We start from the raw sequence: 225,687 nt of genomic DNA, 5'->3' as shown, positions 1-225,687 counted from the left end.
CCTCGAGCCGGCGGAACACCTTGCGGACATCGTCCCAGCCCCAGCCGGTGAGGCCGAGCTGGCGCCAATGGTCGTAATCGGCGGCCTGGCCGCGCATCGAGATCATCGCGTTGATCGCCGACGAGCCGCCGATCACCTTGCCGCGCGGATAGGCCAATGACCGACCATTCAGGCCCGGCTCGGGCTCGGTCTTGAACATCCAGTCGGAGCGAGGATTGCCGATCGCGAACAGATAGCCGACCGGAATGTGAAACCAGATCCAGTTGTCGCGGCCGCCGGCTTCGAGCAGCAGCACCTTCCGGCTCGGATCGGCGGAGAGGCGGTTGGCGACGATGCAACCTGCGGTGCCTGCGCCCACCACGATGGTGTCGAATTCGCCTTCGATCCGTGCCGTCATCGAGTCCGCCCGTGCTTTTTGTCGTTGGCAGAGGCTTAGCGCCGCGGGCCGGCGCTGTACAGTTGCCGGAGCGGGACGGTGCGGTTAGCCTGCAGGCTTCGATAACTGGAGCCGCATCGTCTCATGCCCGTGATCAACCGCGTCGCCGATCTGCAGCCCGACATCGCGGCCTGGCGCCGCACGCTGCATCAGCAGCCGGAGCTGATGTACGACGTCGAAGGCACCGCGGCGTTCGTCGCCGAACGGTTGCGCGAATTCGGCTGCGACGAGGTGGTCACCGGGCTCGGCCGCACCGGTGTGGTCGGCGTGATCCGCGGCGCCCGGCCAGCCGGCACCGGCGATCTCAAGGCGATCGGGCTCCGCGCCGACATGGACGCGCTGCCGATCGTCGAGGCGACCGGATTGCCCTATGCCTCCAAGGTGCCCGGCAAGATGCACGCCTGCGGCCACGATGGCCACACCGCGATGCTGCTCGGCGCCGCGCGCTATCTTGCCGAGACCCGCAACTTCGCCGGCGATGCGGTGATGATCTTCCAGCCGGCCGAGGAGGGCGGTGCCGGCGCCGCGGCGATGATCGACGACGGCCTGATGGAGCGGTTCGGCATCGAGCAGGTCTATGGCATGCACAACGGTCCGGGCATTCCGGTCGGTGCGTTTGCGATCAGCCCTGGGCCGGTGATGGCGGCGACCGATGCGATCGACATCCGTATCGAAGGCCATGGCGGCCACGCCGCGCGGCCGCATCTGTGCGTCGATCCGGTGCTGGCAGGCGCGCAACTGATCACCGCGCTGCAGGGCATCGTCTCGCGCAACGTCGATCCGTTCGAAGCCGCGGTGTTGTCGATGTGCGAATTTCACGCCGGCAACGCCCGTAACGTGATCCCGCAATACGCCGAGCTGAAGGGCACGGTGCGGACGATGACGGCGGAGGTGCGCGACATGGTCGAGCAGCGCGTGCGCGACGTCGTCGCCGGTGTAGCGCAGGTGACCGGCACCAGGATCGAGCTCACCTACGAGCGCGGCTATCCGGTGCTGGTCAACCACATGGCGGAGACCGACGTGGCGATTCAGGTCGCGCGCGACATTGCCGGCGAGGCCAATGTGGTGCCGCTGCCGCCGCTGATGGGCGCCGAGGATTTCGCCTACATGCTGGAGAAGCGCCCGGGCGCGTTCGTGTTCATCGGCAACGGCGACAGCGCCGGTCTGCATCACCCGGCCTACGACTTCAACGACGAGGCGATCGTGTACGGCACCTCGTACTGGGTGCGTCTGGTCGAGACCCAGCTGGCGGCGTAACGCTAAGCGTTGCATGGCCCCTTCCGCATCGTCATTGCGAGGAGCGCAGCGACGAAGCAATCCAGGAACCCCATGCATTGGGCTTCTGGATTGCTTCGCCTTCGGCTCGCAATGACGCGGAGAGAACGTTCGTGGATCTTCGTGCAAAGCCTCCGTCATGCCCGGCCTTGTGCCGGGCATCCACGTCTTTGCGAGACATGACCGCATGAAAGACGTGGATGGCCGGGACGAGCCCGGCCATGACGGAATCTCATCCCTGTAGCTAGAACTGCGTGCGCAGCCGCGTGGCGATCAGGTGGACTGGGCCGCGGTCGCGGTTGAACGCCGGGTTGGCGACGAACTGATAGTCCGCGGTCAGCCGCCACGAATACACCGGCAGGCTGTAGTAGGCTTCGAACACCTTCTCGTCGCCCGGATTGGGCAGACGGCCGTCGCCGATGATCGCGGTCAGGCCGCCGGCGTCGAGATATGCGATCCGCGACGCCGAGATGTGGTTGAGCAGGCCGCCGATGCCGATGGTGTCCTCGGCGCGGCCCCACATCCGTCCCGACAGCGACAGGCCGGCCGACACCGTGCGGTCGGAATCGGTAAAGGCGTTGGTCTCGAGGTTCGGGCTGCTGAAGCCGGCGCGCGCGAACATGCCGATGTCGGCGGTGAGCTGCTGCTCCAGGCTGGCGGACAGGCCGGTCTTGGAGGTGTAGCGGCGCACGTCGGCGATGCTCGGCGTGGTGCCGGTCGCCTGCGCGGCACGGACCGCATCGGTGAAGTTGCCGAGCCGGGCGCGGTTGAGGAAGCCGGTGACCAGCACCTTGCCGGCAAGGCCCCACAGTTCGTGGCGATGTTCGAGTTCGCCGATCAGCTGGAACTGGCCGAAGCTGGAATCGAGGTCGGTGCTGTTCGGCGTCTGCGGCAGATCGAACACACCGCCGCGCACCGTCCAGGCGCCGGTGTACCACTCGACCGCGGTGCCGTAGGTGAACGCCCAGGCATCGGCCGCGTAGTCGAAGGTCAGCGCGTCGGCGAGGCCCCAGTTGAGGAAGTCGACGCGCGGGTCATGGGCGTATTTGTTGACGTCGAAGATGTCACCGACCGAGAACTTGCCGGCGGTGATCACGATCCGCTCGGCGGATTGCTTGCCGGCGAACTGGTTCGGCCCGCCCTGCACGGTCTCGACCGCGCCGCCGAGATCAAGCGTCTGGCGGACGAAATAGCGCGGCACCCGCGCATACGGATAGTTGGCGCCGACCTTGTAGGACTCTGCGCTCGGGAACGACGCGATGCCGAAGGTGCCGCTGAGGCCGAAGCCCTGATTGATCTCCGGATTGACCCAGAATTCGGCGCCGTCCCACAGCTTGGCGCCGATATAGAGCGTGGCGTCGAAGGTCTCGCGCGCCTGGTTCGGGGCGAGGCTGTTGGTGCCGCTATACGGCGAGCGGAAGCCCGGCGCGTATTGCCAGGTGAAGGTGCTCTGGCCATGCACCGCGAAGCGCTCCAGCTCCAGCGCATCGATGCCCTTGGTGAACACGTCGGACTTGGTCAGGTCCTCGCCGAGCCGATAGTTCAGGCCGAGCCGGACCGCATGGGTCAGCACGTCGGACGACACGCTCTGGCCGGCGATCGGGAAGCTGACGGTGCCGGAGCCGAACCCGGTCGCCAGATATTCGGCGCGTGCGCTCCAGGCCGGCGACAGCGGCACATCGACGCCGGCGCCGGCGGCCCAGCCGAGCCGCCACAGCAGCGCTGTTTCCTGCTGCGCGAGCGCGGGATCTGGCGGCCAGCGTAGCCGGTCGTAGCTCCAGGCAAAGCCGGCGGTGACGTAAGGCAGCCAGCCGCCAAACGCGTAGCCGACCCGGCCGCGCACGGTGCCGCCAAGCAGCGCCTGATGATCGTGGCCGCCGACCGTGCCCGACGGCAGGGTGTTGCCGGTATTGCCGCCGAGGGTGTTGGGCGAATTGAGGTCGGCCTCGATGCCGATCAGCCAGCGCGACGGCAACATCCAGTTGTAGCCGGCCTGCAGCCCGATCACGTAGCTGCCAGTGCCTTTGAACAGCTGAAAGGCGTCGAACAGATCGATCGAGCCGCTGCCGCCGGCGGGGGTGGAGCTCCAGTTGGAGTGACCGGCCACCGCGCTGAAATGCGCGCCGATATAGAACCCGCTCCAGTCGAACACCGCGCGCGGGGCCTCCGGCGCCTTGCGTGCAAGATCGGCCGCGCCGGCGGGCGCGGCGCAGACCGTGGCGGCAGCGAGGATCGGAAAGAGCAGAGTGTTTCGCACGCGCTGGATCGTCCTGGTATTCGATGCTGCGTCCCGTATCACAGCGATCGGCGGGGCGCGGCCACCGATCGGCCACGCCCACAGATTTCACAATGGCGTAGCCGCCGGGCCACAACGGGGACCGGGGCAGGCCGGTGGGGTGCCGCAACGGGCGGCTGGGGTCGGAACGGCGGGCACACGGGATTGGGTTACCTGATGAGGCCGAAACGCTTCATCACCACATAGGCGACGATCGACGACAGCAGCATGATCACCAGCGCCCAGCCGAAACCGCCGCCGTCCTCGGCAAACGGCAGGCCGTGCAGGTTCATGCCGAACATGCCGGTGACCAGGGTCGGCGGCAGCAGCAGCGCGGTCAGCACCGACAGCACCCGCAGGCTGTTGTTGCCCTGCTCCTCGATCTGCAGGTGCAGCTCTTCCTGCAGCAGCCGGCTGCGCTCGCGCATCTCGACTACCGAATGGTCCAGCCCGTCGAGCCGCTGCGCCAGCTTGCCGGCGCAGGGCCGCAGCCGCGGTGCCAGTTCGGCGCCGTCACGGTCGAACCGGTGCAGCAGCACCCGCAGGCCCGACAGATGCCGGTGCAGCCGGACGCAGCTTCGGCGCAGCCGGCCGAGGCCCTGGCGCAGCTCGTCGGTGTCGTCGGTGAGCAGTTTTTCCTCGAGCTGGTCGAGCGCCTGCACCATGTCGTCGGCGATCGCTTCGATCGCCTCGGCGACATTATGGACGATCAGGTCGAACAGGCCGGCGCAGCTCTCCACCCGGTGGCCGCTTTCCAGCGCCCGCCGGGCGGCGTCGACCGCGCCGAGCGGCTGATGGCGGCCGGTGATCACCAGATGCTCGGTCATCACGAAGCGCAGCAGCCGATGTCCTCGGTGATTTCGTCGATGTCGCGCCCGAGGTCGGCGATCGCGCCGTACACGCAGCCGTCGAGGCTGTGGATCTGCTGATATACGTCGGTGGCTTGCAGCAGCGTCTTGGCCGGCGGCGGCAATGCGGTGCCGCCAATCCACTGCAGCGCGCGGCTGTCGGTGAGATCGAGGTGCAGCCAGGTCCAGCCGTCATGCAGTTCAGGCGCAAAGGTGCCGTCCGGTCCGCTATGCGCGGCGCCGTCGGGGCCGATCCGGAACGCCCAGATCAGGCCCGGCACCGGCGGACGCGCAGCTTCGCCGCCGGCGGCTTCCACCCCGGGGATGCTGAAGCGGATGTCACCTGCGAGCGGCAGCACGGTGGGCATCGGAACGCGATCAGACCGAACGCAGCGCGACGCTGCGCCGGGCCAGCACGGTGGCGACGCGAGATCTGGCGACGCAAGCTGTGGCGACCGAAGAGGTGGGGTGGCTGTCGCGGATCATTCTCGTCACTCTGTACGAACGAATGACGATTTTGCCTCGGCGATTTGACGATGGGATGACAGTGCCGCGCCGGCAGCGATTACCAGGAACAATCCTCGGAAGGTCGCGTTGGGCGGGTGGACTGACAGCGCCACACCCATTCACGACGGAGTTCACAGTATGGCCGCCACCAAAGACAAGGACCTCAACGACCTGTTCCTCGACACCTTGAAGGACATCTATTTCGCCGAGAAGCAGATCCTGAAGGCGCTGCCGAAGATGGCCAAGGCCGCCACCTCGGACAAGCTGCGCGCCGCGTTCGAGAAGCATCTCGCCGAGACCGAAGGCCAGATCGAGCGGCTGGAGCAGGTGTTCGAACTGCTCGAGAAGCCGGCCCGCGGCAAGACCTGCGATGCCATTCTCGGCATCCTCGACGAGGGCAAGGAGATCATGGACGAGTACAAGGGCACCGAGGCACTCGATGCCGGCCTGCTCGCGGCCGCGCAGGCGGTCGAGCACTACGAGATCTCCCGCTACGGCACGCTGAAGACCTGGGCCGGCCTGCTCGGCATGAAGGACGCGGTCAAGCTGATCGACCAGACGCTGCAGCAGGAGAAGACCACCGACATGACCCTCTCCAAGCTGGCCGAGAGCGAAGTCAATTATGAGGCCGCCGCGTAAGCGGCCGCGTCTCGCAGGCTATCGGCGGATCGGAATGACGAAGCCCCGGGCATTGCTGCCCGGGGCTTTTGCGTGATGGTTCGTCCGGGAGGCTCAGCCGCCGACGTCGGCGCTGATGACGTCGCCGAACAGCTCCCACTTCTCGCCCTTGAAGCGCATCAGTTGCAGCTGGCTGACGGGCGCGAAGTCGGTCGCCGAGGTGTTGATCTTGATCCCCGGCAGCAGCACTTCGGTGCGATAGTCCTTCAGGCTGGCGGCCTGCTTCATGACGTTCTCGCGGGTGAGATTGTCGCCGCACTTCTTCAGCACTTCGACCAGCGTCTGCGCCACGCCGTAGCCGACCACGGTGCCGCCATCGAGCTTGTTGCCCTCCGGGAACTCCTTGTCCATGAAGGCGAGGAACTCCTTCATGCCGGCGTCGTCCTTCCACTGGTCGTCGGAGACGTCTTTCAGATAGGCCGCCGAGATCACGCCCTGGGCGTTCTCATAGCCTGCCGGCTTGATCACGCTGCCGACCGAAGCCGAGACGTTGTTGAGGAAGTGCGTCGGCTTCCAGCCGACTTCGGCCAGCTTCTTGATCGCCTGGGCGGCGAATTTCGGCGTGGTGATGTTGATGAAGACGTCGGCGCCGGTGGATTTCAGCTTGACGATGTGGTTGTCGATCGTCGGCTCGGAGACCTCATAGCTCTCCTTCATCACGATCATCGACTGGCCCTTGGCGCCGAGACCATCTTCGAAGCCCTTCAGATAGTCCTTGCCGTAGTCGTCGTTCTGATACAGCACGGCGATCTTGGCGTTCGGCATCTCCTTCAGAATGTATTTGGCATAGATCTGGGTCTCGCTCTGGTAGTTCGGCTGCCAGCCCATCGTCCACGGATAATTCTTCGGGTCGTTCCACTTGCTGGCGCCGGTGGCGACGAACAGCTGCGGGACTTTCTTGCTGTTCATGTATTTGTGGATCGCCGAATTCGGCGGCGTGCCGAGCGAGTTGAAGATCAGCAGAACTTCGTCGCTCTCGACCAGCTTGCGTGCCTGTTCCACCGTCTTCGGTGGCGAATAGGCGTCGTCATAGCTGATGAAGTTGATCTTGCGCCCGTTGATGCCGCCCTTGTCGTTGATCATCTTGAAATAGGCGGCCTCGGTGCGTCCGATCACGCCATAGGCGGAAGCGGGGCCGCTGTAGGGCATGATGTTGCCGATCTTGATTTCGGTATCGCTTGCGCCCGGATCGTATTTCTTTTGCGCGAGCGCGCCGTTCGAGGCTGCGAAACTGAGGAGAACTGCCGCGGAAAGCGCAGCCGCGTGCGAACGGAGTGAAGGCATTTCTGACTCCCTTTTCTTGGATGTGTGATTGTGGTGTCGGGTGCGGGCTCTTGGTGGCCCTTCCGGCAAACATTCAACACCTTCCCGAATGGGCCAGCAAGCATCGTCGATAGCTATGTCGTCGCACTACGTATTGTTGCGATGCGAAGTAACCGAAAGCGCACTAATAGGTCAGTAGAACTACCAGATTATCGATCCGGTTTGGCATTGATGCGCTGCACCCGCTCGCGCGGGTTGTGCGGAGCGGCCCAATCGTTGTGTGCCGCGTCGCCTCGGCGCAAAGAAAATCCCCCGGCAATCGCTTGCCGGGGGACGAGTGGGAATCAGGCCGTAATCGGGGGCGATCAGTTGGTCGGCGCGTCCGCCGAGATGATGTCGCCGAACAGCTCCCACTTGTCGCCCTTGAACCGCATCATCTGCAGCTGGCTGATCGGAGCGAAGTCGGTCGGCGAGGTGTTGATCTTGACGCCCGGCAGCAACGTGTCCGGCTCGAAGTTCTTCAGGCTGGCGGCCTGCTTCATCAGGTTTTCGCGGGTCAGGTTGTCGCCGCACATCTCGATCACCTTGTGCAGCGTCTGGGCGGCGCCATAGCCGTACACCAGATTGCCGTCGGCCTTGTTGGCGCCCGGCATGTATTTGTCGACGAAGGCGTGCCACTTCTTGAAGCTCGGATCGTTGTCCCACTGCGGGTCGGTCGGATCCTTGGCGTAGTTGGCCGACAACACGCCCTGGGCGTTGTCGAAGCCGGCGGGCTGCATCACGCTGCCGACCGATGCCGACACGTTGGTGAGGATCTGCATCGGCTTCCAGCCGAGCTCGGCGGTCTTGCGGATGGTCTGCGCGCCGAACTTCGGCGTGGTGTAGATCAGCAGCACGTCGGGATTGAGCGACTTCAGCTTGACGATGTGGCTGTCGATGGTCGGCTCGGAGATTTCATAGGCTTCCTCGGCGATGATCATCGAGGCGCCTTTCTCGCCGAAGCCGTCCTTGGTGCCCTTCAGGTAGTCTTTGCCGAAATCGTCGTTCTGATAGAGGATTGCCACCTTGGCGTTAGGCTTCTCCTTCATGATGTACTTGACGTAGATCTGCGCCTCGCTCTGGTACGACGGCTGCCAGCCGATCGTCCACGGGAACGCCTTCGGATCGTTCCACTTGCTGGCGCCGGTGGCGACGAACAGTTGCGGCACCTTCTTGGCGTTGAGATACTTCTGGATCGCGGTGTTCGACGGGGTGCCGAGCGGGTTGAACACCGCCAGCACTTCATCGCCCTCGACCAGCTTGCGCACCTGCTCGACCGCCTTCGGAGGCGAGTAGGCGTCGTCGTAGCTGATGAAGTTGATCTTGCGGCCGTTGATGCCGCCCTGTTCGTTGATCATCCGGAAGTAGGCTTCCTCGGTCTTGCCGATGGTGCCGTAGGCCGACGCCGGGCCCGAATAGGGCATGATGTTGCCGATCTTGATCTCGGTATCGGACGCGCCGGTGTCGTATTTCTTCTGGGCGAAAGCGGTGCCGGTGAATGCGGCAAAACTGACGGCGACGGCTGCCGAGGCGGCAAGCGCGCGCGAACGGAAGGTGGGCATCAATACAGGCTCCTTGGGATTTTCGATTCTTCTTGTGTGGACGTCGAGGTCCGGAGCCGATTGAACACGCTTCTCGCGCATGCAGCAACCAAAAGCGGAATTACAACCGCACTGCGGCAGGCAGCCAAATGCCGCAGGGCGATAAATCGGCAGGCTGTGGGAGAGCGCGATGGCGCAGCTTAGTTGCGAAGTTCGCCGCCGATCACCGGGCCGAACAGGTCCCAATGATCCCCGGAGAACCGCATCATCCGGAGCTGCTCGATCGGATGGAAGTCGTCCGCCGCGGTGTTCACCGTGATGCCCGGCAGCAGGGTGTCGGGTGCGTAGCCCTGCAGGCTGGCGGCCTGCTTCATGATGTTGGCACGGCTGAGATCGTCGCCGGCGCGGCGCAGCACTTCGACGAGGCACTGCGCCGCGCCATAGCCGTAGGCCACCGAATTGTCGCCGCGGTCGACGTCCGGTGCATAGGCGTCGAGGAAGGCGTGGAACCGCTTCATGGCCGGATCGTCGCGCCACTGCGGATCGGCCGCGTCCTTGTTGTAGGCGGCCGACACCAGCCCCTGGGCGGCGTCGAGGCCGGCGGGCCGGATCACCGCGGCGATCGAGGCGGACACCAGCGCCTGCACATACAGCGGATGCCACTCCAGCGTGGCGGCGGCGCGGATGCTCTGGGCAGCGAATTTCGGCGTGGTGATCGACACGAACACGTCGGCGCCCGAGGCCTTCATCCGCGCCACATGGTTGTCGACTGACGGCTCGGTGACCTCGTAGCTCTCTTCCGCTGCGATCATCGAGGCGGCCCGCTCGCCGAGCCCGTCCTTGAGTCCCTTGAGCAGATCGCGGCCGAGATCGTCGTTCTGGTACAGCACCGCGATCCGTGCGGTCGGCTTGGTGGCGAGGATGTACTTGGCATAGACGCGGCCTTCGGTCTGGTACGGCGGCTGCCAGCCCATCGTCCAGGGAAATGCCTTGGGATCGCCGAACCGGGTGGCGCCGCTGGCGGCGAATAATTGCGGCACCTGCTTGAGGTTCAGATACTTCTGGATTGCGGCGTTGGACGGCGTGCCCATTGCGCTGAACACCATCAGCACCTCGTCGCGCTCGACCAGCTTGCGCACCTGCTCGACCGCCTTGGCGGGATTGTAGCCGTCGTCATACGAGATGAACTCGATCTGCCGGCCGTTGATGCCGCCCTGATCGTTGATCATCTTGAAATAGGCCTGCTCGATCCGACCGACGATCGAATAGGCAGATGCCGGGCCCGAATACGGCATCAGATTGCCGATGCGGATGGTGGCGGCACCTGTCGCCGCAGGGCTCTCGGCGCCGGCCGGAGAGGTGAGGGCGAGAACGGCGGCGGACAGCGCCAGCAGCGCGCCTCGGCGCGCACGGCAAAAGCTCAAGGACGACATGGCTCGATCGGATCATGGGCGCGCGCAGGCCGCGGCGCGCTTCGTTGCCATCCTGCATACGCCCGCCATGCCCTTCGGGACACCCCCCGATCGGGCAACAGCCCCGCTGACGGTGCAGGGTCCGCAACGGACCAGAGAGCAGCAAAGAAAAAGCCCCTCGCGAACGGGTCGCGAGGGGCTGGCAGTGGTCGGTGCGGGCGGGTTATGCCCGCCGGCCGAGTTTGTGCACCCAGTTCTGCACCGTGTAGGCGATCTGCCGCGAGCCGTGCGGCAGCAGGAAGATGATCAGCACGAGGATCACGCCGAACACCGCGCCGGACAGGCCCTTGGAGAAGCCTTCCGCGATGTTCGGCACGAACACGATGAACGCCGCACCGACGATCGAGCCCGGCAGCCAGCCGACGCCGCCGACCACCATGCCGAGGAACAGCGCGATCGCGAGCTGGATGGTGTAGCTGTCCGGCGCGACGAACTGCACCGCGATGGCGCCGAGGCCGCCGGCGACGCCGGTGATGCCGGCGCTGATGCCGAACGCCAGCGTCTTGTAGCGCGCCACGTCCACGCCCATCGCCGAAGCCGCGATTTCGTTGTCGCGGATCGCCATCATGGCCCGGCCGGAGCGCGACTTCAGCAGGTTGACCGAGGCGACGTAGATCGCCATCGAGACCACCAGCACGAAGTAGTACAGCCACATGTCCTGAGACATCGGCAGGCCGAACGGCGCGTCGGGCTTGGTGATGACCAGGCCCTGGACGCCGCCGGTCCAGTGCTCGAAGTAGTGCAGCTTGAGCAGCTGCGGCATCGCGGTGGCGAGCGCGAAGGTCGCGAGCGCCAGATAGATGCCGCTCAATCGCAGCGCCGGCAGGCCGAACAGATAGCCGCAGATGAAGCAGATCGCGCCGGAGATCGGCAGCGTCAACGCGTAGTTGACGCCGAAATTCTCCATCAGGATCGCCGAGGTGTAGGCGCCGACCGCGTAGAACGCGCTCTGGCCGAGCGAGAACTGGCCGGAGCCACCGGTCAGGATGTTCAGCGCCAGCACCGCGATGGCGTAGATCAGAACCATCGTCATCTGGAAGATGATGAAGTTCTTGGCGACCAGCGGGGCGAGACACAGCAGCACCACCACCACGACGGAGGCGGTGTTGCCGAGCGCCATGTACTTCTTCGGCGTGGTCTCGACCGGTTGGGTATCGTTGACGATTTCCTGGAGTGCGCTCATGTTCAGACTCGCTTGACGATGGTGCGGCCGAACAGGCCAGTGGGTTTCACGACGAGCACGGTGACGATCAGCGCCAGGGCGATCGGCAGTTTGAGTTCGTTGCCGACACCCGGGATGTAGGTGCCCGCGAGGTTCTCGAACACGCCGACCAGGAAGCCGCCGACCACTGCGCCGAACGGACTGGACAGACCGCCGAGCACCGCTGCGGCAAACCCGTAGATCAGCACGCCGCCCATCATATTGGGCTCGAGGAACACCACCGGAGCGATCAGCATGCCGGCGATCGAACCGATCGCAGCCGCCATGCCCCAGCCGAGGGCGATCATCCACGAGGTGTTGATGCCGACCAGCCGCGCCGATTCAGGCTGCGACGCCGCTGCCCGCATCGCCAGACCGATCCTGGTGTACTGGAAGAACAGGAACAGCAGGATCAGCAGCACGATGGTGACGCCGATCATCCCGGCCTGGTGGGTCGAGATCAGCTGGCTGCCGAGGAACGGCGAGGAGCCGAACGGCGACGGGAACTGCTTGATGGTGAAGTCCCAGGTCAGGCCCGCGACCGAGTTGATGATCGCGAACAGGGCGATGAAGCCTGCGACGTGGGTCAGCACCGGGGCGTTGCCGAGCGGCTTGAAAAGCGCCCGCTCGATGATCACGCCGCCCGCGAACGAGAACGCCAGCGTCAGCACGAACGCGCCCCAATACGGCACGCCCCACTGCATCAGCTGCCAGGCGACGAAGGTCGAAAACATCGCCATTTCGCCCTGGGCGAAGTTGAGGTGGTCGATCGCCTGGTAGATCATCACCACGGCGAGCGCCATACAGGCATAGATCGCACCGGTGGCGATGCCAGCCAGGATTTGGTTCAGAAACAGATCCATGGCCGTCTCCTCAGTAGCCCAGATAAGATTTGCGGACGTCTTCGTTGCTGGCGATCTCCGCCGCATTGCCAGACATCACGATCCGCCCGGTCTCGATCACATACGCCTTGTCGGCGAGTTCGAGCGCGAGCTGGGCGTTCTGTTCGACCACCAGAATGGTGACCTTGTCCTCGCGGTTGATCTTGCCGAGGATCTTGAACAGATCCCGCACGATCAGCGGCGCGAGGCCGAACGAGGGCTCGTCCAGCAGCATCAGCCGCGGCCGCAGCATCAGCGCGCGGGCGACCGCGAGCATTTGCTGCTCACCGCCGGACAACGTGCCGGCCTGCTGGGTGTGGCGCTGCTTGAGCACCGGGAAGTGCGCGTACATCCGCTCGATGTCCGAGGCGATCGCCTTGGTATCCTTGCGGGTCATCGCGCCGAGCTGCAGGTTCTCCTCCACGGTCATCGTGGTGAAGGTGCCGCGGCCCTGAGGCACATGGGCGATGCCGAGCTTGACGATGGATTCCGTCGAGCTTCGGTTGATCGCCTTGCCCTCGAACTCGATCGTGCCGGTCGAGCGCACCATGTTGCAGATCGCCCGCAGCGTGGTGGTCTTGCCCGCGCCGTTGGCGCCGAGCAGGGTGGTGAGGCTGCCTTCGTGCAGGTCGAATTCGAGCCCGTGCAGCGCTTGGACCTGGCCGTAATAGGCGCGCAGGTCGCGAACGTTGAGCATCGCGGTCATTGTTCGTCTTTGCTCCCCAGATAGGCCTTGATCACATCCGGGTCGTTCTGCACCTGGGTCGGCGTCCCCTCTGCGAGCTTGCGTCCGAAATTGAGCGCGACCACGTAGTCGGCTGTGGACATCACCATGCCCATGTGGTGTTCGACCAGCAGCACGGTGATGCCGCGGTCGTCGCGAATGCGGCGGATCAGGTCGCCGAGGATGTAGACTTCCTCGTGATTGAGACCGCCGGCCGGTTCGTCGAGCAGCAGGATCTTGGGTTCTGCGGCGAGCGCACGTGCCAGCTCGACGCGCTTCTGGGTGCCGAACGGCAGGCCCGACACCGTGGTGTGGCCGACGCTGCGCAGATCGAGATAGCCGAGGATATCATCGACCTTCTTGTTCAGCGCCTTCTCGGTGCTGCGGATCCACGGCATGCGCAGCGAATCCGAAACGATGTCGCTGCTCGTGCGGCAATGCGCGCCGACGCGCACGTTGTCGATCACCGACATGTTCGGGAACAGCGCGACGTTCTGGAACGTGCGGCCGATGCCGATCTCCGCGATGCGGTGCGGCGGCCGCGTCAGAATGCTCTCGCCTTCGAGCAGGATGTCGCCTTTGCTCGGCTGATAAAGCCGCGACAGGCAGTTGAACAACGTGGTCTTGCCGGCGCCGTTCGGGCCGATCAGTCCGAGGATCTGGCCCTTTTGCATGTTAAAAGAAATGCCGTTCAGGGCGACGATGCCACCGAACACGACGCTGACGTCGCGCACCGCGAGAAGCGGCGACGCGGAAGAAGAAGACTGAGCCTGCATCATTTGCAGTGGCCCGGTCGAGGCAGCGTTTTGCTACCTGATCCCCTCGACGACACGCGCAACTTTCCCTCCTTTTGTTCTTTTGTTATCGGATTTTCTTGGTTGCGGCGCAGCTACTCCCCGAGCGCCGCTTCGATTTTCCTTACCATCGCGACAAGGCGAGGTCCAATGTCGTTGATCAGCCGCTCTTCCGTGAAACGGAAAGCCGGCGCGCCACAGTTGAACGCATAGGGGCCGGTACCATCGTTGAGTGTGAGTGCAACGCCCGCGGCGTGCACGTCGTCCTGCCACTCGCCGACCGAGATCGCAAAGCCGTGCTTGGCGACCATCTCCTCGGAGCGTTCGATGCCTTCTTTGATGCGCGGCCAGCGGCTGCCGTAGTATTCGCGCATTTCCTTCATTAAAACCGCGCGTTCTTCGCTTTGCAGCGCACACAAGTAAGCGCGGCCCATCGCGGTGGTGGCGATCGGGATTCGCGAGCCGACGTCGAGTTGCACGCCGACGGTGAGGCTCGATCGCGCCTGGCCGACATAGATCATGCTGATCCGGTCGCGCGCGCCGACCGCGACTGCGCCGCCGGTCTGCTGCATCAATTCGTCGCGGTAAGGCTGTGACAAATGCCGGACGCCGAGATTGGCGAGCGCCGCATAACCGAGCGACATCGCGGCCGGTGCGAGTTGATACTTTTCGAAGCGCGGAACCTGCGTGAGATAGCCGAGCTTGGTGAGGGTGTAGGTCAGCCGAGAAATCGTCGGCTTGGGCAATTTGGTGCGCGCCGCCAATTCCTGGTTGCCGAGCAGCCCGTCATTGGGGCCGAATGCGCGAAGCACTTCCAGGCCGCGGGACAGAGCCACCACGAAACTGCGGTCGGTTGCGGGTTTCTTCGGTGGACGCTTCATCCCTGCACGGCTTTTGGTTTTATGGACGTCGTTGACAATCGACGCTCTTCAAAATAACCCTCGCTGTCAAGATGTGGAATTAATTTTCGCAGTGCGAAACAAACTAAGAAACGCAAACCCAAGGAGAACGGCATGAGCGAAGTAGTCACACGCGCAACGCAGGATCAGGTCGCGATCGTCACGGTCGACAGTCCGCCGGTCAATGCGCTCAGTGCGGCTGTTCGCCGCGGCATTCTGGAAAACGTCAACGCCGCCGTTGCCGATCCCGCCGTGCAGGCGATCGTGCTGGTGTGCGCGGGCCGCACCTTCATCGCCGGCGCCGACATCACCGAATTCGGCAAGCCGGCGCAGCCGCCGGCGCTCAACGACGTCATCGCCGCGCTGGAGAATTCGCCGAAGCCGACGATCGCTGCGATCCACGGCACCGCGCTCGGCGGCGGTCTCGAAGTCGCGCTCGGCTGCCATTTCCGCGTCGCCGTCAAGGAAGCCAAGCTCGGTCTGCCGGAAGTCAAGCTCGGCCTGCTGCCGGGCGCCGGCGGTACGCAGCGCCTGCCGCGCGCGGTCGGTCCGGAGCTCGCCGTGCAGATGATCGTCGGCGGTAGCCCGATCGGCGCCGCTGAAGCGCTCAAGCATGGCCTGGTCGAAGAGATCGTCGAGAATCTGGTCGCGGGCGCGGTGGCGTTCGCCAAGAAGGTGCTGGCCGAGAAGCGCCCGCTGCGCCGGCTGCGCGACGATGATTCCAAGCTCGCGGCCGCCAAGGCCGATCGCTCGATCTTCACCAATGCGGTCGCGGCGATGACCAAGAAGGCGCGCGGCCTCGAAGCGCCGTTCGCCTGCGCCGACGCGATCGGCGCCGCGATCGATCTGCCGTTCGAAGAGGGGCTGAAGAAGGAGCGCGAGGGCTTCATGAAGCTCGTCGTGTCCGATCAGTCGAAGGCGCAGCGCTACGCGTTCTTCGCCGAGCGTGAAGCCGCCAAGGTCGACGGCGTGCCGGACGGCACCAAGCCGCGCCCGGTGTCGCGCGTCGCGATCATCGGTGCCGGCACCATGGGCGGCGGCATCGCGATGTCGTTCGCCAATGCCGGCATTCCGGTGACGCTGATCGAGACCGGCGAGGAGCAGCTCAAGCGCGGCATGGGCATCATGCAGAAGAACTACGAGGCCACCGCAGCGCGCGGCGGCATCCCGGCGGACGCGCCCGCCAAGCGGATGGGCCTGATCACCGGTGTGGTCGGCCTGGAGAACGTCAAGGATGCCGACCTGATCATCGAGGCGGTGTTCGAAACCATGGCGGTGAAGAAGGAAGTGTTCACCGCGATTGATGCCCACGCCAAGCCGGGCGCGGTGCTGGCGTCGAACACCTCGTATCTGTCGATCGATGAGATCGCCGCCACCACCAAGCGTCCGCAGGACGTGCTCGGCATGCACTTCTTCTCGCCGGCCAACGTGATGAAGCTGTGCGAAATCGTGCGCGGCGCCAAGACCGCGCCGGACGCGCTGCTGACCGCGGTGTCGATCGCCAAGAAGATCGCCAAGGTGCCGGTCGTGGTCGGGGTCTGTGACGGCTTCGTCGGCAACCGCATGCTCGCAGCCCGCTCCAAGCAGTCCGAAAAGCTGCTGTTCGAAGGCGCACTGCCGCAGCAGGTCGACGCCGTCGTCACCAAGTTCGGCATGCCGATGGGCCCGTTCGCGATGGGCGATCTTGCCGGCCTCGACATCGGCTGGCGCTCGCGCAAGGACCGCGGCATCAAGTCGGAGATCGCCGACGCGCTGTGCGAAGCCGGCCGCTTCGGCCAGAAGACCGGCAAGGGCTACTACAAGTACGAAGCCGGCTCGCGCGCCCCGATGCCCGATCCGGAAGTCGAGACGCTGATCAACGACACGCTCGCCAAGCTCGGCCTGAAGCGCCGCGACATCACCGACGAGGAGATCCTCGAGCGGATGGTGTACCCGATGATCAACGAGGGCGCCCGCATCCTCGAAGAGAAGATCGCGGCGCGTCCGAGCGATATCGACGTGGTCTGGCTGTACGGCTACGGCTGGCCGATCTATCGCGGCGGCCCGATGCACTACGCCGACAGCGTCGGCCTCAAGCACATCGCCGAGCGGCTGTCGGCCTACGCCAAGGCCACCAACGATCCGTCGCTGGAGCCCGCGCCGCTGCTCGCCCGCCTCGCTGCCGAAGGCAAGACCTTCGCCTCGCTGACGCAGCCGTCCAAGGCTGCGGCGTGATCGCTCCTCTCCCTCTCCCGCTTGCGGGAGAGGGCCGGGGGGAGGGCGACGCGGGCATAGTGCCCGGGGACCCCACCCCCGACCCCTCCCCGCAAGGGGGAGGGGAGAAATGACGTAATGCAATTCCTGCCAGAGACGAAGAGCCGTTAATTCACCCCCAAATCGCGAAGTGGCCCGCATGTCCCATCCCGGTGAGCAGTACTATCCGCCTGGCGTTCGCTGGGATGCGCCAATCGCGAGGGGGACGTTGCCGGATCTGCTGGCGCGGGCCGCGAAGGACTATGCGTCGCGGCCGGCGCTGGAGTTTCGTGATCGGCAGATCACCTACACCAAGCTCGAAGCGATGGCCGAGACCGCGGCGGCCGCGCTGCTCGCAGCAGGCTATGGCCGCGACTCCTCGGTCGCGCTGTATATCGGCAACACTCCGGACCATCCGATCAATTTCTTCGGCGCGCTGAAGGCCGGCGCCCGCGTGGTGCATCTGTCGCCGCTCGATGGCGAGCGGGCGCTGTCGCATAAGCTCAGCGACTCCGGCGCACGCGTACTGATCACCACCGATTCCGCCGCACTGCTGCCGATGGCCGAGAGGTTTCTCGCCAAGGGGCTGCTCGACCGCCTGATCGTATGCAGCGATGCGAGCTGGGGCGAGTCGGCCACGCCGCTGGCGCCGGTGCCCAGCGATCCGCGGGTGATTACTTACGCCGATTTCATCAAGGGCGCCTCCAAGCCCATGGCCTGGCCGGCGATTGTGCCTGACGACATCGCGCTGCTGCAATACACCGGCGGCACCACCGGCCTGCCGAAGGGCGCGATGCTCACCCATTCCAACCTGACCTCGGCGGTGTCGATCTACGACGTCTGGGGTCTGGTGCGCGCCAATAGCGGCGGCATTCATCGCGTGATCTGCGTGCTGCCGCTGTTCCACATCTACGCGCTCACCGTGATCCTGCTGCGTTGCCTGAAGCAGGGCGATTTGATCTCGCTGCATCAGCGGTTCGACGTCGCCGCGGTGTTCCGCGACATCGAGGAGAAGCGCGCCACCGTGTTCCCGGGCGTGCCGACAATGTGGATCGCGCTCGCCAACGATCCGTCGCTGGAGAAGCGCGATCTGTCGTCGCTGACGATGGCCGGCTCCGGCGGCGCGCCGCTGCCGGTCGAGGTCGCGCGGCTGTTCGAGCGCAAGACCAATCTGAAGCTGAAGAGCGGCTGGGGCATGACCGAGACCTGCTCGCCCGGTACCGGCCATCCGCCGGAAGGGCCGGACAAGCCGGGCTCGATCGGCCTGATGCTGCCGGGCATCGAACTCGATGTCGTCGCGCTCGATGATCCGAAGCGCGTGCTGCCGCCGGGCGAAGTCGGCGAGCTCCGCGTCCGCGGCCCGAATGTCACCAAGGGCTATTGGAACCGGCCGGAGGAGTCCGCTCACAGTTTCGTCGGCGACCGTTTTCTCACCGGCGACATCGGCTATATGGACCAGGATGGCTACTTCTTCCTGGTCGACCGCAAGAAGGACATGATCATCTCCGGCGGCTTCAACGTCTATCCGCAGATGATCGAGCAGGCGATCTACGAACACCCCGCGGTCCAGGAAGTGATCGTGATCGGCGTGCCGGACGATTACCGCGGCGAGGCGGCAAAAGCCTTCGTCAAGCTGCGCGACGGGGCGCAGCCGTTCAGCATCGACGAGCTGCGCGCCTTCCTCACCGGCAAGCTCGGCAAGCATGAATTGCCGACCGCCGTGGAGTTTCTCGACGAACTGCCGCGCACCACGGTGGGCAAACTGTCCCGCCACGAATTGCGCAGCCAGCAGACCACCACCAAGACGCAGACCAAGTAATTCGTAACAGCAACCCCGCAGGAGCCTGCATATGACCGAGGCCGTTATCGTTTCAACCGCGCGCACGCCGATCGGCAAGGCGTATCGCGGCGCCCTCAACGCCACCGAGGGCGCCACGCTGCTCGGCCACGCCATCGAGCACGCGGTGAAGCGCGCCGGCATCGACCCGAAGGAGGTCGAGGACGTGGTGATGGGCGCGGCGCTGCAGCAGGGCGCCACCGGCGGCAACATCGCCCGCAAGGCGCTGCTCCGCGCCGGCCTGCCGGTGACCACTGCCGGCACCACCATCGACCGTCAGTGCGCCTCCGGCCTGCAGGCGATTGCGCTGGCCGCGCGTTCGGTGATCTTCGACGGCGTCGAGATCGCGGTCGGCGGCGGCGGCGAGTCGATTTCGCTGGTGCAGAACGACAAGATGAACAGCTTCCACGCCGTCGATCCGGCGCTCGAGGCGATGAAGGGCGACGTCTACATGGCGATGCTCGACACCGCCGAAACCGTGGCGAAGCGCTACGGCATCTCGCGCGAGCGCCAGGACGAGTATTCGTTGGAGAGCCAGCGCCGCACCGCGGCGGCGCAGCAGGGCGGCAAATTCAACGACGAGATCGCGCCGATCTCGACCAAGATGGGCGTCGTCGACAAGGCCACCGGCGCGGTGTCGTTCAAGGACATCACCCTGTCGCAGGACGAAGGTCCGCGGCCGGATACCTCCGCCGAAGGCCTTGCCGGTCTGAAGGCCGTGCGTGGCGAAGGCTTCACCATCACCGCCGGCAATGCCAGCCAGCTGTCGGACGGCGCCTCGGCCACGGTGATCATGAGCGACAAGACCGCGGCTGCGAAGGGCCTCAAGCCGCTCGGCATCTTCCGCGGTATGGTCTCCTACGGCTGTGAGCCGGACGAGATGGGCATCGGCCCGGTGTTCGCGGTGCCGCGCCTGCTGAAGCGCCACGGCCTCAGCGTCGACGACATCGGCCTGTGGGAGCTGAACGAAGCGTTCGCGGTGCAGGTGCTGTATTGCCGCGACAAGCTCGGCATCGATCCGGAGAAGCTGAATGTCAACGGCGGCGCGATCTCGGTCGGCCATCCCTACGGCATGTCGGGCGCGCGCCTGGCCGGTCACGCGCTGATTGAAGGCCGCCGCCGCAAGGTGAAGTATGCAGTGGTGACGATGTGCGTCGGCGGCGGCATGGGCTCCGCCGGCTTGTTCGAGATCGTGCAGTAAGCCTCACGGGAGTCATTCCGGGGCGCAAGCGCAGCTTGCGAACCCGGAATCCCCATGTTGCAGCGGCACCACTCAACAGCTCGAGATTCCGGATTCGCGCTTCGCGCGCCCCGGAATGACGAATGATAGTTTCGTAGACGAATTCGACCCAAGGAGGATCCGATGGATCTGAATTTCAGCAAAGAAGAGATCGCGTTCCGCGACGAGGTGCGGCAGTTCTTCAAGGACAATGTGCCGGCCAAGACGCGGCAGAAACTGATCGAAGGCCGCCACAACACCAAGGAAGAAATGGTCGAGTGGTACCGCATCCTCAACAAGAAGGGCTGGGCGGTGACGCACTGGCCGAAGGAATACGGCGGCACCGGCTGGAGCAGCGTGCAGCACTACATCTTCAATGAGGAGCTGCAGGCCGCGCCCGCGCCGCAGCCGCTCGCCTTCGGCGTCTCGATGGTCGGCCCGGTGATCTACACCTTCGGCAGCGAGGAGCAGAAGAAGCGCTTCCTGCCGCGCATCGCCAATGTCGATGATTGGTGGTGCCAGGGCTTCTCCGAGCCCGGCTCGGGCTCCGACCTCGCGTCGCTGAAGACCAAGGCGGAGAAGAAGGGCGACAAGTGGATCATCAACGGCCAGAAGACCTGGACCACGCTGGCGCAGCACGCCGACTGGATCTTCTGCCTGTGCCGCACCGATCCGGCCGCCAAGAAGCAGGAAGGCATCTCCTTCATCCTGGTCGACATGAAGACCAAGGGCATCACCGTCCGTCCGATCCAGACCATCGACGGCGGCCACGAAGTCAACGAAGTGTTCTTCGATGACGTCGAAGTGCCGCTGGAGAACCTGGTCGGCCAAGAGAACAAGGGCTGGGACTACGCCAAGTTCCTGCTCGGCAACGAGCGCACCGGTATCGCCCGCGTCGGCATGTCGAAGGAGCGCATCCGCCGCATCAAGCAGCTCGCCGCGCAGGTCGAGTCCGGCGGCAAGCCGGTGATCGAGGACCCCAAGTTCCGCGACAAGCTGGCCGCGGTCGAGATCGAGCTGAAGGCGCTCGAGCTCACCCAGCTCCGCGTCGTCGCCGATGAAGGCAAGCACGGCAAGGGCAAGCCGAACCCGGCTTCGTCGGTGCTGAAGATCAAGGGCTCCGAGATCCAGCAGGCGACCACCGAGCTGTTGATGGAAGTCATCGGCCCGTTCGCCGCGCCCTACGACGTCCATGGCGACGACGATTCGAACGAGACGATGGATTGGACCGCCCAGATCGCCCCCGGTTACTTCAACAACCGCAAGGTCTCGATCTACGGCGGCTCCAACGAGATCCAGCGCAACATCATCTGCAAGGCGGTGCTCGGGCTGTAAGGCCCCGCAGCTGTCATTCCGGGGCGCTCACGAAGTGAGCGAGCCCGGAATCCATAACCCCTGCCGGGAGTATGGATTCCGGGCCTGCGCCCAAGAGGGCGCATCCCGGAATGACGAAAGTTGCGCGTTTCGCTCAGGATTACTTTCGGACTTCAAGGAAGCATCACGATGGATTTTGATTTGTCGGAGGAGCAGCGCCTCCTCAAGGAAAGCGTCGAAGGCCTGCTGAAGGGCTCTTACGATTTCGACAGCCGCAAGAAGTACGCCAAGGAAAAGGGCGGCTGGAGCCGCGCGGTGTGGGGCAAGTTCGCCGAGCAGGGCCTGCTCGGCCTGCCGTTCGCCGAGGAAGACGGCGGCTTCGGCGCCGGCGCGGTCGAGACCATGATCGTCATGGAAGCGCTCGGCCACGCGCTGGTGCTCGAACCCTATCTGCCGACCGTGGTGATCGGTGGCGGCTTCCTGCGCCGCGCCGGTTCGGCCGCACAGAAGGCGGCGCATCTGCCTGGCATCATCGACGGCTCCAAGACCTTCGCGTTCGCCCAGCTCGAAAAGAACTCGCGCTGGGATCTCGGCGACGTCTCCACCACCGCCAAGAAGAGTGGCGACGGCTGGGTGATCGACGGCGAGAAATTCGTGGTGCTGAACGGCGAAGCCGCCGACACCCTGATCGTCACCGCCCGCACCAAGGGCGGCCAGCGTGACCGCGCCGGCGTCGGCGTGTTCGTGGTGCCGGCCGATGCCAAGGGCATCACCCGCAAGGGCTATCCGACCCAGGACGGGCTGCACGCCGCGGACATTACCTTCACCGGCGTCCAGGTCGGCGCCGATGCGGCGATCGGCGATCCGGAGAACGCGCTGGGGCTGATCGAGGCGGTGGTCGACGATGCCCGCACCGCGCTGTGCGCCGAAGCGGTCGGCCTGATGGATGAATCGCTCACCACCACGGTCGAGTACATCAAGACCCGCAAGCAGTTCGGCGTGCCGATCGGCTCTTTCCAGGTGCTGCAGCATCGCGCCGCCGACATGTTCGTCGCCACCGAGCAGGCGCGCTCGATGGCGATGTTCGCCACCATGGCGGCCGAGTTCGACGACGCCAAGGAACGCGCCGGCGCGATCGCGGCCGCGAAGGTGCAGATCGGCAAGTCCGGCAAGTTCGTCGGCCAGCAGTCGATCCAGCTCCACGGCGGCATCGGCATGACCATGGAAGCCAAGATCGGCCACTACTTCAAGCGGCTGACCATGATCGAGCAGACCTTCGGCGACACCGATCACCACCTCGCCCGCGTCAGCGCCGGCGGCGGGCTGATCTGATCTCTCCACGAGTCATTCCGGGGCGCTCACGACAGTGAGCGAACCCGGAATCTCGGCCTTACTTTCGTCATTCCGGGGCGCGCGCAGCGCGAGCCCGGAATCCATAATCACCGCAGGGAGTATGGATTCCGGGCCTGCGCTGCTACGCAGCGCATCCCGGAATGACGCGGCGAGGTAGTGCAATAACAATAACCCAAGGAGCCTCGCCATGACCATCAATCCGTTCGATCTCACCGGCAAGGTCGCCGTCGTCACCGGTTCGTCGCGCGGCATTGGGCGGGCCTCCGCTGAGCTGCTGGCCAAGCTCGGCGCCAAGGTGGTGATCTCGAGCCGCAAGGCCGACGCCTGCGAGGAAGTTGCTGAAGGTATCCGCAAGGAGGGCGGTGATGCGCATGTCATCGCCTGCAACATCTCGCGCAAGGCCGAGGTCGAGGGGCTGATCGACGGCGCCACCGCCAAATACGGCAAGGTCGATATCCTGGTCTGCAACGCCGCGGTCAACCCATATTACGGCCCGCTGCTCGATATCGCCGACGAGGCGTTCGACAAGATCATGGCGTCGAACGTCAAGAGCAACATCTGGCTGTGCGCCCGCGCGATTCCGCAGATGGCGGAGCGCGGCAGCGGATCGGTGGTGATCATCTCGTCGATCGGCGGCCTGCGCGGCTCCACCGTGATCGGCGCCTACGGCATTTCGAAAGCCGCCGACTTCGCGCTGTGCCGGAGCCTCGCCGGTGAATGGGGCCCGAAGGGCGTCCGCGTCAACGCGATCGCGCCGGGCCTGGTCAAGACCGACTTCGCCCGCGCGCTGTGGGAAGACGAAGCCAACCTGAAGCGCCGCACCGCCGGAACGCCGCTGCGCCGGATCGGCGAGCCGCACGAAATCGCCGGCGCCGTCGCATATCTGGGCTCGGACGCCTCGACCTTCATGACCGGCCAGACCATCGTGATCGACGGCGGCGTGACGACCGCGTCGGTGTAGGCCTCTCCATCGTCATTCCGGGGCGCTCACGAAGTGAGCGAGCCCGGAATCTCTCTTCGTTGGAGACAACCTCGGGATTCCGGGTTCGCGCTGCGCGCGCCCCGGCATGACCGGTGAGGGGCAGGGTGCTTAATACACATCCTGCTGATAGCGCCCCTGTTTCTTCAGCTCCGACACGAATGCCGTCGCTTCCGCCGCCGAACGGGCGCCGTGCTGGGCGACGATGTCGACCAGCGCGCGTTCGACGTCCTTGGCCATGCGCTTGGCGTCGCCGCAGACGTAGAGGCTGGCGCCTTCGGTGAGCCAGCTCCACAGGTCGCGGCCGACTTCGCGCATCCGGTCCTGGACGTAGATCTTCTCGCCACTGTCGCGCGACCACGCCAGCGTCAGCCGCGTCAGCAGGCCGGCATTTTTCATCGCCTTCAGTTCGTCCTCGTAGAAGAAGTCCGAGGCCGAACGCTGATGGCCGAAGAACAGCCAGTTCTTGCCCGGCGCCTGGATCGCCTGGCGCTCGTGCAGGAAGGCGCGGAACGGCGCGACGCCGGTGCCGGGGCCGATCATGATGATCGGCTGACTGGAATCCGACGGCAGCGCGAAATTGTGCGCCTTCTGTATGTAGGCCCGCAGCGTGTCGCCGGGCTGCACCCGCTCGGCGAGGCCGGTGGAGCAGACGCCGAGCCGCTGCCGCTTGCCGATCTGGTAGCGTACGCAATCAACCGTCAGCGACAGCCGGCCGGGCGTGGTCTTCGGCGACGACGAGATAGAGTACAGCCGCGGCTGCAGCGGATCGAGCGCTTCGATGAAGGCTTCCGGATCGGGACGGAGGCCGGGGAATTTCTCCAGCGCGGCGAGCACGTCGAGTGTCGCGGCGTCGCCGTCCGGATCTTCGCCGCTGGCGAGCGCGCGCGCCTTCTTCCGCTTGTCGCCGCCGGTGATGTAGCTGATCAGCTGAAACAGCATGTCGGGCGCGGGGGAAAGAGAAACACTGTCGAGCAGTGTCTGCCGCAGTGTCGACTGCGCAATCGGAAATTCCGCCGGCGCGCCGAGCGCGTGTAGCACCGCATCGACCAGCGCCGGATCATTGGTTGGAAACAGCCCGAAGGAATCGCCGGCCTCGTAGTTCAGGCAATTCTCCAGCTCGAACTCGACGTGCCAAGTCTCCTTCTCGGAGCCCGGCTTGTTGAGCCGGCGCCGTGACAGCACCTTCGCGGTTGCCGGATTGTCGCGCGAGGTGCCGCGCGGCGGCAGCGCCACGACCGGGGCCGCATCGGCGGCGAGTGACGGCGCACTGTCCAGCGTCGGCGCGGTGCCGATCTGTTCGGCCAGCGTCTTCACCATCCGCGCGGTGTCCTTGCCGCCGGGGGCGCACAGGTTCAGCCGCGTCTCCTTGCCGTCGAAGATTGCGCCTGAGTAGTTGCGGCAGTCATAGCCGCATTGGCCGCAATCCTGCTGCGCCATCGCGGCCATCAGCTTCCAGCGCAGCGGCTTGCCCTCCGCAAGCTGCATCCGTTCGGGAAGCGGCAGGCTCTGGTCGTGCCACGGCGCGCCGCCGTCGTCGTCTTCTGCGGCAGGCGCTGGCCCGCCGGCGAGCAATGCTGCGGCCTGATCGGCGGACAGGGCGGTGAGGCCTTGCCCATCGAGCGATACCAGGCCGGCGAAGAAGCCGTTGAGCCAGGCGCGTTGCTCCTCGGAGAACGGCGCGGTCTCCGGCACCAGGAGTGGGATCGGCGGCGGCAGGTTCTGGCTCATGCCACGGTCTCCGGTGATGGTTCATAGGCGAACAGGTGCTGCAGCGCCGCCGCATCGTGACGGCGGACGAAGGCGAGAAAGGTTTCGGATGGCGAAGTGCGGCGCGCGAGATACGTCTGCAGCATCCCCGCGATCACGCGTGGGGCATCGTCCTGCTTGACGTCGCGCAGCACCTCGGTGCCGATCGCTGCGTCCGGGCCAAAGCCGCCGCCGACATGGATGTGAAAGCCTTCGACGCTGTCCTCATCCGAGATCGCCACCTTGGCGCCGATCAGGCCGATATCGCTGATGAAGTGCTGCGCGCAGGAGTTATGGCAGCCGGTGAGATGGATGTTGATCGGCGTGTCGAGCGGCACGCGGGGCTCGCAATATTGCGCGATCGCTTCCGCGGTTTCCTTGGTATGCGCGGCGGCGAAGCGGCAGCCGCTGGCGCCGGTGCAGGCAATCAGTCCGGCGCGCAGCGGCGAGGCGGTGATCGCCAGTCCAAGCGCCTCGATCGCCGCGGTGGCCTCAGCCACGCGCGCATCCGCCACGCCGGAGATCAAGAGGTTCTGCCACACCGTCAGGCGCAGATCGCCGTCGCCGAAGCTGCGCGCGACCTCGGCGAGGCCGCGCATCTGTGCTGACGCAAGATGACCGGTGGCGAGCCGGACGCCGATCCAGTTCAGCCCTTCCTGCTGTTGCGGATGCACGCCGAGATGCGCGGCGCGATCCTGCGCCGGGCGCGGTGCCGCAGCTTCGGTTGGCACTCGGATCAGCTTGCGGCCGAGTTTCTCCTCGACAAGCGCTAAGTACTTATCGAAGCCGAACGCATCGAGCACGTATTTCAGCCGCGCCTTGTTGCGGTCGGTGCGATCACCGTGCTCGATGAACACCCGCACGATCGCATCCGCGACCTCGGTCGCATCCTCGGGCGCCACGATCACTCCGGTCTCGCGGGCAAAATCCTTGTGGCCGGTGATGCCGCCGAGTGCGAGACGGAAGTACACGCCCGGCGCGACGCCGTGGCCGTCCGCGATCTGCACCACTCGGAATGCGATGTCGTTGGTGTCCTCCAGCGTCGGGATCAGCCCGCCGCCGTCGAACGCGACGTTGAACTTGCGCGGCAGCCCGAACAGGGCGCGTTCGTTGAGGATGTGGAAGTGCCAGTCGCGGGCGTAGGGCCGCGTATCGATCAGTTCCTGCGGATCGATCCCGGCGGTCGCCGAGCCGGTGACGTTGCGGATGTTGTCGGCGCCGGAGCCGCGCGCCCACAGCCCGAGGCTTTCGATGCCCTGCAGGAGCAGCACGGCGTTCTTCGGCGCGATCTCGCGCATCTGCAAATTGGCGCGCGTCGTGACATGCGCGTAGCCGCCGGCGAGGATGTCGGCGAGATCGGCGAGGCCGGCCATCTGCCACGATGTCAGGATGCCGTTGGGAATACGCAGGCGGCACATATACGAGGTCTGCGCAGGGGCGACGTAAAACAGCCCGTAGTATCGCCAGCGGAAATTGTCCGCCGGCTTCGGCGCAGCGTTGTCGCGTGCCTGCTGCTTCAGCCGGGCATAGGCGTCGAACGGATGCTGCTCGCGCTTCCACTTCTCCTGGTCGTTGAGCTTCTTGCCCGACGCGGTGACGCGGTCCTGCGCTGCAATGTGGATCGCGTCCGGGCCGCTCGGCGCCGCGGCGCCGCCGGCCGGCAGGCTGCCGCGCGCGGCGCGCGCCGCAGTGACGCCAGTGGCGAAGCCTTCGAGATAGCGCTTCTGATCGATCGAGAATTCGCTGCCCATCGCCGCCTCACGCCGCTTGCACGGAGAGGAGCAGGGCGCTTATCAGCTCGGCGTGGTGTCGCCGTAAGCCGCCGCCAGCATCGTCTCGGACAGCATCGCGTAGGCGTCGCGCCAGGCCGCGGCGAGCTCCGGCGTCCAGTCGGCGCCGAGCTCCCGCTCCAGCGTCCACAGCAGCGCCGCGCCGAACGGCGTGTAGTGCGCGGCGCTGACGCCGTAAGCGATGTGCAGCCGCGCCAGCCGCCCCGTCGCCGGCAGGATGGTGGCGAGATCGGTCAGTCCGGTCACCACCACGTTCAGCGTGCTCATCAGCTTCTTGCCCTGCCGGCGCATGTCGCCGTGAAACAGAGCCCGCAGCTCCGGCGCGGTCGCGAACAGCCGCTCGTAGAACAGCGTCGCGGTCTCGTCCGAGATCGGCGTCAGCCGCGCGAAGCTCTGTTGCACCAATGCGATCGCCTGCGGCGTCATCACGATCCTTGCTTGCGATGTGGTTTCGCCGACATCCGTACACGAAGCGCTGCATCGACCAATCCCCTTTGCACGGGGCGCCTCGAACCGACGAAAAAAAAGCCGCTGCCTGGTTGCTCGCGGAGCGAGGCCAGGACAGCGGCGTTGCTGTCGGAGTTTCGATGACGCCAGGACGCCCCACCGGCATCCCGCAACGACAGTTCAGCGAAATTCGTGCCAATCGCTGGCAGGAGGTGGATTTGGCCCGATTGTCAGGTGCTTAGCGCCTCGCGTGGGGGATGCCGGAGCCTCCTCGAAGCCGCTGTCCTGCGCTGCCCGGCTGAGCAGCGTGGCGACGAAATGTGCAGCGCAGCAGCGATCAGGCGGGGCGATGGTCGGGATAGGCGGCGCCGATCATCCGCGCCGAGATCACCGCATAGACCTTGCGCCATGACTGCTCGACGTCGTCGTTCCAGAACCCGGAGAGCTGCCGGCCGAGACTCCAGAGCAGCGCTTCGCCGACCGGCGCGTAGTGATCGGGGCGGACGCCGTAGCGGACGTGATCGACCGCGAGCTTGCCGGCGACCGCGTACAGACCGGTGAGATTGTCGAGGCTGCCGACCAGCACCGCCAGCGTCTGGATGAACTTATCCTTCATCCGGGTCATGTCGCTACGAAACAGCGTCCGGCTGTCCGGCGCGATCTCGAACAGCCGGGCGTAGAACTGATCGGCCATCTCGGTCGAGCGTGGCCACATCAGGTCGAACGATGTCCGCACCCGGTGGATGTCGGCGGGACTGAGGGTCGCGAGCGGGCTCATGGCGCGGTCTCGTGCGGGGCTCAGCGCCGGATCGTCATCCGCGCCAGATAGCCGGCGATGTCGTCCGGATCGAACGCCGCGCCGGTGCACTCGCCGATGCCGTCGGCGGGCGCTTTCGGCAACGCAGGAGCCGTGCCGACCGCGGCGTCATACAGGTCCGGCCGAAACACCGCCTTGGCGGCGGCAAGCAGGTCGGCCGACAGTGGCGCCTGTCCCCAGCGCACCATCTGGGCGTAGTTCCACGCGCCTTGCACCGGATCGGGCCGCGCCGCGGCCTCGCGCCCGACCAGCAGATAGCGGTCGCTGCTGCGCAGCGTGCCGTCGGCCGCGACCTTGAGCCGGCCGTCGAGCGTGCGGCGGATCAGCTCCGGCGTCACCTCGATCCGGCCCGGCGCAGCGAGCATGGCGCAGACCTCGTCGCGGTTGGCGACGTCCTCAATGTAGTCGGCGGCGCGGACGTGTGCGCGGATCAGCGCTTGCAGCACCTCGGGATGCTGTGCGGCCCAGGTCGCCCGCACCGTCAGCATCTTCTCGGCGGCGCGCTGAAACAGCTCGCTGGTGAAATGCAGGATGGTGCCGATGCCGAGATCGATCGCCACCGAATTCCACGGCGCGCCGACGCAGAAGCCGTCGAGATGCTTGCTGGCGAGACTCTCCACCATGAACGGCGGCGGCAGCACCACCAGCCGCACATCCTCGTCCGGATCGACGCCGCCGGCACCCATCCAGAACCGCAGATCGTAGTTGTGGCTGGAGAACGGGAAGGTCATGCCGAAGGTCAGCGGCTCCTGGCCCTTGGCTTTGCGTTCGGCGACGACCCGTGCCAGCGCGCGTGCCGAGACGACCGGATCGGCGACGTCGCCGTCGGCCATCGCGACGATCGCGGCGTGCAGGTCCGGCGACACCGTGATGGCGTTGCCGTTGACGCCGAGGCCGAAGCCGGAAATCACCGGCACCTTGACGTGGCCGATGCCGAGGCTGGAAGCGACCGCCAGCGGCGCCAGCAGATGCGCGGCGTCGAACAGGCCGATGTTGAATTTATCGCGGACGTTGGCCCAGGAGATCTCGCGCACCAGCTCGACGTCGAGGCCCTCGGCGGCGCAGAACCCCTTGTCGGCGGCGACGATCAGCGCGGCGGCGTCGACCAGCGGGATGAATCCGATGCGCAGCCGCTCGCTCATTTCAGCATCTCCGAAGCCGTGATCACCGACTGGGCGATCTCGGCGATCTTCTTCTTCTCGTTCATCGCGGTGGTCCGCAGCAGCACGTAGGCCTGCTCCTCGGTCAGGCCCTTCGCCTTCATCAGGATGCCCTTGGCGCGGTCGATCACTTTGCGGTCTTCGAGCGCCGAGCGGGCGTTGCTCAGCTCGGTCTCGAGCTTGGCGAAGGCATTGAAGCGCGAGATGCACAGATCGAGGATGTGCTTCATCCGCTCCTTCTTCAGCCCGTCGACGATGTAGGCGGAGACGCCGGCATCAACCGAAGCCTGGATCGAGGCGGTGTCGCTCTGGTCGACAAACATCGCGATCGGCCGCTTCACGATCCTCGAGACCTGGAACATCTGCTCCAGCATGTCGCGGCTCGGGTTCTCGAGGTCGATCAGGATCACGTCCGGATCGATCTGGTAGATCCGCGCCAACAGATTGGTGGTGCCTTCGAGATGGGTGATTTCTGTCATCCCGGCCTCGCGCAGGCCCTCGGTGAGAATCGCGGCGCGCACCGGGTTCTCATCGACGATGACGATGTTGAGCGAATGGTCCATCAGTCGAGGCGGTACCTATGGAGGGTTGATGGCAGCACAAACCACATCCCGGTCGGCAATTGAAGCAGATTGATTGTGCACCGCCGGCGCTCCCAGGTTCAAACCCGGCAGCGGTCGCGGGCTGGTTTTTCAGCCGATATTGACGGCGAAACCGCGATCGGGTGGGGTGGGCAAAACCGTTCCGTCATCATCTCCGGGAAGAACGCTGATGCCTTTCGTCATGGCCATCGATCAGGGCACCACCTCGTCGCGGGCGATTCTGTTCCGCTCCGACATTTCGATCGCGGCCTCCGCGCAGCAGGAATTCCCGCAGCATTTCCCGGCGTCCGGCTGGGTCGAGCACGAGCCCGAGGACATCTGGGCGACGACCATCGCCACCTGCCGCGCTGCGATGGACAAGGCCGGCGCGACCGCCGCCGATATCGCCGCGATCGGCATCACCAACCAGCGCGAAACCGTGGTGGTGTGGGATGCCGTCTCAGGCCAGGCGATCCACCGCGCCATCGTCTGGCAGGACCGCCGCACCGCGGAGTTCTGCACCCGGCTGAAGGCCGAGGGGCTGGAGCCGATGGTCACCGCCAAGACCGGGCTGATCATCGATCCGTATTTCTCCGGCACCAAGGTCGCTTGGCTGCTCGACAACGTCCCCGGCGCGCGGGCTCGCGCCGAGCGCGGCGAGCTGAAGTTCGGCACCGTCGATTGCTATCTGCTGTGGCGGCTCACCGGCGGCAAGGTCCACGCCACCGACGCCACCAATGCCTCGCGCACGCTGCTGTTCAACATCCACGACGGCGCCTGGGACGACGAACTGCTCAAGCTGCTCGGCGTGCCGCGCTCGATGCTGCCGGAGGTGAAGGATTCCTCGGCGCATTTCGGCGACAGCGTGCCGGAGCTGTTCGGCGGTTCGATCACCATCCGCGGCATCGCCGGCGACCAGCAGGCGGCGACCATCGGCCAGGCTTGCTTTACCCCGGGCATGATCAAGTCGACCTACGGCACCGGCTGCTTCGCGCTGCTCAACACCGGTGCGACGCCGGTGAAGTCGAACAACAAGCTGCTCACCACCGTCGCCTATCAGCTCGACGGCAAGCGCACCTACGCGCTGGAAGGCTCGATCTTCGTCGCCGGCAGCGCGGTGCAATGGTTGCGCGACGGCCTCGGCGTGATCAAGCATGCCTCCGAGACCGGGCCTCTCGCCGACAAATCGGATTCAGCGCAGAGCGTGTATCTGGTCCCGGCGTTCGTCGGCATGGGTGCGCCATATTGGAATCCGCGCGTCCGCGGCGCGCTGTTCGGCCTGACGCGCAACACCGGCCCAGCCGAGCTTGCCCACGCCGCATTGGAAAGCGTGTGCTACCAGACCTTCGACCTGTGGGCTGCGATGCGGGCCGATTGGCCGGACGCCGACGCCGCCACCACCGTGCTCCGCGTCGACGGCGGCATGACCGCGTCGGACTGGACCATGCAGCGCCTCGCCGATCTGCTCGACGCCCCGGTCGACCGCCCGGTGATCCAGGAAACCACCGCGCTCGGCGCCGCCTACCTCGCCGGCCTCAGTGCAGGCGTCTTCCCCGAGCCGCAAAAATTCGCCGACAACTGGCGCCTCGACCACCGCTTCCGCCCCGCCATGAGCGCGGCGACGCGCGAGCGAAAGCTGGCAGGCTGGGCAAGGGCGGTGAAGGGGCTGCTGGCGACGGATGAGGGGGAGTGAGCTCAGGGCCTACGTAAGCCTAAAATTCAAGGGCGTTGATCGAGGCGATGGGGTCGCTGGATTCAGCCTTTGCGATGCTCTGGTGATCGCGTCGCAAGCCTCTCGTTCGTCATTCCGGGGCGCGCGTAGCGCGAGCCCGGAATCCATAACCCCTGTGCTTGGTGTAGATCGAGGACATTCCTTTGCGCATCACCTTAACCGAGAGCGCACGGCGTATGGATTCCGGACTTGCGCGCAAGAGCGCGCAATCCGGAATGACGAGAGAGGAACTGTGTTTAACGTTCCATCGTGACCTGCGTTGTCTCGGTATGACGTGGTGCGACGCCGTCGCGCTCCGCGCTAACTGCAAATCCCCGGATAAAGATCCACCCAGTCCGGGTTCTGGTCTTCGATCAGCCTGATCTTCCAATCACGCCGCCACTTCTTGAGCTGTTTCTCCCGCGTGATCGCGGTGACGGCGTCGTCGTAGATCTCGAACCACACCAGCCGATCGACGCCGTAACGCTCTGAGAATCCCGGCGCTGACTTGCTGCGATGTTCATGTACACGTCGCGCCAGATCGTTGGTCACGCCAAGATACAGCGTGCCATGCTTTCCGTTGGCGAGCAGATAGACGTAGTAAGGCATCGAAGCCGACCTAGATGCTGTTCAGCAAGCCTCTCGTTCGTCATTCCGGATTGCGCGCCGTTGCGCGCAAGTCCGGAATCCATAAGCGGTGTCGCCTCGGCTGCGATGATGCGCGGAACGGGGGGCTCGGTCCATCATGAACGCGGTGGTTATGGATTCCGGGCTCGCGCTGCGCGCGCCCCGGAATGACGAACGAGAGGGGATTCACCCTCGTCATGCGCGGGCTTGACCCGCGCATCCATCTTGCATCAGTCGCGACGTTTCGATCGTCGCATCAATCGCGCGATCGGACACCGGCCGGTGGCGACGCCCGTGTTTGCCAATCCTGTATTGACAATATTCCTACAAGGATTATAGTCCGCATCGTCCTGTCCGTGAGGGGCGCTTCTCGAGGGCGCTTGGAAGCGGGACAGATCGTCGGCCGGGAGACCGGCCGGTGAGGGTTTGGCGAAGCTGCATGGTGCAGCGGCGCCGAGCCTGACGCGGCGTCCTGCGCGAGCGGCCTCGCAAGCCGATCGTCCGGGAGGCAGAAGGTCGCCGTCCGCCGCTACTATGAGCGGCTGCCCATCGCGAGGCTGGACGGGACGGAACGAGGCGGGAGAAATCCCCGTGCTCCCCGCGCCCGGAAGAACGGTCCCGACGCCAAAAGATCGCCGCTGGTGGGCGCGCCGTAAGGCGATGCGCGATGGATCGCAAGCCATCGCGACCAACCACCAACTTTGCGCCAAGCGGCGCGCCCCCGCCCCTCGCTGTGATAGCGACGGGCGCAAACCTCGGGCTCAGCGGAGCCGCGAGAACGTAGCGGCGTGGCTGTTTGACATCTTTGAAAGCGATGGCGCGGTCGAGCAGAGCGGTCGTTTCACCTTCCGCCGTCATCGTCCGGCTCGACCGGACGACCCAGTATTCCAGTGCGTAGGTTGCTCTGCCGACCGCTTACTAACAACGCTCTGGAATACTGGGTCCCCCGCCTGCGCGGGGGACGACGATTGTGGGTAAACGCCCGCTGAATAGGAAGGCGAATTACTTCGCCGCGACCTTCTGCTTGCGCCAGGCGAGGTGCAGCGCGCAGGTGCAGCCCTGCGGGTGCGAGGCCAGCGCGGCGTCGTCGGCCGATAGCGGAGCATCGGCTTGCGGCGCCAGCGGGGGCATACCGGTTTCATCGGTGCCGCCCGTGCTGCGCGACGGGATGTAGTTCAGCACCGGTGCCAGCCAACGTTCGGCGGTGGCGACGTCCCAGCCCTTGCGGGCGGCGTAGTCTTCGACCTGGTCGCGTTCGATCTTGCCGACGCCGAAATAGGCGCTCTGCGGATGGCTGAAATACAGCCCCGACACCGACGAGCCCGGCCACATCGCAAAGCTCTCGGTCAGCGTCACGCCGGCGGAGGCTTCGGCGTCGAGCAGCTCGAACAGCGTCGCCTTCTCGGTGTGGTCGGGCTGCGCCGGATAGCCGGGCGCGGGGCGGATGCCCTGATACTTCTCCAGGATCAGATCGTCCGCCGACAGGGTCTCATCCGGCGCATAGCCCCAGAACTCGCGGCGGACGCGGGCGTGCATCCGCTCGGCGAAGGCTTCGGCGAGGCGGTCGGCCAGCGCCTTGACCATGATCGACGAGTAGTCGTCGCGCTCGGCCTTGAACTTGTCGGCGATCACGTCCTCGCCGATGCCGGCGGTGACGACGAAGCCGCCGATATAGTCGGCGACGCCGCTCGCAACCGGCGCGATGAAGTCGCTGAGCGCGGCGTTGGCGCGGCCTTCGCGCTTGTCGAGCTGCTGGCGCAGGCTGTGCAGCGTGGCGATCGGCGTGGTGCGCGCTTCATCCGCATAGACCAGGATATCGTCGCCTTGCGCGTTCGCCGGCCAGAACCCGATCGTCGCGTTGGCGGTGAACCAGTTCTCGGTGACGATGCGGTCCAGCATCTTGCGGGCGTCGGCATACAGCGACCGCGCCGCTTCGCCGACCACACCATCCTCGAGGATCGCAGGGAAGCGTCCGGCGAGCTCCCAGGCCTGGAAGAACGGCGTCCAGTCGATGTAGTCGACCAGTTCGGCGAGCGAATAGCTGCTGAAGCTCCGCGTGCCGATGAAGGAGGGCTTCACCGGCTTGGTCGCGGCCCAATCGATCTTGGTGGCATTGGCGCGGGCGGCGGCGAGCGTCAGCCGCTTCTTGTCGGCCTGGGCGCGGTGATGCGCCGCCGAGATCTTGGCGTAGTCGGCGCGAATCTCCGCCGCATAGGCGGCGCCCTTGTCCTTCGACAGCAGCGAAGAGGCGACGCCGACCGCACGGCTGGCGTCGTTGACGTGCACAACGCTGCCGGCAGGGTAGGCGGGGTCGATCTTCACCGCGGTGTGGACGCGGCTCGTCGTCGCGCCGCCGATCAGCAGCGGAACGTCGAAGCCGCTGCGCTGCAGCTCGCCGGCGAGGAAGCTCATCTCGTCGAGCGACGGCGTGATCAGCCCGGACAGGCCGATGATATCGGCGTTCTCGGCCTTCGCGGTCTCGATGATCTTGGCGGCCGGCACCATCACGCCGAGGTCGATCACCTCGAAGTTGTTGCACTGGAGCACGATGCCGACGATGTTCTTGCCGATGTCGTGGACATCGCCCTTGACGGTGGCGAGCACGATCTTGCCGGCGGAGGAGCGCTCCCCGGAGTCCTTGCCCGCGGCGAGGTTGGCCGCCTTCTCGGCTTCCATGAACGGCATCAGATAGGCGACCGCCTGCTTCATCACGCGGGCCGATTTCACCACCTGCGGCAGGAACATCTTGCCGTCGCCGAACAGGTCGCCGACCACGTTCATGCCGGCCATCAGCGGGCCTTCGATCACGTGCAGCGGCCGCTCGGCCTTGGCACGCGCTTCCTCGGTATCAAGCTCGATGAACTCGGTGATGCCGTGCACCAGCGCGTGGCTGAGCCGCTGCTCGACCGGCCAGGAGCGCCAGGCGAGGTCCTGTTCCTTCTGCTGTTTGCCCTGGCCGCGATATTTGTCGGCGAGCGCCAGCAGGCGTTCGGAGGCGCCGGGATCATGGTTGAGGATGACGTCCTCGCAGACCTGGCGCAGCTCGGGATCGATGTCGTCATACACGATCATCTGCCCGGCATTGACGATGCCCATGTCCATGCCGGCCTTGATGGCGTGATACAGGAACACCGAGTGCATCGCCTCGCGCACCGGCTCGTTGCCGCGGAACGAGAACGACAGGTTGGAGACGCCGCCGGAGACATGCGCGTGCGGCAGGTTTTGGCGGATCCAGCGCGTCGCCTCGATGAAGTCGACGCCGTAGTTGTTATGCTCCTCGAGCCCTGTCGCGATCGCAAAAATGTTCGGATCGAAGATGATGTCTTCGGGCGGGAAGCCGATGCGGTTGACCAGAATGTCGTAAGCGCGGGCGCAGATCTCGGTCTTGCGCGCGTAGGTGTCGGCCTGGCCGGTCTCGTCGAACGCCATCACCACCACGGCGGCGCCGTGACGCTTGGCGATGCCCGCCTCGTGAATAAACTTGTCCTCGCCCTCCTTGAGCGAGATCGAGTTCACCACCGGCTTGCCCTGCAGGCACTTCAGCCCGGCCTCGATCACGTTGAACTTCGAGGAGTCGACCATCACCGGCACCTTGGCGATGTCCGGCTCGGCGGCGACGAGGTTGAGGAAGGTGACCATCGCGGCTTCGGAATCGAGAAGCCCTTCGTCCATGTTGACGTCGATGATCTGGGCGCCGTTCTCGACCTGGTCGCGCGCCACCTGCAGGGCGCTCGCGTAGTCGCCGGCGGTGATCAATTTCCGGAATTTCGCCGAGCCGGTGACGTTGGTGCGCTCGCCGACGTTGACGAACGGAATGTCCTTGGTCAGCTCGAACGGCTCGAGGCCTGAGAGCCGCAGCCGCGGCTCGATGGTCGGGATCACACGCGGCTTATGCGGCGCGACCGCTTCGGCGATCGCCTTGATGTGGGCTGGCGTGGTGCCGCAGCAGCCGCCGACGATGTTGACGAGGCCGGCTTCGGCGAACTCGCCGACGAGACCTGCCATGTATTCCGGGCTCTCGTCGTACTGGCCGAATTCGTTGGGCAGACCGGCGTTGGGATAGGCGCAGACTAGCGTATCGGCGACGCGGCTGATATCGGCGATGTGGGCGCGCAGATCCTTGGCGCCGAGCGCGCAGTTGAAGCCGATAGTGATCGGGCGGGCGTGCCGCACCGAATTCCAGAACGCTTCCGGCATCTGGCCCGACAGCAGGCGGCCGGATTTGTCGGTGATGGTGCCGGAGATCATCACCGGCACGTCGATGCCGCGGGCGTCGGTGATCTCGGCGATCGCGTACAGCGCCGCCTTGGCATTCAGCGTATCGAAGATGGTTTCCAGCAGCAGGATGTCGGCGCCGCCGTCGAGCAGGCCGTTGATCTGTTCGCTGTAGGCGATGCGCAGATCATCGAACGTCACCGCGCGGTAGCCGGGATTGGCGACGTCGGGCGAGATCGAGGCGGTGCGGTTGGTCGGGCCGATCGCGCCGGCGACGAAGCGCGGTTTGCCGTCTTCGGCTTCGACCTTGGCGGCGGCATTGCGGGCGAGGCGGGCGCCGTCGCGGCTCATCTCGTAAGCAAGGTCCGACATGTCGTAGTCGGCCTGCGCGATCGAGGTCGAGGAGAAGGTGTTGGTCGCGACGATATCGGCACCGGCGCGCAAATACTGCGCATGGATGTCCTCGATCGCCTGCGGCTGGGTCAGGATCAGCAGATCGTTGTTGCCGCGCAGGTCGCGGTGGAAATCCTTGAACCGCATCCCGCGGAACGCAGCTTCGTCGAGCTGCAGCTGCTGAATCATCGTCCCCATCGCGCCGTCGAGCACGAGGATCCGCTGGGCGGCGAGGGCACGAAGACGATCGGCGATCGGGCTTTTGGAAATCGACATTTGCAAGTTACTCAGCGCGGCTCCCTCTCCCCGTCGGGGAGAGGGATGGGGTGAGGGGGATCGAACGCATGCGGTCTGATCGTTCGGGCAATCGTTTCGAGCACGCCGTCTGGATTCGACAGCACATCGTTGTTCCAGAACCGAACGACCAGATAGCCCATCGCGGAGAGCACCTCCGTTCGCGACGCATCCTGTTCGATCTGCTGTTCATGCTGTCCGCCGTCGAGTTCGATGACGAGCCGCGCTTCGGTGCAGCAGAAGTCGACGACAAATCTGTCGATCGGAAATTGCCGCTTGAATTTCCAGCCATCGAGCTGGCGATTGCGGAGACGGCGCCACAGCAGAGCTTCAGCCTGCGTCGGCTGAGCCCGCAGGCGCCTGGCGATCGGTGTACGCGTGGTGCGGATGACCATCGGCGCCCGTGCCCCTCACCCCAACCCTCTCCCCGACGGGGAGAGGGAGCGCGCCCTGCGCGCGGAGAATTTGGTTGCAAACTCACGCGGCTTGCCTTGCCGCCTGCGGCCGGAAGCCCAGCAGATGGCTGATGGCGAACACCAGGTCCGCGCGGTTCATGGTGTAGAAGTGGAAGTTGTTGACGCCGTGCTTGGCGAGCTTGTGCACCTGGCCGGCGGCGACGGTGGCGGCCACCAGCTTGCGGGTGTCGGGATCGTCGTCGAGGCCTTCGAACTGCTTGGCCAGCCAGTCCGGTACGCTGGCGCCGGCGCGGGCCGCAAAGCCGGCGGCCTGCTTGAAGTTCTGCACCGGCAGGATGCCCGGCACGATCGGGATGTCGATGCCGCGGGCGCGGACCCGGTCGAGGTAGCGGAAGTACAGGTCGTTATCGAAGAAGAACTGGGTGATGGCGCGCGTTGCCCCAGCATCGACCTTGGCCTTCAGGATGTCGAGGTCGGCATCGAAGCCGGTGCTCTCCGGATGTTTCTCCGGATAGGCCGACACCGTGACGTCGATGTCCGGATAGCGGCGCTTGATCGAGGCGACCAGATCGGCCGAGCTGCGATAGCCCTGCGGATGCGGCGTGTAGGGGCCGCCGAGACCGGTGGTCGGATCGCCGCGGAGCGCCACGATGTGGCGGACGCCGATGTCGTGATACCGCGCCACGACGTCGTCGACGTCGGCACAGGGGGCATCGACGCAGGTCAGATGCGCCGCCGGGGTCAGATCGGTTTCTTTCAGAATACGCGCGATCGTGGCATGGGTCCGCTCCCGGGTGGAGCCGCCGGCCCCATAGGTGACCGAGACGAAGCTCGGACGCAGCGGCGCCAGCCGGCTGATCGCCTGCCACAAATTGCGCTCCATCTCTTCGGTCTTCGGTGGGAAGAACTCGAAGGAAATTGCCGGAAGCTGCTGCGGCAGGTCGCTCATCTGATGGTCATCCAGTTTGAAAGGGCGGTTCGGGCGTCCACAGGCGCGTGCGGCTGCCCAACGGTCAGGAACCTCCACGAACCGCGTTAAATTAGGCCGAACTGCTTTCGGCGGCCAGCCCACTTTGGGCGATATCGATTTGGGAAGTTGCCCAAAATAGTCCGTTTTGTGCGTTCGATGGCGCTGGGGGCTGTCCGGGAGTGGGCAGGGCGTATCCCGCGCCAGTTTCGAAAATCAACAGATCCGTCAGATGGTTGTGTGCAGCGCAGCGATTCTGGCGGAACCGGATGAGCCAGGCCTTCCCAAGCAGACGGTCATTCTGCCCACTCCGAAACAAACGGGCAGGGGATCGTCGAATTGCCTAGCCCAATACCTTTGCGCCGGCCTCGGTCGCGCACTAGGTTAGGCAAATGTTGCCACTCTCGATCCTCGATCTGTCCGTCGTCACCACCGGCACACCGCCGGCTGCGGCGTTGCGCAACTCGATCGACCTTGCGCGCCATGCGGACGCGCTGGGCTACGTGCGCTACTGGCTGGCCGAGCATCACAATCTTCCTTCAGTCGCGAGCCCCGCGCCGGACATCATGATTGGGCAGATCGCGGCGGTGACCGAACGCATCCATGTCGGCTCCGGTGGCGTGATGCTGCCCAACCACGCGCCGCTGGTCGTGGCGGAGCGCTTCAAGATGCTCGAAGCGCTGTTCCCCGGCAGGATCGATCTCGGCATCGGGCGCGCGCCGGGCACCGATCAGGCGACGATGCACGCGCTACGCCGACGGCTCGACGGCCGCGAGGGCGATGATTTTCTGGAGCGGCTGCAGGAGCTCACGCTGTGGGAGACGCGCGGGTTTCCGCCCGGCCATCCCTATAACAACGTTGTCGCGATGCCCGATGATACGCCGCTGCCGCCGATCTGGCTGCTCGGCTCCAGCGACTACAGTTCCGAGCTCGCCGCGCAGGTCGGGATGGGCTTCGCCTTCGCGCATCATTTCGCGTCACACGATGCCGTCGAGGCGCTGACGCATTATCGCAGCAACTTCCGCCCCACGCGTTGGCGATCGACGCCGCACGGCATTTTGGCCGTCGCCGCCGTTGTCGCCGACACCGATGAGGAAGCGGAGCGGCTCGCAAGTTCGATGGATCTCAGTCGCCTGCTGCGCGATCGCGGCCGCTACGTGCCGCTGCCAAGCGTCGAAGAAGCTCTGTCTTATTCGTACACCGACGCCGACCGCGCCTCGATCGCGCGCAATCGCTCGCGGCTGTTCGTCGGCAGTCCGGCGACGGTGCGGCAGGCGTTGCAGCCGCTGATCTCCGCAAGCCACGCCGACGAGCTGATGGTGATTACCGCAGTGTACGACCACGAGGCGCGCAAGCGCAGCTACAGCCTGCTGGCCGACGCCTTCGAGTTGCAGCGCGCGGCGGCGTAGTTCGAAAAAACAGCTTTCGTCATTGCGAGGAGCGAAGCGACGAAGCAATCCAGAAGCTCAGTGCACCGAGCTGGATTGCTTCGCTTCGCTCGCAATGACGTGGCAGGGCTCTCGCCTAGCGCTCGCTGAACGTGTCGCGGAAGGGGTGGCCCGGATAGACGCCGACGATGCGGAATTCGCGGGAGAAGAACTTCAGTTCGTCGAGCGCGAAGGCGAGGTTGCGGTCCTCCGGATGACCTTCGACGTCGGCGTAAAACTGCGTCGCGAAGAAATTGCCGTCGACCATGTAGCTTTCCAGCTTGGTCATGTTGACGCCGTTGGTGGCGAAGCCGCCGAGCGCCTTGTAGAGCGCGGCCGGCAGGTTGCGCACGCGGAACACAAACGTGGTGACGAGCTTGCCGGAGCCTTGCGCCGCCCAGCGCGGCTCGCGCGCCAGCACCACGAAGCGGGTAGTGTTATGCGCTTCGTCTTCGATGTCTTCGGCCAGGATCTCGAGGCCATAGATCTTCGCCGCCAACCGCGATGAGATTGCCGCGCAGGTCTTGTCGCCGCGCTCGGCGATGATCCGTGCAGAGCCGGCGGTGTCGCCGGCGACGATCGGCTTCAATCCGAACTTGCGGATGATGCGGCGGCATTGGCCGAGCGCATGGACGTGGCTTTCGACCGTCTTGATGTCTTCGAGCTTGGCGCCGGGCACCGCGACGAGCTGATGCCGGATCGGCAGGAACCACTCGCCGACGATGAACAGCTTGGAGGTCGGCAGCAGGTGGTGGATGTCGGCGACTCGGCCGGCGACCGAATTCTCGATCGGGATCATGCCGAGATCGGCTTCACCCGAGGAGATCGCGCTCAGCGCGTCCTCGAAGGTGGCGCAAGGCATCGCCTCGGCGGTGGGATAGGCGTCGCTGATCGCGATGTGGGAATTGGCGCCGGGTTCGCCCTGGAATGCGATTTTCATGGTCTGATCTTAGCGTCCTGTGTCTGGCGCGCGTTCTAGCAGCCGTAGCGGTTTTCGCCAGTGGGCGGGGTCAGCCGCCGAGCACGCGTCGTGCGGTCTCGAGATCAGCCGGCGTATCGACCCCGCGCGGCACGGTATCCACGATGCCGACGTCGATCCGCATGCCAGCCTCCAACGCACGGAGCTGTTCGAGCTTTTCGCGCAACTCGAGTGGGGAAGGGGGCAACGCCACGAACCGCTCCAGGGCGGCGCGGCGGTAGCCGTACAGGCCGATGTGATGGTAGCGCGGCCCGTCGCCCCAGGGCGCGGTGGCGCGGGTAAAGTAAAGCGCCCGCAGCCGGTCCGGGGCGAGCGGCGAGCCGATCACCTTGACCACGTTTGGGTTGGTGGCCTCTTCCTCGGTGTGGATCTCGGCGGCCAGCGTGGCGATGTCGACGGCCGGGTCGGCGAGCGGTCCCAGCACGGCGCCGATCTGCTCGGGACGGATGGTCGGGAAATCGCCCTGCAGATTGATCACGGTCTCGATCTTGCGGTCCGGGTCCAGCGTCTGCAGCGCCTCGAAGATGCGGTCCGATCCGGAAGGATGATCGGCGCGGGTCATCACCACCTCGCCGCCATGGGCGGTCACGGCGGCAGCGATCTCCGGCGTATCGGTCGCCACCGCTACCCGGCCGATCTCCGCCGCCTGCGCCCGGCGCAGCACCTGCACCACCATCGGCAGCCCGGCGATGTCGAGCAGCGGTTTGCCGGGCAGCCGCGTCGCGGCCATCCGGGCGGGGATCAGAACCAGAGTGGCAGGAGATGTCATGGGAGGATCGCTTGCAGCGGATGATGCACCGCAGCGAATGCCGGAACTGGTATCAGGCTGCCCGAAGCGACGCGTGTGAGGCGTTTATACGGGTTGCCAGCGCAGGGGCAAACCGATATCTCATCCCGACTAAAGTCGAGTTGAGAATGCCTCCGATGAACAAGTCCGGACGCGGACTGGTTTGGAAACGCGAGCGAAAATGGATACTTTCGAACTCAACAAAATTGTCGGCGCGATCTTCGGGACCTTGCTGATCCTGTTGCTATCCAACTTCGCCGCGCAGGCGATCTTTTCCCCGACCAAGCCCGAAAAGCAGGGCTACGCCATCGCCGTGAAGGAAGCCGAGCCGGCTCAGGCGAAGGATGCGGCGCCGAAGGCGGACGAGCCGATTGAGAAGCTGCTGCAGACCGCCTCGGTGGATCAGGGCTCCAAGGTCGCCAAGAAGTGCGCTGCCTGCCACACCTTCGAAAAAGACGGCCCGAACCGCGTCGGCCCGAACCTCTACGGCATCGTCGGCGACCATCGCGGCGAAGGCCGCAACGGTTTCAATTTCTCGGCTGCGATGAAGGCCAAGGGCGGCGCCTGGACGTTCGACGAGCTCAACAAGTTCCTCGCCAATCCGAAGGGCTACATCCCCGGCACCGCGATGAGCTTCGCCGGCATTCCGAACGACAAGGAACGGGCCGACCTGATCGCCTATCTCAACAAGAATTCAGACAAGCCCGAAGCGCTGCCGGCGACGGCAGAGAAGTAACGATTTTCCAAGATTGGAATGTTGAACGGCCGGGATTTTCCCGGCCGTTTTGTTTTGCGAAACCGATGCGGATTAAACATCGGTAACCGGGACCTTTCGCCGCAAGTCGGCCGTGCGTGGGGTGTTATCCTCCGCCAAAATCGCCATAATCGGACGAATCCTCGGACAGTCCGGTCTGGGCGAAGACCGCAGCGAACAGGGATTTCAGTATCGTGACGTTGACCCGACGACATCTTCTGCAGGGCGGCTTGTTGGCCGCAGTGACTCCGGTTTTGAGCTTCAGCCCCGGTCCGTTTGGGGCGAGCGCGGCGCGCGCCGAAACCGCGGTCGATGGTGCGGCCTGGCGCCATGGTCTGTCGCTGTTCGGGGACCTGAAATATCCGGCCGGCTTCGCACAGTTCGATTATGTGAATCCGAAAGCTCCGAAGGGCGGTATCGCGCGGCAGATCGCGCTCGGCACCTTCGACAATTTCAATCTCGCGGTCGCCGGTGTGAAGGGCAACATCGCCGGTCCTGCGGGGTATCTCTACGAAACCCTGATGACGCCGTCGCAGGACGAGGTCGGCACCGAGTACGGTCTGCTCGCCGAGGGCGCCGCGCATCCCGACGATTTTTCCTGGGTGATCTATCGCTTGCGCAAGGAGGCGCGCTGGAACGACGGCAAGCCGGTCACCGCCGACGACGTGGTGTTCTCGTTCGACGCGCTGAAGAAGTACAGCCCACGTTACGCCTCTTATTATCGTCATGTCGTCAAAGCCGAGAAGCTCGGCGAGCGCGACATCCGTTTCACCTTCGATGCGCCGGGCAATCGCGAACTGCCGACCATCGTCGGAGAATTGATGGTGCTGCCGAAGCATTGGTGGGAAGGCACTGACGCGCAGGGACGCAAGCGCGACATCTCGGCCACGACGCTGGAGCCGCCGCTCGGCTCCGCCCCCTATAAGATCAAGGAGTTCGTCGCCGGCCGCTCGGTCGTGCTGGAGCGGGTGAAGGACTATTGGGGCGAGAAGCTGCCGGTGCGGATCGGCCAGAACAATTTCGACGAACTGCGGTTCGAGTACTTCCGCGACAATACGGTGGCGCTGGAAGCCTTCAAGGCCGATCAGGCCGACTGGATCATGGAGAACTCCGCCAAGCAGTGGGCGACCGCCTACGACTTTCCGGCGGTGAACGACAAGCGCGTCGTCAAAGAAGAATTCCCGATCAACGACTCCGGCCGGATGCAAGCCTTCGTGCTGAATACCCGCCGCGAGATGTTCAAGGACCCGCGGGTGCGGCGTGCCTTCAACTACGCGTTCGACTTCGAGGAAATGAACAAGCAGCTGTTCTACGGACAGTACAAGCGGATCGCGAGCTTCTTCGAAGGCACCGAGCTCGCCTCCAGCGGGCTGCCTGAAGGGCAGGAGTTGGCGTTCCTCGAAACGGTGCGCGACAAGGTGCCGGCCGAGCTGTTCACGCAGCCCTACACCAATCCAGTCGGCGGCAATCCGGAGGCGGTGCGCGCCAACTTGCGCGAGGCGATCAAGCTGGTGAAAGAAGCCGGCTTCGACATCAAGGATCGCAAGCTGGTCGATCCGTCCGGCAAGCCGGTGGCGGTCGAGATCCTGGTGCAGGACCCGTCGTCGGAGCGGATCGCGTTGTTCTACAAGCCGTCGCTGGAGCGGCTGGGCGTTGCCGTCTCTATCCGTGTGGTCGACGACGCGCAGTACCAGAATCGGATTCGCGCGTTCGATTTCGACATCATCACCGATCTGTGGGGCCAGTCGCTGTCGCCCGGTAACGAGCAGCGCGACTATTGGGGATCCCAGGCGGCCAATGAGCAGGGCTCGCACAACACCATTGGCATCAAGAATCCCGCCATCGATGAGCTGATCGAGAAGGTGATCTACGCCAAGGATCGGGCCACGCTGGTTGCCGCCACGCGGGCGCTCGACCGTGTGCTGCTGTGGAACTTCTACGTCGTGCCGCAATTCACCTACGGTTTCATGCGCTACGCGCGCTGGGATCGGTTTGGGCACGCGCCGCTGCCGAAATACGCCCGCTCCGGTCTGCCGGCGCTGTGGTGGTACGACGCCGACAAGGCCGCCAACCTCGGCAAGCGCTCTTGAGGATTGCTTCGCGTATGGCGCAGCTCAATCGTCGCAACGTGCTCGCTCTCGGCGTCGGCGCGCTCGCCGCCGCGCAGCTGAGGGGTACCGCCGTCGCGGCCGACGGCGAAACGGTGTCCCACGGCATCTCAGCGTTCGGTGACTTGAAGTATCCGGCCGATTTCGTGCAGTTCGACTACGTCGATGCGAAGGCTCCCAAGGGCGGGCTGTTCTCGACCATTCCGTCGGTCCGCGCCTTCAATCAGTCGTTCCAGACCTTCAATTCGCTCAACGCCTTCATCCTCAAGGGCGACGGCGCGCAGGGGATGGGGCTGACCTTTGCGACGCTGATGGCGCGGGCGGGCGACGAGCCGGATGCGATGTACGGCTTCGCCGCGTCCAAGGTGGCGATCTCCGCCGACGGGCTGACCTATCGTTTCACGATGCGGCCCGAGGCGCGGTTTCACGACGGCAGCAAGCTGACCGCGCGTGATGCCGCGTTCTCGCTCAACATTCTGAAGGCCAAAGGCCATCCGCTGATCACGCAGCAACTGCGCGACTTCATTGAGGCGAAGGCCGACGGTGACGCGACGCTGATCGTCACCTTCAAGCCGAAGCGCGCGCGGGACGTGCCGTTGTTCGTCGCCGCGCTGCCGCTATTTTCGGAAGCTTACTACGCCAAGCAGCCGTTCGATGAATCGACCATGGAAGTGCCGCTCGGCAGTGGGCCCTACAAGGTCGGTCGGATGGAATCGGGCCGCTATATCGAATTCGATCGGGTCAAGGATTGGTGGGGCGCCAAGCTGCCGGTGAATGTCGGGTCGTACAATTTCGACACGGTGCGGTTCGAATTCTATCGCGATCGCGACGTCGCCTTCGAAGGCTTCACCGGGCGCAGCTACCTGTTTCGCGAGGAGTTCACCTCGCGGATCTGGAACACCCGCTACGATTTTCCCGCGATCCACGACGGCCGCGTCAAGCGCGAGATGCTGCCGGACGACACGCCGTCGGGCGCACAGGGCTGGTTCATCAACACCCGCCGCGACAAATTCAAGGACCCGCGGGTGCGCGAAGCGCTCGGCTGCGCGTTCGATTTCGAATGGACTAACAAGACCATCATGTACGGCACCTATGCGCGCACGGTGTCGCCGTTCCAGAATTCGGACATGATGGCGGTGGGCGCGCCGTCGCCCGAAGAGCTTGCGCTGCTCGAGCCGTTTCGCGGCAAGGTGCCGGACGAGGTGTTCGGTGCGCCGTTCGTGCCGCCGGCGTCCGACGGCTCCGGGCAAGACCGCGCGCTGCTGCGCCACGGCGCGCAGCTCCTCAACGATGCGGGCTTCCCGATCAAGAACGGCAAACGTCTGACGCCGTCCGGTGAGCCGTTCCGCGTCGAATTCCTGCTCGAGGAGCCGGCATTCCAGCCCCACCATATGCCGTTCATCAAAAACCTCGGCACGCTCGGCATCGAAGCAACCTTGCGGCTGGTCGATCCGGTGCAGCAGCGGGCGCGTCGCGATGATTTCGATTTCGATCTCGCGATCGAGCGCTACAGCTTCTCGACAGTGCCGGGCGACGCGCTGCGCAATTTTTTCTCGTCACAGGCGGCCGCCACCAAGGGGTCGAACAACCTCGCCGGCATTTCCGATCCGGTGATCGATGCGATGATCGATCAGGTGATCGCCGCCGACACCCGCATCAAGCTGGTGGTCGCGGCGCGGGCGCTCGACCGTCTGATCCGGGCCGGGCGCTATTGGGTGCCGCAATGGTATTCGGCCTCGCACCGGCTCGCCTATTGGGACGTGTTCGGCCATCCGCCCAATCTACCAAAATACGTCGGCGTCGGCGTGCCGGAACTTTGGTGGGCGAAGGATACGGCGGCTGCGGCCGACCGAGGGAAGAAATAGCATGGCCGCCTATATCGCTCGCCGCGTCCTGCTGATGTTTCCGACTCTGCTCGGGATTTTGTTCGTCTCTTTTGTCGTCGTGCAGTTCGCGCCCGGCGGTCCGGTTGAACGAGTGATCGCGCAGATTTCCGGGGCCGACACCGGCGCCTCGTCGCGCGTCTCGGGTTCGTCCGGTGGGGACTTCGGTGCACGGCCGCAGGTCGCCGGTTCGGCGGATGCGGTGAACTCGAAATATCGCGGCGCCCAGGGACTCGATCCGGAATTCGTCAAGAGTCTCGAAAAGCAGTTCGGCTTCGACAAGCCGGCGCCCGAGCGCTTCGCGATCATGCTGTGGAATTTCGCGCGGTTCGATTTCGGTAAGAGCTATTTCCGCGATGTCAGCGTGCTGCAGCTGATCAAGGAGAAGCTGCCGGTCTCGATGTCGCTCGGGATCTGGATGACGCTGCTGACCTATTTGATCTCGATCCCGCTCGGCATTCGCAAGGCGGTGCAGGACGGCTCGAAATTCGACACCTGGACTTCTGCGGTGATCATCGTCGGCTTCGCGATTCCGGGCTTCCTGTTCGCGATCCTGTTGATCATCCTGTTCGCTGGCGGCTCGTTCTTCAGCTGGTTTCCACTGCGCGGGCTGACCTCCGACGGGTGGAGCCAGTTTCCCTGGTACTGGAAGATCCTCGACTATTTCTGGCACCTGACGCTGCCATTGATCTCGATGGCGCTCGGCGCATTCGCCACCATGACGCTGCTGACCAAGAACTCGTTCCTGGACGAGATCCGTAAGCAATACGTCATGACCGCGCGTGCCAAGGGCTGCAGCGAGACCCAGGTGCTGTACGGACACGTGTTCCGCAATGCCATGCTGATCGTGATCGCCGGCTTTCCGGGCGCGTTCATCCACGCGTTCTTCTCGGGCTCGCTGTTGATCGAGACCATTTTCTCGCTCGACGGGCTCGGCCTGCTCGGCTTCGAAAGCGTACTCAACCGCGACTATCCGGTGGTGTTCGGCACGCTCTTCATCTTTTCCCTGGTCGGCCTGGTGGTGAACCTGATTTCCGATCTCACCTATATGTGGATCGATCCCCGGATCGACTTCGAGGCGCGGGACGTCTGATGACGCTGATCGCACGCGAGCCGATCGAAACCACCACGCAGGCGCCGCTCGGCGAGGCGGTGCCGCCAACGCACCACCGGCTGTCGCTGTCGCCGCTGAACAAGCGGCGCTGGCAGAACTTCAAGGCCAACCGGCGCGGCTACTGGTCGTTCTGGATCTTTCTGGTGCTGTTCGGCATCTCGCTGTTCGCCGAATTCATCGCCAACGACCGGCCGCTGCTGATCAAGCTCGACGGTCATTATTATTTCCCGGCGGTCGTAACCTATTCCGAGACCACCTTCGGCGGCGACTTCGAAACGGCAGCAGATTATCGCGATCCGTTTCTGCAGAAGCTGATCGCCGACAAGGGCGGCACGGTGATCTGGGCGCCGATCCGCTATTCCTACGGCACTCACAATCTCGACCTGCCGACGCCGGCGCCGTCGAAGCCGACCTGGCTGCTAACCGAACAGGAATGCGCCGCGGTGGTCGCCAAGAAGGGCGTCAAGAGCTGCCGCGATCTCGAATACAATTGGCTCGGCACTGACGATCAGGGCCGTGACGTCGTTGCACGGCTGATCTACGGATTCCGGATCTCGATCCTGTTCGGCCTCAGCCTGACGATCATCTCGTCGATCGTTGGCGTCGCGGCCGGCGGCATCCAGGGCTATTTCGGCGGCTGGGTCGATCTCACCTTCCAACGGCTGATCGAAGTCTGGACCGCGATTCCGTCGCTGTACCTGCTGCTGATCCTGTCGTCGGTGCTGGTGCCGGGTTTCTTCGTGCTGCTCGGCATCCTGCTGCTGTTCAGCTGGGTGTCGCTGGTCGGCCTGGTGCGGGCTGAGTTTTTGCGCGGCAGAAACTTTGAGTACATCACCGCGGCCCGGGCGCTCGGCGTGTCCAACGCCAAGATCATGGTCCGTCACCTGCTGCCGAACGCGATGGTGGCGACCATGACGTTCCTGCCGTTCATCGTGTCGTCCTCGGTGATGACCTTGACGGCGCTGGACTTCCTCGGCTTCGGCCTGCCGCCTGGCTCACCGTCGCTGGGCGAATTGCTGGCGCAGGGCAAGGCCAACGTTCAGGCCCCATGGCTCGGCTTCACCGGGTTCTTCGCCGTCGCCATCATGCTGTCGCTGCTGATCTTCATCGGCGAAGCCGTCCGCGACGCCTTCGACCCGCGCAAGACGTTCAGGTGAAGGTGTGATAAACTCTCATTCCGGAGCAGAGGCGATGAACAAGATTGTTCGAGAGTATCCGGTCGATAAGCTGCCGTCGGACCTTCAGGAAGGTCTGCCGCAGCATGGTTGGGTCGAGATCGAATTTAGGCCCAAGGCCGATCGCGAGCCGAGGATCATGCTCGCTCCGCTCGCAGGCTCCGTTCCCAATCTCCACGGCAGCGACGAAGACGTCGTTCGGCATATCCGCGAGTTGCGCGAAGATCACTGATGTGGGCGCGTTTCAAAGATCGGCCGATCTACCTGGACTCGAACATCATCATCTATGCGATCGAGCAAGGCAGCCAATGGGCCGAGACGATCCGCGCATTTTTGGGTGCGATCGATGCTGATGACGTGCGGGTGGTCACCTCCGAATTGACGATCGCCGAGGTCATGCCAAAGCCGATCTCGCTCAAAAACCCGGACTATTTGGAAAAGTACGAGTTGTTCTTTTCACCTCTTAGTCCGCTTCTGACGGTACCGGTCAGTCGGGATATCCTCCTAGCTTCCTGTCATATCCAGGCTGAACTGGGGATCAAACCGATGGATGCGATCCACGTGGCGACTGCGCGAGCGGCAGGATGTGAGAACTTCTTGACCGAAGACCAACGGCTGGGCCGTGCGATCGCCGGCGGGCCGACATGGCTTCAACTCAGCGAGCTTGTCTGATGGACGCGATCAACCAGCCTCTGCTTGATGTCAGCGACCTGTCTGTCGCCTTCCATCAGCCCAGCGGGACGACGACGGCCGTCGATCATGTGTCGTTCCGGATCAAGCGTGGCGAATGTGTTGCGCTGGTGGGTGAGTCCGGCTCGGGCAAGTCGGTCAGCGCGCTGTCGATCCTGAAGCTGCTGCCGTATCCGAGCGCGTCGCATCCGTCCGGCCAGATCCGGTTCAAGGGACGCGAACTGCTCGGGATGTCCGAGCGCGAGATCCGCGGCATTCGCGGCAACGAGATCTCGATCGTGTTTCAGGAGCCGATGACCTCGCTCAATCCGCTGCACACGATCGAGGCGCAGATCGGCGAGATTCTGCAATTGCACGGCGGCGTGCGCGGCGCCAAGCCGCGGGCGCGAATCATCGAGCTGCTGACGCAGGTTGGTATTCCCGAACCGGAGACGCGTCTCGCCAGCTATCCGCATCAATTGTCCGGCGGACAGCGGCAGCGCGTGATGATCGCGATGGCGCTCGCCAACGAGCCGGATCTGTTGATTGCCGACGAGCCGACCACGGCGCTCGATGTCACCGTGCAGGCGCAGATCCTGGCGCTACTTGCGGACATCCGGGCGCGGCTCGGGATGAGCATGCTGTTCATCACCCACGATCTCGGAATCGTCCGTCGCATCGCCGACACGGTGTGCGTGATGCATACCGGCAAGATCGTCGAGCAGGGGCCGGTCGAACAAGTGTTCACCGATCCGCAGCATCCCTACACCAAGGCGCTGCTCGCGGCCGAGCCGAAGCCAGACCCGGCACCGCCGTGTCCCGATGCGCCGGTGGTGATCTCCACCGATGACCTCAAAGTCTGGTTTCCGATCCGTCGCGGCCTGATGCGCAAGACGGTCGGACACATCAAGGCGGTCGATGGCGTGAAGCTGGCGATCCGTAAAGGCGAGACGCTCGGCGTGGTCGGCGAGTCCGGCTCGGGCAAGACGACGCTCGGATTGGCGCTGCTGCGGCTTATCTCGTCCGACGGGCCGATCGTGTTTCTGGGCAACGATATCCAGGGCTTGAAGTTCAAGCAGATGCGGCCGTTCCGCCGCGATATGCAGATCGTGTTTCAGGACCCGTTCGGCGCGCTCAGCCCGCGCATGTCGGTCGGCGATATCATCGCCGAGGGGCTTAGCGTGCATCAGCCGCAACTCGGCGAGGCCGAGCGTGAAGCGCGGGTGATCAAGGCGCTGAAGGAGGTCGGTCTCGATCCCGCCACCCGCTTCCGCTATCCGCACGAGTTCTCCGGCGGCCAGCGCCAGCGGATTTCGATCGCGCGCGCGGTGGTGCTGGAGCCGAACTTCGTTGTGCTCGATGAGCCGACCAGCGCGCTCGACATGCTGTTTCAGGCGCAGATGGTCGATCTGCTACGCGAACTGCAGCGCAAGCGCGATCTGACCTATATGTTTATTTCGCACGATCTGCGCGTCGTGGCCTCGCTTGCCAGTCATCTGATCGTCATGAAACAAGGCAAAGTGGTCGAGGAAGGCCCTGCGGCCGAGCTGTTCAAGTCGCCGAAGACCGACTATACGCGGGCGCTGTTCGCCGCTGCGTTCCGGCTTGAGACCGCGCCCGGCGGCGCCGCGGCCCAATAGGTGTTTGATGAGCGAGAGCGACCAAACTGATCAGCTCGCGGACCACGCGGCGGATGTCACCGTGTCGGCGCCTGAGCTGATCGGGCAGGGGTTCATGTCCTATCAGCGTTTCGAGGTGTCGATTCGGCGCGACGGCGAGCCGCCGCTGTTGCAGCGGCGGGACGTGCTGCGCGCCAGCCGCGTTGCCGCCGTGGTCCCGATCGATCTGGCGCGGGATTCGGTTGTTCTGATCCGGCAGTTTCGCCTTCCGGCGCATCTTGCCACCGGTCGCGGCGACATGGTCGAGATCGTCGCCGGCCGGGTCGACCCGCATGAGAGCGATGCGGATGCGGCACGGCGCGAATGCATCGAGGAGATCGGCGTCGCGCCGACGCAGCTTGCCGAGCTTTATCGCGTGCTGCCGACCCCGGGCCTCACCGATGAACAGGTCATCTTCTTTGTCGGCCACGTCGATTCCAGCGCGGTGCTGCAACGCGCCGGATTGGCCGAAGAAGACGAGGACACCGAGCCGTTCGTCGTAACCATCGATGAGGCGCTGGCGGCGCTCAGCCGCGGCGCGTTCAACAATGCGCTGCTCGTCACCGCCTTGCAGTGGCTGGCGCTCAATCGCGCGCGGCTGCGCGAGTGTTTCAGCCGAGCCGCTTGATCGCAGTCAGCGCGCTGCCGGCGGCTGCAATCCGCGCGATCGCCTCGTGCGTCGGTTCGATCGCCGTCGCCATGTGATAAGCATTGGCGTGTACGATGCTGGCGGCGTCGCGTGCGATCGCGACGTGGCCTTTCCAGAACAACAGATCCCCGCGCTTCAGTGCAGACTGCTCGTCGAGCGACACAGCCGTGCCGAGCGCGTCTGCCTGCATGTCGCTGTCGCGCGGCGCGGCGATGCCGCAGGCCGCCAGCGCGGTTTGCACCAGACCCGAACAGTCGATGCCGAGACTGCTACGCCCGCCCCACAGATACGGCGTGCCGACAAAGCGCTCGGCAACCGCGACGAAATCGGCTTCGACGTCAGCCACCGGTGCGACATGCCGGCGCGGCACGTGCCAGCCTTCCTGCGTCACCGCGAAACTCGCATCCTCGCGCACGATCGCCAGCCGCGCGCCGAGCGGCAGCGTCTCCGCCGGCGGCAGTTTGATCGAAGGACCGTGGAACGCGAAAGTGCGGAGCGCCGTCACCTTGTGGGTCGGTTCTGCGGCAGGCCTGTACAATGCGAGGTCCGGAAGCCAGCCGACATAGCCGTCGGTCATCAACTGGCCCCAGGCCCAGCCTTCTTCGGTGCGATCGTAAACGGTGACACGCTCGCCTTTTAGGGCCTCGGTCTCCAGCATCGCGCCGGAAAACGGCTCGCGCCGCACCGGAGCCACGCCGTAGCTGACTTCGAACACTTCGCCTTCGACGAACCGCGCCGCGGTGACTTGGCCTTCGAGATGTTTGGCGGCGAGGTCGGGCCGCGCCGGCGTCAGCCTGCGATCAGCCATAGCGCTCGCTCAACAGCGCGAAGATCGCGCGCGCGGCCTGGCATTCGCCACCTTCGGGACGACCGGGCTTGGCCTTCGGCGTCCAGCCGTAGATATCGACGTGCAGCCAGCTCTTGGCGGCTTCGACGAAACGCTGCAGGAACAACGCGCAGGTGATCGAGCCGGCAAAGCCGCCGGACGGCGCGTTGTTGATGTTTGCGACCTTGGAGTCGAGCCACGAGTCGTACGGGCCCCACAGCGGCATCCGCCACAGCGGATCGTTTTCCGCGCTGGCGTGGCGCGCGACGTCGAGCGCCAGCGCTTCATCGTTGGTGTAGTAGGGTGGCAGATCGGGACCGAGCGCGACGCGGGCTGCGCCGGTCAGTGTGCCGAGATCGATCAGCAGGTCCGGCGCTTCCTCGTCCGCATAAGCGAGCGCATCGGCCAGCACCAGCCGGCCTTCGGCATCGGTGTTGCCGATCTCGACGGTCGGCCCCTTGCGCGAGGGGAAGATATCGAGCGGCCGCATCGCGTTGCCGGCGACGGAGTTCTCGACCGCAGGGATCAGCACGCGCAACCGCAGCTTCAACCCGGCGTCCATGATCATCGAAGCCAGCGCCAGGACGTTGGCGGCGCCGCCCATGTCCTTCTTCATGATCAGCATCGCGCTCGATGGCTTCAGATCGAGGCCGCCGGTGTCGAAGCACACGCCCTTGCCGACCAGCGTGACCTTCGGGTGGGACGGATCGCCCCAGGTCAGATCGATCAGCCGCGGTGCGCGGGTCGAGGCCATGCCGACGGCGCGGATCAACGGGAAGTTCTGGGTGGCGAGCTCGTCACCGACGATGACGCTGATGCTCGCGCCGAAGCGCGTCGCCAGTGCGTCTGCAGCGTCGGCGAGTTCAGCCGGCCCCATGTCGTTCGACGGCGTGTTGATGAGGTCGCGCGCCAGTGCCGCTGCTTCTGCGGCGCGGCTGATCGCGGCGGCATCGACGCCATCCGGCGGAACCAGACGCACGGCCGGCGGCTCGGCCTTGCGATAGCGGCCAAACTTATAGGCGCCGAGCGCGAAGGCGAGAGCGGCAAGCCGCGCATCGTGAGGCGCGTTGGCGAAACGATACACGCCGGCGGGCAGCAGCCCGGGCAGGGCGCCGGGGCGGAACGGGTCGTGGCTTTTCGCGCCCGGCTCGTCGAGGCCGAACAGCACATGTCCAATCTCGCCGTCCGCCGTCGGCAGCGCCAGGTACTGACCCGGCTTGCCGCTATAGCCGCTCGCCGTTGCAAAGCGCTGAGCTGCTTCGGGCAGATCAGCTCGCACCGCATCCCAGCTGGATTTGGTGACGAACAGAATTGGCGTTGCGGACGGAGTAGGCTCGGTTTGGAAGATCGGGTGCATGCGTTGCGGCTCTTTCGAATCTTAAGGCGGTGCCGATGGCCGGAAGGATTAACCCAACATTAGGGTTAACGCTCTATTGCTGGGCCAGAATTCGTCGGCTTTGTGAGTATGGTGCCATGCGCGACCTGCCTTGTCTTGCCCGGTTTGCCGCATCCGCGGCGCTGACCGTCAGCCTGGCGGTGTCGCTCGCAGGTTGCAAGACCATGGGCATGGCCGATGTCACCGGCTCGCTCGGCAGCCGCAACGAGGCCGCAGCCGATCCAAACCGCGCCGTCGAGATCGCCGGCGATCGCTACCGGTCACGCCCCAACGATCCCGACGCCGCAATCGCTTACGGCAACGCGCTGCGCGCGATCGGCCAGCGCGCCCAGGCCGTCGCGGTGCTGGAGAAGGCCTCGCTCGCCAATCCGAGCAACAAAGCAGTGCGGGCCGCGTATGGCCGCGCGCTCGCCGACAACGGCAATTTCCAATTGGCGTTCGACACGCTGTCGCGGGCGCACAGCCCCGACAATCCCGATTGGCGGATCCTGTCGGTGCAGGGCACCGTGCTCGACCAGATGGGACGCAACGAGGAAGCGCGGCGTTACTACGCCAGCGCTCTGCGGCTTGCACCGGACGAGCCCTCGGTGCTGTCGAACCTCGGTATGTCCTACGTGCTGACCAAAGAGCTGCCGAAAGCCGAAGACACGCTGCGGCGCGCCTATGCAAGCGGCCGGGCGGACTCGCGCGTGCGTCAGAACCTGGCGCTGGTGATCGGCCTGCAGGGCCGCTACGCAGAAGCCGAGTCGATCGTGCGTGCCGACCTGCCGCCGGACGAGGCCGCCGCCAACGTCGCCTATCTCAAGGAGATGGTGAGCGGCCATGACGCCGCCCGAGCGGCAGGCCGCGGCGTACTGGCCTCCGGCCGCTAAGCTGATCCTTTAAGCGGTCGACCTTACTGCATCGCTGCGATGCGAATGCCGGTCGGGCCCAGGATCACCACGAACAGCACCGGCAGGAAGAACACGATCATCGGCACGGTGAGCTTGGGCGGCAGGGCTGCTGCCTTCTTCTCGGCCTCGTTCATGCGCATGTCGCGATTTTCCTGCGCCATCACCCGCAGGCTCTGGCCGAGCGGCGTGCCGTAGCGCTCCGACTGCTGCAGCGCCAGGCAGACCGACTTCACGCCGTCGAGGCCTGTACGCAGCGCCAGATTTTCGTAAGCCTGCTTGCGGTCCTGAAGATAGGACAGCTCGGCGGTGGTCAGGGTGAATTCTTCGGCGAGCGGGATCGACTGCGATCCGATTTCGATCGAGACCCGTCGGAACGCCGTTTCGATCGACATGCCGGACTCGATGCAGATCAAAAGCAGGTCGAGCGCGTCTGGAAACGCCCGCTTGATCGACAGTTGCCGCTTCTGGATCGCGTTTTTCAGAAACAGCATTGGCGCCTGCATGCCGAAGAAAATCGCGGCGACGCACATACCGATCTTGACCGTCAGTGGCTGGTCGAAATTCGCGATTACGAACACGTACAGTGCCGAGGCCGCGCCGAACGCGATCGGCATCACCATCCGGAAGAACAGAAAGGTGACATAGGGCGCCTGACCTCGGTAACCGGCCATCACCAGCTTGTCGCGTGCGGATTCTTGCGCCAGCCATTTGGCGAGGTTGAAGTCTTCCACCACGCGCGCCACGAATTTCTTCGGCGCCTGGCGCAGTGACACCTTCTCGGCTTTGGCGAGGCGATCGCGTTCGCGCTGCCGCAGGCGCTCGCGTTCGCTGCCGACGGCCTTCATTCGCTTGGCAAGCGTCTCGCCTGCAAAGAACGGAATGATGAGGGTGTAGACCGTCGCGCTGGCTGCGATGGCCGCGAGCAGCGTCGCCATGAACCGCGCGTCGTGGAACTTCTCGATTAGAAAATCCAACATGGCCGCCCTCAGAAGTCGAAGTTGATCATCTTCTTCATCACGAAGATGCCCGCCGACATCCACAGCGCCGAAGCCGCGAGGAGAATGCGACCGGTCGGATGTGTCCACAGCAGAGAGATGTAGTCCGGGGTCGTCACATAGACCAGCAGCATCACGATGATCGGCAGCGAACCGATGATCGCGGCCGATGCCTTGGCTTCCATCGACATCGCCTGGATCTTCTCGGCCATCTTTTTACGATCGCGCAGCACCTTGGACAGGTTTCCGAGCGCTTCGGAAAGGTTGCCGCCCGATTTTTGCTGGATCGAGATCACGATGCCGAAGAAGTTCGCTTCGGGAATCGGCATCCGCTCATACAGCCGGGCGCAGGCCTCGCCGATCGGCATGCCGATCGCCTGGGTCTCGATGATGGCATTGAACTCGCCCCGCAGCGGCTCAGGTGAATCGGCGGCCACCATCTTGATCGAGTCGAACAATGGCAGGCCGGCCTTGATACCGCGAACGATAACGTCAACCGCGTCGGGGAGGGCAGCCAGAAACTTCTTCTCGCGGCGGCGCTTGAGATAGCCGAGCGTCCAGCGCGGCAGTCCGAAGCCGGCGGCGAAACCAAGACCGGCCGCGGCCGGCAGTCCGGCGCCCAAGATGATCGCGATGCCCAGCACGAAGATGCCGAGCGAAGCCGAAACCACGCCGAATTTGCCGGGAGTCCAATCGAGACCTGCCTGCGACAGCTTGGCGGTCAGCGGGACGTTCTTCTGCTTTTCGTTGCGGGTCTCGATCTCTTTGAGAGAGCCTTCGATCTGCTCACGCCGTGACCGCTGCGTGCGATCGGCTTGACGCACGGTGGGCGTGGAGCGCGCGACGGAAGTCAGCCGCTGTTCGACAGTCTTCTCTCCGGACAGCAGCGGATAGACGAAAACCCATGCCACACCGCCGACGGCGATGGCAGCGAAGAAGCCGAGTGCGAGCGTTTGCATTTCTATCGCTCCGGCCTCTTATGAGTTGGCCACGACCTCCGCGGCATCCAGCGCCGCGGCGAGTCGTTGCTCTTCGCCGTAATAGCGGGCGCGTTCCCAGAACCGCGGACGACCGATGCCGGTGGCGCGGTGGCGGCCGACGATGTGACCGTTGGCATCCTCGCCCAACAGGTCGTAGACGAAGATGTCCTGGGTGATGATGGTGTCGCCTTCCATCCCCACCACCTCGGTGACGTGAGTGATGCGGCGGGAGCCGTCACGCAGGCGAGCCGCCTGGATGATGACGTCGATCGAGGCGCAGATCATCTCGCGGATCGTGCGCGAGGGCAGCGCGAATCCGCCCATCGTGATCATCGATTCGCAACGTGACAGGGCTTCGCGCGGATTGTTGGCGTGCAGCGTGCCCATCGAGCCGTCGTGACCAGTGTTCATCGCCTGCAACAGGTCGAACGCCTCTGGTCCGCGGACTTCGCCGACGATGATCCGCTCAGGACGCATACGCAGACAGTTGCGGACCAGATCTCGCATCGTGATCTGGCCTTCGCCTTCGATGTTGGGGGGGCGGGTTTCGAGGCGCACCACGTGCGGCTGCTGCAGTTGCAGTTCGGCCGCGTCTTCGCAGGTGATGATACGCTCGTCGTCGTCGATATAGTTGGTCAGGCAGTTCAGGAGGGTCGTTTTACCCGAGCCGGTACCGCCGGAGATCAGCACGTTGCAGCGGACCCTGCCAATGATCTGCAGAATCTGAGCGCCCTCCGGCGTGATCGCGCCGAATTTGACCAGCTGGTCGAGCGTCAGCTTGTCCTTCTTGAATTTGCGGATGGTGAGGGCTGGTCCGTCGATCGCCAGCGGCGGCACAATCGCGTTGACGCGGGAGCCGTCGGCGAGGCGCGCGTCGCAAATCGGCGAGGATTCGTCGACGCGCCGACCGACTTGGCTAACGATGCGCTGGCAGATGTTGAGGAGCTGTTGGTTGTCACGAAACCGAATGCCGGTGCGTTGAATCCGGCCTGCGACTTCGATGTAAACCGTGCCGGCGCCGTTGACCATGATGTCGGAAATGTCGTCGCGCGACAGCAGCGGCTCGAGCGGACCATAGCCGAGCACATCGTTGCAGATGTCGTCGAGCAGTTCCTCCTGCTCGGCGATCGACATCACGATGTTCTTGATCGCGATGATCTCGTTGACGATGTCGCGGATTTCTTCTCGGGCGGATTCGCCGTCGAGCTTGGCAAGCTGTGCCAGATCGATCGCTTCGATCAGGGCGCCGAAGATCGTCGCCTTGACTTGGTAGTAATTCTCGGAGCGGCGCGTCTCGACTGGCACCGGCGGCGCTGAAGGGGGCGCGCTGGCGCCAGCGGTGGTGATGACACGACCGGCTTGGGTTCGACGGCGCGCATCGTCGGCTCCGGCGAGAAGCTCGCCGGTTTCAAGGCCCTGACTTCGTTTTCCGGTCCGCGCTTACCAAACACCTCGATACTCCAACACCAGGCTTACTTGGCCCGCAACTTCTCCAGAATCGGCCCGAGGAACGACCCCTTCGGCTTCTTGGCCTCTCCGCGCCCCGTCAGCCGCTGGGCGATCTGCAGAAACATTTCCGTCGTCTTATGGTTCGACGCGATCTCCGCGATCATCTGGCCGTTGTTGGCGGCCGCACCGAAGATCTGTGGCTCGAATGGGATCGAGACGATCGGGGGGCTCTCGATCGCCTTGGCGAACTCGCTCGTAGAGATCTCGGGCCGCTTCGGCACCCCGACCTGATTGAGACAGTAGAGCGGCGGACGATCGTTCGGCCGTCCTGCCTTCAAGAGGTCGATCAGGTTCTTGGTGTTGCGCAGATTGGCGAGATCGGGCGTCGCGACGATCAGGATGTCATCGGCGGTGATGAGGGAACGCTTGGCCCATCCGGTCCATTGATGCGGCACGTCGAGCACGATGCACGGCATCGTGGTACGGAGCGTGTCGAAGACCGAGTCGAAAGCATCGGCGCCAAAATCGTAGACGCGGTCCAGCGTCGCCGGCGCAGCCAGCAGGCTGAGATGGTCGGTGCATTTCGACAGCAGCCGATCGACGAAGGCGGTATCGACGCGGTCGGGTGCAAACACCGCTTCGGCGATGCCTTGCGGCGGGTCCTGATTGTAGTCGAGGCCGGCGGTGCCGAACGCGAGATCGAGATCGGCGACGACCGAGTCCAGCGCCAGGTCACGGGCGATCGCCCAGGCGACGTTGTGGGCGACGGTGGATGCGCCAACGCCCCCTTTTGCTCCGACCACTGCGATGATGCGGCCGACGGCTTTGGCTTCAGGGGCCGAGAACAGATTGCAAATTGAGCGCACGACGTCGATCGGTTGCACCGGCGCGATCGCGTAGTCGCTGACGCCGCGCCGGACGAGTTCGCGATACAGCGTCACGTCGTTGACTTTGCCGATCACGATCACCCGCGTGCCCGGATCGCACACCGTCGCCAACTGGTCGAGACCGGCCAGCACGTCGCTGCGCGCGTCGGTTTCGAGCACGATGACGTTCGGCGTCGGAGCGGAGCGATAGGCTTCGATCGCCGCGACCACGCCGCCCATCTGGATCTTCAGATGCGCCTTGGCGAGACGACGATCTTCGCCTGCGGCCTGCACTGCGGCGGCGGTCTCGACGGTCTCGCAGAACGCTTGAACCGAGACGCGCGGCGCCGGCGCGATGTGATCCTCCGGCCCTGCATCCGGGGCCGCCGTGGCCGGTTCGTCCTGATTTTGCCGCGAGTAACTGATCATTGTCCGACGCCGCTCAACTTGCTCTTGTCGCTGGTGTCTGGTTTGGTCGTGCGATAGGTGTCGTAGGTTACCGCGCGACGTGCGGTGTAGGGCGCCGTTTCAGGGCGCGGCTGGACCAGATCGGCGGGATTTTCGACCATCGCGGCAAGATTGCGCTGGTTGGCGCAGCCGAGATTCCAGTACGGACGATTGTCGTAGTAGCCCTTGTTCTTGATGCTCGGACCGAGATCCTCCGGCCACAACCCGCAGGGCCCCGCCACGGCGGTCACCCTCGGATAGATCAGGCGGATGGTCGCGAACGTGCGCGGGTCGGCCGGACGATAGTGTTTCACCGTCACGCCGCGCGGCGGCACGCCGTTGGCCGCGAGCACCGACTGAATCTCCCGGATGGTGTCGGAGGCGGCACGGGCGTTGGGCGTGTCGGAGGGCACTTCGGCAATGATCGCGCCGGTGCCTTCACGCAGCCAGGTCTGGCCGAGCTCGGCGACTTCCGCGCGCTGCACGGGGGTGAGACCGCCCCGGCCATTGCCGACGAAGACTTCAACCGTGCGATCGGCCTCGCGGATCGCGATCGGATGGCGCTGCCGATAGTCGGTCGGGATGCTCTGGGTGACTTCGACTTCCCGGCTGGTGTGGGTGCAGGCCCCCAGCGACAGCGAGAAACCGATCAAAGCGGCCCCGAGACCGAGGCCGCGCGCCACTTTGGCGGAGGTAGGAGATGTCATCGTGCTGTCCTCGCTCCGCCTAGTCGGTGATGAAGCCGAACCGGCCGCGATAGGTGCGGGCGGGCTCGGTCCGGCCGGGAACGCCGTAGAGCTTGTTGATGCTGCCGAGCAGGTCGGACTGCGGATCCGAGGCGTCGGCGAAGCCGTCGTCGGGCCGCGACAGATCTTTCTGGGCCACCGCGCGCACCACGTAGGGCGTCACCAGCACCATCAGCTCGGTCTGGCGGTTGATGTAGTCGCGGCTGCGGAACAGCGTGCCGAGGATCGGCAGTTGCGCCGCACCGGGCATGCCATTGATCGCCTGCTTGGTTTGCTCCTGGATCAAGCCGGCCATCGCGAGCGAGCCGCCCGAGGGAATTTCCACCGTGCTCTCGACGCGGCGGGTCTTGATCGACGGCACCGACATGTTGCTGATGATGACAGAGTTGTCGCTCGACACCTCGGAGACTTCGGTCATCACCTTCAGGCTGATCCGGCCTGCGGTCATCACGACCGGCGTGAAGTTGAGCAGGATACCGAACTTCTTGAATGTCACCGACGGGGTGCAGACGCCGTTGGTGCAGGTCACGCCGCTCGGCACCGGGAATTCACCGCCGGCCAGGAAGGTGGCCGGCTCGCCGGAGATCGCCGTCAGATTCGGCTCGGCGAGGGTACGTACGACGCCGGCGCTTTCCATCGCTCGCAGCGTTGCAGTGACCGACGGCAGCGATCCGAATTTGGTGGTCAGTGCATTGGTCGAAACCAGCGGACCACCCGACTGGGTGAATGGATTGGAGTTGTTGAAGTTCACCACGGCGGTGCCGTACGCCATATTGGCGCTGAGGTCGACGCCGAGCTGCTTGACGATGTCCCGCTGCACTTCGGCAACGGTGATCTTCAGCATCACCTGATCGCGGCCGCGGACCGCAATGTTGTTGACGACCTTCTTGTCTTCACCCACCAACCGCACGGCGAGGTCGTAAGCCTGCTGCGCGTCGATCGGGGAGGTCACCCAGCCGTTCAGCATCACGCCGTCGCCAAGGCCTTCGACCTGGATTTCGGCGTTGGGCAAGGTCTGCTTGAGCGCAGTCCGAAGACCGTTGAGGTCGCGCGTGACTGCGATGTCGTAGGCGGCGATCTGCCGGCCGGCGGAATCGAAGAACACGATGTTGGTCTGGCCGACGGCGGCGCCGATGATGTAGGCGCGCTGTGCCGAACGAACCACCGCATTAGCGATCTTCGGATCCGCAACCAGCACGTCTTTGATGTCGCGCGACAGGTCGATCACCATCGACTTGCCGATTCCGAGCGAAACCGATTGGGCGTTCAGGCCGGACGACGCCGGTGGGACGGGTGCCGCACGGTAGTCGCTGGCGTGAACCGCGGTCCAGCTCGGGATCAGCGTCAGCGCCACGGCTGCGGATAGGGCGATCGCCGTGCCGCGCCAGAAGTGGGTCAATCGGGGGCCGGTATTGCGAGTCATCTCCCGTCCTCCGATCATCTCTGCAACGATGCCTGAGTGGTAATTTCGTAGCGCGTCACCTTGACGGAGGCACGCTTGGCTTCGGTGATGTCGTTCGAGGCAGTCTGCCGCGCATCGGCAAGGTGCGGTGCCAGCGTGCCGCCCGGTCGTGCGCCAGCCGCGCCGGGCTCCAGAGTGGCGCGCACGCCAGCGGGGAGGATCGCGGGCACGAAGCCGGAACCATCGGCCTTGACCAGCTTCTGTTTGCGGATCGGCTCACCGGCGATGAAGGGCGCGTGGGCGATCGAGCCGCCAACATCGGTGGTGGCGCTGGGTTGAGTGTCGCGGCGGATGAAGTTCGAGCTCGCGCTTGCGGCGTGCCAAGTCTGCCATTCCAGATCGCCGGGCGTCACGACTTGACCGAGCGGAATGTCGTTCTTGGCGACCAGGACTTCGATCGTCTGAAGCTGGGCAACCGGCGCAGCAGCGGCAGCCGGCTGCGGACCGGCGCTGCTGGCCAGATAAGCGGCGACGCCGCCGGCACCGACAGCGACGGTCAGCACGACAATGCGCGCGGGATTCATACGCTTCACTTTCCACATGACTCGGGCGGCGCACCCGCCGCAGTGAGGCGAGTTGACCAGCTATTCGTCAAAGCATGGTTAATGAGGCGTATCTAAATCGCGTTAACGGGAGGTTCCCGGACAATCAGCCCAGAGAGAGACGGGCGATATCGACCGCCTTGATCCATTCGGTGTGCGGGTAGATCACCAGCGCGCCCATCGCCAACGCAATGCCGTAAGGAATGCCGGTTTGCTGGTCGTGCAGCCGCAGGACCCAGCCCTGGCAGGCCAGGCGATAGGGCAGAGGCCACTGCCGGAAGCCGAGCAGCAACAGCGTCAGCGCGCCGCCGAACAGCGAAGCGTACAGCAGGTAGTCCAACAGGTGGTCGAAGCCGAACCATAGCGCCGCGGCGGCCACCACCTTGGCGTCGCCGCCGCCGATCCAGCCCATCGCAAAGCAGCCAAAGGCGACCGCAAGCACCAGCGCGCCGGCCCCGAAGTGCAGCAGGATGTCGTATGCGCCGAGTCCGGTGAGCGGCGCCAAGAGCAGGAAGCCGGCGACGAGCAACAGCGAAATCCGGTTGGAGATCGTCATCGTCAGCAAGTCGCTGGTCGCGGCGAAGGCCATCAACGCAGGAAACAGCGAAATGCGAAGCAGGTCGGCGATCATCTTGGCCTCGTCGGAACTCTGCGGACAATCGAACCACGGGTTCGAAAGCCAAACTAGACGGCAGAAGTGAATGATCGGGAAATGCGGTCCGTCCTCACCAGAACGTCGCAGCGATCTGGACAAGAACCGCTGCGACTGCGAGCGCGAGGGCTGCGCAGACCATCTGCCGCGCGGCCGTGTCGCGTGAGGCCGCAACTGCACCATCAGGCGCCGGAATCGGTTGGATATGATCGGAACGGTGCATTGCGGTTCTGATCGTGAGACGGAGCGTGAACAAAAAAGGCCCCGGAATGCCGGGGCCTTGATTGTTCGGCCGACCCGCCGATTACTTCAGCGCGTTCTGGACGCTGGTGAAGGTCGAGTTCAGCTTGCCGGCGAGGCCCTGCACCGCGGCAATGATGGCGAGCGAGATGCCGGCGGCGATCAGGCCGTATTCAATCGCGGTGGCGCCGGATTCGTCCTTGATGAAACGCGCAACGATGTTCTTCATCGGGTAGCTCCATGTACACGTGGCTGTCGAACTCTGTTTGGTCTTGCCGGCGTTCTCAGCACCGTGACCATGGAGCTAACCCTAGGGGGGGAAATTGCAGCGCAGTTAATTCGATTGCGTAAACATGGGGGCATCAGGTGTTTCGTTGGCACTTCCGGGGGAGGGTAAATGTGCTGTTAATTTGAAGTAATTGAGCGGCGAAGTCCTTGTGCTCGGCACGCCGATACCGTGGTCGCGTACCAATGCGACGCAAGCTGCTTCAAAATCGGACAAACTGCGTCAAATTGTTCTGTTTCAATTTCAGCTTGATTCATAAATCGGCGGGCGCCTTTTCATTGTCGTGCGCCGATGCCGCCAAGAGGCGCATTCGTTGGTTCGTAAACCTTCCACGGTTGAGAGCGCCGTCGAGCCCACAGCATTCGGCGAGCACACTCTGTTCCTCGGGGTGTTGCATGTGCTTTCTGCGCCGCGAGTATCGATGCTGAGGGGATCAGGCGAAGCTGGTCAGGCTGTCTCTGCATCGTTCTAGATCCGCAAATTGCGGATGTGTCTCGCCAGCTTCCTTAGTGTGGCGGTTGGCCGACACTTTTGGGGCCAGAACGTTGTGGTTGACGCGCGGTTAACAGCGCGTCGCATTTCGTTTCAATACAGAGAAACACTTCCACAATGTGTTGCGATTAGGTTGCCTCGAACAGAGGCCGACTGACGGAAGAGGGTTGCGGATCGATGCCGTCCATTGTTTCACCGGCGCGAGCAATGGCTCGTAAGTTTCGTCGTAACCGGAACGGCTCTGCGGCAGTCGAGTTTGCGATCGTCGCCCCGATTTTCTTCGCGTTGTTGTTCGCGATCATCGAAGTGGCGATGATCTTCTTCGCCAGCCAGGTGCTGGAGACCGCGGTTCAGGACTCGTCGCGGCTCATCTTTACGCGGCAGGCTCAGAATTCCTCGATGACGCAGGATCAGTTCAAGACCGAGATCTGCAAGCGTCTCATCTCGCTGTTCGATTGCAACGGCGTCCGCGTCGACGTGCAGAATTATGGCAGCGATTTCGGCACTGTGAGCATCACAACACCGATCGATACCAACAAGAATTTCGTCGACAACATGCAGTACAACATCGGTAAGGCCGGCGACATCATCGTGGTTCGCGCTTTCTATCAATGGCCATTGTTTGTCACGGGTCTCGGCTTTGACACCTCAAATCTTGCCGGCGGTAAACGACTTCTGTCGGCAACCGCCGCGTTCCGCAACGAGCCTTGAGCGAGCAGCGATGCGGTCCAGTTTCCAACGTCTTGTTTTTGTTCGATCGCTCGTGTTGCTGCGACGGCTGCAACGCGATCGCCGCGGCGTGGCCGCGATCGAATTCGCCATCATCGTGCCGGTGATGCTGGTGATGTTTCTCGCAACCGTGGAAGTCACGTCCGGTATCGCCGTCGATCGCAAGGTGACCTTGGTGGCGCGGACGTTGTCGGATCTGGTGTCGCAGTCGACCAGCGTCACTGACAACGACCTGAAGAACGTGTTTGCCGCGAGCTACGGCGTATTGACTCCGTATTCGGCGACGCCGGTCAAAGCGACCATCACCGAGGTCTTCGTCAACAAGAACCAGGTTGCCACGGTACAGTGGAGCAAGACGGGGACCGTCACGCAAAGTGGTAGCTCGGCTACCGCGACGGTGACGAATTCGACCCGGCAGGCGGGCGACACCATCACGATTCCGGACGGCCTCAAAGTCGCCAATACCTATCTGATTTTTAGCGAAGTTAGCTATCAGTATCAGCCGACGGTCGCGTACTTCATTCCCCAGGCTGGTATTAGCCTAGCTGACCAGTCCTATACGCGGCCGCGACAATCGCTTTGCGTGTTGTACGGCACCACGGTGTGTCCGACGAACTAAGCCTTTCCTCTTTAGCGCTCATACGCCGACATCTGCTAAAGAAGCATCCCCAAAAATGAAGGAGGCCGCGCTGTTAACGCGGCCCCATTCGGTTCAGAACCTAAATCTGCTCAGCTTGCAGCGCGCAGATTGTCGGCCGACGACTTGCCAGAGCGGCGATCGGCGACGATTTCGTAGCTGATCTTCTGGCCCTCGCGCAGGGTGCCGAGACCGGCACGCTCGACGGCGCTGATGTGCACGAACACGTCGTTGCCGCCATCATCCGGCTGGATGAAGCCGTAGCCCTTGGTCGCGTTGAACCACTTCACGGTTCCCATGCTCACGGGTGGTAGTCCCTTCTCAATATAGACACGGTCGATGCCCACTTTGTCTCGGTGGGCTGGTGAGATCGAATTTTTGGAAGGGTCGTCAGCGTTCTGAACCGGCTGTACCGGTGGATAGCTAATGTCGTCCGGCCGAAAATCGATTAACAGATATTATGCGAAGCCTGTCCCCAAAACAATCCTGGCATGCGCGATTTTTTGAGCCGCGGAGGTTCCGGAAGTAGGAGGCTGTCGGGCGCTTTGCCGGTCGGCAAAGCGCCTTGTTGTTAGGCAGTTTGCCTCAGCGACGGCGGAACTGACCGCGCGGCGGACCGCTGCGCGGCGGGCCACCCGGACGCTCGTCCTTATGACGGAAGATCAGCCGACCTTTTTCCAGATCGTACGGGGACATCTCGACCGTGACCCGGTCGCCGGCCAGCGTCTTAATGCGATTCTTCTTCATCTTGCCGGCGGTATAGGCGACGATTTCGTGTCCGGTATCGAGCTGCACGCGGTAGCGCGCGTCGGGGAGAATTTCGGTCACCAGTCCTTCGAACTGGATCAGCTCTTCTTTGGCCATCGGTATCTCCAGATCGGCTGTTCGTTAGCGGTGCGGGCGGTGCTGATGAGCGGTCGGTGCGGGGCGGTTTTTGCGCTGCAAAAACGCGACGCCCTGCAGACCCTCACCGTTGCCACCGTGCTGGGAGCGCGGCGCTGCCTCGTGGCGGCTGGCGTCCGACTGGCGGGCGGGGCCGGCTGCGGGACCGTGGCGCCGACGATTCTTTCCCCGCGTCGGTGAATCACCGTTGCGCGGAGAATGGCCGTGGGGCGCTTGACGGGGACCGCGATGCGGCGGCGGGGTGGGAGCGGCGTGGGCGCCCGGGGTGCGACGATCTTCCTTCGGCAACGACACCTTGATCAGTTTTTCGATGTCGCGCAGATACGCCATCTCTTCGCCGGCGCAAAGCGAGATTGCAGTGCCGTCCGCTCCGGCGCGCGCGGTGCGGCCGATGCGGTGGACGTAGGTCTCCGGAATATTCGGCAGGTCGAAGTTGACCACGTGCGACACGCCGTCGACGTCGATACCGCGCGCGGCGATATCGGTCGCTACCAGGGTGCGCAATTCGCCGGTACGGAATGCCGCCAGCACGCGCTCGCGGTAGTTCTGCGACTTGTTACCGTGGATCGCGTCGGCGGTAATACCTGCCCGCGCGAGGCCCTTCACCACCTTGTCGGCACCATGCTTGGTGCGGGTGAAGACCAGCGCCTGATTGACCTTGTCGTCCTTGAGGATCTGGGCGAGCGCGGCCGGCTTGGCGGAATGGTCGAGCTGGATCACCCGCTGGTTGATCCGCTCCACCGTCGAGGACACCGGCGTCACCGCCACGCGGGCGGGGTCACGCAGCATCTGCTCGGCGAGGTCGGCGATGTCCTTCGGCATGGTGGCCGAGAAGAACAGCGTCTGCCGCTTGATCGGCAGCTTTGCGACGATCTTCCGGATGTCGTTGATGAAGCCCATGTCGAGCATGCGGTCGGCTTCGTCCAGCACTAGGAATTCGACATGCGCGAGCTTGAGCGCGTTGCCCTGGACGAGGTCGAGCAGGCGGCCCGGAGTGGCGACGAGGACGTCGACGCCGCCCATCAGGCTGCGAACCTGGCGGCCCATCGGCACGCCGCCGATCGCCAGCGCGGCGCTGAGATGGATGTGGCGGCCATAGGCATTGAAGCTGTCGAGGATCTGGCCGGAGAGCTCGCGGGTCGGGCTCAGTACCAGCACGCGGCAGGTCTTGGAGGCCGGCTTGATCCGGTTCTGCAGCAGGCGGTGCAGGATCGGCAGCGCGAACGAGGCCGTCTTGCCGGTGCCGGTCTGGGCGATGCCGACGACGTCGCGGCCGGCGAGGGCGAGGGGGATAGTCTGCGCCTGGATCGGCGTGGGGGTGTGGTAGTTTTCTTCCTGAAGAGCGCGAGCGATCGGATCGGCGAGGCCGAATTCCTGAAAGGAGGTCAAAAGGTTGGTTCTTTCCATCATGAAAGCAAACGCCCGACGGAGCCCGTCGGGTGCGCTTGGAAACTCTGAGACGCTCGCGTGTCCGGAACGTCGGCTATTATCGGATGAAAGGCGAACCAGAAACCGCTGTTCAGGACAGAACGCGGGATCAGAACACGCGGCTCGCAACGACCTGATGATTCTCTAGGTCTCTCACAGTCATATGGAACATCGCTGCACTGCTTTCAAGGTCCAATTGCTGTTCCTTCGCGATTGGCAGGAAAGTGCAATAATTAATCAGCTTGCGAACATTTGATTATTTGTTGTGCTGAATGGCCAATGTGCGGTCATTGCTTCTGCCCATGCATTGGGCTGACGTGTTCGCGGCGAACTTTGCTCAAATCCGAATTGTCCCGCGCGATCATCGCCTTAGGCGCATCCGAGGGCATGGCATACTTCTTGCGATCTTGCTTGCCGCAGACGGCCGTTGGGGCCGCGCATCATGTCTGCGTCAGGGAGATGACACCACATGCGTATTGAAACCAAGCGACTCGGAGCGACCCCGATCAGCCGCCGGAGCTGGCTGGCCGCGGCGGCCGGCCTGGCTCTGGGCCTGTCGGCGTTCGGGCCGGCCAAGGCGGCGGACGACACCATCAAGGTGGGCGTGCTGCATTCGCTGTCCGGCACCATGGCGATCAGCGAGACCACGCTGAAGGACACGGTGCTGTTTCTGATCGACGAGCAGAACAAGAAGGGCGGCGTGCTCGGCAAGAAGCTCGAGGCGGTGGTGGTCGATCCGGCGTCGAACTGGCCGCTGTTCGCCGAGAAGGCCCGCGAACTGATCACCAAGGACAAGGTCTCGGTGGTGTTCGGCTGCTGGACCTCGGTGTCGCGCAAGTCGGTGCTGCCGGTGTTCAAGGAGCTGAACTCGATCCTGTTCTACCCGGTGCAATACGAAGGCGAGGAGAGCGAGCGCAACGTGTTCTACACCGGCGCCGCGCCGAACCAGCAGGCGATCCCGGCGGTCGACTATCTCGCCAAGGAAGAAAAGGTCGAGCGCTGGGTGCTGGCCGGCACCGACTACGTCTATCCGCGCACCACCAACAAGATCCTCGAAGCCTATCTGAAGTCGAAGGGCGTCAAGTCCGAAGACATCATGATCAACTACACCCCGTTCGGTCACTCGGACTGGCAGACCATCGTCGCCGACATCAAGAAGTTCGGCTCGGCCGGCAAGAAGACCGCCGTGGTGTCCACCATCAACGGCGACGCCAACGTGCCGTTCTACAAGGAGCTCGGCAACCAGGGCATCAAGGCCACCGACATTCCGGTGGTGGCGTTCTCGGTCGGCGAAGAAGAGCTCGCCGGTATCGACACCAAGCCGCTGGTCGGTCATCTCGCCGCCTGGAACTACTTCCAGTCGATCAAGACCCCGGAGAACGAGCAGTTCATCAAGGACTGGCAGGCCTACACCAAGAATCCGAAGCGCGTGACCAACGACCCGATGGAAGCCCACGTGATCGGCTTCAACATGTGGGTGAAGGCGGTCGAGAAGGCCGGCTCGGTCGATCCGGACAAGGTGATCGACGCGCTGCCGGGCACCAAGGCGCCGAACCTGACCGGCGGCATCTCTGAAATGCTGCCGAACCACCACATCACCAAGCCGGTGTTCATCGGCGAGATCAAGGCCGACGGCCAGTTCGACGTGGTGTGGAAGACCCCGGGCCTGGTGCCGGGCGACGCCTGGTCGAAGGAGCTGGAAGGCTCGAAGGACCTGATCGGTGACTGGGTGACGCTGAAGTGCGGCAACTACAACACCGTGACCAAGAAGTGCGGCGGCCAGGGCACCTGACGGTTCGCCTGATTATCCGCTGACGTCCGACAAGCGAAAGGGCGGCGACGCCGGTGCGCGCCGCCCTTTCCATCCTCCGACGCACCTTAATCCTTGCCGGGATACTTCAGTGCCTCTCATCCATCTGACGCGCATTCTGTTTGCCGCGGTCGCGATCGCGTTCGCCACATTGGGGAGCTTGCCGGCAGTGGCCGGTCCCTATGAGGACGCCATCGCGCAATTCGCCCAAGATTCTTTCTCCGACAGCGAGGACGCGATCGGCAAGCTGGTCGCCAGCGGCAATCCGCGCGCTGCGGTGATCATCACCGCGCTGCAGGACGGCAAGCTCTACGCCGACCCGGACAGCAAGGCGGCCTTCATCAAGACCGACGACGGCAAGATCGCCAATGCGGCGACCGGCGAGGCGGTTGGTGCGCTGCCGGCCAAGGCCAGCGCGGTGCGGCTCAACAACAAGCTGCGCCGCGTCGTCGCCGGCGCGATGGCCGGTCTGACTCTGCTGTCGCCGGATCTCGACAAGCGGATCCAGGCGGCGCAGTCGGTGTTCAAATCGCACGACGAGACCATGCTGCCGACCGTCGAGGCGGCGCTCAAGGCGGAAAAGAACGCCGCCGCCAAGCGTGCCTTCACCGAGGCGCGGGCGTCGATTCTGCTGTTCAAGCAGGGCGCCTCCGATGCCGACAAGCTGGATGCGATCGCCACCATCAAGGCGCGTGGCGATCAGGAAGCGATGGCGCTGCTCACCGGCGCGCCGTCCAGCCAGAGCGCCGCCGTCGCCAGCGGCATCGCCGGCGCCAAGGCGTCGATCGAGCGCAATCTGGCGATCTGGTCGATGGTGCAGAACGCCTGGTACGGGCTGTCGCTCGGCTCGGTGCTGCTGCTCGCCGCGATCGGCCTTGCCATCACCTTCGGCGTGATGGGCGTGATCAACATGGCGCATGGCGAGATGGTGATGCTCGGCGCCTACACCACCTTCGTGGTGCAGGAAGCGATCCGCACTCGCTACCCGGCGCTGTTCGACTACTCGCTACTGATCGCGGTGCCGCTCGCCTTTCTGGTCGCCGGCGCGATCGGCGTGCTGATCGAGCGCACCGTGATCCGCTTTCTTTACGGGCGTCCTTTGGAAACGCTGCTTGCCACCTGGGGCCTGTCGCTGATCCTACAGCAGGCGGTGCGCACGCTGTTCGGTCCGACCAATCGCGAGGTCGGCAATCCGAGCTGGATGAGCGGTGCATTCGAACTCGGCGAGATGACCATCACCTACAATCGGCTGTGGATCCTGTGCTTCACGCTGGCGGTGTTCGCCCTGCTGCTGGCGATGCTGCGCTACACTTCGCTCGGCCTGGAGATGCGGGCGGTAACGCAGAACCGCCGGATGGCGGCGTCGATGGGCATTGCCACGTCGCGGGTCGACGCGCTGACCTTCGGGCTCGGCTCCGGCATCGCCGGCATTGCCGGCGTGGCGCTGTCGCAGATCGACAACGTCTCCCCGAACCTCGGCCAGAGCTACATCATCGACAGCTTCATGGTGGTGGTGTTTGGCGGCGTCGGAAACCTGTGGGGCACGCTGGTCGGCGCGTTCTCGCTCGGCATCGCCAATAAGTTCCTGGAGCCGGTCGCCGGCGCCGTGCTCGGCAAGATCGCCATCCTGGTGCTGATCATCCTGTTCATCCAAAAGCGCCCCCGCGGCCTGTTCGCGCTCAAGGGCCGGGCGGTGGAGGCATGAGGATGATCGGAGTGCACCACCTTTGCCCCGCGTCGCAGCCGAACTCCCTCTCCCGCCTGCGGGAGAGGGCTGGGGTGAGGGGCCATAACGGGAGCCTCACCTCGAGGCACCCCCACCCCCGACCCCTCCCCGCAAGGGGGAGGGGAGCCAGGATCGCGCGCTTATCGTCTGTGGCGAGGCCCAGTTTCGCGGCAATATCCACCACATCAGCCACGTCATTGCGAGCGAAGCGAAGCAATCCAGAGCTTCGTGCACTGGACTCTGGATTGCTTCGTCGCGGAGCCTGTCCTCGGACGGCGCGAAGCGCCGATCCGGGGGCTCCTCGCAATGACGGAGGGGTGGCGTCATGACCCCGCACATCCTCACCCGCTCGCTCGATCGCGGAGCGACGATCTTTCTGGTGCTGCTCGCTGCGATCGGAATCCTGCTGCCGCTGCTCAATCTGCTGACGCCGGAGTCGTCGGCGCTGCACGTGCCGACCTATCTGATCTCGCTGTTCGGCAAATACGTCTGCTACGCGCTGCTCGCGCTGTCGATCGACCTGATCTGGGGCTATTGCGGCATCCTCTCGCTCGGCCACGGCGCGTTCTTCGCGCTCGGCGGTTACGCGATGGGCATGTATCTGATGCGCCAGATCGGCACCCGCGGCGTCTATGCCAATCCGACCTTGCCGGACTTCATGGTGTTCCTGAACTGGAAGGAGCTGCCCTGGTACTGGTACGGCTTCGATATGTTCTGGTTCGCGGCGGTGATGGTGCTGCTGGTGCCGGGCCTGCTCGCCTTCTGCTTCGGCTGGCTGGCGTTCCGGTCCCGCGTCACCGGCGTGTATCTGTCGATCATCACCCAGGCGATGACCTATGCGCTGCTGCTGGCGTTCTTCCGCAACGATTTCGGTTTCGGCGGCAACAACGGCCTGACCGACTTCAAGGACATTCTCGGCTTCAACGTCCAGGCCGACGGCACCCGCGCGGCGCTGTTCATGCTGAGCTGTCTGGCGCTGGCGATCGGCTTCTTCATCTGCCGGGCGGTCGTCACCTCCAAGCTCGGCAAGGTGCTGATTGCGATCCGCGATGCCGAAAGCCGCACCCGGTTCCTCGGCTACCGCGTCGAGTCCTACAAGCTGTTCGTGTTCACGCTGTCGGCCTGCATGGCCGGCGTCGCGGGCGCGCTGTACGTCCCGCAGGTCGGCATCATCAACCCGAGCGAATTCGCCCCCGGCAATTCGATCGAGGCGGTGATCTGGGTCGCGGTCGGCGGTCGCGGCACGCTGGTGGGTGCCGCGCTGGGTGCGATCGTCGTCAACTACGCCAAGACGGTGTTCACCTCCGGGCCGCTGGCGCCGTATTGGCTGTTCATGCTCGGCGCCCTGTTCGTGGCGGTGACGCTGTTGCTGCCGAAGGGCATCGTCGGCACCGTCAATGCGTGGCTGGCCTCGCGCAAGCTGCCGCCGACCGACACCGCGGACAGCGCCGCGCGGGAAGACGGCGTGATCCAACCGAAGCCGGCGGAGTGACGTCATGAGCATGCTCGAAACCCGCTCGACCTCGGCGATGCTGTATCTCGACGGCGTTCACGTCTCGTTCGATGGCTTCCACGCCATCAACAACCTGTCGCTGACGCTGGAGCCCGGCGAGATGCGGGCGATCATCGGCCCGAACGGCGCCGGCAAGACCACGATGATGGATATCATCACCGGCAAGACCAAACCGGACAAAGGCGAGGTGGTGTTCGACGGCACCGTCGACCTCACCAAACTCGACGAGACCGAGATCGCCAAGCTCGGCATCGGCCGGAAATTCCAGAAGCCGACGGTGTTCGAAAGCCAGACCATCGAAGACAATCTGCTGCTGGCGCTCAACGTCGATCACAGCGTGCGCGGTACGCTGTTCTGGCGGCGGAGCAGGGACGAGAGCGAGCGGATCGAGCGCGTGCTCGACATCATCCGCCTGCGCGACGCCCGCGACCGCCTCGCCGGCTCGCTGTCGCACGGCCAGAAGCAGTGGCTGGAGATCGGCATGCTGCTGGCGCAGGACCCCAAGGTGTTGCTGGTCGACGAACCGGTCGCCGGCATGACCGACGTCGAAACCCAGCAGACCGCGGAGCTGCTGCGCGAGATCAACAGCCACGACAAGACCGTAATGGTGGTCGAGCACGACATGACCTTCGTGCGCGAACTCGGCGTCAAGGTCACCTGCCTGCACGAAGGCACCGTGCTGGCCGAAGGCTCGATCGACGACGTCTCGGCCAACGACCGGGTCGCGGAAGTGTATCTGGGGCGGTGATGATGATTCTTGCTGGGTTGTTTCTCGCGCCGTCTCCCCACGCTGCACCGTCATCGCCCGCGCAGGCGGGCGACCCAGTATCCCAGGACGCCGCGTGTTTACCGCAACGCTGCGGCGTACTGGATCCCCCGCATGTGCGGGGGATGACGTCCGTGGGCGGGATGACGGCCGGGCAAAGTACGCCGGCTCTTGCTGAAGCTACATATTGAGGACGAGCCCATGCTCACCGTCGACAACATCAATCTCTACTACGGCGCGGCGCAGGCGTTGCGCGGGGTGTCGATCGCGGCGGAGCCGGGGAAGGTGACCTGCGTGCTCGGCCGCAACGGCGTCGGCAAGACCAGCCTGCTGCGTGCACTGGTGGGACAGCAGCCGATCTCGTCCGGCGCGATCACCTTCGACGGCACCGACATCTCGCATCTGAAGCCGTATGAGCGGGCGCGGCGTGGCATCTCGCTGGTGCCGCAGGGCCGCGAGATCTTTCCGCTGCTTACGGTCGAAGAGAATCTCAAGACCGGCTACGCGCCGCTGAAGCGCGCCGACAAGTCGATCCCCGACGACGTGTTCTCGCTGTTTCCGGTGCTCAATTCGATGCTGAAGCGGCGCGGCGGCGACCTGTCCGGCGGCCAGCAGCAGCAACTCGCGATCGGCCGGGCGCTGGTGATGCGGCCCAAGGTTCTGCTGCTCGACGAGCCGACCGAAGGCATTCAACCGTCGATCATCAAGGATATCGGCCGGGCGATTTCGTATTTGCGCAATCTCGGCAACATCGCCATTGTGCTGGTCGAACAATATCTCGATTTCGCCTGCGAGCTCGGCGATAGCTTCGCGGTGATGGATCGCGGCGCAGTGAAATACACCTGCGACCGCGCCAGCCTCGACCCCGCAGAGATCAGCCGGCAGATGGCGCTGTAGGACGGCTTTGAACAGACTTCGTCGGCAACGATCGGAGCGCATCTTCACTTCTCTCCGCGTGCGGGGAGAGGTCGGATCGTCGCGCAGCGGCGATCCGGGTGAGGGGGCATCTCCGCGTAGCCGAGAGTCCGTGACTCGCGTCGCCCCTCACCCCACCCCTCTCCCCGCAACAGCGGGGCGAGGGAGCTCGCCGTGCTCGGGGCGAGGGAGCGCGTCCAGGGCGGGGCGAGGGAGCGCGCTGCCGTTGCGGCGCCGCCGCGGATACTCGGCATGATCGCGACCGATACCAGCCTCATCACCTCGCAGACCTTCGCCGCCAATCGCGCGGTCGGCGAAGTGGCCGTCGAGGTGCGGGCGGATGGCGGCGTCACGCGGCGCGGACCGGTGCACGAAGCCGGATCGCTCCGGGTGCGCTTTCCATCGCCGGAGCAGCAGGGGCTGTCGGCTGTGCTGGTGAACACCGCGGGCGGCGTCGCCGGTGGGGATCGCTTCAGCATCAGCCTCGACGTTCAGGCCGATGCGCGGCTGACGCTGACCACGGCGGCGGCCGAGAAGGTGTATCGCTCGCACGGTCCCGCCGCGCAGCTCGATATCACCCTCAAGGTCGCGAGCGGCGGCCATCTGGCGTGGCTGCCGCAGGAGACCATCCTGTTCGACCAGGCGCGCGCCGAGCGCCGGATCGATATCGAGCTTGCCGACGATGCTTCGCTGCTGCTGTCCGAGATGGTGATCTTCGGCCGCTCGGCGATGGGCGAGACCATGCAGCACGGCCGATTCGTCGACCGCTGGCGGATGCGGCGCGGCGGCAAACTAGTGTTCGCCGAAACCGTGCGGCTCGATGGCGAGATCGGTGCCCTCTTGGCACGCGCTGCAGTGGCCAAAGCCGGCGTCGCGATCGGCACCGCATTGATTGTGCCGGGCGATGCGGCGCTGGTCGAACGGCTGCGCGAGGCGGCCGATACGTTCGGCGCCGAGGTTGGGATTTCGGCGTGGAATGGGTTTGCAATGGCCCGGTTCTGCGCCCAAAATGCCGCGAAGCTGCGCGCCGACATGATGACCGTTCTCGGCCGCGCCGCCGGCCGCGCGCTGCCGCGGCTGTGGCTGAGTTGATCCCGCGTCACGTCCGAATTTCAGGCTCATTCGATCGAGTGCCTTCATGAACCTCTCCCCCCGCGAAAAGGACAAGCTGCTGGTCTCGATGGCAGCGATGGTCGCCCGCCGCCGGCTCGAGCGCGGCGTCAAGCTCAACCATCCCGAGGCCGTGGCGCTGATCACCGATTTCATCGTCGAGGGTGCGCGCGACGGCCGCAGCGTTGCCGAACTGATGCACGCCGGCGCCCAGGTGATCACGCGCGACCAGTGCATGGACGGCATCGCCGAAATGATTCACGACATCCAGGTCGAAGCCACATTCCCCGACGGCACCAAGCTCGTCACTGTGCACCAGCCGATCAGGTGATCACGATGCCGATCGATGCCTCCGTAGCCGGACATCGACTAGCCGAGCTACATGGCGCCTATCTTTTCGACTCCGGGCTCGAGCCGGATCTCGAAGGAGCGCAGCGCATCTTCGTCATGCTATGGCGCTTGCAGGCGGAACTCTTCAACGGAGGCGTCTGGCAGTTCTTTACCAATTCGGCCGGTGAGTACACGCCATATATCTGCGATGCGTTGCGTGAGGTCGGAGCTGTCGAATTGGCGGAGGTGATGGAGACGGCGATCGCTGCATCGAAGCCGGGTACTCCTTGGCATTCAGCTGCGATGCAGTCCGCCGCCTTGCACAAGGCGCCTCCTGGCGTGCGCGAGCAAGCTAATGCGTTCGATGACAAGCTTGCTCCTCATCTCGATGCGCTCTCGGTGAGGCTTTATGACTACGTTGACCGACATCGAGATCAGTTCGATGTCGAGGAGCAATTCTGGAAGCAGGAAAAGCCGCAATGATCCCCGGTGAACTGTTCATCGAAGACGGCGAGATCGAGCTCAATGCCGGGCGCGCCACGGTGACGCTGACGGTGGCCAACAGCGGCGACCGGCCGATCCAGGTCGGGTCGCACTATCATTTCTTCGAAACCAACCCGGCGCTGCAATTCGACCGCGACAAGGCCCGCGGCATGCGGCTCGACATCGCGGCAGGCACCGCTGTGCGCTTCGAGCCCGGCCAGAGCCGCGACGTTCAGCTCGTCGCGCTCGCCGGCAGTCGCACGATCTACGGCTTCCGCGGCGACGTGATGGGCAAGCTGGACAAGGCTTGATGCGACGGTCGGTAAGGACTACCTTCAATGTAAGGAGTTCGGGTGATGTCTTACAAAGCTTCGGCGACCGTCACTTCGAAGGGGCAGGTCACTTTGCCGGCCTCGATCCGCGAGCGGCTCGGCGTCACCGCCGGCGATCGCCTCGACTTTGATCTGTCGGCATCCGGCAAGCTGACCGTCACGGCGGTGAAGCGGCGCAGCATCTTCGAGAATTTCGACGAGGTGAAGCTGCCGCCGCGTCAGCGCCCGTACGCGCGCAAGGACCTCGACGACGCGATCACCGCGACGATCACTGAGAAGTTCCCTCGAAGGGGAAAGCAGCGATGATCGCAGTCGACACCAATGTCTTGCTGCGATTCTTCGAGGCGGACGACAACGTCGCCCAGACCGCGGCCGCGCGGGATGTGGTGCGGTCGCAAGGCAGTGTCTTCATCAACCCGGTGGTGCTGGTCGAGTTCGTCTGGGCGCTGCGTGCCTCGTTCGGGCTTGATCGTAAAGCAATCCATACCCGGCTGCAGCGCATCCTGGCGGCTCCGGAGTTCGTGTTGCCGTTCGCCGCGTCCATCGAGCGGGCGGTCGAGCAATACGGAAAGGGACTTGCCGATTTCGCCGACTGCATGATCGGCGAGCTCAACCTCGCTTTCGGCTGCGACGCGACCATGACGTTCGACAAGAAAGCGGCCAGAACGCCGTCGTTCCGGCCGCTGAGGGCGGGGGCATGACCGATCTCGTGCTGGTGTCTCGCGCTGCCGACTTCGCCGCGCGAAAACATGCCGGGACGCGGCGCAAGGGCGCCGACAAGGAGCCTTACGTCAATCACCTCGCCGAAGTTGCGCTGCTGCTGACGGTCGCGACGGACGGCGCCGATGCGCCGCTGGTGGCCGCCGGCTGGCTGCACGACACCATCGAGGATACCGGCGTCACCCGCGACGATCTCGCCGAGCTGTTTAGCGAAGAAGTCGCCGAGCTGGTCGTCGCCTGCACCGACGACAAGACGCTGCCGAAGGCCGAGCGCAAGCGGCTGCAGATCGAGCACGCGCCGCATCTGGCGCCGCGCGCCAAGATGATCAAGCTCGCGGACAAGATCAGCAATCTTCGCTCGCTGATCCTGTCGCCGCCGGACGATTGGGAACGCGACCGGCTGCTCGACTATCTCGATTGGGCCGAAAAGGTCGCTGCCGGCTGCCGCGGCGTCAACGATCACCTCGAACGTTTATTCGACGAAACCGCCGCGCGCGGGAGGGCCGTGTTGTGAGCACCAGGATTGCACGTTCCGTCTATGCCGACATGTTCGGCCCGACCACCGGCGACCGCGTCCGGCTCGCCGACACCGATCTGATCATCGAGGTCGAGAAGGATCTCACCACTTACGGCGAAGAGGTGAAGTTCGGCGGCGGCAAGGTGATCCGCGACGGGATGGGCCAGTCGCAGGTGACCAACAAGGGCGGCGCCGCCGACACGGTGATCACCAACGCGCTGATCGTCGACCATTGGGGCATCGTCAAAGCCGACGTTGCCATCACGGCCGGCGTGATCACCGCGATCGGCAAGGCCGGCAATCCGGACATTCAGCCCAATGTCGATATCATCATCGGTCCCGGCACCGATGTGATCGCCGGCGAAGGCAAGATCCTCACCGCCGGCGGCTTCGACAGCCACATCCATTTCATCTGCCCGCAGCAGATCGAACATGCGCTGATGAGCGGCGTCACCACGATGCTGGGCGGCGGCACCGGCCCGTCGCACGGCACCTTCGCGACGACCTGCACCCCGGGCCCGTGGCACATCGGCCGGATGATTCAGTCGTTCGATGCCTTTCCGGTCAATCTCGGCATCTCCGGCAAGGGCAACGCCGCGTTGCCCGGCTCGCTAAAGGAGATGATCGAAGGCGGGGCCTGCGCGCTCAAGCTGCACGAGGATTGGGGCACGACGCCGGCGGCGATCGACAACTGCCTCACCGTCGCGGACCAGTACGACATCCAGGTGATGATCCACACCGACACGCTCAACGAGTCGGGTTTCGTCGAAGACACCGTGAAGGCGTTCAAGGGCCGCACCATTCATGCCTTCCACACCGAAGGCGCCGGCGGCGGCCACGCGCCGGACATCATCAAGGTCGCGAGCCTCGACAACGTGCTGCCGTCGTCGACCAATCCGACGCGGCCGTTCACGAAGAACACCATCGACGAGCATCTCGACATGCTGATGGTGTGCCACCATCTCGATCCGTCGATCGCCGAGGATCTGGCGTTTGCCGAGAGCCGCATCCGGAAAGAGACGATCGCGGCGGAAGACATCCTGCACGACCTCGGCGCGCTGTCGATGATGTCGTCGGACTCTCAAGCCATGGGCCGGCTCGGCGAAGTGATCATCCGCACCTGGCAGACCGCCGACAAAATGAAGAAGCAGCGTGGCGCGCTGCCGCAGGATAGCGCGCGCAACGACAATTTTCGCGTCAAGCGCTACATCGCCAAGTACACCATCAACCCGGCAATCGCCCATGGCGTGTCGAAGCTGATCGGCTCGGTCGAAAAGGGCAAGATGGCCGACCTGGTGCTGTGGTCGCCGGCGTTCTTCGGCGTCAAGCCGGACTGCATCATCAAGGGCGGCAGCATCGTCGCGGCGCCGATGGGTGATCCCAACGCCTCGATCCCGACGCCGCAGCCGGTGCACTACCAGCCGATGTTCGGCGCCTTCGGCAAGGCGCTGACCGCGTCGTCGGTGGTGTTCACCTCGCAAGCGGCCGCCGCCGGCAATCTCGCTCGTGACCTCGGCATCGCCAAGAAGCTGGTCCCGATCAGCAACGTCCGCGGCGGCATCTCCAAGAAGAGCATGATCCACAACGACGCCACGCCGAAGCTCGAAGTCGATCCCGAGACCTACGAAGTCCGCGCCGACGGCGAACTCCTGACCTGTGCCCCGGCCGACGTGCTGCCGCTGGCACAGAGATACTTCATGTTCTGAGGGGCTTCCCGGTCATCGACACGAGCCTGTTACGCGCAACCTCTCCGCCGGTCATTCCGGGGCGCCGCGAAGCGGCGAACCCGGAATCTCGATCCGCACAAACTTCGGGATTCCGGGTCTGCGCGCGTTCGCGCGCATCCCGGAATGACCGTCCTGTGGTGGCGCATCAACGCGGTTGAGCCATCCCCTTTGCATCCCCGCCGCATCCGCCTAATGTCCCGCGCGCCGGCGCATGTCCGGCCTTGCAGACACAAACCGCCGGGAGGAATATTCGTGATCTATGTCGTCGCCACTTTGACCGTGAAGCCCGAAATGCGTGCCGAACTGATCGCCGCTGCCAAAGCCTGCATCGCCGAGACGCGCAAGGAGCCAGGCAACATCGCCTACGACCTGCACGAGAGCGTCACCGAACCTTCCAAGATGGTGTTCGTCGAGCAGTGGGAAAACGCCGAAGCGCTGGAGCCGCATCGCAAGGCCGAGCACATGAAGACGTTCGGTCGCGTCGCCGTCACCTGCTTCGCCGCGCCGCCCAAGATCGAGATCATCACGCCGGCGAACGTCGTGACCAGATAGGAGACACCATGATCCGCGCCACCGCCGTCCGCGGCCAGCATCGCTGGACCGACACCCCGGCCGACACCGTCGTGCTCGATTTCGACGATCGGCATCGCCGCCGCATGGCGATGACCGGGACGCGAGGACTGTCGTTCCTGCTCGATCTGGAGCAGGCGGTGGCGCTGCGCGGCGGCGACGCGCTGGTGCTGGAAGACGGGCGGCTGGTGGAAGTGGTCGCGGCTCCGGAGCCGCTGCTCGAGATCCGCGGTCATGATTCCTTGCACCTGGTGCGGCTCGCCTGGCATCTCGGCAACCGCCATCTGCCGACGCAACTGATGGCGAAAGCGCTGCGCATCCGCCGCGACCACGTCATCGCCGACATGGTCCGCGGCCTCGGCGGCAAGGTGGTGGAGATCGAAGCGCCGTTCGATCCGGAAGGCGGCGCCTACGCACCGGCGCACGACAGCGGCGAGGCGGCGCACGCGCACCACGATCATGGTCAGCACGATCACGCTCACCATGATCACCACCATGGTCACAGCCATCACGATCACGGCCATCATGGTCACGCGCATCACGACCACGATCATGCTGATGGCGGTTGCTGCGGTCACGATCACCATGGCCACGACCATCATGTCCATGATGAGCATTGCGGCCACTCGCACAAGCATGAGCACTGAGCCGGAGGCGTCGGCGCAGCCGCTGCCGGCGGAGCAGAGCGCTGCGCTGTTCCGGCTGATGACCTGGCTGTCGCCGGCGTTTCCGGTCGGGGCGTTCTCTTATTCCAGCGGCATCGAATGGGCGGTCGAGGCGGGCGACGTCACTGACGCTGCCAGTTTGCGCGATTGGCTCGACGCGATGCTGCAGCATGGCGCCGGATTCTGCGACGCGGTGCTGCTCAGCCACGCCTATCGCGCCACCGAGCGCAGCGACGATGCCGGCCTGTCCACCGTCGCCGAACTCGCCGCGGCGTTCGTCACCTCGGCGGAGCGCCAGCTCGAGACATTGTCGCAGGGCCGCGCCTTTATCGAGATCGCTCGCAAAGCCTGGGACAGCGACGGCCTCGGCCGTGCGGTGGCGGCATGCGGCGAGGCAATCGCCTATCCGGTCGCGGTCGGTCTCGTCAGCGCCTCGCATGGCGTGCCGCTGCCGGCGACGCTGCACGGCTTCCTGCATGCGGTGACGTCGAACTGGATCTCGGCCGGCGCGCGGCTGATCCCGCTCGGCCAGACCGACAGCCAGCGCGTGCTCGCAGCATTGGAGCCCGCGGTGATCGCCACAGGCACGCGCGCGCTGGCCGCTTCACTCGACGACCTCGGCAGCGCCACCTTCCGCGCCGACCTCGCCAGCCTGCGCCACGAGACGCAGTACACGCGGCTGTTTCGGTCGTAGTAACAAGCCGTCATTCCGGGGCGCGCAGCGGAGCTGCGCGAACCCGGAATCTCGAGGTTGTTTGCGTGTCAGATTCCGGGTTCGCGCTGCGCGCGCCCCGGAATGACGACGGTGGGTGATAAGAAATCGCCGCAGGACGACGAATAATCAAGAACTACCCCACCATCCGGTCGCGGCCGGCCCAGAAGCCGGCGCGCAGGACTTTCTTGTCGATCTTGCCGACGCCGGTCATCGGCAGTTCGGGGACGAACTTGACCTGTTTCGGCGCATGCGCCGAGCCCTTGCGGGTCTTGACCAGTTCGATCAGTTCACGCTCGTCGGGCTTGGTACCGGGCTTGGCGACCACCACCGCGGTGACGGCTTCGCCCCATTTGTCGTCGGGTACGCCGACCACCGCGACCATCGCGACGTCCTGATGGGTCGACAACACGTCCTCGACCTCGCGCGGGAAGATGTTGAAGCCGCCGGACACGATCATGTCCTTCTTGCGGTCGAGAATGTACATGTAGCCGCGGTCGTCCTGCTTGGCGATATCGCCGGTGTGCAGCCAGCCGCTCTTCAGCGTTTCGGCGGTCTGCTCCGGGCGCTTCCAATATTCCGCCATCACGTGCGGCGCGCGCACGCAGATCTCGCCGGCCTCGCCGAGTGGCACTTCCTGATCGTTCTCGTCGAGAATCCGGGCATCGCAGGCCGCGATCGGGAAGCCGCACGACAGGAATAGCTCCGGCTGCTTCGGATCGTGATCGGCTTTGCGCAGCACCGAGACCGGATAGCACTCGGTCTGGCCGTAGAGCTGCGAGAACACCGGGCCGATCCGCTCGATGCCTTCGACCAGCCGCGTCGGCGACATCGGCGAGGCGCCGTACAGCACCAGATCGAGCGACGATAGATCGGTCTTGGCGAGCGACGGATGATCGAGCAGCACATAGACCATCGTCGGCACGAACAGCGTGAAGTTGATCTTCTCGCGCTCGATCGTCTGCAGCACCGCTTCGGGATCGAACCCCTTCATCATGTGGATGGTGCCGCCGCGGATCAGCGACGGCAGCACCTTGGTGCCGGCGACGTGGCTGATCGGCGCGACGGTGAGATAGCGCGGATCGAACGGGATTTCGAAATCGGCCAGGATCGCATTGGCGAAACCGGCGTTCTCGCGATGGTGGCGCAGCGCACCCTTGGACTTGCCGGTGGTGCCGCCGGTGTAGTTCAGCACCGCGACGTCATCGAGCCGCGCAAAGTCGCGCGCCGTGGCGCTGCCGGCCTGATCCAGCGCGATCAGCAGATCAAGCCCGTAGTCGGCACGGCCGATGGTGAAGACGTGGCGCAGGCCGGTCGCCTGGGCGGCAAGCTCGCCGCCGCGCTCCAGGAAGGCCGCGGCGTCGACGATCAGCACCGCGGCTTCGGAGTCCTCGATCTGATCGAGCTGATCCTGGCGCGAGCCCAGCGGATGCAGCCAGGTGATAGCGAAGCGGCAGAGCTGCGCCGCGACGCCGGCGCACCAGGTCTCGGCACGATTGGCGGTGAGCAGCGCGACCCGCGTGCCGGGCTGCAGGTCGAGCCCCATGAACACCTTCTGGATGCTGCCGATCATGTCGGTGGCGCCGCGATAGCTCAAGCTGCCGCCGGGCCAGGCGAACGCGGTGCGCGACGGATAGCGCGCCAGCGCCCGCAACGTTTGCGTGCCTGCGGTCGGAAAAGCGTTGAGCTCGGCAGTCATGGCGTCGTGTCTCCCTTGTCTTTGTCATCGGCTGTTGGGCGTGCCAATGTTCGGCAACGACACTAGCACGGCAGACCACTGCCGATGCAAACAGAGCAGGAGGAAACTGCCGTGAAATCATCCGACCGTCTGGCGCGCTTCGGCGATCGTCTCAGTTTGCCGCTGATTGCAGCACCAATGTTTCTAGTGTCGGGCGTCGATCTGGTGGCTGCGGCGTGTAGTAGCGGCGTGATCGGTTCGTTTCCCACGGTGAATTGCCGTACGACGGAACAACTCGGTGACTGGCTCGGCGAGATCACCCGCCGAATCGCGGCGCACGAGCAGGCGAGCGGCCGGCGCGCCGCGCCGTGGTGCCCCAACCTGATCGTGCATCGCTCCAACGCGCGGCTCGGAGACGACCTGAAGCTGCTGCTGCAGCATCGGCCGGAGGTGGTGATCACCAGCGTCGGCTCGCCGCAACCGGTGATCGCACCGCTGCACGATGTCGGCGCGATGGTGCTGGCCGACGTTGCGAGCATTCGTCATGCCGAACGCGCGGCCGCCGCCGGCGTCGACGGCCTGGTGCTGCTCACCGCCGGCGCCGGCGGCCAGACCGGGTGGCTCAATCCGTTCGCCTTCGTGCGTGCGGTGCGGCAGTTCTTCGACGGCGTGATCGTGCTCGCCGGCGGCATCAGCGACGGCGTCGCGCTGCGCGCCGCGATGACGCTCGGCTGCGACCTCGGCTACATGGGCACCAAGTTCATCGCCACCGAGGAGAGCGTTGCCGATCCGCGCTACAAGGCGATGCTGGTGGAGGCGAGCGCCGACGACATCCTCCTCACCAAAGCGTTCACCGGGCTGCAGACCAACATGCTGCGGCCATCGATCGTCGCCGCCGGGCTCGATCCCGACGATCTGCCGGAGCGCGGCGGCATCGATATCGGCAAGGATATCGATGTCGGCGCACGGGAGGATCGGCCGAAGCGGTGGCGCGATATCTGGAGCGCAGGCCATTCGGCGTCGGGGATCGGCGGCATCGTGCCGATCGCCGAGCTGGTGGCGCAGACCACGGCCGAATTCCGCAGCGCGGCGTAAGCTGCGCCGGCCATCGACGACCGTGCGGCGCCGTGGCATGCTTCGGCGATAAACAAAAACACTCTCGGGAGACTACGCCATGAGGAGCTTTCGCGTCACCGACTTCGGCAAACCGCTGAGCGAAGACAACCGGCCGACGCCGGAATTGACCGGCACGCAAGTGCTGGTGCGCGTCAAGGCCGCTGGCATCTGCCACAGCGATCTGCACATCTGGGAAGGCGGCTACGAACTCGGTCACGGCCGCAAGCGGCTGTCGCTGCAGGATCGCGGCGTCGCGCTGCCGCTGACGATGGGGCACGAGACCGTCGGCGAAATCGTCGCCGCCGGTCCTGATGCCAAGGACGCCAAGATCGGCGAGGTCGCGCTGGTGTATCCGTGGATCGGCTGCGGCGAATGCGATGTTTGCAAAGCCGGCGACGAGAACATGTGCCTGAAGCCGCGGTTTCTCGGCGTGTATTGCGACGGCGGCTATTCGGATGAGCTGATCGTGCCGCATCCGCGCTATCTGCTCAGCCTCGATGGTCTCGATCCGGTCACCGCGGCGCCCTATGCATGCTCCGGCATCACCACCTACAGCGCGCTGAAGAAGCTCGACTTCTGCCTCGACAGCCCGATCGTGATCTTCGGCGCCGGCGGACTCGGATTGATGGCGCTGGAGCTGCTCAAAGCAATGGGCGGCAAGGGCGCCATCATGGTCGATATCGACGCGGCCAAGCGCGACGCGGCACAGAAGGCCGGCGCGCTCGGCACCGTCGATGCTGCGGCCCCCGAGGCGCTGGCGCAGATCGCCGCCATCGCCAAAGGCCCGGTGCGCGGTGCGCTCGATCTGGTCGGCAATCCGCAGACCGCGCAGCTCGGCTTCGATTGTCTTACCAAGGGCGGCAAGTTGGTGATCGTCGGTCTGTTCGGCGGCGGCGCACCATGGGCGCTGCCGTTCATCCCGATGCGTGCCATCACCATCCAGGGCAGCTACGTCGGCAATCTTGCGGAGACGCAGGAATTGCTCGACCTGGTCCGCGCCAAGAAAGTGTCGCCGATCCCGGTCACCAAGGTCGGGCTACCGCAAGCCTACGACGCGCTGCTCGATCTGCAGAAGGGCAAGCTGGTCGGCCGCGCGGTGCTGACGCCGTAGCGACACGCACCGCTTCCGTCATTGCAAGCGAAGCGAAGCAATCCAGCCCAGTGCTCGGTGCTGGATTGCTTCGTCGCTGCGCTCCTCGCAATGACGGGGAGATGTCCTGCTATTTGTCGCCCGCCGCGATGCGCTCGGCTTCCGCGACATCCTCCGGCGTATTGGCATTGAAGAACGGATCGAATGGCGTGACCGGCCACTCCACCACGGCACGCGGATAACGTGCGGTGAAGCGTTCGACCTTGCGGATGTCCTCGTCGACTAAGGCGGTTCGCAGCGCCTCGCGCAGCGCAACCGGCCACAGCGCGATCACCGGATGCAGATGGCCGCCGGATGCCGCCACGGCAATCTCGGCATTTTGAGCGAGTCGGGCCTGATCGAGCCGGGCCACCAGATCGCGCGGCAGAAACGGACAATCGCCCGGCACGGTCAACACGTGGTGCGCGTCCGGCTGCGCCGTCGCTGCCCATTCCATCGCTGCCGCCACGCCGGCGAGCGGGCCGGGGAAGTCGTGCACCGTATCGGCGATCACCGGCAGGGCGAAGCGGCCAAACCGGCTTGGGTCGCCATTGGCATTGAGCGCCAGCACGCCGCATTGCGGCTGCAGGCGCTCGATCACATGGGTCAGCAGCGGCCGGCCGGCGATCGACCGCAGCGGCTTGTCGCCGCCGCCCATCCGGCGGGCAAGGCCGCCGGCCAGGATGACGGCGGGTGGTCGAACATCAGCCATTGCGCACTCCGCGCCACGTCGTCACTCGGCAATGCCCGTGGTTAGCTCACCATGGCGCGGCTCGGCAATAAGAACGAGGCCGAAGGCAATTGACCGCGCGCCGCGGCTTCGTCATCGTCCGCCGCCATGGCCAAGACTGTTCTCGATCTCACCGGGCTGAAATGCCCGCTGCCGGTGCTCAAGACCCGCAAGGCGCTGCCGCGTTTGCAGCCCGGCGATGTGTTGGAAGTCCGCTGCACCGATCCGATGGCGCTGATCGATATTCCGGTGCTGATCGGCGAGACCGGCGATCGCATCATCACGAGTGAGCGCAGCGACGAGGTGATCGTGTTCGTCATCGAGAAGCTCGCCAGCGCACCGGCTGTGGACGGCGAGCGGAACTGATAGCTCCGCCAAGGAACCATCGCCGACCGGTATCATTGATCATCGTTCCATAGGGAGGAGATCATGGCCCGGAAATATTCCAAGAAGGCGTCCGCCAAGGTCGGCCGCGCGATGAAGAAGCGCAAGGCCGGCTCGCTGAAGAGCGGCGGCTCGGGTAAGAAGGTCAAGAGCCGCAAACAAGCGATCGCGATAGGTCTGTCCGAAGCCCGCGCCGAAGGGGCGAAGGTGCCAAAAAAGAAAACTGGCAAGAAGGCTGCAAAGGCGTCGAGCAAGAAGGCCACTAAGTCCGGTCGTAAGACGACGAAGAAGACGACCAAGAGGACGACCAAGTCCAGCAGCAAGCGGACCGGGGCGAAGAAGTCGTCGGGCCGCAAGTCGTCGAAGTCATCCAGCACGCGAAAAACATCCAGCGCGCGAAAATCGTCTAGCCGCAAATCGTCGTCGCGCACGTCTGGCAAGAAGAAGTCGTCGGACTGAACACGTACCACTCAAGCGCGAGTCATTCCGGGGCGCGCGAAGCGCGAACCCGGCGACTGTCTCATGTGTCAAGGGTCTTACCTTGATATGGCGTGTCGGCTTTGACGAGTGCGTTGGCTGTGACGAGCAGTTTTCGGGCGATTGCGATGAGCGCGACCTTTCCGGGTTTTCCTTGCAGGCGAAGGGCGTTGTAGTCGTCGCGGAGCTTGGGGTGGTGGCGGGCGGCGACCAGGGCGGCCATGTAGAGGGCGGCGCGAACGCAAGGACGTCCGCCGGCGATGGCGGCGCGAGGCGGCGCTGCGCCGGATTGGCTGACGTGGGGCGCGAGCCCTGCGAGGCTGGCGATGGCCTTGCGATCGCGCTGGCCGAGTTCGGGTAGGTCGGTGATGAGGAGCGTAGCCACCCGTTCGCCGATGCCGGGGATCGATTTGAGGATGTGAAGGACGCGGCGGAGTTCGGCGTCGTCGCCGATGCGCCTGGCGAGTTCGGCCTCGATGGCTTGGCACTGCGCCGACAACGCGGCGATCGCGGCCCGATGACTATCGAGCAGGAGCGTGCCGCGGACCTGCTTCATCCGGGTCTTCTCCATCGCGATCATCTCGGTGAGCTGGCGGCGTCGGAGCGACAACGCCTTCAGCTCGAGTTGGGTGTCGGTCGGCAGGGGGCGCAGGGTCTCGGGCATAGTGAGAGCGAAGCGCGCAATCAGTCGCGCGTCCAGCCTGTCGGTCTTGGCGCGACCGCCTTCGGCCTCGCGGAACGCCTTGATCCGGCGCGGATTGACGATGCCGACTTCGAAGCCGGCGACCGAAAGCGCTTTGACCAGCGGTTCGGCATAGGGACCGATCGCCTCCAGAACCACCCGCCTGACGCCGGAGCGTTCGAGGCGGGCGATGATCTCGGCGATGCCATCGGCCAGATTAGGCATCCGGAAGGTCTGGCCCGACGGAGCCAGCGCGACATCGAGGAAACGTTGGCCGGCATCGACGCCGGCCGCAACCGCAAGCGGCACTGCAATCGTCATGGGCATCGGTCCTGTATGCGGGCGATCACCGCAACGGCAATGCCCGTGCGACTGTTCGATCAAGCAACACCGACAGAGGCGCCCGCACCGGGTTACGGCGAGATGATCGGCCGGGAATCTACCGAGCGGCCTCCGTCGTGCTGACTATGCACCAGCACCTCGCAGATACAGGAATCTGGAGATTCAGGGCACTGACGGTTCGGCAGCGCAGCCGCAAACAACTTCGAGATTCCGGGTTCGCGAGCTGGCGCTCGCGCCCCGGAATGACGTGCGTGGGGAATAGCTTCAAGGCGTCCTAAGCTATCAGAGCAGCATGACGCGCCGCGCGATGTAAGCCAACTCACCCCGCCTTGCGCTGCCTTGCGTTGGAGCGGCGGGCTTTGGTGGTGGTACGGGAGGAGCGGGAGGCTTTGCGGCGGCCATGGGCTTTGCCGGTTTTGGTGCCGGATTTGCCGCCTTCGAGACTCTGCTTCAGCGCATCCATCAGGCTGACCACGTTGCTCTCTTTCTCCTCGGGTTCGGGGAGCTTGATCGACTTGCCGGAGGCCTTGCGCTTGACCAGCGCCTTCAGGGCGGTCTCGTATTCGTCCTTGAACTTCTTGGGATCGAAATGTGCCGCCTTGGTCTCGAGGATGTGGCCGGCGAGTTCGATCATGTCCTTGGAGATTTTTGGCGACTTGATGCCGTCGAAATACTCGTCCGCATCGCGCAGCTCGTAAGGGTAGCGCAGCGTGGTCGCCAGCAGGCCCTTGCCGAACGGCTCGATCGCCAGCACATGCTCGCGATTGGTGAGCACGATGCGGCCGAGCGCGACGCGGCCTTTGTCCTTCATTGCGTCGCGGATCACCGCGAAGGCGTCGACGCCGGCCTTGCCGTCCGGCACGATGTAGTACGGATGATTGAGGAAGCGTTGGTCGATTTCGTCGGCCGGCACGAAGCTGTCGATGTCGATGGTGTGGGTGCTCTCGATCTGAACCGCTTCGAGTTCGTCCTTTTCGATCTCGATGTACTTGCCCTTGCGCACCTCGTAGCCGCGGGCCTTCTGATCCTTCTCGACCACCTCGCCGGTGTCTTCGTCGATCATCTGCTGCTTCAGCCGATTGCCGGTTTCCGCATTGATCATGTGGAAGCGGGTCTTCTCGACGCTGGTCGTCGCCGGATATAGCGCCACCGGGCAGGTGACGAGGGACAGCTTCAGCGTGCCCTTCCAATAGGCGCGAGGCATGGGAATTCTCCGAGGGCTCGAGCAGTCGCGACCGGGCGGTCACGTCGATGCTATCATGGGTGGAACTTGAACGGGCATCCCGGGTTTTGGTTCCGACTAAGCCCAGCCTGTCGGCGGTGAGTAAGGAGCGACGGTGGCCAGCAACAAGCTCAGCATCTACCGCAAAAAGCGCGATTTCGAGCAGACCGCGGAGCCGCGCGGCGACACCAAGGTGGCGCCATCGAAGCAGCGTCGGTTCGTGATCCAGAAGCACGATGCCACGCGTCTGCACTACGACCTGCGCCTGGAATATGGCGGCGTCTTCAAGTCATGGGCGGTGACCAAGGGACCGTCGCTCGATCCGCACGACAAGCGCCTCGCTGTCGAGGTTGAGGATCATCCGCTGGACTACGGCGACTTCGAAGGCACGATCCCGAAGGGCCAGTATGGCGGCGGCACGGTGCAGCTCTGGGACCGCGGCTATTGGGAGTGCGACGATCCCGAGCGCGGCTTCAAGACCGGCGACCTGAAGTTCACCCTGCACGGCGAGAAGCTGCATGGCAGCTGGGTGCTGGTGCGGATGCGGCACGACCGCAATGGCGGCAAACGCACCAATTGGCTGCTGATCAAGCACCGCGACGATGACGCCCGCGAGGGCGACGCCAACACCGTGCTCGACGACGACCGCTCGGTCGCCTCGGGCCGCGCCATGGAGACGATCGCGGCGGGCAAGGGCAAGGCACCGAAGCCGTTCATGCTGCGCAAGGCGGCCGCGAAGGTGACGGCGGATGCGGTGTGGGATTCCAACATCGGGCTTGCCGCCGATCAGCGGGCGGAGACGGGCGCTGCGAAGAAGGCGACGAAAACCAAGCCGAAAACGCCGGTGAAAGCGAAGCCTGCGAAGTCCGCGAAACCCGCGGCGCGGAGTAAGTCAGCTGTTCGTGGTACGCGTGCGGCCATGCCGGATTTCGTGCCGCCGCAGCTCTGCACCTCGGTGGAACGGCCGCCCGGCGGCGAAGGCTGGGGCCACGAGATCAAATTCGACGGCTACCGGATGCAGCTCCGCATCGAGCAGGGACAAGCCAAGCTGCTGACACGCAAGGGCCTCGACTGGACTGGCAAATTCAGCGCGATCGCGGAAGAAGCGGCGGCGCTGCCGAACGCGATCATCGACACCGAGGTGGTGGCGCTGGATTCGCACGGCCAACCGGATTTCGCCGCGCTGCAGGCAGCGCTGTCGGACGGCGACACCGACAACCTGATCTGCTTTGGATTCGATCTGCTGTATGCGGAGGGCGAGGATCTGCGCCGGCTGCCGCTGTCGGAGCGCAAGGAGCGGCTCGCCGCTTTGCTGAGGGCCGCACGTGGCCGTCGCAAGGAAGGCCTGATCCGCTACGTCGAGCATTTTGAAACCGGCGGCGACGCCATTCTGCAGTCGGCCTGCAAGCTGTCGCTCGAAGGCATCGTGTCGAAGAAGCTCGATGCGCCGTATCGCTCCGGCCGCAGCGGTGCCTGGACCAAGGCGAAGTGCCGCGCCGGCCACGAGGTGGTGATCGGCGGCTGGAAGACCACGAACGGCAAATTCCGTTCACTGCTGGTCGGCGTTCACCGCGGCGATGACCTCGCTTATGTGGGCATCGTCGGCACCGGGTTCGGCCAGGATGTGGTCAAGCGCATCCTGCCCGAGCTGAAGGCGCATGAAACGGGTAGCAATCCGTTCAGCGGCGCCAATGCGCCGAAGAAGACGCGCGACGTCCACTGGGTGACTCCGGAGCTGGTCGCCGAGATCGAATTTGCCGGCTTCACCGGCGGCGGCATGGTGCGTCAGGCGGCCTTCAAGGGGCTGCGCGCCGACAAGCCGGCCGCGGAGGTCGAAGCCGAGGAGCCGCAGCAGGTCGAGCTTGCCGAGCCAAAGCCGAAGCGCCGGGCCGCCAAGACGGCGAAGCCGCGAAAGGCTGCGGGCAAGCGCGCCGCGCCCCGCCGCGCCGACGCTGCCCGGTCCGAGGTGATGGGCGTGGTGATCTCCAAGCCCGAGAAGGAGCTGTGGCCTGCGAGCGAGATCAGCGGCGCCGTCACCAAGCGCGATCTGGCCGATTACTTCGCCGAAGTGGGCGACTGGCTGATCCCGCACATCAAGGGGCGGCCGTGTTCGATCGTGCGCGCGCCTGACGGCATCGGCGGCGAGCTGTTCTTTCAGCGGCACGCCATGCCGGGAATGTCGAACCTGATCGAACTGGCGAAGGTCTCCGGCGATCGCAAGCCCTATGTGCAGATCGACCGCCTCGAAGGCCTGATCGCCGTGGCGCAGATCGGCGGCGTCGAGTTGCATCCATGGAACTGCGCGCCGAACCGCTACGACGTGCCGGGGCGGTTGGTGTTCGATCTCGATCCGGCGCCCGAGGTCGGGTTCGACGAGGTGATCGTGGCCGCCAAGGAAATGAAGCAGCGTCTCGAAGCGCTAGGGCTCGCGACGTTTTGCAAGACCACCGGCGGCAAGGGCTTGCACGTCGTGGTGCCGCTGAAGCCCGACGACAATGTCGACTGGAAGGCGGCCAAGACGTTTGCCCAGACGGTGTGTGCGCAGATGGCCGAGGACAGTCCCGAGCAGTATCTGCTCAACATGTCGAAGCAGAAGCGCACGGGAAAGATCTTCCTCGATTACTTGCGCAACGACCGGATGTCGACGGCGGTCGCGGTACTGTCGCCGCGAGCCCGCACCGGCGCCACCGTGTCGATGCCGGTGACGTGGTCGCAGGTGAAGGCCGGTCTCGACCCCAAGCGCTACACCATCGAGACGGTGCCCGCGTTGATGAAGCGGTCCAAGGCGTGGGCCGACTACGACGAGGCGGCAGCCCCGCTGAGGCCGGCGATCAAGGCGTTGACGACGGGCGCATCATGAGCCCGCGTGACGCTGTTCCGCGTCGTTGATCTGTACCGCATACGTGGATGCCCGGGACGAGCCCGGGCATGACAGCGTCGATCGGCAGATCGAAGATAGGGTACGTCAGATCTTGCCGAGCAGCAGCAGGATCAGCAGGATCACGATCACCAGACCGAGGCCGCCGCCGCCGTAATATCCGGTGCCGTAGAACGGTCCGCCGCCGACGCCGGTGAAGCCGCCCAGCAAGGCGATGATCAGAATGATGAGGATGATTGTGCCGATGGACATTTCCGCTCTCCTTATCGCGGCGGGTCGCCCGAGTGCTCCGCCTGCTGGGAGTGAGAACACGGCGTAACAACGAAGGTTCCGAAGCGGAAACTTGAGATATGGCGCGCCGCCCTGTTGTTTTCGCAATGCTCACTTAGATAGGGGAGTAATCAACCCACGCAGTGACGAGGACGCCCCAATGTCAGCTCCGCTTGTCGTATCGATCCCTCATCGCCTCGGCCGCGACGAAGCGCGCCGCCGGCTGCAGACCGGCCTCAGCCGCGCAGCGATCAACGTGCCGATCCTGAAGGTGGATGAGGAGACCTGGCGCGGCGACCAGATGCTGTTCCGCGTCCGCGCGCTGGGCCAGGTCGCGGCCGGCCATGTCGACGTCGCCGAAGATCACGTCCGGCTCGAAGTGCGTCTGCCGTGGCTTTTGCAGAAATTCGCCGATGCGGCGCGCGTCGTGATCCAGAAGCGCGGACACCTGATGCTCGAGAAGAAGTAACAAGTTGCGTGCGTCGCACCAAATTATGGCGCTGCAGCAATGAGTTATCGGTAGATTGCATTAAGTTGTAAGTAACCGAATCTTGGAATCCTGGTGGTGCGGGTGAGGGAACCGATTTCCTGATCGGCACAAACCCCGTCAGGCCGTCCGGCTCCAGCTCCCGGGCGGCCTCGGTGTTTGTGGGACGCGTAATAATCGTCCAAAGCAGTCGATCGCCCAGGCATTGTACCACTTCGCCCCAAGTCATTCCGGGGCGCGCGCAGCGCGAACCCGGAATCTCGCAGCGAGCACGGCTTTGCGAGCGTCGGTGCACGCGGCAGATTCCGGGTTCGCTCGCTACGCGAGCGCCCCGGAATGACGAGGCAACTGCATTGACAGCTCTGCAGACCCTGCGGCCTGCTCAGCCGCGACGGATGCGCTTCGTGCCTGTCAGGCGGGCGCGGTGCACGGCGACGGGGAGGTGGCGGAACATGTCGCGGAGCTGCAACTCGCCCGACGCGTTTTCACCATCGCCGATTTCGACCGCGTAGCCTTTGGTATCGATCGCGCCGTCATACGCATCGGCGGTCGGCCATTGCCGTCCATCATCGGACAACGCAGCAAGGCCTTTTGCCACGACGACGATCACCGCTTCGCTGCCGCGGGTGCGGGCGAACGCGACGATGCGGTCGCGGTGGGCGCCTTTCACGGCGAGCGGCCGGTAGTCGCCGTCGGCGAACAGCTCGGCGTGGTCGCGCCGGAGCCGCAGCAGCTGATGCGTCCAGGCCAGCTTGACGCGGCCGTCGCTCCAATTCGCGGTCAGGGTTTCCCAGTCGGGCTGGTCGTGCAATGACTTCAGCGCCGCAGAACGCGCGTCGAAATCCACCGGACGGCGGTTGTCGGGATCGACCAGCGAGAAATCCCAGAACTCGGTGCCCTGATAGAAATCCGGCACGCCGGGCATCATCGCCTTCAGCGTCACCTGACCGAGCCCGTTGAGTGCGCCGAGCAGCGACAGCCGGCGGTGCAGGGTTTCGACCGACTCCAGGAACGCACCCGACAGTGCCGGATCGAGGATGCGGTCGATGAAGGTGCGGACGCCTTCTTCGTAAGCGAGGTTCGGATTGAGCCAGTTGGTTTCCTGCTTGCCCTCGCGAGCAGCCTTCAGCGCGAAGCCCTGGAAGCGGTCGGCGAAATCCGGATCGGGCGTCAGCGGCCAGGCGCCGAGCAGCGCCTGATACAGCATGTATTCGAACGCGGGTGAGGGCGCGCGCATCTCGCCGTCGACGACGAGGTGCGGCGCGTTGAGCAGCTTCCATTTGCCGACGGCGCTCGCCCACTCGCCGGGGATTTCGGCGAGGGATAGCAGCCGCGCACGGGCGTCCTCTCCGCGCTTGGCGTCGTGCGTCATCGTCGCCGTCATGCCGTGCGGCCAATCCCGGGCGCGGCTCTGCATAGCGGCGTGGAATGCGGCGGTCGGCATCTCCGGCGCAGCCGGATCGCCGCCGACCTCGTTCAGCGCCAGCAGCCGGTGATAGCGATAGAACGCGGTGTCCTCGAGCGACTTCGCCATTGTCGGCCCGGTGAACTGCTGCACTTTGAGGGCGAAGCGGCGCACCCGCGGCTTGGAGTGTGGCGCGCGGCCCGGCTTCACCAGGTCCATCGTCAGCACGTCCTTGAGGAATTCGAAGATGCCGTCGTCGGCGCCGAACCAGTCTGCCCGCGCCTTGGCGATGGTGTCTTCGATCAGCCGGCGGTCGAGCTGGGTCGGGCTGTTGCCGGTCAGATAGGTGCGATACACCGGGAAGTGCAGCACGTAGAGCTCGAACGCTTGCCGCAGATTGTCGGCGGAAAAATCGCGGGTCGAGTAGTGACCCGATGCGATCCGCGCCAGCAGCCGGGTGAGCACGGTGAATTCGCTCAGCAGCAGCGTCTCCAGCACGCGGCGCTTGGCGGCCTTGAGCACCGGATCGAACGCCGGCGACAGATTGCTGGCCTGTCGCCAGGTCTCGTCGAGCGGCTTCAGGCCATTGCCGTCGAGCAGCACGCGGGTGATGACGTTGAGCCATTCATAGCCGGTGGTGCCGTGGACGCCGGCAAACTGATGCAGCGCCTCGCCCTCGCCGAGGATCTTCTCGATCACCGTGTAAAGCGGCGGGGCATCTGCGCCTTGCGCCTCGCGGGCCAGCCGGCGGAGCCGCTGGAAGTATTGCGCCGGGTCGCGCAGGCCGTCGATGTGATCGAGCCGCAGGCCCTGCAGTTGGCCGTCGGCCAGCAGCTTCTTCACCCGGCTGTGGATCGCCTCGAAGGTGCCGGCGTCTTCGACCCGCAAGCCGGCGAGGGTGTTGACATCGAAGAACCGGCGGTAGTTGATCTCGCTCGACGCCAGCTGCCAATGACCGAGCTTGTAGTGCTGGCGCTCCAAAAGGTTGTGCAACGTCTGGATCTGCTGGGTGCGGCCTTCGCCTGCGCGGTAGGCATCGAGCCCGCGCGCGATCACGTCGGCGGCGCCGGAAATCGTCTGCAGCGCCGCCTTGAATTCGGGGGCTTCCTTGCGCGTCGGACGGCGCAATCCGGTGTAGCGCGCCGCAAGCTCCAGGATCGCGCGGCCGGCGTCGGTCTCGGCGGCGTCCGCCTCGCGCACGACGGTGCGCAGGATCTCGCTATAGCGTTGCGGCGCGATCGGCAGCCGGTGTTCGTAGTACCAGGCCGAGAAGCTGCCGTCGGCAGGGTCATAACGCAGCTCGATCTCGCCGCCTTCCAGCGCTTTGCCGTAGGACGAGCCGATGATCGGCAGCAGCACGCCGCCGCGGGCGCGGAACGGCAGCATCTCCCAATCGATGTCGAACGACGCCGCATGCGGCGAGGCCGGGCCCCATTCCAGCACGTCGAGCCACCACGGGTTGTCGGCATAGTGCACGCCGACATGGTTGGGGACGAAGTCGAGGATCAAGCCAATGTCGTGCTGCTTCAGCGCGGCGCTGAGCCGGGCGAAGCCTTCTTCGCCACCGAGCTCGGGATTGAGCTGGGTGTGATCGACGATGTCATAGCCGTGGGTCGATCCCTTGCGCGCCTTCATGAACGGCGAGGCGTAGAGATGCGAAATCCCGAGACGCTTCAGATAGGGGACGATTGCGGCGGCGTGGTCGAAACCGAAATCGGCGGTGAGTTGCAGACGGTATGTGGCAGTCGGAATGACAGGAGGCATTTAGGATTGCTCGAGGCGCCAGGTCACCGCCCACGGCGGAATGATCCGGTTCCAATCGTCGCCCCACAGAATCGTTCCAACGCCTGGGCCAGCGGCGCCGGCCTCCCGCTCGCTGTCCGTCAGATTTGCCGCGAGCCGCAACGTCGACCCATCGCCGAGCCGCCACGTTGAGGTCAGCATCCCATCATCGGCAACCGCCGCAGTGCCGAACCGCGCACCGGCGAGCCGCGGCACGATCATGTTGCGGCGAATCTGCAGCAGCCGCGACACCAGGGCCAGCCGCTGCGCACCGCCGCCGCCGTCGCGCTCGCGCCAATCGAGCACGGCGCTGTTGAACGTCTCCTCGCTCAGCGGATCGGGGACGTCGTCGCCGTACTTCTCGTAGGCGCCGGCGAATTCCTTGCGGCGCCCGGCACGGACCGCTTCGGCGAGTTCGCCGTGGAAGTCACAGAAGAACGGGAACGGCGCCTGCGATCCCCATTCCTCGCCCATGAACAGCATCGGCACCATCGGCGCCAGCAGCGTAATCGCCAGCGCTGCTTCGATCGCCGCGGGCTTGGCGAGGCTCTCCAGCCGGTCGCCGAGCGCGCGATTGCCGATCTGGTCGTGGTTCTGCAGGAAGTTGACGAAGGCCAGCGGCGGCAGTTCGCCGCTCGGCTCGCCGCGCGGGGTGCCGCCGCGATGCGCCGAGGGCTCGCCCTGATACGCAAAGCCCGAGCCGAGCGCGCGGCTCAGATGCCCGAGCGGTGCATCGGCATAATCGGAGTAGTAGCCCTGGCGCTCTCCGCTCAGCGCGACGTGCCAGGCGTGGTGATAATCGTCGTTCCACTGCGCCCGATACTGCCCCCGCGGTGGATCGGTGACGGGATCGAGCACCGCGGCGATATTGTCGTCGTTTTCCAGCACCAGATGAATGTGCCGGCCGGTCTCCGCCGCGAGCTTACCAGCCTCGCGGGACAATTCGTGCAGCATCGGGATCTCGCCCTGATCCGGGATGGCATGCACGGCGTCGAGCCGCAGCCCGTCGAACCGATAGTCGCGCAGCCAGTGCAGTGCGTTCTCGATCGCGAACGCGCGGACTTCGGGAGCGTAGTAGTTGATCGCGTTGCCCCAGGGCGTGTGAGAGTCCGAGAAGAACCCCGGAGCATAGCCGCCGAGGTAATTCCCCTCTGGTCCGAAGTGATTGTAGACCACGTCGAGACACACCATCAGGCCGCGCAGATGTGCTTCGTCGATCAGCGCTTTCAGATCCTCGGGGCGTCCGTAGGCGCTGTCGGGCGCGTACCACAGCACGCCGTCATAGCCCCAATTGCGCCGGCCCGGGAAATCCGCCAGCGGCATCAATTCCAGCGCGGTGATTCCGGTCGCGACCAGATGATCGAGCTTGTCGACCATGGCGCGGAAGCTGCCCTCCGGCGTGAAGGTGCCGACGTGGGTCTCCAGCAGCACGGTCTCGGCCCACGGTCTGCCGCGCCAATCGGCGGCGCGCCAGGCGTAGGCGCCGTGGTCGATCACTTCGCTGGGCCCGGCAATATCCTCGGGCTGAAACAGCGAGCCGGGATCAGGGACCTCGAGATCGCCGTCGAGCCGGAAGCGATAGCGCGCGCCCGCGCCGATTCCGGCAATCTCGGTTTTGTGCCAGCCCTTGTCGTCGCGCTGCATCGGATGCGGCGCGCCGTCCAGCATCACTTCCACTTTTTTCGCGTTGGGCGCCCACAGCCGGAATTCGGCGCCGTTCGCAGTGAGACGCGGACCGAAGCTGCGTCCGGTCATGCGATCGTCCCGGCGAAAGCCAGCACCGAGCGGGGCGGCGCCGCACTCGCACTGCCGCACTTCAGCGGCGCGACCTGCACGGTGTCCTTGGTGGTGTCGAACAGCTGGTGCCAGACCGGATAGTCGCTGGTCTTCGGCAGGTGGAAATCGATCGCCTCGACCCCGGAATTCAGCACGATGAAAATCGCATCGCCGCCGGGCTCGCTCGGGCTCAGCATGTAGGCGAGGAAGCGGCCGTCGGGAAACGCCCAGTCCTGCTCGGTCATCTCGGCGGCCGATGGCGTCAGCCACAACACGCCGTAGGAGCCGTCGGCACGACGACCGTCGAGCCAGCGCCGCGAGCGCAGCTGCGGGAAGCGGCGGCGGATGTCGGTCATCAGGCCGACGAACTCCACCATGTCGTCTTCGGTGTTGGCGCCGTCCCAGCCGACCCAGCCGATTTCGTTGTCCTGGCAATAGGCGTTGTTGTTGCCGGACTGCGAATTGCCGACCTCGTCGCCGGCGAGCAGCAGCGGCACGCCCTGGGCCAGGAACAGACAGGCGAGCTGGTTCTTGCGGAGCTGGCGGCGCATGCCGAGAATCTTCGGATCGTCAGTCGGACCTTCGACGCCGCAGTTGATGCTGTGGTTGTCGTTGGAGCCGTCGCGATTGTCCTCGCCGTTGGCGATGTTGTGCTTGTGCTCGTAGCTGAACAGGTCGGCGAGCGTGAAGCCGTCGTGCACCGTGACGTGGTTGATGCTGGCCCGCGGCATCCGGCCATCGCGGTTGAACATGTCCGACGAGCCGGTCATCCGCCGCGAGACTTCGCCGATCAGACTGCCTTCGCCGCTCCAGTAGCGCCGCATCACGCTGCGATAGCGGTCGTTCCACTCCGACCATTGCGACGGAAAAGCGCCGACCTGATAGCCGCCCATGCCGAGATCCCACGGCTCGGCGACCAGCTTCACGCCTGCGAGGATCGGATCCTGGCGGATCGCGGTGAAGAAGCCGGAGTTGCGATCGAAGCCGTTCGGGCCGCGCGCCAGCGTGGTGGCAAGATCGAAGCGGAAGCCGTCGACGTGGCAGACTTCAACCCAGTAGCGCAGGCTGTCCATCACCATCTGCAGCACCCGCGGATGGGTCAGGTTCATCGAATTGCCGCAGCCGGTGAAGTCGTCGTAGTAGCGCGGATTGTCCGGCTTCAGCCAGTAGTATGAGGCGTTGTCGATGCCGCGAAACGACAGCGTCGGGCCGAGATGATTGCCCTCGGCGGTGTGGTTGTAGACGACGTCGAGCAGCACCTCGATCCCGGCATCGTGCAGCCGCGCCACGGTGGTGCGGAACGAGTCCAGCGGATTGTCCTTGTCCGGCGCGTAGCGGACCTCGGGCGCGAAGAACGAGATCGTGTTGTAGCCCCAGTAATTCACCAGCTTCTTCTCGACCAGGATGCGGTCATCGACAAAGCCGTGAACTGGCAAAAGTTCAATTGTGGTGACGCCAAGCCGTTTGAAATGCGCGATCATCGACGGGCAGGCGAGGCCGCCGAATGTGCCGCGCAGCCCGGGCGGCACATCTTCGCGCTGCTGGGTGAGGCCTTTGACGTGAGCCTCGTACACGATGGTGTCTTCCCAGCGTACGCCGGGCCGGGTCTCGCGCCGGCCGCTGCCGACGGTCTCGTCGACCACCACCGCCTTCGGCATGCCGCGGGCGTTGTCGCGGCGGTCGAACGACAGGTCCTCGCGGGGCGAACCGGTGCGATAGGCGAAGTGCGCCTCGCTCCACACCAGCCGGCCATTCAGCCGCTTGGCGTAAGGGTCGAGCAGCAGCTTATGGGCATTGAAGCGGTGGCCGCGATCGGGATCGTAGGGACCATGCACCCGATAGCCGTAGAGCTGGCCGGGCGAGACGTCGTTGAGGTAGCCGTGCCAGACGTCCTCGGTGCGTTCCGGCAGTTCGATCCGTTCCAGCTCGCGGCGGCCCTGGGCATCGAACAGGCAGAGCTCGACCTTGTGGGCGTTGGCGGAGAACAGCGCGAAGTTCGTGCCGCGCCCGTCCCAGGTCGCTCCGAGACGGGAGTCGGTTCCGGCGGTGAGGCGCATAGCGAGTGTCCCGATCACGAAGTTCGCATAGCCTGCGACTGTCTTTGTTAGCGAACTTCGAAATCGAAGAACACTAGTAAATCTGCCATTCTGACGTGGCTTTGTGCAAAACGATGCCCGATCGCGCGGGCATCGCCAAACCGTCACACTCGCGCGTGCGGGATTTCACGAGACGGATACTCGCCGATCGTTGCCGGACCGCGCGCGAGCTTGGCTCTGCACGCGGCACAGGCGTCAATCCTCCGGCGTCAGGAAGATCGCGGCCAGCGGCGGAATTGTCAGGCTGAGCTCCGGCACCAGACCTTCGAGGGTGCGGACCTCGCCGCCATTGCCGACATTGCTGCCGCCGTAGCCGGCCGCATCCGAGTTGAACACCTCGCGCCAGCGACCGGGGAACGGCACCCGCACGCGATAGTCCTGGTAGACGTTCGGAGAGAAGTTGACGATCACCAGGCAGCGGGAGCGGGTATCGTTGCCCTTGCGCATCCAGGCGAACACGTTGCGGTTGGCATCTTCGGTGATCAGCCATTCGAAGCCGAACGGATCGCAGTCGAGCTGATGAAGCGCCGGCAGCGACCGGTACAGCTTGTTGAGGTCGCGCAGCAGCGCCTGGATGCCGGCATATTTCGGGTATTCGAGCAGGTGCCAGTCGAGCGAGCGATCGTGGCTCCATTCGCGTTCCTGGCCGAACTCGCTGCCCATGAACAGCAGCTTCTTGCCGGGATGGCCGAACATGAAGGCGTAATACGCGCGCAAGTTTGCAAAGCGCTGCCACTCGTCGCCCGGCATCCGGCCGAGGATCGAGCGTTTGCCGTGCACCACTTCGTCGTGTGACAGCGGCAGAATGAAATTCTCCGAGAAGGCGTAATGCAAGCCGAACAGGATCTGGCCGTGGTGATATTTGCGGTGGATCGGATCCTTGCTGATGTAGTTCAGCGTGTCGTGCATCCACCCCATGTTCCACTTGTAGCCGAAGCCAAGTCCGCCGAATTCGACCGGGCGTGACACCTGCGGCCAGGCGGTGGACTCTTCGGCAGCGGTGGTGGCGTGCGGGAAATTGGCGAACACCTGGCTGTTGAAGCGGCGGATGAAATCGATCGCCTCGATATTCTCGCGGCCACCGAATTTGTTCGGGATCCAGCCGCCGGCGGGGCGGCTGTAATCGAGATACAGCATCGACGCCACGGCATCGACGCGGAGGCCGTCGATCCCGTAACGCTCCAGCCAGAACAGTGCGTTGGCGGTGAGGAAATTGACGACTTCGGTGCGGCCGTAATTGTAGATCAGCGTGCCCCAATCGAGGTGTCGGCCCTGCATCGGGTTGGCATGCTCGTACAGCGCGGTGCCGTCGAAATTGCCGAGGCCGTGCGGATCGTCCGGGAAGTGGCCCGGCACCCAGTCGAGGATCACGCCGATGCCGGCGGCATGGCAGGCGTCGACCAGCGCGCAGAAGTCTTCCGGCGAGCCGAACCGTGAGGTCGGGGCATAGAGGCCAGTGGGCTGATAGCCCCACGAGCCATCGAACGGATGCTCGCTGACGGGGAGGAATTCGACGTGAGTGAAGCCCATGTCGCGAACGTAGGCCGGCAGCTGCTCGGCGAGTTCACGGTAGGTCAGCCACTGATCGCCGTCCTTGCGGCGCCACGAGCCGAGATGCACCTCGTAGATCGACATTGGCGCCGACAGCGCGTTGATGTTCTCCGGGGCCGGCCGCGGCTTCGGCAGCTGGGTGGCATCAACCACGATCGAAGCGGTCTTCGGCCGAATCTCGGCGGCGAAGGCGAGGGGATCGGACTTCTGCGGCAGCTGCTCACCATGCGGGCCGGAGAGGTCGAACTTGTAGTGATCGCCGGCGCGGGCGCCGGGGATGAACAGCTCCCAATAGCCGTTGCCGCGCACCCGCATCTGGTGGCGGAGCGGATTCCAGTAGTTGAAGTCTCCGACCACGCTGACGCGGCGCGCATTCGGGGCCAGCACCACGAAGCCGACGCCGGCGACGCCTTCCAGCTCCATCGGATGGGCGCCGAGTTTGTCGTACAGTCGCTGGTCGGTGCCTTCACCGAGCAGGTAAAGATCGAAGTCGGTCAGGATCGGCGGGAAGCGGTAGGGGTCCTGCAGCTCGATCGTCGCGTCGCCGAACCGGGCGCGCAACGTGTAGCGCGGCGAACCGCCGGGCAGCTTGCCGGTGAACAGTCCGGCCGGATGCGCCTGTTCGAGCGTCGCGGATTCGCCGTTGTCGCCGACAACGTCCACCGCCGCCGCGTCGGGCAACAGCACGCGTACCACGGTGCCGCCATCCTCCGGGTGTGCGCCGAGATAGCGAAACGGGTCGGCGTGACGGCCTTCGAGAACTGCGTAGGCTTCGTCGCTCAGTTGCACGGTCATGGAAGCTCCTCGGGAGGCGGCGACAGGATGCGCAGGAGGCCGGCAAGCGGCACGCGCACCCAGTCGGGACGATGTGCGATCTCGTAGTCGATCTCGTACAGCGCCTTTTCAATCAGGAAGAAGTCGAGCACGCGGTCCGCGGCTGCGGTATCCGCCGGCCACACCGGGCTGTCGCCCATGGTTCGGCGATAGCCATCGAGGAATGCAGCGGTGGCCCGAACCCGCCATAGATCCAGGGCTTCGGTGAGCCGGCCGGACTCTTCGGATGCGGCCTTCAGCGCGCGATCGAGCGCCGCAGTGGTCGAATAGTCGATCGAGCGCACCAGGCCGGCGACGTCGCGCGCGGCTGGCGCCTTGGCGCGGCGCTCGGCCATGGTCCGGCGCGGTTCGCCTTCGAAGTCGATGATGTAGATGTCGTCCTTGACGATCAGCATCTGACCCAGATGAAAGTCACCGTGATGGCGAATGTTGAGCCCGCCATCGTCGCCAAGCAAGCCATGGATGCGCGACATCAGCGTCTCGCGGGCTGCCAGCAGTTCATCGACCAGCGGCCGGTCGGCTTCTTTCAGCGCGTCCCGACGCCGGCGGAGTTCATCGAGCACGCGCTCGGCGGACGCCGCCACGGTCTCGGCCCAGCCGCGCGAGGCTTCGGCGTTGATCGGCTCCGGTGCGAAGTCGGCTACTTCCGGATGGCTGGCGAGCGCGATGTGCATCTCCGCCACCCGCTGGCCGGTCCGCTCCATGAAGTGCAGATACGGCGTGAGCTGATCGCCCTCGGCCTTTTCTTCGCTTCGGACGAGCACCCGCTGCTCGTCGATGTAGCGATCGAGATAGGCGGAGGTGACGGTCCAGCCGTCGCCCTGATTGCGGGCGAATTCGTGCACCACCGCCACCGCGCTGGTCTTGTCGCCTTCGATCAGCTCGACGCTGCCGAGCAGGGCGGGAGTGTTGGTGTAGCCGGCGACTTCAGTGAGGAAGCGCCCCATCTCCAACTCCGGATTGATGCCGGTCTGCAGGCGCCGATACAGCTTGACCACGTAGTCACCGTCGACCAGCGCGGTCGAATTCGACTGCTCGGTCTCCACGGCACGGATGTTCTGGAACGGGCCGGCCGGCCGCTCCGCCAGCTTGGAGCCGGGCCGGAATTCCAGCCGGTCGCCATTGTCGCCGGTCACGGTGAGGGAGGCGCGGACGTTCTCCAGCAGGAGAGCGATGAACGACGGATCGGCCGCGACATCGAGCAGGGTGCCCTCGCGGGCGCCCTGACGGACCGCGGCGTAGGCCCGCGGATTGTAGCGCTCGCGGTCGAACCGCACCCAGTCGATCTGCATCGGCAACAGATAGCGCGAGGTGGCGCCGCGCAGCGTCGCCTCGAAGAAGGCGAGCCATGGCCGGTTGTCGCCGTCATTGGCGAACGGGATCGCCGAGGTGAGCCGCGGATGGATCGCGCGCGGATTGCGCTCCGGGAACCAGCGGGTGCGGGACAGGAAGGTCGGCAGCACCTCGTGCTCGAACATCGAGCGGGTGCGGCCGAGCGTCATCCAGGTCGAGCCGAGCGGCACCACCAGGGTCACGAATTCCGGCACGGCCGACACCGGCGCGACGTGCGGCGCGGTGCCGGGCTCCTGGAGCTTGAACCAATAGAAGCCGAACGGCGCCAGCGTGATCATGTAGGGCAGCTCGCCGATCGGCGGGAATTTGGTGCGACCGAGCATTTCCTGCGGCACGCGCTCCTTCCACGGCGACAGATCGAGCTCGGTCGCCTGCGCGGCGCGCGACAGGTTGGCGACGCAGAGAATGACTTCGTCCTCGTACTGCCGGACATAGGCCAGCACCGCGCGGTTGCTCGGGCGGATGAACGTCATGCTGCCGCGGCCGAAGGCCAGCGTCGACTTGCGCACCGCGATCAGGCGTTTCATCGCGCTCAGCAGCGACGACAGGCTGCGCTGTTGCGCTTCGACATTGACCGAGGCGTAACCGTACACCGGGTCCATGATCGGCGGCGCATACAGCCGCGCCGGATCGGCGCGCGAGAAGCCGCCGTTGCGGTCGGGCGACCACTGCATCGGGGTGCGGACGCCGTTGCGGTCGCCGAGATAGATGTTGTCGCCCATCCCGATCTCGTCGCCGTAATAGATGATCGGCGTGCCGGGGAACGACAGCAGCAGCGAGTTCATCAGCTCGATCTTGCGACGGTCATTGTCCATCAGCGGCGCGAGGCGGCGGCGGATGCCGACGTTGATCCGCGCCCGCGGATCGGCCGCATAGGTCTTCCAGAGATAGTCGCGCTCCACGTCGGTGACCATTTCGAGCGTCAGCTCGTCGTGGTTGCGCAAGAACATCGCCCACTGGCAGTTCGCCGGAATCTCCGGCGTCTGCCGCATGATGTCGGTAATCGGAAAGCGGTCTTCCTGCGCGATCGCCATGTAGATCCGCGGCATCAGCGGGAAGTGGTAGGCCATGTGGCACTCGTCGCTGTCGCCGAAATACTGCTGGACGTCCTCCGGCCACTGGTTGGCCTCGGCGAGCAGCAGCTTGCCCTTGGCATAGGCGTCGAGTTCGGCGCGCAGCTGCTTGATGACCGCGTGGGTCTCGGGAAGGTTCTCGTTGTTGGTGCCGTCGCGCTCGCACAGATACGGAATGGCGTCGAGCCGGAAGCCATCGACGCCGGTGTCGAGCCAGCGCTTCATCACCTTGACGACGGCGCCGACCACGCGCGGATTGTCGAAGTTGAGGTCCGGCTGATGCGAGAAGAACCGGTGCCAGTAATACTGGCCGGCTTCCGGATCCCAAGTCCAGTTCGACTTCTCGGTGTCGGTGAAGATGATCCGGGTCCCAAGATATTTCTGGTCGGTGTCGCTCCAGACGTACCAGTCGCGCGCGCTGGAATTCTTCGGGCTGCGCCGGGCCCGCTTGAACCAGGCGTGCTGGTCCGAGGTGTGGTTGATGACCAGCTCGGTGATGACGCGCAGATTGCGCTTCTTGGCTTCGACGATGAAGCGGCGGAAGTCCTTCATCGTGCCGAAGTCGGGATTGATCGAGCCGTAGTCGGCAATGTCGTAGCCGTCGTCGCGCTGCGGCGACGGATAGAACGGCAGCAGCCACAGCGTGTTGACGCCAAGCTCCTGCAGATAGTCGAGCTTTTCGGTGAGGCCGGCGAAGTCGCCGATACCGTCATTGTTGCTGTCGGCGAACGCCTTGACGTGCAACTGATAGATGATGGCGTCCTTGTACCAGAGCTCGTCGGAAGTTTCCGCGTCAGATCCGTCGATCGTCGTGATCGGTGTCATTTCATTCATGGCTTCCGCACTCACGCCAGGCAACGGAACAGCAGCGCCGGGTCCCGATGCGGATCCATCCGCAGGTTGATCCCGCCCCAATCGAGCGCGTGGCGTTCTCCCGTCAGCAGATTCTCCACCGCCGCGACCGGCCGGCGCTCACCGGCGACCTCGATCTGCACGTCGCCGAGCGGCAGCCAGAATTCATGGTAGTCGCTGCTGAGCGCGATCGCGACCGCGACCGCATTGGTGCCGTCGACCGAGGTTTTGACGAAGCCGGTCACATTCGAGTCCTGCACGTCGAGGAAGCGGAGATTGCTGGTCTGCTGCAGTGCCGGATTGGCGCTGCGGATGCGGTTGATGTCGCGAATGTAGGGCTTGATGTTGCCCGGCTTGTCCCAATCGCGCACCTTGATCTCGTATTTCTCGGAATCGAGATACTCCTCCTTGCCAGGGATAGGTTCGTGCTCGAGCAGTTCGAAGCCGTTGTAGATGCCATAGGTCGATGACAACGTTGCGGCGAGAACGAGGCGCGACTTGAACATCCACGGCTCACCACCCTGCAGATGGAAAGGCAGGATGTCCGGCGTGTTGGTGAAGAAGTTCGGCCGATAAAAGTCGCGCTCCGGATAGTCGGTGAGTTCGCGCAAATATTGCTCGATCTCCCATTTCTGAGTGCGCCAGGTGAAGTAAGTGTAGGACTGCGTGAAGCCCAGCTTGGCCAGTCCTTTCATCAGCTTCGGCCGCGTGAAGGCTTCGGCCAGGAAGATGACATCAGGGTGACGAAGCTGCACCTCGCGGATCAGCCATTCCCAGAACCGCAGCGGCTTGGTGTGGGGATTGTCGACCCGGAAGATCTTCACGCCATGATCGGCCCAGAACAGGATCACGTCGCGCAGCGCATTCCACAGCGAGCCGGCGTCTTCGCAGGAGAAATCCGGGTTGACGATGTCCTCGTATTTCTTCGGCGGATTCTCGGCGTATTTCATCGAGCCGTCCGGCCGGCGTTTGAACCAGTCCGGATGCTGCTTCAGCCACGGATGATCCGGCGAGCACTGCACGGCGATGTCGAGTGCGACTTCGATGCCGACCACCTCGCAGGCGTCGACGAAGGCACGGAAGTCCGCCAGCGTGCCGAGCTCCGGATGCACCGCGTCGTGGCCGCCTTCCTCGGCGCCGATCGCATACGGGCTGCCGGGATCACCGGGCTCGGCGTTCAGCGCGTTGTTGCGGCCCTTGCGGTTGGTATGGCCGATCGGATGGATCGGGGTGAAGTACACCACGTCGAAGCCCATCGCGGCGACGTCCGGGAGTCGCGCGATGCAGTCGCGGAAGGTGCCGTGGCGGCCGGGCTCGGTGCTCTGGCTGCGTGGCACCATCTCGTACCACGCGCCGTAGCGGGCGCGCGGCCGGTCGATCATCAGCGGCAGCGGTTCGGTGCGAGTGAGGTCGTGCCGCGCCTGGCTGCTGGCCATGGCGTCGCGCAATTCCGGCGACAGCAGCGGCGTGATATCGCCGTTCCGTAGATATTCTTCGCAGCGCTGCTGGATCAGCCGCAGCACCTCAGGATCGTCGGTCTGCGCTTTGGTGAGCAGGCCCGCGCCTTCTAGGGCGTCGAGCGACAGATCTTGGCCGGCCTTCAGCTTGAGTTCGGCGCCGTGTCGCCAGGTCGCAAACTCGTCGGTCCAGGCTTCGATCGCATAAACGTGACGGCCGAGCTGCTGCGGCGTGAACGTCGCCGACCAGCGGTCATCGACGGCGTGCACCATCGGCACCCGCTGCCATGTGCTGTCCTGCTCACGCCGCCAGAGCAACGCCGCGGCAATGACTTCGTGGCCGTCGCGGTAGATGTCGGCCCACACCTCGATCGGCTCGCCGACAATGCGTTTCACCGGGAATCGTCCGCCGTCGATCAGCGGATAGATGTCTTCGATGTGAAAGGCGCCGCGAGTGGCGGCGGTTTGAAGAGCTTGTGTCGACTTGTTCACAATAGCCCACGATCGATTGAGTAAGGTGATGCCCACGATCTAGGACGCACGTCCCATAGTGAACCGGGCGGTTCTCGATTACAAAGCTTCCAGGACGCGCTGGTTCCAATGGAACTCACCCTACGCAATCGCGTTCGATATGACTATCCTGTCGGCGGACAGGCGGATTCGCGGCGCACCCCGCGCGGCGTGTAGACAGCGTGCCTTATGGATTTATTCACCAAAGCTGCCGAGCTGGGCATCCAGACCGAATTTTATGACGGTCAGGGCCGCCGCCACGTCACGCCGCCAGAAGCCCTGGGGCTGATCATCGACGCGATCCCGGAGGCGGCAGAGCGGCGATTGCTCGATCGGATCGTGGTGATCCGGCAGGGCGAGCAGAACCGTTCCGAGCTGGGGGCGGGCGCGGCCCTCCCGGTGCGCTGGGTGATCACGGCCGAGGCGGCGACGCTGGCCGAAGGCACCGCCGAAGATCGATCCATCGCATGGCCGCAAGATCTGCCGAGCGGCAGCTATCGGGTGCGGCTGACGGACGCATCCGGCCACGCCGAAGAGGTGCCGCTTTTGGTCGCGCCTCAGCATGCGTTTGGCGGCGCCTTCGGTCGTTCCTGGCTGGTCGCCGTGCAGCTCTACAGCCTGCGATCGGCACGCAACTGGGGCATCGGCGACTTCACAGATCTGGCCAACCTGATCGAACTTGCTGCCAGCCTCGGGGCCGGCGGCATCGGCCTCAATCCGCTGCATGCGCTGTTCGACGATCGGCCCGGCGATTGCAGCCCGTATTCGCCGAACAGCCGGCTGTTTCTCAATCCGCTGTATGTCGACGTCGAAAGTCTGCCGGAGTTTTCCGGAAACGATCGGCCGGTCGATGCCCAGACGCTGGGGTCGCTGCGCGATGGCGAACTGATCGACTACGCCGCGGTGGCGGCGGTGAAGTGGCGCGGGCTGCGCGCCGCCTACGAGACGTTTCGTACCTCAGCGACGGCCGCCAGGCGCGCCGCGTTCGAGGCGTTTCGCCGCGAGCGCGCGCCGCTGCTGACGCGGTTCGCGTGCTTCGAAGTGCTGCGGCACAAATTCGGCCACCCGTGGTGGGAATGGCCGGAGGAGTGGCGACAGCCGGATGATACGCGCTGCGAACAGTTGCGCGCCGGCCCTGACGGTCCAGAGGTCGAGTTCTTCGAATTCGCGCAGTGGTGCGCCGACGATCAGTTGCGCGGCTGCCGCGATCTCGCGGCCGCCCGCGGCATGAACGTCGGTCTTTATCTCGACGTCGCGGTCGGTGTGCAGAGCGACGGCTTCGATGCCTGGAACGAGCCGGCCGCGATCTCGCGGCTGCTGTCGGTCGGCGCGCCGCCCGATCCGCTCAACACCGCGGGCCAGAATTGGGGCCTTGCCGGGTTCAATGCGCCAGGGCTTGAGCTGACCGGCTTCGCGCCGTTCCGCGACATGCTGCGCGCCTCGATGCGCTACGCCGGCGCGATCCGGCTCGATCACGTGCTCGGGCTCAACCGGCTGTATCTGGTCCCGCACGGCTTTGCGGCCAATCAGGGCGTCTATGTGCGGATGCCGCTCGAGGCCCTGCTGGCGGTCACTGCGCAGGAAAGCGTCGCGCATCGCTGCGTGGTGATCGGCGAAGATCTCGGCACGGTGCCGGACGGCTTCCGCGACCGGCTGGCGGCGTGGGGGATCTGGTCGTATCGCGTGATGATGTTCGAGCGCGACTTCCACCAGGGCTGGTTCTTCGGGCTCGATCACTATCTGCCGAACGCGTTGGTCACCTTCAACACCCACGACCTCGCCACCTATTCGGGATGGCGCGCCTCGACGGATCTGCATCTGAAGCGTTCGATCGGGGTCGATCCCGGCGAGAGCGACGACAGCCGCCGCCACGCGCTGGCGATGCTCGGCGATGTGCTCCGCAATCAGGGGATCGAGCAGGACGATATCTACGCTGTGCTGACGTTCCTGGCGCGCACGCCGTCGCGCCTATTGGCGATCGCGCTGGAAGATCTGCTCGGCGTGCTCGACCAGCCGAACGTGCCGGGCACGGTGTCGGAACATCCGAACTGGCGGCGGCGACTGCCGAAGACGATCGAGGACATCTCCGCCGTGATCAACCGCCAAGCGCTGCTCGCGGCGACCGCCGACCGCCGCACCGCGGGGTGACGTCTTGCCGAACCCGATTGAAGACTACGCGCTGATCGGCGATTGCGAGACCGCGGCGCTGGTCGGCCGCGACGGCTCGATCGACTGGCTGTGCTGGCCGTCGTTCGATTCCGAAGCCTGTTTCGCCGCGCTGCTCGGTACTGAAGACAATGGTCGCTGGCGGATCGCCCCTGCGGGTGAGATCGTGCGTTGCAGCCGGCGCTATCGCGGCGACAGCCTGATCCTGGAGACGACGTTCGAAACCGCGACCGGCAGCATCACGCTGATCGATTTCATGCCGCCGCGCGGCTCGGCCTCCGACGTCGTCCGACTGGTGCGCGGCGATCGCGGCCGGGTCAAAGTGGCGATGCAGCTGGTGATCCGGTTCGGCTACGGCGCGGCGATCCCGTGGGTGCGGCGCGGCGATGACGGCGCGGTGTTGGCGGTCGGCGGTCCCGACATGCTGGTGTTGCGGACGCCGGTGGCGACGCACGGCCAGGATATGACCACGGTCGCCGAATTCGATGTCGGCGAGGGCGATCAGATCCCGTTCGTGATGACTTACGGGCCGTCGCATCTGCCGGTGCCAGACTCGATCGATCCGATCGCGGCCCTGAAGGACACCGAGGAGTTCTGGGCCGAATGGTCCAGCCGCTGCACCTATCAGGGCGACCATCGCGATCTGGTGATGCGGTCGCTGATCACCCTGAAGGCACTGACCTTCGCGCCATCGGGCGGCATCGTCGCGGCGCCGACTACGTCGCTCCCTGAGCAGCTCGGCGGCTCGCGCAACTGGGACTACCGGTTCTGCTGGCTGCGCGACGCGACCTTCACGCTGTTCGCGCTGATGAACAATGGCTACACCGAAGAAGCCGCGGCTTGGCACGACTGGCTGCTGCGCGCGGTCGCGGGCGATCCGGCCGGCATGCAGATCATGTACGGCATCTACGGCGAACGCCGGCTGCTGGAATGGCAGGCGGATTGGCTGGCCGGTTATCAGGGCGCCCAGCCGGTGCGGATCGGCAACGCCGCCCACGCGCAGCTGCAGCTCGACGTCTATGGCGAACTGATCGACGCCTTCCATCAATGGCGCAACGCCGACCTCGCGCTCGACGGCGAGTCCTGGGCTCTGGAATGCAAGGTGCTGCAGCATCTCGCCAAGATCTGGGACCAACCCGACAGCGGCATCTGGGAGCTGCGCGGACCGCGCCAGCATTACGTCTCCTCCAAAGTGATGACGTGGGTGGCGTTTGATCGCGGCATCAAGAGCGCGGAGAAGTTCGGCCTCAAGGCGCCGGTCGCCGAGTGGCGCGCCTTACGCGAGAGGATTCACGCCGACGTCTGTGCCAACGGCTTCGATGCCGAGCAGAACGCCTTCGTCGAGCATTACGGCGCCAAGGTGCTGGATGCTTCGGTGCTGCTGATCCCGGCGGTCGGTTTCCTGCCGCCGGATGATCCAAGGGTGCTGGGCACGCTGGAGGCGATCGAGCGCCATCTGATGAGCGACGGCTACGTGATGCGTCACGATCCGCGCGCCAGCAAGGATCCGAGCGTGCCGGTAGAGGGCGCGTTCCTCGCCTGCAGCCTGTGGCTCGCCGACGCCTATGTGCTGGCCGGGCAGATCGATCGGGCGAAGGCGCTATTCGATCGTGTCGCCGGCATCGCCAATGATCTCGGCCTGCTCGCCGAGGAATACGACACGGTCGAAAAGCGTCAGACCGGCAACTTCCCGCAGGCGCTGACCCACATCGCGCTGATCAACACCGCCAACAACTTATCTGCCGCCAAGGCCGCCACCGAGAAGCCGGCGGTGCAGCGGTCGAAGCAGAATTAGTCGCCCAGACGCGAATTGCGCTCCAGGATGAAGTCGATCGCGGCGGCGAAGCCGTCGTCGTCGTTACGGCCGGTGACGTGCGCGGCCTGCTGCTTGATCTCGTCGGCAGCGTTGCCCATGGCGATCGACAGACCGCTGACGCCGAACATCGGCAGGTCGTTCTGCATGTCGCCGAGCGTGGCGATGGCGTCTGTCGGGATGCCGAGCCGCTCAGCCATCGCGGCGACGAACGTTCCCTTGCTGCGGCCCGGCGGGGTGACGTCGAGATAGTAATCCTGCGATCGCACCGCCAGCGCGCGGTCGCGGAGCGCGGCCTGCAGCTCCGGCTCGCAGCGCTTGAGCAGTGCGAAGTCGGCGCTGACGCCGACGATCTTGCAGGCCTTGCCGGCGAACGACGTCAGGTCCGCCTCTATGGTCGGCGAAAACCGAATGGTGCGCTCCTCATGGGCGACGTACTTGCCGTCGTCGCGGCGGATGTACCAATTGTCGTTGGTGAACAGCCAGATGTCGATGCCGCTGCGCTCGAACAGCTCGATGCTGGTCGTCACCGCGCTGTCGGGGATCAGATGCTGTTCGAGCACGTCGAGCGTCGGCGTGACGATTGAGCTGCCGTTGAACGGACCGAGCGGCAGCGTGATGCCGAGCGGATCGCTGTACATCCGCATCCCGACCGGCGGCCGGCTCGAGGTGAGGGTGAAGCCGACGCCGCTGGCTTCCAGTCTTGCCACCGCATCACGGGCACGATCGGTGAGCCGCTTGTCGGTGGTGACCAGAGTGCCATCGACGTCGGAGATTACGAGCTGGATGCGGGTCATGGGTTTCCCTATCTAGGCCGTCATTGCGAGCGAAGCGAAGCAATCCAGCGGCTCCGTGGACTGGACTCTGGATTGCTTCGTCGCTCCGCTCCTCGCAATGACGACTTCAACTGCTGAGCATCGAATTAATCGCGGATCGACATCGGAAGCTGACCGACGATGTCGTCGACGATTGCTTCAACGGGCGCGTCGATCGAGGCGATGATGGGGCGCTCGTCCGGGCCGGGGCGCTCCAGCGTCGCGAATTGGCTGTCGAGCAGGCCGGCCGGCATGAAGTGGTTCTTGCGGGCCGCCATACGGGAGCCGATCAGCTCGCGGCTGCCGTCGAGAAACACGATGCGAATGTCGTCGCGGCCATGCAGCAGCACGTCGCGATACGCGCGCTTCAGTGCCGAGCAGCCGAACACGATGGAGCCTCCGTCCGCAATGACGCGGTCGATCTCGGCAGCGATCGCCTTGAGCCAGGGCCAGCGATCGTCATCGCTGAGCGGATGGCCGGCGCTCATCTTGGCGACGTTGCTTGCAGGGTGATAGGCGTCGGCGTCTTCGTAGCGCCAGCCGAGGCGCTGAGCGAGCGCTTCGCCGATCGTGCTCTTACCGGACCCGGAGACGCCCATCACGATTAGCGCACGCGGCTGCGGCTCGGAAGTGATCGGCTCAGGCGACACCGGCATTCTCCGGCAGCGCATCCTGAGTCACCAGCCACACCGTCTCGCCGTGCGAGCGGGCACGAGCGGACGGCAGATCCTCGCCGGCGAATACGCGGGTAAGGATGTCCCGCTTGGCAGCGCCGTGCACCAGGAACAGCATCTCGGCGCAGGAGGCGAGCGCCGGCAGAGTGAGGGTGACGCGCGGCACCAGCGGCTCGACCGGGGCCGTGTCCACACCCGCGACCCAGCGGTCCTGGATTGCGAGCTGCGGTCGCCCCGGAAACAGCGACGCGGTGTGACCGTCCGGCCCAACGCCGCCGAGCACCAGATCGAACAGCGGCCGGTCGGGTGCGAGGGCATCGCTGCCGTAGAACGACTTCAGCTCGGCCTCGTAGCGGAGGGCAGCCTCGTCCGGTGTGGCCGCATCGGTGGGGATCGCGTGAACGGTTTGCGGCGGTGCGCGGCCGTCCAGAAACGCGCGCTTGGCCGCGCCGATATTGCTGAGCGGATCGCTCTCCGGCACGAACCGTTCGTCGCTGATGAACCAGTGCACGCGTTGCCATGGGATCCGGTTCTCGAACTCGCCGGCGAGCAGCTCGAACATCTTCTGCGGCCCGGAGCCGCCGGTCATGCAGATCGCCGGACGCTCATGGTTCAGCTCGATCCGGGCGATCAGCCGCTGCGCGGCGAGGCGGGCCTGCGCATCGGGGTCGGCCGCGACCACGAGGTGATAATCGGTGCCGCGCATCGGCTAGCCCGGCTTGCGCCAGTTTCGGCCGTCGCGGGCCAGCAGCTCGTCGGCGTCTTCGGGGCCGTCGCTGCCGGCGCGATAGATCTGCAGGCCATGGGCGCCGGCGTTCTTCCAGGCATCGAGGAACGGCTGCACCACGCGCCATCCGGCTTCGACGCCATCGGCGCGCTGGAACAGGATGTTGTCGCCGATCATGCAGTCGTGCAGCAGCGTCTCGTAGCCGTTGCTCGGCGCCACCTTGAAGTAGTCCTTGTAGCGGAACGTCATCTCGACGCCGTCGATGGCGATCACCGGGCCGGGCACTTTGGTGTTGAACTGCAGCGAGATGCCTTCGACCGGCTCGATCCCGATCACCAAGTAGTTCTGCGACAATTCCTGCACCGGCGTGCAGCGGAACATCGAGAACGGCGCTTCCTTGAATTTGATCGCGACCTCGGTGCGCTTGCCCGACAGCGCCTTGCCGGTGCGCAGATAGAATGGCACGCCGGCCCAGCGCCAGTTATCGATCGACAGCTTCAGTGCCGCGAACGTCTCGGTGGTGCTGTCGGTCGCGACATCCTTGGCGCTGCGATAGTCCGGGATATCGGTGTCGCCGATCCTGCCCGAGGTGTATTGGCCGCGCACCGAATTGCGCAGCGCTTCCTGTTCGGTCTGGATCTGGATCGCCGCGAGCACGTCGGCCTTGGCGGAGCGAACCGCGTGGGCGTTGAAATGCGCCGGCGGCTCCATCGCCACCAGCGACAGCAGCTGAAACAGATGGTTCGGCACCATGTCACGCAGCGCGCCGGTCTTATCGTAGAAGCTGCCACGGTGGCCGACGCCGAGCTTTTCCTCGACCGTGATCTGGATGTGGTCGATGTGCTCCCGGTTCCAGATCGGCTCGAACATGCCATTGGAGAACCGCAGCACCAGAATGTTCTGCACCGTCTCTTTGCCGAGATAGTGATCGATCCGGTACAGTTCGTGTTCAGAGATGATGCTGAGCAGATGATCGTTCAGCGCCTTAGCCGAGGCGAGGTCGGTGCCGAACGGCTTCTCCACCACCAGCCGGCGCCAGGCGCCGCTGGTTTCTTCGAGCAATCCGGCGCGGCCGAGTTCGGTTGCAATCGGAGCGAACGCATCCGGCGGGGTGGCGAGATAGAACAGCCGGTTGCCGCCGGTGTTGCGGTTAGCTTCGAGCTTCTCCAGCCGCTCGCGCAACTGATCGAATGATTGCGGCTCGCTGGGATCGGCGCTGACCGCGGTGACGCAGTAGAGCAGCTGATCGGCGACTTTGTCGTCGACCGGGCGGGTGGCGTATTTGCGCAGGCCCTGCATCAGGCTGTCGCGCAGACCGTCGCTTGACATCTCCTTGCGGGTGACGCCGACGACGCAGAATTTTTCGGGTAGCAGCTTGGCTTCGGCGAGATTGTATAGCGCCGGAATCACCAGCCGATGGGTGAGGTCGCCGGTGACGCCGAAGATGACGAATGCGCAGCCCTCGGGGACCTGGTTGCTGTTGGCTTGCGTGGTCACGCGCGCTCCGATTTCGGTTTCAGTTTCTGCTGCGGCGCCGCCTGCTGCGCCGGCTCGGGATGCTGCTGCGGCTCCTTGTGGCCGCCAAAACCAGCTCGCATCGCCGAGAGAATTTTCTCCGCGAACGTATGTTCCCGGCGCGAACGGAAGCGCGCGAACAGCGCGGCGGTAAGGACCTCAGCCGGCACCGCTTCTTCGATCGCGGCATTGATGGTCCAGCGGCCTTCGCCGGAGTCCTCGACGAAGCCCGAGTAGTTGTCGAGCTGATCGTTCTTTGCGAGAGCCGTTGCTGTGAGGTCGAGCAGCCATGACGGGATCACGCTGCCGCGTCGCCACACTTCTGCGATGTCGGCGATGTCGAGATCGAAGCGGTGAGCGTCGGGCAGGACGTCGCTGTTGGCATTTTTGAGGATGTCGAAGCCCTCGGCATAGGCCTGCATCAGGCCGTATTCGATGCCGTTGTGGACCATCTTGACGAAGTGGCCGGCGCCGACCGGACCGGCGTGGAGATAGCCTTGCTCGACACGCGGATCGCGCTCCTCGCGGCCGGGCGTGCGCGGAATATCGCCGATCCCCGGCGCCAGCGTGGCGAAGATCGGATCGAGCCGGTCGACGACGGCTTTGTCGCCGCCGATCATCATGCAGTAGCCGCGTTCAAAGCCCCAGATGCCGCCGGAGGTGCCGACATCGACGTAATCGATGCTGGTCTCCTTCAGCGTCTTGGCGCGGCGGATATCGTCCTGCCAGAAGGTGTTGCCGCCATCGATGACGACGTCACCGGCGGCGAGCAGCTTGGCGAGCTGTTCGATGGTGGTCTCGGTGATATGGCCCGCCGGAAGCATCACCCACACGGCCCGCGGCGCGTCGAGCTTGCGCACCAGCTCCTCGAGCCCGCCGGCCCCGGTCGCGCCTTCGCGCGTCAGCGCTTCGACCGCTTGCGGGTCCCGGTCGTACACCACGGCATGATGGCCATCCTTCATCAGGCGCCGGACGATGTTTCCGCCCATCCGGCCGAGGCCGATCATGCCGATCTGCATGCGCAAGTCTCCGTGATTTCTTCTGGACTGTGCGCGGTGGCGCAGTCCCATTGTCGGTTAGTTACTCCTCGATCTCTCCGTCATTGCGAGGAGCGAAGCGACGAAGCAATCCAGATGCCTCGCTCGGAGCCTGGATTGATTCGCTTCGCTCGCAATGACAGCGAGATGTCGTCTCACTCCAGCGCTTGTTTGATCGCCGCGCCGAGCGACTTCAGCCCGGCGCCGAGATCGCCCTTGAGGTGAACCCGCAGGGCGCGGCGGCCGCGTTCGGTGAGAACGTCGAAATCCCCGCGCGCCTGCGCCGCTTTGATGACGCCGAAGCTGGCGGTCTGGCCCGGCACTGGCAGGTCGGCTGCATCGTCGGCGGTGATCTGCAGGAAGACGCCGCTGTCCGGTCCGCCCTTGTAGGCCTGCCCGGTCGAGTGCAGGAAGCGCGGGCCGAATTCCGCACAGGTCGCCACCCGCCGCTGGTCTCGGATGCGCAGCCGGATGTCTTGCAGCGCGTCGATATGCGCGGCGTTGCGCTCGATATAGGCGAGCAGGGCGAAATAGTCGCCGGCATTAACGCGCGACAGATGGGCCTTCAGCCAGGATGCGACCGTGCCGTCGGCACCCGCCTTGCGCAGCGCCGCGGCGTTGGCGGCGTCGGTGTAGAGATCGGTTTCGGCGGTCGACAGGGCAGGGGTCTCTGCCGGCAGCGCACCGGACTTCTCGAACGCCGCAGTGAGTTCGCGGGTCTTGATCTTGGCGCTCTCGACGTCGGGTTGATCGAACGGGTTGATACCGAGCACCGCACCCGCGACCGCGGTCGCCAGTTCGAAGCGGAAGAACTCCTGGCCGATCGACTCGGTCGATTTCAGCACGATCCGCACCACCGGATGGCCGGCCGCTTCCAGCGCCGCGAGCTTCGACTCATGGGCCGCATCAGTCTCGGCTTCGGTGCGCAGATCGATGAACAGCCGGTCGTTGCCATAGGCCGACGGCTCGGCCAGCGGCTCGCCGTCGATCGGGATCAGACCCTTGCCTTCCTTGCCGGTCGACTCGGCGATCAGCTGCTCGGCCCAGGCGCCGAAATCCGCGATCGCTTTCGACGACGTGATCGTCACCTTGTCGCGGCCTGCGAGCCCGGCGCAGCCCATCACCAGACCGAGCTGCACCGCAGGGTTCTGCTGCGGCGGCACGTCGGTGCCGCAGGAGCGAACCATCGCCAGCGTGGTGTCGAGCAGCTTTGCAAGGTCGAGGCCTGCGCCCGCAGCCGGCACCAGGCCGAACGGCGACAGCACCGAGTAGCGTCCGCCGATGGTCGGATCGCCATGGAAGATCTTGGCGAATTTCTGCTCGGTCGCGACCTTCTCCATCGACGAGCCGGGGTCGGTGACGGCGACGAAGTGGCGACCGGCCTGATCGGCGCCGATCGCTTCGGTGACGCGCGCGAAGAAGTAGGCCTTCATCACGTTCGGCTCGGTGGTGCCGCCGGACTTCGACGACACGATGAACAGCGTCGAGTCGAGCTTGACGCTGGCTTCGAGCGCGCGGACCTGCGCCGGATCGGTCGAGTCCAGCACGTGCAGCTTCGGGAAACCGTCCTGCCGCGGGAAGGTCTCGGCAATCACTTCGGGGCCGAGGCTGGATCCGCCCATGCCGAGCACCACCGCGTCGGTGAAGCCCTGGCTCTTCACCCATTTGGCGAAGTCCTGATATTCGGTGAGCTTGGTCTTGGCGACGGACGGCGCGTGCAGCCAGCCGAGCCACTTGGCTTCGTCGTGATCGGTCCACACGGCTTCATCACGCGCCCAGATCTTGCGGATCTTGCCGGCGCTGCGCCACGCTTCGGTCTGCTGCTTGACGCTGTTGCCGAGTTCGCCCGGCAGCGACAGCGTCTGCTTGCCGACGCGGCCGGCCAGCACGGTCTCGCGCTTGAACGCCACCGCGCCGAGCAGCTTGTCGAATGCATCGGCAAACAGCTGCACGCCCTCGGTGACCAGCTTGTCGGTGATCGCATCGAGCGACACGCCCGCACTCGCGAGGCCCTTGATCACCGCGCGGGCGTCGTCGATGTCTTTCTCCAGGCTGTCCTTCGGCTTGCCGTGATCGCGGAAAGCGTCGAGCGTCGCCGGCGGCACGGTATTGACGGTGTCCGGGCCGATCAGCTCTTCAATGTACAGCACATCGCTATAAGCTTTGTTCTTGGTGCCGGTGGAGGCCCACAGCAGCCGCTGCGGCTTGGCTCCGCAGGCTTCGAGCTTCGCCCAGCGGTCGCCGCTGAACAGCCGCTTGTAGTCCTGGTAAGCGAGCTTAGCGTTGGCGATCGCCACTTGGCCCTTCAGCTCTTCCAGACGTTCCTTTTCGGACGGATCGTTCGCCTTGGCGATCTTGTCGTCGAGCGCGGCATCGACCGCGCTGTCGATGCGGCTGATGAAGAAGCTGGCGACGCTGGCGACATGCGCCGGATCACCACCGGAGGCGATCAGCGCTTCGAGGCCGGCGATGTAGGCTTCGGCGACCTGGACATAGACCTTCTGCGAGAACAGCAGCGTGACGTTGACGCTGATGCCCTTGGAGACGAGCTGCTTGATGGCAGGCAGGCCCTCGCGGGTCGCCGGCACCTTGATCATCAGATTCTCGCGACCGACCGCGCGCCACAGCCGCTCGGCTTCCGCCAGCGTGCCCTTGGTGTCGAGCGCCAGATAGGGTGAGACTTCGAGGCTGACGAAGCCGTCGCGGTGCTCGAGCTTGTCGTAAACCGGACGCAGCACGTCGGCGGCATTCTGGATGTCTTCGACGGCGAGCGTCTCGTAGAGATCGCCGACCGAGCGGTCGCCCTTCTTCAGCGCCTCGCCGATCGCGCCGTCATATTCGTCGGTCGCACCGATCGCCTTTTCGAAGATCGAGGGATTGGATGTGACCCCTTTCACCCCGTCGGTCTCGATCAGTTTCTTCAGGTCGCCCTTGGCGATAAAGCCGCGGGCCAGGAAATCCAGCCAGATCGCCTGGCCGTGTTTTTCGAGCGCTTTGACGGGATTCATGGTGCCTTGTCTGCTGGTTCGGTGCGATGACGGCCTCGCTCGCATTTCCGTCCGGGGATCGAGGCTTGTCAACACGTCCTGACCGGCGCCTTGCACGCCGGCCGATTACCGCCCAATGCGAAGATGACGTCTGAACCGGCAAACGGTTCCCTGACGCCAACCTATCGCAGGGATGTGATGCCACGATTACAGGGCAAACCAGGCGAAATTCGCTCTTAGCGGTCGAGGTCGGCCTTCGCCAAATCCCACAGCAGCGCATACGTCCCAGCCGCAATCAGCTCTGCGCCGGCGGCGGCAATCGCGGCCTCGAACCGGCCGGTAAGCGCCGCCTGGACAGCCGCAGCACTGGTGCCGTCGATCAGCACGAACCAGTCGGACGCGCCCGGGCTGGTGACGCCGGGCGGATCGGTCAGCGGCCTCGACAGCGCCGGATCATTTTCGAGCAGGTGCATCGAAATGATGCCGTCGAGCGGCAACGGATCGAGCTTGGCCGATAGCCCGGTGCGCAAGGCGTCCTCCTGGCTCGCGACGGGCCGGATGCGGACGAGACCAAGCACTGCGCCGCGGCCCTGACCGCGGCTCAGCGTGATCCGCGCGACTCCCCGGATCATGTTCTTGAATTTGGCGATATTGCGTTTCGACCACTCGGTCTGATTGGCGAGCGCCGTTCGGTAGGCATCGCTACTCAGCACCTCGAAGCGCTCGGTCGAATACAGCCCGAGATATTTCGGCGCTGCTTGAAGCGCGACGTAGCGGCGCGCCTCGACGAAGCCATCGATCGCGACTCGCTCGGCGATGTGTTCGCGGTCGTACCAGCGATTGAAATCGGCCTCGTCCTCCGGCGCGATGTCCATCGAGGTCAGCAGCATGCCTTGTCCGGCAATCGGCATCAGATAGTCCCTTGAGTTGCTATTGGGCGAGCTTGCGCCGCTTGCCCGGCTTGACGGCGTCGCGCGGCTTCAACGTGGTCTGGTGGGGCGCGAGCAGACGTCCGTCCTCGGCGTGAAGCTCGAGCTTCTTGACCGGCCTGCCGTGCTCGACGTCGACAAGGATGGTCGCGATCTCGGCGGGATGGGCGTCGAATTCTTCGCTCCATTGCCGCAGCGCGACCAGCACCGGGAACACGCCGCGGCCTTTCGGGGTGAGCACATATTCGTGATATGCGCTGCCGTCCGATGCCGGCGCCAGCTCCAGGATGCCGTGCTCGACCAGCGCGCGTAGCCGCACCGACAGGATGTTCTTGGCGAGGCCGAGCCGCGCCTGGAATTCGTTGAATCGCCGCACGCCGAACAGCGCCTCGCGAATGATCAGCAGCGACCACCAGTCGCCGATCGCGTCCAGCGCGCGCGCCACCGGGCAGGCGTCGTTTTCGAAGCTGGTTCGCTTCACCATGATGAGGTCGTCCCGATCACGCTGTTGTGTGGTTGCATTATAAAACTAACTGGCGTAGATGCCAATCAGTTTAAACATGCAACCAGATGAGGCGGGCATGAGACTGAGCGGCAAGACGGCCTTGATCACCGGCGGCAACAGCGGCATCGGTCTTGCGACCGCCAAGCTGTTCGTGGCCGAAGGCGCACGCGTGACGATCACCGGCCGTGATCGGGCGAGGCTGGATGCGGCCGCGCGCGAGCTCGGCGCGCAGGCGCTCGCGGTCGAGGCCGACGTCACCGACATCGCCGCGATCGAGAACGCGGTCGCCCGTGCGGCGGAGCGGTTCGGCAAGCTCGATATCGTGTTCGCGAATGCGGGTATCCCCGGCGCGACGCCGCTCGGCGGCACTTCGCTGGCGGCGTTCGAGCAGGTGATCCGCACCAATCTGACGGCGGTGTTCTTCACCGTGCAGGCGGCGCTGCCGTATCTGAACGACGGTGCCTCGATCATTCTCAACGGTTCAGTGATCTCGGTGCTCGGCAATCCGGGCTTTGCGGCCTACGCGGCGAGCAAGGCCGGGCTGCGCGGAATGGCGCGGGTGATGGCTTCCGAACTGTCGCCGCGCAACATCCGCGTCAACATGGTGGCGCCGGGCGGGGCGCGGACACCGATCTGGAAGGACGCCGCGCCGACCGATCAGGCGATGGCTGTGCTCGAACAGCGGATCGCGGCGGCGACGCCGCTCGGCCGGATCGCCGAGCCGGAGCACATCGCCAAGACCGTGCTGTTTCTCGCCTCCGACGATGCCGCCCACATCCAGAGCGCCGAAATATTCGTCGATGGCGGCGCCACCGGATCGCCCGCGGGCGTGCCGGCGTTTCGCGGCTGACGCGCGACCTCAGCCGGCGATCTTGGCTGCGACGTCGGTGGTTCCGGCGATCACCGCGTCGCGGATGCCGGGGTCGTAGAGCAGGTGGCCGGCGGCATCGATGGTGCGCAGCTGGGCCTCCGCCCATCGTGCTGCAAGGCGCTGCGCGGTGGAGGGCGGGCACAAGAGGTCGTAGCGGCCCTGCACGATCACGCCTGGAATGCCGGCGAGCTTCGGTGCATCGCGCAGCAACTGGTCCGGCTCCAGGAAACAATCATGGGCGAAGTAGTGCGCTTCCATGAACGGCGTCATCGGCAGCGGCCCGTTGCCTGTCAGTGCGGCGCGGTCGAGCCGCGTTCGCCGCGGCGAAATGGTCGAGAGAATGCCTTCGGTCTCTCCCCAGGCGCGCGCCGCGGGCGCATGCACGGCGGGATCGGGATCGAGGATCCGGCGCCAATAGGCGCCCAGCGGATCGGCGCGCTCGGTGTCCGGAAGCACGCTCAGAAAGTCGTCATTGAGCGCCGGATAGAACCGCGGCAGCGTTGACAAAAACGCGGTTTCGAGCTCCGCGCGCGTGCCCAGAAACGTCGCGCGCAGCACCAAACCGGTGACGCGCTCTGGATGCGTCTCGGCATAGGCCAGCGCCAACGTGGCGCCCCACGAGCCGCCGACCACCAGCCAGCGTTCGAAGCCGTAATGGCGGCGGATCGCCTCCATGTCGGCGATCAGATGCGGCAGCGTGTTGGCGTCGCGCCCGCCTTTGGGGCGGCTGCGGCCGGCGCCGCGCTGATCGAACAGCACGGCATGAAAGCGCTGCGGATCGAACAGCCGGCGATGATCGACCTGGCAGCCGCTGCCGGGGCCGCCGTGCAGATACACCGCGGGGATGCCGTCGGCGCGGCCGTTGCTTTCGACATAGAGGTCGTGGCCGTCGCCGACCGCGAGCATCTGCGAGGACAGCGGCGCGTCAGCGCCGGCGCGCTGGCTGGACGGAGCTTCGGCTTCCGGATCGAGCGGCATCCGAACCTGTTAGCGCGAAACCGCGCGGTTTGCGAGCACCGCACAGCGCAGCGCGCGAAGGGCAGGGCTGCGCCACAAGGGTTGCGGATCGGCGTCGTGATGGCCACCTGTCAGAGGTGTTCAATCGGGAGCCGGAATGCCGCGATATTTCTTCAACACCCGGATCGGCGAGGAACTGATTCCGGATCCGGAGGGCGAGGAGCTGCGCGACGCCGACCACGCCTGGGAAGTGGCGCGTGCCACGATCCGCGAAATCGTCAAGACCGAGAGCGCGCAGCTCGACCTGATCCGCGCCAGCCTCGAAGTCACCGACGAGGAGGGCGACGTGCTGCTCGAATTTCCCTTCAGCGAGGCGATGCTCGATCTGCCGGAGTCGCCTCGGAACAGGCATTGAGCGGCTGCTGAATTGGCGGTGGCGCGCCTGATCCTGCCACGCTATCACATCTGTCTCGTAACGGAGTGATCATGCAGGACATCTGGCGCCTTCCCGCGACTGAACTGGCCGATCTCGTCCGCAGCCGCCGCGTCTCGGCGCGCGAAGTGGCCGAGGCCGCGCTGCACCGGCTCGATGCCGTCAATCCTGCGATCAACGCGGTGGTCGATCACAAGGCAGAAGACGCGCTGGCGCAGGCCGATGCGGTCGATGCCGCGCTCGCCAAAGGCGAGGCGCTAGGTGTGCTCGCCGGTGTGCCGGTGACCGTGAAGGTCAATGTCGATCAGCAGGGCTTTGCCACCACCAATGGCGTGGCGCTGCAGCGCGACTGGATCGCCAAGACCAACAATCCGGTCGTCGATAATCTGCGCAAGGCCGGGGCGGTGATCATCGGCCGCACCAACACGCCGGCGTTCTCCTATCGCTGGTTCACCTCCAACAAGCTGCACGGCGAGACGCTGAACCCGCGCGATTCCTCGATCACGCCCGGCGGCTCCTCCGGCGGCGCCGCCGCTGCGGTTGCAGCCGGGATCGGCGCGATCGCCCACGGCACCGACATCGCCGGTTCGGTGCGCTATCCGGCCTATGCCTGCGGCGTGCACGGACTGCGGCCGACGATCGGCCGCGTCGCGGCTTACAACGCCTCGTCGCCGGAGCGACCGATCTGCCCGCAGATCAGCGCTGTGTCGGGCCCGCTGGCGCGGACGATCGCTGATGTGCGGCTCGGGCTGCAGGCGCTGGCGCAGCCGGACGCGCGCGATCCATGGTGGGTGCCGGCGCCGCTCGAAGGCCCGCCGCGCGACAAGCGCGCCGCGCTGTGCATCGCGCCGGACGATCTTGCGGTGGTGCCGGAAGTCCGCGATGCGTTGAAAGACGCCGCGCGTCGGCTCGAAGCCGCCGGCTGGATCGTTGAGGAGATCGCCAGCACGCCGCCGCTGCGCGAGGCCGCGGAGCTGCAGGCGCAGTTTTGGCTCGGCGACGGTTATCAGGCGATGCTGGAAGCGGCCGAACGCGAAGGCGACGAAGGCGCGCTGGCGTGTCTGTACGGCAACCGCGACAAGGCGATCGGCGATCTCGCCAGCTACTCGAAGCTACTCACCCGCCGCGCCACGCTGACGCGCGACTGGCAGACCTTCTTCGAGACCTATGCGGTGCTGCTGATGCCGGTGTGCGGCGAACTGCCGTTCCCGCAGCGACTCGATTTGAAGGACGAGGAATCGTTCAAGCGGGTGTGGGCGGCGCAGATGCCGCAGGTCGGCTTGCCGTTCATGGGCCTTCCCGGCCTCACCGTGTCGACCGGGATGGTCGGCCGCGTGCCGGTCGGCGTGCAGGTGGTGTCGGGACGCTATCGCGAGGATCTCTGCCTGCTCGCGGGCGAAGCGATCGAGGCCGGCGGCGTGCCGCCGTCGCCGATCGATCCGATGGCTTGAGACGGAAGCGAGGGGACAATGGCGTCGATCTATGATTTCACCGCCAAATCGCTGGCAGGCAAAGACGTCGCGCTGAAAGACTTCGAAGGAAAGGTGCTGCTGATCGTCAACACCGCCAGCGCCTGCGGCTTTACTCCGCAATATAAGGGCCTCGAAGCGCTGCAGCAGAAATACGCCGCGCGCGGCTTTTCCGTGCTCGGCTTTCCGTGCAATCAGTTCGGCGCCCAGGAGCCCGGCAACGAAGCCCAGATCGCGCAGTTCTGCTCGACCAATTACGGTGTCAGCTTCCCGATGTTCGCCAAGATCGACGTCAATGGCGCCGGCGCGCATCCGCTGTACAAGTTCCTGAAGGACGAAAAGGGCGGCTTGCTCGGCTCGGCGATCAAATGGAATTTCACCAAGTTCCTGGTCGATCGGTCCGGGCGCGTGGTATCGCGGCATGCGCCGACCACCACGCCGGAGGCGCTTTCGAAAGAGATCGAGACCTTGCTATGACCGACACTCAGAACATTGAACTGCCCGATCGTCTGTCGATCGAGCCTTCCAGCCCTTACTACAACGCCGATCTGCTCGAGCTGGACGTCGGCGTCCGCTTCAAGGGGCAGGACAAGACCAACGTGATCGAATACTGCGTCAGCGAGGGCTGGATCCGCGTTGCCGCTGGCACTGCCAAGGATCGCTTCGGCAATCAGCTTGCGATCAAGGTCCACGGCCCGGTCGAGCCGTATATCCGCCCGCGCAGCTGAGCTTCACGTCCCCGGCTGGTGCTTCGCGCGCGGCCGGGACTTTTCTCGCCATCTCGCAGCAATGCCGCCCGCTGGTGCGCTTCCGCGCCGGCGTGCGTTGGCGCGTCCGGTTTGTGCTTGGACGTTAACGATGAGTAGGCGCGGATGGTCTCGCGCGAGAACACCGCCGCACAGATGTTGCGCGCATCCGTGATGGCGGGCGGCAAGATCTGGTGTCGGCACAGCGCGAGCACCTGATTTGCGCTGATTCGTCGGTGCTTTGTTCCGCCCGCGTTCCAAAGCTTAAGATCGAGCACGGCGATTGTCGCATCCGGGGACAACGCCGGTGAGGATGCACGTTCGCGCTCGGTGACGATCTCTGCAACGTCGGCAAGCGACGTTCGCCGTGCACCGCTTGGCCGCGCGTTAACGAGTTTTGCCGCGATCAGCGCGACCACGTGACCACGCGCGTGCAGGTGTTGTGCTTCATCGTCTCGGAGTCGCCGAGATCTAGGGAGTGCGCGACTGCGAGAGCTGATGCGCAGTGATTCGGGCTGGCTTCGTTCTGGCCGCGTTCGAAACGTTAAGCCCGTGCAGGCGCGGTGTCGCATTCGGGGACATGCGATCCACCGCGATAGCTCACGCGTTGATGCGCACAGCAGCCACAAGGACGTCAGCGAAGGCAGAACGCACGGCGCGGGTATTAACCCATTCAGCCATGGGCGCGGCTTTGCGGGCCGGCTGCGTCAACAGGTGTTGTGTTGCGAACGCGCCAGCTCGCACGAGATCTGGTGCGGAGTTCGTGTCGCGAGCTGATTCGCAGTGATTCGGGCTCGCTTCGTTCAGGCCGCGTTCCAAAGGTTAAGATCGGTCACGCGTCTTGTTACGCGCTGGGACAGTGTTGCGGACTTTCGGCAACTTGGCGACGCGGGCTTGCGCTTCGGCGGCAAGGCGGCGGCGGAAGGCGCGGTCGCGCTTGAGATGCCACTCGCGGCTCATTGCATCGCGGCGGCAGGTGAAGCGCTCTGAATGGATCAGCACCCAGGCGCGGCCGCGGGTCGATCGCGCGCCGGTGCCGGCGTTGTGCTGGGTGAGGCGGCGGTCGAGATCGAGCGTCCAGCCGACATAGGTGAGATAGCGGCCGGCGCTGGCGCAGCCGAGCACATAGACGAAGCACTCTTCTTCGGCGGAAGCCTCCTGCATGGCGCGAACCTCGCACGGCTGGCCTGAGTCCGGCAATCCGCCGCGGGATGGAGCGGTTGACGGCCGGCGCGCCAGCGGCTTCGCTGCCACCTGATGCAACCGAAGGAGACGAAGATGGCCGGCAAACCGATGATCGCGCTGGCGCTGCTGGCGCCGCTGCTGTGGAGCCCGGCCGCGACCGCCCAGGACGTGCCGGGCATCGAGATCTGCACCGTGGAGAAAACCATGGAGCGGCGCACCAGCTGCCTGCAGAGCAATGTCGACTTCCTGCACAAGAGCCTCGACAAGGCGCGGCTCGATCAGCAGCAGAAACTCGATGCGGCCCGTGCGCAGATCGCCGCGCTGAGTGCCGCCGTGGCCGCGCTGCAGAAGCAGCTCGCCGAACTACAAGCCGCCCAGAAGCCGGCCAAGAGCGAGCCTGCACCCGCCAAGGACGCCACGCCTGCCAAGGATGCAGTGCCGCCGAAGGACGCGACGCCGCCGAAGACCGACGCGAAGTAGTTCCGCGTCGCCGTCGTCTCGATCGTCTGCCGCTCGGTGGAATTATCGCGCTTGCTTGGCAAGCCGCGACGACATGACTTACAACTCGTTCCCGAGACAATAAGCGCGGGGAGTCTTATCTCTCGCGCACAACAAACATCTCGGGAGAAAACCATGTCCAACGTCCGCGTTCTTGCCACCGATCTGGCGTTTCCCGAAGGGCCGGTGGTGATGCCGGACGGCTCGGTGGTGCTGGTCGAAATCCGCGCCCAGCAACTGACGCGGGTGTGGCCGGACGGGCGCAAGGAAGTCGTCGCCAAGGTGCCGGGCGGCCCCAATGGCGCGGCACTCGGCCCTGACGGCAAGATGTACATCTGCAACAACGGCGGGTTCGGCTGGTTTCCGTCGCGCGGCACGATGATGCCCGGCGCGCCGGCGCCGCACGAGTATATCGGCGGCTCGATTCAGCGGGTCGATCTGCAGAGCGGCGCAGTCGAGACGCTGTTCGACAAATGCGGCGAGCACCCGCTGAAGGGGCCGAACGATCTGGTGTTCGATCAGCACGGCGGCCTCTGGTTCACTGATCTCGGCAAGCGCCGCGCCCGCGACATGGACGTCGGCGCCGCCTACTACATCAAGCCCGGCATGACCGAGATCACCGAGCAGGTGTTCGGCACGCTGCCGCTGAACGGCATCGGCCTGTCGCCGGACGAGGCGACGATGTATGCGGCCGAAACCCCGACCGGACGGTTGTGGGCGTTCGATCTGTCGGCGCCGGGCGAGGTGAAGCCGCGCGACGTGATCTATCGCGGCGAGAAGGGCAAGCCGATCTGCGGGCTTGGCGGCTATCAGATGTTCGATTCGCTGGCGGTCGAGGCTAGCGGCAACGTCTGCGTCGCCACGCTGGTGTCTGGTTGCATCTCGGTGATCGCACCGGATGGCACGCTGGTCGAACAGGTGCCGACCGGCGACCGCGTCACCACCAATATCGCGTTCGGCGGCCCCGATCTGAAGACCGCCTACATCACTCTGTCCGGCAAGGGCGAACTGATCGCGATGGATTGGTCGCGGCCCGGTCTGCCGCTGAATTTTCTGAACAAGTGACAATCTCGACCACGAAACGTATCGTCATTGCGAGCCACCGGGTCCGGCCTTCGGCCGGCCCAATGACAGGCTCCGCGAAGCAATCCAGGGCCACTTGACGAAGCTGGATTGCTTCGTCGCTTCGCTCCTCGCATTGACGGATCGAGGCTTCGTGCCGGTCGGTCGAAAAAAAAAGGATAAATCGAATGCCCTGGCTCGAACCGGTTACCCTCAGCGGCCCGCATGCGACCTTGGTGCCACTGGAGCCGGCGCATTGCGATGGTCTGACCGAGGCGGTGCGGGACGGTGAGCTGTGGAAGCTCTGGTACACGTTCGTGCCCGCTCCGGAGAAGATGGAAGCGGAGATCGCGCGGCGGCTGGCACTGCAGGCGCAGGGCGCGATGCTGCCGTGGACGGTCAAGGATGCGGCCGGCAATATCGCCGGGATGACCACCTACATGAACGTGGATGCCGGCAATCGCCGCGTCGAGATCGGTTCCACCTGGTACGCGTCCCGCGTGCAGCGGACCGGTCTCAACACGCAATGCAAGTTGCTCCTGCTGCAACATGCGTTCGAGAAACTGGACTGTATCGCGGTCGAGTTCCGTACACACTTCTTCAACCATCAGTCCCGGCGCGGGATCGAGCGGCTCGGCGCCAAGCAGGACGGCATCCTGCGCAATCACCAGATCGCGCCGAATGGAACGCTACGTGATACCGTGGTGTATTCGATCATCGCCGCGGAATGGCCGACCGTGAAGGCTCATCTGAACTATCAACTGTTCGACAAGCCCGGACGCTGAGCCCGCGGGGCGCGGGTTCCCTTGATTTTTATCAAGATTCTGCTTGCTAATCGGCTGATGATCAAAAGAATAGCGCCCCCGACGGGCCTCGTTTGATCTGCGTCATTTTGCGAGGCCTTCGCCGACGCCATTCTACTGCTATGCCGTTCTATCGATTTCATGTCCGCGATCCGATCAACCGCGTCGATGGCCCGGGCCACGACGGCGCGGCGCTCGCTGACGATATCGATGCGACGCTGTTCGCCGCCGGGGTAATCCAGCGGCTGGTCCAGGTGCATCCGGAAGTGCCGCGGACCTGGTCGATCGAAATCATGCAGGATCAGCGCCGCGTCGGACTGCTGCCGTTCGACAAAGGCTGCCAGGTGATGCTGCGACCGGATTGGGTGTGCGATCAGCCGATCGATGTTCACGAAGGCTGGCGCTGAGTCTCAGGTTGGCGGTTCTCGTCATTGCGAGCCGAAGGCGAAGCAATCCAGGGGCTCCATGCACGGGGCTCCCGGATTGCTTCGTCGCTTCGCTCCTCGCAATGACGCGAGAGATGCGCTGCTACGCGGCCCCCGGCAACTGATCAGGCCGGTACAAGGTGTCGATCGTCACCGTGCCGCGGGCGCGGGAGACGCAGGCGCACATCTTGCCGCTGTCGTGCTTCTGATGCTCGCTGAAGAACACGTCGCGGTGATCGATCTCGCCGTCGACGGCGGTGACATCGACGGCGCAGACGCCGCATTCGCCACGTTCACAATCGGAGATGACCTCGAAGCCGGCGGCGTTCAGCGCGTCCAGCATCGAGCGGTCGCGCGGCACCACGATCTCGCTGCCGGTGGCGGCGATGCGGACGCGGAATTCGCTGGTCGGCAGCCGGCCGCTGGAGCCGAAGGTCTCGAAGCACAGATCGCTCGCCGGGCGGCCGGCCTGATGCCAGGCGTGGCGGGCGGCCTCCAGCATCCGCAGCGGGCCGCACAGCACTGCCACCGCGCCTCCGGGCAGCGCGCGGAAGGTGGCGTCGAGGTCGAGCCGGGCGCCTTCGTCGCCGGCATGGAGCCGCAGCCGGTCGCCGAGCACGCTGCGCAGTTCGTCGTGGAGCGCGGCGTCGCTACGCGATTTCACCGCGTAGTGCATCGTCAGCTCAGTGCCACGGCGGGCGAGCGCCGCGGCGATCCCGAGCATCGGCGTCACGCCGATGCCGCCGGCGATCAGCGCGTAGTGCTTGCGGCTCCAATCGATTTCGAACAGCGAGGTCGGATGGGTGATGTCGATCCGCTGACCCGGCTTCAGGGCCCACATCGCTTGCGATCCGCCGCGGCTGTCACCGGCGAGCCGCACCGCGATCCGCAGGCGTCCTTGCTCCGGTGCGCCGACCAATGAGTAGCTGCGCTTGTCGGGCTGGCCGCCGATCAGCAGCGCGACGTTGATATGGCTGCCGGGCGCGCAGGTGGTGATTGCGACGTCGGGCTCGAGCACGATCTCACGGATCGACGGCGTCAGGTCGCGGGTCGAAACAACGGTGCTGCTGGTCCACTGTTCGGCGAAGCGCATCGCGGGCTCCTGTCGATAAGGGGGAAGCTGACTATCTGTCGGCGGCCTGGGTCACCAGCGTCAGCGCCGGTAGCAGATCGAGATGGGTGCGGCTCCTCAGCGCCAGCCGCAAATTGCGCACCGCGAGCCGGGCGTGCTCGCGCATCACCGCTTCGGCACGTGCGCCTTCGCGGTTCTCGATCGCGTCGATCACGGCGCGGTGGTGATCCTGCGCAATCAGCAGGATCTGGTGCGCCTCCGGCAGCCCCGATTGCGCCATCACGAAAGCACTCGGCGAGGCGAAGGGGAGGGCCGCGACTCGATCGATCTGCCGCATCACCGGCGCCGAGCCGCACAGCTCGTTGAGCAGCGCGTGAAACCGCGCGTTCAACGCCACATAGGCCGAGAACGCGTCGACCGAGATCGGGGCCTGCCGCACCAGTTCGTCGATATCGCCGAGGCACTGCTTCAGCGGCTCAAGCTGCCGGACGCTGGCGCCGCGTTCGGCGGCGAGCCGCGCGGCGAGGCCTTCCATGGTGCCGCGCAGTTCGATCGAGTCGAGGATGTCGCGTTCGGAGAACGCTTTCACCATGAAGCCGCCGGACGGGATCGCCTGCAGCAGGCCTTCGTCCTCCAGCCGCACCAGCGCCATCCGCACCGGCGTGCGCGACACTCCGGTGATATCGACCGCCTGCAGCTCGGAGATCCGTTCGCCGGCGCGGAGTTGGCCGGACAGCACCATGTCGCGCAGCGCCAGCTGCGCGCGCACGGTCTGCGACATCGAGCGGTCGGCGGCCTTGTCGTTCATCGCTTACTCCGCCGCCTGTAGTTTCGGCGCGTTCTCCTGGGCGACCATGCGGTCGATCAGCTTGCGCGACCACATCGCGCCGGCGTCGATATTGAGGTTGTAAAACACCCGGTCGGGGTTCTCGAGCATCGCGCGCTGCTGCGCTTCGAGGATGATCTCGTCCTCGCGGAAGATGCCGGAGACGCCCTCGCGGATCTCGGTGGTGAGCCGCTGTTCGCTGAGCCTGTAGTTGCGCACGAAGGCCCAAAAGTAGTGGCAAGTGGTGTCGGTCTCCGGCGTCATGGTGTTGAGCACGAAGCCGTTGACGCCCTGCGAGGGATCGCCTTTCGGCGCGCCGGTGCCGGCCGGCGCTACGCCGACGTCGATCGTCACCGTGCCCGGCGCTTCGAACCGGATGATCTGCCAGCGATCCACCAGGCCCGGCTTGCCGAGCTGCGCGGCCCAGAACGGCGGCGGTTCGATGCCGTGCATCCAGCGCGTCACGGTCACTGTGCGGTCGCCATGGGTGACATCGAACGGTGCCTCGGCCACCGCCTCGTTGCCGATCGACGAGCCGTGCACATAGGTCTCGTGGGTGAGGTCCATCAGATTGTCGACGACGAGGCGCCAGTCGCATTTGGCGTAGATCGTCTTGCCGTCGCCGGCCCAGGCCGGATCGTCGTTCCAGTGCATGTCGGGGACGAGTGCTGGATCGGCCAGCACCGGATCGCCCATCCATAGCCAGACGAAGCGATGCCGCTCGACCACCGGATACGAGCGCACGCAGGCCGACGGATTGATCGTCTCCTGCGACGGCATGTAGGTGCAGCGGCCCTGCGGATTGAACTTCAGCCCGTGATAGCCGCAGACGACGGTGTCGCCCTCGAGTCGGCCCTTCGACAGCGGCACCAGGCGATGCCAGCAGGCGTCCTCCAGCGCGGCGACGCTGCCGTCCGCCTTTCGATACATCACGACATGCTTGCCGCAGATCGTGCGCGGAAACAGCGCGTGCTTGATGTCGGCGTCCCAGGCCGCCGCATACCAGGCGTTGAGCGGAAAGGCGGGCATCGTGGCCTCCCTGTGCATTATTCATTGGGTTCAGATTGTATACAGGAAGGGTAGGATGACAAGGATAAGCTGCAAAATTCGCCGCGTACCGGTGATTTATGTATACATGAAGCCGGTCGAGGAGCGCTGCTCGGCTGCGCTGACAAGGCGGTAAAGGACTGAGCCGAAAACGAAAATGGCCGGGACAAGCCCGGCCATGACGCAAATTCTGATGGATCGATCTTGAGCCTGCCGCCTCAGACCTCGCGCCGGCTGAGCGCGTCGTAGCCCGCGTGAGCATGGCGATACGCGGGACCGCGAGACCCGCATGTCGCGATGCTCATGCGGGCTACCTGCTGAGGTGAACGCGGTGCGCAGACCATCTCGGGATTCCGGGCTCGCGCTACGCGCGCCCCGGAATGACGGAGGAGGGGGCCTTAAACCTCTCGCCGGCTCAGGAACGCCAGCCGTTCGAACAGGTGGACGTCCTGCTCGTTCTTCAGCAGCGCGCCGTGCAGCGGCGGGATCAGCTTGCGCGGGTCGCGCTCGCGGAGCTGCTCCGGGCTCATCTCTTCATTGAGCAGCAGCTTCAGCCAGTCGAGCAGTTCGGAGGTCGACGGCTTCTTCTTCAGGCCGGGCACGTCGCGGACTTCGAAGAAGATCTTCAGCGCTTCTTCGACCAGCCGCTGCTTGATGCCGGGGAAGTGGACGTCGACGATCGCCTGCATGGTGTCGGCGTCGGGGAACTTGATGTAGTGGAAGAAGCAGCGGCGCAGGAAGGCGTCCGGCAGTTCCTTTTCGTTGTTCGAAGTGATCACCACGATCGGCCGCTTGGCGGCCTTGATGGTTTCGCCGGTCTCGTAGACGTGGAATTCCATCCGGTCGAGTTCGAGCAGCAGGTCGTTCGGGAATTCGATATCGGCCTTGTCGATCTCGTCGATCAGCAGCACCGGGCGGTGCTCGGCGGTGAACGCCTCCCACAGCTTGCCGCGCTTGATGTAGTTCTTGATGTCGGAGACGCGCGGATCGCCGAGTTGGCTGTCGCGCAGCCGCGACACCGCGTCGTATTCATACAGGCCCTGCTGCGCCTTGGTGGTCGACTTGATGTGCCAGGTCAGCAGCGGCGCGTTCAGCGCCTTGGATACTTCCTCCGCCAGCACCGTCTTGCCGGTGCCGGGCTCGCCCTTCACCAGGAGCGGCCGTTCGAGCACGATCGCCGCATTGACGGCGACCTTGAGGTCGTCGGTCGCCACATAATCCTTGGTGCCGGTGAACTTCATGCGTTTCAGCCTCGTCTGATCCGGCGCGCGCGCCGTTGTTGTTGTTTGTTGATTGGTGGTGGTTGGAGGAGAGGGAGCAGCCGCAGGCAGCGACCGCTGGCAGGCGGTGTCGGTATCAGGCTCTGCGGATCATCGCCAGCAGCACCAGCACGATCACGGCGCCGATTGCGGAATTGATGATCGCGCGGAAAATTCCGACGCCGAGATTGACGCCGAGGAACGGCAGCAGCCAGCCCGCCACGACGGCGCCGACGATGCCGATCACGACATTGCCGACCAGTCCGAATCCGCCGCCGCGAACGATCAGTCCAGCGAGCCAGCCGGCGACCGCGCCGACCAGAAGCCAGACCAGGATGGAATCGATCCCCATTGCGCTCCTCGTCCTTGTTCGTCTCGCTGCCGCGGCGATGCCCCGGCAACAGGCGCGACTTTAGCGCGCATCCTGCGGGACAGGCTACCGATTTTGCAGGCTGCGGCAAGCGGCGGGCTGCGCGCGCTGATTGTAGTGATGGCTTGGGCGACCTGCGCGCTACGAGGTCGCGTCGGCGTCGGCCGAGTGATGATCCGGCTGCAGCGGTGCGGCGTCCTCCACGAAGGCGGCAGCCGCGGTGACGCAGCAGTCGCGGCCGCGCCGCTTGGCTTCATACAGCGCGATGTCGGCGTCGCGCAGCAGGACGGTGGAGTCGCACGGGGCGACGCCACAGGCGATGCCGACGCTGACCGTGAGGTAGCCGCGGGCCGATGCAGGGTTGCGGATCGAGAGCGCGCGCACCGCGGCCTGCAGACTCTCGGCGAAGTCCATCGCCGCAGCCGCATCGCCACCCGGCAGCACGATGGTGAATTCCTCGCCGCCATAGCGTGCCGCGAAGCCATGCACGCCCGCCACCAGGCCGGCGAACAGATGGCCGAGCTGCCGCAGCGCGTCGTCGCCACTCTGGTGGCCGAAATGATCGTTGAAGCCCTTGAAGTCGTCGACGTCGATCATCAGCACCGACAGCGTCGGCGCCGATGTGATGACGCGGCCGACGAAGCCGTCGAGCGATCGGCGATTGGGGAGGCCGGTGAGGCCGTCCGTCCGCGCCAATTCCGCCAGGCGGATATTGAGGGCTTCGACTTCTTTTTCGATCGCCTTGCGGCGCGTGATGTCGCGCAAGGTGCTGACGACGCAATCGCTGGGGCCGTCCTCGTTCCGGGTGTAGGCGAAATTGGCTTCGATCCAAACCAGTCGGCCCTCCGGACAGCGCATCCGGAACTCGACGCACAATCCGGCCGGCGAATCCGGCAGCCGGGCACCGACCGTCTCGACTGCCGACACATCGTCAGGGTGCACCAGCACGGTCCAGAACCGGCCGACCAGCTGATCGGGCTTCAGGCCGAGGACGGTTTCGACCGACATCGAGACGAACCGCAGGATGCCGACCTGGTCGGTCAGCACGATGACGTCGCCCATGTTGGCGTCGATCAGCCGATAATGCGCGTCGCGCTCGCGCAGCAGGTTCTGCACTTCCTGGCGGGTGCGCAGCTGCGCCGCAAGGCCTGCGGCGAGTAGCACCACGCAAGCCAGCATCGCAGTTCCGACCGCCGCGTCGGAGCGCACCGCCTCGCGCCAGCCCGCCAGCACCGCCTCTTCGGTGCGCGCCACCGTCACCACCAGCGGATAGCGGTTGATCTGCCGATAGGCGAGAAATTTGGACAGGCCGTCGAACGGCGAGACGGTCAGATAGAAGCCGTCGGGACTGTGGGGAAGTGCCTTCTGGAACAGCACAGAATTCGACATGTCGCGGCCGCTCTGCAGTGACGGCCACTGGATCAGCAGTCGTCCGTCGCTGTGCAGCAGACTGATGCTGCCGCCGATGCCGAGATCGATGGTCTTGTAGAAATCGCGGAAGTAATCGCCCGCGATCGTCGCCACCACCACACCGGCAAAGCGGCCGTGCTCGGTCTCCAGCCGGCGGCTGACGGCGAAGATTGAGTGCCCCGAGGTGCGCGACTGGATCGGGCCTGTGATCAGCAGTTGATTGTCGTCATGATCGAGGTGGTAGCGGAAGTAGCTGCGATCGGCATTGTTGAGCTGCGGCACCGGCGTGACGGAGGCGTATTTGACGTTGCCGGCGGCATCGGTGATTGCGACGTCGGTGAGTTGCGGCAGGTTGTCGACGAGGGCGCGCAGCCGCTCGTTGAAGGCATCGCCCGGATCCGGTCGCCACTTCAGGAGCGCGACGATGTCGTCGAGCACCACGTCGGCGCCCTGGAAGGTGTGGGTGGCGTGCTCGGCGAGCGAGTGCGCTAAATTCCGTATCTCGGTTTCATTCTGCGCCAGCGCAATCTTGCGGGAGTCGTATCCCTTCCACACCACCAGCCCGAGCACGCATGCGCCGAGCGCGATCACGAACATCGCGACCACCAGCGTCGCGGTGGGCACGCGGCCGAGCCAGCTTCGGAACAAAGGAGGGCGAGGGGACATCACGGGGCCATTCGTAAGGCGCCTGTGCTTGCACCCCGGATACTTTACTGAGTCATAATTCCATTGCTCGGATTTGCGCCTATCGGGCGCATCGGGGCGAGTTTTCAACAGTCGCAACGGAGGTATTCTGTCTTGACGGGGCTGCAGGGTCGGGCAATCTGTCGTTCATGTTCCTGCAATTCTTCACGTCGCTGCGCGACGCCCAGGTTCCGGTCACGCTTCGCGAATATCTGACGCTGATGGAGGCGCTCGACGCCGACCTCGCCGATCAGAGTGTGGAGAATTTTTACTACCTGTCGCGTGCCGCGCTGGTGAAGGACGAGCGCAATCTCGACAAGTTCGACCGGGTGTTCGGGGCCACCTTCAAGGGTCTGGAAAACCTGCTCGACGCGATGGAGAAGGCGGAGATCCCGGCCGAATGGCTGAAGAAACTCGCCGAGAAGTATCTCAGCGAGGAGGAGAAGAAGCAGATCGAGGCGATGGGCTGGGACAAGCTCATGGAAACGCTGAAGAAGCGCCTCGAGGAGCAGAAGAAGCGCCACCAGGGCGGCAACAAGTGGATCGGTACCGCCGGCACCTCGCCGTTCGGCGCGCAGGGCTACAATCCGGAAGGCGTGCGGATCGGCCAGGAGAAGAGCCGGCATCAGCGCGCCGTGAAGGTCTGGGACAAGCGCGAGTTCAAGGATCTCGACGGCAACGTCGAACTCGGCATCCGCAACATCAAGGTGGCGCTGCGCCGCCTGCGCAAATTCGCCCGCACCGGCGCCCCCGACGAGCTCGATCTCGACACCACGATCCGCGAGACCGCCAATCACGGCTATCTCGACGTGCACATGCGCCCCGAACGCCGCAATGCGGTGAAGGTGCTGGTGTTCTTCGATATCGGCGGCTCGATGGACAGCCACGTCGCTCAGGTCGAGGAGTTGTTCTCGGCGGCGAAGAGCGAATTCAAGCACATGGAATATTTTTACTTCCACAACTGCCTGTACGAAGGCGTGTGGAAGCAGAACAAGCGCCGCTTCACCGACCGCACCCCGACCTGGGACGTGCTGCACAAGTTCCCGCATGACTACAAAGTGGTGTTCGTCGGCGACGCCTCGATGTCGCCTTACGAGATCATGGTGCCGGGCGGCTCGGTCGAGCACGTCAACGAAGAGGCCGGTCACGTCTGGCTGGAGCGGGTGCTTCGCACCTATCCGCACGCGGTGTGGCTGAACCCGGTGGCGCAGCGGCACTGGGACTACTCGGAGAGCACCACCATCATTCGCCGCCTGTTCTCCGAGCGGATGTATCCGATCACGATCGAGGGCCTCGAAGGCGCGATGCGCGAGCTGGTGCGCTAGGACTAGATTGCGCCGTCATTGCGGGGCGCGAGCGACAGCTCGCGAACCTGGAGTCTGATTGATCCACACAAAGAGATTCCGGGTTCGCGCTGCGCGCGCCCCGAATGACCGACGAACTCAATCGATAAGAAACGAAAACAAGGAACGACCATGCCCCAGACCATCACCCGCGGTATCAAGACGATGCTCGACGAGGCCAATTCGTCGATCGAGACGCTGACGACGGCAGACGCGATCGCGTTGCACAAGTCCGGCGCCAGCGACGTGGTGATCGTCGACATCCGCGATCCGCGCGAGATCGAGCGCGACGGCAAGATCCCAGGCTCGTTCTCCTGCACCCGCGGCATGCTGGAATTCTGGATCGATCCGCAGAGCCCGTACGCCAAGCCGATCTTCCAGGAAGACAAGAAGTTCGTGTTCTATTGCGCCGGTGGCTTGCGCTCGGCGCTGGCCGCCAAGACTGCGCAGGACATGGGACTGAAGCCGGTGGCGCATATCGAGGGCGGTTTCGGCGCCTGGCGCGATGCCGGCGGTCCGATCGAAGCCTGGGCGCCCAAGAAGAAGTGAGCGCGGCGCATTGGGAGTCGATCTCCGCTGTCGGATCGTCACACGCGGGCTTGACCCGCGTGTCCATCTCCTTCGTAAGATGATGGATCGCCGGGTCGAGCCCGGCGATGACACTCCGACCAAAGGCGACGACATCCCATGACAGCTCACCCTGATCCCCTGGTCTCCACCGAATGGCTCGCCGCGCGGCTGGACGATCCCAAGGTGAAGATCATCGACGCGAGCTTCAAGATGCCCGGCGTCCTGCCGTTGCCGGCGGATGACTATCTCGCCGCGCACATTCCGGGCGCGGTGTTCTTCGACGTCGATGCGGTGTCGGATCACAGCAGTTCGCTGCCGCATATGTATCCGAGCGCCGACCAGTTCGCGCGCGATGTCGAAGCGCTCGGCATCTCGTCGGGCGACACCGTGGTTGCTTACGATGCGGGGGGCTGGGTGGCGGCGCCGCGGGCGTGGTGGATGTTCCTGTCGTTCGGCCATGCCGACATTCGGATCCTCGACGGCGGGCTGAAGAAATGGGTGGCCGAGGGTAGGCCGACCGTGGCGGGCAAGCCGACGATTACGCCCGGCCGGTTCAGCGCCAAGCTCGATTCGTCGTTCATCCGCAGCCGCGATCAGCTCGTTGCCAATCTCGATAGCGGGGCCGAGCAGGTGATCGACGCCCGCGCCGCGCCGCGGTTCGAGGGCAGCGTTGCCGAGCCGCGTCCCGGCCTACGCGCCGGTCACATCCCGGGCAGCCGCAATTTGCCCTACAATGAGCTGTTCGACGCTGCGACCGGCACGATGAAGCCGCTGGCCGATCTGCGGCAGGCGTTCGAGCGGGCAGGGCTCGATCTCCGCCGGCCGGTGGTCACGAGCTGCGGCTCCGGTGTTTCGGCGGCGGTGCTGACGCTGGCGCTGTATCGGCTCGGCGTGCGCGGCTCGGCGCTGTACGACGGCTCGTGGTCGGAATGGGGCCTTCAGGACGGTCCGCCGGTCGCGACCGGTCCAGCGGCGTAACCGCAGCTTCTCTTACAGACCGGTACCCGATCCCGACTGCGGCTGCTCGGCGCGCGGCGTACGCCGCCGCGCAACCTGGCGGCGCTTCTTCAGCGGGCGCCGGACCACCGGCTTCGGGCGCGCCACCGGCAGCGGCGTCGCGTCCGGCGGCGGCAGGGTTTCGCCGATTGATCCGGTGACGTCGGGCGTCGGGGTGTCTGCGGCAGGGGCCGCAGGCGTGGCCGCGCTGGGTGCGACGGTGGTGTTGGCGGCGGTCTTGGTCCTGTCGCGCGGGTCGCGGCGCGGCGTCGGGATCGGCCCTGACAGCGGCGCAACTTCCGGCAGCGTCTCAGTAACGGGTTCGGTCGCCGCCGGAGCAGCCGGTGCCGCGGGCGCCGACGTCTCGGTTGCGGCGGTCTGCGTGGGCGCAGCCGGAGTGGCGGGTTTCTCAGCGCCGGCCTGCGGCTTGTCGTCCTGCTTGGGTGCGTCGGACGAAGTCGCTGCAGCGATGGTGGCGGGCGGCGCGGCCGGAGCCACAGCGTCAGGCGTGGCGGCCGGCTGCTGCTGGGTCGAACTGGCTTGCGGCGCCGGCTCAGGGGCGGCCGGAGCCGGTTCAGCTTGCGGCGGCTGTGATGCCGGCGCGGCGGCGGGGGTGTCGGCCGCAGCGGGCTGCAGCGCGGCGGTCTGCGCCGGCTCGGGGGCTTTATCTGCTGGTTTCGCGTTTTCGTTGTCGAGAGCCGCGACGTCTGCCGCCACCGGATCGGTTGCGCTCGGGCTTGGGCTGGCGGTCGCGGCCGGCGGTTCAGCGGTGGGTGCCGGCGGATCGACCCGGAGCATGCTCAGGCTCGGCGTCGGAGCCTCGGGAGCGCGCGCCAATAGCGTGATCGCCGGCGGACGCACCGTGTGGACGTTCACGAATTGCTCGTGCGCAGCCCGCAGCAGGGCGGCGGCACCGAGACCGAACACCAACAACGAGACCGCAAGCGTCATCGCCGCGAACAGAAACCGGAAACCGGGAAGCATTTCGGATGTATTCCGTCGTCGCACATTGGATCGCGACGACACTTATGACCCACACCAACGCGGCGACCACTACGACATCGGTTCGCGGCGTACTCAAAACCAGCCGCGAATCAAGCCATCTGAGAATAGCGCAAAACGAGTCGCATCACGCGCCGCGAAACGACTCAGCGACTCGATTGCAGCTCGATGCGGCCAAAGGTTGTTGGTGGACGATCGCAGTCGCGCAGCGCGTGCGCCGCGATCGTTCGAACGTCGGCCCGCTGGCAGCCTCAATAGGCGTTCTCGCGCTGCGAACCCGTTGCGAGCGGCAAATATCGCCAAAATTCGCGTGATTGTGCCGGCCTCGTCTTGAATGCGCCGTGATCCTCCGGCATTTCCGGCCCCGTTAACGGTCCGGTTGCCGCTCCGACTTACAAACGGGTTATGATGAACAAGCGCTTACTGACGTTGCTGGCGTCCGCTGCCGTGGTCGCCGCGGGAACCTCCGCCGCGCTCGCGCAGAGCTATCCCTCGACCCCCGGCGCTTATATCGGGCAAGCCGGCGAGGACCGTCCAGGCCTGCCGAATTTCGACAGCATCGACGACGAGGACGCGCCAATCGCGCGCCAGTCCGCAACGCTGCCGCCGCCCGGTCCGGTGACCTCGCCGGGCGACCCGCGCTACGGCGGTTCGGCCGCGCCGACCTATTCCAATGCCGCCCCGCAAGGCCCGGTGCTGTCGCCGGACGATCCGCGCTACGGCCGCCCGATGGGCGCCCCGACCTATTCCAACGCGGCACCAGGCGCTGCCCCGCAGGGGCCGGTGATGTCGCCCGACGATCCGCGTTACGGCCGTCCGACGGGCGCCACGAGCTATTCGAATGCGGCACCGGGCGCCGCGCCGCAGGGACCAGTGATGTCGCCGGATGATCCCCGCTACGGCCGTCCGATGGGGCCGCCGTCGGTGATCTATTCCGATCGCGGTGACGGTGGCGTGCGTCCGCCGGCTGGTGTCGGCGGCGGAGCGCCGTCGGCTCAGCCCGGCGCCGATGGCCGGCCGATGCAGGTCTCGGCGTTGCCGCCGGAAGAACAGCCGGATGCCGATCAGACCGTGCAACTGCCGCCCAATCTGCGCCGCCAGGAGGTCGACTTCGCCACCAAGGAGCCGGCCGGCACCATCGTGGTCGATACCGCCAATACCCATCTCTATTACGTGCTCGGCAACGGGCGCGCGATCCGCTACGGCGTCCGCGTCGGCCGCGATGGCTTCACTTGGAACGGCGTGCAGAAGATCACCCGCAAGGCGGAGTGGCCGGATTGGCATCCGCCGGCCGAGATGATTGAGCGCCAGCCCTATCTGCCGCGCTTCATGGCCGGCGGTCCGGGCAACCCAATGGGCGCCCGCGCGATGTATCTCGGCTCGACCGTGTACCGCATCCACGGCACCAACCAGCCGTCGACGATCGGCAAGTTCGTGTCCTCGGGCTGCATCGGCATGCTGAACGACGACGTCAGCGATCTGTTCGAGCGCGCCAAGGTCGGCACCCGCGTGGTGGTGCTGCCGGGCTCGCCGCCGAAGAACACCGCCACCGCTCAGGCGCAGCCCGCCATGGCGCCGGGTGCGCAGTCCCCGGCGTTGCCGCCGGCGCCGCTGCCGGGTGCGCAGCCGACGTCGGTAGCCCCGCTGCCGGCCCCGGTCACGATCCGCTAAGCGCGACCGATTCCAGATTTGAAACGCCCGCCGGTGGTTCACCGGCGGGCGTTTTGCTTTTGCGATGATGGTTCGAGACTTAGTGCCGCGTCGGCTTGTGGCCGTGCTTGGCGTGCCAGGCTGGGCCGGGCCCGCGCATGTAGTACATCTCCGGCCGGTAGGGATTGAACGCCTGGACGAAGAACTGCCGCCAGAACAGCCGGATCTCGCTCAGCAGGCTGGTGTCCGGGCCGGCCTGCTCGTCGTGATGCACTTCGGTGGTCGTGGTGAGGCTCGCCATGCTGATCGCCCCAAGGGTCGGCGCCGCGCCGACTCGGCGGCGCATCCGTCGCCGCTGTGAGGAGACGAGTGTTGGACGAGGTCGTTAAAATTGTCTTCGAATCGTTCGTGCCTCGGAAACGCACGAGAACAGGCTTAATCGCCTCTTAACGTCGCGCGTCCTCGGGTTGCCCTTTGCGGGCCGCACCGTTACATCAGCGGCAACCGATTTTCCCCGCACGCACCGCGTTCAAGGACCACGATGGCTCGCCAGTTCGTCTATTTCATGCAGGGTCTGACCAAGGCCTATCCGACCCGCAAGGTGCTGGATAACGTTCATCTGTCGTTCTACCCGGACGCCAAGATCGGCGTGCTCGGCGTCAACGGCGCCGGTAAATCGACCCTGCTGAAGATCATGGCGGGGATCGACAAGGAATATACCGGTGAAGCCTGGGTCGCCGAAGGCGCCCGCGTCGGCTACCTCGAACAGGAGCCGAAGCTCGATCCGGCGCTCTCGGTTCGTGAAAACGTCATGCTCGGCGTCGCCAAGCAGAAGGCGATCCTCGATCGCTACAACGAGCTGGCGATGAACTACTCCGAGGAGACCGCCGACGAGATGACGGCGCTGCAGGACCAGATCGAGTCCGCAGGGCTGTGGGATCTCGACAGCAAGGTCGACCAGGCGATGGACGCGCTGCGCTGCCCGCCGGACGACGCTGACGTCACCAAGCTGTCGGGCGGTGAACGCCGCCGCGTCGCGCTGTGCAAGCTGCTGCTCGATCAGCCCGACCTGCTGCTACTCGACGAACCGACCAACCATCTCGACGCCGAGAGCGTGTCGTGGCTGGAAAGCCATCTGCGCAATTATCCGGGCGCCATCCTGATCGTCACCCACGATCGCTACTTCCTCGACAACGTCACGAGCTGGATCCTCGAGCTCGATCGCGGCCGCGGCATTCCCTACGAGGGCAACTACTCGTCCTGGCTGGTGCAGAAGCAGAAGCGGCTGCTGCAGGAAGGCCGCGAGGATGCGGCCCATCAGAAGACCCTCGAGCGCGAGCAGGAGTGGATTGCGTCGTCGCCCAAGGCCCGGCAGGCCAAATCCAAGGCGCGCTATCAGCGCTACGAGGAACTGCTCGCCAAGGCCTCGGAGAAGCAGACCCAGACCGCGCAGATCATCATTCCGGTGGCGGAGCGGCTCGGCAACAACGTGGTCGATTTCGAGCACCTCACCAAGGGCTTCGGCGATCGGCTGCTGATCGACGATCTCACCTTCAAGCTGCCGCCGGGCGGCATCGTCGGCGTGATCGGTCCGAACGGCGCCGGCAAGACCACGCTGTTCCGGATGATCACCGGGCAGGAGAAGCCGGATTCCGGCACCATCACGGTCGGCGAGACGGTGCGGCTCGGCTATGTCGATCAGTCGCGCGACGCGCTTGATCCGAAGAAGACCGTCTGGGAGGAAATCTCGGAAGGCAACGAGCTGATCCTGCTCGGCAAGAAGGAAGTCAATTCGCGCGGGTACTGCTCGGCCTTCAATTTCAAGGGCGGCGACCAGCAGAAGAAGGTCGGCTCGCTGTCGGGCGGTGAACGCAACCGCGTCCACCTCGCCAAGATGCTGAAGTCGGGCGCCAACGTGCTGCTGCTCGACGAACCGACCAACGACCTCGACGTCGACACGCTGCGCGCGCTCGAAGAGGCGCTGGAGGATTTCGCCGGCTGCGCCGTGATCATCAGCCACGACCGCTGGTTCCTCGACCGTATCGCAACCCACATCCTGGCGTTCGAAGACGACAGCCACGTCGAGTGGTTCGAAGGCAACTTCCAGGACTACGAAAAGGACAAGATGCGCCGGCTGGGTCAGGATGCCATCATCCCGCACCGCGCCAAGTACAAGAAGCTGACGCGGTAATTCAGTGGCGCCGGGACACCCGGCTTCATCAGGCGGCGGAGTGCATCAGTGGCCTCCGGACTATCAGGCGGAAACTTCGCATGGCGCGCCGGTTGGCGCGTGGCGGTGTTTTTGCTCTTGATGTTCGGCGTGCCACTGGCGCTCTACACACTCGATCGCTTCGCCGGCAATGATGACGTCTCATTGGCTGAAGCGATCCGGCTGACCACCGGCACCATGGTCGGGTCGTTTCTCTATCTGCTGTTCGGTCTGGCGCTGGTCTTCCCTTGCTTGCAGCGCGTCGCCATGCTCGGTCTGCCGCGCTTGCTCGGCCTGCTCGTTCCGCTGCTGATCCTGCTCGACTTTCCATTTTTCGTGGCCGGCGATGCGCCGACGCCGTTCGGCAGTTCGATCGGCTGGCCGAGCGGTACCGTGCCGATTTATCTGATCACGGCCTTCGGACTGATCGCCGCGATGGCTTTGGCTCATCCTATCCTACCTCCCTTGCGGCCCGTGCAGCGATGGCTCGGCGCTGCCGCGCTCGGGATCGCCATCGTTGTCGTTCTGGAATTTGGATTCGTGGTCGGCATCGCGAGCTGGATGGCCTCGATTGTGGCTAACCTGCCGGATGATGAAGCGCCGCCTGCGGCGTTTGTGCCGCTGCTGATCGCGAGCGGCTGGGTGCCGTGGAGCACGCCGCTGTTGTGCGTGGCTTTGCTCGGGCTGGCGACGTGGTGGGGTGTGGCTTCGCGCCGGATGGAGAGACCCGCGGTCTGAGCATCGGCCGGGCGACGAACCGCCTGGGGATTGCAAAATCCAGCAGGATCAATAGCTTTTCCCTCGCAGACTCGGGGGCGCAAGGGACGCTGGATGGCTGACTGGAATGCCGAGCAATATCTGAAATTCGAAGACGAGCGGACCCGTCCGGCGCGGGATCTGCTGGCGCAGGTGCCGACCACGGCGCCGCGCAAGGTCGCCGACATCGGGTGCGGGCCGGGCAATTCCACCGCGCTGCTGGTCGAGCGCTGGCCCGAGGCGTCGGTGATCGGCGTCGATACCTCTGCCGACATGCTGCGCCAAGCCCGAGAGCGGCTGCCGCAGCACAAGTTCATCGAGGCCAATGTCGCGCATTGGGCGCCGCCGGCTGGCACCGACGTGCTGTTCGCCAACGCGGTGTTCCAATGGGTGCCCGACCATCTCAAGCAGCTCAAGCGGCTGCTGTCGGGGCTCGACAGCGGGGGCGTGCTCGCGGTGCAGATGCCGGACAATCTCGACGAGCCGTCGCACATCATGATGCGCGAGGTGGCGCTGCAGGAGCCGTGGCGGCATCAGCTTTCCAAGGCCGCCGAACTGCGCGACACGCTGCCGAAGCCGAGCGTGTACTACGATGCGCTGAAGCCGTTGTGCAGCCGGCTGGAGATCTGGCACACGGTCTACAATCACGCGCTCGACGGCCCCGAAGCGATCGTCGAGTGGGTCAAGGGCACCGGGTTGCGGCCGTTCATCGATCCGCTCGAGCTGCCGGAACGTAAGACCTATTTGGCGGCTTATACGGCGCGGATCGCCGCGGCTTATCCGGCCCAGGCCGACGGCCAGGTGCTGCTGCGGTTTCCGCGGATCTTCATCGTCGCGGTGAAGTAACTGCCGAGAAGCAGCGTCATGGCGGCTCCACGCAGGCGCGTGGTGTTATGCTGCCGCTCCGTTCCGTTCGCTGCCACGAACTGCGGTTAAACGCCGCTCCTCTGCGTCTCGACAGAATCGGAGGGAGTTCCCAAGTGACTGTTCGCCCAATACAGCTGTTCGGAGCTTTCCTACATGTCGATGACACCCGAGACGCCGCTTCCACCGAAAGGATTGGGGCTGCGGCCGATCCCCATGCTGATCTTCGGTTCGCGCTGGCTGCAATTGCCGCTGTATGTCGGCCTGATCGTCGCGCAGGGCATCTACGTCGTGCTGTTCCTGAAGGAGCTGTGGCATCTGTTCCAGCACTCCTTCGACTTCAGCGAGCAGCAGATCATGCTGGCGGTGCTGGGGCTGATCGATGTGGTGATGATCTCGAACCTGCTGGTGATGGTGATCGTCGGCGGCTACGAGACGTTCGTATCCCGGCTCAACCTGCGCGGGCACCCCGACGAGCCGGAGTGGCTCAGCCACGTCAATGCCAGCGTGCTGAAGATCAAGCTGGCGATGGCGATCATCGGCATCTCGTCGATCCATCTGCTGCGCACCTTCATCGAAGCCGGCAACCTCGGCGCGGTCGGCAAGGTGAGCGGCTACACCGAGACCGGTGTGATGTGGCAGACCATCATCCACACCGTGTTCATCCTGTCGGCGATCGGCATCGCCTGGGTCGACCGGATCTCGAATCTGGCGACCGAAGAAGAGAAGGCCAAGGGGCATCATTGATGCGCCGCCTGGCCGCGCTGGCAGGTGCCGTCGTCGCAGCCGCATGGCTGACGCTCGGCGCCGCGCCGGCGCGGGCCGCAGACGCTGGCTTCGATCGCTTCCTCGCCGAGCTGTGGCCCGAGGCGCGCGAAGCTGGTGTGTCGCGCGCGACGTTCGAGACCGTCACCGCCGGGCTCGAGCCGGACTACAAGCTGCCCGACCTGATCCTGCCTGGCCGGCCAAAGACCGGCGCGCCGCGGCAGGCCGAATTCGTCCAGGTCCCGGCGGACTATCTGAAGGAAGCGCGGATCGAGAGCCTGGCCGCGCATGGCCGCACGCTGATGCAACGCTATCGGCCGACGCTGGATGCAATCGAGCGCAAGTTCGGCGTGCCCGCCCCGGTGGTGCTGGCGATCTGGGGCCGCGAGACCGATTACGGCCGCTACAAGCTGCCCTACGACGCGGTGCGGGTGATGGCGACGCAGGCCTATGTCGGCCGCCGCAAAGACCAGTATCGAACCGAATTCATCCTGGCGATGAAGATCATTGGCGAGGGCGCGGTGACGCGGCAGGGGATGCGTTCGTCCTGGGCCGGCGCCACCGGCCTGACGCAGTTTCTACCGTCCGAGTACTACAAGCACGGCGTCGATTTCGACGGCGATGGCCGCGTGGACATTTGGCACTCGGTGCCGGACGCGCTGGCGTCGGCCGCACAGCAGCTCGTCAACAAGGGCTGGCAGAGCGGACTGCGCTGGGCCTACGAGGTGAAACCGCCGGCGCGCGTCGACTGCACCGAAGGCGTGCCAGAAGTCACCAAGCCGATCGGGCAATGGCTGCGCGAAGGCTTCACGCTCGCCCGCTCGGATCGGTTGAGCACGGCCGAGCGCGAGCAGCCGGCGTCATTGCTGCAGCCCGAAGGCATTTACGGTCCGGCGTTCCTGACCACGAAGAACTACTTCGTCATCAAGGAATACAATTTCTCGGATCTCTATGTGCTGTTCGTCGGCCATCTCGCCGACCGGATGACCGATCCGCGCCCGTTCGCCACCCCATGGTCGGCCACCAAGCAGCTTCGCACCACCGATGTCGAGGCAATGCAGCGCGGATTGGAGCGGCTCGGGATCTATCGCGACAAGATCGATGGTAAGGCCGGGATGCTGACCCGTGCGGCGCTCGGCGCCTACCAGAAGCGCGCCGGACTGCAGGTCGATTGCTGGCCGAGCGAGACGGTGCTGCGATCGATCCAGGCGGCGCGCTGAGGGCAAACAAAAACCCGGCCGATCGCTCGGCCGGGTTCCGCATTCAGACGGGCGCGGGCTGTGCGCCGCGACAGGATCAATCGCAAACGCGGACGCGGCGCGAACGCCACACGCCAGCGTAGTCGTCCCAGAAGCGCTCGCGGACCCAGTGGCAGTCCGGCTCTTCGACATAGACCGGGGCAGGGGCCGCATAGGCGGGGCGGCTGGCGGCGATCGCGCCACCCAGCAGGGCGCCGCCGATCAGGCCACCCGCAACGCCGGCGGCGATCCGGCCGCCATCGGCCTTCGCGGCCGGGGCGACGCCGACCAGCGAACCGGCGATGGTCGCGGCCGCAAGCAGGACGGTGACAGTCTTCTTCATTTGAGAGGCTCTCCTGAGATCGCGCCGCGCCCGGCGCTGTTGAACGAACCGGTAGTCCCCGACGGCACAGCATCAAAAAAGCGCAATGTCGTCAATTGTCGCGTATCGGCTGGCGGATCAGTGTCGCGCAAAAACGGTGTTTTTCGGGCGATACCGTCGACGCCCGGAATCCGGGCGTTCAGGCTGTTGGTTGGTCGGACGCGGCGGTGAAAGGTTCACCGTCAGTCGCAGACTCGGATCCGGCGGATTCGCCAGCCGTAGCCGTCCCAGAACCGCTGCCGCTGCCAGTAGCAGCCGCCGTAATAGCCCGGCGACACGACATAGGCCGGGGCGGGCGCGTAGCCGTAGTAGCGCGGGCCATAGCTGTAATAGCGCGGACCGTAGCCATAGCCGCCGCCGTAATAGTAGCCGCCGGGGCCGTAATACGGCGAGGACAGCGCGCCGCCGATGAGCGCACCGCCGATCAGACCGGCGGCGATTCCGGCGCCGAAGCCGTCATGGGCCTGGGCCGGCGCGGTGGACCCGACGGCCGTCAAGGCCATCGCAGCGGCCGCGGCCAGCGCCATCATCGACTTTCTCATGGCATCACCTCTCGAACGAGCACCGGACCCGATGGGCCGCGGGCGCGACCCCGCCATGGTCCAGCACCCATAACCTTTCACCAATCGATTGAACGATCCATGAATGCCGCCGCCGCAGTGCTGCCATGGTCGGTTCCGCGCGGGCGGATCGGTGCCTGCGGAGGCGCGGGTGGGGCGTGGCTCTCGGACGTCTGGCGACGTCGTGCCGGCTTTTAAGCCAGCGCGGAGATGCTCCGTTTCCTCGCCGCAAGGGGCGCGCAAGTTGGGGACGGACGATCTCGATTGAGCAAAATCAAACGGCTAGTTGCAGATTGGAATAGCTTGAAGTTGCACATTTTCCTTTTGCGTATGCGAGTGCATCTCACTATCCAAAAGCTTGTTACTGCTGGATCGAGACCGATGATCGTTTGTTCTTGCAACGTCCTGAGCGACCACGATGTGCGGGCCACTATGCACAGTGAAGGTGGTCCCGCGCGGAACCCCGGTGAGGTTCACCGCTGCCTCGGCTGCAGCCGAAAGTGCGGTCGCTGCATGCACACCATCAAGAACATCATGAACGAAGCGCTGTGCGGCGCGGCAGAGCGTCGCGCCGGCTCCTAAGTGTTTTGATGGGCTGTTGATCGGGTGAGCCGGGATTGCATCTCACCCGCGTTATGATCTAGAATTATTCTAATTCTAAAGCGGCCAGCCCTGGCCGCCGATTGCAGGAGTGACGAATCCACATGAAGGGCGATGCCAAGGTCATCGAATATCTCAACCGCGGTCTGCGCAGCGAACTGACGGCTATCAATCAGTACTGGCTGCACTATCGCCTGCTGGACAATTGGGGTCTGAAGGATCTCGCCAAGACCTGGCGCAAGGAATCCATCGAAGAGATGGTCCACGCCGACAAGCTCACCGATCGCATCATCTTCCTCGACGGCTTCCCGAACATGCAGGTGCTCGATCCGCTGCGGATCGGCCAGAACGTCAAGGAAGTGCTGAACGCTGACCTGCAGGCCGAGATCGACGCGCGCGCGCTGTATCAGGAAGCGGCGACCTACTGCCACAGCGTCAAGGACTACGTGTCGCGCGACCTGTTCGAGCAGCTGATGAAGGACGAGGAACATCACATCGATTTCCTCGAGACCCAGCTCGATCTGGTGAACCGCATCGGCGTCGAGCTGTATCAGCAGCACCACATCGGCGAACTCGATCACGACTGATCGGTTCATGCCGCGCACTCCGTCGGCCGGTTCGGCCGACGACCGCGCGGGTCCTCACGTCGTCCGGCGCGGCTGTTGCGCCGGCGACAGCGGGCAGTCGCGATAGGCTGCCTCGATCGCCGGCTCCGAGCCGTCGACCTTGAACAGAGCCGTGCTGGTGCCGGCGTTCAATGATCTGATCCGCACAACAAGTTGGGTCGACTCACGCAGGTCGGCGATGAACTGCTGCAGCGCTGCGGGCTCATCGATGACGATCACCTGCTGCCCCAGCAGCGCCCGCGACTCCACAGCGTCGCGTCCTGCCTTGTCGTCGAAGCGATATCCCAGGCTGGTGTTACGGTCGCTCCCGATCTTGAAGCCGAAGCCGACCTTCACGATCGACCGTTTCTCGAAGCAGGTGAGCTGGAGCGTCGCCAGCGAGACCAGCAGCGGATCGGTGCTGTTCGACGCCCGGTTGGTTACGGTGATCGCGCCCGCCACCGGAGCGCCGGTGATCAGGTCCGGCCGCTGATCGATTCGCCAACTGCCGGATTTCAGCGAGCCGTCGCTGACGCATCCGGCCAGCACGACGGCGATAACGCAACTCGCAACACGCACTGCAACCTCCCCGGCCGCAGCTCTAATCTGCAACTCCAGCGTGCGTAACGCAAGCGTTACGCGAGCGGTCAAAATGCAAAGGCCCGGCTTCGGAGGAAGCCGGGCCTTCAGACTAAGTGGAAGGTGAGGGGCGAATTACGCCGCGCGCACCGAGCTGAGGAAGCGCGCCACTTCGGTCTTGAGCTGCGCGCTGTCGGTCGACAGCGACCGCGCCGCCGCCAGCACCTGCGACGACGACTGGCCGGTTTCGGCCGCGCCGCGCTCGACGTCGGCGATGTTGGCGCTGACCTGCATGGTACCTTGCGCCGCCTGCTGAACGTTGCGCGAGATCTCCTGGGTGGCCGAGCCCTGCTGCTCGACCGCCGAGGCGATGGCGGACGAGATCTCCGACATCTGGCCGATGGTGGTGCCGATTTCCTTGATCGCCGACACCGACTCTTCGGTCGCGGCCTGCATGCCGGAAATCTGCTGGCTGATTTCGTCGGTCGCCTTCGCGGTCTGCTCGGCGAGCGCCTTCACTTCCGCCGCGACCACCGCGAAGCCGCGGCCGGCTTCACCGGCGCGTGCCGCTTCGATGGTGGCGTTGAGCGCCAGCAGGTTGGTCTGGCCGGCGATGGTGTTGATCAGGTCGACCACGTCGCCGATCCGCTGCGCCGCGGTGGCGAGCTGATTGATGCGGTCGTTGGTCTTGTTGGCCTGCTGCACGGCCGAGCTGGCGATCCGCGAGGAGTCCTGCACCTGGCGGCTGATCTCGTGGATCGAGGATGCCATCTCCTCGGTGGCCGAGGCGACCGACTGCACATTGCTGGTGGCGATCTCCGAAGCGCCGGCGACGGCGGCGGTCAGCTTCTCGGCTTCTTCGGCGGTGTGCGCCATCTTGCTGGCGGAGGCCTCCAGTTCGGTCGATGCGCTCGACACCGCTTCGACGATGCGGCCGACCGCGCCCTCGAAGGCGTCGGCGAGCTTCTGCATTTCCTGCTTGCGCTGCTGTGCCGCCACTTCGTCCTGATGCGCCTTCTGCTCGGCTTCCTCGCGGGCGCGATGATCGGCATTCTCGCGGATCACCACCACGGTCTTGGCGATGTCGCCGATCTCGTCGCCGCGCGCGGCGCCGGGGATTTCGACGTCGAGCTGGCCGCCGGCCATCTTGTCCAATGCTCCGTTCAGCCGCATCAGCGGCCGCGAGATGCCGAAGAAGGTGAACACCATCGAGATCACCAGCGAGATCATCACCACCATGCCGAGCGCGAAGTTGATCCGGTTGGCGCTGAACAATTCGTCTGCGGCCTGGGTCTTGGTCGCCTTGGCGGCCTTCTCGGCACGCTCCACCGCTTCGCCCATCAGACCGAGCGCTTGCGTCGCGACCGAGTGCGCCTGGCTGACGAGCTGATCGCGCTTCGCCTTGTCGGCATCGCTGGCGCCTGATTGGCCGGCTTTGGCCAGCTTGCCGACCTCGTTCATCGCACCATCGTACTGCGTCGTCAGCGCACCGATCGAGCGCAGGCGTTCCTTGTCGGCGCCGTCTGCGATCTGTGCCACCGCGGTGCTGATCCCACGATCAATCGTTTCCCGAGCGTCGTGCAGCGCGGTGAGGGCGCTGTCGATCTGCGCCGGGGTCGAGGCGAGGCGGATCTCGGCAGCGGCGAGCTGCATCCGGCGCAGCGCGACGTTGGCTTCGAGACCGTGATCGGCGACCATCTGCTGCGCATCGGCGCGGGCGTTGACCGCGTTGATCGACCGCTCAGTGGTCAACTGATTGGCCGCCATGCCGAGCGACAGCGCGATACTGGTCAAGCTCGCGAGCCCGAGCTTCATTCCGATACTGTTCAGTCTCATGTCGAGAACCTTCGCTTTTGGGCGGTTCGCCTTCTTTTGGGCCGCGCTGAAATCGTCAGATGCGCCTTGGGCGCATCGCCGGCAGCACTACGCCTCACCTCGTGAAACCACGGTTAACATTGGGGTTCTGGAATTACCCCGCGCGGCAAATAGTTACCTGTAATCAGGCAGATACGACGCAAGTCGTGTGCTGAGATGCCTTACGTAGTTGTCCGGATGTCGCCTGCGGGTGCTCGGTCACCGTGCCCCTGGCCGCCGACGAAGCCACGCTGTCGCCACCATGTATTCAGCGGCGGTTCAGCAGCCCGGCGCGCATCATCCCGGCACCACACGATCAAGCGGGATGCGGCGATGCGAACCAACACGGCCGGACGGTGGCGCGCACGAGGATCGGCGATCCTGGGGATCGGCATCGCCGCCATCATCACCGGCGGGGCAGCCGATGCCGCAGAGATCTCCCCGCACGATCTGGCGCTGATCGATCGGCTGACCTGGGGCATCAACGGCTCCAGCGTCGCGCAATTCCAGAAGCTCGGCGCCGCGCGCTGGGTGGATCAACAACTGCACCCTGCGGCGGACAGTGCGTTGCCGCAGCCGGTCGCCGCGCAGATCGAGGCGATGCCCGATGCGACCGGCCTGACACCGGCGGCGATCAATGCGTTCCAGGCGCAAGGCAAGGATGCCGATCAGCTCACCGACCCGGAGGCGCGCAAGACTGCCAAGCAGGCGTACCAGCAGGCGCTGAACGACCGCGCCAAGCAGGCGGCGAGCCGGTCGATCCTGCGCGCGCTGTACGCCCCCGATCAGCTCCGCGAGCGGATGACCTGGTTCTGGCTGAACCATTTCAACGTCCACCAGAGCAAGGCCGAGCTTCGCCTGCTGGTCGGCGACTATGAGGACCGGGCGATCCGCGCTCATGCGCTCGGCAAGTTCGGCGATCTGTTGCGCGCCACGCTGCGGCATCCGGCGATGCTGCGCTATCTCGACAATGCCGGCAACGCCAACGGCCATCTCAACGAGAACTACGCGCGCGAGATCATGGAGCTACACACCATGGGCGTCGGCAGCGGCTACACCCAGGCCGATGTCGAAGCGCTTGCCAAGATCCTGACCGGCGTCGGCATCGACCTGAAGCCCGAGGACCCGAAGTTGAAGCCCGCGCTGGCTCCGCAGCTCGTCCGCGACGGCGCGTTCGAGTTCAATCCGGCGCGGCACGATTACTCCGACAAGACGTTCCTCGGCCACACCATCCGCGGCAGCGGCTTTGCTGAGGTCGACGAGGCGCTCGACCTGATCGTGCACAATCCGGCGACCGCGCAGCACGTGTCACGCAAGCTCGCGACCTACTTCGTGTCGGACGAACCGCCGCAATCGCTGATCGACAAGATGGCGAAAACCTTCACCGCCTCCGACGGAGATATCGCCCAGGTGCTGGCCGCGATGATCGCTGCGCCTGAATTCGATGCGTCGCTGAAGACCGCGGAGCGCTTCAAGGATCCGGTCGGCTACGTGTATTCGGCGGTGCGGCTCGCTTATGACGACAAGGTCGTGCTCAACACCGTGCCGATCCAGCGCTGGCTCGGCCGGCTCGGCGAAGGGCTGTATCAGCGCCAGACCCCGGACGGCTATCCGCTGACCGCGACCGCCTGGAACGGCCCGGGCCAGATGATGCTGCGGTTCGAGATCGCGCGCCAGATCGGTTCCGGCTCGGCGGGATTGTTCAAGCCGGAGCAGGCCGACGCCAAGGATCGCCCGGCGTTTCCGCTGCTGCAGAATGCGCTGTATTTCGGCGGGCTCAGCCGGACGCTGAGTCTGGCCACGCGCGGCGCGCTCGATTCTGCGATCTCGCCGCAGGATTGGAATACGCTGTTTCTGTCCTCACCCGAATTCATGGTTCGTCAACGCGCGGAGGCACCGCATGAACCGTCGTGATCTGCTGAAAGCCGTCGCGGCCTTCGCTCCGGCCGCATTGACGACCACGATCGCCGGCCGCGTCTGGGCTGCGCCGGCCACCGACGCCAAGCTGCTGGTCGTGTTCCTGCGCGGCGCTTACGATGCCACCAACGTGCTGGTGCCGGTGTCGAGCAGCTTCTACTACGAGTCCCGGCCAAATCTCGCGATCGCCAAGCCGGACGTCGGCAATCCGAACTCCGCCGTGGTCCTCGATGCTGATTGGGGCCTGCATCCGGCGCTGCGCGACAGCCTGGCGCCGCTATGGACGAGCCGCGAGATCGCGTTCGTGCCGTTCGCCGGCACCAGCGACGACACCACCCGCAGTCACTTCGAGACGCAGGATACGATCGAACTCGGGCAATCGACGAAAGGCTCGCGTGACTACCGCTCGGGCTTCATGAGCCGGCTTGCGGCCGAGCTGACGCGAGTCAAACCGATCGCCTTCACCGAGCAGCTGCCGCTGATCTTTCGGGGGCAGGCGGAGATTCCGAATATCGCACTCGGCAATGTCGGCAAGCCCGGCGTCGATGACCGCCAGGCCGAACTGATCAAGCAGATGTACGCCAAGACCAAGCTCGCGTCCGCGGTGGCCGAAGGCTTTCGGGTGCGCGACGAGGTGGTGAAGTCGATTGCCGACGAGATGACAGAAGCTAACCGCGGCGCGGTGTCGCCGCGCGGCTTCGAGCTGTCGGTGCGCCGGATCGGCCGGCTGATGCGCGAGCAGTTCAACCTCGGCTTCGTCGATGTCGGCGGCTGGGACACCCACGTCAATCAGGGCGCGGCGACCGGTTATCTCGCCGATCGGCTCGGCGAGCTCGGCCGGGCGCTCGCCGGCTTCCGCGAGGAGATCGGTCCGGCGGCCTGGCGCGACAGCGTGGTGGTGGTGATTTCCGAATTCGGCCGCACCTTCCGCGAGAACGGCGATCGCGGCACCGATCATGGCCATGGCAGCGTGTACTGGGTGCTCGGCGGCGGGCTCAACGGTGGCCGGATCGCCGGCGAGCAGATCAAGGTGGCGCAGCCGTCGCTGTTCGAGAACCGCGATTATCCGGTGCTGACTGATTATCGCGCGCTGTTCGCGGGTCTGGTGCAGCGCATGTACGGGCTGGATGCCGCGGCACTGCAACGGATCTTTGCCGGCGTGCGTCCGGCTGATCTTGGCTTGGTGTGATCAGCTTCGTGTGATCAGCGCTTGGCGACTTCCACCGCGGCTTCATTGCGGCGGACGAAGGGAAGCGTGAACGGCGCATCGTAGAATAGGCCGTAGGGCGCGCCGACCGGCTGCCATGGCGTCTTGGCGAGCGCGGCGATCAGTTGCTGCTCGCGCTCGCGCAGGTCGCGCCCGGTGCCTGAGAAGCGCAGCGTCGCGATGGTCTGTTCCGGCACGGTGACGATCTGCACCCGCGCGTCGTCGGGCTTCGGCGCAGTCTCGGCCGTGAAGGCGGCCGGCAGGAAGAACCGCATCCGCGTCATGCGGTCCTGCGCCGCAGTTTCGACCGGCGCGGTCATCGCAATCTTCTCCGGCCGTGCGACATCGACGGGCACGGTCATGGCCACGCGTTCAGAGGCGCCAGAGCCACCGCGATTGGCACCGGCGATGTAGTTGAACAGCAGCGTGAAGGCCTGGCCGTCGGCATTGCCGCGGCGTTCCAGATCGACCTCGGCGGCGACCCTCGGCGCATAGCGCCGGATCTCGATCGCCTCGCTCGGCCGGTCGAGCACGGTGTAAGCCGGCTCCTCGTACAGCCGCAGGCCCACGATGCCGAGGACGGATTCGGCGACCAGAACTGTGTAGTACCAGATCGCCGAGGCCATGCGGCCGTCTCCGTGCCGCGCGATCGTTTGCGCTCCCTGACGTCAGCTAATCATCGCACGGCCATCGGCAAGGTTTTATGTCGTGCGGTTCCGTGTTGTGTCGAGGGTGGATGCGATTACCATCGGTGGTCTGTCGAAAGCAGAAAGGTGCCGCTGCATGTGCCGGAACATCAAGACGCTGTTCAACTTCGAACCGCCGGCGACCGACGACGAAGTTCGCGCCGCCGCGTTGCAGTTCGTCCGCAAGCTGTCGGGTTTCAATGCGCCGTCGCAGGCCAACGCCGCCGCGTTCGATCGCGCGGTGAGTGAGATCACCGACGTAGCCCGCACGCTGCTGCTGTCGCTGCAGACCCAGGCCGCGCCGCGCGACCGCGAGGTCGAGGCGGCGAAGGCGAGGGAACGATCGCGCGCGCGGTTCGGGTGACCGCGCGGGCTCATCGAACGAGACGGATCACGCAAGCGGCGCGATCAGTCCTTGTGCTTGCGCTTCTTCTTTTTCTTGCCGCCCTCGGCATGAGCTTCTTCGTCGAGCACGATCTCGGCTTCGGCATTCGCGGCTTCAATCGCGGCGGCGACTTCACGCTCGGCAGCTTCGCGCGCCGCCTGCTCGAGAGCTTCGGCGGCAACACGCTCCTCAAGCTCGCGGGCTTCGCGGGCGCGCTGCGCTTTGTAGTCTTCGTAGGCGTCGAAGATCAGGTGCAGCCAGGGCATCACCTGCTCGATCGAGGGGAGCGCACCGGCGGGGCCGGGCTCGCCGCGGGGACCCTGTTCGCCGCGCGGACCTTGCGGGCCTTGCTCACCACGAGGACCTTGCTCGCCGCGCGGGCCTTGTTCACCACGGGGACCTTGCGGGCCGGGCTTGCCTTGCGGGCCGATCGGACCGGGCTTGCCATCGGGTCCCGGCTTGCCCGCGATGCCGGGCTTGCCTTGCGGACCAGCCTTGCCCTGCGGCCCCGGCTTGCCGACCGGACCCTGCTTGCCGCGGGGGCCCTCGGGGCCTGGGCGGCCCGGATGTCCTTGTGGTCCCGGTCGGCCCGGTTCACCGGGCCGTCCGCGCGGGCCTTGCGGCCCCGGACGTCCGCGGCGGGTGGATTCAGCTTCAGCCACGCAACGCCCCCAAACGATTCCTGACGGCGTGACTTTATCAGAGCTTGCGTGACGGCTTCAATTCCGCTGCTGTGCAGCGGTGCTTCGCACGAGTGTGTGCCGTGCGCAGCGACACAGCGCTACTCGGCGGCGTCGCTCCGCGCCACGCTGTCGCTCGGCTCAGCCTTCGAGGCGGATGCCGCCGGAGCCGGCGATGCTGATTGCGACGACGCAGGCGCCGCGTGCGATGCGGGGCCGGCCGCGGACGAGAACACCAGACCGTCGTCCTTGCGGCAGATGCCGTAGGTGCCGACGCTGTTCGAGGTCAGCGTGATCACCGGATCGTTGCACTTCTCGCACACCAGCGTGCCGGCGCCGTTGACATGGCCGGGCAGGCGATCCTGTTTGCTGAGCAGCGTGCATTGCTGGCCGAGCGGATCGATCGAGACTTTGGCGCCGCAGGAGAAGCAATAGCGCGTCTCGGAATGCTGCTTGCCCTGATCGATGTTCGCCGGAATCTTGCTGGCGCAGACCGGGCAATTGACCGACACCGCGCGGGTGAACTGCGAGGCGCCCGGCATCCTCAGGAAGATGTTGCCGCTGGTCGAGCGGTGGGCGTGGAAGCGCTGGCCGCAATGTGGGCAGGTCGGCTTGGCGCTGTCGCCGGGCAGGCTGCCGACCTGGAATTCGACCTGCTTCTTGCAGGCTGGGCAGTTCTCGGTCTCGGTGACCAGCTTGCGCTCCGGTGTGCGGCCGTCGGTGATCCGGGCCTCGATCTGCAGCGTATCGCGTGCGGTCAGCATCTCGATCACGTCGAACGGCAATTGCCGGCCGGTGATCTCGCCGAGCTCGTGGGTGACGCCGATCAGATTGTCGATGCACTGCTCGATCTGCGCCAAGTACACGGCTGCGGGGATCGACTCGTCGCGGCCGCCTTTCACCGATTTGTGGATCTGGCTGATCGAGGTCTCGAGCTGGCGCGCCAGCACGTTGAGATTGGCGGCCATCCGGGCTTCGGCGGCGCGCTGGCGCAGCGTCCATACCACCGCGAGGGTCGCGAGGCTGGCGCCGCAGATTGCCGACACCTGACCCCAGAACCAGATCCAGCCCGATTGGGTGCCGAGCGCGAAACCGAGCACGATCATGAACAGACCGGTGCAGGCGGCAATCGTCTCGACCGGATGGGCCGAAAACACTTTCATGAAAGCTTTGCGCAGCACCGCTTAATCCTCGGAAACCTATTGCCTCAACCTATCGTCAATTCCGCCGCGCCGGAAGCCGGACCCCGTAAAATGGCAGGGTTTTACCCATCGAACCGGCCTCGACGATGGTCGGTATCAGGTGAGTGGCGCTGCATGTGAGTTGCATGAAGCTTGTCACTGCCTCGCGCATTGCTGGCGTTGCGCATCATCCAAGACTGGAAAGCCTGCCTTGGAGGCTTCATCGGTATTCCCGCATGGGTTGTGTTGAGTTGAATCTCAACTATGATCCGCCGCCGTGCATCTGCAACGGCACATGGAGAACAACCATGCGTAAAGCTCTGGTGTTCGGTGTGTTCGGCGTCTTCGCAGTTCTGCTGGCGGCAGTTTCGCCCGCGCGTGCGCAAGCGGAAGTCCTTCTTCCTTATCCTGCTCTCACGATCTTCTTCAGAACGGCCAATCTCGAACCTCTGTCTCAGAGCCAGTTCGTTCTGAATCTCGCGGCGCAAAGTTCGACGAAGGAGCCGCAAGCCAACGTCAACCTGTTCGACGATTTCTATCTGATCAACGGTCAGTGGAGCGGATCGCCCGACAATCTGATCGTCCACTTCAACGGCAGCCTGCAGAACCTCGGACAGCGCGTGATCCCGACATGGATCGGCGTCGCGCAGTTCTCCAACCATGCCATCACCTACGACCTGCAGGCCGGCCTGCAGCAGGTCAAAGCCAAGTACGGCATGCCGGCCGCGCGGGCCACCAGCGTCGTGGTGTACCGCACGATCAACACCGGTCAGATCGTGTACGACTACCGGATTCCGATCGCAGGCGGGCGCTGCCAGGAGTATCTGTTCATACCGGATAACGGCGGCTTCCAGCTCGGCATGCAGGGCGGCTGCTACATTTCGCTCGCGGCGGCGGGGCGTAGCCGCGCCGGACATCGCTGAGTATGCCGATGATGGATGCGGCGCGGCCGCATCCATCACATAAAGGCCGATCGCATGCGGCGCGGGGCTTCACCGATTCAGTTCGGCCCGCGCCGTATCGTCGAGGAAACCCGATCGACCGACCGAGCCGTGGTCGGCCTCTCAGAAGCCTGCGCCGCGATTGTAGGAGTCGACCAGCTGATTGTAGTCGCGCAGCAGGCGCGGCGGCGAGCCTTCCACCATCCATCCCGAGCCGGCGTTGCTCAGCATCATCTTCTCGCCGCTCGAATACGGCGTCTTGTCGCGCTGGCGGCGCATCAGTTGCTTGGCGGTGACGAGAAAGGACTTGGCGTTCGACATGAACATCGAGCCGATCTTGGCGTTTCGCTCGCCCTCGGTGAAAGCCTCGTTCGCCGCGACGGTCTTGCCATAAGCGTCGATGGCTGCTGTCAGCGCCGCCAAATCTGGCTTGTCGGCCTCGGCCGCGCGGATCACGCGCTTGGCGTCGATCATGGTGGCTTCGATCTGGTAGCGTGCCTTGCGGCCTTCGCTGCGTTCGATCGCCGCCAGCTTCTCGGCGGACTGACGGTCCTTGATGACCTCGACGCCGCCGCGCAACTTGCGGTCGGCGTCCGCGAACGCATCCCAGGCGGCGACCAGACGGGGATGCAGGGCTTTGCCTTTCGCCATCTTGTCGTCCTTGTAGTTCTCCTGCGTGTAGTAGTCGTCGGTTTCCTTCAGCAGCGGCTCGAGCTTGCCGACCGCGTCCGCATAGGCAGAGGCTGCGGCTTCGAGCGCGGGTTCGTGCGGCTCGATCGCGTTGGCCTTCTCGACGGCGGCGCGGCAGTCCTTGGTGTCGTAGATCGTGTAGGTGCCGTAGACGATCCGTTCCTTGCCGGTCGGGCCGGTCTTGGCGGCCCAGGAGAAGTAGCGTGCGCGGGAATCGAATGCGCGCGCCGACAGCCGATTGAGGCAGCCGATATAGGCGTTGAGCTTTTCGGTGAGCGCGTCCGACGAGTTCGGAGTTTCGGCCGCGCGTGCGGGTGCCACGACGACAAGACACATCAGACTGCCGACGAGCAGTCTGACAGCGGATCGGCGGGTGGCAACCATTCGATTCTCCTTTTTGTTGGATCGGTGCAGCATCGCGGTTCGTTGTCGCCGCGAGCGATGCGCCGGTTCAGCACAAGCTGCAGGTCCGGTGTCGCCGCCGTGGTGGTTTCACCGTCATGGCGCCCGAATCGCGATGGTAGTGCTAGACGGGAAAGACGAAGCCCGTAAGGGGCGAGCGATAAAGGAGAGCGGGATGCGTGGATTGCTGGGGACCGTGGTTGCCGTGCTGATCGGCGTCTTTGCACTGGGCGCGCCCGCCCAGGCCGACGAGGGACGGATCACGCTGACGATCTATAAAGGCGGCTGGGTGATCGGCGGCTCCGGCGGCTCGGGCACGTTGAATTTCCACGGCAAGCGCTATCCGCTGTCGATCGGCGGCCTGTCCTACGGTCTGGTGTTCGGCGGCTCGAAGGCGCAGCTCGCCGGGCGCGTCAGCAACATCCGCTCGCCGCGCGATGTCGCCGGCGTGTATGGCGCGGTCGGGGCCGGTGCGGCGGTCGGTGTCGGTGCCCGCGCCATCGTGCTGCGCAACGAGAAGGGCGCGGTGCTCGAACTCAGCGGCTCGCAGGTCGGACTGATCGCCGATCTCGATCTGTCGGGCCTGGCAATCGGGTTCAAATAGTCCGGCCACGGCGCGCTCCTGAACAACCGCGCCGCGACGCCAGCTTGCGGCGCTCGGTCCGCGGGCCGCAATGCCCGCAGGGCGCCGGCAGGTCGAACAACTCGGAGAGCCGCGCATCCTGCAGCGCGATCGCGTCGTACAACGCGAAGGCCTCCGCGGCGCGCGGCGTGCCGATGATGTCGTCGCGCCGCAATGCGCGCGCTGCGAGCCGGTCGAGGCCGTCCGCGAGGCTGGCGTCCTGAACCATCACGGCCGAGCCAGTCGCGGCGATGAAGTGATGCAGCCGCACGACGAAGCGGTCGGACGCGTCGCTGCCGTCGCCCCAGCGCCCGCAGATCAGGTCGATCTCCGCGCCGTGTTCGGCGATATGGCCGACCGTCCACCACACCTGATAGGCCACGACGGCATCGGCCGTTTCGATCGTGCCCGAGACACGGCGGCTGATCTGGCCGCAGCAATCGCAGCGGCCGGTGACCTGATCGCCGTCCGGCGTCACCCGCAGCGTGGTCGGGACGGTGGCCGCGTCGAGCTCCGGACTACTCACGGCAGGTCCTGCCGTCGGGGGCGGGCAGGGCGGCGAGCTGCTGCGCCGAAGCTGCGCTGAACGACCGAGAACGACACCGCATCGACGCCTCTCGCTGCAACCGGGGAAACCGTTACGCAATTTCTGATTGCAGAATGTTCCTGATATGTTCGTTTTCGTCAAGCGCCATCATCGGAACGAAAACCGAATACCGGTGGCGCCACGCCTGTCGGCCGCCCTTGCTTGCCTCGCCGGGCGTTGCTGGCTACAGCAAGTCGCAATCACAAGCGGGTAGGACGTCCTTCTCATGAGCGACAGAGTCATCATCGCCGGCGGCGGCATTGGCGGGCTTGCGGCGGCGTTGACGCTGCATCAGATCGGCGTGCCTTGCGTCGTCTATGAGGCGGCGCGCGAGATGCGCCCGCTTGGGGTCGGCATTAATCTGCAGCCGAATGCGGTGCGCGAACTGCTCGACCTCGGCATCACCGAAGCCGACCTCGACGGCGTCGGCCTGCCGGCGAAGGAATGGGCGCTGGTCGGCCTTAACGGCAACGACATCTATGCCGAGCCGCGCGGCAAGGCCGCCGGCTATCGCTGGCCGCAATATGCGGTGCATCGCGGCCGCTTTCACATGCTGCTGAACGACAAGGTGATCGAACGGCTCGGCGCCGATGCGGTGCAGCTCGGCCGCCGCGTCACCTCCTATCGTAAGACCGCGGACGGCGTCGTGGCGACGCTGGAGCACGCCGATGGCGGCAGCTCCGAAGTCACCGGTGCGCTGCTGATCGGCGCCGACGGCATTCACTCCGCGGTGCGGGCGCAGATGCATCCGAACCAGCCGCCGATCCATTGGGGCGGCGCGGTGATGTGGCGCGGCACCACTTGGGGCAAACCGACCCGCAGCGGCGCCTCGTTCATCGGCCTTGGTACGCATCGCCACCGCGTCGTGATCTATCCGATCTCGCAGCCGGATCCCGCGACCGGGCTGTCGATGCTGAACTGGATCGCCGAGGTCACGCTCGACAATGCCGAAGGCTGGAAGCAGCAGGGCTGGTTCCGGCAGGTGCCGACCTCCGAGTTCGCGCATCATTTCGACGGCTGGGTGTGGGACTGGCTCGACGTGCCGGCGATGATCCGCGAGGCCGACTCCGCTTACGAGAATCCGATGATCGACCGCGATCCCGTCGAGACTTGGCGCGACGGCCCGGTGGTACTGATCGGCGACGCCGCGCACGCGATGTATCCGACCGGCTCGAACGGCGGCACCCAGGCGATCGTCGACGCGCGCGAGCTCGGCGCCGCGATGGTGGCGCATGGCGCCACCGAAGCGGCGCTGGCGGCATTCGACGCCAAGCTGTGCGGCCCGATCTCGCAGCTGATCCTGCGCAATCGCGGCGCCGGCCCATTCGGCCTGCTCAACCTTGTCGACGAGCGCTGCGGCGGCACCTTCGACAATATCGATGACGTGATCCCGCCGGCCGAGCGCGCCGCCTTCATGGCCGGCTACAAAGCCGCCGCCGGTTTCGCGATCGATCACCTCAACGCCGCGCCGCCGACGATTGCACCCGGCGCGCGGGTGAAGGAGCCGGCGGCGGCGTGAGCTGCCGCGCGAAGGACTCACCCTTCACGCGCGTGATCGTCTGATGCGTGATCATCATTCGCCGCCGGCGGTGATGAGGTCATTGCCGCCGGCTGCGCCATCTTGCGCCGGACGCGGCTGTTGATCCTAAACAGCGTGTGCACCTTGCCATTGGCGGTGGCGCAGCCGCCGCGCATGTTCGGAAGTATCAACGTCGCTTCGCTCATCGCATCTCTCCATTCGCTGTGATGCGATACTAATCGCGACGACAATTGTCTGGTTCGCGTCAGCGTTTTGGTATCGTTAACCGATCGTTAACGCCGGCTGCCCGACGCCGCAGCGGCGCGCATCGCTGCCGCAGCCATCGGTTCGCGTGCGCGCCGTGCCGCCGCCGGCTTAGCAGCCCCAGTTGATGCCGCAGCCGTGAGTGTCCGACGCGCAGCGGCTGATCGAGGCGACGTGGAAGTACTCCGGCCCCTGCGTGCCGGTCACCGTCACCTTGGTGGCGAGATAGGGCCGCAGCTTCGGCTCGTCGTTGAACGGGCGGGCATCGATCGCGATGCGCTGCTCGCTGTCGTCAAAGTGCTGCAGATAGTAGATCGGCGTTTCGCTCTTCGAGCCGATCGCGGCGAGCTTCGCGAACAGAAAACCATGCAAGGTCTGTACGTCGGATGCGGGCATGACCAACGTTCCTTCAGGTTATTAGTTCGCCGCCGAGCTTAGGAGCCTGCCGGCGCGCAGCATTGATCGGGCACAATCTGAAGCTGAGTGAGCGCCGAAATCGCGCCTGTGGTGCGTTCGACAATGATGACGAATGCACCGTTTGTTGCACATGCCGGTATGATGGAGCGTCGTTTGGCACGAGGCTGTGCAATTAGTTCGGCCTTGGCATGCAGCCATGTTCTCGCGGCGCCGCAGCGTCCGAGGTATGCGCCCGTCGTCATCACGACGAGGGGCGAGGGCGCGCCGCTTGGCGCAAAGTTGGTGGTTGGTCGCGACGGCTTGCGATCCATCGCGAAGGCGCCGTCACGGCGCCCCCACCAGCGGCGATCTTGTGGCATCGGGACCCTTTGCGCGCTTCGCGTCGTCGCCGGGCTCGACCCGGCGACCCATCGTCTGAATGAGGGCGACGATGGCACAGCGGATTATCAATCGATGGATGCGCGGGTCGAGCCCGCGCATGACGCGGGAGAATCCCCTCTCGTTCGTCATTCCGGGGCGTGCCACGGGTCCGGCCTTCGGCCGGTCCGATGACAACTCCGCGCGAGCCCGGAATCCATAACCATCGCGGCAGCGGCGGAGTGAGAGCGCCCGATCGGCAAGCACCGAGACGATGCCCCTGAACGTCCCGGACTTCGCTGCGCGCCGCCCAGGCTACCGAGCGGTGGCTGTGTCGTCGGCGCGATCGCCGCATCTACCTTCGCTGCTCGATGTCAGTCTCACGAGTGATCACTTTGCCGGTTGGGTTGGCGAAACGATCCGTCCTGCTCGACGACGCTCAGCACAGCTCGCTTCGCTGACAGGACGAAGGCAAATCACTTTGTTTCAGGAATAAAATCCAAAAATGTGTTGCGATAGGAAAAAATGCAGATATGATGAATTTGACGAAGCGCGGAGCTGATCAACAATGTCGTTGATATTCGAACAGTGAAATCTGGCGCGGTGGAGAGCCGAACTTGCGGCGATCAGAGTCGAATTGAGAGAACGGCGGCTTTCCCGTTCCAGGATCAAAGCCGGGTTCAGAGAGGAGCAGCCTCGTAACGAACTTGGCAGATGGACGCTCGAGAGTGGTGTCGAGGTATCGACCTCGACTGGATTCTTCACTGGCATCGCGGAGATCGATGAAACATCGGTGGCGATGAGTGATACGCTCGCTCGCGTCATGGGGGCGTTGGAATACTTACCGCAAATGTCGCCTGCGATGTACGGTACCGCCGTCCACATTGCGTTCGGGTTAGCGTTAAGGCTCCAGGGGCTTCCAGGCGTGGGAGACATCGAACGGAGTTTCAGTCTCGACACCGTCGATCCCTATTACGGGCTCGCCGGAACGATCAGAACCGATGCAACGCTACGTAATGTGCAAGGGGATATTATCGCGATCTATGATGTCAAAACCGGTGCCCAGACGATATCGCGGGCCCGAGCGGACGAACTCCGGGCAAAGACGCGTGCTGCGCCGGATACGCCCGTCTTCGAACTGAATGTCGTCCGAGGAATTTCGCGAAAGCAGATTGTTCTGAGCATTTTCAGGTCGCGTTCCCGGGCGCGCCCGATGACCCGAGGGATCTGACATGTCGATCGAGATTTATGTGCTGTCGGACCAGAAGCTGAATTCGATGTCGGAATGGCAGAGCGCCATCGACGCAAAGGGTTTCCCGCTACGGCTGTCGACCGCGACCCCGTTTGCAAGCAGCCACGGCGCGTTGCCCGTCGTGCTTCGCGATCGGCCGTCGGCATTCGAGTGCGATCATTGGGACGCGAAGGTCCTGATGTCCGAGACGCCGAAGGTGACGTTCGAGCGGTCATGGCGATACGCACTCGCGTTTCGCTGGGGCGGCGACATCGACGCCGGAGTGTCCGCCTATCTGGCCGCAGCCGCCTACGCCGAGGCGACGGTCGGCCTCGTGCTCGATTGCGCGGAGGGCAAGCTGATCTCGCCGGCCCGCGCCGCCGAGGTTGCCGCTGAGCTGGAGAGGAGCCGGGCGTTGATCGAGGAGGCGGTTCGGCGGGCGCTTGAAGGCTTTCGAAAGCCGTGACAGGCGAGGGCGAGGATCTCGCGAGCGGCGTTGGCGAGGGGCGCGCAGTTCGCAGACGCGGCTCTGCCGATCCGGTGCACTCAGGCGAACCGGTATCAGCGCGGAGCGGATAGCTCGTCGGACGGCTTGAGCGCAGCGGACGTCGTGGTCCGGGGATGGCGCCGTGGCGATGCGGCCTGCGCCCGATCCGGCGCGCTTGGATCCTCCACGCGAGGCCCTGCGACCTTCGGCGATGGTGCGCTCAGATCAATGCTGCAGCCTGCGGCCTTGTTAGGTTGCGGCTCTGTCTTGAACTGGAGGTTGTCATGATCGCGCGTCGTCGTCTTGCTGGTTTGGCTGTCGCGTTGCCCGCGCTCGCCGCGGCGGCGCTGGCGCCGCCGTCGCCGGCGCGCGCCGGGGACGGGCTCGAGCCCTACGCGCCGCTGTTGGTCGAGCTGCCGGGCTGGAAAGCCGGCAAGCTCGGCGGCCTCGCGATGCAGGACGGCGGCAGCCGCATCGTGGTGGCGCAGCGCGGCTACGAGCGCGGCGAGATCCATGTCAGCGTCCAACTGCTCGCCGGCGCGCCGGCCCAGAGCCGGCTGGCGGCCGGCGGCACCGGGATGAAGACCGAGGCCAGCCACGGCCCGGCCAACACCACCACGATCGACGGCTTCAAGGTGACGCGGACGTTCCAGGCCAGCGACAAGTCCGGCACGATCCTGATCGCGCTCGGCCCCGCCGCCGCGCTATCGCTGTCATTCAAGGGCCTCGGCGAGGACGAAGCCCTGGCGACGGCGAAAGGCTTCGACTGGACCGCGATGCGGGCGGCGGTGAAGTAGCGGAGAGGCGATCGTAGGGCGGGGGTAGCCGAAGGCGTAACCCGCCGGGCGTCGGCTGAGATCGTATTGACACTGTGGATACAGAGCGCGATATTCTGCCCATGGCAAAGACGCGCGTCGCACCCGTAAAATCCGCTCGTCGTTCCGCTGCGGCCGCAGCGCGCGGTGCGAATTCCGAGGCCAAGGGCAGTATCAATCTGCGGATCGAGACCGGCACCCGCCAACTGATCGACGATGCGGCTGCGGTGCTGGGGAAGACGCGTACCGAGTTCATGGTGGAAAGCGCCCGGCGGCAGGCCGTCGATGTGCTGCTCGATCAGCGCTTATTCACGCTCGATCCCGAACGCTATGACGCCTTCATGCAGGCGCTCGACAATCCGCCCGCGCCTGGGCCGAAGCTCAAGGCGTTGCTGCGTCGGGTCCCGGCATGGCGGACATAGACGACGCGCCAAACCCGCCACGCTCCCGTCTGTCGGCTCCTGTTCCTCTGACGATTGCACATGATCTGTCGGCGTTCGATTGCGGCGAACCGGTGTTGAACGACTGGCTGCGCCAGCGGGCACTCAAGAACGAAAGCCGCTTCTCGCGCACCTACGTGGTGTGCGAGGGCAATCAGGTCGTCGGCTATTTCTGCGTTTCAGCAGGCGCGGTCGAGCGCGCGGCAGCGCCGGGCAAGGTCCGCCGCAACGCGCCCGACACGATCCCGGTGTCGGTGATCGGACGGCTGGCCGTCAGCCGCTCCCATGCCGGAAGGGGGCTCGGCGCGGACCTGCTTTCGGACGCGCTGCGCCGGATCGCGCTGGCATCGCAGAGCATCGGCATCGGCGCGGTTCTGGTTCACGCCAAGGACGATGCGGCCAGACGTTTCTATCTGCGCTGCGCCGAATTCATCGAGTACCCCGAAGACAGCCGGACGCTGTTCCTGCCGATCGAAACGGTGGTCGCGGCCTTGAGTGAGTAGCCCGCGTGAGCGCAGCGATACGCGGGGGTGAACGAACCTGAGAGTCCCGGGTAGCGCTTCGCTCACCCGGGCTACGCATGCTTTCGCGCCGTGACGCAGCCGTGAGCCGGCCGGGACTGGTCCCGCGATGACACGATACGTCACGCGCATGCGATGCTCGCCCTGCGCGCTCTGGTGGAGATGGTGAGCTGCAAGGAAAATAGTTGGCGACGCGGAACTGCTTGACCTTTGCGGGATCATGATGCGGATGGCGGCGTGCGACTGTGCGAAGCGTCATCCGCCATGTTCACATAGGATGATCCGATGACCCCCGCCGAACTCTCCGAGATCTACCGCGGCTACATCGCCTGCCTGAACCGGCAGGATTGGCCGCAGCTGGACCAGTTCGTCGGCGAGGACGTGTCCTACAACGGCGAGCGGGTCGGGCTGACCGGCTATCGCGATATGCTGCAGCGGGATTTTCGCGCGATCCCGGACCTTCACTTCGACATCCAATGGCTGGTGTCCGAACCGCCGCGGGTCGCGAGCCGGCTGTGGTTCGACTGCACCCCATCGGGCGAGCTGTTCGGCCTTGCCGTCAATGGCAGACGAGTCCGCTTCGCCGAAAACGTATTCTACGCGTTCTCCGACCGCCGCATCGTGGAAGTCTGGTCGATCATCGACAAAGCCGCCGTCGCATCGCAGCTCGCGTGAGCCGATCGCGGCTGTAGGGCGGGTTGGCCGAAGGCGCAACCCGCCGAGCGGCGGCTGCGCTTGCGTCCGTGTGGTGGTGGATTACGCTTCGCTAATCCGCCCTACGGGCTACGCTTGCTAAATGATTTGCAAAGATTTCATCAATCCGCGATGAACCACAATCTTTTCCTTGAAGTTCAATTCGGCTTCAGGACGAACGTGCCTAAAGATGTGTACTCCCACGCGGACAACGTTGCCAATGATGGAAAAATAGAAAAGTGTCTTCAGTACCATATCAACGTCTTTGATTTGCACGCCACCCGCTTGAACTCTCTCGTCATAGGCCTTTTTAAATTCATCGATACTCAGTATCCATTTACGAGTTTCAGAGAAGATCGACAGCACTTTTCCTATATCCGGTATAATTCCGTGGATCTCGTCTATTAGTTCTTTTCGCAAGTAATTTGAGTAGAGTTTGTCGGCGTCTTTGATCGTTTCTGCGGAAATCTCTCGACGTGAACGCTTGAGCTCCAATGCAGCGCATTCCCTTAGATAGTTAATATAGTCGCGAGGTCGACCTTGCGTGCTCATCGTGATGTAGTCAAAAGAGCGAGTGGTCTTTTTTCCATCAGAGTATCTGACTGCGCCCCGATTGAATATCGAGTACCAGAGGCAATCAAAATCGTCGCTCTGCTTCCCGATGGCCTTGGCGAGGCGATGTGAGAGAAGTCCCTTCATGCTTTCGGGAGTCCATTCGAGATCAACCTGAAAATCTCTCCACTTATTCTTGTCGGGGTCCTGAAGGAGATCGTATATATCGTCTCGCAAAAAGACGACGGGATAGAGTCGGTGCTCTTTGGTAATAGACCTTACATCCTGAACTGCCTTGAAGAGACTGGTCAATAGGTCGAGATACTCACTCTTATTGTAAGTCTCAAAAATATCCTTGTAGTCCTCATCCAATTCATCAAAAAGAACGAGGAAGGTCTGATTCGGTATATTCTTGACAACAAACTGCTCGAGGTTTTCTACCTTTTCTTGAATTGTTGTCTTCTTCTTTTCTTTGAACCATTTAGAAATGTTGATCCCGGTGCCGAGTACATTGATTCCGAAATCACCTGAGATCCACTGTCCAATTATCGTCCCCAGATTGTCTCCATCCGGGTTTGGGAAAGCCTTTAGAATCCGATCGCGCGTAAGGGGGTCGCATTTGCTGCTCCTAGCGATCAGTTTACATGCGGCGGAATAGATTATTAGCTTCCAGATTGTGATGTATTGGTTAGGGCGGCGATAGCTATCATTACCCTGGGAGTATAATTCGTTGAATGGAAAATTCTTAAAGGTGAGTTTTGATACATGTAGGTCGGTGCTGGATGTGTCGGAGAGATATTGAACAAGTGCAGTCTTCCCGGTGCCTTTGCGTCCTATGACGTAAGAGGCATCGCCGGTTGCGATGTCATTCAATTCGGGGATAGCAAAGAAATAGCGCTTTATGTCGTCTAGCTTCGCCTCAAGCTTCCATCGGGATAGTTCTGTGAGGCAATGAAGTCGCTCGGCGTCAGTTAGGTGCAGGTCGGGCCCTGTATAAGGGCCGAGGGCGCGAGGTGCTCTGCTCGGGGCGCCGGAGCGAATGTTCGCGCGGGTAGCTTGAGCAAGCCTTTCAACGCTCTTCGCCTGCAATTTTCCGTTGTTTTCCTTTATCTCATATTGGACAACATCACCTTTTTGTACAGTGTTCCACTCTTCACCCGAACTCTGTTGAGTGGAAAAAGTACTCGGTTCCGTCAGCTTCGCTTTTCAGGAATCCGTAGCTCTTACCAGGGGGGAGACTGCAAACTTTGCCAACGTGTTTCATTGATCGTTCCAGAAGATAGTCACGCTCTACTGCGTCATGCCTGGATAGCAGGAAAGGGATGTTGAAATCAACTTGGGGTTGTCGATGCGGTGCGGGTCAGCAGAGGAAAAATGTAGATACTCTTCCTGCCAAATGAGTGAGCTCTCTCAGAGTTAGTTGAACTTTGGCCTCGGTCGGGTTCTTAAAGTCATGGCTGTTAAGAGGGCGGACTTGGCGGCAGACTGCATCTGCGGAGTCGGTGAACAAGCGTGGGCGCCGCCTTTGACGAGCGGATTATGAAAATGGATGCCCGGGTCGAGCCCGGGCATGACGTTTGTGGTGTGGTGAGCGCCCGCTGCCTTACGACAGCGCCTTGTTGCTCTCTTTCACCTTGTCCGCGTCGAGATACACGCTGCTTCCCATCTCTTTGAACTTGGCGCTCATCTGCGCCATGCCGTCTTCGATGGTGCCGGAGATGGTCATGCCGGCGTGGCCGACCGGGTAGAGGGCGGCTTTCTCGTTGTCGCCGAGGCCCGCTGCGTAGTCGCGGACGTCCTGGGTGATCTTCATCGAGCAGAACTTCGGGCCGCACATCGAGCAGAAATGCGCGACCTTGTGGGCGTCCTTCGGCAGGGTCTCGTCGTGGAAGGCCTGGGCCGTGTCCGGATCGAGGCCGAGGTTGAACTGGTCCTGCCAGCGGAATTCGAAGCGGGCGCGGGAGAGGGCGTCGTCGCGGAGCTGTGCGGCGGGGTGGCCCTTGGCGAGGTCGGCGGCGTGGGCGGCGATCTTGTAGGTGATCACGCCGGTCTTGACGTCGTTGCGGTCGGGCAGGCCGAGATGCTCCTTCGGCGTGACGTAGCACAGCATCGCGCAGCCGAACCAGCCGATCATCGCGGCGCCGATGCCGCTGGTGATGTGATCATAGCCCGGCGCGATGTCGGTGGTCAGCGGGCCGAGGGTGTAGAACGGCGCCTCGCCGCACTCCTTCAGCTGCTTGTCCATGTTGATCTTGATCTTGTGCATCGGCACGTGGCCGGGGCCTTCGATCATCACCTGGCAGCCCTTGTCCCAGGCGATCTTGGTGAGTTCGCCGAGCGTCTCCAGTTCGGCGAACTGGGCGCGGTCGTTGGCGTCGGCGATCGAGCCCGGCCGCAGGCCGTCGCCGAGCGAGAACGACACGTCGTACTTGCGCATCAGATCGCAGATCTCGTCGAAATGCGTGTAGAGGAAGCTCTCCTTGTGATGCGCCAGGCACCACTTCGCCATGATCGAGCCGCCGCGCGACACGATGCCGGTGACGCGGCTGGCGGTGAGGTGGATGTATTGCAGCCGCACGCCGGCGTGGATGGTGAAGTAATCGACGCCCTGTTCGGCCTGCTCGATCAGCGTGTCCTTGTACAGCTCCCAGGTCAGCTTGGTCGGATCGCCTTCGCACTTCTCCAGCGCCTGATAGATCGGCACGGTGCCGATCGGCACCGGCGAGTTGCGCAGGATCCATTCGCGGGTGGTGTGGATGTTGCGGCCTGTGGAGAGGTCCATCACGGTGTCGGCGCCCCAGCGGATCGCCCACACCATCTTGTCGACTTCCTCTTCGACCGACGAGGTCACCGCAGAGTTGCCGATATTGGCATTGATCTTGGTGAGGAAGTTGCGGCCGATGATCATCGGCTCGAGTTCGCCGTGATTGATATTGGCCGGGATGATCGCGCGGCCGCGGGCGATCTCGTCGCGGACGAATTCCGGGGTGATGAACGCCGGCACGCTGGCGCCGAACGATTCACCGTCGGCCAGCGCGGCCTCGGCGCGTTCGAGCTGCTGCTTGCGGCCGAGATTCTCGCGCTCGGCGACGTAGATCATCTCCTTGGTGATGATCCCCTTACGGGCGAATTCGTATTGCGTGATCGGCGCGTCACTGATCCCGCGCAGCGGCTGGTGATGCGCGGTGAAGGCTTTCGCGGCATGCGCGGCGCCGACATTGCCGTTGTCTTCCGGCTTGATGTCGCGACCTTCGTATTGCTCGACGCCGCCGCGCTCCTTGACCCATTCGGTGCGCGGGCGCGGCAGGCCCTTGTTGACGTCGATGACCACGCTCGGATCGGTGTAGGGGCCACTCGTATCGTACACCGGCAGGTTCGGCTCGCCTGCGCCTTCACTCAGGATGATCTCGCGCAGCGGCACGCGCAGATCCGGCGCGCTCGCAGGCGTGGCGTAGATCTTCTTGGAGGAGGGCAGGGCGCCGGTGGTGACGGCAGCGCGGGTGGTCTCGGGATTGGAGCGGATATTCATGCCATCCTCCTTGTTATCGGTTGTTATTCGGGCCGCTTGGTTCGGTCGTGTTGTCGGTCGGAGTGGCGAGGGCACGGTGCGTGTCGCCCTCACCCCGACCCTCTCCCGCAAGCGGGAGAGGGAGGAGTCACCGGTCGGGTCGCGGCTGTGCCTCACGCACGGCCTGCTCCCTCTCCCGCGTGCGGGAGAGGGCTGGGGTGAGGGCGCCGCGCGTCGCAGCGGTCGCGTTCGTCATCACGCCTTCTCGGCGACGAAATCGAGCCAGGCGCGGACGCGGGCGTCTGGATCGGGGTTTTGCGTCACGTCGCTGACCACCGCGATCGAGTCGGCGCCGGCGGCGAAGATCTCTTCGGCCTGTTCCAGCTTGATGCCGCCGATCGCGACCAGCGGGATGTTGCCGACGCGCTTCTTCCATTCGGTGATCTTCGGAATGCCTTGCGGGGCAAACCGCATCGATTTCAGCGTGGTCGGGAAGATCGGGCCGAGCGCGATGTAGTCCGGCTCGGCAGCGAGCGCGGTTTCGAGTTCGGCGTCGTCGTGGGTGGAGAGGCCGAGCGTCAGCCCGGCGCTGCGGATCTCGGCGAGGTCCGCCTCGGCGAGGTCTTCCTGGCCGAGATGCAGATGCTGGGCGCCGGCGACGATCGCGGCGCGCCAGTAGTCGTTGATGATCAGCTTGACGCTGGTGTCCTTCACCGCCGCGAGCGCGTCGGTGACGAGCTGCAGCGCGGCGCCGTCATCGAGGTCCTTGGCGCGGAGCTGCACGGTGCCGACGCCGAGCGCGGCGAGGCGTTTGACCCACGCGATGCTGTCGACGACGGGATAGAAACGGTCAGGATACGGCATGCCAGAACGGGGTCCCGATCACAGGGGTGGAGGGCGAAGCGAAATCGCGGGCGCCCATCAGCCCCGCTTCGTAACCAGTGCGGCCGGCTTCGACCGCGAGCTTGAAGCCGCGCGCCATCGCCACCGGGTCTTCGGCTTTGGCGATCGCGGTGTTGAGCAGCACGGCGTCGTAGCCGAGCTCCATCGCTTCGGCGGCGTGGCTCGGTGCGCCGAGGCCGGCGTCGACCACCAGCGTGATATCGGGCAGGCGGTCGCGCAGCAGCTTCAGCGCGTCGCGACTGACGATGCCGCGCGCGCTGCCGATCGGCGCCGCCCACGGCATGATCACCCGGCAGCCGGCATCGACCAGCCGGAGCGCGACCGACAGATCCTCGGTGCAATAGGGAAACACCTCGAAGCCATCCTTGATCAGGATTGAAGCTGCTTCGACCAGGCCGACCACGTCCGGCTGCAGGGTGTCGTTGTCGGCGATGACTTCGAGCTTGATCCAGCTCGTGCCGAACAATTCGCGCGCCAGCTTGGCGGTGGTCACCGCATCGCGCACGCCGCGGCAGCCGGCGGTGTTCGGCAGCACGGTGACGCCGAGTTCGCGGATCAGAGACCAGAACTGATCGCCGGCCTTGCCGCCCGCCGTCTCGCGCCGCAGCGACACCGTGACGATCTCGGCGCCGGACTCGCGGATCGAGTCCTGCATGATCGCCGGCGACGGATACAGCGCGCTGCCGATCAAGAGCCGGGAGCCGAATTCGCGGTCGTAGAATTTCACCATGCATGTCGCTCCGCGCTTTGATCAGTCCGCTGCGCCTCGCTCCCTCTCCCGCTCGCGGGAGAGGGCTGGGGTGAGGGCGACGCGCACTCAGTGCCCGGGGACCCCCACCCCGACCCCTCCCCGCAAGGGGGAGGGGAGCGGAGGCGCTGCGGCGCGTAGCGTGTATCACCGCCATCCTCATTCCCACCACAGTCGTCATCCCCGCGAAGGCGGGGATCCAGTATTCCAGAGCGTTCGCGGCTGAACGCCGGCGCTCTGCAATACTGGGTCGCCCGGACGAGCCGGGCGATGACGGGGGTGTGTGGGGCGTGCGCGGTGCATCACCCCGATTGAAGGACGGTGATGTCCGGGGCGAGGCCATCCTCATCCCCCTGCCGCGGCGTCAGGATCTCGATTTCGTCGCCGGCGGTGACGGGGGTTTCGTCCCATTTGCCGCGGGGGACGACGTCGTAGTTGAGCGCGACGGCGAAGTGGCCGCCGGTGCAGTCGAGCTCGGTCATCAGCGCCGCGACGCTGGCCGACTGGATCTCGCGCTGTTCGCCGTTGATGGTCACAAGCATCGCATCACCTGATTGTCGATCTCGCCGCGCTCGACATAGGCCACCACCTTCTCGGCCAGCGACGGCGCCATCAGGAAGCCGTGACGATACAGGCCGTTGGTGGCGACGCGGCGGTTGCCGATGGCGATCCGCGGCAGGTTGTCGGGGAAGGCGGGGCGAAGCCCGGCGCCAAGTTCGACGATGTGGGCTTCGCCGAACGCCGGATGCACCGCATAGGCGGCGCTCAGCAGTTCCAGCGCCGAGCGCACCATCACCAGCTCGTCTTCGCTTTCGACCGTGGTGGCGCCGAGCATGAAGTGATTGTTCTGGCGCGGGATGACGTAGAGCGGCCAGCGCGGGTGCATCAGCCGCACCGGTCGCGACAGCTGCACCTCGGCGGTCTTGATCACCACCATCTCGCCCTTGACGCCGCGCAGCTCGGGCGCCTTGTCGCGGGCCGCGAGGCCGCGGCAGTCGATCACCAGGCCGTCGAGATCTTCCGGGGTCATTTCCGATTCGAAATGGATCGCGCCGCCGGCCTCGATCAGCCGCTCGTGCAGGCGCGCCAGCACCAGCCGCGGCTCGACATGGCCTTCGTCCGGGAAGAACAGACCTTCGCGGAACCGGCCGGCCAGCGCGGGCTCCAGCTCGGCGATGCCGTCGGCGTCGACGCGCTGATGGCCGGTGGTCATCTTGGCGAACCGCTCGAAGTCGGCGCGGTCGCGCGGATGTGCCACCACCAGCGAGCCGTTGAACACCGCGTCCGGGAATTCCTTGCGCCACATCTCCAGCGAGCGCATCCCGATCTGGCTGACCATCGGCTCGGCGCCCTCGGCCTCGCAATACGGCGCCAGCATGCCGCCCGCCCAATGGCTGGTGGCCTGTGTCATCTCGTTGTCGCCGCGCTCGTACAGACTGACCTTGCGGCCGGCGCGCGCCAGCAGCAGCGCCTGCCAGGCCCCGGCGATGCCGGCGCCGATCACCGACACCGGCGCATCCTTGCGGAGGTCCGGCTTCTCGCTGCGCAGCGCCGCGGCGGTCAACGCCGAAGCGGCTGATGCCGAAGCAGCCGCCGCAGAAGCGACTGAAGCCGAAGCAACGGAAGCTGAAGCAACGGAAGCAAACGCGGAAAGATTGGCGGATTCGGCCCCGCCGCGGCCTTCGACTGTCTGATGCATCCCTGTCCCTTCGCCGGCATGACCCGGATCAGGTTCAAAGGGTCACCGCGGTCTCTGTGCCTCGCGAATCGAAGCGGCGAGCGTGCGGTATCTCAGCTCCTCGTCGGAGCCCCCCTCGGAACGGGCTCAATGTAGGCCGATGCCCTGCCGTGTCAACGTGCCTTTGGTGCGATGCTGGTGGGCAAAGCCGCGCAGCACGCCGGGTTCCTCGCCGCGCGCGGGCGCCGCCGCCGCGCGTGTTCCGGTTTACGCCAAATTATCCGCCGGCGTGTTGGATCGCTGCAGCCGCAACCTGCAAGCGAGCGCCGCTGCATGACCATCACCGTCGCCGACGCCAACCAGATCAGCCTCGCCAGGCCGCGGCTGTGGCCGCTGGCGATCGGGCTCGGCGTCTATGCGCTGCTGCTGATCTCCGGCGACCGGCTGCTCAACGATCCCGATACGCTTTGGCAGGTGACGATCGGGCAGTGGATCATCGACCACCGCGCGGTGCCGTGGACCGACAGCTACTCGTTCACGATGGCGGGCCAGCCGTGGATCTCGACGCAATGGCTGGCGCAGGTCGCGTTCGCGGCGAGCTATCAGCTTGCCGGCTGGGCCGGGCCGGTGGTGCTGACGGCGGGCGCGCTCGGCGGCACGTTCTATCTGCTGGCGCGGCTGCTCGGCGCGCGGCTGAACGACACCGCCACCGTGATCTTCGCCGCCGCCGCCCTGGCCCTGACCGCCCCGCACATGTTGGCACGGCCGCACGTCCTAGCAATGCCGGTGATGCTGGCCTGGGTTGGCGCATTGGTCGGCGCCGCGGACCGCCGCGGCGTGCCGTCATTGTGGACGCTGCCGCTGATCACGCTATGGGCCAATCTGCACGGCGGCTTCGTATTCGGCATCGCGCTGGTGGCGCCGTTCGCGCTCGATGCGGTGCTGTCCGCGGAGCGGACGCGCCGTGTCGCGTTGCTGCTGCGCTGGGCGCTGTTCGGGGCGCTCGCGCTGGCCGCCGGATGCCTGACGCCCTATGGCTGGGACTCGATCCTGGCGTCGCGCAAGATCCTGTCGCTTGGCGAGGCGCTGAGCCGGATCGGGGAATGGGCGCCGGAGGATTTCTCCAAGATCGGCGTGCTCGAGATCACCTTGCTGGGCGGCCTCGGCCTGGCGCTGCTGCGCGGCGTGACGCTGCCGCCGGTGCGCATCCTGATCCTGCTCGGCCTGATCCACATGGCGCTGAGCCATAGCCGCAATCTCGAACTCTTGGCGCTGCTGGCGCCGCTGGTGCTCGCCGCGCCGCTGGCCGCGCAATGCGGCATTGCCGCGCCGGCTCAGGGAGCGCCGTCGGCGCGCGGCCTGACTGCCGCGCTGCTGGCGCTGGCGGTCGGCGGCACGCTGGCGTTTGCGACGTGGCACAGCTTCGCGCCGCGTTCGCTGTTCGCGCCGCAGGCCGCGGTCGCCGAGCTGAAGCGGCTGGGTGCGAAGCGGGTGTTCAACGACTACAATTTCGGCGGCTATCTGATCGCGAACGGCGTGCCGACCTTCATCGACGGCCGGACCGAGCTGTTCGGCGAAGCGCTGGTGGTCGATCACGACGACGCGATCCGGCTGCGCGCGCCCGACAAGCTGTTCCGCCTGCTCGATGCTTACGCCGTCGATGCGACGCTGCTGATCCCGAGCAGCCCCGCCGCAAAGCTGCTCGACCGGACCGAGGGCTGGCAGAAGGTCTATGCCGATGACCTTGCGGTGATCCACCAGCGCAAGCCCGGCGCGCCGCCGAGCCCGGCGCTGACGGTCACTCCGCCGCGCTGATACGTCCCGCCGGTCAGGCCGTACGGCTGGGGGCCTGGCGGGGCAGGGTGATGCGCGCGATCAGGCCGTGCGGCGTGCGGGTGTGCAGCGACAGCTCGCCGCCGTGGCCTCGGGCGATGGCGCGGGCGATCGACAGGCCGAGGCCGAACGAGGAGCTGTCGTCCATGTTGCGGGCGTCGTCGCCGCGCACGAACGGCTGCATCACGCTGTCCTTGTCGGCATCGGCAATGCCCGGGCCGTCGTCCTCGACCTCAATGACGATCTCGTCCTGATGCAGCGCCAGCCGGATCGTCACCTCGGTGCCGAACCGCACGGCATTTTCGACCAGGTTGGTGACTGCGCGATGCAGGTCGCCGGGACGCGCCATTGCCATCGCGTGCTCGGGGCCCTGATACGCGACCTTGGCGCCGATGTCGGCGAACTGATCGGTGATCAGCTGCATTGCGCTGGCGAGGTCGATCAGCGTCGGCGCATCGCGGGTGGCGCCGTCGCGCAGGAAGGTCAGCACCGCGGTCAGCATCGCGCCCATCTGGTCGAGATCGTGCAGCGTCTGGGTGCGCTGGTGATCGTCCTCGATGAATTCGGCGCGCAGCCGCATCCGGGTGATCGGCGTGCGCAGATCGTGGCTGATCGCCGCCAGCATCCGGGTGCGATCCTCGATCAGCGTGGTGATGCGCTCGCGCATCCGGTTCAGCGCCCGCGCCAGCGAGCGGATCTCGGCCGGTCCGCGCTCCGGCAGGGGCGCGTCCGAACTATCCAGGCTGAAGGTCTCGGCCGCGGTGGCGAATGCCGACAGCGGCGCCGCCAGCGTCCGCGCCGCCCACAGCCCGAGCAGCGCGAGGCTGACCACGCCGATCAGCAGCGACGCCATCCACGGATTGCCGAGCACCGGCCGGCGCCGCTCCGGTGGCAGTCGCGCGCTGATCGCGTCACCTTCGGGCAGGGTGATGACGATCCGGTCGCCGCCGGCGAGGTCGACCCGATAGTCCGGCCCGAGATGCCGTCGCAGATAGTCGATCTGGTGCGGCGGCCAGGCGCCGTCATGCGGACGCGCCACGGCCGTGGTGCCGGCGAGTTCGAGCTCCGGGAAGGCAGCTGCGATGGTGACGATCAGCTGCGGGCGGTCCGCCGCCGGCGTGCGTCCGATCAGTTCGGCGAATTCGTAGAGCTGATGCGGCTCCGGCTGCTGCGGCGGTCGCGGCATGTCGGGCCGGTTGGCGAAGAACGCCACCGCGATGATGATGTGGCTGGCGATGATCGACGCCAGCACCAGAATCGCGATCTGGCCGCGGATGCCTTCCGGCTTCAGGCCGAAGCCGAGCGCCGCCAGCCGCGCGCGCAGGCTCATGCGGTTTCGACCTCCGGCGTGAACACGTAGCCGCCGGCCCGCACCGTCTTGATCAGCGTGGCTTCGCGCGGATCGGGTTCGATCTTGCGGCGGATGCGGCTGATCAGCACGTCGATCGAGCGCTCGAACGCGCCGACATTGCGGCCGTGGGTGAGATCGAGCAGTGCCTCGCGCGACAGCACCCGGCCGGCGCGTTCGCACAGCGCCTGCAGCAGGTCGAATTCGGCGCTGGTCATCGCCACCAGCGCGCCCTCGGGATTGCGCAATTCGCGGCGCCGGCAGTCCATCCGCCAGCCGAGGAAGCCGAGCGTGGTGGCGCCGGCTGTAGCGCTTGCGGTGACTGCGCTCGCTTGCCGGCGCAGCACCGAGCGGATCCGCGCCAGCAGTTCGCGCGGGTTGAACGGCTTCGGCAAATAATCGTCGGCGCCCATTTCCAGGCCGAGGATGCGGTCGACATCGTCGCCCCGTGCGGTCAGCATGATGATCGGCAGCGCCGAATTGGCGCGGATCTTCCGGCACAGGCTGAGCCCGTCCTCGCCTGGCAGCATCACGTCGAGCACCACCAGATCGACGCGATGATCGGCGATCCAGCGCTCCATCTCGCGGCCGTCCGCGGCGGTGGCGACGTTGCAATTGTTGGCGCGGAGATATTTGGCGATCAGCGCGCGGGTCTCGCGGTCGTCTTCGACGACGAGAATCGATGGTGGTGCGGTGCTCATGGCAGGGGTTTTGCGATGTTTTGCCGGGACTGTAGCAGAGAATCTTGTTTCCGATTGTTTCTACCTGGCGCCCGGCAAAAACCCGCAACTAACTCAAGACTTTGGCGAAGGTCTTGTTAATCGATTAACCATAGCGTCGGCTTCGATCCAAACCCGGAGCCTGCCCCATGACCGCAATTTCCTCCGCTGCCGCGGGCGGCAGCAGCTATCTCTCACCGCTGCAACTCCTGCAGAAGGAGCTCGCGTCGGAAGTCTCGTCCGGTACCGTGAAATCCAGCGACGCCGACGCGCTGTCGTCGGCGCTGCAAGACATCGACTCTTCGCTGCAGAGCAGCCGCTCCAGCAGCAGCTCGGACTCGCGCCCCACCGACCTGAAATCCAAGATCGACGACCTGATCGCCGGCGAAGTCTCGAGCGGCAAGCTGACCACCGATCAGGCCACCGAACTGCAGAACGTGTTCAAGAACACCTTCGCCGGCGGGCCGCCTCCGGGCGGCGGTGCCGGTGGTCCGCCGCCGCCCGATGACGGCAGCAGCACGTCGTCGTCCAGCACCTCGACGGATTCGTCGTCATCGTCCGACATCAGCGACATTCTGAAGCAGTTCCTGCAACTGCTGCAGGATCAGCAATCGTCGACCGCCAACGCCTACAGCGCCAGCGGCTCGGCGGCTTCATCTGGCTCGTTCACCGCGCTCTTGATCAACTACCAGACCTGATCGTCTCTGCTTCGTAATCCGACTGTGTGACGCCGTCGGTTCGAGCGCATTCCCTTTCGCTTCGGCGCAAGGGGATGCGCTCTTTTCGTTGGTGAATGTCTGACGCGGTGATCAAGCGTTGCCGCGGAACCGACGGAACTCATCGGAACTCGTGAGCGGTCTTGCGTACTAATCGGTTGGTGCGCCGCAAGGCGCTAAAAAAAGTTCGATTGCGGGAACGCTGAGTGGAGTCCGCGGTTTTGTAGGCACCATTCACAAGGAAGAGGGCAAGCCAATGAAAGCCAAGACGATCATCGCCGGTCTGCTGGGGACCACGCTCCTCGCGTCCGCCGCCTACGCGCAGAATCCGGCGCCGGCCGACAACAGCAGCACGATGTCGAAGTCGTCGACTGCGGCGTCGGAAGCGCAGCACATGGGTCAGTGGCGTGCGTCCAAGCTGATCGGCGTCAACGTGTACAACCAGGGCAACGAGAAGCTCGGCGACATCAGCGAACTGCTGATCGACAACCAGGGCCGTATCCAGGGCGTCGTGATCGGCGTCGGCGGCTTCCTCGGCGTCGGCCAGCGTGACGTTGCGGTGACGTTCGACAAGCTGCAGTGGGTCAACACCCCGGTGTCGTCGAACACCGCGATGAACAGCCAGACCACTCCGGCTGGCTCGGGCACCTCGACCGCTTCTCCGGCCGCCGGCACCACCACCGGTGCTGCGACCTCGAGCGGCTCCTCGACCTCGGCGACTGCGAACAACGCCGATCGCTGGTATCCGGACCACGCGGTGCTGAACGCCACCAAGGATCAGCTGAAGTCGATGCCGGAGTTCAAGTACTCCAAGTAAGCGACGCGGACCTCAGGTCCCGTCATGCAAACGCCGCCGGTTTTGCCGGCGGCGTTTGTGCGCGTTGTAATGAAACGGATTACCGCGGGACTTGCGGCAGCTCCGGCGGTTTGAGCCGGGTCACCTTGACCTCGAGGATGCCGTTGGCCTCGGCGGTGATCCGCAGCATGTTGGAGTCGAACACCAGGTCCGACAGCCGCAGGCTGGAGATCTCCGAGGAAATGCGAAGACCGTCCTCGTTGCGCTGGTAGGTCGCGATCATATTGCCGACCCGGCGCTGGATATTGGTCGACTCCGGCTTGAGGTCGATCACCGCCTTGTCGGCGATCGCCTTCTCCAGATAGGGCACCGCGGCGCGGGCGGTGTCGCCGAGCAGGCCGAACGCGGCTTCGGATTCGACCGCGAGCTTGATGTCCGACAGCCGCAGCGTCTGGTCTTCCTGATCGAGCGTCGGGCGGCCCCAGATGTGCAGCGTCGCTTCGGTGCCGAAGCCGAAGAAGCTGCGGTTCTCCTTGGCATCGACCAGCAGCGAGATCAGCAGCCGGTCGCCGCTGGCGGCGAGCTTGGCGCGCTTCACCGTGATGGCGGCGCGGCTGTCGCCCTCCGGGAAGGTCTTGCCGACGAACTGCGCTTCGAGGATGCGGTCGAGCTCCTGGAACGGAATGTCGATCGGCACCGCGACTTTGACGCCGGCGTTGTCCGGCGCGACCATCTGTAACGCCGGTGGGAACGGGCATTGCGGCTTGGTCGGACCGGCGGTGATGCGGGTGTCGGCGACGATGCCGAGCGTCAGCGTGGCGGCTGCGGCATCGACCTGCGGCTGGGCTGCGAGCGCCCGGGTCGGCCGAAGTTCCAGGAAGAAGCCGTTGGGAATGCCGGCGCCCTGCAGCGGCACCGAGCGGCACAGCCGATCCCATTCGCGCCGCGCGCTGCGCTCCAGCGCACCGTCGTCGCGGATCTGGCGCTCAAGCACGCCGAGCTGATCGGCGATCGCCTTGTCGATCACCGGCTTGACCTGCTGCGGCACGTCGATGCGGACGCCGCCGACCGAGACGCCGGAATCCGACAGCGCCACTTCGGCATCGAGATGCGGATCGACATGCCAGTTCGGCAGCACCTGCGGCCGCGCACTGATCGCGATGGTGCCCTTGATCTCGCCGTTGGCGTTGAACGACTTGATGTTGACGCCGATCTGCTTGGCCATCTTGTTGCCGAGCAGCCGGCCGAGCGTCTCGTCGACCTTGGACTGAGTGTTGGCCGACAGCGAGCCCTTGGCATTCACCGTGCCGGTGAGCGGCGAGGTAATGGTGAGCTGATCCTTGGCGCCGCGCACCGTCACGGTGCCGCGGGTCGCGGTCCATTGGATGTCGGCGTTCTGCACATATTGCGACAGCGGATTGTTGGCCTTGCCGGAGAAGGTGCGCGGCGCGACTGCGTCGACCAGGTCGCGGATGGTGCCGAGCGGCACCGACACCGGCACCACCACGGTGGACTGCCGGATCGGCGGCAAGGGCGGCAGCGCCTGCAGGCTCGGCGGCGAGATGGCGCGCGGCGCCAGCCAGTCGAACGCCTTCAGCGTGACCGTGAATGAAATCGCGACGATCGCGAGTGCTACCAATCCAAACTTGACGAAACGCATCGATACCCCGGGGCGGAACGGCCGGGACAATACAGCCCGGGGGCGGGGGGCGCCAGCCGCGCCAGCCCCGCGGGCCGCCAAGCCGTGGAAAGACCCGCGAACCGCCGCGATATCGCCGGCAACGGCGCCGCAGATGCGGCGGAGTGTTGCCGGAAATTACAGCCTGATCGGCCCGTCGGGCTCGCAGCCCAGTGCGCCACCGCGCTGTGCCCACAGATTGCACACCGAATCCGCGCTGACCGGCCCTTCGACCACCAGGCACTGGTCCGGTGCCTGATAGAACCGGCAGGAGCCGCAGCGCCGCCCGGAGGTCGCGGTCGCGACGAAGCGGGCATCCTGCTGCGATGATTTCCGCGGGATCATCGCCGAACATCCGGCGGCCGGCTGCGCCCGGCCGGTCGTCGCGGCCGTGCAGGTCGCTGCCAGCGTGAGGCCGGCGATGTCGAGCAGGCGCCGGCGCGATACCAGGGCCGCGGAGTCGATCGGCTTGTCCATCACAGTCCCCCTTCGTCGCGGCGCGGAGGGCCAATGGGCCGCGATCAGGCGAACTGATAGTTCCGTCGTGCTGACGGTTAGCTGACAACCGCCGCGGTGAGCGGCGATGGATGCTTGACGCAGATACGCGCGGCCTCCGGCGAGACCGCGCGCTTTAAATTAACTCATCGCTTACCGCCGGGGCGAACTCAGCCGCGGCGTCCGGTGCCGGCATCGGCGGCGCGGCGGTTGTCGGGCAGCACAATCACCTTGGCGCCGACGTTGACCCGCGAATACAGATCCTTGACGTCCTCATTGGTCAGCCGGATGCAGCCAGAGGAGACGTGGGTGCCGATGGTCGACGGCGCGTTGGTGCCGTGGATGCGATACACGGTGCCGCCGAGATACATCGCGCGGGCGCCGAGCGGGTTGCCGGGGCCGCCGGCCATGTGGCGCGGCAGATAGGGCTGGCGGGCGATCATTTCCGGCGGCGGCGTCCAATCCGGCCACTCGGCCTTTCTGGCGACCGCCTTGACGCCCGACCAGGTGAAACCATCACGGCCGACCCCGATACCGTACCGGATCGCACGCCCGCTGCCGAGCACGTAGTACAGATAGGTGTTGGGCGTATCAACGATGATGGTGCCGGGGGCTTCGCGGGTCTGATAGGCGACGATCTGGCGCTTCAGCCGGGCGGGCAGCTCGGCGACGGTGCCGTCCTCGTCTTCCTGCGGTGCGACTTGGGGCTGCGGTGCGGTCTGTTCGACCGGCGCGTAGGCCAGCGGCTGCATTGCTTCCGGCTGCGGCAGGAAAGGCAGGAACGGGAAGGGCAGCGTCTGCGCCGCATTCGCGGGTGCGGCGATGGCGATGGTCCCGATCGCGACGATGGCGACCGCAGCGGCACGGCTGGTGCGCGGAAAACGGATCATGTCGGGTCCCCCTGTGGGTGCTCGGTTCGTTCGCCTCGACGCCTTTTCGGCGACTTGTTGGCGCTACCTGTACTCCACCATCCGTTTCCGGACGTTTTCGCCGACCGATGGATTTGGTTTCGTCGCAGTAGGGATTTGTTTCGCCTGTCCGCCCGGCGGCCTCCCGCTGGCGCGCCGGATCGTTTGATCAAGCGCAATTGAGAAAGCCCGCCTGCCCGATAAGCCAAGGCCCCCGCGCGGTGCGGGCAAGGGTCGGGGGAGTTTGACGACATGGCGACAGTGAAGTTTTTTGGCAACGAGGCGGTGCCGCTCGAGATGCACAAGGTGCGGATCGTACAGAAACTCAACCTGCCGCCGGTCGAACGCCGCCTGGAGAAGATCACCGAGGCGGGCAACAACACCTTCCTCTTGAAGAACGACGACGTCTTCCTCGACATGCTGACGGATTCCGGCGTCAACGCGATGAGCGACCGCCAGCAGGCCGCGATGCTGACTGCCGACGACTCTTACGCCGGCAGCGCCACCTACACCCGGCTCGAAGACAAGCTCCGCGACATCTTCGGCATGCACTACTTCCTGCCGACCCATCAGGGCCGCGCCTGCGAGCACATCCTCGCCAAGGTGTTCGTCACGCCCGGCAAGGTGGTGCCGATGAACTATCACTTCACCACTACCAAGGCGCACATCGTGCTGCAGGGCGGCACGGTGGAGGAACTGGTCACCGACGCCGGCCTCGAAGTGACCAGCGCCAACCCGTTCAAGGGCAACATGGACATCGCCAAGCTGCGGGCGGTGATCGAGAAGGTCGGCGCCGCCAATATCGGCTTCGTTCGGATGGAGAGCGGCACCAACCTGATCGGCGGCCAGCCGGTGTCGTTGCAGAACCTCGCCGACGTCAGCAACGTCTGCAAGGAGCACGGCGTTCCGCTGGTGCTGGACGCCAGCCTGCTCGCCGACAATCTGTACTTCAACAAGACCCGCGAGGATCACTGCAAGACGCTGTCGATCCGCGAGATCACCCGCCGCACCGCCGACCTGTGCGACATCATCTACTTCTCGGCGCGCAAGCTCGGCTGCGCCCGCGGCGGCGGCATCTGCATCCGCGACCGCGCGCTGTATGAGAAGATGCGGCCGCTGGTGCCGCTGTATGAAGGCTTCCTCACCTATGGCGGCATGTCGGTGCGCGAAATGGAAGCGCTCACCGTCGGCCTCGAAGAGACCATGGATGAGGAAATGATCAACCAGGGGCCGCAGTTCATCGCCTATATGGTCGACCAGCTGGTCGAGCGCGGCGTTCCGGTGATCACGCCGCCCGGCGGCCTCGGCTGCCACATCGACGCCAAGCGGTTCGTCGACCATATCCCGCAGTCGCAATATCCGGCCGGCGCGCTGGCGGCGGCGCTGTACGTCGCCTCCGGCATCCGCGGCATGGAGCGCGGCACGCTGTCCGAACAACGCGAGCCCGACGGCAGCGAGATCTACGCCAATATGGAGCTGGTGCGCCTCGCGATGCCGCGCCGGGTGTTCACGCTGTCGCAGGTGAAATACGCGGTCGACCGCATCGCCTGGCTGTACGCCAACCGCAAGCTGATCGAGGGCCTGACCTTCGTCGAGGAGCCGGAAGTGCTGCGGTTCTTCTACGGCCTGCTCAAGCCGGTGACCGACTGGCAGAACAAGCTGGTGGCGAAGTTCCGCGAGGACTTTGGCGACAGCCTGTAATCATCGCTGTTACTCGTCTCTTGCAGCACAAACGTCGTCATGCCCGCGCTTGTCGCGGGCATCCACGTTTTGGAGACCTGTCGAGCAAGGCGTGGATGGCCGGAACGATGCCGGCCATGACGAGGGCGGCAAACGTACGGTCGATTCAATTCGTTACGACGCCGCGTCTTCGGAACCTGGGATTCCTGAATGCGTTGCTCACGGGGGCAACATCAGGAGGTCAGCATGGCTGCGAAGAAAGCCACCAAGAAGACCACGACGCGCGGACGCAAGCAGGACCGCGCCCGCGTTGCCGGCGGCCAGGACTACGAAGTCCGCTATGAAGCCAAAAAGACCGGCCGCTCCGCGCCCGCGGTGAAGAAGGCCGTCAAGAAAGTCGGCAACGCGCGCAAGAAGGTCGAGAAGCGGCTGGCGAAGAAGGGGTGACGCGCCGGCGGGCGGGGTGATCCCGGCTCGCAATGACTTCGCCAGGACACCGCGCTCAGGTGCAACATCCTGCGGGCGAGTTTCCATCGGGCTTGCTGGCCCGAATGAATCCGCTGAAGAACTTGTCCTGCATCTTGGGGGCGAGGGCGTCGACGTCGATGCCCTTGCCGGCGAGGAATTCGCGCGCGTCCTCGATGTCGTAGACGCGGGTCGGCTCGATCGAGATCTGCGCGAAGCCGGCGGCGGCCAGCCTGGCGACGTAGTCGCTCTCGTCGAGCGCGCCGGCGAGGCAGCCGACCCACAGCAGCACGTCGCGGCGCAGCGCTTCCGGAATCTCGCCGCGGGTCACCACGTCCGACACCGCGAACCGGCCGCCCGGCTTCAGCACCCGGAACGCCTCGCGCAGCACGCGGTCCTTGTCGCCCGACAGGTTGATGACGCAGTTCGAGATGATCACGTCGACCGAAGCGTCGGGCAGGGGGATCGCCTCGATCTCGCCCTTGAGGAATTCGACGTTGTCGACGCCGGCCTTGCGCTGGTTATCGCGCGCCAGCGCCAGCATCTCGTCGGTCATGTCGAGGCCGTAGGCCTTGCCGGTCGGGCCGACCCGGCGCGCCGACAGCAGCACGTCGATGCCGCCGCCGGAGCCGAGATCGAGCACGGTCTCACCCGGCGACAACTGCGCCAGCGCGGTCGGGTTGCCGCAGCCGAGCGAGGCCAGCATCGCCTCGGCCGGCAGGCCCTGTTCCTGCGCGGCGTCGTAGAGATTGCTGGTGATCGGGCTGGCGCCGGGAAGTGCCGACGACCCGCAGCACGAGGCGCTGCCGCCGGTGGCGACCTTCAGCGCTGCGCCGGCGTATTTCTCGCGGACGATGTCCTTCATGTCTTGCACGTCAGTGGGCATTGCGGTTCTCCGTTGGGCAGCAGACGACGTCTTCGGCCCGCACCGCGCGGGAGCGGGTGCAGCATTCGGCATAGAGGAAGGCCAGCAGCTCGCGCAGCGCATCGGCGTTGGCGGTGTAGCGCAGGAAGGTGCCTTCGCGGCGGGACTGCACCAGGCCTTCGTTCTTCAGCTTGTCGAGATGATGCGACAGCGTCGACGGAGCTATGCCGAGTTCGTCGCCGATCTCGCCGACCACCAGCCCGTCCGGATGCGCCGACAGCAGCGTGCGCATGATGCGGAGCCTGGGCTCGGTGCCCATCGCGGCGAGCATGTCGGCGAAGCGGGCGATATCGACGGTGTCGGTCATGGCATCGATCTCATTTTCGATAATTCTACAATCATCGAATTGTTGGTCAAGCTGTTTGTGCTTGACCGCTTATGCGCATAAGCGCATTTGTTTGCGATGGACACCGAAGCTCTCTGCTATCTCAACGCGCTCTCCGATCCGACCCGGCTCGCAGCGGTGCGGCTGCTGTGGGACGGCGAGGAGCATTGCGTCTGCGAACTGATGCGCGTGCTCGGCGCGACGCAGTCGCGGATGTCTCGGCATATGGCGGTGCTACGCAGCGCCGGTCTGGTCATCGATCGGCGCGACGCGCAGTGGGTGCGCTACCGGCGCTCTCCGAATCTGTCGCCCGAAGCGGTGGCGCTGGTCGAGGCCGCGCTCGCCTTCAGGCGCAAACGGCGCGCGAGGGCCGCATGACCACCACCGCACTGTCCGGCAAGTCTCGCTTGATGACGACCAAACTGATCGTCACCGTCCTGCTCGTGGCACTATGGGGCGCGGTGTACGCGGTGCTGTCGCCGGCTTCGGAATGGATCGTGCGCCAGCTTCCGCTCGATCCGGCCGGCGGTTCGGCGCGGGCGCTCGCGTTCTTCATCTATGACACTCCCAAGGTGCTGATGCTGCTGACGCTGATCGTGTTCGCAATGGGCGTGGTGCGCAGCTTCTTCTCGCCTGAACGCACCCGTGCGCTGCTCGCCGGGCGGCGCGAAGGCGTCGGCAATGTCGCCGCTGCCGGGCTCGGCGTGCTGACGCCGTTCTGCTCGTGTTCTGCGGTGCCGCTGTTCATCGGCTTCGTCAGCGCCGGCGTGCCGCTCGGGGTGACGTTCTCGTTCCTGATCTCCGCGCCGCTGGTCAACGAGGTCGCGCTCGGGCTGCTGCTGGCGCTGCTCGGCTGGAAGGTGGCGCTGCTGTATCTGTTGCTCGGCCTCGCGGTGGCGATCGTCGCCGGCATGGTGATCGGCCGGCTGCATCTCGAGGCCTGGCTGGAAGACTGGGTGCGGGCACTGCGCACTGAAGCGGCGCCGCTCGAAGCCGAGCGCCTCAGCGTGTCGGACCGGATCGACGCCGGGGTCGAGGCGGTGCGCGACATCGTCGGTCGAGTGTGGCCGTGGATCATCGCCGGCATCGCGATCGGCGCCGGCATTCATGGCTGGGTGCCCGAAGGGCTGCTCGCCGGGATCATGGGGCGCGATGCGTGGTGGTCGGTGCCGGCCGCGGTGGCGATCGGCATTCCGATGTATTCCAACGCCGCCGGGATCGTCCCGGTGGTCGAGGCGCTGCTCGGCAAGGGGGCCGCGCTCGGCACCACCCTGGCGTTCATGATGAGCGTTACCGCGCTGTCGGCGCCGGAACTGATCATCCTGCGCAAGGTGCTGACGGTCCGGCTGATCGCCGTGTTCGTCGCCGTCGTCGGCCTCGGTATCCTGGCGGTCGGCTATCTGTTCAATTTCCTGTTCGGCTGAAGGAGAAGGTCATGAAGGACGTCAAGGTGCTGGGTTCGGGCTGCAAGCGCTGCATCGAAACCGCCGCTCTGGTGCAGGGCGAGGCTGACCGCCTCGGCGTGCCGATCCGGTTGGAGAAGGTCACCGACTACGCCGAGATTGCCAAATTCGGCATCGCCTCGACGCCGGGCGTGGTGGTGGACGGCAAGGTGGTGCATGCTGGCGGGCTGCCGAAGGCCGAGAGCATCGCGGCCTGGCTGTCGAGCTGAGCGGCGGCGGAGACAGGACTTGACCGGTGCTGATACTTCCATTATTCATGAATTATGGAAGCAAGTGCAGCCCTCGATGCTCTGTCGGCCCTATCGCAGGAAACCCGCCTCGCGGTGTTCCGGCTGCTGGTCCGGTGCGAGCCGGATGGCGTCGCCGCCGGCGATCTCGCCAAAGCGGTGGGAGTGCCGGCCAACACCATGTCGGTGCATCTCGGCGTGCTGAGTCGCGCCGGCCTCGTGACCTCGGAGCGGCACAGCCGCTCGATCGTGTACCGCGCCGATCTGGGGCGGTTCCGAGATCTGATGCTGTTCATGCTGATGGATTGCTGCGACGGCCGCAGCGACATCTGCGCCCCGCTGATCGCCGACCTGACCCCCTGTTGTCCTTCGAAAGAGACCGTCGATGTCTGATCGCATCTTCAACGCGCTGTTTCTCTGCACCGGCAACACCGCCCGCTCAATCATGGCCGAGAGCATTCTGCGCAAGGACGGCGGCGGCCGGTTCAACGCCTTCTCCGCCGGCAGCCAGCCGAAAGGCGTGGTCAATCCGTTCGCGCTGAAAGTGCTGGCGGACGGCAACTACCCGACCGAGGGGCTGCGCTCCAAGAGCTGGCAGGAGTTCGCCGCCGCCGACGCCCCGGTGATGGATTTCGTGTTCACCGTCTGCGACAACGCCGCCGGCGAGGCCTGCCCGGTGTGGCCCGGCCAGCCGATGACGGCGCATTGGGGCATCGACGATCCCGCCGCGGTCGAGGGCAGTGACCTCGATAAGGAGCGCGCCTTCGTCCAGGCGTTCCGCTTCCTGAAGAACCGGATCGACGCCTTCACCGCGCTGCCGATCAAGATGCTCGATGGCGTCGCGCTGGGTACCAAGCTGCAGGAGATCGGCCTGCTCGCCGGCGTGAGCTTCGGCCGGCCGAAGGTGGCGTGATGGACGTCATCATCTATCACAACCCTTCCTGCGGCACCTCGCGCAACACGCTCGGCCTGATCCGCAACGCTGGGATCGAGCCGCACGTGATCGAGTATCTGAAGTGCCCGCCGACCAGGGCGCTGCTGAAACAACTGATCGCCCGCGCCGGGCTCACGCCGCGGCAGGCGCTGCGCGAAAAGGGCACGCCTTATGCGGAGCTGAAGCTCGGCGATCCGTCGCTCAGCGACGACGATCTGCTCGACGCCATGATCGCGCATCCGATCCTGATCCAGCGGCCTTTGGTGGTGACGCCGAACGGCGTGCGGCTGTGCCGGCCATCGGAACAAGTCCTCGACCTGCTGCCGCCGCAGCAAGGCGAATTCCGCAAGGAAGACGGCGAACTGGTGATCGACGCAAGTGGGCGGCGGGTGGCGACGGCGTAAGGACTTTCTCCGTCATTGCGAGCGGAGCGAAGCAATCCAGCCTCCCGTGCACCGAGCTGGATTGCTTCGTCGCTTCGCTCCTCGCAATGACGGGGAGGGATCATTCGCACTCAACGCCTCTCGGTTGAAAGGCAAACTCTGATGTCCACCTTCGAACGCTATCTCACCCTGTGGGTCGCGCTGTGCATCGTCGTCGGCATCGGGCTCGGGCATCTGATGCCGGGGGCATTTCAGGTGATCGGGGCGACGGAGATCGCCAAGGTCAACCTGCCGGTGGCGGCGCTGATCTGGCTGATGATCATTCCGATGCTGGTGCGGATCGACTTCGCGGCGCTCGGGCGGGTGCGCGAGCACTGGCGCGGCATCGGCGTGACGCTGTTCATCAACTGGGCGGTGAAGCCGTTCTCGATGGCGGCGCTGGCGTGGCTGTTCGTCGGCTACCTGTTCAAGCCGTATCTGCCGGCCGAGCAGATCAACTCCTACATCGCCGGGCTGATCATTCTCGCCGCCGCGCCGTGCACCGCGATGGTGTTCGTCTGGTCGAACCTGACCAAAGGCGAACCGCATTTCACCCTCAGCCAGGTCGCGCTCAACGACACCATCATGGTATTTGCCTTCGCGCCGATCGTGGGCTTGCTGCTTGGCCTGTCGGCCATCACCGTGCCGTGGGACACGCTGGTGCTGTCGGTGGTGCTGTACATCGTGGTGCCGGTGATCATCGCGCAGGGCTTGCGGCGCTGGGCGCTGGCATCGGGCGGCGAGGCGCAGTTGCAGCGGCTGCTCGGCGTGTTCCAGCCGCTGTCGCTGGTGGCGCTGCTGGCGACGCTGGTGCTGCTGTTCGGCTTCCAGGGCGAGCAGATCATTAGGCAGCCGCTGGTGATTGCGCTGATCGCGGTGCCGATCCTGATCCAGGTGTATTTCAACGCCGGGCTGGCGTACCTGCTCAATCGGCTGTCTGGCGAGCAGCATTGCGTTGCCGGCCCGTCGGCGCTGATCGGCGCCAGCAATTTCTTCGAACTCGCGGTCGCTGCGGCGATCAGCCTGTTCGGCTTCGAATCCGGCGCCGCGCTTGCCACCGTGGTCGGCGTGCTGATCGAGGTGCCGGTGATGCTGACGGTAGTGGCGATCGTCAACCGCTCCAAGCGCTGGTACGAAACCGCTGCGGGCGCCCCGGTGGCGCGGACGCCGGGCTGACGGAGCCCTGATTAAGCGGCTCCGGTCGCGGCGCGGAAGGTGGCGCGGGCGACGCCGAACGGCTCGCCCAGCGACAGGCCGCCGTCGATCACCAGCGTCTGACCGGTGATGTAGCCGGCCGCCGGCGAACACAGGAACGCAACCACCTCGGCGATCTCGGCCCCGGTGGCGGCGCGGCCGAGCGGCACCGCAGCTTCGAGCACCGCGCGATTGACCGGATCGTCGCTGAGCTTGGCGCCGACATCGCGATCCACCACGCCGGGCGCCACCGCATTGACCCGCACGCCGCTGCGGCCGAGATGCCAGGCGAGATAGCGGGTGAGCTGTTCGACGCCGGCCTTGGCGACGTGATAGGCGGCAGTCTCGTGCGCGACGCTGCGCGCCAGCACCGACGACAGGTTGACGATCGCGCCGCGCGCTTGCGCCAGATGCGGCAGCGCCGCCTGCGCGGTGAGCATGTAGCCGCGCAGCATCACCGCTTCGGTTGCATCCCACAGTGCGGCGCTCTGCTCGGCGAAGGGCGGCCGCGCCCGCTGCGTCGGCGCGGCGTTGTTGACCAGGATATCGAGCCCGCCGTTCGCGGCGGCGCTCGCCGCCACCGTTGCGGCGATCGCGGGCTCGTCGCTCATGTCGCCGACGATGAAGCGCGCATCGCCGCCTGCGTCCCTGATCGCGCGTGCCGCCGCTTCGCCGGACTCGTGCTTGAGGTTGACCAGCACGACCTGCGCGCCCTGCAGCGCCAGCGTGCGGGCGATCGCGAGGCCGATGCCCTGGGCGGCGCCGGTGACCATCGCGCGGCGGCCGTGCAGGGGCAGGGCGGTGCGCTCGTTCATCTCGGCGCCGGCGATGGCGGCCGCGCCGGCCGCAGCTCGATCCGGCTCGCCAGCGCGCGCGGCGCGAACGACAGCGCGTCGATTACCGCCTGCGCGACGTCGTCGGCCGACAGATGCCAGTCCTGCGGCGGCTCGCCGGCGAAATCGGTCGCGACCCGGCCCGGCATCACGCAGCTGACGCGGATGCCGAACGGGTGCAGCTCTTGCAGCAGTGATTCCGACAAGCCGAGCAGGCCGAATTTCGAGGCGCAATACGCCGCGCCGCCGCCATAGGCGTTGACGCTGGAGCGGCTGCCGATGTTGACGATGGCGCCGCCGCCGCGCGCTTTCAGCGCCGGGATCGCGTAGTGGCAGCAATAGAACGCGCCGGTGAGGTTGGTATCGAGGGTGAGCCGCCAGTGCTCGGGCGGAAACGTCTCGACCGGTCCGAGCAGGCCGACCCCGGCGTTGTTAACCAGGAAATCGAGGCCGTCGAACGCCGTGACGGTGTGGTCGACCAGTTGGCGCACCGCCGCTTCGTCGCGGACATCGCAGGCGAGGCCGTGAACCCGGCCGCGCGCGCCGTCGCGCAGCGCCGGCAGCGCCTGCGCGATCTCGCTCTCGTCGCGGGCGCAGATCATCACCGATGCGCCGGCCCGCGCCAGCGACCGCGCGATCGCAAAGCCGATGCCCTTGCTGCCGCCGGTGACCAGCGCGGCCTTGCCGGCGAAACTCATGCGTGCACCTGTCGGCGCTGCGGCTGCGGCAGCGGCCGCGTCAGACCGCGCGGCATCGTTCCCGCGAACCAGCCCGGCGGCTGCTCGACATGCGCCAGCGCCAGCAGCTCGGGGAATTGCGCGACGCGGTTCTGCCAATAGGCGGAGGTTGCGGTGAGCCGCAGGAAGTCGGCGCGATGATGGGCATGGCGCTGCGCGTCGCCGAGCAGGTGATAAGCATGCGCCAGCGCCGCGGCCATCGAGGCGTCGTACGGATAGCCGTCGTGGATCGCCTCGATCCAGCGCGCCAGCTTGGCGGCATTGCCGCCGCGCCGGAAGTTCGGATTGTCGAGGAAGTTGGCGACCAGGTTGAAGCTGAACCAGATCTCCTTCTGCTGTTCGAGATCCGGCACGCTGGCGCGGTCGATCTCGAAGATCTCCCAGCCGGTGCGCAGCACGCGGTCGCGCGCGAAGCGGTAGCCGAATTCGCCGCGCTCGGCGGAGCGCCCCGGATTGATGGTCTTGTCGTAGCGCTCTTCCTTGGTGCGCGCGTCGCCGAGCGACTGGAACGCCGAGAACATCTCGGTGCCCTTCAGCGGCTGGCAGATGTAGAAGCTCGCCCAGTCGCTGGCGAGTTCGACCGCCAGATCGTAGCTGTCCATCATCTGGCCGAAGGTTTCGTCGGGAAAGCCGATGATGAAATTGGTCGAGACGAACACCTCCGGATATTTGGCGAACAGCTCGGCGCGGGCGCGGAGCTTCGGCTTGGTGGTCGGCTTCTTGATCGTCTTCAGCATCGCGTCGTTGCCGGATTCGACGCCGATCTTGAGGGCGCGCAGGCCGGACGCGACCATCGCCTGCATTACCTCGTCGTCGATCGCCACCGCGATCAGGCCGTTGCTGGCGGTCCATTCCAGCCCCGGCACCTGCTCGGCGAGGCCCCTGAACAGCGCCAGCGCGCGCTCCCGGTCCCACAGCAGATCGTCGTCGAGCCAGTCGATCGAGCGGATGCCGTGATCGGTGACGAGGTGCTTCACCTCGTCGATGACGTCCTGCACCGTGCGCTGCCGCAGGCCGAAGCCGTTGAAGTTGCGCACCGTGCAGAAGGTGCAGCGGGCGCGGCAGCCGCGTGCGGCCAGCACGGTGGCGAACGGCTTGTCGGCGCCGACATAGCGCGAGAATGCGCCGAGCCCGCCATAGCGGTGATACTCCTCGATCCGGATCGCGTCGTAGAACGGCGTGACATCCCAGTTCACCGGATTATCCGGTGGCGGTGCGCCGAGCTCGACGATGGCGCCGCCCTCGGTGAATGCCATGCCGACCGGAACGGCATCCGGATTGCCGGCCAGCGCGCCGAGATAGCCGATCAGTTGCTGTTCGCCTTCGTGGCGGGCGACGATGTCGCACAGCCCGCTCGCCAGGATCTCCCGATAGTCGAACGTCGCCTGCACGCCGCCGCACAGGATCGGCACCTGCGGGAATTCGCTGCGGATCAGGTCGATGACTTCGGTGAAGCACGGCTTGGTGGTGCCGAACATGTACGACACCCCGACGTGCGGGTGGGCGCAGGCCTTGATCGCATCGCGCACCAGATCGCGCCAAAGGCCGTAGTCGAAAGCCTCGCCATGCGCGGCCTTCAGCAGCTGATGATTGATGTCGATCAGGTGGATGCCCAGCGCGGGATCGGCGGCGCGGGCGGCGGCGGCGAGATACAGCAGGCCCACCGGAGGAAAGTTGTAGTAGCCGCCGCTCCGCGCGGTGGTGACGTCGAAATAGCTCTGCGGCACCAGCGCCGGCTGGATCAGGATCAGGTCGCTCGGCCGCTGCAGCGAACGGGCGGCAACGAAGCGGTCGAACTCGGCGCGGATCCGGGCGCGATCATCCGACGCGGAACTGATGGTCGCAGCGGCCTTGGTCATCACAGCGGACTCGCGGGCTTGCAGGAACGATCGAACGCAAAGCAATCACGGACGCCGCCCGCTGATGAAAGCGCGGAGGCGCGTCACGAATCAATACAATCACTCTGGCATGAGTAGAAGCGCAGCAGCGCCGCCGCGCGCCTCGGGAAACTACGCGGACGCCGGATATCGAACGACGGTCGGCGGCTGTCAGGAAGTGACGCCGCCGACGAGCGGCGAGGGAGATTGGCGATCAGGCGCCGCGCAGTTTCAGCCCGGTCGCGTCTTCGAGTTCGGCGATCGCCTGTTCGGCGCTGACCACCTTGATGGTCGCCATGCCCATCTCGCGCGCCGGCTTCAGATTGACGCCGAGGTCGTCGAGATAGACGCAAGCCTTCGGGTCGACGCCGAGCGCCTCGATCATCATCTGGTAGATCTTCGGATCCGGCTTGCGCAGCCCGATCTTGGCGGATTCGATGACGTGGTCGAACAGCGCCATCACCTCGGCGATGTACAGCGTCCGTCCCGACGCCGAGCCGATCGCGTTGGCGGGCAGGTTGTTGGTGATGCAGCCGGTCTTGTGGTTCTGCTTGATGGTGCGCAGCGCCGCGACCATTTCGGGCCGCAGCGTCCCAGACAGCAGCGGCAGAACGTCGCGGCCGCGCACCTCGGCGCCGAGCGCGCGGGATTCTTCAGCGAACAGCGCGTCGAAGGTGTCGAGATCGATTTCCGCGCGCTCGAATTTGGCCCACGCGTTCTCGAAATGATTGGCGGCATTGGTGCGGCGGATGATGTCGATCGGCAGCCCGCGCTCGGTCTCGAACCGTGCAAATGCCTCGAACGGCGAACTCGTGAGCACCCCGCCGAAATCCCAGATCACCGCCTCGATCATCGCGTTCCATCTCCCCGCTGTTGTTTGCCGGAGCGCTATCACGCGTTCGCAGCGGCGACCAGTCTGATCGCAGATGTGAGTTCCAATAATGGTTCCTATTTGCATCCCAATCCTGAACCTTTAGGTTGTTTTCTGAATCAGGTCGCCAATGACCTGAGAGGTGACAGGGCAGTGGCGTGCAGGTTCGGGGCATTGGTGAGGGGCTGAGGTCGAGCGTCACAGGTCGGGCGCGTGGCGCCCGAAGATGGATGGTGCTGTCGTCGCTGTTTGCTTCGACTGCGCTAGTGGCGGTTCCAGTGCCCGCGTTGGCCCAGCAGGTCTGGATCGGCGCCGATCAGATTTACAACACGCCGTCGAATTGGAGTGGCCCCGCAGTCGTTCCGGACACCGGAGACAGCGCGGTGTTCCGCAACAACGGCGCGTCGACATCGCTGGTGCTGTCGACCACACGAAACCCGAACGATTTCACGTTCGAGGCCGGGGCGCCGGGCTTCCTCATCGGAATCGTGTCGGGCGGTCAGCTCAATCTGAACGGCGCCGGCATCGTCAACAATTCCGGCAACCTCCAGCAGTTTCTGATCGATTCGAGCAGCCAGATCGATTTTCGGGGGAGCAGCACTGCGGCAGACGCCAAGATCACGAATATCGGAGGGACACTGATCTTCAGCCAGACATCGGCGGGAGGGACGGCGGAAGTCGTCAGTAGCGGCGGGACTCTCGTGCTGCGGACCACCTCGGGGGCGATCTCGATCGGATCGTTATCGGGCAGTGGAACCGTTCAGGCGACGGCGGTGGGCGGGGTTCCAGTCCAGGCTCTGACCATCGGTGGTCTAAACACCTCGACGGAATTCTCGGGCACGTTCGTCGACAACGGCGCTCAATTCGCTCTCGGCAAGACCGGCACCGGAACGCTGACCCTGACCGGAGACAGTTTCTACACCGGCGGCACCACGATCTCGAGCGGAACGCTGCAGCTCGGCAACGGCGGCATCAGCGGCTCGATCACCGGCGACATCACCAACAATGCGACGCTGGCGGTCAATCGCAGCAACGGCACCAGCCTCGGCGGCGTGATCTCCGGCACCGGCCAATTGGTCAAGCTCGGCGGCGGCATTCTGGCGCTGCTCGGTAACAACACCTACACCGGCGGCACGACGATCTCGGCCGGCACACTGCGGGTCGGCAACGGCGCCACCAGCGGTTCGATCGTGGGCGACGTCGTCAATAACGGCGTGCTGCAGTTCAATCGCTTCGACTCGATCGGCTTCAATGGCGTGATCTCCGGCACCGGCAGCGTCACCAAGTTCGGCAACAATGCGATGATCCTGGGTGGGGACAACACCTATACGGGCGGCACGACGATCAGCGGCGGTTACTTGCAGGTCGGCAACGGCGGCACCACCGGGTCGATCGTCGGCGACGTCGTCAACAACGGGACGCTGGAATTTGCGCGTTCCGACGCCCATACGTTCAGTGGCGCTATTTCCGGCACCGGCAATCTGATCAGCTTCGGCGGCAGCGCCGGCAGTGGCGTCTTCACGATGACCGGAACCAATACTTACACCGGGGGCACCACCGTCTCCAGAGGCACATTGCAGATCGGCGACGGCGGCACGTCGGGCTCGATCGTCGGCAACATCAGCAACAACGCCACGCTCGCCTTCAATCGTTCCGACACGACCAGCTTCGGCGGTGCGATCTCAGGCGGCGGCAATCTGATCAAGCGCGGCGCCGGCAATCTGTCGCTGAGCGGCATCAGCAGCTACACCGGCGCCACCACGGTCGAGGCCGGCACGCTCAGCGTCAACGGCTCGATCGCGTCCTCGTCGCTGACGACGGTCAATGCCGGCGCAGCGCTCGGCGGCAACGGTACGGTCGGCAGCACGCTGATCAACGGCGGCGCGTTGGCGCCCGGCAATTCGATCGGCACGCTGAATGTCAGCGGCAATCTGACGTTCACCGCGGCGTCGAGCTACATGGTCGAGGTGTCGCCGAGCAGCGCCGACCGCGTCAACGTCAGCGGCACCGCCACGCTCGGCGGCGCCACTGTGACCGCGTCGTTCGCCAGCGGCGGCTATGTCGAGCGGCAATATACTCTCGTCAATGCGACTGGCGGCGTGATCGGCACCTTCGGCACGCTGGTGAATACCAATCTGCCGTCCGGCTTCAGATCGAGCCTCGGCTACGATGCCAACAATGCCTATCTGAACCTAGTGCTGGACTACACGCCCGGTCCGTCGCCGGTCATCAACAGCGGACTGAACCGCAACCAAACTCAGGTCGCAAACGCGCTGAGCACTTACTTCGCGCGCACCGGCAGCATTCCGATCGTGTTCGGCGCGCTGACGCCGGCCGGGCTGAGCGCCGTGTCGGGTGAGACCGCGACCGGTGCACAGCAGTCGACGTTCAGTGCCATGACGCAGTTTATGGGCGTGCTGACCGATCCGTCGAGCAACGGTCGCAGTACGCAGGGTACAATGACTGCGTTGCCTTATGCCGAAGCGAGCTCCGGTTCGGTGCGCGACGCGCAGGCGATGATGAACGCGGTGGTTGCCAGGACGTCGTTCGAACCGCGCTGGGTGACATGGGGCGCCGGCTTCGGCGGCTCGCAGACCACCGATGGCAATGCGTCGCTCGGCTCCGCCACCGCAACCAGCCGGCTCGCCGGCATCGCGGCCGGTGCCGACTATTGGCTGTCGCCGCAGACCGTCGCGGGCTTCGCGATGGCCGGCGGGGCGACGCAGTTCGGCCTCGCCGGCGGCCTCGGCTCGGGCACGTCGGATCTGATCCAGGTCGGCGGCTTCGTCCGTCACAGTTTCGGTGCAAGCTATATCACCGCCGCGGCGGCCTATGGCTGGCAGGACATCACCACCGAGCGGACCGTCGCGATCGGCAGCCTCAATCAGCTGCGCGCCAACTTCAACGCCAACGCTTACTCTGCACGTGTCGAGGCCGGGCATCGCTGGAGCGCCCCGGTGATCGGCGGTGTTGGTCTGTCACCGTACGCTGCCGCGCAAGTGACGGCCTTCGACCTGCCGGCCTATGCCGAGCAGGCGGCGGGCGGAACCGGTGTGTTCGCGCTCGGCTATGCGGCCAAGACCGTGACCGCGACGCGCAGCGAGCTCGGCCTGCGGACCGACAAGTCGTTCGCGCTGGATGGCGCGCTGCTGACGCTGCGCGGCCGTGCCGCATGGGCACACGACTTCGATGTCGATCGGTCGATTGCTGCCACCTTCCAGGCGCTGCCGGGCGCCAGCTTCGTGGTGAACGGCGCGCGACCGGCCCGCGATGCGGCGCTGACCACGGTGTCGGCGGAAGTGAGCTGGCTGAACGGCTTCTCGGTCGCGGCCAGCTTCGAGGGCGAGTTCTCCGACGTCACCCGCAGCTACGCCGGCAAGGGACTGCTGCGCTACGCGTGGTGATCGGGACTTGAGAGGAGGGGGTACGTGCTGACTGAGCAGAGGACCGTCGACACGCTGACCTCGGGCCCCGGCCGGCGCGGCTCACGGTACGTGCTCGCGCCGATGCACAGATCGTGCGCGGGGCGGAATTTGCTGTTGTCGGCGCTGCTCGGGTCGACGGCCCTTGTTGCGGTCACGATGCCTGCAGCTGCCCAGCAGGTCTGGGTCGGCAGCACCAATTCGGATTACGACACGGCCGCGAACTGGAGCGGGCCGTCCGCCGTTCCGGACGGCGGCGCGACGGCGGTGTTCACCAATAACGGCGCGCCGACCACGGTGACGCTGTTCGCGACTCGCAGTCCCGCCGGCTTCACGTTCGACGCCGGTGCGCCGACGCGCACCATCCAGCTCGGCAGCGGCGGTCAGCTCAACATCGGTAACGGCGGCGTCGTCAACAATTCAGGCCAGCAGCAGAATTTCACCATCGGCTCCGGCGCGCAGATCGATTTCGTCGGGACCGGCAGCGCCGGCAATGCGACCTACACGGTGCAGAGCGGCGGCGATCTGTATTTCAGCCAGGGCTCGAACGGGCCGACGGTGACGGTTTTCAACAACGGACGGATCGTACTGAGGACCACCACCGGCCATGTCGAAATGGGCGGACTTGTCGGCACTGGCCGGGTCATCGGCGAAACGGCCGGCAGCGCCACGGTCCAAACCTTCACGGTGGGAGCGGAAGGGTTTTCGCAGACCTACGACGGCACGATCGAAGATGGTTCCGCGAAGATCGCGCTCGTGAAGAGCGGCGTTGGGACTTGGACTCTGGGCGGTGACAACACCTACACGGGTGGCACGACGATTTCAGGCGGCACGCTGCGGATCGGCAACGGCGGAAACACCGGTTCGATTGTCGGCGACGTCGTCAACAACGCGACGCTCGCCTTCAGTCGCTCCGACTCGACAAGTTTCGGCGGCGTCGTTTCCGGCACGGGCGGGCTGAGGCAGGAGGGGCTGGGCACGCTGACCTTGACCGGCACCAACACCTACACCGGTGGTACCAGCATTACGTCCGGCACGCTGCAGATCGGCGACGGTGGCACGGCCGGTTCGATCGTCGGGGCTGTGTCGAACAATGGGACGCTCGCCTTCAACAGGTCTGACGCGATCAGCTTTGGCGACGTGATTTCCGGCAGCGGCAATCTGGTGAAGCAGGGGGCCGGCACGCTGACGCTGACGGCGGACAACACTTACACCGGCGGCACCACGATTTCGGCCGGCACCTTGCAGGTCGGCAATGGCGGCACGACCGGCTCGATCGTCGGCAACGTGACCAACAATGCCACGCTGGTGTTCAATCGCTCCGACGCGACGACGTTCGCCGGCGTGATCTCCGGGTCGGGGGCACTGATCAAACAAGGCGCCGGCACCTTGAACCTGACGGGGATCAACACCTACAGCGGCGGGACGACGATCTCCGGCGGCACGTTGCTGATCACCGGCGGCACGATCGCCGGTGACGTCGTCAACAATGGCGCGCTCGCGTTCGATGCAACATCGCCATTAATCGCCGGAGTCGTTTCCGGCACGGGCAGTGTCACCATTCAGGGTGGCAGCAGCGTCGCGATGACCGGCGCGAACACCTATACGGGTGGCACGATCATTACAGCATCCAGCACGCTGCAGATCGGCGGTGGCGGCAGCACGGGCTCGATCGTCGGCAACGTGGTCAACGACGGTCAGTTGACGTTCTACCGTAGCAGCGCGACGACGTTTGCCGGCGCGATCTCCGGAACCGGCCAGGTTGCCAATACGACGACCGGCGGGCTGACGCTGACCGGCAACAACACCTACACGGGCTCGACCGTCAATCTGTATTCGACGTTGCAGATCGGCAATGGCGGGACGTCGGGTTCGCTCGTCGGCAATATCGAGAACTACAACTTGCAGACCGTCGTGTTCAACCGCAGCGATGCGTCGAGCTATGGAGGCGTGATCTCGGGAGGCGGGCAGCTCATCAAGCGGGGCGCCGGCAATCTGTCGCTGACGGGTGTCAGCACCTTCAACGGCCGCACCACGGTCGAAGCCGGCACGCTCAGCGTCAATGGTTCGATCGCAGCCTCGTCGCTGACGACGGTGAATGCCGGCGCGGCGCTCGGCGGCAACGGCACGGTCGGCACCACCCTGATCAACGGCGGCGCGCTGGCGCCCGGCAATTCGATCGGCACGCTCAACGTCAGCGGCAATCTGACGTTCACGGCGGCGTCGAGCTATATGGTCGAGGTGTCGCCGACCAGCGCCGACCGCGTCAACGTCTCGGGCACCGCCACGCTCGGCGGCGCCACGGTGAATGCGTCGTTCGCCAGCGGCGGCTATGTCGAGCGGCAGTACGCCATCGTCAATGCGACTGGCGGCGTGGTCGGCACCTTCGGCACGCTCGTCAACACCAACTTGCCGTCGGGCTTCAAGTCGAGCCTCGGCTACGATGCCAACAATGCGTACCTCAATCTCGTGCTCGACTATACGCCGACGCCACCCAATCCGCCGACGCCACCAGGTCCGCCGCCCGTCATCAACAGCGGACTGAACCGCAACCAGACGGAGGTCGCCAACGCTCTGAGCGGTTATTTCGCGCGCACCGGCAGCATCCCGATCGTATTCGGCGCGCTGACGCCGGCCGGACTGAGCATCGCCTCCGGCGAGACGGCGACCGGCGCGCAGCAGTCGACCTTCAGTGCCATGACCCAGTTCCTGGGCGTGCTGACCGATCCATCGAGCAACGGTCGTGGTGCGCGGGATGCTGAGTCGGGGCCGTTGGGATTCGCGGATCGCACGCCCCGCGGCTCGGCGTCCGACGCTTACGCGATGATCACCAAGAGCGCTGCCGCGCGGTTCGTTCCGCATTGGAATGCGTGGGGCGCCGGCTTCGGCGGCGCGCAGACCACCGATGGCAATGCGTCGCTCGGTTCCGCCACCGCAACCAGCCGGCTTGCCGGTATCGCGGCCGGCGCCGATTACTGGCTGTCGCCGCAGACCGTCGCGGGCTTCGCGATGGCCGGCGGGGCGACGCAGTTCGGCCTCGCCGGCGGCCTCGGCTCGGGCACCTCGGACCTGATCCAGGTCGGCGGCTTCATCCGCCACAGCTTCGGCGCAAGCTACCTGACTGCCGCGGCGGCCTATGGCTGGCAGGACATCACCATCGAGCGGACCGTCGCGATCGGCGGCCTCAATCAGCTCCGCGCCAATTTCAACGCCAACGCTTACTCGGCGCGGGTCGAAGCCGGACATCGCTGGATCGCCCCGGTGATCGGGGGGCTCGGTCTGTCACCGTACGTTGCCGCGCAAGTGACGACCTTCGATCTGCCGGCCTATGCCGAGCAGGCGGCAGGCGGGACCGGTGTATTCGCGCTCGGCTATGCGGCCAAGACCGTCACCGCGACGCGCAGCGAGTTCGGCGTGCGGACCGACAAGTCGTTCGCCCTCGATAGCGCGCTGCTGACGCTGCGCGGCCGTGCCGCCTGGGCGCACGACTTCGATGTCGATCGGTCGATTGCCGCCACGTTCCAGGCGCTGCCGGGCGCCAGCTTCGTGGTGAACGGCGCGCGGCCGGCGCGCGATGCGGCGCTGACCACGGTGTCGGCGGAAGTGAGCTGGCTGAACGGCTTCTCAGTCGCCGCCAGTTTCGAGGGCGAGTTTTCCGACGTCACCCGCAGCTACGCCGGCAAGGGACTGCTGCGCTACGCGTGGTGATCGCTCCGTCGCGCGGCCAGCGTCCGTGCGTCTCAATGCATGGTCTTGCTGCTCTTGAGGAACGGCCGCCGGGCGGATTCGTGTTTCTCGTACAGCTCGAGCCAGCGGCGGTCTTCCGGCCGGTACCACTCGTCGCGCGTGACCTGGGGCAGCGGCATGCTCTTGCTGATGATTTCCTCGAGGCGGAAATACTCGGCGGTCTCTTCCGCCGTCAGCCCGATCAGCACGCGGTTGCCTGAATCGTCGAGTTCGTAGTCGTCGTCCTTGATCATGCGGTTAGTTGACCAAGCGCGCGCGCGGGGTCAACGCGATTGCGGTTTTAACCTAACCAGTCAACCTTACCGGGCCGGTCCGAACTGGTAATCCTACGAGGTAGGTAGGCATTAACCGCTTCTTGTTCCCTTGCGGGTAGGTGTGGACTGCGGCGGTCTGACCGCGCGCACCTAGAAAAGGGACCGCGGAATGCTCAAATCGATATCGGCCCGGATGATCGTGGCCATCACGCTGGTGGCGATCGGCTCCTGTGTCGTGCTTGCCGGCTTCAGCGTGTGGCGCCAGAAAGCGACGATCGACGTTGCCCTTGAGCGCGAGCTGCGCGCCGATTTCGCAAACATCACCGCGGCGACCGAGGCCGAGACCCGAACCACGCTGGCGCTGAGCGACGTGCTGGCAGCGCTGCCGCCGCTACGCGAGCTCACCAAGGCGAGCGACCGCGACGGGCTGATGAAGCTGCTGAAGGAAGGCCGCGACCTGACCACGCTGCGCGGGCTGTCGCTGTACACGATCCAGGTGCCGCCGGCGACGACGCTGATGCGGATCCATAATCCCAAGACCTTCGGCGACGACGTGTCGACGCGGCGCGCCATGGTGGTGCAGGCGATGACCACCGGCAAGGCGGTCGGCGGCATCGAGCCCGGTCTGGATAACCTCACCGTGTTCGGCACCACGCCGATGGTCGAGGACGGCAAGGTGATCGGCACCGTCGATATCGGCGCGCCGTTCGGCAAGGCGTTTGTCGAGCGGATGAAGGCGCGGTTCGGCGTCGACGTCGCGATCCTGCAGCTGAGCGGCGACAAGACCAACGTGATCGCATCGAGCCTTGCCAATCCTGTTACCGATCCTGCGACGCTGCGCCGTGCGTTCGGCGGCGAGCTGGTGATCGAAGAGGGCGAGTTGGACGGCAAAGCGATCGCCACCACCTTCGGCCCGCTCAAGCGGTTCTCCGGCGAGCCGGTCGCGGTGCTGATGATCGTGCGGGACGCCAGCGCCTATGCGGCGCTGGAGCGGCAATCGATGCAGTGGCTGGCGTTCGCTGCGATCGCCGCCGTGCTGGTCGCCGCTGCGATCGCCGTGTGGCTCGGCCGCAGCATGGCCAAGCCGATCCAGGCGCTTGGCGGCGCGATGCGCGAGATCAGCAGCGGCCGTCACGATGTCGAGGTGCCGGGCCGGGGGCGGAGCGACGAGATCGGCTCGATGGCCAAGGCGGTCGAAGTGTTCAAAGAGGGGCTGATCGAAACCGGCCGGCTACGCGCCGCGCAGGACGAGCAGCGGATCACTCACGAAACCGAGCGCCGCAAGGCGATGCACGAGCTGGCGGCGCGGTTCGAAACCGGCGTCGGCAGCGTGGTCGAACTGGTCGGTTCGGCCGCGACCGAACTGCGCGGCACTGCGGACTCGATGGTCGGCACCGCGCGGGAATCTGAGCGCCGGCTGGTGGCCGCGACCGCAGCCTCGCAGCAGGCGACCTCGAATGCGCAGGCGGTCGCCGCTGCCGTGGAAGAGCTCGATGCCTCGATCACCGAAATCGGCAACCGGGTCGATCAATCGGCACGGGTCGCCGGCGAGGCGGCCACTCAGGCCGGCCGCACCAATGAAGAGGTGCGCAGTCTCGCTGAGGCCGCGCAGAAGATCGGCGAGGTGGTGACGCTGATCAGCGACATCGCTTCGCAGACCAACCTGCTGGCGCTCAACGCCACCATCGAAGCGGCGCGTGCCGGCGATGCCGGCCGTGGTTTCGCGGTGGTCGCCGCCGAGGTGAAGGCGCTGGCCGAGCAGACCTCGAAGGCGACCGAGGAGATCACCACGCAGATCAACTCGATCCAGCAGGCGACGCAGTCGTCGGTGCAGGCGATCGAAGGCATCACCGGCACGGTGGCGCAGATCAACGAGATCGCCACCGCGATCGCCAGCGCGGTGCGCGAACAGAGCGCGGCGACGCGCGAGATCGCCCACAACGTTGCCGAGTCCGCGCGCTCTACCACGGAAGTCTCCAGCAACATTTCGGGCGTCAATGAAGCCGCGCGCGAGACCGGTGTTGCGGCGGGGCAAGTGGTCGAGTCCGCGTCGGAATTGTCGCGCAGCGGCGAGGCGCTGAAGACCCAGGTCGACACCTTCCTGCGCGAAGTCCGCGCCGCCTGATCAGGCGACAACGGCGACAGTGAGGCGCTGCGGGACACGGCGTTCCGCGCGTCTCTTATGGTTAAGAAAACGTCGCCCAATACCGTTCAATTCTCTTTAATCAGATTGGTGGACTGTGCGCGGATGACGCGCGGAGTTCGTTTGTATCTCGTCGGCTCCTTCGTCCTCGTCTCTCTTGCGGGTTGCGGTCGCGGTCTGTTTCAGACCGCTGAGCGCGAACCGTGGCGGGCCGAGGCCGAGATCGCGTGCTTGAAATCCGGCGTGGTCCGCGAAGGACCGGATCTGGTCCGGATCGATCCGATCTCAGGCCCTGGTGTGTGTGGCGCTGAGTTTCCGCTGAAGGTCGCAGCGCTCGGTGAAACCGGCGCGATTGGTTTCGCCGACGACTTGCGCCCGCCGGGTGCGATCGGCGGTGCCAATCAAAGCCAGCCGCGCTGGCCGGGCGGCCAGCCACAGCCGAACTACGCGACACCTCAACGTGGCTATGCCGAGCCGCCGGCGCGCGCCCCGAACTACGGCGCGCAGCCGCAGGCCGGCTACGGCGCGCCGCAAGGCGGCTACGGCAAAGCGCCGGTGTCGCTGAACGCGCCGGGCGTGGTGCCCACTCAGGACGATATCGAACTGCCGCCGGAAGGCGAGCCGTCGGCCGAGCGTCCGCCGGCCGAGAACGTCACCGGCTATCCGCGCGGCGCGGCGCCGCAGGGCGGCTATCCCGGCGAAGCGGAGCGGCCGTTGCCGCGGCTCGGACCGGGTCAGCAGGGCGGCATCACCGGATCGGTCGGGCCGGTCGCGATCAAGCCGACCGCGACGCTGGCGTGCCCGATCGTGTCGGCGCTGGATCGCTGGCTGGCGGAGTCGGTGCAGCCCTCGGCGATGCGCTGGTTCGGCGTGCGCGTGGTCGAGATCAAGCAGATCTCGGCGTATTCGTGCCGCGGCATGAACGGCAATCCGAATGCCCACATCTCCGAGCACGCATTCGGCAACGCGCTCGATATCGCCGCCTTCGTGCTGGCCGACGGTCGCCGCATCACCGTGAAGGGCGGCTGGCGCGGATTGCCGGAGGAGCAGGCGTTCCTGCACGACGTGCAGAATTCGGCGTGCCAGATGTTCACCACGGTGCTGGCGCCGGGCTCGAACGTGTATCACTACGATCACATTCACGTCGATCTGATGCGCCGGCGTAGCCAGCGCACGATCTGCAAGCCGGCCGCGGTGTCCGGCGAAGTGATCGCGCAGCGGCTGCAGCAGCGTAATCCTTACGCAGGCAGCGCGTCGCCGGGCCCGGGTTGGAACGGCGTCACCGGCTCGATCGGCCGCAATGCGTCGCGTCACAAGGTCGATCGCGACGAAGCCGAGGACGATTAGTCAAACGACGGTTAGTTCGAGCCGCCGGCTTTCGGCGCCCGATAGGCGGCGAGGAACATCGCGGTGGCGCTGTCGACCACGCCCGCAATCCGCGCCGGCGAGGGCGGCTCCGAGGTCTGAAAGATGAACGGCAGAAACAGCGTCGCCTGACAGGCCTGCATGAACTGCGCGGCGGCGAGTTCGCAGTTGTCGATCTGGAGCACGCCGGCTGCGACCTGGGCCTGCAGATAGCGCCCGAACCGGCCGATGGTGTTGGCGATCACCCGCTCGTAGTAACGCCGGCCGATCTCAGGCATCCGCTCGGCGATGGCCATCACGGTGCGGATCGCCGATGCGCCGCGGGGATTGCAGATCAGCGCGATATAGGCGTTGCCGAACGCGCGCAGCGTCGCCTCGATATCTCTGTCGGCCGCGAACTCGAACGACAGCATGCCCTGCGCCAGGCTCTCCTGTTCGACGATCTCGCAGAACAGCGAGTTCTTGTCGGCGAAATAGACGTACAGCGTGCCCTTCGATACGCCTGCGGCGCGGGCGATCTCGCCCATGCTGGCGCCATCGAAGCCGAACTCCAGGAACACCGCGCGGGCGCCGTCGAGGATCTGGCGCCGCTTGGCGCTGTCCTCGTCGCTGTGAATCGCCGCCGCCGATGGGATTGCAACCATTGGTTCAGCCTGTCCTGCAAAATCACGAAGGGTGGAACTAAGGTAGAAACGCACACCTGCTACCCTGATGCCGTGAAGGTAAGTTGACCGAACCGTTCGGTCAATGGTAGATCTGGATGACCTGCTAGGGGTACCAGTCCGGCAGGCCCTTTTGTCGTGCGAGCTGAGTTCAGGAGAACCCGATGTCCGGACGCGACCAAGCTGCCCGCGTGCTGCGCTCCGAGCCGGAGAACGGAGAGGCGGTAGCGGCCGCCGGCACGCCGCCGCATCCGGCCACGCCGCACGGCGCGCCGTCGCAGGCCGAGGCGCTGCGCTCGCTGCTGGAAGATCCCTCGACGCTGAAGCTCGCCGATCCGCCAGAGCCTGAAGCGGAGTCGGAGCCGGTGGCGCCGGCCGCGCGTCCGGGCGCCGCAGCCAAGCCGCCGAGCAAGAAGAAGTTCGTGCTGATCGGCGTCGGCATCGCGGCGCTTGCCGCGCTCGGTTACTTCGGCACGCAGTACATGCTGGTCGGCCGTTTCATGGTCGGCACCGACGACGCCTATGTCCGCGCCAACAACACCACGCTCGGCGCCCGCGTGTCCGGCCACATCGCCGCGATCCTGCCCCGCGACAATTCCGAGGTGAAGGCCGGCGACGTCGTGTTTCGGATCGACGACGGCGACTACAAGATCGCGGTGGACTCCGCGCGCGCCAAGATCGCCACCCAGGAAGCCACCATCGCCCGGATCGGCCGTCAGGTCGCCGCGCAGCAGAGCGCAGTGGAGCAGGCCCAGGCGCAGCTCGCCTCCGCCGAAGCCGCCGCCAAGCGCGCTGATCTCGATTTCGATCGCCAGCAGGCGCTGAGCACGAAGGGCTTCGCCTCGCGTGCGGTGTTCGAAACCTCGCAGGCGAGCCGCGACCAGAGCGCCGCTTCGGTGCTGGCCGCCAAGGCGGCCTACGACGCGGCCCGCGACAATGTCGAAGTCACCAAGGCGCAGCAGACCGAAGCCCGCGCTCAGCTCACCGAGCTGCAGAGCGCGCTGGCGAAGGCCGAGCGCGATCTCGCTTTCACCAATGTGCGCGCGCCGGTGACCGGCGTGTTCTCCAACCGCCTGGTGAATGTCGGCGACTACATCAACGCCGGCCAGCGGCTGGCCAACATCGTGCCGCTCGACGGCGTCTATATCGATGCCAACTTCAAGGAAACCCAGCTGCGCCGGCTGAAGCCCGGCCAGAAGGTCGGCATCTCGGTCGATGCGTTCTCCAGCCGCAAGATCGAAGGCACCGTCGACAGCCTGGCGCCGGCGGCCGGGCAGGTGTTCACCCTACTGCCGCCCGACAACGCCACCGGCAACTTCACCAAGATCGTGCAGCGCGTTCCGGTGCGGATCCGCGTCCCCGCCGAGGTGGCGCGTGAAGGCCTGCTGCGCGCCGGCATGTCGGTGTATGTCGACGTCGATACCCGGACGGGGAAGTAAGCACGAGCTCTCGTCGTCATTGCGAGGAGCGAAGCGACGAAGCAATCCAGCTCAGTGCACCGGGCCCTGGATTGCTTCGCTTCGCTCGCAATGACGAGACATCGCCGGATTGAATTGACCACATTCCCGGTCGGACGACCGTGAGGACATGAGCATGTCGGCATCGACCACCGCTGACGCACCAGCCGCGGCGCCCGCCGAGCCCTCCGAACACGTCCCGGCAACGCGCCTGATCGCATTTCTGATCATGGTGTTCGGGATGTTCATGTCGATCCTGGACATCCAGATCGTCTCGGCATCGCTGTCCGAAATCCAGGCCGGTCTGTCGGCGTCTTCATCCGAAGTCTCGTGGGTGCAGACCGCGTATCTGATCGCCGAAGTGATCGCGATCCCGCTGTCCGGCTTCCTGTCCCGCGCGCTCGGCACCCGGAATCTGTTCGCGATCTCGGCCGCCGGCTTCACCTTCGCCAGCCTGATGTGCGGCTTCACCTCGTCGATCGCCGAGATGATCGTGTGGCGCGCGATCCAGGGCTTCCTCGGCGCCGGCATGATTCCGACCGTGTTCGCCTCGGCCTATACGGTGTTTCCGCGCTCCAAGTTCAACATGGTCGGTCCGATCATTGGTCTCGTCGCCACGTTGGCGCCGACCATCGGCCCGACGGTCGGCGGTTACATCACCGACCTGATGTCGTGGCACTGGCTGTTCTTCATCAACATCGTGCCCGGCATCGGCATCACCATCGGCGTTCTGGCGCTGGTCGATTTCGACGAGCCGCATTACGAGCTGCTCGATCATTTCGACTGGTGGGGCCTCGGCTTCATGGCCGGCTTTCTCGGCTCGCTCGAATATGTGCTGGAAGAGGGGCCGCGCAACGACTGGTTCAACGACGAGTCGATCTTCATCTTCGCGATCGTCTGCGCGGTCTCGGCGGTGGCGTTCTTCTGGCGGGTGCTGACCGCGCGCGAGCCGATCGTCGACATCCGCGCCTTCACCGACCGCAATTTCGCGATCGGCTGCATGTTCCAGTTCTGCGTCGGCATCGGGCTGTACGGCCTGACCTACATCTACCCGCGCTATCTCGCCGAAGTGCGCGGCTACAGCGCGTTGATGATCGGCGAGACGATGTTCGTCTCCGGCATCGCGATGTTCTGCACCGCGCCACTCGTCGGCCGGCTGATGGCGCTGGTCGACATGCGGATCCTGATCGCGATCGGCCTGATCCTGTTCGCCGGCGGCACCTGGCAGATGACCTGGATCACGCGCGACTTCGATTTCTACGAGCTGCTGTGGCCGCAGATCTTCCGCGGCGTCGGCATGATGATGGCGATGGTACCAGTCAACAACATCGCGCTCGGCACGCTGCCGCCGCACCGCGTCAAGAACGCCTCCGGCCTGTTCAACCTGACTCGTAACCTCGGCGGTGCGCTCGGGCTGGCGCTGATCAACACTATCCTCGACAGCCGCACCGACCTGCACATTTCGCGGCTGCACGACAAGGTGAACTGGGGCAACGCCCAGGCGGTCGAGCTGCTCAACACCTTCACCCAGCGCTTCCAGGGCATGGGAGACGCTTCGATGATGGCGCTGAAACAGCTCACCGCCATCGTCCACCGCCAGGCCGTGGTGATGAGCTACGGCGACGCCTTCTTCCTGCTGACGGTGTTCTACCTCGGCCTGACCACGCTGGTCTTCCTGCTCGCCAAGCCGGCCAACCCGATGGCCGGGCCTGGCGGTGGTGGGCATTGAGGCGGGACTCAGCGCAACTCCTATCGTTAGAAGAATAGCCCTCCAGGACGTCCGCTCCTATGATAATTGATAGGAGAGCGACATGGCCGAGCCTAACAAATTGGTCCGGAATGAACGGCGGAAGCTGCGTGCGGCGTGGTATAATAACGCTTCAATAGCAGTGCTTGTCGCCGGGTTTTTGTCGCCATTTTGGACGATCATCTACGGAACCACGGCTACAGCGGCCGATGATTTTTCCCGGACCGTTGGTTTTCTCGTTTGCATAGCCGCTGGTGTGTCCCTACGTTTTGCAGGACGATGGGCCCTTGGAGGGCTTGAGGAATGACGTCCTTTCAGTGGTTTGCACTTATGTCGCCGGTCGTCTTGGCGGCGGTTATGGTGCTGGTCGGACTAGTCGAGGCCTGGCTCGACCGCCGCGGCGTGGAGCGCGCTGAGAAGCTCGCCGCCAAGGCTGCTGGCGGTAGTCGCTTTTTGGATACGACGCCTCGCTACATGCCGCCGGGCGAATAGGCGAAGGGCCCGGCGCATCACGCCGAGCCCTTCATTCATAGAAGTATCAGCCGGCCTGTAAGCCGGGTTCTGGAGGGCACCGCTTCCTTGCGGAGGCGATACGCGACGGCCATTCCTCTGGGACACTGTTTGCACAGCGCCTCGAGCAACCTACCCGGACGGCGAGCCTGACATCGCCCTGCGGAGTTATTGCTGCAAGCAGCAAACTATCCGCGATGCCGTCCCTATTCGGTTTTGCTCCCGGTGGGGTTTACCATGCCGTCCCCGTTGCCGGCGACGCGGTGCGCTCTTACCGCACCTTTTCACCCTTACCCGCCGTCGCAGCTTGCGCTGCTATGGCGCGGCGAGCCCGAGGGCTTGTCGCGCCGAAGCCCCGAAGGGCGTAGGCGGGCGGTTCGTTCTCTGTGGCACTTTCCCTGGGGTCGCCCCCGCCGGACGTTATCCGGCACCGTATGTCGATGGAGCCCGGACTTTCCTCCCCGGCGGCCTTTCGGCGCTTGCCGGAGCGGCCGTCCGGCCGACTGACGCGGCAAGCCATGCGGGCTCGGGCCGCGATCGTCAAGCCGCAAGTGGTGTGGAAGCAGCGCTCAGCCGAGTGCGGCGACAGCGCGGGCTTCGACCGGCAGCCGGTCGAGCAGCGCATGCAGCGTCGCCAGCGTCGAGGCGTCGGCAATGCCATCGACCTTTTCCGGGCGGAAGTGACGCTGGAACGCGGTGACGACGTCGGTGGTGGCGTGGTCGTAGCTGCCGTTGACCAGGACGCGGTAGCCGTAGTCGGCGAGCGCCTGCTGCATCAGCCGCACTTCCTCGCCCTCGGTGCCTTGCTTCAGCGCCGGCCCCGGCACGATCCGCGCCGGCTCGACCCACAGGCCGACGCCGGAGGCGGCGAGCGATCGCCACGGAAACTTCTCGCCCGGATCTTTCTTGCGCGCCGGCGCCACGTCAGAGTGGCCGACGACGCGGTGCGGCGGCACATCGCGGCGCAGGATAATGCCGCGGCACAGCGCGATCACCGCCGCGATCTGGCGCAGCGGATAATCCGGATAGCCCCAATCGTGGCCGCGATTGATGATCTCGATGCCGATCGAGCAGGAGTTGATGTCTTCCTCGCCGGCCCAGGAGGCGACGCCGGCGTGCCAGGCGCGCTTGGATTCCGGGACGCATTGCAGGATCCGGCCGTCTTCGAGCACGACATAGTGCGCCGAGACTTCGGTGCCTGCCTTGCACAGCCGGGTCAGCGCGCCTTCGACATCGGGCATGCCGGTGTAGTGCAGGACGATCATGTCCGGACGCCGCGCTTTATTGCGCTCGCCATAGTTCGGCGAGGGCAGCACGTCGGACACCATCGACGAGTCGGGCGTGAAGGTCTGCATAGACAGCATGCCCTTGGGCAAAGGGAGGCCGCGTCGACGTTTCGACTCCAGACCAGCGGACGCTAACGAACCTGACAACATCGGATAACTCAATACTGGCAGGACCACGGCGAAGCTGACCGACGCCGACTGCAACATCCGATTTACTATCTGAGTCCCTCGGGTCTCCTGCAACGCGCTGTCTTCACGATTTTGCCATTTTCTGTGGACGAGCGCGGGTTCGCCGTCCTGCAGCGCAGCGAGAATGCCTGCGAGCGTCGCCGCGTTCCTCGGCGCGGGATGACGGGCAGCCGTCAACGGTTTCTTAAGCGTAAGCGCCGTTACTGAGTGGTGAACAGCCGGTGTCAAATTGCCGGCAATATTTCCTGTGACGCCCCATAAGCCGATGGCAATCCATCAGATTCCACGCGGAGAGCCGGGTTCGTCGGTCGCCTTGGTCGGCTGGCGTGGAGCTCCGCCGGCGGAATGGGACGAGGCGAGGCACGATGGGCCGATTGCCCTGCAGCAAGCCGACGATCAGCCGAACCGGTTTCCGCGCCACGCGGGACCGACGGGGCTTTGCCGCGGCCGGGGCGATCGCATGAAGCCGTCCGACGCGCGCCATATTCCGGTGCTCGGCCCTGAAGCGGTCGGCTTGCTCGCGCCGCGCGACGGCGGCATCTATGTCGATGGCACGTTCGGGGCGGGCGGCTATACGCGGCTGATCCTTCAGACCGCCGGCAGCCGTGTGATTGCGATCGACCGCGATCCGACCGCGATCGCCGGCGGCGCCGATCTCGTTGCCGAGTCCGGCGGCCGGCTGACGCTGGTGCAGGACCGGTTCTCCAATCTGGCCGACGTCTGCGCCGCGCAGGGCGCCGCGACCGTCGACGGCGTGGTGATGGATATCGGCGTGTCGTCGATGCAGCTCGACCAGGCCGAACGCGGCTTCTCGTTCCGGTTCGACGGGCCGCTCGACATGCGGATGGGGCGCGACGGGCCGAGCGCGGCCGATGTCGTCGCCCGCGCGTCCGAAACCGATCTCGCCAACATCATCTACATCTTCGGCGAGGAGCGGTATTCGCGCCACGTCGCCCGCGCCATCGTGGCGGCGCGGAGCGAAACGCCGATCACGACGACCAAGGCGCTCGCCGACATCGTCGCCAAGGTGGTGCGCGCCAAGCCGGGCGAGATCCATCCGGCGACTCGAACGTTCCAGGGGCTGCGGATCTTCGTCAACGAAGAGCTCGACGAGCTGCATCAGGCGCTCGACGCTGCCGAGCGCGTGCTGAAGCCGGGCGGGCGGCTCGCGGTGGTGTCGTTCCATTCGTTGGAAGACCGCATCGTCAAGACCTTCCTGACCGAGCGCAGCAAGACCGGAGGCGGCTCGCGCCATCTGCCGGAAGTCGCGCAGGCGGCACCGAGCTTCACGCTGCTCAGCAAGCGACCGATCGTCGCCGGCGACGCCGAAGTCGCCGCCAATCCGCGCGCGCGCTCCGCCAAGCTGCGCGGCGCCGAACGCACCGAAGCCCCCGCGCATGCCGCCGGCGATCTGCCGGGATGGCCGACGCTCGCCAGCGTAATGAGGGCCGGGCGATGATGCGGCTCGTGCACGTGCTGGTGATCGGCATGCTGGTGTTCGCAGCGGCCTATGTGTACCGGATCAAGATGGAGTCGACGGTGCGCACCGAGAAGGTGCTGCAGATCCAGGCCGAGCTCCGCAAGGAGCGCGAGGCGATCGCCCGGCTGCGCGCCGAATGGGCTCAGCTCGACTCGCCGGGGCGGCTCCAGGGCCTCGCCACCCGCCATCTCAAGCTCAAGCCGGTCGGCGCGCGGCAGTTCGACTCGCTGAAGAACCTGCCCGAGCGGCCGCCGGCCGTCGTCGATCCGAGCGCTCCCGATCCGATCGCATCGATGATCGAAAAGATCGATCCCGACATCGTCACCGGCTCGCTGCCGGCTCCGGAGCCTGCCCAGTGACCGATCCTTCGCTGCCGCTCGTCGGCCACCACGTCAAATGGCGCCAACGGCTGATCCGCAGCCTGATCTACGGCAAGGACGTCGACCGCGACGGCAAGGCGCGCGCCCGCGTCGGTCTGGCGATGATCGCGTTTGCGGCGGTGTACGGCATCATCGCGTTCAAGCTGTCGATGATCGCGGTGTTCGGCGACGGCCACGGCGCGCGCCGCACCGGCTCGCAGGACGCAGTTGCCACCGCGCGGCCCGACATTGTCGACCGCAACGGCCAGGTACTGGCCACCGACGTCAAGACGCCGTCGCTGTTCGGTGAGCCGCGCCGGCTGATCGATCAGGACGAAGCGGTCGAACTGCTCACCGCGACGCTGCCCGACCTCGAGACCCAGGAGGTGCGCGAGCGCCTGGCGTCGAAGAAGGGCTTTGTCTGGCTGAAGCGTGAAATCACGCCGCGCCAGCAGGCCGAGATCAAGAAGCTCGGCATTCCCGGCATAGGCTTCCTGCGTGAGAACAAGCGCGTCTATCCGAACGCCGCCGAGGTCTCGCATCTGATCGGCCTGGTCAACATCGACAACCAGGGCATCGCCGGCATCGAGAAATGGCTCGACAACAACGGCCTTGCCGACCTGCACCGCGCCGGCTTCGCGTCCGACCGGATGCAGCGCCCGATCGAGCTGGCGCTCGACGTCCGTGTCACCCACGCGCTGCGCGACGAGCTGATCAAGGCCAAGGAGAAGTACAGCGCCAAGGCAGCGTCTGGTCTGGTCTCCAACGTCAAGACCGGCGAGATCGTCGCGATGGTGTCGCTGCCGGACTTCGATCCGAACAACCCGCGCGAGGCCAACGATCCTGACCGCATCAACCGGCTGACCACCGGCGTCTATGAAATGGGTTCGACCTTCAAGACGCTGACGCTGGCGATGGCGCTCGATGCCGGCAAGGCGACGCTGCATTCGATGTACGACGCACGCGGGCCGCTGCACTACGGCAAGTTCAAGATCCACGACTCGCACAATATGGGCCGCGCCATCTCGCTCGCGGAAGTGTTCACCTATTCGTCGAACGTCGGCGCGGCGCGTGTGGCGCTGTCGATGGGCGTCGAGGCCCACAAGGCGTTCTTGAAGAAGGTCGGCCAGCTCGACCGGCTGCGCACCGAGCTGCCGGAAAGCGCGTCGCCGATCGTGCCGAAGCGCTGGAGCGAACTGAACACCATCACCATCTCATTCGGCCACGGCGTCGCGGTGGCGCCGCTGCAGGCGGTGATGGGCATCAACGCCATGGTCAATGGCGGCTATTTGATTCCGCCGACCTTCCTGAAGCGCACCGAAGAGGACGCCAAGAAGCTCGGCAAACGGGTGATCAAGACCGAGACCAGCGACAAGATCCGCTACCTGATGCGGCTCAACGCCGAAGTGGGCACCGCCAAGACTGCCGACCAGATCGCCAAGGGCTATTACATCGGCGGCAAGACCGGCACCTCGGAGAAGGTGGTCAACGGCCGCTACGCCAAGAAGCAGGTGCTCAACTCGTTCACCGCGATCCTGCCGGCGGACAATCCGCAATATCAGGTGCTGGTGATGCTGGACGAGCCGAAGGCGCTGCCGGAGACTCACGGCTTCATCACCTCCGGCTGGAACGCCGTGCCGACCGGCGGCAAGGTGATCGAGCGAATCGCCCCGCTGCTCGGAATCGAGCCGCGGTTCGATCTGCCGCCGCCCGACCGCCTTATTCTTGCGTCATCGAGGGCCGGCCAGTAGCCGCGCGCCCTGCCGCGACGGCGCCATCCCTGCCGTTTTGCGCCGCGCGCTGCTTGCGTTAAAAGCCTCGCAGGCGTGAGAACAGCTGTCTCGAATCGGACGCCCCAGGACCATGAAGCTTCGCGACCTCTTCAGCGCTGAGGCCGACATCGCCGCGCCGGCGGCCGACCTCGCCATCGGCGGGCTCGCCGTCGACAGCCGCGCTGTGAAGCCGGGCGACCTGTTTTTCGCGCTCGCCGGGGCCAAGACCGACGGGGCGCGGTTCGTCGCGGCGGCGGTCGCCGCCGGCGCGGTGGCGGTGGCCGGCGAACATCGGCCGGAGGGCGACCTCGCGGTGCCGTTCGTGCAACTGTCCAATCCGCGCCTGGCGCTGGCGCAGGCCGCGGCGCGGTTCTACCCGCACCAGCCGGAGGTGATCGCGGCGGTCACCGGCACCAGCGGCAAGACCTCGGTCGCGGCGTTCACCCGGCAGATCTGGCAGCGGCTTGGCCATGCCTCTGCCAGCATCGGCACCATCGGTCTCGTCACCCCAACGCGCAGCGTGTACGGCTCGCTGACGACGCCCGACCCGATCGCGTTGCATCGCTCGCTCGACGAGATCGCGCGCGAAGGCATCACCCATCTGGCGCTGGAAGCGTCGTCGCACGGGCTCGATCAGTTCCGACTTGACGGCGTTCGCGTCGCGGCGGGCGGCTTCACCAACCTGTCGCGCGACCACATGGATTATCACCCCACCGTCGCCCACTATCTCAACGCCAAGCTGCGGCTGTTCCGCAATCTGGTGCAGGATGGCGGCGCCGCGGTGATCTCCGCCGATCACGATTGTTCGGCCGAAGTGATCGAAGCAGCGCGAGCGCGCGGCCTGCGGCTGATCACCATCGGCCGCAATGGCGATCCCGGAGCCGGCATCAAGCTGATCGATGCCGCGGTCGAAGGCTTCGCGCAGACCCTCAACGTCGAACATGAGGGGCGGCGCTACACCATCAAGCTGCCACTGGTCGGCGAATTCCAGATCGAGAACGCGCTGGTCGCGGCGGGGCTGGTGATCGGCACCGGCGGCGATGCGGCGGCGAGCTTCGCCGCGCTCGAACATCTCGAAGGCGCGCCGGGCCGGCTCGATCTGGTCGGCGCCCACAACGGCGCGCCGGTGTTCGTCGACTACGCGCACAAACCTGACGCACTCGCCAAGACGCTGCAGGCGCTGCGCCCCTATGCAAAACGCAAGCTGGTGGTGGTGTTCGGCGCCGGCGGCGATCGCGACTCCGGCAAGCGGCCGCTGATGGGCGCGATCGCGGCCGAGAACGCCGATGTCGTGATCGTCACCGACGACAATCCGCGTAGCGAAGATCCGGCGACCATCCGCGCCGCCATCCTCGCGGCCGCGCCCGGCGCACGCGAGGTCGGCGACCGCGCCGAGGCGATCCGCACCGCGATCAGCGAATTGCAGCCGGGCGATGCGCTGCTGATCGCCGGCAAGGGCCATGAAACCGGGCAGATCGTGGGCGACCGCGTGCTGCATTTCAGCGACCACGACGCCGCGAAAGCGGCGCTATCAGCGAGCGCCGCATGAGCAAACAACCGCTTTGGACCTCCGACGCGATGGCGGAGGCGATGGCCGCGACGCGCAGCGGCACGCTGCCGCGCGACGTGTTCGGGATTTCGATCGACAGCCGCACGCTGGCGCCGGGCGACGCTTACTTCGCCATCAAGGGCGATGTTCATGACGGCCATGATTTCGTTGCCGCGGCGCTGAACGCCGGCGCGGCGCTGGCGGTGGTGGAGAAGGCGCAGCGCGACAAGTTCGCGGCCGACGCGCCGCTTCTCGTCGTTGAAGATGTACTTGAAGGTCTGCGCCGGCTCGGCGTCGCGGCGCGCTCGCGGCTGTCCGCCAAAGTCATCGCGGTGACCGGCTCGGTCGGCAAGACCTCGACCAAGGAAGGCCTGCGCGGCGTGCTCGGCGCCCAGGGAGCGACCCACGCCTCGGTGGCGTCGTTCAACAATCACTGGGGTGTGCCGCTGTCGCTGGCGCGCTGCCCGGCGGACACGCGGTTTGCGGTGTTCGAGATCGGCATGAACCACGCCGGCGAGATCGAGCCGCTGGTGAAGATGGTGCGGCCGCACATCGCGATCATCACCACGGTCGAAGCCGTGCATCTCGAATTCTTCTCCGGCATCGAGGGCATCGCCGACGCCAAGTCGGAGATCTTCACCGGGCTCGAGCCGGGCGGCATCGCGGTCTTGAATCGCGATACGCCGATGTTCGACCGGCTGTGCAGCAACGCGCTCCGCGCCGATGTCGGCCACATCGTCACCTTCGGCGCCGATCCGGCCGCCGACGCGCGGCTGCTCGACGTCGCACTGCATGCCGACTGTTCGGCCGTGCATGCCAGCATTCTCGGCCACGACGTCACCTACAAGCTCGGCATGCCGGGCCGGCACATGGCCCTGAATTCGCTGGCGGTGCTGGCTGCCGTGGAGCTGGCCGGCGCCGACCTCGCGCTCGCCGCGCTGGCGCTGTCGCAGGTTGCGCCCGCCGCCGGCCGCGGCGTCCGCAAGCCGCTGCCGGTCGGCTCCGGCGAGGCGACGCTGATCGACGAGAGCTACAACGCCAATCCCGCCTCGATGGCCGCAGCGCTCGGTGTGCTCGGCCGCGCCGAGGTCAGCGGGCAGGGGCGTCGGATCGCCGTGCTGGGCGACATGCTCGAACTCGGCCCGCGCGGCCCGGAGCTGCACCGCGGCCTCGAAGAGGCGGTGCGGGCCAATGGCATCGACCTGGTGTTCTGCTGCGGCCCGTTGATGCGCAATTTGTGGGACGCCCTTTCCTCCGGCAAACGAGGGGGCTATGCAGGCGACGCGGCCGCGCTCGAATCCCAAGTCGTCGCCGCAATCCGAGCCGGCGACGTCGTGATGGTGAAGGGGTCGCTCGGTTCGCGCATGAAAACCATTGTCACCGCGCTCGCGAAGCGCTTCCCCGGCACGACCGCACGCGACGACGCTGCGGTGTAAGGCGGCTTGAATGCTCTATTGGCTGATCGACCTCTCCAGCTCGTTTCCGGCGTTCAACGTCTTCCGCTACATCACTTTCCGCACCGGCGGCGCGATGGTGACCGGGGCGCTGTTCGTGTTCATGTTCGGCCCGTGGATCATCGACAATCTGCGGCTGCGCCAGGGCAAGGGTCAGCCGATCCGCACCGACGGCCCGCAATCGCACCTGATGACCAAGAAGGGCACGCCGACGATGGGCGGCCTGATGATCCTGTCGGGACTGACGGTCGGCACCGTGCTTTGGGCCAACCCGCTCAATCCCTATGTCTGGATCGTGCTGGCGGTGACGCTCGGCTTCGGCTTCGTCGGCTTCTACGATGACTACATGAAGGTCACCAAGCAGACCCACGCCGGCATCTCCGGCCGCACCCGTCTGCTGATCGAATTCACCATCGCGGGCGCGGCGTGTTTCGCGCTGGTGTGGCTCGGCCGCGCGCCGCTGTCGAGCTCGCTGGTGATTCCGTTCTTCAAGGAAGTGATGCTCAACCTCGGCTGGGCGTTCATCGTGTTTGGCGCCTTCGTGGTGGTCGGCGCCGGCAACGCGGTGAACCTGACCGACGGCCTCGACGGCCTCGCGATCGTGCCGGTGATGATCGCCGCGGCGAGCTTCGGGCTGATTTCGTATCTGGCCGGCAACGCGGTGTTCGCCGAATATCTGCAGATCAACTACGTCGCCGGCACCGGCGAACTCGCGGTACTGTGCGGAGCGCTGCTCGGCGCCGGCCTCGGCTTTCTGTGGTTCAACGCGCCGCCGGCCTCGATCTTCATGGGCGACACCGGCTCGCTGGCGCTCGGCGGCATGCTCGGCTCGATCGCGGTCGCGGTGAAGCACGAGATCGTGCTGGCGGTGATCGGCGGCCTGTTCGTGCTCGAAGCGGTGTCGGTGATCGTGCAGGTCGCTTCGTTCAAGCTCACCGGCAAGCGCGTGTTCAAGATGGCGCCGATCCACCACCACTTTGAACAGAAGGGCTGGACCGAGCCGCAGATCGTGATCCGGTTCTGGATCATCGCCGTGATGCTGGCGCTCGCCGGCCTGTCGACGCTGAAGCTGCGGTGAGGGAAATGATGCGCACCCCTCGACGAGTCGTCCCCGCGAAGGCGGGGACCCATAACCCCTGTGGTTGGGATGGACGTATTCGGCTCCATACTCTGACCGAGAGCGTAGCGAGTATGGATCCCCGCCTTCGCGGGGATGACGGCTGTGCAGTTGGTAAGGCGCGCGCGCCGATCTGGAGTCCGGCATGATCCCCGTCACCTCTTTCGCCGGCCAGTCGGTCGCGGTGTTTGGGCTCGGCGGGTCGGGGCTGGCGAGCTGCCACGCGCTGAAGGCTGGCGGCGCCGAAGTGATCGCGTGCGACGACAATCTCGACCGCATGGTCGAGGCGGCGCAGGCCGGCTTCATTACCGCGGATCTGCGCAATCTGCCTTGGACGAATTTTGCCGCACTGGTGCTGACGCCCGGCGTGCCGCTGACCCACCCGGCGCCGCATTGGACGGTGCTGAAGGCGCAGGAGGCGGGCGTCGAAGTGATCGGCGACGTCGAACTGTTCTGCCGCGAGCGCAAGGCGCATGCGCCGCGCGCTCCCTTCGTCGCGATCACCGGCACCAACGGCAAGTCGACCACCACGGCGCTGATCGCGCATCTGCTGCGCGAGGCCGGCTGGGACACCCAGCTCGGCGGCAACATCGGCACCGCGATCCTGTCGCTCGAACCGCCGAAGGACGGCCGCGTCCACGTGATCGAGATGTCATCGTATCAGATCGACCTGACGCCGTCGCTCGATCCGACCGTCGGCATCCTGCTCAACGTCACCGAAGATCACATCGACCGCCACGGCACCATCGAGCACTACGCTGCGGTGAAGGAGCGGCTGGTCGCGGGCGTGCAGGACGGCGGCACGTCGATCATCGGCGTCGACGATGAGTTTGGCCGCGCCGCGGCGGACCGGATCGAACGCGCCGGCAAGCGCGTGGTGCGGATGTCGGTGCAGGGGCCGGTGACCTCCGGCATCACCGCCGATCTTCAAACCATTCGCCGCATCGACGGCGGCAATTCTACCGAAGTCGCCAAGCTCGGCGGTATCGGCTCGCTGCGCGGTCTGCACAATGCGCAAAACGCAGCGGCCGCAGCGGCCGCGGTTCTGGCGCTCGGCATCTCGCCCGATGTGCTGCAGCAGGGCCTGCGCAGCTTCCCCGGCCTCGCACACCGGATGGAGCAGGTCGGCCGCCAAGTCAGCGAGAAGGGGACGACGTTGTTCGTCAACGACTCCAAGGCCACCAATGCGGATGCGGCCGCGAAGGCGTTGTCGTCGTTCGGTGAGATCTTCTGGATCGCCGGCGGCAAGCCGAAGACCGGCGGCATCGAGAGCCTGGCAGAGTATTTCCCACTTATCCGCAAGGCCTATCTGATCGGCCAGGCCGCGCAGGAATTCGCCGCCACCCTGGAAGGCCGGGTGCCGTACGAGATCAGCGAAACGCTGGAAGTCGCGGTGCCCGCCGCCGCGCGCGATGCCGCGGCGTCGGGATTGGCCGAGCCGGTGGTGCTGCTGTCGCCGGCCTGCGCCTCGTTCGACCAGTTCCGCAATTTCGAACTCCGCGGCACCCGGTTCCGTGAGCTGGTGACGGCGTTGGAGGGTGTTGCGGCGGTGTGAGGCCGGCACTGCGCCGCCAAACACACGCCCGTCATCGCCCGCGCAGGCGGGCGACCCAGTATTCCAGGGCGTTTCGATTTCCAGCGATAGGCTCTGGGATACTGACTGGATCCCCGCCTTCGCGGGGATGACGGATTGCTGAGCGGCAAGCCTCCCGTTCACATCCTCGATTCCGCGCCATCGCATTAACCCCCTGGCAACCACGTGGGCGCACCAATGGGCGACCTCTTTGCCCAGGATCGCCGATGATCTCCCGTGACCAACGCACCCCGTTCAGCGAATGGTGGTGGACCGTCGACCGCGTGCTGCTGGTGGCGCTGATCGCGCTGATGCTGGCGGGCGTGATCCTGTCGCTGGCGGCGTCGCCGCCGGTCGCGACGAGGATCGGGCTCGATCCGTTCCACTTCTTCAACCGCCACGTCCTGTTCCTGGCGCCGTCGCTGATCGTGCTGATCGGGGTGTCGTTCCTGTCGCCGCGACAGATCCGACGTTCGGCGCTGATCGTGTTCGTGCTGGCGATCGGGCTGATCGTGGCGACGTTGCTGTTCGGGCCGGAAGTGAAGGGCGCGCGGCGCTGGATCACGCTGGTCGGCATCAACATCCAGGCCTCCGAAATCGCCAAGCCGTCGTTCGTGATCCTCGCCGCCTGGCTGTTCTCCGAAGCGGCGCGGCGGCCGGAGATGCCGGCCACCTCGATGGCCATGATGCTGCTGCTGTCGCTGGTGTCGCTGCTGGTGATGGAGCCCGACTTCGGCCAGACCATGCTGGTGCTGATGGTGTGGGGCGCGCTGTTCTTCATCGCCGGCATGCGGATCGTCTGGGTATTCGGCCTCGCCGGCGCCGCCGCGGGCGGACTGTTCACCGCCTATCTGTTCGTTCCGCACGTCGCCGGCCGCATCAAGCGGTTCATGAACCCGGCCTCAGGCGACACCTTCCAGGTCGATATGGCGAGCGAAGCGTTCAGCAACGGCGGCTGGCTCGGCCTTGGCCCCGGCGAAGGCATCGCCAAGCGCAGTCTGCCGGACAGCCACACCGACTTCGTCTATGCGGTCGCGGCCGAAGAGTTCGGCATTGTGCTGTGTCTGGCGCTGCTCGCCCTGTTCGCCTTCATCGTGCTGCGCACGCTGTCGCGCGCCTATCGCAGCGAGGATCTGTTCTCGCGCTTCGCCGCCTCGGGGCTGGCGATCCTGTTCGGCGTGCAGGCGGCGATCAACATGGCGGTGAATCTGCAACTGATCCCCGCCAAGGGTATGACGCTGCCGTTCATCTCATATGGCGGCTCGTCGATGGTGTCGCTGGCCTACGGCGTCGGCATGATGCTGGCGCTGACGCGGCAGCGGCCCAAGACCGAAGTCAATGCGATCGAGGCGGCGGGAAGCTACGCGTGAGGCCATGACCGACGCTCCCCTGATCCTGCTCGCCGCCGGCGGCACCGGCGGCCACCTGTTTCCGGCCGAAGCGCTCGGCGTGGTGCTGATTCAGCGCGGCTACCGCGTCCGCCTGGTCACCGATCATCGCGCCACCCGCTACAGCGGGCTGTTCACCGCCGAGATGACCGACGTGGTGCCGAGCGAGACGGTGCGCGGCCGGACGCCGTGGGCGCTGGCGAAGACCGCGCTGAAGCTCGGCTCCGGCGCGCTGCTCGCCTTCAATCTGATCGGGCGGCTGAAGCCGGCTGCGGTGGTCGGGTTCGGCGGCTATCCGACGCTGCCGCCGCTGCTCGCCGCGACCTGGCGCCGAGTGCCGACGCTGATCCACGAGCAGAACGCGGTGATGGGCCGCGCCAATCGCTTCCTGGCGCCGCGGGTCGATGCCATCGCCACCGGTTTTCCCGGCCACGAAACCGCTTGGCCGGCGCTCGCCGCGAAGATCACCAATACCGGTAATCCGATCCGTCCGGCGGTCGCCGACGCCGCGACTGTCGCTTACGACCCGCCGGTCGCCGGCGGTCCGCTGCGGGTGCTGGTGTTCGGCGGCAGCCAGGGCGCGCGGGTGATGGCCGACATCGTGCCGCCGGCGCTGGAAAAGCTCGATCCGGCGCTGCTGCGCCGGCTGGTGCTGACCCAGCAGGTCCGCGACGAGGACATGGGCCGCGTCCGTGCGGTGTACGAACGACTGCAGCTGAATTGCGAGCTGGCGCCGTTTTTCACCGATCTGCCGCAGCGGCTGGCGTCGAGCCAGCTCGTGGTGTCGCGCTCCGGTGCGGGGACGGTGGCTGAACTCGCGGCGATCGGCCGGCCCGGCATCCTGGTGCCGCTGCCGGGCGCGCTCGACCAGGACCAGTTCGCCAATGCCGGCGTACTGACCGCGGCGGGAGGTGCGCTGCGCGTCGTTCAACCGGATTTTACCCCGGACCGGCTCGCAGCCGAGATCACCGCGCTGGCCGCCGATCCGGCCAAATTGGCCCAAATGGCCGCCGCAGCGCGCCAAATTGGCCGTCTGGACGCCGCCGAACGCCTCGCCGACGTCGTCGGACGGGTCGCGAAGGTCTAAGGCCGGACGGACGAAAACCACGCAACGGCGCATTTGCCGGACTTGTCCCGGCCATCCCCGTCTTGCATGAAGTGACCCTGAATCGGAAATGCCCGTGACCATCCGGGCACGACCAGCAACGATAGAGACCCTCCCCATGAGATTGCCGCGCCATATCGGACCCATCCACTTCGTCGGGATCGGCGGTATCGGCATGAGCGGCATCGCCGAGGTGCTGTGCAATCTCGGCTACACCGTGCAAGGCTCCGACGCTTCCGAAAGCGCCAACGTCAACCGGCTGCGCGAGAAGGGCATCCAGATCCACGTCGGCCACCAAGCCGACAACATCAAGGGCACCGATGTTCTGGTGGTGTCGACCGCGATCAAGCGCGACAACCCCGAACTGCTCGCGGCGCGCGCGCAGCGGATTCCGGTGGTGCGCCGCGCCGAGATGCTGGCCGAACTGATGCGTCTGAAAAGCTGCGTCGCGATCGCCGGCACCCACGGCAAGACTACCACCACCTCGATGGTGGCGGCGTTGCTCGACGCCGGCGATCTCGATCCGACCGTGATCAACGGCGGCATCATCAACGCCTACGGCACCAATGCGCGGCTCGGCGGTGGCGACTGGATGGTGGTCGAAGCCGACGAGAGCGACGGCACCTTCCTCAAGCTCCCTGCGGATGTCGCGATCGTCACCAACGTCGATCCCGAGCATCTCGATCACTTCAAGACCTTCGACGCGGTGCAGGACGCCTTCCGCAACTTCGTCGAGAACGTGCCGTTCTACGGCTTTGCGGTGATGTGCATCGATCATCCGGTGGTGCAGACGCTGGTCGGCAAGATCGAAGACCGCCGCATCATCACGTACGGAGAGAACCCGCAGGCCGATGCGCGGCTGCTCGATCTCGCAGCCAGCGGCGGCGG

The 225,687-nt window shown here is 65.4% G+C and carries 202 protein-coding genes, 1 other RNA gene, 3 pseudogenes and 1 riboswitch (2 of these 207 only partly in view); of the genes and pseudogenes, 107 read left to right on the top strand and 99 right to left on the bottom strand.

Annotation, left to right across the window (positions count from 1 at the left end):
- Window positions 1–397 carry the 5' portion of a GMC family oxidoreductase gene (locus LRC39_RS19145; RefSeq protein ID WP_346295296.1) on the bottom strand. 1,223 nt of this gene lie to the left of the window's left edge, so the window shows 397 of its 1,620 coding nt (coding positions 1–397); its start codon is at window positions 395–397; its stop codon lies beyond the left edge, outside the window.
- Between the two features lie 123 nt (window positions 398–520).
- Between LRC39_RS19145 and LRC39_RS19140 the strand changes: the two genes are divergently transcribed.
- Window positions 521–1,693, top strand: coding sequence for a M20 aminoacylase family protein (locus tag LRC39_RS19140; RefSeq protein ID WP_107356492.1), 1,173 nt, complete (start codon window positions 521–523; stop codon window positions 1,691–1,693).
- A gap of 262 nt (window positions 1,694–1,955) precedes the next feature.
- Here LRC39_RS19140 and LRC39_RS19135 read toward each other — a convergent pair whose 3' ends face one another.
- Together LRC39_RS19135 and LRC39_RS19130 are read right to left on the bottom strand one after the other, a co-directional pair.
- The gene (locus LRC39_RS19135; RefSeq protein WP_346295295.1) at window positions 1,956–3,968 is read right to left on the bottom strand and encodes a carbohydrate porin; all 2,013 of its coding nucleotides are present in this window, start codon (window positions 3,966–3,968) and stop codon (window positions 1,956–1,958) included.
- A gap of 188 nt (window positions 3,969–4,156) precedes the next feature.
- Window positions 4,157–5,202: pseudogene (locus tag LRC39_RS19130) on the bottom strand (transporter).
- 277 nt (window positions 5,203–5,479) lie between these two features.
- Between LRC39_RS19130 and LRC39_RS19125 the strand changes: the two are divergent.
- Window positions 5,480–5,980 (top strand): ferritin-like domain-containing protein, encoded by a 501-nt coding sequence (locus LRC39_RS19125; RefSeq protein WP_107345470.1) that lies wholly within the window; start codon window positions 5,480–5,482, stop codon window positions 5,978–5,980.
- A gap of 93 nt (window positions 5,981–6,073) precedes the next feature.
- Here LRC39_RS19125 and LRC39_RS19120 read toward each other — a convergent pair whose 3' ends face one another.
- From LRC39_RS19120 to LRC39_RS19085, 8 genes and pseudogenes are all read right to left on the bottom strand, one after another.
- Window positions 6,074–7,303: an ABC transporter substrate-binding protein gene (locus LRC39_RS19120; RefSeq protein ID WP_107356489.1), complete on the bottom strand. Its 1,230-nt coding sequence runs from the start codon at window positions 7,301–7,303 to the stop codon at window positions 6,074–6,076.
- Between the two features lie 344 nt (window positions 7,304–7,647).
- Window positions 7,648–8,883: an ABC transporter substrate-binding protein gene (locus tag LRC39_RS19115; protein ID WP_107356488.1), complete on the bottom strand. Its 1,236-nt coding sequence runs from the start codon at window positions 8,881–8,883 to the stop codon at window positions 7,648–7,650.
- A 179-nt stretch (window positions 8,884–9,062) separates the two neighbouring features.
- Entirely contained in the window at window positions 9,063–10,295 is a 1,233-nt protein-coding gene (locus LRC39_RS19110; protein WP_346295294.1) for an ABC transporter substrate-binding protein, read from the bottom strand.
- Window positions 10,296–10,497: 202 nt separating this feature from the next.
- Window positions 10,498–11,517: a branched-chain amino acid ABC transporter permease gene (locus tag LRC39_RS19105; RefSeq protein ID WP_346295293.1), complete on the bottom strand. Its 1,020-nt coding sequence runs from the start codon at window positions 11,515–11,517 to the stop codon at window positions 10,498–10,500.
- A 2-nt stretch (window positions 11,518–11,519) separates the two neighbouring features.
- Window positions 11,520–12,398 carry a branched-chain amino acid ABC transporter permease gene (locus LRC39_RS19100; protein ID WP_011159259.1) on the bottom strand — a complete coding sequence of 293 codons (879 nt, stop codon included), beginning with the start codon at window positions 12,396–12,398 and terminating at the stop codon, window positions 11,520–11,522.
- 10 nt (window positions 12,399–12,408) lie between these two features.
- Complete coding sequence (locus LRC39_RS19095; RefSeq protein WP_012497117.1) at window positions 12,409–13,122, bottom strand: ABC transporter ATP-binding protein; 714 nt, start codon at window positions 13,120–13,122, stop codon at window positions 12,409–12,411.
- The gene (locus LRC39_RS19090; RefSeq protein WP_107356485.1) at window positions 13,119–13,919 is read right to left on the bottom strand and encodes an ABC transporter ATP-binding protein; all 801 of its coding nucleotides are present in this window, start codon (window positions 13,917–13,919) and stop codon (window positions 13,119–13,121) included. Before LRC39_RS19090 ends, LRC39_RS19095 begins: the two co-directional genes overlap by 4 nt.
- Window positions 13,920–13,949: 30 nt before the next feature.
- Window positions 13,950–14,815: pseudogene (locus LRC39_RS19085) on the bottom strand (IclR family transcriptional regulator).
- Window positions 14,816–14,947: 132 nt separating this feature from the next.
- On the opposite strand from LRC39_RS19085, the gene LRC39_RS19080 reads away from it, so the two are divergent.
- From LRC39_RS19080 to LRC39_RS19055, 6 genes are all read left to right on the top strand, one after another.
- On the top strand, window positions 14,948–17,047 hold the full coding sequence (locus tag LRC39_RS19080; RefSeq protein WP_264053032.1) for a 3-hydroxyacyl-CoA dehydrogenase NAD-binding domain-containing protein: 2,100 nt from the start codon (window positions 14,948–14,950) through the stop codon (window positions 17,045–17,047).
- A 178-nt stretch (window positions 17,048–17,225) separates the two neighbouring features.
- Window positions 17,226–18,884, top strand: coding sequence for a dicarboxylate--CoA ligase PimA (gene pimA, locus LRC39_RS19075; protein ID WP_346295292.1), 1,659 nt, complete (start codon window positions 17,226–17,228; stop codon window positions 18,882–18,884).
- A 31-nt stretch (window positions 18,885–18,915) separates the two neighbouring features.
- Window positions 18,916–20,103 (top strand): acetyl-CoA C-acyltransferase, encoded by a 1,188-nt coding sequence (locus LRC39_RS19070; RefSeq protein WP_107356482.1) that lies wholly within the window; start codon window positions 18,916–18,918, stop codon window positions 20,101–20,103.
- A 162-nt stretch (window positions 20,104–20,265) separates the two neighbouring features.
- Window positions 20,266–21,456: a pimeloyl-CoA dehydrogenase large subunit gene (pimC, locus tag LRC39_RS19065; RefSeq protein ID WP_011159252.1), complete on the top strand. Its 1,191-nt coding sequence runs from the start codon at window positions 20,266–20,268 to the stop codon at window positions 21,454–21,456.
- Between the two features lie 168 nt (window positions 21,457–21,624).
- Window positions 21,625–22,767, top strand: coding sequence for a pimeloyl-CoA dehydrogenase small subunit (gene pimD / locus LRC39_RS19060; protein WP_346295291.1), 1,143 nt, complete (start codon window positions 21,625–21,627; stop codon window positions 22,765–22,767).
- A 208-nt stretch (window positions 22,768–22,975) separates the two neighbouring features.
- Window positions 22,976–23,749 carry an SDR family NAD(P)-dependent oxidoreductase gene (locus LRC39_RS19055; protein WP_346295290.1) on the top strand — a complete coding sequence of 258 codons (774 nt, stop codon included), beginning with the start codon at window positions 22,976–22,978 and terminating at the stop codon, window positions 23,747–23,749.
- A gap of 129 nt (window positions 23,750–23,878) precedes the next feature.
- Here the strand turns inward: LRC39_RS19055 and LRC39_RS19050 are convergent, their stop codons facing one another.
- From LRC39_RS19050 to LRC39_RS19025, 6 genes are all read right to left on the bottom strand, one after another.
- Window positions 23,879–25,498 carry a sulfite reductase subunit alpha gene (locus tag LRC39_RS19050; protein WP_346295289.1) on the bottom strand — a complete coding sequence of 540 codons (1,620 nt, stop codon included), beginning with the start codon at window positions 25,496–25,498 and terminating at the stop codon, window positions 23,879–23,881.
- Window positions 25,495–27,267 (bottom strand): NirA family protein, encoded by a 1,773-nt coding sequence (locus tag LRC39_RS19045; protein WP_346295288.1) that lies wholly within the window; start codon window positions 27,265–27,267, stop codon window positions 25,495–25,497. The genes LRC39_RS19050 and LRC39_RS19045 overlap by 4 nt, the downstream gene beginning before the upstream one ends.
- Window positions 27,268–27,309: 42 nt before the next feature.
- Entirely contained in the window at window positions 27,310–27,732 is a 423-nt protein-coding gene (locus LRC39_RS19040; RefSeq protein WP_346295287.1) for a globin family protein, read from the bottom strand.
- Between the two features lie 358 nt (window positions 27,733–28,090).
- Window positions 28,091–28,531 carry a globin domain-containing protein gene (locus LRC39_RS19035; RefSeq protein WP_346295286.1) on the bottom strand — a complete coding sequence of 147 codons (441 nt, stop codon included), beginning with the start codon at window positions 28,529–28,531 and terminating at the stop codon, window positions 28,091–28,093.
- Between the two features lie 20 nt (window positions 28,532–28,551).
- Window positions 28,552–29,712 (bottom strand): CmpA/NrtA family ABC transporter substrate-binding protein, encoded by a 1,161-nt coding sequence (locus tag LRC39_RS19030; protein WP_346295285.1) that lies wholly within the window; start codon window positions 29,710–29,712, stop codon window positions 28,552–28,554.
- On the bottom strand, window positions 29,709–30,293 hold the full coding sequence (locus LRC39_RS19025; RefSeq protein ID WP_047310094.1) for an ANTAR domain-containing response regulator: 585 nt from the start codon (window positions 30,291–30,293) through the stop codon (window positions 29,709–29,711). The genes LRC39_RS19030 and LRC39_RS19025 overlap by 4 nt, the downstream gene beginning before the upstream one ends.
- Window positions 30,294–30,501: 208 nt before the next feature.
- Here LRC39_RS19025 and glpK point away from each other — a divergent pair, with 208 nt between their 5' ends.
- Entirely contained in the window at window positions 30,502–32,004 is a 1,503-nt protein-coding gene (glpK, locus tag LRC39_RS19020) for a glycerol kinase GlpK (RefSeq protein WP_047310093.1), read from the top strand.
- A 339-nt stretch (window positions 32,005–32,343) separates the two neighbouring features.
- Here glpK and LRC39_RS19015 read toward each other — a convergent pair whose 3' ends face one another.
- The 4 genes from LRC39_RS19015 to metF all read right to left on the bottom strand — a co-directional run bounded on the left by LRC39_RS19015 (window position 32,344) and on the right by metF (window position 38,916).
- Window positions 32,344–32,631: a GIY-YIG nuclease family protein gene (locus LRC39_RS19015; RefSeq protein WP_264053021.1), complete on the bottom strand. Its 288-nt coding sequence runs from the start codon at window positions 32,629–32,631 to the stop codon at window positions 32,344–32,346.
- Between the two features lie 1,020 nt (window positions 32,632–33,651).
- Window positions 33,652–37,533 (bottom strand): methionine synthase, encoded by a 3,882-nt coding sequence (metH, locus tag LRC39_RS19010; protein ID WP_346295284.1) that lies wholly within the window; start codon window positions 37,531–37,533, stop codon window positions 33,652–33,654.
- A gap of 11 nt (window positions 37,534–37,544) precedes the next feature.
- A complete protein-coding gene (locus LRC39_RS19005) occupies window positions 37,545–37,946 on the bottom strand; it encodes an endonuclease domain-containing protein (protein WP_346295283.1) in 402 nt (133 codons plus the stop codon).
- A gap of 82 nt (window positions 37,947–38,028) precedes the next feature.
- Window positions 38,029–38,916 carry a methylenetetrahydrofolate reductase [NAD(P)H] gene (gene metF, locus LRC39_RS19000; RefSeq protein WP_346295282.1) on the bottom strand — a complete coding sequence of 296 codons (888 nt, stop codon included), beginning with the start codon at window positions 38,914–38,916 and terminating at the stop codon, window positions 38,029–38,031.
- A 410-nt stretch (window positions 38,917–39,326) separates the two neighbouring features.
- On the opposite strand from metF, the gene LRC39_RS18995 reads away from it, so the two are divergent.
- Window positions 39,327–40,343, top strand: coding sequence for an LLM class flavin-dependent oxidoreductase (locus LRC39_RS18995; protein WP_164572511.1), 1,017 nt, complete (start codon window positions 39,327–39,329; stop codon window positions 40,341–40,343).
- A gap of 115 nt (window positions 40,344–40,458) precedes the next feature.
- On the opposite strand, the gene LRC39_RS18990 is transcribed toward LRC39_RS18995, so the two are convergent.
- On the bottom strand, window positions 40,459–41,301 hold the full coding sequence (locus LRC39_RS18990; RefSeq protein WP_264053017.1) for a prephenate dehydratase: 843 nt from the start codon (window positions 41,299–41,301) through the stop codon (window positions 40,459–40,461).
- Between the two features lie 70 nt (window positions 41,302–41,371).
- On the bottom strand, window positions 41,372–42,109 hold the full coding sequence (locus LRC39_RS18985) for a 3-deoxy-manno-octulosonate cytidylyltransferase (RefSeq protein WP_346295281.1): 738 nt from the start codon (window positions 42,107–42,109) through the stop codon (window positions 41,372–41,374).
- A 199-nt stretch (window positions 42,110–42,308) separates the two neighbouring features.
- Between LRC39_RS18985 and LRC39_RS18980 the strand changes: the two genes are divergently transcribed.
- The 9 genes from LRC39_RS18980 (at window position 42,309) to LRC39_RS18940 (ending at window position 52,116) form a co-directional block, all read left to right on the top strand.
- Window positions 42,309–42,863 carry a c-type cytochrome gene (locus tag LRC39_RS18980; RefSeq protein WP_107356467.1) on the top strand — a complete coding sequence of 185 codons (555 nt, stop codon included), beginning with the start codon at window positions 42,309–42,311 and terminating at the stop codon, window positions 42,861–42,863.
- Window positions 42,864–43,075: 212 nt separating this feature from the next.
- Window positions 43,076–44,971: an extracellular solute-binding protein gene (locus tag LRC39_RS18975; protein ID WP_346295280.1), complete on the top strand. Its 1,896-nt coding sequence runs from the start codon at window positions 43,076–43,078 to the stop codon at window positions 44,969–44,971.
- A 14-nt stretch (window positions 44,972–44,985) separates the two neighbouring features.
- Window positions 44,986–46,854, top strand: a complete 1,869-nt coding sequence (locus tag LRC39_RS18970) for an extracellular solute-binding protein (protein ID WP_346295279.1) — start codon at window positions 44,986–44,988, stop codon at window positions 46,852–46,854.
- A gap of 1 nt (window position 46,855) precedes the next feature.
- Window positions 46,856–47,965, top strand: a complete 1,110-nt coding sequence (locus LRC39_RS18965; protein ID WP_264053012.1) for a microcin C ABC transporter permease YejB — start codon at window positions 46,856–46,858, stop codon at window positions 47,963–47,965.
- Window positions 47,965–49,143: an ABC transporter permease gene (locus LRC39_RS18960; protein ID WP_346295278.1), complete on the top strand. Its 1,179-nt coding sequence runs from the start codon at window positions 47,965–47,967 to the stop codon at window positions 49,141–49,143. Before LRC39_RS18965 ends, LRC39_RS18960 begins: the two co-directional genes overlap by 1 nt.
- Before the next feature lie 34 nt (window positions 49,144–49,177).
- Window positions 49,178–49,393 (top strand): hypothetical protein, encoded by a 216-nt coding sequence (locus tag LRC39_RS18955; protein ID WP_346295277.1) that lies wholly within the window; start codon window positions 49,178–49,180, stop codon window positions 49,391–49,393.
- Window positions 49,393–49,833, top strand: coding sequence for a type II toxin-antitoxin system VapC family toxin (locus LRC39_RS18950; protein ID WP_107345443.1), 441 nt, complete (start codon window positions 49,393–49,395; stop codon window positions 49,831–49,833). The genes LRC39_RS18955 and LRC39_RS18950 overlap by 1 nt, the downstream gene beginning before the upstream one ends.
- Window positions 49,833–51,470, top strand: a complete 1,638-nt coding sequence (locus LRC39_RS18945; protein ID WP_346295276.1) for an ABC transporter ATP-binding protein — start codon at window positions 49,833–49,835, stop codon at window positions 51,468–51,470. Before LRC39_RS18950 ends, LRC39_RS18945 begins: the two co-directional genes overlap by 1 nt.
- A 7-nt stretch (window positions 51,471–51,477) precedes the next feature.
- Window positions 51,478–52,116, top strand: a complete 639-nt coding sequence (locus LRC39_RS18940) for an NUDIX domain-containing protein (protein WP_264074235.1) — start codon at window positions 51,478–51,480, stop codon at window positions 52,114–52,116.
- On the opposite strand, the gene LRC39_RS18935 is transcribed toward LRC39_RS18940, so the two are convergent.
- Together LRC39_RS18935 and LRC39_RS18930 are read right to left on the bottom strand one after the other, a co-directional pair.
- Window positions 52,100–52,945 carry a C40 family peptidase gene (locus tag LRC39_RS18935; RefSeq protein WP_346295275.1) on the bottom strand — a complete coding sequence of 282 codons (846 nt, stop codon included), beginning with the start codon at window positions 52,943–52,945 and terminating at the stop codon, window positions 52,100–52,102. The two genes, LRC39_RS18940 and LRC39_RS18935, sit on opposite strands and share 17 nt — an antisense overlap.
- A complete protein-coding gene (locus LRC39_RS18930; protein WP_107356459.1) occupies window positions 52,938–54,320 on the bottom strand; it encodes a leucyl aminopeptidase family protein in 1,383 nt (460 codons plus the stop codon). Before LRC39_RS18930 ends, LRC39_RS18935 begins: the two co-directional genes overlap by 8 nt.
- Window positions 54,321–54,436: 116 nt before the next feature.
- On the opposite strand from LRC39_RS18930, the gene LRC39_RS18925 reads away from it, so the two are divergent.
- The gene (locus LRC39_RS18925) at window positions 54,437–55,231 is read left to right on the top strand and encodes a tetratricopeptide repeat protein (protein ID WP_107345438.1); all 795 of its coding nucleotides are present in this window, start codon (window positions 54,437–54,439) and stop codon (window positions 55,229–55,231) included.
- 23 nt (window positions 55,232–55,254) lie between these two features.
- On the opposite strand, the gene LRC39_RS18920 is transcribed toward LRC39_RS18925, so the two are convergent.
- From LRC39_RS18920 to LRC39_RS18880, 9 genes and pseudogenes are all read right to left on the bottom strand, one after another.
- Window positions 55,255–56,229, bottom strand: a complete 975-nt coding sequence (locus tag LRC39_RS18920; RefSeq protein WP_264074231.1) for a type II secretion system F family protein — start codon at window positions 56,227–56,229, stop codon at window positions 55,255–55,257.
- Window positions 56,230–56,237: 8 nt separating this feature from the next.
- A complete protein-coding gene (locus LRC39_RS18915; RefSeq protein WP_346297528.1) occupies window positions 56,238–57,212 on the bottom strand; it encodes a type II secretion system F family protein in 975 nt (324 codons plus the stop codon).
- Window positions 57,213–57,224: 12 nt separating this feature from the next.
- A pseudogene (locus LRC39_RS18910) lies at window positions 57,225–58,678 on the bottom strand (CpaF family protein).
- Between the two features lie 21 nt (window positions 58,679–58,699).
- Complete coding sequence (locus LRC39_RS18905) at window positions 58,700–59,971, bottom strand: AAA family ATPase (RefSeq protein ID WP_346295274.1); 1,272 nt, start codon at window positions 59,969–59,971, stop codon at window positions 58,700–58,702.
- Window positions 59,968–60,696, bottom strand: coding sequence for a CpaD family pilus assembly protein (locus tag LRC39_RS18900; RefSeq protein WP_264074229.1), 729 nt, complete (start codon window positions 60,694–60,696; stop codon window positions 59,968–59,970). Before LRC39_RS18900 ends, LRC39_RS18905 begins: the two co-directional genes overlap by 4 nt.
- A gap of 19 nt (window positions 60,697–60,715) precedes the next feature.
- Entirely contained in the window at window positions 60,716–62,158 is a 1,443-nt protein-coding gene (locus LRC39_RS18895) for a type II and III secretion system protein family protein (protein ID WP_346295273.1), read from the bottom strand.
- Between the two features lie 14 nt (window positions 62,159–62,172).
- Window positions 62,173–62,721 carry a Flp pilus assembly protein CpaB gene (gene cpaB, locus LRC39_RS18890; protein WP_346295272.1) on the bottom strand — a complete coding sequence of 183 codons (549 nt, stop codon included), beginning with the start codon at window positions 62,719–62,721 and terminating at the stop codon, window positions 62,173–62,175.
- 124 nt (window positions 62,722–62,845) lie between these two features.
- Window positions 62,846–63,370, bottom strand: a complete 525-nt coding sequence (locus tag LRC39_RS18885; RefSeq protein WP_164572673.1) for an A24 family peptidase — start codon at window positions 63,368–63,370, stop codon at window positions 62,846–62,848.
- A 325-nt stretch (window positions 63,371–63,695) separates the two neighbouring features.
- Window positions 63,696–63,860, bottom strand: a complete 165-nt coding sequence (locus LRC39_RS18880; RefSeq protein ID WP_011159214.1) for a Flp family type IVb pilin — start codon at window positions 63,858–63,860, stop codon at window positions 63,696–63,698.
- Window positions 63,861–64,586: 726 nt separating this feature from the next.
- Here LRC39_RS18880 and LRC39_RS18875 point away from each other — a divergent pair.
- Both LRC39_RS18875 and LRC39_RS18870 read left to right on the top strand, forming a co-directional pair.
- Complete coding sequence (locus tag LRC39_RS18875) at window positions 64,587–65,120, top strand: TadE/TadG family type IV pilus assembly protein (RefSeq protein WP_346295271.1); 534 nt, start codon at window positions 64,587–64,589, stop codon at window positions 65,118–65,120.
- Between the two features lie 10 nt (window positions 65,121–65,130).
- Window positions 65,131–65,757: a TadE/TadG family type IV pilus assembly protein gene (locus tag LRC39_RS18870; protein WP_346295270.1), complete on the top strand. Its 627-nt coding sequence runs from the start codon at window positions 65,131–65,133 to the stop codon at window positions 65,755–65,757.
- 110 nt (window positions 65,758–65,867) lie between these two features.
- Here the strand turns inward: LRC39_RS18870 and LRC39_RS18865 are convergent, their stop codons facing one another.
- From LRC39_RS18865 to LRC39_RS18855, 3 genes are all read right to left on the bottom strand, one after another.
- Complete coding sequence (locus LRC39_RS18865) at window positions 65,868–66,080, bottom strand: cold-shock protein (protein ID WP_011440687.1); 213 nt, start codon at window positions 66,078–66,080, stop codon at window positions 65,868–65,870.
- A 280-nt stretch (window positions 66,081–66,360) separates the two neighbouring features.
- Window positions 66,361–66,639, bottom strand: coding sequence for a translation initiation factor IF-1 (gene infA / locus LRC39_RS18860; RefSeq protein WP_011159210.1), 279 nt, complete (start codon window positions 66,637–66,639; stop codon window positions 66,361–66,363).
- Window positions 66,640–66,663: 24 nt separating this feature from the next.
- Window positions 66,664–68,085 carry a DEAD/DEAH box helicase gene (locus tag LRC39_RS18855; protein WP_346297527.1) on the bottom strand — a complete coding sequence of 474 codons (1,422 nt, stop codon included), beginning with the start codon at window positions 68,083–68,085 and terminating at the stop codon, window positions 66,664–66,666.
- Window positions 68,086–68,575: 490 nt separating this feature from the next.
- Between LRC39_RS18855 and urtA the strand changes: the two genes are divergently transcribed.
- The 16 genes from urtA (at window position 68,576) to LRC39_RS18775 (ending at window position 81,984) form a co-directional block, all read left to right on the top strand.
- Entirely contained in the window at window positions 68,576–69,898 is a 1,323-nt protein-coding gene (gene urtA / locus LRC39_RS18850; protein WP_107345426.1) for an urea ABC transporter substrate-binding protein, read from the top strand.
- 109 nt (window positions 69,899–70,007) lie between these two features.
- Window positions 70,008–71,621 (top strand): urea ABC transporter permease subunit UrtB, encoded by a 1,614-nt coding sequence (gene urtB / locus LRC39_RS18845; protein WP_264074223.1) that lies wholly within the window; start codon window positions 70,008–70,010, stop codon window positions 71,619–71,621.
- Between the two features lie 346 nt (window positions 71,622–71,967).
- Window positions 71,968–73,134, top strand: a complete 1,167-nt coding sequence (urtC, locus tag LRC39_RS18840; protein ID WP_263989222.1) for an urea ABC transporter permease subunit UrtC — start codon at window positions 71,968–71,970, stop codon at window positions 73,132–73,134.
- Window positions 73,135–73,138: 4 nt separating this feature from the next.
- Window positions 73,139–73,903: an urea ABC transporter ATP-binding protein UrtD gene (urtD, locus tag LRC39_RS18835; RefSeq protein ID WP_346295269.1), complete on the top strand. Its 765-nt coding sequence runs from the start codon at window positions 73,139–73,141 to the stop codon at window positions 73,901–73,903.
- 219 nt (window positions 73,904–74,122) lie between these two features.
- On the top strand, window positions 74,123–74,818 hold the full coding sequence (urtE, locus tag LRC39_RS18830) for an urea ABC transporter ATP-binding subunit UrtE (RefSeq protein ID WP_107345421.1): 696 nt from the start codon (window positions 74,123–74,125) through the stop codon (window positions 74,816–74,818).
- A 270-nt stretch (window positions 74,819–75,088) separates the two neighbouring features.
- Window positions 75,089–75,928 carry an urease accessory protein UreD gene (locus LRC39_RS18825; protein WP_346295268.1) on the top strand — a complete coding sequence of 280 codons (840 nt, stop codon included), beginning with the start codon at window positions 75,089–75,091 and terminating at the stop codon, window positions 75,926–75,928.
- A 46-nt stretch (window positions 75,929–75,974) separates the two neighbouring features.
- Window positions 75,975–76,277, top strand: a complete 303-nt coding sequence (locus tag LRC39_RS18820) for an urease subunit gamma (RefSeq protein WP_011159202.1) — start codon at window positions 75,975–75,977, stop codon at window positions 76,275–76,277.
- Window positions 76,278–76,282: 5 nt separating this feature from the next.
- Window positions 76,283–76,759, top strand: a complete 477-nt coding sequence (locus tag LRC39_RS18815) for a DMP19 family protein (protein WP_263989219.1) — start codon at window positions 76,283–76,285, stop codon at window positions 76,757–76,759.
- A complete protein-coding gene (locus LRC39_RS18810; RefSeq protein WP_263989218.1) occupies window positions 76,756–77,070 on the top strand; it encodes an urease subunit beta in 315 nt (104 codons plus the stop codon). Before LRC39_RS18815 ends, LRC39_RS18810 begins: the two co-directional genes overlap by 4 nt.
- 45 nt (window positions 77,071–77,115) lie before the next feature.
- Window positions 77,116–77,397 (top strand): AbrB/MazE/SpoVT family DNA-binding domain-containing protein, encoded by a 282-nt coding sequence (locus LRC39_RS18805; protein ID WP_263989217.1) that lies wholly within the window; start codon window positions 77,116–77,118, stop codon window positions 77,395–77,397.
- Window positions 77,394–77,792, top strand: coding sequence for a PIN domain-containing protein (locus tag LRC39_RS18800; RefSeq protein WP_263989216.1), 399 nt, complete (start codon window positions 77,394–77,396; stop codon window positions 77,790–77,792). Before LRC39_RS18805 ends, LRC39_RS18800 begins: the two co-directional genes overlap by 4 nt.
- Window positions 77,789–78,325, top strand: coding sequence for an HD domain-containing protein (locus tag LRC39_RS18795; protein WP_346295267.1), 537 nt, complete (start codon window positions 77,789–77,791; stop codon window positions 78,323–78,325). Before LRC39_RS18800 ends, LRC39_RS18795 begins: the two co-directional genes overlap by 4 nt.
- Window positions 78,322–80,034, top strand: a complete 1,713-nt coding sequence (ureC, locus tag LRC39_RS18790) for an urease subunit alpha (protein WP_346295266.1) — start codon at window positions 78,322–78,324, stop codon at window positions 80,032–80,034. The genes LRC39_RS18795 and ureC overlap by 4 nt, the downstream gene beginning before the upstream one ends.
- Before the next feature lie 273 nt (window positions 80,035–80,307).
- Complete coding sequence (locus LRC39_RS18785; RefSeq protein WP_142883169.1) at window positions 80,308–80,607, top strand: putative quinol monooxygenase; 300 nt, start codon at window positions 80,308–80,310, stop codon at window positions 80,605–80,607.
- Window positions 80,608–80,615: 8 nt separating this feature from the next.
- Window positions 80,616–81,272 carry an urease accessory protein UreE gene (locus LRC39_RS18780; RefSeq protein WP_346295265.1) on the top strand — a complete coding sequence of 219 codons (657 nt, stop codon included), beginning with the start codon at window positions 80,616–80,618 and terminating at the stop codon, window positions 81,270–81,272.
- Window positions 81,262–81,984: an urease accessory protein UreF gene (locus LRC39_RS18775; RefSeq protein WP_346295264.1), complete on the top strand. Its 723-nt coding sequence runs from the start codon at window positions 81,262–81,264 to the stop codon at window positions 81,982–81,984. The genes LRC39_RS18780 and LRC39_RS18775 overlap by 11 nt, the downstream gene beginning before the upstream one ends.
- Before the next feature lie 154 nt (window positions 81,985–82,138).
- Here LRC39_RS18775 and LRC39_RS18770 read toward each other — a convergent pair whose 3' ends face one another.
- Entirely contained in the window at window positions 82,139–83,701 is a 1,563-nt protein-coding gene (locus LRC39_RS18770; protein ID WP_346295263.1) for an AMP-binding protein, read from the bottom strand.
- 84 nt (window positions 83,702–83,785) lie between these two features.
- Between LRC39_RS18770 and LRC39_RS18765 the strand changes: the two genes are divergently transcribed.
- Together LRC39_RS18765 and LRC39_RS18760 are read left to right on the top strand one after the other, a co-directional pair.
- Window positions 83,786–84,775: an NAD(P)H-dependent flavin oxidoreductase gene (locus LRC39_RS18765; protein ID WP_346295262.1), complete on the top strand. Its 990-nt coding sequence runs from the start codon at window positions 83,786–83,788 to the stop codon at window positions 84,773–84,775.
- A gap of 79 nt (window positions 84,776–84,854) precedes the next feature.
- A complete protein-coding gene (locus tag LRC39_RS18760; RefSeq protein ID WP_346295261.1) occupies window positions 84,855–85,907 on the top strand; it encodes an alcohol dehydrogenase in 1,053 nt (350 codons plus the stop codon).
- Window positions 85,908–86,016: 109 nt separating this feature from the next.
- Here the strand turns inward: LRC39_RS18760 and mobA are convergent, their stop codons facing one another.
- Window positions 86,017–86,637, bottom strand: coding sequence for a molybdenum cofactor guanylyltransferase MobA (mobA, locus tag LRC39_RS18755; RefSeq protein WP_346295260.1), 621 nt, complete (start codon window positions 86,635–86,637; stop codon window positions 86,017–86,019).
- Between the two features lie 126 nt (window positions 86,638–86,763).
- Here mobA and LRC39_RS18750 point away from each other — a divergent pair, with 126 nt between their 5' ends.
- Both LRC39_RS18750 and LRC39_RS18745 read left to right on the top strand, forming a co-directional pair.
- Window positions 86,764–87,021, top strand: a complete 258-nt coding sequence (locus tag LRC39_RS18750; RefSeq protein WP_346295259.1) for a sulfurtransferase TusA family protein — start codon at window positions 86,764–86,766, stop codon at window positions 87,019–87,021.
- 63 nt (window positions 87,022–87,084) lie between these two features.
- Complete coding sequence (locus LRC39_RS18745; protein ID WP_346295258.1) at window positions 87,085–87,498, top strand: DUF6496 domain-containing protein; 414 nt, start codon at window positions 87,085–87,087, stop codon at window positions 87,496–87,498.
- A gap of 61 nt (window positions 87,499–87,559) precedes the next feature.
- Here LRC39_RS18745 and LRC39_RS18740 read toward each other — a convergent pair whose 3' ends face one another.
- Together LRC39_RS18740 and LRC39_RS18735 are read right to left on the bottom strand one after the other, a co-directional pair.
- On the bottom strand, window positions 87,560–88,519 hold the full coding sequence (locus LRC39_RS18740; protein ID WP_346295168.1) for an IS110 family transposase: 960 nt from the start codon (window positions 88,517–88,519) through the stop codon (window positions 87,560–87,562).
- 340 nt (window positions 88,520–88,859) lie between these two features.
- Window positions 88,860–89,744 (bottom strand): Ku protein, encoded by an 885-nt coding sequence (locus LRC39_RS18735; RefSeq protein ID WP_346295257.1) that lies wholly within the window; start codon window positions 89,742–89,744, stop codon window positions 88,860–88,862.
- A 133-nt stretch (window positions 89,745–89,877) separates the two neighbouring features.
- On the opposite strand from LRC39_RS18735, the gene ligD reads away from it, so the two are divergent.
- The gene (ligD, locus tag LRC39_RS18730) at window positions 89,878–92,622 is read left to right on the top strand and encodes a DNA ligase D (protein WP_346295256.1); all 2,745 of its coding nucleotides are present in this window, start codon (window positions 89,878–89,880) and stop codon (window positions 92,620–92,622) included.
- 105 nt (window positions 92,623–92,727) lie between these two features.
- On the opposite strand, the gene LRC39_RS18725 is transcribed toward ligD, so the two are convergent.
- Window positions 92,728–92,892, bottom strand: coding sequence for a DUF3309 family protein (locus LRC39_RS18725; protein WP_013501467.1), 165 nt, complete (start codon window positions 92,890–92,892; stop codon window positions 92,728–92,730).
- A 178-nt stretch (window positions 92,893–93,070) separates the two neighbouring features.
- On the opposite strand from LRC39_RS18725, the gene LRC39_RS18720 reads away from it, so the two are divergent.
- Window positions 93,071–93,379, top strand: coding sequence for a polyhydroxyalkanoic acid system family protein (locus LRC39_RS18720; protein ID WP_164571258.1), 309 nt, complete (start codon window positions 93,071–93,073; stop codon window positions 93,377–93,379).
- A gap of 400 nt (window positions 93,380–93,779) precedes the next feature.
- On the opposite strand, the gene treY is transcribed toward LRC39_RS18720, so the two are convergent.
- The 6 genes from treY to LRC39_RS18690 form a co-directional block, all read right to left on the bottom strand.
- Entirely contained in the window at window positions 93,780–96,566 is a 2,787-nt protein-coding gene (treY, locus tag LRC39_RS18715) for a malto-oligosyltrehalose synthase (RefSeq protein ID WP_346295255.1), read from the bottom strand.
- Entirely contained in the window at window positions 96,567–98,339 is a 1,773-nt protein-coding gene (gene treZ, locus LRC39_RS18710) for a malto-oligosyltrehalose trehalohydrolase (protein WP_346295254.1), read from the bottom strand.
- Window positions 98,336–100,417, bottom strand: coding sequence for a glycogen debranching protein GlgX (glgX, locus tag LRC39_RS18705; protein ID WP_346295253.1), 2,082 nt, complete (start codon window positions 100,415–100,417; stop codon window positions 98,336–98,338). The genes treZ and glgX overlap by 4 nt, the downstream gene beginning before the upstream one ends.
- A 234-nt stretch (window positions 100,418–100,651) precedes the next feature.
- Window positions 100,652–102,802, bottom strand: coding sequence for a 1,4-alpha-glucan branching protein GlgB (glgB, locus tag LRC39_RS18700; RefSeq protein ID WP_346295252.1), 2,151 nt, complete (start codon window positions 102,800–102,802; stop codon window positions 100,652–100,654).
- Entirely contained in the window at window positions 102,799–106,101 is a 3,303-nt protein-coding gene (gene treS / locus LRC39_RS18695; protein WP_346295251.1) for a maltose alpha-D-glucosyltransferase, read from the bottom strand. Before treS ends, glgB begins: the two co-directional genes overlap by 4 nt.
- Window positions 106,102–106,112: 11 nt before the next feature.
- Entirely contained in the window at window positions 106,113–108,068 is a 1,956-nt protein-coding gene (locus LRC39_RS18690) for an alpha-1,4-glucan--maltose-1-phosphate maltosyltransferase (protein ID WP_346295250.1), read from the bottom strand.
- A gap of 207 nt (window positions 108,069–108,275) precedes the next feature.
- On the opposite strand from LRC39_RS18690, the gene malQ reads away from it, so the two are divergent.
- The gene (gene malQ / locus LRC39_RS18685; protein ID WP_346295249.1) at window positions 108,276–110,234 is read left to right on the top strand and encodes a 4-alpha-glucanotransferase; all 1,959 of its coding nucleotides are present in this window, start codon (window positions 108,276–108,278) and stop codon (window positions 110,232–110,234) included.
- Between the two features lie 4 nt (window positions 110,235–110,238).
- Window positions 110,239–112,047 carry a glycoside hydrolase family 15 protein gene (locus tag LRC39_RS18680; RefSeq protein WP_346295248.1) on the top strand — a complete coding sequence of 603 codons (1,809 nt, stop codon included), beginning with the start codon at window positions 110,239–110,241 and terminating at the stop codon, window positions 112,045–112,047.
- Here the strand turns inward: LRC39_RS18680 and LRC39_RS18675 are convergent.
- The 8 genes from LRC39_RS18675 to LRC39_RS18640 all read right to left on the bottom strand — a co-directional run bounded on the left by LRC39_RS18675 (window position 112,044) and on the right by LRC39_RS18640 (window position 121,233).
- Complete coding sequence (locus LRC39_RS18675) at window positions 112,044–112,862, bottom strand: Cof-type HAD-IIB family hydrolase (RefSeq protein WP_346295247.1); 819 nt, start codon at window positions 112,860–112,862, stop codon at window positions 112,044–112,046. The two genes, LRC39_RS18680 and LRC39_RS18675, sit on opposite strands and share 4 nt — an antisense overlap.
- Before the next feature lie 125 nt (window positions 112,863–112,987).
- Window positions 112,988–113,536 carry a gluconokinase gene (locus LRC39_RS18670; protein ID WP_346295246.1) on the bottom strand — a complete coding sequence of 183 codons (549 nt, stop codon included), beginning with the start codon at window positions 113,534–113,536 and terminating at the stop codon, window positions 112,988–112,990.
- Window positions 113,520–114,260 (bottom strand): 6-phosphogluconolactonase, encoded by a 741-nt coding sequence (gene pgl / locus LRC39_RS18665; protein WP_346295245.1) that lies wholly within the window; start codon window positions 114,258–114,260, stop codon window positions 113,520–113,522. Before pgl ends, LRC39_RS18670 begins: the two co-directional genes overlap by 17 nt.
- Window positions 114,261–114,263: 3 nt before the next feature.
- Window positions 114,264–115,778 (bottom strand): glucose-6-phosphate dehydrogenase, encoded by a 1,515-nt coding sequence (gene zwf / locus LRC39_RS18660; RefSeq protein WP_346295244.1) that lies wholly within the window; start codon window positions 115,776–115,778, stop codon window positions 114,264–114,266.
- Window positions 115,775–116,815 (bottom strand): phosphogluconate dehydrogenase (NAD(+)-dependent, decarboxylating), encoded by a 1,041-nt coding sequence (gene gnd / locus LRC39_RS18655; RefSeq protein WP_164637642.1) that lies wholly within the window; start codon window positions 116,813–116,815, stop codon window positions 115,775–115,777. Before gnd ends, zwf begins: the two co-directional genes overlap by 4 nt.
- A 173-nt stretch (window positions 116,816–116,988) precedes the next feature.
- Window positions 116,989–119,841, bottom strand: a complete 2,853-nt coding sequence (locus tag LRC39_RS18650; RefSeq protein WP_346295243.1) for a bifunctional transaldolase/phosoglucose isomerase — start codon at window positions 119,839–119,841, stop codon at window positions 116,989–116,991.
- A 215-nt stretch (window positions 119,842–120,056) separates the two neighbouring features.
- A complete protein-coding gene (locus LRC39_RS18645) occupies window positions 120,057–120,731 on the bottom strand; it encodes a hypothetical protein (protein WP_346295242.1) in 675 nt (224 codons plus the stop codon).
- A gap of 19 nt (window positions 120,732–120,750) precedes the next feature.
- Window positions 120,751–121,233 carry a winged helix-turn-helix transcriptional regulator gene (locus LRC39_RS18640; protein WP_346295241.1) on the bottom strand — a complete coding sequence of 161 codons (483 nt, stop codon included), beginning with the start codon at window positions 121,231–121,233 and terminating at the stop codon, window positions 120,751–120,753.
- A gap of 97 nt (window positions 121,234–121,330) precedes the next feature.
- On the opposite strand from LRC39_RS18640, the gene LRC39_RS18635 reads away from it, so the two are divergent.
- The gene (locus tag LRC39_RS18635) at window positions 121,331–122,104 is read left to right on the top strand and encodes an SDR family NAD(P)-dependent oxidoreductase (protein ID WP_346295240.1); all 774 of its coding nucleotides are present in this window, start codon (window positions 121,331–121,333) and stop codon (window positions 122,102–122,104) included.
- Window positions 122,105–122,113: 9 nt separating this feature from the next.
- On the opposite strand, the gene pip is transcribed toward LRC39_RS18635, so the two are convergent.
- Window positions 122,114–123,103, bottom strand: a complete 990-nt coding sequence (gene pip, locus LRC39_RS18630) for a prolyl aminopeptidase (protein WP_346295239.1) — start codon at window positions 123,101–123,103, stop codon at window positions 122,114–122,116.
- Between the two features lie 136 nt (window positions 123,104–123,239).
- Between pip and LRC39_RS18625 the strand changes: the two genes are divergently transcribed.
- The 4 genes from LRC39_RS18625 to LRC39_RS18610 all read left to right on the top strand — a co-directional run bounded on the left by LRC39_RS18625 (window position 123,240) and on the right by LRC39_RS18610 (window position 125,712).
- Window positions 123,240–123,497 (top strand): DUF6894 family protein, encoded by a 258-nt coding sequence (locus tag LRC39_RS18625; RefSeq protein WP_107345387.1) that lies wholly within the window; start codon window positions 123,240–123,242, stop codon window positions 123,495–123,497.
- Window positions 123,498–123,568: 71 nt separating this feature from the next.
- Window positions 123,569–124,966 (top strand): amidase family protein, encoded by a 1,398-nt coding sequence (locus tag LRC39_RS18620; protein WP_346295238.1) that lies wholly within the window; start codon window positions 123,569–123,571, stop codon window positions 124,964–124,966.
- Between the two features lie 18 nt (window positions 124,967–124,984).
- Window positions 124,985–125,461, top strand: a complete 477-nt coding sequence (locus tag LRC39_RS18615) for a glutathione peroxidase (protein WP_346295237.1) — start codon at window positions 124,985–124,987, stop codon at window positions 125,459–125,461.
- Complete coding sequence (locus LRC39_RS18610) at window positions 125,458–125,712, top strand: DUF3297 family protein (protein WP_012497047.1); 255 nt, start codon at window positions 125,458–125,460, stop codon at window positions 125,710–125,712. The genes LRC39_RS18615 and LRC39_RS18610 overlap by 4 nt, the downstream gene beginning before the upstream one ends.
- Here LRC39_RS18610 and LRC39_RS18605 read toward each other — a convergent pair.
- A complete protein-coding gene (locus tag LRC39_RS18605) occupies window positions 125,655–126,149 on the bottom strand; it encodes a hypothetical protein (RefSeq protein WP_346295236.1) in 495 nt (164 codons plus the stop codon). The genes LRC39_RS18610 and LRC39_RS18605 overlap by 58 nt on opposite strands.
- 403 nt (window positions 126,150–126,552) lie before the next feature.
- Window positions 126,553–126,894, bottom strand: a complete 342-nt coding sequence (locus LRC39_RS18600) for a GIY-YIG nuclease family protein (protein WP_264074181.1) — start codon at window positions 126,892–126,894, stop codon at window positions 126,553–126,555.
- 114 nt (window positions 126,895–127,008) lie between these two features.
- Between LRC39_RS18600 and LRC39_RS18595 the strand changes: the two genes are divergently transcribed.
- The 4 genes from LRC39_RS18595 (at window position 127,009) to LRC39_RS18580 (ending at window position 129,685) form a co-directional block, all read left to right on the top strand.
- Window positions 127,009–127,395 (top strand): hypothetical protein, encoded by a 387-nt coding sequence (locus LRC39_RS18595; protein ID WP_264074180.1) that lies wholly within the window; start codon window positions 127,009–127,011, stop codon window positions 127,393–127,395.
- 153 nt (window positions 127,396–127,548) lie between these two features.
- Window positions 127,549–128,478: an SMP-30/gluconolactonase/LRE family protein gene (locus LRC39_RS18590; RefSeq protein ID WP_264074179.1), complete on the top strand. Its 930-nt coding sequence runs from the start codon at window positions 127,549–127,551 to the stop codon at window positions 128,476–128,478.
- Window positions 128,479–128,663: 185 nt separating this feature from the next.
- A complete protein-coding gene (locus tag LRC39_RS18585) occupies window positions 128,664–129,260 on the top strand; it encodes a GNAT family N-acetyltransferase (RefSeq protein WP_107356404.1) in 597 nt (198 codons plus the stop codon).
- A gap of 140 nt (window positions 129,261–129,400) precedes the next feature.
- Window positions 129,401–129,685 carry a hypothetical protein gene (locus LRC39_RS18580; protein WP_107345380.1) on the top strand — a complete coding sequence of 95 codons (285 nt, stop codon included), beginning with the start codon at window positions 129,401–129,403 and terminating at the stop codon, window positions 129,683–129,685.
- A gap of 121 nt (window positions 129,686–129,806) precedes the next feature.
- On the opposite strand, the gene LRC39_RS18575 is transcribed toward LRC39_RS18580, so the two are convergent.
- The 6 genes from LRC39_RS18575 to LRC39_RS18550 form a co-directional block, all read right to left on the bottom strand.
- The gene (locus LRC39_RS18575) at window positions 129,807–130,796 is read right to left on the bottom strand and encodes a PDR/VanB family oxidoreductase (RefSeq protein ID WP_346295235.1); all 990 of its coding nucleotides are present in this window, start codon (window positions 130,794–130,796) and stop codon (window positions 129,807–129,809) included.
- A 31-nt stretch (window positions 130,797–130,827) separates the two neighbouring features.
- The gene (locus tag LRC39_RS18570) at window positions 130,828–131,583 is read right to left on the bottom strand and encodes a GntR family transcriptional regulator (RefSeq protein ID WP_346295234.1); all 756 of its coding nucleotides are present in this window, start codon (window positions 131,581–131,583) and stop codon (window positions 130,828–130,830) included.
- Window positions 131,584–131,586: 3 nt separating this feature from the next.
- Window positions 131,587–132,630: an aromatic ring-hydroxylating dioxygenase subunit alpha gene (locus LRC39_RS18565; RefSeq protein WP_346295233.1), complete on the bottom strand. Its 1,044-nt coding sequence runs from the start codon at window positions 132,628–132,630 to the stop codon at window positions 131,587–131,589.
- A gap of 416 nt (window positions 132,631–133,046) precedes the next feature.
- Window positions 133,047–133,889, bottom strand: coding sequence for an AAA family ATPase (locus LRC39_RS18560; RefSeq protein WP_107345376.1), 843 nt, complete (start codon window positions 133,887–133,889; stop codon window positions 133,047–133,049).
- A gap of 115 nt (window positions 133,890–134,004) precedes the next feature.
- Window positions 134,005–134,259 (bottom strand): GlsB/YeaQ/YmgE family stress response membrane protein, encoded by a 255-nt coding sequence (locus tag LRC39_RS18555; protein WP_013501497.1) that lies wholly within the window; start codon window positions 134,257–134,259, stop codon window positions 134,005–134,007.
- Between the two features lie 159 nt (window positions 134,260–134,418).
- Window positions 134,419–136,353, bottom strand: coding sequence for a diguanylate cyclase (locus tag LRC39_RS18550; protein ID WP_346295232.1), 1,935 nt, complete (start codon window positions 136,351–136,353; stop codon window positions 134,419–134,421).
- Window positions 136,354–136,520: 167 nt separating this feature from the next.
- Here LRC39_RS18550 and LRC39_RS18545 point away from each other — a divergent pair, with 167 nt between their 5' ends.
- The 3 genes from LRC39_RS18545 to sseA all read left to right on the top strand — a co-directional run bounded on the left by LRC39_RS18545 (window position 136,521) and on the right by sseA (window position 139,262).
- Window positions 136,521–137,696 (top strand): vWA domain-containing protein, encoded by a 1,176-nt coding sequence (locus tag LRC39_RS18545; RefSeq protein WP_107345375.1) that lies wholly within the window; start codon window positions 136,521–136,523, stop codon window positions 137,694–137,696.
- Window positions 137,697–137,846: 150 nt separating this feature from the next.
- Entirely contained in the window at window positions 137,847–138,263 is a 417-nt protein-coding gene (locus tag LRC39_RS18540; RefSeq protein ID WP_107345374.1) for a rhodanese-like domain-containing protein, read from the top strand.
- 138 nt (window positions 138,264–138,401) lie between these two features.
- Window positions 138,402–139,262, top strand: a complete 861-nt coding sequence (gene sseA, locus LRC39_RS18535; protein ID WP_346295231.1) for a 3-mercaptopyruvate sulfurtransferase — start codon at window positions 138,402–138,404, stop codon at window positions 139,260–139,262.
- Window positions 139,263–139,274: 12 nt separating this feature from the next.
- Here the strand turns inward: sseA and LRC39_RS18530 are convergent, their stop codons facing one another.
- Window positions 139,275–140,264: a hypothetical protein gene (locus tag LRC39_RS18530; RefSeq protein ID WP_346295230.1), complete on the bottom strand. Its 990-nt coding sequence runs from the start codon at window positions 140,262–140,264 to the stop codon at window positions 139,275–139,277.
- Between the two features lie 423 nt (window positions 140,265–140,687).
- Here LRC39_RS18530 and LRC39_RS18525 point away from each other — a divergent pair, with 423 nt between their 5' ends.
- The gene (locus LRC39_RS18525) at window positions 140,688–141,953 is read left to right on the top strand and encodes a L,D-transpeptidase family protein (RefSeq protein WP_263989173.1); all 1,266 of its coding nucleotides are present in this window, start codon (window positions 140,688–140,690) and stop codon (window positions 141,951–141,953) included.
- Between the two features lie 79 nt (window positions 141,954–142,032).
- Here LRC39_RS18525 and LRC39_RS18520 read toward each other — a convergent pair whose 3' ends face one another.
- Window positions 142,033–142,233, bottom strand: coding sequence for a hypothetical protein (locus tag LRC39_RS18520; RefSeq protein ID WP_011159149.1), 201 nt, complete (start codon window positions 142,231–142,233; stop codon window positions 142,033–142,035).
- Window positions 142,234–142,473: 240 nt separating this feature from the next.
- Here LRC39_RS18520 and ettA point away from each other — a divergent pair, with 240 nt between their 5' ends.
- The 5 genes from ettA to LRC39_RS18495 all read left to right on the top strand — a co-directional run bounded on the left by ettA (window position 142,474) and on the right by LRC39_RS18495 (window position 147,746).
- Window positions 142,474–144,123: an energy-dependent translational throttle protein EttA gene (ettA, locus tag LRC39_RS18515; protein ID WP_107356398.1), complete on the top strand. Its 1,650-nt coding sequence runs from the start codon at window positions 142,474–142,476 to the stop codon at window positions 144,121–144,123.
- Window positions 144,124–144,222: 99 nt separating this feature from the next.
- On the top strand, window positions 144,223–144,879 hold the full coding sequence (locus LRC39_RS18510; protein ID WP_346295229.1) for a hypothetical protein: 657 nt from the start codon (window positions 144,223–144,225) through the stop codon (window positions 144,877–144,879).
- Window positions 144,880–144,972: 93 nt separating this feature from the next.
- Complete coding sequence (gene tam / locus LRC39_RS18505; protein ID WP_264074170.1) at window positions 144,973–145,743, top strand: trans-aconitate 2-methyltransferase; 771 nt, start codon at window positions 144,973–144,975, stop codon at window positions 145,741–145,743.
- Between the two features lie 174 nt (window positions 145,744–145,917).
- Entirely contained in the window at window positions 145,918–146,508 is a 591-nt protein-coding gene (locus tag LRC39_RS18500) for a TIGR00645 family protein (protein ID WP_263989169.1), read from the top strand.
- Window positions 146,508–147,746 (top strand): lytic murein transglycosylase, encoded by a 1,239-nt coding sequence (locus LRC39_RS18495; protein WP_346295228.1) that lies wholly within the window; start codon window positions 146,508–146,510, stop codon window positions 147,744–147,746. The genes LRC39_RS18500 and LRC39_RS18495 overlap by 1 nt, the downstream gene beginning before the upstream one ends.
- Window positions 147,747–147,822: 76 nt before the next feature.
- Here LRC39_RS18495 and LRC39_RS18490 read toward each other — a convergent pair whose 3' ends face one another.
- Both LRC39_RS18490 and LRC39_RS18485 read right to left on the bottom strand, forming a co-directional pair.
- Window positions 147,823–148,107, bottom strand: a complete 285-nt coding sequence (locus LRC39_RS18490; protein ID WP_011159141.1) for a hypothetical protein — start codon at window positions 148,105–148,107, stop codon at window positions 147,823–147,825.
- 221 nt (window positions 148,108–148,328) lie between these two features.
- Complete coding sequence (locus LRC39_RS18485) at window positions 148,329–148,688, bottom strand: hypothetical protein (RefSeq protein ID WP_346295227.1); 360 nt, start codon at window positions 148,686–148,688, stop codon at window positions 148,329–148,331.
- A gap of 228 nt (window positions 148,689–148,916) precedes the next feature.
- Between LRC39_RS18485 and LRC39_RS18480 the strand changes: the two genes are divergently transcribed.
- The gene (locus tag LRC39_RS18480) at window positions 148,917–149,288 is read left to right on the top strand and encodes a (2Fe-2S)-binding protein (RefSeq protein ID WP_346295226.1); all 372 of its coding nucleotides are present in this window, start codon (window positions 148,917–148,919) and stop codon (window positions 149,286–149,288) included.
- Window positions 149,289–149,410: 122 nt separating this feature from the next.
- Window positions 149,411–149,893 carry a bacterioferritin gene (bfr, locus tag LRC39_RS18475; RefSeq protein ID WP_012497027.1) on the top strand — a complete coding sequence of 161 codons (483 nt, stop codon included), beginning with the start codon at window positions 149,411–149,413 and terminating at the stop codon, window positions 149,891–149,893.
- A 54-nt stretch (window positions 149,894–149,947) separates the two neighbouring features.
- On the opposite strand, the gene LRC39_RS18470 is transcribed toward bfr, so the two are convergent.
- Together LRC39_RS18470 and LRC39_RS18465 are read right to left on the bottom strand one after the other, a co-directional pair.
- The gene (locus LRC39_RS18470; RefSeq protein WP_346295225.1) at window positions 149,948–150,373 is read right to left on the bottom strand and encodes a hypothetical protein; all 426 of its coding nucleotides are present in this window, start codon (window positions 150,371–150,373) and stop codon (window positions 149,948–149,950) included.
- A gap of 252 nt (window positions 150,374–150,625) precedes the next feature.
- Window positions 150,626–152,326, bottom strand: coding sequence for a methyl-accepting chemotaxis protein (locus tag LRC39_RS18465; protein WP_346295224.1), 1,701 nt, complete (start codon window positions 152,324–152,326; stop codon window positions 150,626–150,628).
- Window positions 152,327–152,677: 351 nt separating this feature from the next.
- Here LRC39_RS18465 and LRC39_RS18460 point away from each other — a divergent pair, with 351 nt between their 5' ends.
- Window positions 152,678–154,258, top strand: a complete 1,581-nt coding sequence (locus LRC39_RS18460; protein ID WP_346295223.1) for a DUF1800 domain-containing protein — start codon at window positions 152,678–152,680, stop codon at window positions 154,256–154,258.
- Window positions 154,245–155,450 (top strand): DUF1501 domain-containing protein, encoded by a 1,206-nt coding sequence (locus LRC39_RS18455; protein ID WP_346295222.1) that lies wholly within the window; start codon window positions 154,245–154,247, stop codon window positions 155,448–155,450. Before LRC39_RS18460 ends, LRC39_RS18455 begins: the two co-directional genes overlap by 14 nt.
- 14 nt (window positions 155,451–155,464) lie before the next feature.
- Here LRC39_RS18455 and LRC39_RS18450 read toward each other — a convergent pair whose 3' ends face one another.
- A complete protein-coding gene (locus LRC39_RS18450) occupies window positions 155,465–156,094 on the bottom strand; it encodes an SOUL family heme-binding protein (RefSeq protein ID WP_346295221.1) in 630 nt (209 codons plus the stop codon).
- A gap of 157 nt (window positions 156,095–156,251) precedes the next feature.
- On the opposite strand from LRC39_RS18450, the gene LRC39_RS18445 reads away from it, so the two are divergent.
- Entirely contained in the window at window positions 156,252–156,518 is a 267-nt protein-coding gene (locus tag LRC39_RS18445; RefSeq protein ID WP_107356387.1) for a DUF2277 domain-containing protein, read from the top strand.
- 44 nt (window positions 156,519–156,562) lie between these two features.
- Here LRC39_RS18445 and LRC39_RS18440 read toward each other — a convergent pair whose 3' ends face one another.
- The gene (locus LRC39_RS18440) at window positions 156,563–157,201 is read right to left on the bottom strand and encodes a collagen-like protein (protein WP_346295220.1); all 639 of its coding nucleotides are present in this window, start codon (window positions 157,199–157,201) and stop codon (window positions 156,563–156,565) included.
- Window positions 157,202–157,320: 119 nt separating this feature from the next.
- Window positions 157,321–158,400 carry a hypothetical protein gene (locus tag LRC39_RS18435; RefSeq protein WP_346295219.1) on the bottom strand — a complete coding sequence of 360 codons (1,080 nt, stop codon included), beginning with the start codon at window positions 158,398–158,400 and terminating at the stop codon, window positions 157,321–157,323.
- Between the two features lie 146 nt (window positions 158,401–158,546).
- Between LRC39_RS18435 and LRC39_RS18430 the strand changes: the two genes are divergently transcribed.
- A complete protein-coding gene (locus tag LRC39_RS18430) occupies window positions 158,547–159,323 on the top strand; it encodes a hypothetical protein (protein WP_346295218.1) in 777 nt (258 codons plus the stop codon).
- Between the two features lie 141 nt (window positions 159,324–159,464).
- Here the strand turns inward: LRC39_RS18430 and LRC39_RS18425 are convergent, their stop codons facing one another.
- Complete coding sequence (locus LRC39_RS18425) at window positions 159,465–160,415, bottom strand: YiiG family protein (protein WP_346295217.1); 951 nt, start codon at window positions 160,413–160,415, stop codon at window positions 159,465–159,467.
- Window positions 160,416–160,608: 193 nt separating this feature from the next.
- Between LRC39_RS18425 and LRC39_RS18420 the strand changes: the two genes are divergently transcribed.
- Entirely contained in the window at window positions 160,609–161,037 is a 429-nt protein-coding gene (locus tag LRC39_RS18420; protein ID WP_263989158.1) for a hypothetical protein, read from the top strand.
- Here LRC39_RS18420 and LRC39_RS18415 read toward each other — a convergent pair.
- Entirely contained in the window at window positions 161,030–161,581 is a 552-nt protein-coding gene (locus tag LRC39_RS18415) for a hypothetical protein (RefSeq protein WP_346295216.1), read from the bottom strand. The genes LRC39_RS18420 and LRC39_RS18415 overlap by 8 nt on opposite strands.
- 286 nt (window positions 161,582–161,867) lie before the next feature.
- Between LRC39_RS18415 and LRC39_RS18410 the strand changes: the two genes are divergently transcribed.
- Window positions 161,868–163,160, top strand: a complete 1,293-nt coding sequence (locus LRC39_RS18410; protein ID WP_346295215.1) for a flavin-dependent oxidoreductase — start codon at window positions 161,868–161,870, stop codon at window positions 163,158–163,160.
- 17 nt (window positions 163,161–163,177) lie between these two features.
- Here the strand turns inward: LRC39_RS18410 and LRC39_RS18405 are convergent, their stop codons facing one another.
- Window positions 163,178–163,366 carry a hypothetical protein gene (locus LRC39_RS18405; protein WP_346295214.1) on the bottom strand — a complete coding sequence of 63 codons (189 nt, stop codon included), beginning with the start codon at window positions 163,364–163,366 and terminating at the stop codon, window positions 163,178–163,180.
- 169 nt (window positions 163,367–163,535) lie between these two features.
- Window positions 163,536–163,820: a hypothetical protein gene (locus tag LRC39_RS18400; protein ID WP_346295213.1), complete on the bottom strand. Its 285-nt coding sequence runs from the start codon at window positions 163,818–163,820 to the stop codon at window positions 163,536–163,538.
- Between the two features lie 1,171 nt (window positions 163,821–164,991).
- Between LRC39_RS18400 and LRC39_RS18395 the strand changes: the two genes are divergently transcribed.
- The 6 genes from LRC39_RS18395 to LRC39_RS18370 all read left to right on the top strand — a co-directional run bounded on the left by LRC39_RS18395 (window position 164,992) and on the right by LRC39_RS18370 (window position 168,367).
- Window positions 164,992–165,429, top strand: coding sequence for a hypothetical protein (locus tag LRC39_RS18395; RefSeq protein ID WP_346295212.1), 438 nt, complete (start codon window positions 164,992–164,994; stop codon window positions 165,427–165,429).
- Between the two features lies 1 nt (window position 165,430).
- Entirely contained in the window at window positions 165,431–165,895 is a 465-nt protein-coding gene (locus LRC39_RS18390; protein WP_346295211.1) for a hypothetical protein, read from the top strand.
- A 305-nt stretch (window positions 165,896–166,200) separates the two neighbouring features.
- On the top strand, window positions 166,201–166,713 hold the full coding sequence (locus tag LRC39_RS18385; RefSeq protein ID WP_346295210.1) for a hypothetical protein: 513 nt from the start codon (window positions 166,201–166,203) through the stop codon (window positions 166,711–166,713).
- A gap of 101 nt (window positions 166,714–166,814) precedes the next feature.
- Window positions 166,815–167,153 (top strand): DUF1778 domain-containing protein, encoded by a 339-nt coding sequence (locus LRC39_RS18380; protein WP_346297526.1) that lies wholly within the window; start codon window positions 166,815–166,817, stop codon window positions 167,151–167,153.
- On the top strand, window positions 167,141–167,674 hold the full coding sequence (locus LRC39_RS18375; RefSeq protein ID WP_346295209.1) for a GNAT family N-acetyltransferase: 534 nt from the start codon (window positions 167,141–167,143) through the stop codon (window positions 167,672–167,674). The genes LRC39_RS18380 and LRC39_RS18375 overlap by 13 nt, the downstream gene beginning before the upstream one ends.
- Before the next feature lie 303 nt (window positions 167,675–167,977).
- Window positions 167,978–168,367 (top strand): ester cyclase, encoded by a 390-nt coding sequence (locus LRC39_RS18370; RefSeq protein ID WP_346295208.1) that lies wholly within the window; start codon window positions 167,978–167,980, stop codon window positions 168,365–168,367.
- 117 nt (window positions 168,368–168,484) lie between these two features.
- Here the strand turns inward: LRC39_RS18370 and LRC39_RS18365 are convergent, their stop codons facing one another.
- The 6 genes from LRC39_RS18365 to LRC39_RS18340 all read right to left on the bottom strand — a co-directional run bounded on the left by LRC39_RS18365 (window position 168,485) and on the right by LRC39_RS18340 (window position 175,795).
- A complete protein-coding gene (locus LRC39_RS18365; RefSeq protein WP_346295207.1) occupies window positions 168,485–170,026 on the bottom strand; it encodes a P-loop ATPase, Sll1717 family in 1,542 nt (513 codons plus the stop codon).
- A 514-nt stretch (window positions 170,027–170,540) separates the two neighbouring features.
- Window positions 170,541–172,466 carry a phosphomethylpyrimidine synthase ThiC gene (gene thiC, locus LRC39_RS18360; RefSeq protein ID WP_346295206.1) on the bottom strand — a complete coding sequence of 642 codons (1,926 nt, stop codon included), beginning with the start codon at window positions 172,464–172,466 and terminating at the stop codon, window positions 170,541–170,543.
- 234 nt (window positions 172,467–172,700) lie between these two features.
- Window positions 172,701–173,309, bottom strand: a complete 609-nt coding sequence (locus LRC39_RS18355) for a thiamine phosphate synthase (protein ID WP_107345341.1) — start codon at window positions 173,307–173,309, stop codon at window positions 172,701–172,703.
- Window positions 173,296–174,078: a thiazole synthase gene (locus LRC39_RS18350; RefSeq protein ID WP_346295205.1), complete on the bottom strand. Its 783-nt coding sequence runs from the start codon at window positions 174,076–174,078 to the stop codon at window positions 173,296–173,298. The genes LRC39_RS18355 and LRC39_RS18350 overlap by 14 nt, the downstream gene beginning before the upstream one ends.
- Before the next feature lie 320 nt (window positions 174,079–174,398).
- Window positions 174,399–174,638 (bottom strand): sulfur carrier protein ThiS, encoded by a 240-nt coding sequence (gene thiS, locus LRC39_RS18345; RefSeq protein ID WP_346295204.1) that lies wholly within the window; start codon window positions 174,636–174,638, stop codon window positions 174,399–174,401.
- Complete coding sequence (locus LRC39_RS18340; RefSeq protein WP_346295203.1) at window positions 174,629–175,795, bottom strand: FAD-dependent oxidoreductase; 1,167 nt, start codon at window positions 175,793–175,795, stop codon at window positions 174,629–174,631. Before LRC39_RS18340 ends, thiS begins: the two co-directional genes overlap by 10 nt.
- Window positions 175,784–175,921: riboswitch (TPP riboswitch) on the bottom strand. Its footprint overlaps the gene before it by 12 nt.
- A gap of 186 nt (window positions 175,922–176,107) precedes the next feature.
- Here LRC39_RS18340 and LRC39_RS18335 point away from each other — a divergent pair.
- On the top strand, window positions 176,108–177,589 hold the full coding sequence (locus LRC39_RS18335; protein ID WP_346295202.1) for a hypothetical protein: 1,482 nt from the start codon (window positions 176,108–176,110) through the stop codon (window positions 177,587–177,589).
- Between the two features lie 13 nt (window positions 177,590–177,602).
- On the opposite strand, the gene LRC39_RS18330 is transcribed toward LRC39_RS18335, so the two are convergent.
- A complete protein-coding gene (locus LRC39_RS18330) occupies window positions 177,603–178,937 on the bottom strand; it encodes an ATP-binding protein (RefSeq protein ID WP_346295201.1) in 1,335 nt (444 codons plus the stop codon).
- On the bottom strand, window positions 178,934–179,656 hold the full coding sequence (locus tag LRC39_RS18325) for a response regulator (RefSeq protein ID WP_107356369.1): 723 nt from the start codon (window positions 179,654–179,656) through the stop codon (window positions 178,934–178,936). The genes LRC39_RS18330 and LRC39_RS18325 overlap by 4 nt, the downstream gene beginning before the upstream one ends.
- A gap of 167 nt (window positions 179,657–179,823) precedes the next feature.
- Between LRC39_RS18325 and LRC39_RS18320 the strand changes: the two genes are divergently transcribed.
- Together LRC39_RS18320 and LRC39_RS18315 are read left to right on the top strand one after the other, a co-directional pair.
- Window positions 179,824–180,372 (top strand): hypothetical protein, encoded by a 549-nt coding sequence (locus LRC39_RS18320; protein WP_346295200.1) that lies wholly within the window; start codon window positions 179,824–179,826, stop codon window positions 180,370–180,372.
- 274 nt (window positions 180,373–180,646) lie between these two features.
- The gene (locus LRC39_RS18315) at window positions 180,647–181,207 is read left to right on the top strand and encodes a PRC-barrel domain-containing protein (protein ID WP_346295199.1); all 561 of its coding nucleotides are present in this window, start codon (window positions 180,647–180,649) and stop codon (window positions 181,205–181,207) included.
- A gap of 79 nt (window positions 181,208–181,286) precedes the next feature.
- On the opposite strand, the gene LRC39_RS18310 is transcribed toward LRC39_RS18315, so the two are convergent.
- From LRC39_RS18310 to LRC39_RS18300, 3 genes are all read right to left on the bottom strand, one after another.
- The gene (locus LRC39_RS18310) at window positions 181,287–182,846 is read right to left on the bottom strand and encodes a DUF4403 family protein (RefSeq protein WP_346295198.1); all 1,560 of its coding nucleotides are present in this window, start codon (window positions 182,844–182,846) and stop codon (window positions 181,287–181,289) included.
- 156 nt (window positions 182,847–183,002) lie between these two features.
- Window positions 183,003–183,341: a hypothetical protein gene (locus tag LRC39_RS18305; RefSeq protein WP_346295197.1), complete on the bottom strand. Its 339-nt coding sequence runs from the start codon at window positions 183,339–183,341 to the stop codon at window positions 183,003–183,005.
- 188 nt (window positions 183,342–183,529) lie between these two features.
- A complete protein-coding gene (locus LRC39_RS18300) occupies window positions 183,530–184,249 on the bottom strand; it encodes a L,D-transpeptidase (RefSeq protein ID WP_263989137.1) in 720 nt (239 codons plus the stop codon).
- A gap of 270 nt (window positions 184,250–184,519) precedes the next feature.
- Between LRC39_RS18300 and LRC39_RS18295 the strand changes: the two genes are divergently transcribed.
- Both LRC39_RS18295 and LRC39_RS18290 read left to right on the top strand, forming a co-directional pair.
- Window positions 184,520–185,968 carry a tryptophanase gene (locus tag LRC39_RS18295; RefSeq protein WP_263989136.1) on the top strand — a complete coding sequence of 483 codons (1,449 nt, stop codon included), beginning with the start codon at window positions 184,520–184,522 and terminating at the stop codon, window positions 185,966–185,968.
- A gap of 225 nt (window positions 185,969–186,193) precedes the next feature.
- Window positions 186,194–186,394 carry a DUF3606 domain-containing protein gene (locus tag LRC39_RS18290; RefSeq protein ID WP_263989135.1) on the top strand — a complete coding sequence of 67 codons (201 nt, stop codon included), beginning with the start codon at window positions 186,194–186,196 and terminating at the stop codon, window positions 186,392–186,394.
- Window positions 186,395–186,449: 55 nt separating this feature from the next.
- Here the strand turns inward: LRC39_RS18290 and LRC39_RS18285 are convergent, their stop codons facing one another.
- Both LRC39_RS18285 and LRC39_RS18280 read right to left on the bottom strand, forming a co-directional pair.
- Window positions 186,450–187,298 carry an arsenite methyltransferase gene (locus tag LRC39_RS18285; protein WP_346295196.1) on the bottom strand — a complete coding sequence of 283 codons (849 nt, stop codon included), beginning with the start codon at window positions 187,296–187,298 and terminating at the stop codon, window positions 186,450–186,452.
- Entirely contained in the window at window positions 187,288–187,644 is a 357-nt protein-coding gene (locus tag LRC39_RS18280; protein WP_013501553.1) for an ArsR/SmtB family transcription factor, read from the bottom strand. The genes LRC39_RS18285 and LRC39_RS18280 overlap by 11 nt, the downstream gene beginning before the upstream one ends.
- A 96-nt stretch (window positions 187,645–187,740) precedes the next feature.
- Here LRC39_RS18280 and LRC39_RS18275 point away from each other — a divergent pair, with 96 nt between their 5' ends.
- The 7 genes from LRC39_RS18275 (at window position 187,741) to arsB (ending at window position 191,884) form a co-directional block, all read left to right on the top strand.
- Window positions 187,741–188,040, top strand: coding sequence for an ArsR/SmtB family transcription factor (locus tag LRC39_RS18275; protein WP_142883130.1), 300 nt, complete (start codon window positions 187,741–187,743; stop codon window positions 188,038–188,040).
- On the top strand, window positions 188,037–189,086 hold the full coding sequence (locus LRC39_RS18270) for a permease (RefSeq protein ID WP_346295195.1): 1,050 nt from the start codon (window positions 188,037–188,039) through the stop codon (window positions 189,084–189,086). Before LRC39_RS18275 ends, LRC39_RS18270 begins: the two co-directional genes overlap by 4 nt.
- Window positions 189,087–189,097: 11 nt before the next feature.
- Window positions 189,098–189,334: a thioredoxin family protein gene (locus LRC39_RS18265; protein WP_011159097.1), complete on the top strand. Its 237-nt coding sequence runs from the start codon at window positions 189,098–189,100 to the stop codon at window positions 189,332–189,334.
- Between the two features lie 54 nt (window positions 189,335–189,388).
- The gene (locus tag LRC39_RS18260; protein ID WP_346295194.1) at window positions 189,389–189,745 is read left to right on the top strand and encodes an ArsR/SmtB family transcription factor; all 357 of its coding nucleotides are present in this window, start codon (window positions 189,389–189,391) and stop codon (window positions 189,743–189,745) included.
- Window positions 189,738–190,265, top strand: a complete 528-nt coding sequence (locus tag LRC39_RS18255) for an arsenate reductase ArsC (protein ID WP_346295193.1) — start codon at window positions 189,738–189,740, stop codon at window positions 190,263–190,265. The genes LRC39_RS18260 and LRC39_RS18255 overlap by 8 nt, the downstream gene beginning before the upstream one ends.
- Window positions 190,265–190,690 (top strand): arsenate reductase (glutaredoxin), encoded by a 426-nt coding sequence (gene arsC / locus LRC39_RS18250; RefSeq protein ID WP_346295192.1) that lies wholly within the window; start codon window positions 190,265–190,267, stop codon window positions 190,688–190,690. The genes LRC39_RS18255 and arsC overlap by 1 nt, the downstream gene beginning before the upstream one ends.
- Before the next feature lie 141 nt (window positions 190,691–190,831).
- Complete coding sequence (gene arsB, locus LRC39_RS18245) at window positions 190,832–191,884, top strand: ACR3 family arsenite efflux transporter (protein ID WP_346295191.1); 1,053 nt, start codon at window positions 190,832–190,834, stop codon at window positions 191,882–191,884.
- A gap of 11 nt (window positions 191,885–191,895) precedes the next feature.
- Here arsB and LRC39_RS18240 read toward each other — a convergent pair whose 3' ends face one another.
- The 4 genes from LRC39_RS18240 to LRC39_RS18225 form a co-directional block, all read right to left on the bottom strand.
- The gene (locus tag LRC39_RS18240; RefSeq protein ID WP_346295190.1) at window positions 191,896–192,717 is read right to left on the bottom strand and encodes an SDR family NAD(P)-dependent oxidoreductase; all 822 of its coding nucleotides are present in this window, start codon (window positions 192,715–192,717) and stop codon (window positions 191,896–191,898) included.
- Window positions 192,714–193,433, bottom strand: coding sequence for an SDR family oxidoreductase (locus LRC39_RS18235; protein ID WP_346295189.1), 720 nt, complete (start codon window positions 193,431–193,433; stop codon window positions 192,714–192,716). Before LRC39_RS18235 ends, LRC39_RS18240 begins: the two co-directional genes overlap by 4 nt.
- On the bottom strand, window positions 193,430–195,331 hold the full coding sequence (locus LRC39_RS18230; RefSeq protein WP_346295188.1) for a B12-binding domain-containing radical SAM protein: 1,902 nt from the start codon (window positions 195,329–195,331) through the stop codon (window positions 193,430–193,432). The genes LRC39_RS18235 and LRC39_RS18230 overlap by 4 nt, the downstream gene beginning before the upstream one ends.
- 232 nt (window positions 195,332–195,563) lie before the next feature.
- The gene (locus LRC39_RS18225) at window positions 195,564–196,202 is read right to left on the bottom strand and encodes an HAD-IA family hydrolase (RefSeq protein WP_346295187.1); all 639 of its coding nucleotides are present in this window, start codon (window positions 196,200–196,202) and stop codon (window positions 195,564–195,566) included.
- A gap of 176 nt (window positions 196,203–196,378) precedes the next feature.
- Between LRC39_RS18225 and LRC39_RS18220 the strand changes: the two genes are divergently transcribed.
- Both LRC39_RS18220 and LRC39_RS18215 read left to right on the top strand, forming a co-directional pair.
- Window positions 196,379–199,624: an autotransporter outer membrane beta-barrel domain-containing protein gene (locus LRC39_RS18220; protein ID WP_346295186.1), complete on the top strand. Its 3,246-nt coding sequence runs from the start codon at window positions 196,379–196,381 to the stop codon at window positions 199,622–199,624.
- 177 nt (window positions 199,625–199,801) lie between these two features.
- Complete coding sequence (locus LRC39_RS18215; RefSeq protein WP_346295185.1) at window positions 199,802–203,350, top strand: autotransporter-associated beta strand repeat-containing protein; 3,549 nt, start codon at window positions 199,802–199,804, stop codon at window positions 203,348–203,350.
- A gap of 32 nt (window positions 203,351–203,382) precedes the next feature.
- Here the strand turns inward: LRC39_RS18215 and LRC39_RS18210 are convergent, their stop codons facing one another.
- Window positions 203,383–203,622, bottom strand: a complete 240-nt coding sequence (locus LRC39_RS18210; protein WP_107345319.1) for a hypothetical protein — start codon at window positions 203,620–203,622, stop codon at window positions 203,383–203,385.
- Between the two features lie 190 nt (window positions 203,623–203,812).
- Between LRC39_RS18210 and LRC39_RS18205 the strand changes: the two genes are divergently transcribed.
- A complete protein-coding gene (locus tag LRC39_RS18205; protein WP_346295184.1) occupies window positions 203,813–205,768 on the top strand; it encodes a methyl-accepting chemotaxis protein in 1,956 nt (651 codons plus the stop codon).
- A 123-nt stretch (window positions 205,769–205,891) separates the two neighbouring features.
- On the top strand, window positions 205,892–207,133 hold the full coding sequence (locus LRC39_RS18200) for an extensin family protein (protein WP_346295183.1): 1,242 nt from the start codon (window positions 205,892–205,894) through the stop codon (window positions 207,131–207,133).
- A gap of 11 nt (window positions 207,134–207,144) precedes the next feature.
- Here LRC39_RS18200 and LRC39_RS18195 read toward each other — a convergent pair whose 3' ends face one another.
- Window positions 207,145–207,795, bottom strand: a complete 651-nt coding sequence (locus tag LRC39_RS18195; protein WP_346295182.1) for a TetR/AcrR family transcriptional regulator — start codon at window positions 207,793–207,795, stop codon at window positions 207,145–207,147.
- 182 nt (window positions 207,796–207,977) lie between these two features.
- Between LRC39_RS18195 and LRC39_RS18190 the strand changes: the two genes are divergently transcribed.
- From LRC39_RS18190 to LRC39_RS18180, 3 genes are all read left to right on the top strand, one after another.
- Window positions 207,978–209,252, top strand: coding sequence for an HlyD family secretion protein (locus tag LRC39_RS18190; protein WP_346295181.1), 1,275 nt, complete (start codon window positions 207,978–207,980; stop codon window positions 209,250–209,252).
- 154 nt (window positions 209,253–209,406) lie between these two features.
- Window positions 209,407–210,999 (top strand): DHA2 family efflux MFS transporter permease subunit, encoded by a 1,593-nt coding sequence (locus tag LRC39_RS18185; protein ID WP_346295180.1) that lies wholly within the window; start codon window positions 209,407–209,409, stop codon window positions 210,997–210,999.
- A gap of 321 nt (window positions 211,000–211,320) precedes the next feature.
- Window positions 211,321–211,509: a hypothetical protein gene (locus tag LRC39_RS18180; RefSeq protein ID WP_346295179.1), complete on the top strand. Its 189-nt coding sequence runs from the start codon at window positions 211,321–211,323 to the stop codon at window positions 211,507–211,509.
- A gap of 42 nt (window positions 211,510–211,551) precedes the next feature.
- Here the strand turns inward: LRC39_RS18180 and rnpB are convergent.
- An RNA gene (gene rnpB, locus LRC39_RS18175) (RNase P RNA component class A) lies at window positions 211,552–212,034 on the bottom strand.
- A gap of 62 nt (window positions 212,035–212,096) precedes the next feature.
- The gene (locus LRC39_RS18170; RefSeq protein WP_263989119.1) at window positions 212,097–212,963 is read right to left on the bottom strand and encodes an N-acetylmuramoyl-L-alanine amidase; all 867 of its coding nucleotides are present in this window, start codon (window positions 212,961–212,963) and stop codon (window positions 212,097–212,099) included.
- 499 nt (window positions 212,964–213,462) lie between these two features.
- Between LRC39_RS18170 and rsmH the strand changes: the two genes are divergently transcribed.
- From rsmH to murC, 10 genes are all read left to right on the top strand, one after another.
- Window positions 213,463–214,461, top strand: a complete 999-nt coding sequence (gene rsmH, locus LRC39_RS18165) for a 16S rRNA (cytosine(1402)-N(4))-methyltransferase RsmH (protein ID WP_263989118.1) — start codon at window positions 213,463–213,465, stop codon at window positions 214,459–214,461.
- Window positions 214,461–214,841 (top strand): cell division protein FtsL, encoded by a 381-nt coding sequence (ftsL, locus tag LRC39_RS18160; RefSeq protein ID WP_199851840.1) that lies wholly within the window; start codon window positions 214,461–214,463, stop codon window positions 214,839–214,841. The genes rsmH and ftsL overlap by 1 nt, the downstream gene beginning before the upstream one ends.
- Complete coding sequence (locus tag LRC39_RS18155; protein WP_107345313.1) at window positions 214,838–216,592, top strand: peptidoglycan D,D-transpeptidase FtsI family protein; 1,755 nt, start codon at window positions 214,838–214,840, stop codon at window positions 216,590–216,592. The genes ftsL and LRC39_RS18155 overlap by 4 nt, the downstream gene beginning before the upstream one ends.
- A 112-nt stretch (window positions 216,593–216,704) precedes the next feature.
- Window positions 216,705–218,162 (top strand): UDP-N-acetylmuramoyl-L-alanyl-D-glutamate--2,6-diaminopimelate ligase, encoded by a 1,458-nt coding sequence (locus tag LRC39_RS18150; RefSeq protein ID WP_263989117.1) that lies wholly within the window; start codon window positions 216,705–216,707, stop codon window positions 218,160–218,162.
- On the top strand, window positions 218,159–219,598 hold the full coding sequence (locus tag LRC39_RS18145; protein WP_346295178.1) for a UDP-N-acetylmuramoylalanyl-D-glutamyl-2,6-diaminopimelate--D-alanyl-D-alanine ligase: 1,440 nt from the start codon (window positions 218,159–218,161) through the stop codon (window positions 219,596–219,598). The genes LRC39_RS18150 and LRC39_RS18145 overlap by 4 nt, the downstream gene beginning before the upstream one ends.
- Before the next feature lie 10 nt (window positions 219,599–219,608).
- On the top strand, window positions 219,609–220,694 hold the full coding sequence (mraY, locus tag LRC39_RS18140; RefSeq protein ID WP_107345310.1) for a phospho-N-acetylmuramoyl-pentapeptide-transferase: 1,086 nt from the start codon (window positions 219,609–219,611) through the stop codon (window positions 220,692–220,694).
- A 184-nt stretch (window positions 220,695–220,878) separates the two neighbouring features.
- Window positions 220,879–222,288, top strand: a complete 1,410-nt coding sequence (murD, locus tag LRC39_RS18135; protein WP_346295177.1) for a UDP-N-acetylmuramoyl-L-alanine--D-glutamate ligase — start codon at window positions 220,879–220,881, stop codon at window positions 222,286–222,288.
- 245 nt (window positions 222,289–222,533) lie between these two features.
- A complete protein-coding gene (ftsW, locus tag LRC39_RS18130; protein ID WP_107345308.1) occupies window positions 222,534–223,676 on the top strand; it encodes a putative lipid II flippase FtsW in 1,143 nt (380 codons plus the stop codon).
- 4 nt (window positions 223,677–223,680) lie between these two features.
- A complete protein-coding gene (gene murG / locus LRC39_RS18125; RefSeq protein ID WP_264074097.1) occupies window positions 223,681–224,781 on the top strand; it encodes an undecaprenyldiphospho-muramoylpentapeptide beta-N-acetylglucosaminyltransferase in 1,101 nt (366 codons plus the stop codon).
- 136 nt (window positions 224,782–224,917) lie between these two features.
- On the top strand, window positions 224,918–225,687 hold the 5' portion of the coding sequence (gene murC / locus LRC39_RS18120) for a UDP-N-acetylmuramate--L-alanine ligase (RefSeq protein WP_346295176.1). Its footprint extends 634 nt past the window's final position; the window shows 770 of its 1,404 coding nt (coding positions 1–770); it begins with the start codon at window positions 224,918–224,920; its stop codon lies beyond the right edge, outside the window.

The organism is Rhodopseudomonas sp. P1 (assembly GCF_039642825.1).
Lineage (GTDB): Bacteria > Pseudomonadota > Alphaproteobacteria > Rhizobiales > Xanthobacteraceae > Rhodopseudomonas > Rhodopseudomonas palustris_H.
This window is presented reverse-complemented; position numbering and strand designations above follow the sequence as displayed.

What these genes read in the sequence shown, in the direction of transcription:
- LRC39_RS19140 (WP_107356492.1), top strand. Translation starts at nt 521, where the DNA reads ATGCCCGTGATCAACCGCGTCGCCGATCTGCAGCCCGACATCGCGGCC.
- LRC39_RS19125 (WP_107345470.1), top strand. Translation starts at nt 5,480, where the DNA reads ATGGCCGCCACCAAAGACAAGGACCTCAACGACCTGTTCCTCGACACC.
- LRC39_RS19120 (WP_107356489.1), bottom strand. Translation starts at nt 7,303, where the DNA reads ATGCCTTCACTCCGTTCGCACGCGGCTGCGCTTTCCGCGGCAGTTCTC.
- LRC39_RS19115 (WP_107356488.1), bottom strand. Translation starts at nt 8,883, where the DNA reads ATGCCCACCTTCCGTTCGCGCGCGCTTGCCGCCTCGGCAGCCGTCGCC.
- LRC39_RS19110 (WP_346295294.1), bottom strand. Translation starts at nt 10,295, where the DNA reads ATGTCGTCCTTGAGCTTTTGCCGTGCGCGCCGAGGCGCGCTGCTGGCG.
- LRC39_RS19105 (WP_346295293.1), bottom strand. Translation starts at nt 11,517, where the DNA reads ATGAGCGCACTCCAGGAAATCGTCAACGATACCCAACCGGTCGAGACC.
- LRC39_RS19100 (WP_011159259.1), bottom strand. Translation starts at nt 12,398, where the DNA reads ATGGATCTGTTTCTGAACCAAATCCTGGCTGGCATCGCCACCGGTGCG.
- LRC39_RS19095 (WP_012497117.1), bottom strand. Translation starts at nt 13,122, where the DNA reads ATGACCGCGATGCTCAACGTTCGCGACCTGCGCGCCTATTACGGCCAG.
- LRC39_RS19090 (WP_107356485.1), bottom strand. Translation starts at nt 13,919, where the DNA reads ATGATGCAGGCTCAGTCTTCTTCTTCCGCGTCGCCGCTTCTCGCGGTG.
- LRC39_RS19080 (WP_264053032.1), top strand. Translation starts at nt 14,948, where the DNA reads ATGAGCGAAGTAGTCACACGCGCAACGCAGGATCAGGTCGCGATCGTC.
- pimA (WP_346295292.1), top strand. Translation starts at nt 17,226, where the DNA reads ATGTCCCATCCCGGTGAGCAGTACTATCCGCCTGGCGTTCGCTGGGAT.
- LRC39_RS19070 (WP_107356482.1), top strand. Translation starts at nt 18,916, where the DNA reads ATGACCGAGGCCGTTATCGTTTCAACCGCGCGCACGCCGATCGGCAAG.
- pimC (WP_011159252.1), top strand. Translation starts at nt 20,266, where the DNA reads ATGGATCTGAATTTCAGCAAAGAAGAGATCGCGTTCCGCGACGAGGTG.
- pimD (WP_346295291.1), top strand. Translation starts at nt 21,625, where the DNA reads ATGGATTTTGATTTGTCGGAGGAGCAGCGCCTCCTCAAGGAAAGCGTC.
- LRC39_RS19055 (WP_346295290.1), top strand. Translation starts at nt 22,976, where the DNA reads ATGACCATCAATCCGTTCGATCTCACCGGCAAGGTCGCCGTCGTCACC.
- LRC39_RS19050 (WP_346295289.1), bottom strand. Translation starts at nt 25,498, where the DNA reads ATGAGCCAGAACCTGCCGCCGCCGATCCCACTCCTGGTGCCGGAGACC.
- LRC39_RS19045 (WP_346295288.1), bottom strand. Translation starts at nt 27,267, where the DNA reads ATGGGCAGCGAATTCTCGATCGATCAGAAGCGCTATCTCGAAGGCTTC.
- LRC39_RS19040 (WP_346295287.1), bottom strand. Translation starts at nt 27,732, where the DNA reads ATGACGCCGCAGGCGATCGCATTGGTGCAACAGAGCTTCGCGCGGCTG.
- LRC39_RS19035 (WP_346295286.1), bottom strand. Translation starts at nt 28,531, where the DNA reads ATGAGCCCGCTCGCGACCCTCAGTCCCGCCGACATCCACCGGGTGCGG.
- LRC39_RS19030 (WP_346295285.1), bottom strand. Translation starts at nt 29,712, where the DNA reads ATGAGCGAGCGGCTGCGCATCGGATTCATCCCGCTGGTCGACGCCGCC.
- LRC39_RS19025 (WP_047310094.1), bottom strand. Translation starts at nt 30,293, where the DNA reads ATGGACCATTCGCTCAACATCGTCATCGTCGATGAGAACCCGGTGCGC.
- glpK (WP_047310093.1), top strand. Translation starts at nt 30,502, where the DNA reads ATGCCTTTCGTCATGGCCATCGATCAGGGCACCACCTCGTCGCGGGCG.
- LRC39_RS19015 (WP_264053021.1), bottom strand. Translation starts at nt 32,631, where the DNA reads ATGCCTTACTACGTCTATCTGCTCGCCAACGGAAAGCATGGCACGCTG.
- metH (WP_346295284.1), bottom strand. Translation starts at nt 37,533, where the DNA reads ATGTCGATTTCCAAAAGCCCGATCGCCGATCGTCTTCGTGCCCTCGCC.
- LRC39_RS19005 (WP_346295283.1), bottom strand. Translation starts at nt 37,946, where the DNA reads ATGGTCATCCGCACCACGCGTACACCGATCGCCAGGCGCCTGCGGGCT.
- metF (WP_346295282.1), bottom strand. Translation starts at nt 38,916, where the DNA reads ATGAGCGACCTGCCGCAGCAGCTTCCGGCAATTTCCTTCGAGTTCTTC.
- LRC39_RS18995 (WP_164572511.1), top strand. Translation starts at nt 39,327, where the DNA reads ATGTTGCCACTCTCGATCCTCGATCTGTCCGTCGTCACCACCGGCACA.
- LRC39_RS18990 (WP_264053017.1), bottom strand. Translation starts at nt 41,301, where the DNA reads ATGAAAATCGCATTCCAGGGCGAACCCGGCGCCAATTCCCACATCGCG.
- LRC39_RS18985 (WP_346295281.1), bottom strand. Translation starts at nt 42,109, where the DNA reads ATGACATCTCCTGCCACTCTGGTTCTGATCCCCGCCCGGATGGCCGCG.
- LRC39_RS18980 (WP_107356467.1), top strand. Translation starts at nt 42,309, where the DNA reads ATGGATACTTTCGAACTCAACAAAATTGTCGGCGCGATCTTCGGGACC.
- LRC39_RS18970 (WP_346295279.1), top strand. Translation starts at nt 44,986, where the DNA reads ATGGCGCAGCTCAATCGTCGCAACGTGCTCGCTCTCGGCGTCGGCGCG.
- LRC39_RS18965 (WP_264053012.1), top strand. Translation starts at nt 46,856, where the DNA reads ATGGCCGCCTATATCGCTCGCCGCGTCCTGCTGATGTTTCCGACTCTG.
- LRC39_RS18960 (WP_346295278.1), top strand. Translation starts at nt 47,965, where the DNA reads ATGACGCTGATCGCACGCGAGCCGATCGAAACCACCACGCAGGCGCCG.
- LRC39_RS18955 (WP_346295277.1), top strand. Translation starts at nt 49,178, where the DNA reads ATGAACAAGATTGTTCGAGAGTATCCGGTCGATAAGCTGCCGTCGGAC.
- LRC39_RS18950 (WP_107345443.1), top strand. Translation starts at nt 49,393, where the DNA reads ATGTGGGCGCGTTTCAAAGATCGGCCGATCTACCTGGACTCGAACATC.
- LRC39_RS18945 (WP_346295276.1), top strand. Translation starts at nt 49,833, where the DNA reads ATGGACGCGATCAACCAGCCTCTGCTTGATGTCAGCGACCTGTCTGTC.
- LRC39_RS18940 (WP_264074235.1), top strand. Translation starts at nt 51,478, where the DNA reads ATGAGCGAGAGCGACCAAACTGATCAGCTCGCGGACCACGCGGCGGAT.
- LRC39_RS18935 (WP_346295275.1), bottom strand. Translation starts at nt 52,945, where the DNA reads ATGGCTGATCGCAGGCTGACGCCGGCGCGGCCCGACCTCGCCGCCAAA.
- LRC39_RS18930 (WP_107356459.1), bottom strand. Translation starts at nt 54,320, where the DNA reads ATGCACCCGATCTTCCAAACCGAGCCTACTCCGTCCGCAACGCCAATT.
- LRC39_RS18925 (WP_107345438.1), top strand. Translation starts at nt 54,437, where the DNA reads ATGCGCGACCTGCCTTGTCTTGCCCGGTTTGCCGCATCCGCGGCGCTG.
- LRC39_RS18920 (WP_264074231.1), bottom strand. Translation starts at nt 56,229, where the DNA reads ATGTTGGATTTTCTAATCGAGAAGTTCCACGACGCGCGGTTCATGGCG.
- LRC39_RS18905 (WP_346295274.1), bottom strand. Translation starts at nt 59,971, where the DNA reads ATGATCAGTTACTCGCGGCAAAATCAGGACGAACCGGCCACGGCGGCC.
- LRC39_RS18900 (WP_264074229.1), bottom strand. Translation starts at nt 60,696, where the DNA reads ATGACATCTCCTACCTCCGCCAAAGTGGCGCGCGGCCTCGGTCTCGGG.
- LRC39_RS18895 (WP_346295273.1), bottom strand. Translation starts at nt 62,158, where the DNA reads ATGACTCGCAATACCGGCCCCCGATTGACCCACTTCTGGCGCGGCACG.
- cpaB (WP_346295272.1), bottom strand. Translation starts at nt 62,721, where the DNA reads ATGAATCCCGCGCGCATTGTCGTGCTGACCGTCGCTGTCGGTGCCGGC.
- LRC39_RS18885 (WP_164572673.1), bottom strand. Translation starts at nt 63,370, where the DNA reads ATGATCGCCGACCTGCTTCGCATTTCGCTGTTTCCTGCGTTGATGGCC.
- LRC39_RS18880 (WP_011159214.1), bottom strand. Translation starts at nt 63,860, where the DNA reads ATGAAGAACATCGTTGCGCGTTTCATCAAGGACGAATCCGGCGCCACC.
- LRC39_RS18875 (WP_346295271.1), top strand. Translation starts at nt 64,587, where the DNA reads ATGCCGTCCATTGTTTCACCGGCGCGAGCAATGGCTCGTAAGTTTCGT.
- LRC39_RS18870 (WP_346295270.1), top strand. Translation starts at nt 65,131, where the DNA reads ATGCGGTCCAGTTTCCAACGTCTTGTTTTTGTTCGATCGCTCGTGTTG.
- infA (WP_011159210.1), bottom strand. Translation starts at nt 66,639, where the DNA reads ATGGCCAAAGAAGAGCTGATCCAGTTCGAAGGACTGGTGACCGAAATT.
- LRC39_RS18855 (WP_346297527.1), bottom strand. Translation starts at nt 68,085, where the DNA reads ATGGAAAGAACCAACCTTTTGACCTCCTTTCAGGAATTCGGCCTCGCC.
- urtA (WP_107345426.1), top strand. Translation starts at nt 68,576, where the DNA reads ATGCGTATTGAAACCAAGCGACTCGGAGCGACCCCGATCAGCCGCCGG.
- urtC (WP_263989222.1), top strand. Translation starts at nt 71,968, where the DNA reads ATGACCCCGCACATCCTCACCCGCTCGCTCGATCGCGGAGCGACGATC.
- urtD (WP_346295269.1), top strand. Translation starts at nt 73,139, where the DNA reads ATGAGCATGCTCGAAACCCGCTCGACCTCGGCGATGCTGTATCTCGAC.
- urtE (WP_107345421.1), top strand. Translation starts at nt 74,123, where the DNA reads ATGCTCACCGTCGACAACATCAATCTCTACTACGGCGCGGCGCAGGCG.
- LRC39_RS18825 (WP_346295268.1), top strand. Translation starts at nt 75,089, where the DNA reads ATGATCGCGACCGATACCAGCCTCATCACCTCGCAGACCTTCGCCGCC.
- LRC39_RS18820 (WP_011159202.1), top strand. Translation starts at nt 75,975, where the DNA reads ATGAACCTCTCCCCCCGCGAAAAGGACAAGCTGCTGGTCTCGATGGCA.
- LRC39_RS18815 (WP_263989219.1), top strand. Translation starts at nt 76,283, where the DNA reads ATGCCGATCGATGCCTCCGTAGCCGGACATCGACTAGCCGAGCTACAT.
- LRC39_RS18810 (WP_263989218.1), top strand. Translation starts at nt 76,756, where the DNA reads ATGATCCCCGGTGAACTGTTCATCGAAGACGGCGAGATCGAGCTCAAT.
- LRC39_RS18805 (WP_263989217.1), top strand. Translation starts at nt 77,116, where the DNA reads ATGTCTTACAAAGCTTCGGCGACCGTCACTTCGAAGGGGCAGGTCACT.
- LRC39_RS18800 (WP_263989216.1), top strand. Translation starts at nt 77,394, where the DNA reads ATGATCGCAGTCGACACCAATGTCTTGCTGCGATTCTTCGAGGCGGAC.
- LRC39_RS18795 (WP_346295267.1), top strand. Translation starts at nt 77,789, where the DNA reads ATGACCGATCTCGTGCTGGTGTCTCGCGCTGCCGACTTCGCCGCGCGA.
- LRC39_RS18780 (WP_346295265.1), top strand. Translation starts at nt 80,616, where the DNA reads ATGATCCGCGCCACCGCCGTCCGCGGCCAGCATCGCTGGACCGACACC.
- LRC39_RS18775 (WP_346295264.1), top strand. Translation starts at nt 81,262, where the DNA reads ATGAGCACTGAGCCGGAGGCGTCGGCGCAGCCGCTGCCGGCGGAGCAG.
- LRC39_RS18770 (WP_346295263.1), bottom strand. Translation starts at nt 83,701, where the DNA reads ATGACTGCCGAGCTCAACGCTTTTCCGACCGCAGGCACGCAAACGTTG.
- LRC39_RS18765 (WP_346295262.1), top strand. Translation starts at nt 83,786, where the DNA reads ATGCAAACAGAGCAGGAGGAAACTGCCGTGAAATCATCCGACCGTCTG.
- LRC39_RS18760 (WP_346295261.1), top strand. Translation starts at nt 84,855, where the DNA reads ATGAGGAGCTTTCGCGTCACCGACTTCGGCAAACCGCTGAGCGAAGAC.
- mobA (WP_346295260.1), bottom strand. Translation starts at nt 86,637, where the DNA reads ATGGCTGATGTTCGACCACCCGCCGTCATCCTGGCCGGCGGCCTTGCC.
- LRC39_RS18750 (WP_346295259.1), top strand. Translation starts at nt 86,764, where the DNA reads ATGGCCAAGACTGTTCTCGATCTCACCGGGCTGAAATGCCCGCTGCCG.
- LRC39_RS18745 (WP_346295258.1), top strand. Translation starts at nt 87,085, where the DNA reads ATGGCCCGGAAATATTCCAAGAAGGCGTCCGCCAAGGTCGGCCGCGCG.
- LRC39_RS18740 (WP_346295168.1), bottom strand. Translation starts at nt 88,519, where the DNA reads ATGACGATTGCAGTGCCGCTTGCGGTTGCGGCCGGCGTCGATGCCGGC.
- LRC39_RS18735 (WP_346295257.1), bottom strand. Translation starts at nt 89,744, where the DNA reads ATGCCTCGCGCCTATTGGAAGGGCACGCTGAAGCTGTCCCTCGTCACC.
- LRC39_RS18725 (WP_013501467.1), bottom strand. Translation starts at nt 92,892, where the DNA reads ATGTCCATCGGCACAATCATCCTCATCATTCTGATCATCGCCTTGCTG.
- LRC39_RS18720 (WP_164571258.1), top strand. Translation starts at nt 93,071, where the DNA reads ATGTCAGCTCCGCTTGTCGTATCGATCCCTCATCGCCTCGGCCGCGAC.
- treY (WP_346295255.1), bottom strand. Translation starts at nt 96,566, where the DNA reads ATGCCTCCTGTCATTCCGACTGCCACATACCGTCTGCAACTCACCGCC.
- treZ (WP_346295254.1), bottom strand. Translation starts at nt 98,339, where the DNA reads ATGACCGGACGCAGCTTCGGTCCGCGTCTCACTGCGAACGGCGCCGAA.
- glgX (WP_346295253.1), bottom strand. Translation starts at nt 100,417, where the DNA reads ATGCGCCTCACCGCCGGAACCGACTCCCGTCTCGGAGCGACCTGGGAC.
- glgB (WP_346295252.1), bottom strand. Translation starts at nt 102,802, where the DNA reads ATGACCGTGCAACTGAGCGACGAAGCCTACGCAGTTCTCGAAGGCCGT.
- treS (WP_346295251.1), bottom strand. Translation starts at nt 106,101, where the DNA reads ATGAATGAAATGACACCGATCACGACGATCGACGGATCTGACGCGGAA.
- malQ (WP_346295249.1), top strand. Translation starts at nt 108,276, where the DNA reads ATGGATTTATTCACCAAAGCTGCCGAGCTGGGCATCCAGACCGAATTT.
- LRC39_RS18675 (WP_346295247.1), bottom strand. Translation starts at nt 112,862, where the DNA reads ATGACCCGCATCCAGCTCGTAATCTCCGACGTCGATGGCACTCTGGTC.
- LRC39_RS18670 (WP_346295246.1), bottom strand. Translation starts at nt 113,536, where the DNA reads ATGCCGGTGTCGCCTGAGCCGATCACTTCCGAGCCGCAGCCGCGTGCG.
- pgl (WP_346295245.1), bottom strand. Translation starts at nt 114,260, where the DNA reads ATGCGCGGCACCGATTATCACCTCGTGGTCGCGGCCGACCCCGATGCG.
- gnd (WP_164637642.1), bottom strand. Translation starts at nt 116,815, where the DNA reads ATGCAGATCGGCATGATCGGCCTCGGCCGGATGGGCGGAAACATCGTC.
- LRC39_RS18650 (WP_346295243.1), bottom strand. Translation starts at nt 119,841, where the DNA reads ATGAATCCCGTCAAAGCGCTCGAAAAACACGGCCAGGCGATCTGGCTG.
- LRC39_RS18645 (WP_346295242.1), bottom strand. Translation starts at nt 120,731, where the DNA reads ATGCCGATTGCCGGACAAGGCATGCTGCTGACCTCGATGGACATCGCG.
- LRC39_RS18640 (WP_346295241.1), bottom strand. Translation starts at nt 121,233, where the DNA reads ATGGTGAAGCGAACCAGCTTCGAAAACGACGCCTGCCCGGTGGCGCGC.
- LRC39_RS18635 (WP_346295240.1), top strand. Translation starts at nt 121,331, where the DNA reads ATGAGACTGAGCGGCAAGACGGCCTTGATCACCGGCGGCAACAGCGGC.
- pip (WP_346295239.1), bottom strand. Translation starts at nt 123,103, where the DNA reads ATGCCGCTCGATCCGGAAGCCGAAGCTCCGTCCAGCCAGCGCGCCGGC.
- LRC39_RS18625 (WP_107345387.1), top strand. Translation starts at nt 123,240, where the DNA reads ATGCCGCGATATTTCTTCAACACCCGGATCGGCGAGGAACTGATTCCG.
- LRC39_RS18620 (WP_346295238.1), top strand. Translation starts at nt 123,569, where the DNA reads ATGCAGGACATCTGGCGCCTTCCCGCGACTGAACTGGCCGATCTCGTC.
- LRC39_RS18615 (WP_346295237.1), top strand. Translation starts at nt 124,985, where the DNA reads ATGGCGTCGATCTATGATTTCACCGCCAAATCGCTGGCAGGCAAAGAC.
- LRC39_RS18610 (WP_012497047.1), top strand. Translation starts at nt 125,458, where the DNA reads ATGACCGACACTCAGAACATTGAACTGCCCGATCGTCTGTCGATCGAG.
- LRC39_RS18600 (WP_264074181.1), bottom strand. Translation starts at nt 126,894, where the DNA reads ATGCAGGAGGCTTCCGCCGAAGAAGAGTGCTTCGTCTATGTGCTCGGC.
- LRC39_RS18595 (WP_264074180.1), top strand. Translation starts at nt 127,009, where the DNA reads ATGGCCGGCAAACCGATGATCGCGCTGGCGCTGCTGGCGCCGCTGCTG.
- LRC39_RS18590 (WP_264074179.1), top strand. Translation starts at nt 127,549, where the DNA reads ATGTCCAACGTCCGCGTTCTTGCCACCGATCTGGCGTTTCCCGAAGGG.
- LRC39_RS18585 (WP_107356404.1), top strand. Translation starts at nt 128,664, where the DNA reads ATGCCCTGGCTCGAACCGGTTACCCTCAGCGGCCCGCATGCGACCTTG.
- LRC39_RS18580 (WP_107345380.1), top strand. Translation starts at nt 129,401, where the DNA reads ATGCCGTTCTATCGATTTCATGTCCGCGATCCGATCAACCGCGTCGAT.
- LRC39_RS18575 (WP_346295235.1), bottom strand. Translation starts at nt 130,796, where the DNA reads ATGCGCTTCGCCGAACAGTGGACCAGCAGCACCGTTGTTTCGACCCGC.
- LRC39_RS18570 (WP_346295234.1), bottom strand. Translation starts at nt 131,583, where the DNA reads ATGAACGACAAGGCCGCCGACCGCTCGATGTCGCAGACCGTGCGCGCG.
- LRC39_RS18565 (WP_346295233.1), bottom strand. Translation starts at nt 132,630, where the DNA reads ATGCCCGCCTTTCCGCTCAACGCCTGGTATGCGGCGGCCTGGGACGCC.
- LRC39_RS18560 (WP_107345376.1), bottom strand. Translation starts at nt 133,889, where the DNA reads ATGAAGTTCACCGGCACCAAGGATTATGTGGCGACCGACGACCTCAAG.
- LRC39_RS18555 (WP_013501497.1), bottom strand. Translation starts at nt 134,259, where the DNA reads ATGGGGATCGATTCCATCCTGGTCTGGCTTCTGGTCGGCGCGGTCGCC.
- LRC39_RS18550 (WP_346295232.1), bottom strand. Translation starts at nt 136,353, where the DNA reads ATGTCCCCTCGCCCTCCTTTGTTCCGAAGCTGGCTCGGCCGCGTGCCC.
- LRC39_RS18545 (WP_107345375.1), top strand. Translation starts at nt 136,521, where the DNA reads ATGTTCCTGCAATTCTTCACGTCGCTGCGCGACGCCCAGGTTCCGGTC.
- LRC39_RS18540 (WP_107345374.1), top strand. Translation starts at nt 137,847, where the DNA reads ATGCCCCAGACCATCACCCGCGGTATCAAGACGATGCTCGACGAGGCC.
- sseA (WP_346295231.1), top strand. Translation starts at nt 138,402, where the DNA reads ATGACAGCTCACCCTGATCCCCTGGTCTCCACCGAATGGCTCGCCGCG.
- LRC39_RS18530 (WP_346295230.1), bottom strand. Translation starts at nt 140,264, where the DNA reads ATGCTTCCCGGTTTCCGGTTTCTGTTCGCGGCGATGACGCTTGCGGTC.
- LRC39_RS18525 (WP_263989173.1), top strand. Translation starts at nt 140,688, where the DNA reads ATGATGAACAAGCGCTTACTGACGTTGCTGGCGTCCGCTGCCGTGGTC.
- LRC39_RS18520 (WP_011159149.1), bottom strand. Translation starts at nt 142,233, where the DNA reads ATGGCGAGCCTCACCACGACCACCGAAGTGCATCACGACGAGCAGGCC.
- ettA (WP_107356398.1), top strand. Translation starts at nt 142,474, where the DNA reads ATGGCTCGCCAGTTCGTCTATTTCATGCAGGGTCTGACCAAGGCCTAT.
- tam (WP_264074170.1), top strand. Translation starts at nt 144,973, where the DNA reads ATGGCTGACTGGAATGCCGAGCAATATCTGAAATTCGAAGACGAGCGG.
- LRC39_RS18500 (WP_263989169.1), top strand. Translation starts at nt 145,918, where the DNA reads ATGTCGATGACACCCGAGACGCCGCTTCCACCGAAAGGATTGGGGCTG.
- LRC39_RS18495 (WP_346295228.1), top strand. Translation starts at nt 146,508, where the DNA reads ATGCGCCGCCTGGCCGCGCTGGCAGGTGCCGTCGTCGCAGCCGCATGG.
- LRC39_RS18490 (WP_011159141.1), bottom strand. Translation starts at nt 148,107, where the DNA reads ATGAAGAAGACTGTCACCGTCCTGCTTGCGGCCGCGACCATCGCCGGT.
- LRC39_RS18485 (WP_346295227.1), bottom strand. Translation starts at nt 148,688, where the DNA reads ATGAGAAAGTCGATGATGGCGCTGGCCGCGGCCGCTGCGATGGCCTTG.
- LRC39_RS18480 (WP_346295226.1), top strand. Translation starts at nt 148,917, where the DNA reads ATGCTCCGTTTCCTCGCCGCAAGGGGCGCGCAAGTTGGGGACGGACGA.
- bfr (WP_012497027.1), top strand. Translation starts at nt 149,411, where the DNA reads ATGAAGGGCGATGCCAAGGTCATCGAATATCTCAACCGCGGTCTGCGC.
- LRC39_RS18465 (WP_346295224.1), bottom strand. Translation starts at nt 152,326, where the DNA reads ATGAGACTGAACAGTATCGGAATGAAGCTCGGGCTCGCGAGCTTGACC.
- LRC39_RS18460 (WP_346295223.1), top strand. Translation starts at nt 152,678, where the DNA reads ATGCGAACCAACACGGCCGGACGGTGGCGCGCACGAGGATCGGCGATC.
- LRC39_RS18455 (WP_346295222.1), top strand. Translation starts at nt 154,245, where the DNA reads ATGAACCGTCGTGATCTGCTGAAAGCCGTCGCGGCCTTCGCTCCGGCC.
- LRC39_RS18450 (WP_346295221.1), bottom strand. Translation starts at nt 156,094, where the DNA reads ATGGCCTCGGCGATCTGGTACTACACAGTTCTGGTCGCCGAATCCGTC.
- LRC39_RS18445 (WP_107356387.1), top strand. Translation starts at nt 156,252, where the DNA reads ATGTGCCGGAACATCAAGACGCTGTTCAACTTCGAACCGCCGGCGACC.
- LRC39_RS18430 (WP_346295218.1), top strand. Translation starts at nt 158,547, where the DNA reads ATGAAGCTTGTCACTGCCTCGCGCATTGCTGGCGTTGCGCATCATCCA.
- LRC39_RS18425 (WP_346295217.1), bottom strand. Translation starts at nt 160,415, where the DNA reads ATGGTTGCCACCCGCCGATCCGCTGTCAGACTGCTCGTCGGCAGTCTG.
- LRC39_RS18420 (WP_263989158.1), top strand. Translation starts at nt 160,609, where the DNA reads ATGCGTGGATTGCTGGGGACCGTGGTTGCCGTGCTGATCGGCGTCTTT.
- LRC39_RS18410 (WP_346295215.1), top strand. Translation starts at nt 161,868, where the DNA reads ATGAGCGACAGAGTCATCATCGCCGGCGGCGGCATTGGCGGGCTTGCG.
- LRC39_RS18405 (WP_346295214.1), bottom strand. Translation starts at nt 163,366, where the DNA reads ATGAGCGAAGCGACGTTGATACTTCCGAACATGCGCGGCGGCTGCGCC.
- LRC39_RS18400 (WP_346295213.1), bottom strand. Translation starts at nt 163,820, where the DNA reads ATGCCCGCATCCGACGTACAGACCTTGCATGGTTTTCTGTTCGCGAAG.
- LRC39_RS18390 (WP_346295211.1), top strand. Translation starts at nt 165,431, where the DNA reads ATGTCGATCGAGATTTATGTGCTGTCGGACCAGAAGCTGAATTCGATG.
- LRC39_RS18385 (WP_346295210.1), top strand. Translation starts at nt 166,201, where the DNA reads ATGATCGCGCGTCGTCGTCTTGCTGGTTTGGCTGTCGCGTTGCCCGCG.
- LRC39_RS18380 (WP_346297526.1), top strand. Translation starts at nt 166,815, where the DNA reads ATGGCAAAGACGCGCGTCGCACCCGTAAAATCCGCTCGTCGTTCCGCT.
- LRC39_RS18375 (WP_346295209.1), top strand. Translation starts at nt 167,141, where the DNA reads ATGGCGGACATAGACGACGCGCCAAACCCGCCACGCTCCCGTCTGTCG.
- LRC39_RS18370 (WP_346295208.1), top strand. Translation starts at nt 167,978, where the DNA reads ATGACCCCCGCCGAACTCTCCGAGATCTACCGCGGCTACATCGCCTGC.
- thiC (WP_346295206.1), bottom strand. Translation starts at nt 172,466, where the DNA reads ATGAATATCCGCTCCAATCCCGAGACCACCCGCGCTGCCGTCACCACC.
- LRC39_RS18355 (WP_107345341.1), bottom strand. Translation starts at nt 173,309, where the DNA reads ATGCCGTATCCTGACCGTTTCTATCCCGTCGTCGACAGCATCGCGTGG.
- LRC39_RS18350 (WP_346295205.1), bottom strand. Translation starts at nt 174,078, where the DNA reads ATGGTGAAATTCTACGACCGCGAATTCGGCTCCCGGCTCTTGATCGGC.
- thiS (WP_346295204.1), bottom strand. Translation starts at nt 174,638, where the DNA reads ATGCTTGTGACCATCAACGGCGAACAGCGCGAGATCCAGTCGGCCAGC.
- LRC39_RS18340 (WP_346295203.1), bottom strand. Translation starts at nt 175,795, where the DNA reads ATGCATCAGACAGTCGAAGGCCGCGGCGGGGCCGAATCCGCCAATCTT.
- LRC39_RS18335 (WP_346295202.1), top strand. Translation starts at nt 176,108, where the DNA reads ATGACCATCACCGTCGCCGACGCCAACCAGATCAGCCTCGCCAGGCCG.
- LRC39_RS18330 (WP_346295201.1), bottom strand. Translation starts at nt 178,937, where the DNA reads ATGAGCCTGCGCGCGCGGCTGGCGGCGCTCGGCTTCGGCCTGAAGCCG.
- LRC39_RS18325 (WP_107356369.1), bottom strand. Translation starts at nt 179,656, where the DNA reads ATGAGCACCGCACCACCATCGATTCTCGTCGTCGAAGACGACCGCGAG.
- LRC39_RS18320 (WP_346295200.1), top strand. Translation starts at nt 179,824, where the DNA reads ATGACCGCAATTTCCTCCGCTGCCGCGGGCGGCAGCAGCTATCTCTCA.
- LRC39_RS18315 (WP_346295199.1), top strand. Translation starts at nt 180,647, where the DNA reads ATGAAAGCCAAGACGATCATCGCCGGTCTGCTGGGGACCACGCTCCTC.
- LRC39_RS18310 (WP_346295198.1), bottom strand. Translation starts at nt 182,846, where the DNA reads ATGCGTTTCGTCAAGTTTGGATTGGTAGCACTCGCGATCGTCGCGATT.
- LRC39_RS18305 (WP_346295197.1), bottom strand. Translation starts at nt 183,341, where the DNA reads ATGGACAAGCCGATCGACTCCGCGGCCCTGGTATCGCGCCGGCGCCTG.
- LRC39_RS18300 (WP_263989137.1), bottom strand. Translation starts at nt 184,249, where the DNA reads ATGATCCGTTTTCCGCGCACCAGCCGTGCCGCTGCGGTCGCCATCGTC.
- LRC39_RS18295 (WP_263989136.1), top strand. Translation starts at nt 184,520, where the DNA reads ATGGCGACAGTGAAGTTTTTTGGCAACGAGGCGGTGCCGCTCGAGATG.
- LRC39_RS18290 (WP_263989135.1), top strand. Translation starts at nt 186,194, where the DNA reads ATGGCTGCGAAGAAAGCCACCAAGAAGACCACGACGCGCGGACGCAAG.
- LRC39_RS18285 (WP_346295196.1), bottom strand. Translation starts at nt 187,298, where the DNA reads ATGCCCACTGACGTGCAAGACATGAAGGACATCGTCCGCGAGAAATAC.
- LRC39_RS18280 (WP_013501553.1), bottom strand. Translation starts at nt 187,644, where the DNA reads ATGACCGACACCGTCGATATCGCCCGCTTCGCCGACATGCTCGCCGCG.
- LRC39_RS18275 (WP_142883130.1), top strand. Translation starts at nt 187,741, where the DNA reads ATGGACACCGAAGCTCTCTGCTATCTCAACGCGCTCTCCGATCCGACC.
- LRC39_RS18270 (WP_346295195.1), top strand. Translation starts at nt 188,037, where the DNA reads ATGACCACCACCGCACTGTCCGGCAAGTCTCGCTTGATGACGACCAAA.
- LRC39_RS18265 (WP_011159097.1), top strand. Translation starts at nt 189,098, where the DNA reads ATGAAGGACGTCAAGGTGCTGGGTTCGGGCTGCAAGCGCTGCATCGAA.
- LRC39_RS18260 (WP_346295194.1), top strand. Translation starts at nt 189,389, where the DNA reads ATGGAAGCAAGTGCAGCCCTCGATGCTCTGTCGGCCCTATCGCAGGAA.
- LRC39_RS18255 (WP_346295193.1), top strand. Translation starts at nt 189,738, where the DNA reads ATGTCTGATCGCATCTTCAACGCGCTGTTTCTCTGCACCGGCAACACC.
- arsC (WP_346295192.1), top strand. Translation starts at nt 190,265, where the DNA reads ATGGACGTCATCATCTATCACAACCCTTCCTGCGGCACCTCGCGCAAC.
- arsB (WP_346295191.1), top strand. Translation starts at nt 190,832, where the DNA reads ATGTCCACCTTCGAACGCTATCTCACCCTGTGGGTCGCGCTGTGCATC.
- LRC39_RS18240 (WP_346295190.1), bottom strand. Translation starts at nt 192,717, where the DNA reads ATGAACGAGCGCACCGCCCTGCCCCTGCACGGCCGCCGCGCGATGGTC.
- LRC39_RS18235 (WP_346295189.1), bottom strand. Translation starts at nt 193,433, where the DNA reads ATGAGTTTCGCCGGCAAGGCCGCGCTGGTCACCGGCGGCAGCAAGGGC.
- LRC39_RS18230 (WP_346295188.1), bottom strand. Translation starts at nt 195,331, where the DNA reads ATGACCAAGGCCGCTGCGACCATCAGTTCCGCGTCGGATGATCGCGCC.
- LRC39_RS18225 (WP_346295187.1), bottom strand. Translation starts at nt 196,202, where the DNA reads ATGATCGAGGCGGTGATCTGGGATTTCGGCGGGGTGCTCACGAGTTCG.
- LRC39_RS18215 (WP_346295185.1), top strand. Translation starts at nt 199,802, where the DNA reads ATGCCTGCAGCTGCCCAGCAGGTCTGGGTCGGCAGCACCAATTCGGAT.
- LRC39_RS18210 (WP_107345319.1), bottom strand. Translation starts at nt 203,622, where the DNA reads ATGATCAAGGACGACGACTACGAACTCGACGATTCAGGCAACCGCGTG.
- LRC39_RS18205 (WP_346295184.1), top strand. Translation starts at nt 203,813, where the DNA reads ATGCTCAAATCGATATCGGCCCGGATGATCGTGGCCATCACGCTGGTG.
- LRC39_RS18200 (WP_346295183.1), top strand. Translation starts at nt 205,892, where the DNA reads ATGACGCGCGGAGTTCGTTTGTATCTCGTCGGCTCCTTCGTCCTCGTC.
- LRC39_RS18195 (WP_346295182.1), bottom strand. Translation starts at nt 207,795, where the DNA reads ATGGTTGCAATCCCATCGGCGGCGGCGATTCACAGCGACGAGGACAGC.
- LRC39_RS18190 (WP_346295181.1), top strand. Translation starts at nt 207,978, where the DNA reads ATGTCCGGACGCGACCAAGCTGCCCGCGTGCTGCGCTCCGAGCCGGAG.
- LRC39_RS18185 (WP_346295180.1), top strand. Translation starts at nt 209,407, where the DNA reads ATGTCGGCATCGACCACCGCTGACGCACCAGCCGCGGCGCCCGCCGAG.
- LRC39_RS18180 (WP_346295179.1), top strand. Translation starts at nt 211,321, where the DNA reads ATGACGTCCTTTCAGTGGTTTGCACTTATGTCGCCGGTCGTCTTGGCG.
- LRC39_RS18170 (WP_263989119.1), bottom strand. Translation starts at nt 212,963, where the DNA reads ATGTTGTCAGGTTCGTTAGCGTCCGCTGGTCTGGAGTCGAAACGTCGA.
- rsmH (WP_263989118.1), top strand. Translation starts at nt 213,463, where the DNA reads ATGAAGCCGTCCGACGCGCGCCATATTCCGGTGCTCGGCCCTGAAGCG.
- ftsL (WP_199851840.1), top strand. Translation starts at nt 214,461, where the DNA reads ATGCGGCTCGTGCACGTGCTGGTGATCGGCATGCTGGTGTTCGCAGCG.
- LRC39_RS18150 (WP_263989117.1), top strand. Translation starts at nt 216,705, where the DNA reads ATGAAGCTTCGCGACCTCTTCAGCGCTGAGGCCGACATCGCCGCGCCG.
- LRC39_RS18145 (WP_346295178.1), top strand. Translation starts at nt 218,159, where the DNA reads ATGAGCAAACAACCGCTTTGGACCTCCGACGCGATGGCGGAGGCGATG.
- mraY (WP_107345310.1), top strand. Translation starts at nt 219,609, where the DNA reads ATGCTCTATTGGCTGATCGACCTCTCCAGCTCGTTTCCGGCGTTCAAC.
- murD (WP_346295177.1), top strand. Translation starts at nt 220,879, where the DNA reads ATGATCCCCGTCACCTCTTTCGCCGGCCAGTCGGTCGCGGTGTTTGGG.
- ftsW (WP_107345308.1), top strand. Translation starts at nt 222,534, where the DNA reads ATGATCTCCCGTGACCAACGCACCCCGTTCAGCGAATGGTGGTGGACC.
- murG (WP_264074097.1), top strand. Translation starts at nt 223,681, where the DNA reads ATGACCGACGCTCCCCTGATCCTGCTCGCCGCCGGCGGCACCGGCGGC.